Annotated in this window: 198 protein-coding genes, 1 tRNA gene and 1 pseudogene (1 of these 200 running past the window's edge); 122 read left to right on the top strand and 78 right to left on the bottom strand. The window is 73.1% G+C overall.

Features of this window, described 5'->3' with window-relative positions; translation table 11 throughout:
* The first annotated feature begins 105 nt into the window (after positions 1-105).
* The 3 genes from ACP7TJ_RS27110 (at position 106) to ACP7TJ_RS27120 (ending at position 2,331) form a co-directional block, all read left to right on the top strand.
* On the top strand, positions 106-1,059 hold the full coding sequence (locus tag ACP7TJ_RS27110) for a TerC/Alx family metal homeostasis membrane protein (RefSeq protein WP_093766078.1): 954 nt from the start codon (positions 106-108) through the stop codon (positions 1,057-1,059).
* A 20-nt stretch (positions 1,060-1,079) separates the two neighbouring features.
* Positions 1,080-1,340 carry a hypothetical protein gene (locus tag ACP7TJ_RS27115; protein ID WP_093766077.1) on the top strand — a complete coding sequence of 87 codons (261 nt, stop codon included), beginning with the start codon at positions 1,080-1,082 and terminating at the stop codon, positions 1,338-1,340.
* Between the two features lie 76 nt (positions 1,341-1,416).
* On the top strand, positions 1,417-2,331 hold the full coding sequence (locus ACP7TJ_RS27120; RefSeq protein ID WP_189909074.1) for a HipA family kinase: 915 nt from the start codon (positions 1,417-1,419) through the stop codon (positions 2,329-2,331).
* A 38-nt stretch (positions 2,332-2,369) separates the two neighbouring features.
* Here the strand turns inward: ACP7TJ_RS27120 and aceB are convergent, their stop codons facing one another.
* A complete protein-coding gene (gene aceB / locus ACP7TJ_RS27125) occupies positions 2,370-3,995 on the bottom strand; it encodes a malate synthase A (protein ID WP_427766032.1) in 1,626 nt (541 codons plus the stop codon).
* A 153-nt stretch (positions 3,996-4,148) separates the two neighbouring features.
* Positions 4,149-4,748 (bottom strand): nucleotidyltransferase family protein, encoded by a 600-nt coding sequence (locus ACP7TJ_RS27130; RefSeq protein ID WP_390920701.1) that lies wholly within the window; start codon positions 4,746-4,748, stop codon positions 4,149-4,151.
* Positions 4,749-4,954: 206 nt separating this feature from the next.
* Between ACP7TJ_RS27130 and ACP7TJ_RS27135 the strand changes: the two genes are divergently transcribed.
* The gene (locus ACP7TJ_RS27135; protein ID WP_093766073.1) at positions 4,955-5,269 is read left to right on the top strand and encodes a DUF5955 family protein; all 315 of its coding nucleotides are present in this window, start codon (positions 4,955-4,957) and stop codon (positions 5,267-5,269) included.
* Positions 5,270-5,373: 104 nt separating this feature from the next.
* Here the strand turns inward: ACP7TJ_RS27135 and ACP7TJ_RS27140 are convergent, their stop codons facing one another.
* Positions 5,374-6,177, bottom strand: a complete 804-nt coding sequence (locus ACP7TJ_RS27140) for an IclR family transcriptional regulator (RefSeq protein ID WP_427766035.1) — start codon at positions 6,175-6,177, stop codon at positions 5,374-5,376.
* A 238-nt stretch (positions 6,178-6,415) separates the two neighbouring features.
* Between ACP7TJ_RS27140 and allB the strand changes: the two genes are divergently transcribed.
* Positions 6,416-7,753 (top strand): allantoinase AllB, encoded by a 1,338-nt coding sequence (gene allB, locus ACP7TJ_RS27145; RefSeq protein WP_427766038.1) that lies wholly within the window; start codon positions 6,416-6,418, stop codon positions 7,751-7,753.
* Between the two features lie 31 nt (positions 7,754-7,784).
* Entirely contained in the window at positions 7,785-8,900 is a 1,116-nt protein-coding gene (alc, locus tag ACP7TJ_RS27150) for an allantoicase (protein WP_427766041.1), read from the top strand.
* 56 nt (positions 8,901-8,956) lie between these two features.
* On the opposite strand, the gene ACP7TJ_RS27155 is transcribed toward alc, so the two are convergent.
* Entirely contained in the window at positions 8,957-9,709 is a 753-nt protein-coding gene (locus tag ACP7TJ_RS27155) for an SDR family NAD(P)-dependent oxidoreductase (protein ID WP_427766044.1), read from the bottom strand.
* Between the two features lie 178 nt (positions 9,710-9,887).
* Here ACP7TJ_RS27155 and ACP7TJ_RS27160 point away from each other — a divergent pair, with 178 nt between their 5' ends.
* Positions 9,888-10,325 (top strand): ribonuclease domain-containing protein, encoded by a 438-nt coding sequence (locus ACP7TJ_RS27160; protein WP_189909079.1) that lies wholly within the window; start codon positions 9,888-9,890, stop codon positions 10,323-10,325.
* A 30-nt stretch (positions 10,326-10,355) separates the two neighbouring features.
* On the opposite strand, the gene ACP7TJ_RS27165 is transcribed toward ACP7TJ_RS27160, so the two are convergent.
* Positions 10,356-10,559: a hypothetical protein gene (locus ACP7TJ_RS27165; RefSeq protein WP_093766067.1), complete on the bottom strand. Its 204-nt coding sequence runs from the start codon at positions 10,557-10,559 to the stop codon at positions 10,356-10,358.
* Between the two features lie 179 nt (positions 10,560-10,738).
* Between ACP7TJ_RS27165 and ACP7TJ_RS27170 the strand changes: the two genes are divergently transcribed.
* From ACP7TJ_RS27170 to ACP7TJ_RS27180, 3 genes are all read left to right on the top strand, one after another.
* Positions 10,739-11,986 carry a histidine kinase gene (locus tag ACP7TJ_RS27170; protein ID WP_427766049.1) on the top strand — a complete coding sequence of 416 codons (1,248 nt, stop codon included), beginning with the start codon at positions 10,739-10,741 and terminating at the stop codon, positions 11,984-11,986.
* A 130-nt stretch (positions 11,987-12,116) separates the two neighbouring features.
* Positions 12,117-12,791: a response regulator transcription factor gene (locus tag ACP7TJ_RS27175; protein ID WP_427766052.1), complete on the top strand. Its 675-nt coding sequence runs from the start codon at positions 12,117-12,119 to the stop codon at positions 12,789-12,791.
* Between the two features lie 32 nt (positions 12,792-12,823).
* Complete coding sequence (locus ACP7TJ_RS27180; protein WP_167742229.1) at positions 12,824-13,258, top strand: PaaI family thioesterase; 435 nt, start codon at positions 12,824-12,826, stop codon at positions 13,256-13,258.
* A 59-nt stretch (positions 13,259-13,317) separates the two neighbouring features.
* Here the strand turns inward: ACP7TJ_RS27180 and ACP7TJ_RS27185 are convergent, their stop codons facing one another.
* Entirely contained in the window at positions 13,318-14,340 is a 1,023-nt protein-coding gene (locus tag ACP7TJ_RS27185; protein WP_401540302.1) for a Gfo/Idh/MocA family protein, read from the bottom strand.
* Between the two features lie 128 nt (positions 14,341-14,468).
* Between ACP7TJ_RS27185 and ACP7TJ_RS27190 the strand changes: the two genes are divergently transcribed.
* From ACP7TJ_RS27190 to ACP7TJ_RS27210, 5 genes are all read left to right on the top strand, one after another.
* Positions 14,469-15,206 (top strand): GntR family transcriptional regulator, encoded by a 738-nt coding sequence (locus ACP7TJ_RS27190; RefSeq protein ID WP_176710766.1) that lies wholly within the window; start codon positions 14,469-14,471, stop codon positions 15,204-15,206.
* A gap of 246 nt (positions 15,207-15,452) precedes the next feature.
* Positions 15,453-16,601, top strand: coding sequence for an ROK family glucokinase (locus ACP7TJ_RS27195; RefSeq protein WP_093766061.1), 1,149 nt, complete (start codon positions 15,453-15,455; stop codon positions 16,599-16,601).
* Positions 16,598-17,194 (top strand): sugar kinase, encoded by a 597-nt coding sequence (locus tag ACP7TJ_RS27200; protein ID WP_370165750.1) that lies wholly within the window; start codon positions 16,598-16,600, stop codon positions 17,192-17,194. The genes ACP7TJ_RS27195 and ACP7TJ_RS27200 overlap by 4 nt, the downstream gene beginning before the upstream one ends.
* 86 nt (positions 17,195-17,280) lie before the next feature.
* Positions 17,281-20,145, top strand: coding sequence for a DEAD/DEAH box helicase (locus ACP7TJ_RS27205; RefSeq protein ID WP_401540305.1), 2,865 nt, complete (start codon positions 17,281-17,283; stop codon positions 20,143-20,145).
* On the top strand, positions 20,142-22,514 hold the full coding sequence (locus ACP7TJ_RS27210) for an SWIM zinc finger family protein (protein ID WP_427766059.1): 2,373 nt from the start codon (positions 20,142-20,144) through the stop codon (positions 22,512-22,514). The genes ACP7TJ_RS27205 and ACP7TJ_RS27210 overlap by 4 nt, the downstream gene beginning before the upstream one ends.
* A 26-nt stretch (positions 22,515-22,540) precedes the next feature.
* Here the strand turns inward: ACP7TJ_RS27210 and ACP7TJ_RS27215 are convergent, their stop codons facing one another.
* The gene (locus tag ACP7TJ_RS27215) at positions 22,541-23,329 is read right to left on the bottom strand and encodes a helix-turn-helix domain-containing protein (protein ID WP_189909084.1); all 789 of its coding nucleotides are present in this window, start codon (positions 23,327-23,329) and stop codon (positions 22,541-22,543) included.
* 137 nt (positions 23,330-23,466) lie between these two features.
* On the opposite strand from ACP7TJ_RS27215, the gene ACP7TJ_RS27220 reads away from it, so the two are divergent.
* Positions 23,467-23,868: an isomerase gene (locus tag ACP7TJ_RS27220; protein ID WP_370165756.1), complete on the top strand. Its 402-nt coding sequence runs from the start codon at positions 23,467-23,469 to the stop codon at positions 23,866-23,868.
* Positions 23,869-23,894: 26 nt separating this feature from the next.
* Here ACP7TJ_RS27220 and ACP7TJ_RS27225 read toward each other — a convergent pair whose 3' ends face one another.
* The 4 genes from ACP7TJ_RS27225 to ACP7TJ_RS27240 all read right to left on the bottom strand — a co-directional run bounded on the left by ACP7TJ_RS27225 (position 23,895) and on the right by ACP7TJ_RS27240 (position 26,582).
* Positions 23,895-24,260, bottom strand: coding sequence for an ArsR/SmtB family transcription factor (locus tag ACP7TJ_RS27225; protein WP_093766058.1), 366 nt, complete (start codon positions 24,258-24,260; stop codon positions 23,895-23,897).
* Positions 24,261-24,463: 203 nt separating this feature from the next.
* Positions 24,464-24,838, bottom strand: coding sequence for a hypothetical protein (locus tag ACP7TJ_RS27230; RefSeq protein WP_093766057.1), 375 nt, complete (start codon positions 24,836-24,838; stop codon positions 24,464-24,466).
* Between the two features lie 240 nt (positions 24,839-25,078).
* Positions 25,079-25,753, bottom strand: a complete 675-nt coding sequence (locus tag ACP7TJ_RS27235; RefSeq protein ID WP_427766066.1) for a class F sortase — start codon at positions 25,751-25,753, stop codon at positions 25,079-25,081.
* Positions 25,746-26,582 carry a DUF4397 domain-containing protein gene (locus ACP7TJ_RS27240; protein WP_367471882.1) on the bottom strand — a complete coding sequence of 279 codons (837 nt, stop codon included), beginning with the start codon at positions 26,580-26,582 and terminating at the stop codon, positions 25,746-25,748. The genes ACP7TJ_RS27235 and ACP7TJ_RS27240 overlap by 8 nt, the downstream gene beginning before the upstream one ends.
* Positions 26,583-26,699: 117 nt before the next feature.
* On the opposite strand from ACP7TJ_RS27240, the gene ACP7TJ_RS27245 reads away from it, so the two are divergent.
* Positions 26,700-27,671 carry a MerR family transcriptional regulator gene (locus ACP7TJ_RS27245; protein ID WP_167742226.1) on the top strand — a complete coding sequence of 324 codons (972 nt, stop codon included), beginning with the start codon at positions 26,700-26,702 and terminating at the stop codon, positions 27,669-27,671.
* A gap of 259 nt (positions 27,672-27,930) precedes the next feature.
* Here ACP7TJ_RS27245 and ACP7TJ_RS27250 read toward each other — a convergent pair whose 3' ends face one another.
* Entirely contained in the window at positions 27,931-28,200 is a 270-nt protein-coding gene (locus ACP7TJ_RS27250; RefSeq protein WP_167742225.1) for a hypothetical protein, read from the bottom strand.
* A gap of 581 nt (positions 28,201-28,781) precedes the next feature.
* Between ACP7TJ_RS27250 and ACP7TJ_RS27255 the strand changes: the two genes are divergently transcribed.
* Genes ACP7TJ_RS27255 through ACP7TJ_RS27290 form a run of 8 tightly spaced genes read left to right on the top strand, consistent with a single transcriptional unit; the run spans position 28,782 to position 37,098 of the window.
* Positions 28,782-29,132 (top strand): NADH-quinone oxidoreductase subunit A, encoded by a 351-nt coding sequence (locus tag ACP7TJ_RS27255; protein ID WP_167742224.1) that lies wholly within the window; start codon positions 28,782-28,784, stop codon positions 29,130-29,132.
* Entirely contained in the window at positions 29,123-30,406 is a 1,284-nt protein-coding gene (locus ACP7TJ_RS27260) for a hypothetical protein (RefSeq protein WP_427766072.1), read from the top strand. Before ACP7TJ_RS27255 ends, ACP7TJ_RS27260 begins: the two co-directional genes overlap by 10 nt.
* Positions 30,399-31,328, top strand: coding sequence for an NADH-quinone oxidoreductase subunit H (locus tag ACP7TJ_RS27265; protein WP_427766075.1), 930 nt, complete (start codon positions 30,399-30,401; stop codon positions 31,326-31,328). Before ACP7TJ_RS27260 ends, ACP7TJ_RS27265 begins: the two co-directional genes overlap by 8 nt.
* 21 nt (positions 31,329-31,349) lie before the next feature.
* Complete coding sequence (locus tag ACP7TJ_RS27270; RefSeq protein WP_367494919.1) at positions 31,350-31,919, top strand: NADH-quinone oxidoreductase subunit J; 570 nt, start codon at positions 31,350-31,352, stop codon at positions 31,917-31,919.
* Complete coding sequence (locus ACP7TJ_RS27275; RefSeq protein ID WP_427766079.1) at positions 31,916-32,221, top strand: NADH-quinone oxidoreductase subunit NuoK; 306 nt, start codon at positions 31,916-31,918, stop codon at positions 32,219-32,221. The genes ACP7TJ_RS27270 and ACP7TJ_RS27275 overlap by 4 nt, the downstream gene beginning before the upstream one ends.
* Positions 32,218-34,167, top strand: a complete 1,950-nt coding sequence (locus tag ACP7TJ_RS27280) for an NADH-quinone oxidoreductase subunit L (RefSeq protein WP_427766082.1) — start codon at positions 32,218-32,220, stop codon at positions 34,165-34,167. The genes ACP7TJ_RS27275 and ACP7TJ_RS27280 overlap by 4 nt, the downstream gene beginning before the upstream one ends.
* 4 nt (positions 34,168-34,171) lie before the next feature.
* A complete protein-coding gene (locus ACP7TJ_RS27285; protein ID WP_266402157.1) occupies positions 34,172-35,677 on the top strand; it encodes a complex I subunit 4 family protein in 1,506 nt (501 codons plus the stop codon).
* On the top strand, positions 35,674-37,098 hold the full coding sequence (locus ACP7TJ_RS27290) for an NADH-quinone oxidoreductase subunit N (protein ID WP_427766084.1): 1,425 nt from the start codon (positions 35,674-35,676) through the stop codon (positions 37,096-37,098). Before ACP7TJ_RS27285 ends, ACP7TJ_RS27290 begins: the two co-directional genes overlap by 4 nt.
* Positions 37,099-37,347: 249 nt before the next feature.
* Here ACP7TJ_RS27290 and ACP7TJ_RS27295 read toward each other — a convergent pair whose 3' ends face one another.
* Positions 37,348-37,764, bottom strand: coding sequence for a CBS domain-containing protein (locus ACP7TJ_RS27295; RefSeq protein ID WP_266402163.1), 417 nt, complete (start codon positions 37,762-37,764; stop codon positions 37,348-37,350).
* 186 nt (positions 37,765-37,950) lie between these two features.
* On the opposite strand from ACP7TJ_RS27295, the gene ACP7TJ_RS27300 reads away from it, so the two are divergent.
* Positions 37,951-39,102, top strand: a complete 1,152-nt coding sequence (locus ACP7TJ_RS27300; protein ID WP_376724213.1) for a Vms1/Ankzf1 family peptidyl-tRNA hydrolase — start codon at positions 37,951-37,953, stop codon at positions 39,100-39,102.
* A 59-nt stretch (positions 39,103-39,161) separates the two neighbouring features.
* On the opposite strand, the gene ACP7TJ_RS27305 is transcribed toward ACP7TJ_RS27300, so the two are convergent.
* Positions 39,162-40,127, bottom strand: coding sequence for a glycoside hydrolase family 6 protein (locus ACP7TJ_RS27305; protein WP_189909095.1), 966 nt, complete (start codon positions 40,125-40,127; stop codon positions 39,162-39,164).
* Positions 40,128-40,304: 177 nt separating this feature from the next.
* Between ACP7TJ_RS27305 and ACP7TJ_RS27310 the strand changes: the two genes are divergently transcribed.
* Positions 40,305-41,318, top strand: coding sequence for a LacI family DNA-binding transcriptional regulator (locus ACP7TJ_RS27310; protein ID WP_176710750.1), 1,014 nt, complete (start codon positions 40,305-40,307; stop codon positions 41,316-41,318).
* Between the two features lie 159 nt (positions 41,319-41,477).
* Here ACP7TJ_RS27310 and ACP7TJ_RS27315 read toward each other — a convergent pair whose 3' ends face one another.
* Positions 41,478-43,088 carry a glycoside hydrolase family 43 protein gene (locus tag ACP7TJ_RS27315; protein ID WP_427766089.1) on the bottom strand — a complete coding sequence of 537 codons (1,611 nt, stop codon included), beginning with the start codon at positions 43,086-43,088 and terminating at the stop codon, positions 41,478-41,480.
* A gap of 294 nt (positions 43,089-43,382) precedes the next feature.
* On the opposite strand from ACP7TJ_RS27315, the gene ACP7TJ_RS27320 reads away from it, so the two are divergent.
* The 6 genes from ACP7TJ_RS27320 (at position 43,383) to ACP7TJ_RS27345 (ending at position 48,859) form a co-directional block, all read left to right on the top strand.
* Positions 43,383-45,029, top strand: a complete 1,647-nt coding sequence (locus ACP7TJ_RS27320) for a glycoside hydrolase family 27 protein (RefSeq protein ID WP_093766025.1) — start codon at positions 43,383-43,385, stop codon at positions 45,027-45,029.
* Between the two features lie 140 nt (positions 45,030-45,169).
* On the top strand, positions 45,170-45,328 hold the full coding sequence (locus tag ACP7TJ_RS27325; RefSeq protein ID WP_427766093.1) for a transposase: 159 nt from the start codon (positions 45,170-45,172) through the stop codon (positions 45,326-45,328).
* A 148-nt stretch (positions 45,329-45,476) separates the two neighbouring features.
* On the top strand, positions 45,477-46,781 hold the full coding sequence (gene pcaC, locus ACP7TJ_RS27330) for a 4-carboxymuconolactone decarboxylase (RefSeq protein ID WP_425935459.1): 1,305 nt from the start codon (positions 45,477-45,479) through the stop codon (positions 46,779-46,781).
* A gap of 96 nt (positions 46,782-46,877) precedes the next feature.
* Positions 46,878-47,513: an MBL fold metallo-hydrolase gene (locus ACP7TJ_RS27335; protein WP_427766097.1), complete on the top strand. Its 636-nt coding sequence runs from the start codon at positions 46,878-46,880 to the stop codon at positions 47,511-47,513.
* Between the two features lie 84 nt (positions 47,514-47,597).
* The gene (locus tag ACP7TJ_RS27340) at positions 47,598-48,377 is read left to right on the top strand and encodes an exodeoxyribonuclease III (protein WP_189909104.1); all 780 of its coding nucleotides are present in this window, start codon (positions 47,598-47,600) and stop codon (positions 48,375-48,377) included.
* Between the two features lie 74 nt (positions 48,378-48,451).
* Complete coding sequence (locus ACP7TJ_RS27345; protein WP_093766016.1) at positions 48,452-48,859, top strand: DUF6278 family protein; 408 nt, start codon at positions 48,452-48,454, stop codon at positions 48,857-48,859.
* A gap of 444 nt (positions 48,860-49,303) precedes the next feature.
* On the opposite strand, the gene ACP7TJ_RS27350 is transcribed toward ACP7TJ_RS27345, so the two are convergent.
* A complete protein-coding gene (locus ACP7TJ_RS27350; protein WP_189909105.1) occupies positions 49,304-50,068 on the bottom strand; it encodes a hypothetical protein in 765 nt (254 codons plus the stop codon).
* 154 nt (positions 50,069-50,222) lie between these two features.
* On the opposite strand from ACP7TJ_RS27350, the gene ggt reads away from it, so the two are divergent.
* Positions 50,223-52,040, top strand: coding sequence for a gamma-glutamyltransferase (ggt, locus tag ACP7TJ_RS27355; protein WP_427766103.1), 1,818 nt, complete (start codon positions 50,223-50,225; stop codon positions 52,038-52,040).
* A gap of 73 nt (positions 52,041-52,113) precedes the next feature.
* Here the strand turns inward: ggt and ACP7TJ_RS27360 are convergent, their stop codons facing one another.
* The 7 genes and pseudogenes from ACP7TJ_RS27360 to map form a co-directional block, all read right to left on the bottom strand.
* A complete protein-coding gene (locus ACP7TJ_RS27360; protein ID WP_425947128.1) occupies positions 52,114-54,642 on the bottom strand; it encodes an ATP-dependent Clp protease ATP-binding subunit in 2,529 nt (842 codons plus the stop codon).
* Between the two features lie 98 nt (positions 54,643-54,740).
* Complete coding sequence (locus ACP7TJ_RS27365) at positions 54,741-56,687, bottom strand: ABC transporter ATP-binding protein (RefSeq protein WP_427766106.1); 1,947 nt, start codon at positions 56,685-56,687, stop codon at positions 54,741-54,743.
* Positions 56,684-57,109 carry a lasso peptide biosynthesis B2 protein gene (locus ACP7TJ_RS27370; RefSeq protein WP_367448328.1) on the bottom strand — a complete coding sequence of 142 codons (426 nt, stop codon included), beginning with the start codon at positions 57,107-57,109 and terminating at the stop codon, positions 56,684-56,686. The genes ACP7TJ_RS27365 and ACP7TJ_RS27370 overlap by 4 nt, the downstream gene beginning before the upstream one ends.
* Positions 57,106-57,360 (bottom strand): lasso peptide biosynthesis PqqD family chaperone, encoded by a 255-nt coding sequence (locus tag ACP7TJ_RS27375; protein WP_093766011.1) that lies wholly within the window; start codon positions 57,358-57,360, stop codon positions 57,106-57,108. Before ACP7TJ_RS27375 ends, ACP7TJ_RS27370 begins: the two co-directional genes overlap by 4 nt.
* A 14-nt stretch (positions 57,361-57,374) precedes the next feature.
* A pseudogene (locus ACP7TJ_RS27380) lies at positions 57,375-59,272 on the bottom strand (lasso peptide isopeptide bond-forming cyclase).
* A 25-nt stretch (positions 59,273-59,297) separates the two neighbouring features.
* Entirely contained in the window at positions 59,298-59,408 is a 111-nt protein-coding gene (locus ACP7TJ_RS27385) for a keywimysin-related RiPP (RefSeq protein ID WP_106409850.1), read from the bottom strand.
* Positions 59,409-59,801: 393 nt separating this feature from the next.
* Complete coding sequence (map, locus tag ACP7TJ_RS27390; protein WP_427766110.1) at positions 59,802-60,578, bottom strand: type I methionyl aminopeptidase; 777 nt, start codon at positions 60,576-60,578, stop codon at positions 59,802-59,804.
* Between the two features lie 33 nt (positions 60,579-60,611).
* Here map and ACP7TJ_RS27395 point away from each other — a divergent pair, with 33 nt between their 5' ends.
* The 9 genes from ACP7TJ_RS27395 (at position 60,612) to ACP7TJ_RS27435 (ending at position 71,337) form a co-directional block, all read left to right on the top strand.
* A complete protein-coding gene (locus ACP7TJ_RS27395; protein WP_093766506.1) occupies positions 60,612-60,899 on the top strand; it encodes a helix-turn-helix domain-containing protein in 288 nt (95 codons plus the stop codon).
* Between the two features lie 111 nt (positions 60,900-61,010).
* Positions 61,011-62,402 (top strand): hypothetical protein, encoded by a 1,392-nt coding sequence (locus ACP7TJ_RS27400; RefSeq protein WP_427766113.1) that lies wholly within the window; start codon positions 61,011-61,013, stop codon positions 62,400-62,402.
* A 172-nt stretch (positions 62,403-62,574) separates the two neighbouring features.
* On the top strand, positions 62,575-63,417 hold the full coding sequence (locus tag ACP7TJ_RS27405; protein WP_167742203.1) for a nitrilase-related carbon-nitrogen hydrolase: 843 nt from the start codon (positions 62,575-62,577) through the stop codon (positions 63,415-63,417).
* Entirely contained in the window at positions 63,414-64,700 is a 1,287-nt protein-coding gene (locus tag ACP7TJ_RS27410; RefSeq protein ID WP_266550305.1) for an aspartate aminotransferase family protein, read from the top strand. Before ACP7TJ_RS27405 ends, ACP7TJ_RS27410 begins: the two co-directional genes overlap by 4 nt.
* A gap of 26 nt (positions 64,701-64,726) precedes the next feature.
* Entirely contained in the window at positions 64,727-66,286 is a 1,560-nt protein-coding gene (locus ACP7TJ_RS27415) for a PucR family transcriptional regulator (RefSeq protein WP_390920648.1), read from the top strand.
* Positions 66,287-66,441: 155 nt separating this feature from the next.
* Positions 66,442-67,284, top strand: a complete 843-nt coding sequence (locus tag ACP7TJ_RS27420) for a nitrilase-related carbon-nitrogen hydrolase (RefSeq protein ID WP_093766004.1) — start codon at positions 66,442-66,444, stop codon at positions 67,282-67,284.
* Positions 67,285-67,369: 85 nt separating this feature from the next.
* Positions 67,370-68,773, top strand: coding sequence for a dihydropyrimidinase (gene hydA, locus ACP7TJ_RS27425; protein ID WP_320587477.1), 1,404 nt, complete (start codon positions 67,370-67,372; stop codon positions 68,771-68,773).
* 11 nt (positions 68,774-68,784) lie between these two features.
* Entirely contained in the window at positions 68,785-69,786 is a 1,002-nt protein-coding gene (locus tag ACP7TJ_RS27430; RefSeq protein WP_193458515.1) for a TIGR03842 family LLM class F420-dependent oxidoreductase, read from the top strand.
* A 27-nt stretch (positions 69,787-69,813) separates the two neighbouring features.
* On the top strand, positions 69,814-71,337 hold the full coding sequence (locus ACP7TJ_RS27435; protein ID WP_367448347.1) for an NCS1 family nucleobase:cation symporter-1: 1,524 nt from the start codon (positions 69,814-69,816) through the stop codon (positions 71,335-71,337).
* A gap of 37 nt (positions 71,338-71,374) precedes the next feature.
* Here ACP7TJ_RS27435 and ACP7TJ_RS27440 read toward each other — a convergent pair whose 3' ends face one another.
* From ACP7TJ_RS27440 to ACP7TJ_RS27450, 3 genes are all read right to left on the bottom strand, one after another.
* Positions 71,375-72,235 carry a CAP domain-containing protein gene (locus ACP7TJ_RS27440; protein WP_167742198.1) on the bottom strand — a complete coding sequence of 287 codons (861 nt, stop codon included), beginning with the start codon at positions 72,233-72,235 and terminating at the stop codon, positions 71,375-71,377.
* A gap of 359 nt (positions 72,236-72,594) precedes the next feature.
* Positions 72,595-73,263, bottom strand: coding sequence for a hypothetical protein (locus ACP7TJ_RS27445; RefSeq protein WP_167742197.1), 669 nt, complete (start codon positions 73,261-73,263; stop codon positions 72,595-72,597).
* Positions 73,264-73,442: 179 nt separating this feature from the next.
* The gene (locus ACP7TJ_RS27450) at positions 73,443-74,507 is read right to left on the bottom strand and encodes a lipoate--protein ligase family protein (RefSeq protein WP_189909116.1); all 1,065 of its coding nucleotides are present in this window, start codon (positions 74,505-74,507) and stop codon (positions 73,443-73,445) included.
* 207 nt (positions 74,508-74,714) lie between these two features.
* Between ACP7TJ_RS27450 and ACP7TJ_RS27455 the strand changes: the two genes are divergently transcribed.
* The 4 genes from ACP7TJ_RS27455 to ACP7TJ_RS27470 all read left to right on the top strand — a co-directional run bounded on the left by ACP7TJ_RS27455 (position 74,715) and on the right by ACP7TJ_RS27470 (position 79,531).
* Entirely contained in the window at positions 74,715-76,544 is a 1,830-nt protein-coding gene (locus ACP7TJ_RS27455) for a gamma-glutamyltransferase family protein (protein ID WP_367461710.1), read from the top strand.
* A 102-nt stretch (positions 76,545-76,646) separates the two neighbouring features.
* Positions 76,647-77,492 carry an inositol monophosphatase family protein gene (locus tag ACP7TJ_RS27460; RefSeq protein ID WP_093765997.1) on the top strand — a complete coding sequence of 282 codons (846 nt, stop codon included), beginning with the start codon at positions 76,647-76,649 and terminating at the stop codon, positions 77,490-77,492.
* A 120-nt stretch (positions 77,493-77,612) separates the two neighbouring features.
* A complete protein-coding gene (locus ACP7TJ_RS27465) occupies positions 77,613-79,022 on the top strand; it encodes a phytoene desaturase family protein (RefSeq protein WP_093766504.1) in 1,410 nt (469 codons plus the stop codon).
* Positions 79,019-79,531 (top strand): O-acetyl-ADP-ribose deacetylase, encoded by a 513-nt coding sequence (locus ACP7TJ_RS27470; protein WP_367448352.1) that lies wholly within the window; start codon positions 79,019-79,021, stop codon positions 79,529-79,531. The genes ACP7TJ_RS27465 and ACP7TJ_RS27470 overlap by 4 nt, the downstream gene beginning before the upstream one ends.
* Before the next feature lie 160 nt (positions 79,532-79,691).
* On the opposite strand, the gene ACP7TJ_RS27475 is transcribed toward ACP7TJ_RS27470, so the two are convergent.
* Both ACP7TJ_RS27475 and ACP7TJ_RS27480 read right to left on the bottom strand, forming a co-directional pair.
* Positions 79,692-80,714: an SPFH domain-containing protein gene (locus tag ACP7TJ_RS27475; RefSeq protein WP_093765995.1), complete on the bottom strand. Its 1,023-nt coding sequence runs from the start codon at positions 80,712-80,714 to the stop codon at positions 79,692-79,694.
* A 4-nt stretch (positions 80,715-80,718) separates the two neighbouring features.
* The gene (locus ACP7TJ_RS27480) at positions 80,719-81,150 is read right to left on the bottom strand and encodes an NfeD family protein (RefSeq protein ID WP_093765994.1); all 432 of its coding nucleotides are present in this window, start codon (positions 81,148-81,150) and stop codon (positions 80,719-80,721) included.
* Positions 81,151-81,512: 362 nt separating this feature from the next.
* Here ACP7TJ_RS27480 and ACP7TJ_RS27485 point away from each other — a divergent pair, with 362 nt between their 5' ends.
* The 5 genes from ACP7TJ_RS27485 to ACP7TJ_RS27505 all read left to right on the top strand — a co-directional run bounded on the left by ACP7TJ_RS27485 (position 81,513) and on the right by ACP7TJ_RS27505 (position 90,184).
* Positions 81,513-83,036, top strand: coding sequence for a potassium/proton antiporter (locus tag ACP7TJ_RS27485; RefSeq protein WP_093765993.1), 1,524 nt, complete (start codon positions 81,513-81,515; stop codon positions 83,034-83,036).
* Positions 83,037-83,292: 256 nt separating this feature from the next.
* The gene (locus ACP7TJ_RS27490; RefSeq protein WP_427766127.1) at positions 83,293-87,213 is read left to right on the top strand and encodes a glycoside hydrolase family 2 TIM barrel-domain containing protein; all 3,921 of its coding nucleotides are present in this window, start codon (positions 83,293-83,295) and stop codon (positions 87,211-87,213) included.
* A 39-nt stretch (positions 87,214-87,252) separates the two neighbouring features.
* Complete coding sequence (locus ACP7TJ_RS27495) at positions 87,253-88,152, top strand: DUF72 domain-containing protein (RefSeq protein WP_266402226.1); 900 nt, start codon at positions 87,253-87,255, stop codon at positions 88,150-88,152.
* 62 nt (positions 88,153-88,214) lie between these two features.
* Positions 88,215-89,684 carry an AlkA N-terminal domain-containing protein gene (locus ACP7TJ_RS27500; protein WP_427767490.1) on the top strand — a complete coding sequence of 490 codons (1,470 nt, stop codon included), beginning with the start codon at positions 88,215-88,217 and terminating at the stop codon, positions 89,682-89,684.
* A gap of 17 nt (positions 89,685-89,701) precedes the next feature.
* The gene (locus tag ACP7TJ_RS27505; protein WP_093765989.1) at positions 89,702-90,184 is read left to right on the top strand and encodes a methylated-DNA--[protein]-cysteine S-methyltransferase; all 483 of its coding nucleotides are present in this window, start codon (positions 89,702-89,704) and stop codon (positions 90,182-90,184) included.
* Here ACP7TJ_RS27505 and ACP7TJ_RS27510 read toward each other — a convergent pair.
* The 3 genes from ACP7TJ_RS27510 to ACP7TJ_RS27520 all read right to left on the bottom strand — a co-directional run bounded on the left by ACP7TJ_RS27510 (position 90,181) and on the right by ACP7TJ_RS27520 (position 92,732).
* Positions 90,181-90,918: an SIR2 family NAD-dependent protein deacylase gene (locus ACP7TJ_RS27510; RefSeq protein ID WP_093765988.1), complete on the bottom strand. Its 738-nt coding sequence runs from the start codon at positions 90,916-90,918 to the stop codon at positions 90,181-90,183. The two genes, ACP7TJ_RS27505 and ACP7TJ_RS27510, sit on opposite strands and share 4 nt — an antisense overlap.
* A 65-nt stretch (positions 90,919-90,983) precedes the next feature.
* Positions 90,984-91,487: an NUDIX domain-containing protein gene (locus ACP7TJ_RS27515; protein WP_093765987.1), complete on the bottom strand. Its 504-nt coding sequence runs from the start codon at positions 91,485-91,487 to the stop codon at positions 90,984-90,986.
* A gap of 162 nt (positions 91,488-91,649) precedes the next feature.
* Positions 91,650-92,732, bottom strand: a complete 1,083-nt coding sequence (locus tag ACP7TJ_RS27520; RefSeq protein WP_367486490.1) for an ADP-ribosylglycohydrolase family protein — start codon at positions 92,730-92,732, stop codon at positions 91,650-91,652.
* 197 nt (positions 92,733-92,929) lie between these two features.
* On the opposite strand from ACP7TJ_RS27520, the gene ACP7TJ_RS27525 reads away from it, so the two are divergent.
* Together ACP7TJ_RS27525 and ACP7TJ_RS27530 are read left to right on the top strand one after the other, a co-directional pair.
* The gene (locus ACP7TJ_RS27525; protein ID WP_427767493.1) at positions 92,930-94,030 is read left to right on the top strand and encodes a glycerate kinase; all 1,101 of its coding nucleotides are present in this window, start codon (positions 92,930-92,932) and stop codon (positions 94,028-94,030) included.
* 253 nt (positions 94,031-94,283) lie between these two features.
* A complete protein-coding gene (locus ACP7TJ_RS27530) occupies positions 94,284-97,856 on the top strand; it encodes an ATP-binding protein (protein WP_427766131.1) in 3,573 nt (1,190 codons plus the stop codon).
* Between the two features lie 83 nt (positions 97,857-97,939).
* Here ACP7TJ_RS27530 and pssA read toward each other — a convergent pair whose 3' ends face one another.
* The 9 genes from pssA to ACP7TJ_RS27575 all read right to left on the bottom strand — a co-directional run bounded on the left by pssA (position 97,940) and on the right by ACP7TJ_RS27575 (position 108,871).
* Complete coding sequence (gene pssA, locus ACP7TJ_RS27535) at positions 97,940-98,755, bottom strand: CDP-diacylglycerol--serine O-phosphatidyltransferase (protein WP_026243358.1); 816 nt, start codon at positions 98,753-98,755, stop codon at positions 97,940-97,942.
* Positions 98,756-98,777: 22 nt separating this feature from the next.
* Positions 98,778-99,434, bottom strand: a complete 657-nt coding sequence (locus ACP7TJ_RS27540; RefSeq protein WP_024883881.1) for a phosphatidylserine decarboxylase — start codon at positions 99,432-99,434, stop codon at positions 98,778-98,780.
* A 180-nt stretch (positions 99,435-99,614) separates the two neighbouring features.
* The gene (locus ACP7TJ_RS27545) at positions 99,615-100,829 is read right to left on the bottom strand and encodes an acyl-CoA dehydrogenase family protein (protein WP_093765983.1); all 1,215 of its coding nucleotides are present in this window, start codon (positions 100,827-100,829) and stop codon (positions 99,615-99,617) included.
* 3 nt (positions 100,830-100,832) lie between these two features.
* On the bottom strand, positions 100,833-101,345 hold the full coding sequence (locus tag ACP7TJ_RS27550) for a MaoC family dehydratase (protein ID WP_086705158.1): 513 nt from the start codon (positions 101,343-101,345) through the stop codon (positions 100,833-100,835).
* A 5-nt stretch (positions 101,346-101,350) separates the two neighbouring features.
* Complete coding sequence (locus tag ACP7TJ_RS27555; protein WP_093765982.1) at positions 101,351-102,313, bottom strand: HpcH/HpaI aldolase/citrate lyase family protein; 963 nt, start codon at positions 102,311-102,313, stop codon at positions 101,351-101,353.
* Complete coding sequence (locus ACP7TJ_RS27560) at positions 102,310-104,337, bottom strand: protein meaA (protein WP_093765981.1); 2,028 nt, start codon at positions 104,335-104,337, stop codon at positions 102,310-102,312. Before ACP7TJ_RS27560 ends, ACP7TJ_RS27555 begins: the two co-directional genes overlap by 4 nt.
* Before the next feature lie 14 nt (positions 104,338-104,351).
* Positions 104,352-105,695, bottom strand: a complete 1,344-nt coding sequence (gene ccrA, locus ACP7TJ_RS27565; protein ID WP_093765980.1) for a crotonyl-CoA carboxylase/reductase — start codon at positions 105,693-105,695, stop codon at positions 104,352-104,354.
* A 391-nt stretch (positions 105,696-106,086) separates the two neighbouring features.
* Positions 106,087-106,902, bottom strand: coding sequence for a TetR family transcriptional regulator (locus ACP7TJ_RS27570; protein WP_189909125.1), 816 nt, complete (start codon positions 106,900-106,902; stop codon positions 106,087-106,089).
* Positions 106,903-107,065: 163 nt separating this feature from the next.
* Positions 107,066-108,871 (bottom strand): 3-hydroxyacyl-CoA dehydrogenase family protein, encoded by a 1,806-nt coding sequence (locus ACP7TJ_RS27575; protein ID WP_189909126.1) that lies wholly within the window; start codon positions 108,869-108,871, stop codon positions 107,066-107,068.
* Between the two features lie 350 nt (positions 108,872-109,221).
* Between ACP7TJ_RS27575 and ACP7TJ_RS27580 the strand changes: the two genes are divergently transcribed.
* Entirely contained in the window at positions 109,222-109,827 is a 606-nt protein-coding gene (locus tag ACP7TJ_RS27580) for an adenylosuccinate lyase (RefSeq protein WP_167742186.1), read from the top strand.
* A gap of 37 nt (positions 109,828-109,864) precedes the next feature.
* Here the strand turns inward: ACP7TJ_RS27580 and ACP7TJ_RS27585 are convergent, their stop codons facing one another.
* From ACP7TJ_RS27585 to ACP7TJ_RS27595, 3 genes are all read right to left on the bottom strand, one after another.
* Positions 109,865-110,419, bottom strand: coding sequence for an N-acetyltransferase family protein (locus tag ACP7TJ_RS27585; RefSeq protein ID WP_427766139.1), 555 nt, complete (start codon positions 110,417-110,419; stop codon positions 109,865-109,867).
* Positions 110,420-110,472: 53 nt separating this feature from the next.
* The gene (locus ACP7TJ_RS27590; RefSeq protein WP_189909128.1) at positions 110,473-112,056 is read right to left on the bottom strand and encodes an alpha/beta hydrolase; all 1,584 of its coding nucleotides are present in this window, start codon (positions 112,054-112,056) and stop codon (positions 110,473-110,475) included.
* A 133-nt stretch (positions 112,057-112,189) separates the two neighbouring features.
* Complete coding sequence (locus ACP7TJ_RS27595) at positions 112,190-113,227, bottom strand: Rv2578c family radical SAM protein (protein WP_093765975.1); 1,038 nt, start codon at positions 113,225-113,227, stop codon at positions 112,190-112,192.
* Between the two features lie 158 nt (positions 113,228-113,385).
* Between ACP7TJ_RS27595 and ACP7TJ_RS27600 the strand changes: the two genes are divergently transcribed.
* Both ACP7TJ_RS27600 and ACP7TJ_RS27605 read left to right on the top strand, forming a co-directional pair.
* A complete protein-coding gene (locus ACP7TJ_RS27600; protein WP_086699089.1) occupies positions 113,386-113,832 on the top strand; it encodes an SRPBCC family protein in 447 nt (148 codons plus the stop codon).
* A 164-nt stretch (positions 113,833-113,996) separates the two neighbouring features.
* The gene (locus tag ACP7TJ_RS27605; protein WP_427766144.1) at positions 113,997-116,420 is read left to right on the top strand and encodes an MFS transporter; all 2,424 of its coding nucleotides are present in this window, start codon (positions 113,997-113,999) and stop codon (positions 116,418-116,420) included.
* A gap of 59 nt (positions 116,421-116,479) precedes the next feature.
* Here the strand turns inward: ACP7TJ_RS27605 and ACP7TJ_RS27610 are convergent, their stop codons facing one another.
* The 7 genes from ACP7TJ_RS27610 to ACP7TJ_RS27640 all read right to left on the bottom strand — a co-directional run bounded on the left by ACP7TJ_RS27610 (position 116,480) and on the right by ACP7TJ_RS27640 (position 123,125).
* On the bottom strand, positions 116,480-117,370 hold the full coding sequence (locus tag ACP7TJ_RS27610; protein ID WP_427766147.1) for an alpha/beta hydrolase: 891 nt from the start codon (positions 117,368-117,370) through the stop codon (positions 116,480-116,482).
* Positions 117,367-118,434 carry a branched-chain amino acid ABC transporter permease gene (locus ACP7TJ_RS27615; protein WP_367448385.1) on the bottom strand — a complete coding sequence of 356 codons (1,068 nt, stop codon included), beginning with the start codon at positions 118,432-118,434 and terminating at the stop codon, positions 117,367-117,369. Before ACP7TJ_RS27615 ends, ACP7TJ_RS27610 begins: the two co-directional genes overlap by 4 nt.
* Complete coding sequence (locus ACP7TJ_RS27620; RefSeq protein WP_167742182.1) at positions 118,431-119,357, bottom strand: branched-chain amino acid ABC transporter permease; 927 nt, start codon at positions 119,355-119,357, stop codon at positions 118,431-118,433. Before ACP7TJ_RS27620 ends, ACP7TJ_RS27615 begins: the two co-directional genes overlap by 4 nt.
* Positions 119,357-120,097: an ABC transporter ATP-binding protein gene (locus ACP7TJ_RS27625; RefSeq protein WP_167742181.1), complete on the bottom strand. Its 741-nt coding sequence runs from the start codon at positions 120,095-120,097 to the stop codon at positions 119,357-119,359. Before ACP7TJ_RS27625 ends, ACP7TJ_RS27620 begins: the two co-directional genes overlap by 1 nt.
* Positions 120,094-120,834, bottom strand: coding sequence for an ABC transporter ATP-binding protein (locus tag ACP7TJ_RS27630; RefSeq protein WP_093765970.1), 741 nt, complete (start codon positions 120,832-120,834; stop codon positions 120,094-120,096). The genes ACP7TJ_RS27625 and ACP7TJ_RS27630 overlap by 4 nt, the downstream gene beginning before the upstream one ends.
* Before the next feature lie 2 nt (positions 120,835-120,836).
* The gene (locus ACP7TJ_RS27635) at positions 120,837-122,021 is read right to left on the bottom strand and encodes a substrate-binding domain-containing protein (RefSeq protein WP_093765969.1); all 1,185 of its coding nucleotides are present in this window, start codon (positions 122,019-122,021) and stop codon (positions 120,837-120,839) included.
* Positions 122,022-122,231: 210 nt separating this feature from the next.
* Positions 122,232-123,125: an SDR family oxidoreductase gene (locus ACP7TJ_RS27640; RefSeq protein WP_093765968.1), complete on the bottom strand. Its 894-nt coding sequence runs from the start codon at positions 123,123-123,125 to the stop codon at positions 122,232-122,234.
* Positions 123,126-123,299: 174 nt separating this feature from the next.
* Between ACP7TJ_RS27640 and ACP7TJ_RS27645 the strand changes: the two genes are divergently transcribed.
* The 6 genes from ACP7TJ_RS27645 to ACP7TJ_RS27670 are packed head-to-tail and all read left to right on the top strand — an operon-like array spanning position 123,300 to position 130,952.
* On the top strand, positions 123,300-124,133 hold the full coding sequence (locus ACP7TJ_RS27645) for a M55 family metallopeptidase (protein ID WP_427766153.1): 834 nt from the start codon (positions 123,300-123,302) through the stop codon (positions 124,131-124,133).
* Entirely contained in the window at positions 124,126-125,430 is a 1,305-nt protein-coding gene (locus ACP7TJ_RS27650; protein WP_397636080.1) for a M20/M25/M40 family metallo-hydrolase, read from the top strand. The genes ACP7TJ_RS27645 and ACP7TJ_RS27650 overlap by 8 nt, the downstream gene beginning before the upstream one ends.
* A gap of 16 nt (positions 125,431-125,446) precedes the next feature.
* The gene (locus ACP7TJ_RS27655; protein ID WP_427766157.1) at positions 125,447-127,399 is read left to right on the top strand and encodes an LpqB family beta-propeller domain-containing protein; all 1,953 of its coding nucleotides are present in this window, start codon (positions 125,447-125,449) and stop codon (positions 127,397-127,399) included.
* The gene (locus ACP7TJ_RS27660; protein WP_401540383.1) at positions 127,396-128,328 is read left to right on the top strand and encodes a S66 peptidase family protein; all 933 of its coding nucleotides are present in this window, start codon (positions 127,396-127,398) and stop codon (positions 128,326-128,328) included. The genes ACP7TJ_RS27655 and ACP7TJ_RS27660 overlap by 4 nt, the downstream gene beginning before the upstream one ends.
* Before the next feature lie 37 nt (positions 128,329-128,365).
* Positions 128,366-128,923, top strand: coding sequence for a GNAT family N-acetyltransferase (locus tag ACP7TJ_RS27665; protein WP_093765964.1), 558 nt, complete (start codon positions 128,366-128,368; stop codon positions 128,921-128,923).
* 58 nt (positions 128,924-128,981) lie between these two features.
* Positions 128,982-130,952 (top strand): DUF5107 domain-containing protein, encoded by a 1,971-nt coding sequence (locus tag ACP7TJ_RS27670; protein WP_427766161.1) that lies wholly within the window; start codon positions 128,982-128,984, stop codon positions 130,950-130,952.
* A gap of 7 nt (positions 130,953-130,959) precedes the next feature.
* Here ACP7TJ_RS27670 and ACP7TJ_RS27675 read toward each other — a convergent pair whose 3' ends face one another.
* On the bottom strand, positions 130,960-131,307 hold the full coding sequence (locus ACP7TJ_RS27675) for a VOC family protein (RefSeq protein ID WP_189909137.1): 348 nt from the start codon (positions 131,305-131,307) through the stop codon (positions 130,960-130,962).
* Between the two features lie 72 nt (positions 131,308-131,379).
* Here ACP7TJ_RS27675 and ACP7TJ_RS27680 point away from each other — a divergent pair, with 72 nt between their 5' ends.
* Positions 131,380-131,790, top strand: coding sequence for a phage holin family protein (locus ACP7TJ_RS27680; protein WP_193458493.1), 411 nt, complete (start codon positions 131,380-131,382; stop codon positions 131,788-131,790).
* On the opposite strand, the gene ACP7TJ_RS27685 is transcribed toward ACP7TJ_RS27680, so the two are convergent.
* A complete protein-coding gene (locus ACP7TJ_RS27685; RefSeq protein ID WP_427766165.1) occupies positions 131,787-132,749 on the bottom strand; it encodes an LLM class F420-dependent oxidoreductase in 963 nt (320 codons plus the stop codon). The genes ACP7TJ_RS27680 and ACP7TJ_RS27685 overlap by 4 nt on opposite strands.
* Before the next feature lie 141 nt (positions 132,750-132,890).
* On the opposite strand from ACP7TJ_RS27685, the gene ACP7TJ_RS27690 reads away from it, so the two are divergent.
* The 13 genes from ACP7TJ_RS27690 to ACP7TJ_RS27750 all read left to right on the top strand — a co-directional run bounded on the left by ACP7TJ_RS27690 (position 132,891) and on the right by ACP7TJ_RS27750 (position 142,816).
* Positions 132,891-134,390 (top strand): NAD(P)/FAD-dependent oxidoreductase, encoded by a 1,500-nt coding sequence (locus ACP7TJ_RS27690; protein WP_093765959.1) that lies wholly within the window; start codon positions 132,891-132,893, stop codon positions 134,388-134,390.
* A complete protein-coding gene (locus ACP7TJ_RS27695; protein ID WP_367494893.1) occupies positions 134,387-136,234 on the top strand; it encodes a transketolase in 1,848 nt (615 codons plus the stop codon). The genes ACP7TJ_RS27690 and ACP7TJ_RS27695 overlap by 4 nt, the downstream gene beginning before the upstream one ends.
* Positions 136,231-137,157, top strand: a complete 927-nt coding sequence (ligD, locus tag ACP7TJ_RS27700; protein ID WP_093765957.1) for a non-homologous end-joining DNA ligase — start codon at positions 136,231-136,233, stop codon at positions 137,155-137,157. Before ACP7TJ_RS27695 ends, ligD begins: the two co-directional genes overlap by 4 nt.
* Positions 137,158-137,231: 74 nt before the next feature.
* Positions 137,232-137,675 (top strand): gas vesicle protein GvpO, encoded by a 444-nt coding sequence (gene gvpO, locus ACP7TJ_RS27705; protein WP_093766500.1) that lies wholly within the window; start codon positions 137,232-137,234, stop codon positions 137,673-137,675.
* A gap of 62 nt (positions 137,676-137,737) precedes the next feature.
* Positions 137,738-138,157, top strand: a complete 420-nt coding sequence (locus ACP7TJ_RS27710) for a gas vesicle structural protein GvpA (RefSeq protein WP_006130882.1) — start codon at positions 137,738-137,740, stop codon at positions 138,155-138,157.
* The gene (locus tag ACP7TJ_RS27715; protein ID WP_093765956.1) at positions 138,154-138,927 is read left to right on the top strand and encodes a GvpL/GvpF family gas vesicle protein; all 774 of its coding nucleotides are present in this window, start codon (positions 138,154-138,156) and stop codon (positions 138,925-138,927) included. The genes ACP7TJ_RS27710 and ACP7TJ_RS27715 overlap by 4 nt, the downstream gene beginning before the upstream one ends.
* A gap of 4 nt (positions 138,928-138,931) precedes the next feature.
* The gene (locus ACP7TJ_RS27720; RefSeq protein WP_093765955.1) at positions 138,932-139,198 is read left to right on the top strand and encodes a gas vesicle protein GvpG; all 267 of its coding nucleotides are present in this window, start codon (positions 138,932-138,934) and stop codon (positions 139,196-139,198) included.
* Complete coding sequence (locus ACP7TJ_RS27725; protein WP_427766172.1) at positions 139,195-139,845, top strand: DNA primase; 651 nt, start codon at positions 139,195-139,197, stop codon at positions 139,843-139,845. Before ACP7TJ_RS27720 ends, ACP7TJ_RS27725 begins: the two co-directional genes overlap by 4 nt.
* A complete protein-coding gene (locus ACP7TJ_RS27730) occupies positions 139,842-141,077 on the top strand; it encodes an SRPBCC family protein (protein ID WP_370165851.1) in 1,236 nt (411 codons plus the stop codon). Before ACP7TJ_RS27725 ends, ACP7TJ_RS27730 begins: the two co-directional genes overlap by 4 nt.
* Entirely contained in the window at positions 141,074-141,409 is a 336-nt protein-coding gene (locus ACP7TJ_RS27735) for a gas vesicle protein (protein WP_019521760.1), read from the top strand. Before ACP7TJ_RS27730 ends, ACP7TJ_RS27735 begins: the two co-directional genes overlap by 4 nt.
* Positions 141,406-142,203, top strand: coding sequence for a GvpL/GvpF family gas vesicle protein (locus ACP7TJ_RS27740; RefSeq protein ID WP_167742169.1), 798 nt, complete (start codon positions 141,406-141,408; stop codon positions 142,201-142,203). The genes ACP7TJ_RS27735 and ACP7TJ_RS27740 overlap by 4 nt, the downstream gene beginning before the upstream one ends.
* Positions 142,200-142,388 carry a gas vesicle protein gene (locus tag ACP7TJ_RS27745; RefSeq protein WP_093765951.1) on the top strand — a complete coding sequence of 63 codons (189 nt, stop codon included), beginning with the start codon at positions 142,200-142,202 and terminating at the stop codon, positions 142,386-142,388. The genes ACP7TJ_RS27740 and ACP7TJ_RS27745 overlap by 4 nt, the downstream gene beginning before the upstream one ends.
* A 170-nt stretch (positions 142,389-142,558) precedes the next feature.
* On the top strand, positions 142,559-142,816 hold the full coding sequence (locus ACP7TJ_RS27750; protein WP_026243351.1) for a gas vesicle protein K: 258 nt from the start codon (positions 142,559-142,561) through the stop codon (positions 142,814-142,816).
* Positions 142,817-142,845: 29 nt separating this feature from the next.
* Here ACP7TJ_RS27750 and ACP7TJ_RS27755 read toward each other — a convergent pair whose 3' ends face one another.
* On the bottom strand, positions 142,846-143,667 hold the full coding sequence (locus ACP7TJ_RS27755; protein WP_189909142.1) for a methyltransferase domain-containing protein: 822 nt from the start codon (positions 143,665-143,667) through the stop codon (positions 142,846-142,848).
* 160 nt (positions 143,668-143,827) lie between these two features.
* Here ACP7TJ_RS27755 and ACP7TJ_RS27760 point away from each other — a divergent pair, with 160 nt between their 5' ends.
* Together ACP7TJ_RS27760 and ACP7TJ_RS27765 are read left to right on the top strand one after the other, a co-directional pair.
* Positions 143,828-145,447 carry an ABC-F family ATP-binding cassette domain-containing protein gene (locus ACP7TJ_RS27760; RefSeq protein WP_189909143.1) on the top strand — a complete coding sequence of 540 codons (1,620 nt, stop codon included), beginning with the start codon at positions 143,828-143,830 and terminating at the stop codon, positions 145,445-145,447.
* 39 nt (positions 145,448-145,486) lie between these two features.
* Entirely contained in the window at positions 145,487-145,774 is a 288-nt protein-coding gene (locus ACP7TJ_RS27765) for a DUF6158 family protein (protein ID WP_093766499.1), read from the top strand.
* A 50-nt stretch (positions 145,775-145,824) separates the two neighbouring features.
* On the opposite strand, the gene ACP7TJ_RS27770 is transcribed toward ACP7TJ_RS27765, so the two are convergent.
* The 3 genes from ACP7TJ_RS27770 to ACP7TJ_RS27780 are packed head-to-tail and all read right to left on the bottom strand — an operon-like array spanning position 145,825 to position 147,268.
* Complete coding sequence (locus ACP7TJ_RS27770; RefSeq protein WP_167742166.1) at positions 145,825-146,370, bottom strand: type 1 glutamine amidotransferase domain-containing protein; 546 nt, start codon at positions 146,368-146,370, stop codon at positions 145,825-145,827.
* 57 nt (positions 146,371-146,427) lie between these two features.
* Positions 146,428-146,853, bottom strand: a complete 426-nt coding sequence (locus ACP7TJ_RS27775; RefSeq protein WP_093765947.1) for a CBS domain-containing protein — start codon at positions 146,851-146,853, stop codon at positions 146,428-146,430.
* A 22-nt stretch (positions 146,854-146,875) separates the two neighbouring features.
* Positions 146,876-147,268 (bottom strand): DUF2795 domain-containing protein, encoded by a 393-nt coding sequence (locus ACP7TJ_RS27780; protein ID WP_093765946.1) that lies wholly within the window; start codon positions 147,266-147,268, stop codon positions 146,876-146,878.
* A gap of 181 nt (positions 147,269-147,449) precedes the next feature.
* Between ACP7TJ_RS27780 and ACP7TJ_RS27785 the strand changes: the two genes are divergently transcribed.
* The 5 genes from ACP7TJ_RS27785 (at position 147,450) to ACP7TJ_RS27805 (ending at position 152,013) form a co-directional block, all read left to right on the top strand.
* The gene (locus ACP7TJ_RS27785; protein ID WP_403159560.1) at positions 147,450-147,590 is read left to right on the top strand and encodes a hypothetical protein; all 141 of its coding nucleotides are present in this window, start codon (positions 147,450-147,452) and stop codon (positions 147,588-147,590) included.
* 148 nt (positions 147,591-147,738) lie between these two features.
* Positions 147,739-148,539: an RNA polymerase sigma factor SigF gene (locus ACP7TJ_RS27790; protein ID WP_370165860.1), complete on the top strand. Its 801-nt coding sequence runs from the start codon at positions 147,739-147,741 to the stop codon at positions 148,537-148,539.
* A 133-nt stretch (positions 148,540-148,672) separates the two neighbouring features.
* Positions 148,673-149,569, top strand: a complete 897-nt coding sequence (locus ACP7TJ_RS27795; RefSeq protein WP_401540394.1) for a hypothetical protein — start codon at positions 148,673-148,675, stop codon at positions 149,567-149,569.
* Positions 149,570-149,722: 153 nt separating this feature from the next.
* On the top strand, positions 149,723-150,967 hold the full coding sequence (locus ACP7TJ_RS27800) for an aminotransferase class I/II-fold pyridoxal phosphate-dependent enzyme (protein WP_367494891.1): 1,245 nt from the start codon (positions 149,723-149,725) through the stop codon (positions 150,965-150,967).
* Positions 150,964-152,013, top strand: coding sequence for an MBL fold metallo-hydrolase (locus tag ACP7TJ_RS27805; protein ID WP_266550404.1), 1,050 nt, complete (start codon positions 150,964-150,966; stop codon positions 152,011-152,013). The genes ACP7TJ_RS27800 and ACP7TJ_RS27805 overlap by 4 nt, the downstream gene beginning before the upstream one ends.
* Positions 152,014-152,028: 15 nt before the next feature.
* Here the strand turns inward: ACP7TJ_RS27805 and ACP7TJ_RS27810 are convergent, their stop codons facing one another.
* Together ACP7TJ_RS27810 and ACP7TJ_RS27815 are read right to left on the bottom strand one after the other, a co-directional pair.
* A complete protein-coding gene (locus ACP7TJ_RS27810; RefSeq protein ID WP_093766498.1) occupies positions 152,029-152,661 on the bottom strand; it encodes a DedA family protein in 633 nt (210 codons plus the stop codon).
* Between the two features lie 17 nt (positions 152,662-152,678).
* Positions 152,679-153,452, bottom strand: a complete 774-nt coding sequence (locus ACP7TJ_RS27815; protein WP_367461706.1) for an MBL fold metallo-hydrolase — start codon at positions 153,450-153,452, stop codon at positions 152,679-152,681.
* 94 nt (positions 153,453-153,546) lie between these two features.
* On the opposite strand from ACP7TJ_RS27815, the gene ACP7TJ_RS27820 reads away from it, so the two are divergent.
* The 8 genes from ACP7TJ_RS27820 (at position 153,547) to dnaK (ending at position 163,026) form a co-directional block, all read left to right on the top strand.
* Positions 153,547-153,948, top strand: coding sequence for a hypothetical protein (locus ACP7TJ_RS27820; RefSeq protein ID WP_093765940.1), 402 nt, complete (start codon positions 153,547-153,549; stop codon positions 153,946-153,948).
* Between the two features lie 103 nt (positions 153,949-154,051).
* On the top strand, positions 154,052-156,133 hold the full coding sequence (locus ACP7TJ_RS27825; protein ID WP_093765939.1) for a phage holin family protein: 2,082 nt from the start codon (positions 154,052-154,054) through the stop codon (positions 156,131-156,133).
* 42 nt (positions 156,134-156,175) lie between these two features.
* A complete protein-coding gene (locus tag ACP7TJ_RS27830; RefSeq protein WP_093765938.1) occupies positions 156,176-156,682 on the top strand; it encodes a hypothetical protein in 507 nt (168 codons plus the stop codon).
* Positions 156,683-156,808: 126 nt separating this feature from the next.
* Positions 156,809-157,870: an ATP-binding protein gene (locus ACP7TJ_RS27835; RefSeq protein WP_189912480.1), complete on the top strand. Its 1,062-nt coding sequence runs from the start codon at positions 156,809-156,811 to the stop codon at positions 157,868-157,870.
* The gene (locus ACP7TJ_RS27840; RefSeq protein ID WP_425947086.1) at positions 157,867-159,687 is read left to right on the top strand and encodes a DUF2201 family putative metallopeptidase; all 1,821 of its coding nucleotides are present in this window, start codon (positions 157,867-157,869) and stop codon (positions 159,685-159,687) included. The genes ACP7TJ_RS27835 and ACP7TJ_RS27840 overlap by 4 nt, the downstream gene beginning before the upstream one ends.
* Before the next feature lie 99 nt (positions 159,688-159,786).
* Positions 159,787-160,215, top strand: coding sequence for an OsmC family protein (locus ACP7TJ_RS27845; protein ID WP_093765935.1), 429 nt, complete (start codon positions 159,787-159,789; stop codon positions 160,213-160,215).
* Between the two features lie 78 nt (positions 160,216-160,293).
* A complete protein-coding gene (locus tag ACP7TJ_RS27850) occupies positions 160,294-161,037 on the top strand; it encodes a glycerophosphodiester phosphodiesterase family protein (protein ID WP_093765934.1) in 744 nt (247 codons plus the stop codon).
* 96 nt (positions 161,038-161,133) lie between these two features.
* Positions 161,134-163,026: a molecular chaperone DnaK gene (gene dnaK, locus ACP7TJ_RS27855; protein WP_386000371.1), complete on the top strand. Its 1,893-nt coding sequence runs from the start codon at positions 161,134-161,136 to the stop codon at positions 163,024-163,026.
* 13 nt (positions 163,027-163,039) lie between these two features.
* On the opposite strand, the gene ACP7TJ_RS27860 is transcribed toward dnaK, so the two are convergent.
* Positions 163,040-163,903 carry a helix-turn-helix domain-containing protein gene (locus ACP7TJ_RS27860; protein ID WP_093765932.1) on the bottom strand — a complete coding sequence of 288 codons (864 nt, stop codon included), beginning with the start codon at positions 163,901-163,903 and terminating at the stop codon, positions 163,040-163,042.
* A gap of 196 nt (positions 163,904-164,099) precedes the next feature.
* On the opposite strand from ACP7TJ_RS27860, the gene ACP7TJ_RS27865 reads away from it, so the two are divergent.
* Positions 164,100-164,516, top strand: a complete 417-nt coding sequence (locus tag ACP7TJ_RS27865; RefSeq protein ID WP_367549122.1) for a hypothetical protein — start codon at positions 164,100-164,102, stop codon at positions 164,514-164,516.
* Here ACP7TJ_RS27865 and ACP7TJ_RS27870 read toward each other — a convergent pair.
* Positions 164,498-165,316 carry a helix-turn-helix domain-containing protein gene (locus tag ACP7TJ_RS27870; RefSeq protein WP_427766189.1) on the bottom strand — a complete coding sequence of 273 codons (819 nt, stop codon included), beginning with the start codon at positions 165,314-165,316 and terminating at the stop codon, positions 164,498-164,500. The two genes, ACP7TJ_RS27865 and ACP7TJ_RS27870, sit on opposite strands and share 19 nt — an antisense overlap.
* A gap of 125 nt (positions 165,317-165,441) precedes the next feature.
* On the opposite strand from ACP7TJ_RS27870, the gene ACP7TJ_RS27875 reads away from it, so the two are divergent.
* Both ACP7TJ_RS27875 and ACP7TJ_RS27880 read left to right on the top strand, forming a co-directional pair.
* Positions 165,442-165,747, top strand: coding sequence for a 4a-hydroxytetrahydrobiopterin dehydratase (locus tag ACP7TJ_RS27875; protein WP_093765929.1), 306 nt, complete (start codon positions 165,442-165,444; stop codon positions 165,745-165,747).
* A 5-nt stretch (positions 165,748-165,752) separates the two neighbouring features.
* Positions 165,753-166,496, top strand: coding sequence for a class I SAM-dependent methyltransferase (locus tag ACP7TJ_RS27880; RefSeq protein ID WP_427766193.1), 744 nt, complete (start codon positions 165,753-165,755; stop codon positions 166,494-166,496).
* A 2-nt stretch (positions 166,497-166,498) separates the two neighbouring features.
* Here the strand turns inward: ACP7TJ_RS27880 and ACP7TJ_RS27885 are convergent, their stop codons facing one another.
* From ACP7TJ_RS27885 to ACP7TJ_RS27900, 4 genes are all read right to left on the bottom strand, one after another.
* The gene (locus ACP7TJ_RS27885) at positions 166,499-167,200 is read right to left on the bottom strand and encodes a Type 1 glutamine amidotransferase-like domain-containing protein (protein WP_380794428.1); all 702 of its coding nucleotides are present in this window, start codon (positions 167,198-167,200) and stop codon (positions 166,499-166,501) included.
* Positions 167,197-167,754, bottom strand: a complete 558-nt coding sequence (locus tag ACP7TJ_RS27890; RefSeq protein WP_093765927.1) for a chloramphenicol phosphotransferase CPT family protein — start codon at positions 167,752-167,754, stop codon at positions 167,197-167,199. The genes ACP7TJ_RS27885 and ACP7TJ_RS27890 overlap by 4 nt, the downstream gene beginning before the upstream one ends.
* Before the next feature lie 57 nt (positions 167,755-167,811).
* Positions 167,812-170,466, bottom strand: coding sequence for a cellulose binding domain-containing protein (locus ACP7TJ_RS27895; RefSeq protein ID WP_427767498.1), 2,655 nt, complete (start codon positions 170,464-170,466; stop codon positions 167,812-167,814).
* Positions 170,467-170,606: 140 nt separating this feature from the next.
* Complete coding sequence (locus tag ACP7TJ_RS27900) at positions 170,607-173,522, bottom strand: glycoside hydrolase family 48 protein (RefSeq protein ID WP_427766198.1); 2,916 nt, start codon at positions 173,520-173,522, stop codon at positions 170,607-170,609.
* A gap of 492 nt (positions 173,523-174,014) precedes the next feature.
* Here ACP7TJ_RS27900 and ACP7TJ_RS27905 point away from each other — a divergent pair, with 492 nt between their 5' ends.
* From ACP7TJ_RS27905 to ACP7TJ_RS27915, 3 genes are all read left to right on the top strand, one after another.
* The gene (locus tag ACP7TJ_RS27905) at positions 174,015-175,736 is read left to right on the top strand and encodes a glycoside hydrolase family 6 protein (protein ID WP_427766201.1); all 1,722 of its coding nucleotides are present in this window, start codon (positions 174,015-174,017) and stop codon (positions 175,734-175,736) included.
* Between the two features lie 160 nt (positions 175,737-175,896).
* Positions 175,897-176,811 carry a class I SAM-dependent methyltransferase gene (locus tag ACP7TJ_RS27910; protein ID WP_427766204.1) on the top strand — a complete coding sequence of 305 codons (915 nt, stop codon included), beginning with the start codon at positions 175,897-175,899 and terminating at the stop codon, positions 176,809-176,811.
* A gap of 68 nt (positions 176,812-176,879) precedes the next feature.
* The gene (locus ACP7TJ_RS27915; protein WP_427766207.1) at positions 176,880-177,584 is read left to right on the top strand and encodes an SDR family oxidoreductase; all 705 of its coding nucleotides are present in this window, start codon (positions 176,880-176,882) and stop codon (positions 177,582-177,584) included.
* A 66-nt stretch (positions 177,585-177,650) separates the two neighbouring features.
* On the opposite strand, the gene ACP7TJ_RS27920 is transcribed toward ACP7TJ_RS27915, so the two are convergent.
* The 3 genes from ACP7TJ_RS27920 to ACP7TJ_RS27930 form a co-directional block, all read right to left on the bottom strand.
* Positions 177,651-178,442: an aldo/keto reductase gene (locus tag ACP7TJ_RS27920; RefSeq protein ID WP_427767501.1), complete on the bottom strand. Its 792-nt coding sequence runs from the start codon at positions 178,440-178,442 to the stop codon at positions 177,651-177,653.
* 134 nt (positions 178,443-178,576) lie between these two features.
* A complete protein-coding gene (locus ACP7TJ_RS27925; RefSeq protein WP_427766210.1) occupies positions 178,577-180,403 on the bottom strand; it encodes an AMP-dependent synthetase/ligase in 1,827 nt (608 codons plus the stop codon).
* 313 nt (positions 180,404-180,716) lie between these two features.
* Positions 180,717-181,598 (bottom strand): LysR family transcriptional regulator, encoded by an 882-nt coding sequence (locus ACP7TJ_RS27930; RefSeq protein ID WP_266402351.1) that lies wholly within the window; start codon positions 181,596-181,598, stop codon positions 180,717-180,719.
* A 178-nt stretch (positions 181,599-181,776) separates the two neighbouring features.
* Here ACP7TJ_RS27930 and ACP7TJ_RS27935 point away from each other — a divergent pair, with 178 nt between their 5' ends.
* The gene (locus ACP7TJ_RS27935; RefSeq protein WP_367450251.1) at positions 181,777-182,817 is read left to right on the top strand and encodes a bile acid:sodium symporter family protein; all 1,041 of its coding nucleotides are present in this window, start codon (positions 181,777-181,779) and stop codon (positions 182,815-182,817) included.
* On the opposite strand, the gene ACP7TJ_RS27940 is transcribed toward ACP7TJ_RS27935, so the two are convergent.
* The 6 genes from ACP7TJ_RS27940 to ACP7TJ_RS27965 form a co-directional block, all read right to left on the bottom strand.
* Positions 182,753-183,979, bottom strand: a complete 1,227-nt coding sequence (locus ACP7TJ_RS27940; protein WP_367486457.1) for a DUF4185 domain-containing protein — start codon at positions 183,977-183,979, stop codon at positions 182,753-182,755. The two genes, ACP7TJ_RS27935 and ACP7TJ_RS27940, sit on opposite strands and share 65 nt — an antisense overlap.
* A 123-nt stretch (positions 183,980-184,102) precedes the next feature.
* Entirely contained in the window at positions 184,103-184,951 is an 849-nt protein-coding gene (gene fdhD, locus ACP7TJ_RS27945) for a formate dehydrogenase accessory sulfurtransferase FdhD (protein ID WP_093765917.1), read from the bottom strand.
* A gap of 17 nt (positions 184,952-184,968) precedes the next feature.
* The gene (locus ACP7TJ_RS27950) at positions 184,969-185,829 is read right to left on the bottom strand and encodes a 2Fe-2S iron-sulfur cluster-binding protein (protein ID WP_266402360.1); all 861 of its coding nucleotides are present in this window, start codon (positions 185,827-185,829) and stop codon (positions 184,969-184,971) included.
* Positions 185,826-187,682, bottom strand: a complete 1,857-nt coding sequence (locus tag ACP7TJ_RS27955) for an NAD(P)H-dependent oxidoreductase subunit E (RefSeq protein WP_427766216.1) — start codon at positions 187,680-187,682, stop codon at positions 185,826-185,828. The genes ACP7TJ_RS27950 and ACP7TJ_RS27955 overlap by 4 nt, the downstream gene beginning before the upstream one ends.
* A gap of 6 nt (positions 187,683-187,688) precedes the next feature.
* Positions 187,689-189,614 carry a molybdopterin oxidoreductase family protein gene (locus ACP7TJ_RS27960; RefSeq protein WP_427766218.1) on the bottom strand — a complete coding sequence of 642 codons (1,926 nt, stop codon included), beginning with the start codon at positions 189,612-189,614 and terminating at the stop codon, positions 187,689-187,691.
* Positions 189,611-190,582: a 2-dehydropantoate 2-reductase gene (locus ACP7TJ_RS27965; RefSeq protein WP_266550447.1), complete on the bottom strand. Its 972-nt coding sequence runs from the start codon at positions 190,580-190,582 to the stop codon at positions 189,611-189,613. The genes ACP7TJ_RS27960 and ACP7TJ_RS27965 overlap by 4 nt, the downstream gene beginning before the upstream one ends.
* A gap of 178 nt (positions 190,583-190,760) precedes the next feature.
* On the opposite strand from ACP7TJ_RS27965, the gene ACP7TJ_RS27970 reads away from it, so the two are divergent.
* The 19 genes from ACP7TJ_RS27970 to ACP7TJ_RS28060 all read left to right on the top strand — a co-directional run bounded on the left by ACP7TJ_RS27970 (position 190,761) and on the right by ACP7TJ_RS28060 (position 215,295).
* Positions 190,761-192,113 carry an OFA family MFS transporter gene (locus ACP7TJ_RS27970; protein WP_093765912.1) on the top strand — a complete coding sequence of 451 codons (1,353 nt, stop codon included), beginning with the start codon at positions 190,761-190,763 and terminating at the stop codon, positions 192,111-192,113.
* Positions 192,082-192,222: an MFS transporter small subunit gene (locus ACP7TJ_RS27975; RefSeq protein WP_167742142.1), complete on the top strand. Its 141-nt coding sequence runs from the start codon at positions 192,082-192,084 to the stop codon at positions 192,220-192,222. The genes ACP7TJ_RS27970 and ACP7TJ_RS27975 overlap by 32 nt, the downstream gene beginning before the upstream one ends.
* Before the next feature lie 181 nt (positions 192,223-192,403).
* Positions 192,404-193,351, top strand: a complete 948-nt coding sequence (locus tag ACP7TJ_RS27980; protein ID WP_093765911.1) for a beta-ketoacyl-ACP synthase III — start codon at positions 192,404-192,406, stop codon at positions 193,349-193,351.
* Between the two features lie 151 nt (positions 193,352-193,502).
* Complete coding sequence (locus ACP7TJ_RS27985; protein ID WP_370165896.1) at positions 193,503-194,180, top strand: GntR family transcriptional regulator; 678 nt, start codon at positions 193,503-193,505, stop codon at positions 194,178-194,180.
* A 206-nt stretch (positions 194,181-194,386) separates the two neighbouring features.
* On the top strand, positions 194,387-195,568 hold the full coding sequence (locus ACP7TJ_RS27990) for an ROK family protein (protein WP_093765909.1): 1,182 nt from the start codon (positions 194,387-194,389) through the stop codon (positions 195,566-195,568).
* 544 nt (positions 195,569-196,112) lie between these two features.
* Positions 196,113-197,633, top strand: a complete 1,521-nt coding sequence (locus ACP7TJ_RS27995) for a sugar ABC transporter ATP-binding protein (RefSeq protein WP_093765908.1) — start codon at positions 196,113-196,115, stop codon at positions 197,631-197,633.
* Positions 197,630-198,649, top strand: coding sequence for an ABC transporter permease (locus ACP7TJ_RS28000; RefSeq protein WP_093765907.1), 1,020 nt, complete (start codon positions 197,630-197,632; stop codon positions 198,647-198,649). The genes ACP7TJ_RS27995 and ACP7TJ_RS28000 overlap by 4 nt, the downstream gene beginning before the upstream one ends.
* A 17-nt stretch (positions 198,650-198,666) precedes the next feature.
* Positions 198,667-199,716, top strand: a complete 1,050-nt coding sequence (locus ACP7TJ_RS28005) for a substrate-binding domain-containing protein (RefSeq protein WP_167742139.1) — start codon at positions 198,667-198,669, stop codon at positions 199,714-199,716.
* A gap of 79 nt (positions 199,717-199,795) precedes the next feature.
* On the top strand, positions 199,796-201,004 hold the full coding sequence (locus ACP7TJ_RS28010) for a Gfo/Idh/MocA family protein (protein ID WP_176710744.1): 1,209 nt from the start codon (positions 199,796-199,798) through the stop codon (positions 201,002-201,004).
* Between the two features lie 15 nt (positions 201,005-201,019).
* A complete protein-coding gene (locus tag ACP7TJ_RS28015) occupies positions 201,020-202,018 on the top strand; it encodes a sugar phosphate isomerase/epimerase family protein (RefSeq protein WP_376724251.1) in 999 nt (332 codons plus the stop codon).
* Positions 202,019-202,285: 267 nt separating this feature from the next.
* The gene (locus ACP7TJ_RS28020) at positions 202,286-206,002 is read left to right on the top strand and encodes a ThuA domain-containing protein (RefSeq protein ID WP_427766229.1); all 3,717 of its coding nucleotides are present in this window, start codon (positions 202,286-202,288) and stop codon (positions 206,000-206,002) included.
* Positions 206,003-206,586: 584 nt separating this feature from the next.
* Positions 206,587-207,795 (top strand): inositol-3-phosphate synthase, encoded by a 1,209-nt coding sequence (locus tag ACP7TJ_RS28025; protein WP_427766232.1) that lies wholly within the window; start codon positions 206,587-206,589, stop codon positions 207,793-207,795.
* Positions 207,792-208,823, top strand: a complete 1,032-nt coding sequence (locus ACP7TJ_RS28030; RefSeq protein WP_427766235.1) for an SCO3242 family prenyltransferase — start codon at positions 207,792-207,794, stop codon at positions 208,821-208,823. Before ACP7TJ_RS28025 ends, ACP7TJ_RS28030 begins: the two co-directional genes overlap by 4 nt.
* Positions 208,820-209,767 (top strand): sugar phosphate isomerase/epimerase family protein, encoded by a 948-nt coding sequence (locus ACP7TJ_RS28035; protein WP_427766238.1) that lies wholly within the window; start codon positions 208,820-208,822, stop codon positions 209,765-209,767. Before ACP7TJ_RS28030 ends, ACP7TJ_RS28035 begins: the two co-directional genes overlap by 4 nt.
* The gene (locus ACP7TJ_RS28040) at positions 209,764-210,495 is read left to right on the top strand and encodes an EboA domain-containing protein (protein WP_390920568.1); all 732 of its coding nucleotides are present in this window, start codon (positions 209,764-209,766) and stop codon (positions 210,493-210,495) included. Before ACP7TJ_RS28035 ends, ACP7TJ_RS28040 begins: the two co-directional genes overlap by 4 nt.
* Positions 210,495-211,385, top strand: a complete 891-nt coding sequence (locus ACP7TJ_RS28045; RefSeq protein ID WP_387580659.1) for a TatD family hydrolase — start codon at positions 210,495-210,497, stop codon at positions 211,383-211,385. The genes ACP7TJ_RS28040 and ACP7TJ_RS28045 overlap by 1 nt, the downstream gene beginning before the upstream one ends.
* Before the next feature lie 3 nt (positions 211,386-211,388).
* Positions 211,389-212,594 (top strand): metabolite traffic protein EboE, encoded by a 1,206-nt coding sequence (gene eboE, locus ACP7TJ_RS28050; protein ID WP_427766242.1) that lies wholly within the window; start codon positions 211,389-211,391, stop codon positions 212,592-212,594.
* Complete coding sequence (locus ACP7TJ_RS28055; protein WP_266402402.1) at positions 212,591-213,970, top strand: nucleotide pyrophosphatase/phosphodiesterase family protein; 1,380 nt, start codon at positions 212,591-212,593, stop codon at positions 213,968-213,970. The genes eboE and ACP7TJ_RS28055 overlap by 4 nt, the downstream gene beginning before the upstream one ends.
* A 119-nt stretch (positions 213,971-214,089) precedes the next feature.
* Positions 214,090-215,295, top strand: coding sequence for a sugar phosphate isomerase/epimerase family protein (locus ACP7TJ_RS28060; protein WP_387790164.1), 1,206 nt, complete (start codon positions 214,090-214,092; stop codon positions 215,293-215,295).
* 76 nt (positions 215,296-215,371) lie between these two features.
* Here ACP7TJ_RS28060 and ACP7TJ_RS28065 read toward each other — a convergent pair whose 3' ends face one another.
* The 4 genes from ACP7TJ_RS28065 to ACP7TJ_RS28080 form a co-directional block, all read right to left on the bottom strand.
* On the bottom strand, positions 215,372-216,751 hold the full coding sequence (locus ACP7TJ_RS28065) for an OFA family MFS transporter (protein WP_093765894.1): 1,380 nt from the start codon (positions 216,749-216,751) through the stop codon (positions 215,372-215,374).
* Positions 216,752-216,832: 81 nt separating this feature from the next.
* The gene (locus tag ACP7TJ_RS28070) at positions 216,833-218,977 is read right to left on the bottom strand and encodes an acetate--CoA ligase family protein (RefSeq protein ID WP_427766247.1); all 2,145 of its coding nucleotides are present in this window, start codon (positions 218,975-218,977) and stop codon (positions 216,833-216,835) included.
* Between the two features lie 4 nt (positions 218,978-218,981).
* A complete protein-coding gene (frc, locus tag ACP7TJ_RS28075) occupies positions 218,982-220,214 on the bottom strand; it encodes a formyl-CoA transferase (protein WP_093765893.1) in 1,233 nt (410 codons plus the stop codon).
* 11 nt (positions 220,215-220,225) lie between these two features.
* A complete protein-coding gene (locus ACP7TJ_RS28080; protein ID WP_167742129.1) occupies positions 220,226-221,908 on the bottom strand; it encodes a thiamine pyrophosphate-binding protein in 1,683 nt (560 codons plus the stop codon).
* Positions 221,909-222,114: 206 nt separating this feature from the next.
* Here ACP7TJ_RS28080 and sucC point away from each other — a divergent pair, with 206 nt between their 5' ends.
* From sucC to ACP7TJ_RS28100, 4 genes are all read left to right on the top strand, one after another.
* Complete coding sequence (sucC, locus tag ACP7TJ_RS28085; protein ID WP_427766252.1) at positions 222,115-223,242, top strand: ADP-forming succinate--CoA ligase subunit beta; 1,128 nt, start codon at positions 222,115-222,117, stop codon at positions 223,240-223,242.
* A gap of 14 nt (positions 223,243-223,256) precedes the next feature.
* Positions 223,257-224,141: a succinate--CoA ligase subunit alpha gene (sucD, locus tag ACP7TJ_RS28090; RefSeq protein WP_093765890.1), complete on the top strand. Its 885-nt coding sequence runs from the start codon at positions 223,257-223,259 to the stop codon at positions 224,139-224,141.
* A 52-nt stretch (positions 224,142-224,193) separates the two neighbouring features.
* Positions 224,194-225,735, top strand: coding sequence for an aldehyde dehydrogenase family protein (locus ACP7TJ_RS28095; RefSeq protein ID WP_266402418.1), 1,542 nt, complete (start codon positions 224,194-224,196; stop codon positions 225,733-225,735).
* A gap of 126 nt (positions 225,736-225,861) precedes the next feature.
* Positions 225,862-225,946: transfer RNA gene (locus ACP7TJ_RS28100), tRNA-Leu, on the top strand.
* Between the two features lie 167 nt (positions 225,947-226,113).
* Here the strand turns inward: ACP7TJ_RS28100 and ACP7TJ_RS28105 are convergent.
* Positions 226,114-227,274 carry the 3' portion of a trypsin-like serine protease gene (locus tag ACP7TJ_RS28105; protein ID WP_427766257.1) on the bottom strand. 1,041 nt of this gene lie beyond the right edge of the window, so 1,161 of the gene's 2,202 nt are visible here — the last part of the coding sequence; its start codon lies beyond the right edge, outside the window; its stop codon occupies positions 226,114-226,116.

Here is a 227,274-nt window from a genome sequence, read left to right on the forward strand (position 1 = left end):
GGGCCCCGACGAGAGGCGACGGCCGACCGGATGCCCCAGACTCGGGACGAGGGCCAAAGCCCCCCGGGGGACCGCCGTCCGACCGCGCCCAGAGGAGGCGGGACCGTGCATGACGTGCCGTTCTGGCTGTGGATCGTGTTCGTCGTCGTCGTCGTGGCGTCCCTCGCGGTCGACCTGTTCGCGCATCGCACGGCCCACGTCATCGGCTTCCGCGAGGCGACCCTCTGGAGCGCCGCGTGGATCTCCCTGGCCGTGCTCTTCGGCGTCGTCGTCTTCTTCGTCGTCGGCACCGACGCGGGCGTGGAGTACACCACGGCGTGGCTGCTGGAGAAGAGCCTGTCCGTCGACAACCTCTTCGTCTTCGCCCTGATCTTCAGCTACTTCCAGGTGCCGCGCGCCTACCAGCACCACGTGCTGTTCCTGGGCGTCCTGGGCGCCCTGGTCTTCCGCGGTCTGTTCCTGGCGGCCGGCGTGGCCGTGGTCAGCCGCTTCACGGCCGTGCTGTTCGTCTTCGCGGCGATCCTCTTCTGGAGCTCCTACAAGATCCTCAAGGGGGAGGACGAAAGCTTCGACCCGGGGAAGAGCGTCGCGGTCCGGCTGCTGCGCAAGGTCATCCCGGTCAGGGACGAGTACGCGGGCCCGCACTTCTTCGTCAAGGAGGCGGGCAAGCGGGTGGCGACCCCGCTGCTCGCGGTCGTCGCCGCCATCGAGGCCGCCGACCTCGTCTTCGCCGTCGACAGCGTGCCCGCGGTCCTCGCCGTCAGCAGCGACGTGTTCATCGTCTACACCAGCAACGCCTTCGCCATCCTCGGCCTGCGCGCCCTGTACTTCATGCTGGCCGGCCTGCTCGACCGCTTCCACTACCTCAGCGTCGGACTGGCGCTGATCCTCGGCTTCATCGGCGTCAAGCTCGTCCTCCAGGCGGCCCACAAGACGGTCAGCACCGCCATCCCCGAGATCCCGTCCCTGGTCAGCCTGGCCGTCATCGTCGTCGTCCTGGCCGTGTCGATCACGGTGAGCGTGCTGCGACCACCGGCAGAGGAGGACAAACCTGTGTAAAGCGGGCGTAAAGTGGAAGCATGAGCAGCGACCGCAAGCGCGACAGGACCCGGACCACCGAATTGCTGTGCGGCTCGTGCGGCCGGCCGGTGGAGACCGTCGTCACCCGGCACAAGACCATGGGCATCAACGTCCCCCACTGGCGGGCGGGCCCCTGCCACAACCCGGACTGCGTGGACTACGTCCCCGAGATGGTCCCGGCGGACACCCTCCGCCCGCGGGCGGAGGACCGGGAGCGGCGGACGGAGGAACGCGAGAAGGAGGCCGGCCCGTCCGCCTGACCGGCCCCGCCGTCGCCCGTCCGCGCGCGGTTAGGATGCCTGTCCGACGTCGTACGAGGATGGGGTGGCCCGGAGCATGCTGAAGCAGGTCACCGCCACCCGCTACGTCGAGCCCCTGCACTCCGGGGGCTCCGTGCCGGGCGTCGTCGAGGCGGACGACCTGGGCGTCTACGTCGTGAAGTTCACCGGCTCCGCGCAGGGCCGCAAGGCACTGGTCGCCGAGGTGATCGTCGGCGAACTGGCGCGGGCGCTCGGACTGCGCTTCCCGGAACTGGTGCTGGTGCACTTCGACCCGGCGATCGCCGACGCCGAACCCCACCAGGAGGTCCGCGAACTGCACGCCTCCAGCGCCGGGGTCAATCTCGGCATGGACTACCTTCCGGGAGCGCGGGACTTCACCCCCGAGGCGGCCGAGGGGTTCGCCGTCGATCCGCTGGAGGCCGGGCGGATCGTGTGGCTCGACGCGCTGACCGCGAACGTCGACCGCACCGTGCACAGCTCCAACCTGCTCCTGTGGCCGACCCTCGGCGTCGCACCGCCCCGGCTGTGGCTGATCGACCACGGCGCCGCGCTCGTCTTCCACCACCGCTGGGACGCCGGCGACCCGACGAGGGCGTACGACGTCCGGCACCACGCCCTCGGCCGGTACGGGCCCGACGTGCGCGCCGCCGACGCGGAGCTCGCGCCCCGGGTGACCGAGGACCTGCTGCGGTCCGTCGTGGCGCAGGTGCCCGACGCCTGGCTGGCCGGCGAGCCGGGGTTCGGCTCACCGGAGGCGGTCCGCGCGGCCTACGTGAGCCATCTGCTCGCGCGGGCACGGGCCTCCGCTGCGTGGCTGCCCCTCGACTTCCCCACGGCCGAGGAGATCGCCGCGGAGAACGCCGTCCGTGCGGCACGGACGCAACAGGGCCGCCCGGACTGGCTCAAGCAGGTGCCCGACCTGCACGGCCGGCCGGCGGTGGAACAGGACGGGACGGTGCACCTGCGCTGACGGGCGGCCCGGGGAAGCGAACCGCCCGAACGGCCGCGTCAGCCCTTGAGCTGCTCGTACGCCGGCAGCGTCAGGAAGTCCGCGTAGTCCTCGTCGAGGGCGACCTTCAGCAGCAGGTCGTGCGCCTGCTGCCAGTTGCCAGCCGCGAAGGCCTCCTCGCCGACCTCCGCGCGGATGTCCGCCAGCTCCTCGGCGGCGACCTTGCGGGCCAGCTCGGCGGTGACCCGCTCGCCGTTGTCCAGCACCACACCCGCGTTGATCCACTGCCAGATCTGCGAGCGTGAGATCTCCGCGGTGGCCGCGTCCTCCATCAGGTTGAAGATGGCGACCGCGCCCAGGCCGCGCAGCCACGCCTCGATGTAACGGATGCCGACCTGCACGGCGTTGACCAGACCCGCGTACGTCGGCCTGGCGTCGAGCGAGTCGATCGCGATCAGGTCCTCGGCCTTGACGTCGACGTCCTCGCGCAGCCGGTCCTTCTGGTTCGGCCTGTCGCCGAGCACCCTGTCGAAGGACTCCATGGCGATCGGCACCAGGTCCGGGTGGGCGACCCACGAGCCGTCGAAGCCGTCGTTCGCCTCGCGGTCCTTGTCCGCCTTCACCTTCTCGAAGGCGACCTTGTTGACCTCCTGGTCCCGCCGGGACGGGATGAACGCCGCCATGCCGCCGATGGCGTGCGCGCCGCGCTTGTGGCAGGAGCGGACGAGGAGTTCGGTGTAGGCGCGCATGAACGGGGCGGTCATCGTCACCGCGTTGCGGTCCGGCAGCACGAACCTCGGCCCGCCGTCACGGAAGTTCTTGACGATCGAGAACAGGTAGTCCCAGCGGCCCGCGTTCAGCCCGGAGGCGTGGTCGCGCAGCTCGTAGAGGATCTCCTCCATCTCGTACGCGGCCGTGATCGTCTCGATGAGGACCGTGGCGCGGACGGTGCCCTGCGGGATGCCCAGGTAATCCTGTGCGAACACGAAGACGTCGTTCCACAGCCGCGCCTCGAGGTGCGACTCCGTCTTCGGCAGGTAGAAGTACGGGCCCTTGCCGAGCTCGAGCAACCGCTTGGCGTTGTGGAAGAAGTACAGGCCGAAGTCGACGAGCGCGCCGGGCACCGGGGTGCCGTCGGCGTCGGTGAGGTGGCGCTCGTCCAGGTGCCAGCCGCGCGGGCGCATCACGACCGTCGCCAGCTCCTCGTCCGGCCGCAGCGCGTACGTCTTGCCGGTGCGCTCGTCGGTGAAGTCGATGCTCCGGGTGTACGCGTCGATCAGGCTGAGCTGGCCGGTGACCACGTTCTCCCAGGTGGGCGCGGACGCGTCCTCGAAGTCCGCGAGCCACACCTTCGCGCCGGAGTTGAGCGCGTTGATGGTCATCTTGCGGTCGGTCGGGCCGGTGATCTCGACGCGGCGGTCCTCCAGGGCCGGCGGGGCCGGGGCCACCTGCCAGGAGTCGTCGGCGCGGATCGCGGCCGTCTCAAGGAGGAAGTCGAGGGTGGAGGTGCGGGCGATCTCGGCGCGGCGCTCCGCGCGCCGGGCGAGCAGTTCGTCACGCCGGGGCGTGAACCGCCGGTGCAGTGCGGCCACGAAGGCGAGTGCCGTCTCGGAGAGGACCTCCTCCTGCCGCGGCAGGGGCTCGGCGTCGACGATGGCCAGCGGGGACGGCGCTGGTGCGGACATCAGCTGTCACTTCCTTCGGCGGGCAGGGGGCTTCTGATCAGTGGATACTAGTTTCCTCATGGTGGAAGTTCAATGTTTTGTTGATGTCGAGAATCTCCGGGTCGAGGGAGCCCGGCGCGCGGTGCCCGACCCGCGCGCCGGGGGCGCCCCGGCTCACTCGAGGTGCGTCAGATCGGCCTCCGTGTCGATGTCGTACGTCTCCGCGACGTCGCCGCACTCGACCAGTTCCACGGCGTCCGCGTGGTCCTTGAGATAGGCGCGGGCTCCCCGGTCGCCGGTGGCGGTCGCGGCGATGCCGGCCCAGTGCGCGGCGCCGAACAGCACCGGATGGCCGCGTGCGCCGTCGTACGCCGCCGAGACCAGCGAGCGCGGCGACCGGTACGCGCGCCGCACCCGGGCGACCGCTTCCGGGCCGATCCCCGGCTGGTCCACCAGCAGCACCAGCGCGGCCCGCGCACCCGTGCCGGCCAGCGAGTCCAGTCCGGTCCGCAGGGACGTGCCCATGCCCTGCTCCCACTCCGGGTTGTCCACGAGCACGCAGTCCGGCAGCGCGGCGCGGGCGCGCACCTCCTCGGCGCGCGCTCCCAGCACCACGTGCACGCGCGCGCAGCCGCCCACGCGCAGCACCTCCGCCGCGTGCTCCACGAGGAGCCGTCCCCGGTGGGGGAGCAGGGCCTTGGGCCGCCCGCCGAGCCGGCGTCCGCCGCCCGCCGCCAGCAACAGGCCGGCCACCCCGTTCTCGTCGTCCGTCATGCGTCCTGCATACCCCACCCGCGACCGCCCGTCCGGGCGCCCGGCGGAACGGTGCCTCGGGCCACGGTGTCACGCTGTGGAACAAGTCGATGACGCAGCGGACTGGCGCAAAGGCCCCGTGGTGGCGTTTACTGGCGCGCACCGGTCCGCGGGGGCGCGTGGGACCGGTCAGGGGAGGCGCACGACGACCCGCCAGGGGGAGGACTGTGGTGCGAGGCGTGGACCAGAGGTGTGTGCCCGGCAGCCAGGTGGATCCGCGGGTGACGGAGCTGCGCTCCGCCGTGTCCCGGTTACGCCGCCAACTGGCCGCACACCGTGCTGATTTCCGGGACCGGGGCATCGCGGAGGAGGCGCTCGCCACGCTGGCCGGACTGGCCGCCGCCGACCGCCCCGACATCCCGATGCTGCGCCGCTCCCTGCTGCTCGTCGCCGGAGCCATCGGCTCGGTGAGCGCGCTGGGGGACGGCCTGCGTCAACTCCGGGAGGCGGTCGACCTCTTCGGCGTGTCACCGCGGGCGTGACGTACGGGCGTTCGGGGTGTCGTCCTCGCGGGTGGTCTGTGCGGCGCGCCTCGACCCGGAGTGACCGCGGCGCGCCCCGCACCCGGCGCCACCGCGACGCGTCCTCAGGCCCCCGGGCCGCCCGGGTTCGCCAGCGCGTCGGACAGCTCGCGCGCGATCTCCTGCAGCACCGGGACGATCCTCTCCGTCGCCGCCTCCGTGACGCGGCCCGCCGGGCCCGAGATGGAGATGGCCGCCGCCGTGGGCGCGTCCGGCACCGGAACCGCCAGGCAGCGCACGCCGATCTCCTGCTCGTTGTCGTCGATGGCGTACCCCTGCCGGCGCACCTCCTCCAGCGCGGCGAGGAAGCCCTCGGGGGTGGTGATGGTCTTCTCCGTGGCCGCCGGCATGCCGGTGCGGCCCAGCAGCGCCCGCACCTCCTCCGGCGGGAACCCGGCCAGCAGCGCCTTGCCCACCCCGGTGGAGTGCGGCAGCACCCGCCGCCCCACCTCGGTGAACATCCGCATCGAGTGCTTGGACGGCACCTGCGCCACGTACACGATCTCGTCCCCGTCCAGCAGGGCCATGTTCGCCGTCTCGCCGGTCTCCTGCACCAGTCGCGCCAGGTGCGGCCGCGCCCAGGTGCCCAGCAGCCGGGACGCCGACTCGCCGAGGCGGATCAGGCGCGGGCCGAGCGCGTACCGCCGGTTGGGCTGCTGGCGTACGTAACCGCAGGCGACGAGCGTGCGCATCAGACGGTGGATCGTCGGCAGCGGCAGGCCGCTGCCGGCCGACAGCTCGCTCAGACCGACCTCGCCGCCCGCGTCCGCCATCCGCTCCAGCAGGTCGAAGGCGCGCTCGAGGGACTGCACGCCGCCACTGGCGGCGGGCCGGGCGGAGTCGGTGGTGCTGGCGCTGGACGTCGGCACGGCGCGTTCCTTTCGAGGCTGTCAGGAGGTCAGAAGCCTACCCGGCGGCCGGCCGGCGGCCCGCTTGTACGGAGCTGCGTTCTGTGTGCCGGAATTCTCATTCCGCTCTGTGGAAACGTCCAGAGGTGGCGATCGCGCCGCCGCGGCGGCAGGAGCACCCTTGACGCGGTGGAGCCCCGAGGGCAACACTCCTTCAACAGAACGTTGAAATTTCCGGCGGACCTGCAGGAGGCTCCGGGTGCCCGACGTCGAACTGGTGCTGCGCTCGACCCGCGTCATCACCCCCGAGGGGACGCGCGCCGCGTCCGTCGCCGTGGCCGGCGGCACCGTCACGGCCGTCCTGCCGCACGACGCGCCCGTCCCCGGCGGCGCCCGCCTGGAAGACCTCGGCGACGACGTCCTGCTGCCCGGCCTGGTCGACACCCACGTGCACGTCAACGACCCCGGCCGCACCGAGTGGGAAGGCTTCTGGACCGCCACCCGCGCGGCCGCCGCCGGCGGCATCACCACGCTGATCGACATGCCGCTCAACTCCCTGCCGCCGACCACGACGGTCGACCACCTGCGCGTCAAGCGGAAGACCGCCGCCGACAAGGCCCACATCGACGTCGGCTTCTGGGGCGGCGCCCTGCCCGGCAACGTGGCCGACCTGCGCCCGCTGCACGAGGCGGGGGTCTTCGGCTTCAAGGCGTTCCTGTCGCCTTCCGGCGTCGACGAGTTCCCCCACCTCGACGAGCGGCGACTCGCCCGCGCGCTGCGCGAGATCGCGTCCTTCGACGGCCTGCTGATCGTGCACGCCGAGGACCCGGGGCAGCTCGCCGGCGCCCCGCAGCGCGGCGGCCCCCGCTACGCCGACTTCCTCGCCTCCCGGCCCCGCCGCGCCGAGGACACCGCCATCGCGCGACTCCTGGAGCAGGCCCGGCGGTTCGACGCCCGCGTGCACGTCCTCCACCTCTCCTCCGCCGACGCGCTGCCCCTGCTCGCCGAGGCCAAGGCGGACGGCGTCCGCGTCACCGTCGAGACCTGCCCCCACTACCTCACCCTCACCGCGGAGGAAGTCCCGGACGGCGCCAGCGCGTTCAAGTGCTGCCCGCCCATCCGCGAGGCCGCCAACCAGGACCAGCTGTGGCAGGCCCTGGCGGACGGCACGATCGACTGCGTCGTCACCGACCACTCCCCGTCCACCGCCGACCTCAAGACGGACGACTTCGCGACCGCCTGGGGCGGCATCTCCGGCCTCCAGCTCAGCCTCCCGGCCGTATGGACCGAGGCCCGCAGACGCGGGCACGCCCTGGAGGACGTGGTCCGCTGGACGGCGACGCGCACGGCCCGGCTGGCCGGCCTCGAGGCGCGCAAGGGCGCCATCGCGCCCGGCCACGACGCCGACTTCGCCGTGCTGGCCCCCGACGAGACCTTCACCGTCGACCCGGCCGCGCTCCAGCACCGCAACCGCGTGACCGCCTACGCCGGACGCACCCTGCACGGCGTCGTGAGGTCCACCTGGCTGCGCGGCGAACGCGTCATGGCCGACGGGGAGTTCACCGCGCCGAAGGGCCGCCTGCTCACCCGACCCTGATCCGACACCCGAAAGGCAGGACCACATCACCGTGACGGCGATCGAGACCTTCACCGGCGACGCGAGCCCCTACGGCGGCGGCGACCCGTACGCGGACTACCGCACCGCCGACTTCCCCTTCACCCACCTCGCCGACCTCGCCGACCGCCGGCTCGGCGCCGGAGTCATCGCCGCCAACGACGAGTTCTTCGCCCAGCGCGAGAACCTCCTGCTGCCCGGCCGCGCCGTCTTCGACCCCGAACGCTTCGGCCACAAGGGCAAGATCATGGACGGCTGGGAGACCCGCCGGCGGCGCGGTGCCTCGGCCGAACACCCCTGGCCGGCCGACGACGACCACGACTGGGCGCTGATCCGCCTCGGCACGCCCGGCGTCGTCCGCGGCGTCGTCGTCGACACCGCCCACTTCCGGGGCAACTACCCGCAGGCGGTCTCCGTCGAGGGCACCGCCGTCGACGGCTCCCCGTCGCCCGCGGAACTGCTCTCCGGCGACGTGAAGTGGACGACGCTGGTCCCGCGCACCCGGATCGGCGGCCACGCGGCCAACGGCTTCGCCGTCACCGCCGAACAGCGCTTCACCCACCTGCGCCTCAACCAGCACCCCGACGGCGGCATCGCCCGCCTGCGGGTCCACGGCGAGGTCGTCCCGGACCTGGCGTGGCTCACCGCGCTCGGCACCTTCGACGTCGTCGCCCTGGAGAACGGCGGCCGGGTCGAGGACGCCTCCGACCGCTTCTACTCGCCCGCCGCCAACACCATCCGGCCCGGCCGCTCCCAGAAGATGGACGACGGCTGGGAGACCCGGCGCCGCCGCGACCACGGCCACGACTGGATCACGTACCGCCTGGTCGCCCAGGCCCGGATCCGCGCCCTGGAGATCGACACCGCCTACCTGAAGGGCAACGCGGCCGGGTGGGCGTCGGTGTCGGTGCGCGACGGCGAGGACGGCGACTGGCGGGAGGTCCTGCCCCGCACCCGCCTCCAGCCCGACACCAACCACCGCTTCGTCCTCCCGGACCCGGCGGTGGGCACCCACGCGCGCGTGGACATCCACCCCGACGGCGGCATCTCCCGCCTGCGCCTCTTCGGCTCCCTGACGGACCAGGGGACGTCCGTGCTGGAGGCACGGAGGCAGGAACTCGGGGGCTGACGCGCCGAGGGCGCCCGACCCCGGAAGGGACCGTCGAGCGCCCTCGGCGACCGGCTTCAGGCCGCGTGACCGCCGTCCACCGCCACCTCCGCCCCGGTCATGTACGCCGCGCCCGCGAGGTGGACGATCGTCTCCGCCACCTCCCGCGCCGTGCCGAACCGGCCCAGCGCGGTGACCGCCGCCTGGCCGGCCGCGTAGGGGCCGTCCGCCGGGTTCATGTCCGTGTCGGTCGGCCCCGGGTGGACGATGTTCGCGGTGATCCCGCGCTCGCCCAGCTCCCGCGCCAGCGCCTTGGTCAGCCCCACCAGCGCCGCCTTGCTCATCGCGTAGAGGGTCCCGCCGGTACCCGGCGCCCGCTGCGTCAGGCACGAGCCCACGGTGATGATCCGGCCCCCGCGCGGCATCACCGCGGCCGCCGCACGCGACGTGAGGAAGACACCGCGCACGTTCACCGCGAGCACCCGGTCGACGTCGGCGGGGGAGAGGGACTCCAGCGGGCCCATCACGCCCACGCCCGCGTTGTTCACCAGCACGTCCAGCCGGCCCAGGTGCCGGACGGCCGCGGTCACCGCCGAGGCGGCCTCCTCCGGGTCGCCGGCGTCCGCGCGCAGGGCCACCGCTCGGCGCCCCAGCGCCTCGACGGCCCGTACGACGTCCTCCGCCGCCTCCTTTCCGTTCACATACGTCACCGCGACGTCCGCGCCCTCCTGGGCGAGCCGTAGCGCAGCCGCGGCGCCGATGCCGCGGCTGCCGCCGGTCACCAGTGCCGTCCGGCCGAGCAGGGTCTTCTCCGTCATCTGTGTGGTCATGCGTCCATCTCAGCGGCCGGGACCGCACGGTGCTGGCGGCGATCGGACGTCGACCTGCCGTACCGTCAGCCGGCCGCCCGCGCCCCCGTGTCACGTCACGGGAAACTCATCGGACCACACCGAAAAATCCATGTACTTGACATTGACATGCCAGCGTCTACGCGCGTCATCATGGGGCATGCGATTCCCCCCACGCGCGGCCCGGTCCGGAGCCGCAGCAGCCCTTCTGTCCGTCCTTCTGCTGGGCGGCGGCGGAGCGCTCTCCGCCCCGGCGGCGCAGGCCGCCCCCGCCCTCCCCGTCACCGCGTCCGCCGCGCCGTCCGTCCTGGCGGTCGGCGACATCTGCTCCAGCGACCTGCCGTCCGAGGCGCACGACACCCTCGACCTGATCGAACAGGGCGGCCCCTTCCCGTTCGAGCAGGACGGCACGGTCTTCCAGAACCGGGAGGGCATCCTCCCCGGCCAGGAGACCGGCTACTACCACGAGTACACGGTGATCACGCCCGGTTCCCCCACCCGTGGCGCCCGCCGGATCGTCACCGGTGAGGAGTACCAGGAGGACTACTACACCGCCGACCACTACGCCTCGTTCGACCTGGTCGACCACTCCTGCTGACCGACCGGCGGCTCCTGGCCGGCCGGCGGCTCAGTCGCCCGGCTTCCGGGTCTCCGCGAGGGCGAACAGGGCGATGCCCAGCACCAGCAGGGCGACGCTCGCGTAGATCTCGTAGCCGTCGAGGAATCCGGCCCGCCGCACCAGGCCCCAGTGCCAGTCGGTGAACTCCGTCACCAGACCGGCCACGCCCTGCAGCACGGCCACGAACCCCACGATCTCCAGCAGCTTCTTCATGCCCCCGACTCTCGCCCCGCGGACCCCCCACCCACATCGGCCGCGGGGCGAGGCCTTTCCGACCGAAGGGGGCGGCCCTCCTCCACCGGGTCGCCGAAAGTCTGAGGCCGCACGACTTCGGTCGACGATTCCGCCCGCGAGGGACCGCACCGGGCGTCCCCTGCGTAGATTCGTCGGCTGTGACTGATGACAAGGCGGCGAGGACCGCCCCCGTGTACACGGGGCCCAGGTGGTTCTTCCCGTCCGCCCTCATCCACGAGCTCGACCCCGACGCCGGCCGCTCCGGCCGCCGCCCCCGGCGCACCGCCCGCGACTGGGTCGTCGACTTCTCCTGCTTCCTGCTCGCCGTGCTGATCGGACTGGTCGGCGCCGACACGCTGCAGAACTCCGACCTCCCGAGGGCGCTGAGCGCCGCCGACCAGATGCTCGGCGCGCTGTCCTGCGCCGCGGTCTGGCTGCGCCGCCGGTGGCCGTTCGGCCTGGCCGTCGCCATGCTGCCGGTCAGCTTCCTCTCCGAGACCTCCGGCGGGGTCGCGGTCATCGCCCTGTTCACGCTCGCCGTGCACCGGCCGTTCCGGTACGTGGCCTGGGTGGCCGGCGCGCAGCTGGTGCTCGCGCCGCTGTACTTCTGGTGGCGCCCCGACCCCGACCTGCCGTACGCCGCCGCCGTCGTCCTCGTCCTCGTGCTGACGGGCGCCACGGTCGGCTGGGGCATGTTCGTGCGGTCCAAGCGGCAGCTCATGCTCAGCCTGCGGGACCGGGCCCGGCGCGCCGAGACGGAGGCGCGGCTGCGGGCCGAGCAGGCGCAGCGGCTCGCCCGCGAGGCCATCGCGCGGGAGATGCACGACGTGCTCGCGCACCGGCTGACGCTGCTCAGCGTGCACGCGGGCGCGCTGGAGTTCCGGCCCGACGCCCCGCGCGACGAGATCGCGCGGGCGGCCGGCGTGATCCGGGAGAGCGCCCACGAGGCGCTCCAGGACCTACGGGAGATCATCGGGGTGCTGCGGGCCGGCGACAGCGAGGACGCCGGCCGCCCACAGCCGACCCTTGCGGCGCTCGACGCCCTCGTCGCCGAGTCCCTCCAGGCGGGCATGAAGGTGACCCTGGAGCAGCGGGTCACCGACGCCGGCTCCGTCCCCGCCTCCGTCGGCCGCACCGCCTACCGGATCGCCCAGGAGGGCCTGACCAACGCCCGCAAGCACGCCCCCGGCACGGAGGTCACCGTCTCCGTCGCCGGCGGCCCGGGGGAGGACCTCACCGTGACCGTCCACAACCCCGCCCCGGAAGCCGACGTCCCGCCCGTGCCCGGCGCGGGCCAGGGCCTGATCGGCCTCACGGAGCGGGCCACGCTGACGGGCGGCACCCTGGAACACGGGCCGACCCCGGAAGGCGGCTTCGAGGTGAGGGCGCGCTTGCCATGGCAGTGAAGGCCGCACGAGCCGCGGGCAATCGTGCCGCCAAGGGCGGCACGGGTGGGCGCGGCGGCACCTCGCAAGCGCCGAGTAGCGCAGACACCCCCGCCCCGCACCGACCCCGGTGCATGATTACGTACCCCCCATGACCGCCATCAAAGTGCTCCTCGTCGACGACGACCCCCTCGTCCGCGCCGGCCTCTCCTTCATGCTCGGCGGCGCCGAGGACATCGAGATCGTCGGAGAGGCCGCCGACGGCGCCGAGGTCACGGCGCTCGTCGACCGCACCCGCCCGGACGTCGTCCTCATGGACATCCGCATGCCCTCCGTCGACGGCCTCACCGCCACCGAGGCGCTGCGCCGCCGCGAGGACGCCCCGCAGGTCGTCGTGCTCACCACCTTCCACGCCGACGACCAGGTGCTGCGCGCGCTCCGCGCGGGCGCGGCCGGGTTCGTGCTGAAGGACACCCCGCCCGCCGAGATCGTCGCCGCGGTGCGCCGGGTCGCGGCCGGCGACCCGGTGCTCTCGCCCGCGGTCACCCGGCAGCTGATGGCGCACGCGGCCGGCGGTCCGGGAGACACCCGGCGGGCCCGCGCCCGCGACCGCGTCGCCGCCCTCAACGACCGCGAACGCGAGGTCGCCGTGGCCGTCGGCCGGGGTCTCGCCAACGCGGAGATCGCCGCATGGCTGTACATGAGCGTGGCCACCGTGAAGACGCACGTCTCGCGCATCCTTGCCAAGCTCGGCCTCAACAACCGCGTCCAGATCGCGCTGCTCGCCCATGACGCGGGGCTGCTGGAGGGCACCGACACCCTCTGACGTCCGCCGGTCACTTCGAGGAGGCCCGCCGTATGACCCCGCCGCCCGTGCTCGACCTCGCCGCCGCCCGGAAGCTGCTCGACGCCCAGCCCTTCAGCAGGCTCCTGGGCGCCCGGCTCACCGCGTTCGGTGGCGGCGGGGCGACCCTGGAGATCGACATCCGGGAGGAACTGCACCAGCAGAACGGCTTCCTGCACGGCGGCGTCCTCGCCTACGCCGCCGACAACGCGCTCACCTTCGCCGCCGGTGCGGTCCTCGGCCCGTCGGTGCTGACCGGCGGCTTCTCCGTCCAGTACCTGCGTCCGGCCACCGGCCGCACCCTCCGCGCCCGTGCGACCGTCGTCCACGCGGGCAGACGCCAGGCCGTCACCCGCTGCGACCTCCTCACGGTGACGGAGGACGACGAGGAGACGCTGTGCGCGGTGGCACAGGGAACCGTCCTTCCGGTGACGGCCCGGACGCCATAAGGACGCCACAAGGACGGCATCACGTCATCAGGGGGGTGTCACCCGACACCCCCCGAGTCTCACGTCAGCGCCTCCTGGGCGCCGCCCAGAATTTCCGCAGGCCGGACGGGTCTGCGTTCGCGCCGCGACCTCTCGCACGCCTCCGCGATCACCAGCGCCCGCAGGGCCTCACGGCCGTCGCAGGGGTTGGGCCGCTCGCCCCGCACCACCTCGACGAACGCGATCAGTTCTGCCTCGTAGGCGGGTCCGAACCGTTCCAGGAAGCCGGTCCACGGCTTGTCCGCGGCGGGCGGCCCCGTCGGCTCGGTGGACGCGATGGGCGTACGGTCGTCGAGGCCGACCACGATCTGGTCGCGCTCCCCGGCGAGTTCCATGCGCACGTCGTAGCCGGCGCCGTTCATCCGGGTCCCGGTGACGGTGGCGAGGGTGCCGTCGTCGAGGGTGAGCAGCACCGCGCCGGTGTCGACGTCGCCCGCCTCGCGGAACATCTGGGGCCCCGCGTCCGACCCGGTGGCGTACACGTCGACGACCTCCCGGCCGGTCACCCAGCGCAGGATGTCGAAGTCGTGGATGAGCGTGTCCCGGTACAGCCCGCCCGACTGCGCCAGGTGAGCGGGGTCCGGCGGCTCCGCCTCGCTGGTCGTCGCCCGCACCGTGTGCAGCCGTCCCAGCCTGCCCGCCCGTACCGCCTCACGGGCGCCCGTGTAGCCCCGGTCGAACCGCCGCTGGAAGCCCATCTGCAGCACCGTCCCGGCGGTCTCCACCTCCGTGATCGCCTGTAACGTGCCCGCCACGTCCAGGGCGATGGGCTTCTCGCAGAAGACCGGCAGACCCGCGCGCGCCGCCCGCGCGATCAGGTCCGCGTGGGCGGAGGTGGCCGTGGTGATCACCACGGCGTCGACGCCCCAGGTGTAGATCTCGTCCACCCCCGGCGCCGCCGTCTCGCCGAGCCGGTGGGCGAGGGCCTGGGCCCGCGCCGGATCGACGTCCGTGAGAATCAGGGATCCGACCTCGTGGTGCCTGCTGAGTGTGTGGGCGTGAATGGTGCCGATACGGCCCGTACCGATGACCCCGATGCGCATGGAAACAAAGTGGGGCTCGCGCCGCTCCCTGTCAATGCGTATGTCCGGACAACCGAACTACACGACTTCCCGTCAACAGCCCACGCGGATACGCTCGCACCGTGCCGAAACCAGAAGTGGACCCGACCGTGCGGCTGGACCTGAGCGTGGACCGCGGCTCCCCCGTGCCGTTGTACTTCCAGCTGGCCCAGCAGCTGGAGTCCGCCATCGAGCACGGCACCCTCACCCCCGGCACCCTGCTGGGCAACGAGATCGAGCTGGCCGCGCGCCTCGGCCTGTCCCGGCCGACCGTCCGCCAGGCCATCCAGTCGCTCGTCGACAAGGGCCTGCTGGTGCGCCGCCGGGGCGTCGGCACCCAGGTCGTGCACAGCAAGGTCAGACGCCCGCTGGAGCTGAGCAGCCTCTACGACGACCTGGAGTCCGCCGGCCAGCGCCCCACCACGACCGTGCTGGTCAACACCGTGGTCGCCGCGTCCGCCGAGGTCGCCGCCGCGCTCGGGGTGACCGAGGGCGGCGAGGTGCACCGCATCGAGCGGCTGCGCTCCGCGCACGGCGAGCCCATCGCGTACCTGTGCAACTACCTCCCGTCCGGCCTGCTCGACCTGGACACCGGCCAGCTCGAGGCCACCGGCCTGTACCGGCTGATGCGGGCCGCCGGGATCACCCTGCACAGCGCCCGCCAGACCATCGGCGCGCGGGCCGCCACCGCCGTCGAGGCCGAGCGGCTGCGCGAACAGCCCGGCGCCCCGCTGCTCACCATGCAGCGGGTCACCTTCGACGACACCGGCCGCGCGGTGGAGTACGGCACGCACACCTACCGGCCCTCGCGGTACTCCTTCGAGTTCCAGTTGCTCGTACGGAACTGAGCCGCGCCCCGGATTGCCCGACCGAGCCGCGCCTCGCACGCCCGGTCCGCCGTGCCGCCGACGCCCGGTCGTCGCATTGTCCGGACAATGTGACGCGGTCCGCGGGCGTACGGTGGGAGCACGGCGACCGGTGCGGACGCGAACGGCGGAGGGCTCGCCTCCACCCGCGTCCGGCGCCGGATCCGACGAACGCCGTCACCTGCCCGGTACCGCGATCGGGGCACCCGTGCGGCACAATCGCACCCGATGAGCACCTACCGCGACTTCACCGCCCCCATCGGCTCCCGGCGCGCGACCGTCCTGAGAACGGTCGGTACGCGGGAGCGCCGCTCCCACCTGTCGGCGCCCCGGGTGCCGACCGTGGGCATCGACATCGGCGGCACCAAAGTGATGGCGGGCGTCGTGGACGCCGACGGCAACATCCTGGAGAAGCTCCGCACGGAGACCCCCGACAAGTCCAAGAGCCCGAAGGTCGTCGAGGACACCATCGTGGAGCTCGTGCTGGACCTGTCCGACCGGCACGACGTCCACGCCGTCGGCATCGGCGCGGCCGGCTGGGTCGACGCCGACCGCAACCGGGTGCTCTTCGCCCCCCACCTGTCCTGGCGCAACGAACCCCTGCGCGACCGTCTCGCCGGCCGCCTCGCCGTCCCGGTCCTCGTCGACAACGACGCGAACTCCGCCGCCTGGGCCGAATGGCGCTTCGGCGCCGGACGCGGCGAGGACAACCTCGTCATGATCACCCTCGGCACCGGCATCGGCGGCGCCATCCTCGAGGACGGCCAGGTCAAGCGCGGCAAGTACGGCGTCGCCGGCGAGTTCGGCCACATGCAGGTCGTCCCCGGCGGACACCGCTGCCCGTGCGGCAACCGCGGCTGCTGGGAGCAGTACAGCTCCGGCAACGCGCTGGTGCGCGAGGCGCGCGAACTGGCCGCCGCCGACTCCCCGGTCGCCTACGGGATCATCGAGCACGTCAAGGGCAACATCGGCGACATCAGCGGCCCGATGATCACCGAGCTGGCCCGCGAGGGCGACGCCATGTGCATCGAGCTGCTCCAGGACATCGGCCAGTGGCTCGGCGTCGGCATCGCCAACCTGGCCGCCGCCCTCGACCCCTCCTGCTTCGTTATCGGCGGCGGCGTCTCCGCGGCCGACGACCTGCTCATCGGCCCCGCCCGGGACGCCTTCAAGCGGCACCTCACCGGGCGCGGTTACCGCCCGGAGGCCCGCGTCGTGCGCGCCCAGCTCGGCCCCGAGGCCGGCATGGTCGGCGCCGCCGACCTGGCCCGGCTGGTCGCCCGCCGCTTCCGCCGCGCCAAGCGCCGCCGGGTCGAGCGGTACGAACGCTACGAGCGGTTCGCGGGGGCCCGCCGTTCCACCTCGGAGTCGCTGTGACGGACGAGCTTCCTCCGCTGACGACCGACCCCGGCCGCCCCGACGGGCAGGGCGGGGCGCACCCCGGTGAGGACCGGCGGCACATGATCCGCCGCCGCGCCCTCACCCTGCTGATCATCGTCCTGCTCATCGGCGTCCCGGCCGGCTACCTGGTGATCTCCGCCAACCAGAGCCGGGCCAGCGGCAAGGACAAGGAGGCGAAGTACTCGGCGACCGGCCTCACCGAGGGCTGGCCGTCCAAGCTCCAGCGCCGCATCTACCAGGTGCCGGTGCCCCACCCGGCCTGGTGGGTCGCCTCGTACGAGACGAACAACTGGAAGACCAGCCGCCTCTACGTCGAGTTCGAGACCAGCGACGCGGGCCTGACCGCCTTCCTCACCAGCATGGGCATGTCGGAGAAGGACCTGAAGAAGGACCGCCTCCCCATCGGCGAGCGCGACCGCGACGTCACCGGCTGGACCTTCGACGGCCCCGGCACCTGGTCCGGTCTGGTGCACGAGCAGAAGAACCCCGCGCCCACGCACGACGTCGTCGTCAACCACGACAAACCCGGCTACCCGCGCGTGTACGTCGTGGCCCGCACCGTGCCCTGACCCGGCCGCCGGAGCCGATTGTCGGACCCCGCCCGTAGAGTCGAAGACGACTGGTCCGACGGACGGGCGGGGAGGTGACAAGGCGTATGGGCGAGGCGACGGTGACGGCCGAGGGCGCCGTGACGGCCGACGGGCTCGTCGCGTCGTCGCTGCCGGCCGTGTTCCTGCCCGCGCCCCTGCCACGCGACGGGAGGATCGCCTTCTACGACCCCGAGGGCGCGGACATCCCCCCGGAGGCCGCGGGCGCCCGGCGCACGGACCTCACCGTCGTACGCCCCCACGGCGCGGGCGTGCGCCGCCGTACCGTCCCCGCGCTGTCCCTGCCCGTGGATGAGGCCCTGCCCCTGCTGGTCCGCGCCCGGCACGATCCGGCGGCCCACCCGGCCACCGCCTGCTGGGGCGCCGCCGCCCTGCACGCCCTGCGGCTCACCGCCCGGGGCCGCCTGCTGCCCGGCCTCACCGCCGAGGGCTACGACGCCTGGCGCGCCGGCCCGCTCGAACCGGACGACGTGGGACACCTGCGCGCGGTGGCCGCCGCCCTCCCGTACGAGGGACACGCGGTGCCGCTGCCCGGCCCGGGCCCCCTGCGCCTGCCCCAGCCGGAGGCGCTGGTCCGCGCCTTCCTGGACGCGGTCGCCGACACCCTGCCCCGCACGCCCGCCGCGCCCTACGCCTCCGGGCCGGCGTTCGCCGCGCGGCGGCCCCAACGGCTTCCGGACGCCCGGGACTGGGCCGCCGAGGTCGCCGCCGGCATGGACGCGGGCGTACGGATCTCGCTCCGCCTGGACCTGTCCGCGCACGACCTCTTCGACACCGGGGGCACCGCGGGCGGCGAAGGCGGCGGCGCGCGGGGCGCGGGCGCCGCGATCGTGCAGGTGCACAGCCTGTCCGACCCGACGCTCGTGGCCGACGCGGCGGCCCTGTGGTCGGGCGAGGCGGACCACGGCTTCGGGCCCCGCGCGCGCGTGGACGCCGCCCTGGCCGTGCGCCGCGCCGCCCGCGTCTGGCCCCCGCTCGACCGGCTCGCCGACCAGGACGTGCCGGACGTACTGGCGCTGTCCGAGGACGAGTTGAGCGACCTGCTCGGCGTGGCGGCCACCCGGCTCGCTGCGGCCGGGGTCGCCGTGCACTGGCCGCGCGACCTCGCCCAGGACCTCACCGCCACGGCCGTCGTCCGGCCCGCCCCCGGCTCGGCGACCGACGGCACCGGCTTCTTCGAGAGCGAGGACCTGCTGCGGTTCGGCTGGCAGATCGCCCTGGGCGGCGACCCGCTGACCGAGGCCGAGATGGACGCCCTGGCCGAGGCGCACCGCCCGGTCGTCCGGCTGCGCGACCAGTGGGTGCTGGTCGACCCCGCCCTCGTCCGCAAGGCCCGCAAACGCGACCTGGGGCTGCTCGACCCCGTCGACGCGCTGTCCGTCGCCCTCACCGGGGAGGCGGAGGTCGACGGCGAGACGGTGGAGGCGGTGCCCGCCGGGGCGCTGGCCGTCCTTCGCGACCGCCTGACCGCCGGCGTGCGGCCCGCCGCGCCCCCGCCCGGCCTCGACGCCACCCTGCGCGACTACCAGCTCCGCGGTCTGGCCTGGCTGGACCTCATGACCTCCCTCGGCCTGGGCGGCTGCCTCGCCGACGACATGGGCCTCGGCAAGACCGTCACCCTCATCGCCCTGCATCTCGAGCGGGCCCGCCGCGAACCCACCCTGGTGGTCTGCCCCGCCTCCCTGCTCGGCAACTGGCAGCGGGAGATCACCCGGTTCGCCCCCGGCGTGCCCGTACGCCGCTTCCACGGCCCCGACCGCACCCTCGACGGGCTGGACGGCGGCTTCGTCCTCACCACCTACGGCACCATGCGCTCCGCCGCGCCCACCCTGGCGGAGCAGCGGTGGGGCATGGTCGTCGCCGACGAGGCGCAGCACGTGAAGAACCCGCACTCGGCGACCGCCAAGGCCCTGCGCACCATCCCCGCGCCGGCCCGGGTGGCCCTCACCGGCACGCCCGTGGAGAACAACCTCTCCGAGCTGTGGGCCCTCCTCGACTGGACCACCCCCGGCCTCCTCGGCCCCCTCAAGTCCTTCCGCGCCCGCCACGCGCGTGCGGTGGAGACCGGCGAGGACGAGCAGGCGGTCGAGCGGCTGGCCCGCCTGGTCCGCCCGTTCCTGCTCCGCCGCAAGAAGTCCGACCCGGGAATCGTCCCTGAGCTGCCGCCCAAGACGGAGACGGACCACCCGGTGCCGCTCACCCGTGAACAGGCCGCGCTGTACGAGGCGGTGGTGCGCGAGTCGATGACCGCCATCGAGACCGCGCAGGGGATGGGGCGCCGCGGCCTGGTGCTGAAGCTGCTGACCTCGCTGAAGCAGATCTGCGACCACCCCGCGCTGTACCTCAAGGAGGAGCACGCCCCGGCCGGCGACCGCCTCGCCGCCCGCTCCGGCAAACTCGCCCTGCTCGACGAGCTGCTGGACACGGTGCTCGCCGAGGACAACTCGGCCCTCGTCTTCACCCAGTACGTGGGCATGGCCCGCCTGATCACCCGCCACCTCGCCGAGCGCGCCGTCCCGGTCGACCTGCTGCACGGCGGGACGCCGGTGCCCGAGCGGGAGCGGATGGTGGACCGCTTCCAGAGCGGCGCGGTCCCGGTGCTCGTGCTGTCCCTCAAGGCGGCCGGCACCGGCCTCAACCTCACCCGCGCGGGGCACGTCGTCCACTTCGACCGCTGGTGGAACCCGGCGGTGGAGGAACAGGCCACCGACCGCGCGTACCGCATCGGCCAGACCCAGCCCGTCCAGGTCCACCGGCTGGTCACCGAGGGAACGGTGGAGGACCGCATCGCCGAGATGCTCCAGTCCAAGCGGGCCCTCGCCGACGCGATCCTCGGCTCGGGCGAGTCCGCCCTCACGGAACTCACCGACCGCGAGCTGTCCGACCTGGTGTCCCTCAGGAGGACGACATGACGCCCCGTCCGTCGGAGGAGGCGCGCGAGGCGCTGCGGGCGGCGCGGGAGGGGTCCCCGTCCCGGGGCGCGGTGTCTCCCGCCGGGGAGGCGGGGGCTCCGGGGGAGCCGACGGGGTCGGCGGCCGACGTGCGGGAGGCGCTGCGCGCGGCGCGGGAGCGGGTGCCGGGAGGAGAGGTGTCCCCGTCCCGGGACGGGGGGTCCGCGGAGGAGCCGACGGGTGCGGCGCCCCCGGCCGACCGGACGCCCCGCCCGTCCGACGCGGCGCGGGAGGCACTGCACCGCGCGCTGCGGGAGCGGCGCGGGGTTGCGGCGGACTCGTCCGGTGCGGACGCCGGTCGTCTCCCGGCGACCTCGGACACGGCCGCCGGGGGAGCGGCGGGCGACTGGCCGCGGGACGCGGAGCAGGCACGCTCCGCGCCCATCCCCTCCTCCGGAGAGGCGGTGGGTGAGGCGTCACCGTCCTCGGTGAGCGAGGTCGTGCCCGCCGGGGGAGAAGCGCCCGACGCGGCGAACGTGGCCGCGTCGGCGTCGAACGAGGCCCCGACCGGCGCGCCGTGCCCCGAGGGGACCACCTGCGGCGGCGACGCGTCGGTTGCCGCCACGGGAGCCGCAGACCGGACGTCGCCCCCCGCCCCGGACGGCCACGAGGAGCCCCGCGCGTCCTCCCGCCCCGGAGACCTCGCACGCGAGGCGTTGCGCGCCGCCCGCGAGGAACGCGCACGGGCCCGCGCCCGCGAGCAGGTGGAAGGGGCGACGCGACCCCGTCGCGACCCGGCGCCCCGCGTGCCGCGCACCACCCGAGGCGACCGCGCCGCCGACCGCCGTGCCCGCGAGATCCGGGAGGCCCTCGCCGACGCCTTCCGCATGCCCGACACGACGCCCCCTGCTTCCGCCGACGCGGACGCCGCCCTGCCCGCAGGCACCCCGAGCCACGCCCCCGCCACCGAGCACCCTGACACCCTCACGTCGCCCGAACCGACTCCGGCCGCCGACCAGGAACCGGCGCCCACGTCTCCCTCTCCCTCCCCCTCCGCCCCGCGACACCCCCGACGCGCGCACGCCGCCGCAAAGCAGGTGGCGGTCGCGCCGTCGTCGATGGGCGCCCCCGCGCGCGACGGCGACCATCGCCGTACCTTCCCGCCGTTCCCGCCCCGCCCCTCCGGTGACGGGGAACCCTTCGCCGAGACCTGGTGGGGGAGGGCGTGGGTCACCGCGCTGGAGGACGGCGCGCTGGACCCCGCCCGCCTCGCCCGCGGACGCGGCTACGCCGAGCAGGGGCATGTGGACGCCATCACCGTCACGCCGGGCCTGGTCCTGGCGTACGTGCAGGGCAGCCGCCCCCGGCCCTACCGCGTACAGGTGCGCCTGCGGACGTTCGACGACGAGGACTGGGACCGGTTCCTGGACGCCGCGGCCGACCGCCCGGGTCACATCGCGGCCCTGCTGGACAAGGAGATGCCGCAGTCCCTCGCCGACTGCGGCGTCCCCCTGCTGCCCGGCCCGGGCGACCTCGCCCCCCGCTGCAGCTGCCCCGACTCGGGTCACCCGTGCAAGCACGCGGCAGCCCTCTGCTACCAGACGGCCCGTCTGCTGGACGCCGACCCGTTCGTGCTGCTCCTGCTGCGAGGTCGCGGCGAGCGCGAGGTGATCGACGCGCTGTCCCGTCTCAGCGCGGCCCGCGCCGCACGGGCCGCCCAGGGACGGGAGCCGGAGCCGCTGCCCGGCATACGCGCCACCGACGCCGCGTCCCGCCGCGGTCCAGGCCTCCCGCCGCTGCCCGCGCCGTTGCCGCCTCCCGCCCACCCGGAGCAGCCGCCCGTCCATCCGGCGTCCCCGGGCGGCCCGGACCCGTTCGCGCTGGACCAGCTCGCCACCGACGCGGCGGCCCGCGCGCACGCCCTGCTCACCACGGGCCGTGACCCGGTCGGCCCGCTCTCCCTGTGGCACGACGCGGTGCGTCTGGCCGCCGCCCGCCCCGGCTCGGGGCTGACCGCGGGCAGCCGCGCGCTGTACGCGTCCCTCGCCCGGGCGGCCGGCCGTACGCCCGGCGACCTGGCGCGCGCGGTCGCCGCGTGGCGGCAGGGCGGCCCGGGCGGACTGGCCGTACTGGAGGAGCCGTGGGACCCGCCGGCCGGCCGCTTCGACCGCGCCCGCCCGCTGCTGCTCGCGGCGGACCTCCCCGCCTTCCGGCCGTGGCGCAACCGCCTCACCCACCCCCGCGGCCATGTCCAGCTCCGTCTCGGCCGCGACCACCTCTGGTACGCGTACGAGTCGGAGCCCGGCCAGGACGACTGGTGGCCGCGCGGCACCCCCGACCCCGATCCGGTCGGCGCGCTCACCGGCCTGGACACCCTCGGCGACGCCTGACGGTACGCACCCCGCGCACCCCGGCCTCAGCCGGCCAGGCCCCGCATCAGCTCGGCCGTGCGCCGGTCCGCAGGGAAGAAGGTCTCGATGGCGATCTCGTCGAGCGTCACGTCCCGCGGCGAACCGAACACAGTCGTCGTGTACAGCAGCGCCAGGTCCCCGTACTCGGACGCCAGGTGCAGCGGAACCACCAGGTCCTGCGCCTCCCCGGACGGGCCGGGCGCGTCCGCCCCGTCCGGTGCCGGGTAGCTCTCCAGCTCGGCGAGCAGCTCCGCGAGACCGGCGTCGGCCGTCCGCTCCAGCTGACGCCGGACCCGGCGCAGGACGTGCCCGCGCCACTGCGCCGGATTGAGGACGCGGCCCGCCATGCCGTCGGGGCCCAGGGTCGCCTTCAGCACGTTGAACGGCGGGTCCGACGGCCCCCGCCGCACGTCCCCGAGGAACAGGCCCATGGCACGGTTCGCGGCCAGCAGCTCCCAGCGCACATTCACCGCGAGGGCCGGGTTCGGCTCGTGCCCGGTCAGCACCGCCTCCACAGCCGCCCGCGCCGCCCCCAGGTCGTCGAAGGGGCGCTCCCGGTGCACGGGCGCGAAGCCCGCGGCCAGATAGATCGGGTTGCGCTCCCGCAGCGGCACGTCCAGCTCGTCGCACAGCCGCCGGATCATGTCCCGGCTCGGATGCGCGCGTCCGGTCTCGACGCAGCTCAGATGGCGGGTGGACAGTTCGGCCGCGAGCGCCACGTCGAGCTGGGAGCGGCGGCGGCGCTCACGCCAGCGCCGTAGCAGCGCCCCGACCGGTGCGGTGGTCGTCGTCATGAGGCCCAGGCTGCCGGGCCGGGCGCACGACGGCAATGACCTCGCAGGTCATCGACTCCGCGCCCCTCGCCCCCGCACAGTCGGAAGACAGGAGCGCGGTCCGCCGCACGGCGCCGCGCCGGACGAAGGGAACTGTCATGACCGACGCCACGACCGCGGCCGAGTTCGCCCAGCTGGAGCGCTACACGCGCTTCTGGAACACCGGCCCCGGGGAAGAGCGGGACCGCCTGGCCTCGGCGGTCTTCACCGGCGAGGTCGAGTACCGCGCCCTCGTCGGGTTCCTCCGCGGCGCGGCGGCCCTCGCGGACTTCCGGGACCAGTTCGTGTCCCACGTGGGCCCCGCGAGGGTCCGCCGCCGGGAGGAGCCCGAGGTGCACCACGGGCGGGCCCGGCTCCGGTGGGAGATCCTCACCGGAGCCGGCATGTCCTTCGCCACCGGCACCGATGTGATCGAGTTCGACGAGGGCGGCCGGATCCGCGCGGTCTCCGCCTTCCTCGACCGGGCGCCGGAGGGGTTCGACCCCACGGCGCACGACTGACGCGGTCCGCCCGGGAGGCGCCCGCTCTACTCCTGCCCGCCCCCGGGCGCCGACGGCACCGGCACGTCCACCTGCCGTAGCTCCGCGAGGAGTTCGCTCTGCCCGGCCAGCAGCTCCGTGAGGATCCGCCGGGCCGCGCGGAGCAGCTCGGCGACGTCGCCGCCGGCGAGGGCGTACGTCACGGTGGATCCCTCCCGTATGGAGACGACGATGCCGGACCGGCGCAGTACCGCCAACTGCTGGGAGAGGCTGGACGGTTCGATGTCGATGTCGGCGAGCAGGTCCCGCACCGGCACCGGCCCGTGCTGCAACAGCTCCAGCACCCGGATGCGCACCGGGTGCCCCAGCATCCGGAAGAACTCTGCCTTGGCCTGGTAGAGGGGGACTTGCATGGGTGCGCGCTCCCTGCCGCGTCGGGGATGTTCTCCGGAACGCGGCGGCGCCCTGGGCGGGCGCCGCCGCACGATGTGCCGTCCTTCGCCGCCGATCCTTGTGGCCCGGCGTGACGCGCGCCCACGGCTTGGGACCATGTTCATGTCGCGACTTGAAGAAGTCTTCACATCATGGGCGCGCGTCGGCCGGGGTCCGGGGCGGTTCACACTTCCAGCTGTTCCTCGACCCGCTTGAGCTGGTGGCGGGCCATCGCCAGGTTCGAACGGGACTTGTCCAGCACGAGGTACAGGAACAGGCCGTTGCCGCTGCGGCCGGTGACCAGCCGGATCAGGTGGTACTGGGACTCCAGGGTGATGAGGATGTCCTCGATCTGCCCGGTGAGGCCCAGCAGTTCCATCGTGCGCACCTTGGCGCGGATCACATCGGTGTTGCCGGCCGCCGCGACGGTCAGGTCCAGGTCCTTCCCCCCTCCCAGCGTCCCCAGCGCCATGCCGCTCGAGTAGTCGACGACGGCCGCACCCAGGGCCCCCTCGACGCTGGTCATCATGTCCTTCATCGACACTTCCACAGTTGCCACGGGCGTCTCCCTCTCCAGTCGTTACGTGGTCGCGGCGGCCTCAAGGGGCAGCCCTTCCATCCCTGGCCGCGCTCGAACGGTAGGCGGACGGAACGTGTCGGAGTGCGGGGGTTTTCATGGATGATCTGTGATGATCGAATGCTTGCGTGAGGAACGACTGTTTGGTCGCGGCCAGTTCGAAAAAGTGCCGAACGAACGGACAGCGACAGACACGATCAGGTGACTCGCCCCGTCGCAAGCTCAGCGGGTGTCCATCGGCTCCGCCGTCACGACGAGGTTGGCGGTGTAGCCGCCGCGCTCCGGCTCGAACGGCGGCGCGCAGGTGATCAGCGTGAGCACCGGGGGCCCGGTGCGGCGGAAGGCGGACGGCGGCAGCTCGTCCTTCGGGACGGTGGCGCGTGCGGTGACCCGGTAGGCGACGGGCTCGGCCCCCGCTCGCCGCACCTCCACGGTGTCCCCGGCCCCTACGTCCCTGAGCGCGGCGAACTCGCCCAGGTCACCCGTCTCGCTGTCGAGGTGTCCCACCAGCACGGCCGAACCCTCGGCGCTGCCGGGAGCGGCACCGTACCGGTACCAGCCGGCCACGGCCGGGTCGTCCGGCACGGTCATGTCCCCGCGCTCGGTCACGCCGACACCTTCGACCCGGGCGTCGAGCCCGACACCGGGCACGACGACGCGCTCGGGCGCGGCGTCCGTCCTGGCCGCCTGCTCGGTCGCAGGGAGCGGCGGCGCGGTGCCGGAGGGCCCGCCGGCAGCGCCGGCGGCCGTCGAGGGCACGGCGCCGAAGTCGGCGGGCGGGGCGGCCTGGTGCCGCCCCTGCGCCAGCCACAGCACACCGAGGACGACCGCCGTGACGGCCGCAAGAACGGCGACCGCCACGACCCGTCCCCCGCGCCGCCGCGAGATGTCAGCCACGCCTGCCCGCGAAGCGGCGGGCGGCCAGCACACCGGCCACGGCGGCCGCACCGCCGAGGGCGATCCAACCCGCGCCCCACTCGGTGGAGTTGGCAGAGACGGCGGTGCCGTCGCCGCCCGCGTGCACGGCCTTCGGCATGGAGTCCATGCCGCTGAACTTCTGCGTGGCCAGGGCGAGGTTGTCGTCCTCGGCGCTGCCCCAGGCGTAGACGACGGTGCTGGCGCCCTCCGCCACGTTCAGCTCGGCCGGGCCGAGGGCCACGGTGTCGGTGCCGGCGAGGACCACGTCGGCTTCGACGGTGCCCGCGTCGACCACGGCGCTGTCCTCGTTCGGGTTCGTCAGACCGGTGAAGACGGGTTCACCGCCGGCCCGTACGTCCACCGCCGGCGCGGCCGCGATGTGGCGGACGGTCAGCCGGCCCTTGCCCGCGTCGACCTTGGAGACGTCGTCGGCGAACGCGGTCAGCTGGGGCTTGCCGTCGGCGCTGAGATGGGCGGCGACCGTGGCGGTGTCGCCCTCGCCGACCTCGACCTTCTTCTCCAGGGCCGGGGTGCCGTCGGGACCCTGGCCCGCCTCGAAGATCTGGATGTCGTAGGTGCCGGCCTTGAGGGACTGCGGGTCGGTCACGGTGCCGGGCTCGAAGTCGGAGAGCAGTTCGTCGCCGTTGGCGTACACGTCGACCGTCATGTCGGGGATGCCGTGGACGACGGAGACCGTCGCCATGTCCTGATCGGCGGTGGGGGCCGCCACGGCGGGTGCGGCGACGCCGAGCGCGAGCGCGCAGGCGCCGGTGGAGGCGACGACGGCGACGGGGAAACGGGTGCGCATGGGGACCATCCCTTTCGAAGGAGTACCGCTCACTGCGGAACTGGCCCCAGTGTTGATGCGGCAAATCGACGCAGACAACATGCGTCGTTTGTGCGTCGTAAGGCGTACGGTGGAGACATGAGCGAGAGCACGGAACCGGCCGGACCCGGCGGCGGGCTGACCACCGGCGAGGTGGCGCGCCGCCTGGGCGTCGCCCCGACCACGGTCCGCACATGGGACCACCGCTACGGCCTCGGCCCCGACCGGCACACCGGCGGCCGGCACCGGCGCTGGACCCCGGCGGACGTGGCGCGCCTGGAGCGGATGTGCGCGCTGACGGCGACCGGGATCCCCCCTGCGGAGGCGGCACGCCTGGCCCGCGACGAGACGCGGGCCGCCGAGCCCCCGGCCGGCCCGGCGACGCCGGACACCCCCGCCCGTCCCTCCCGCGCGGGAAGCGGCCTCCGCCTGGGTGACGCACGCCAGGAGTGCAAGGGCATCGCCCGCGCCGCCCTCCGCCTCGACGCGGCCGCACTCGACCGGCTGCTGATCGACGCGATCCGGGAACACGGCCTGGTCGCCGCCTGGACGGAGGTGTTCGTGCCGACGCTGCAGGCCGTGGGACGCAAGTGGGAGTCGTCGGGGGAGCGGTACGTCGAGGTGGAGCACTTCCTCTCCTGGCATGTCTCCGGCGCCCTCCGCCGCGCCGCACCGGACACGGTCCCCGACCGCCCCGGCGCGACCGTGGTGCTGGCGTGCGTACCGGGGGACCACCACACGCTCGCCCTGGAGGTGCTGTCCGCCGCACTGACCGAACGAGGGATTCCGGTCAGGATGTTCGGCGGCGCGCTCCCGGTGGAGTCACTGCTCGCGGCGGTCCGCAGGACCGGCCCGGCGGCGGTGGCCCTGTGGGCCCAGTCCCGCACGACGGCGAGCCGCCCCCTGGCCCAGCACGTGGCCTCCATGGAATGGGGCGTACGAGGCGCCCGCCGCAGCCCCCTGGTCCTCACCCTCGGCCCCGGCTGGTCGGGCCGCCCCGTCCCCGGCACGGCACGCCCCCACGGCCTGGCCGACACGGTGCACGCGCTGGAGGGCCTGGCGACCCGCTGAGAACCGCGCGGGTCAGCTGCGCCGCCCACGGCCTCCCCGCCACCGCTTGCGCGGAGGCTGTAGGTGTGTGACCGGGCATCTCGAAGCGGGGAGCGCATCCCGCCGCCGGGAGCCTCCGGGGGCGGCGGGTGAGCTTCGCGCCGGGTGAGCGGCTTCTGCTCCACACCGACGGCGTCACGGAAGCCCGCGACTGCGGCTGAGCCCCGTCAAGGGCTCCCGTCACCGGGCCGCGTGGACCAGGCGACCGGCCGAGCCCGTCTCACCGGCCGGGGCCATCGGGGTGAGACGCGTGCGTGCGGGGGCGCTGCCGGCGACGGTGGGCCGCCGTGCTCGCCACCGCGCTCAGGCCCGCGCAGAAGATGAGCGCGAGGGCCAGGCCGGAGCAGAAAATCGCCAGCGTGTTCATGGTCGCGATGTCCTGGCCGAGTACGGACACGGTGTACTCGGGGCCACCGGGGAGATTGTCGGCGATCACCAGGCCGGTGAAGGCTCCTGCGGCTGCGAGGAGGAGCAGTCCGAGTATGAGCATCCGGATCATCCCTTCGAACGGAGCGCGTTCACTGGTACTGGGATGTGGTGCTCCTCGGGTACCCATGGTGCCGCGCGGGACACGCGCAGGCGCGCCTGCGCGTGTCCCGCCGATGGTTCACCGCCCCCCGACGACGGCCGAGGCCGAGCGGTGTCGACGGAGCGCTCGGCGGTTTGCGGCGTCCGGCGCGGTGTTACCCCTACGTGGACGGCATGGGCCGTCGCTGGACACCGCTGGAGGCTTCCGTCGTGGCCACTGCTGTCAAGGCTCGCTCGATACCTGTTCCGCCGATCCGGGCGACGCGTGTGACGCCCTGACCGGTTCCCCGGACCGACACACCACCCCTCACTCCCGGTCGCGGCCGCCCCGATCGCCCGCGGGCCGGCTCGTGAGCGGCCGGATGGCCCTGGAAGGAATGCCCGGTGCACCCCACACCCCAGGGGTACGCGGCGCGCGAGTCATGCCACAAGGAGGCATCACATGGCCATGAGTGAGAGGACGTCAGCCGAAGCGGCGCGCGGCAACCTGATCCTGCCGGGGCGGCCCGGCCGTTCGGTCGCCGCCCGGCCGGGTGAGGGCGTGTGAGCGGGACGACAGCGGCGCTGTCACTGCTCGGCATCGCCCTGATCGCCGTCGTCGGTGTGTACGGGGCGGCGTGGGCGGCGCGGATCGGTTCCGGGGCGGCGGACGCGGCGCCGTTCGGGTCGGGGCTGGAGCCCACGGAACACGCGGTGAGCCGGTTTCATGTGCGCTGGTACACGGTGACGATGCTGTTTCTCGCCTTCGACATGGAGATGGTCTTCATGTACCCGTGGACGCGCGTGATCTCCGCCATGGGGCCGAGCGCGGTGATCGAGATGTTCGTCTTCCTCGCCGTCCTCGTCAGCGGGGTCGTCTACGCGTGGCGGGAGGGCGCGCTGCGATGGACCTGACCGGCCTGACCCTGCGTGTCGCCGCGGCGCGACCGCACGTGCTGCTGGCGGCCGTGCCGGGCGGAACAGCGGTCCGGCTGGCCGCCGAGCGACTGCTGAGAGCGCGCGACTGGCCGCAGGCGTCCACTCCGGCGCAGGCCGATCTCCTCCTCGTGGCCGGTCCCGACCTCCCCGAGCTGCGGACGCCACTGGAGCGGCTGTGGCGGGACATGCCCGCACCGCGCGCCCGGGTGCACGCCCGCACGGCTGACGAGGTGGAGGACGCGCTGAACGCCGGCCGTGCCCTCCTCGGTCCACCGGCCGTCCGGCACGCGTCGGCCGCGCCCCCGGCCGACGCGGGCGGACACCGGGAGGGAGATCACGGCGCACGGGAGCGGCACGATGACCAGACTCCCGGCCACGACGGTCACGACGGTCACGACGGTCACGGCGACCACGGAGGACACGGCGGTCACAGCGGCGGACAGACGGAAATGCCGGGCGGGTTGCCGATGGCCGGGCAAGGGGCGGACCGTGACGGCCTGACGCTGGACCAACTGCATCTGCCGCTGGGGCCGTTCCTGGCCGACTGGCCCGCGGGCCTGACGGTCCGCCTGGTGCTGCAGGGCGACGTGGTCCAGCGGGTCGACGTCGACGAACCGGCAAGGCCCTCTGACGACGCGGCGGCCGAAGCCTTCTGGGTGCAGCCGTGGCTCCGGGCGGCCTCGGGTGAGCCGGTGCCCGTGGGGGAGGCGGTGCGCCGGCGCGCGGCAGCGCATCTCGACAGCCTGGGGCGGCTGTTGGCGGTGGCGGGCTGGCCCGCCGAGGCGGTCCGGGCGCGGCGGCTGCGGGACGACCTGCTGTCCGGCGCGCCTCGTGCCGCGGTCGCCCCTCGGCTGGAGCGCTTCACCCGCAGGGTCGGCAGGTCCCGCACCCTGGCGTGGCTGACCCGCGGCATCGGCGTCGTCACGGCGCAGAAGGCGCGGGAGGCCGGGGTGGGGGGTCCGGCGGCGCGGGCCGGCGGGGATGTGACCTCCCGCTACCGGCAGTGGCTCGCCGACATCCGGCACGACCTGCCGCGGCTGGAGGACCCCGCGCCTCTGGATGTGGCGGTGGAGGACAGCCCGCGCGGTCCCTGGAGTGCCGAACATCCGCCGTCGGCCGCTCTGATCGCGCTGCTGCCCCGGTTGCTGGAGGGGGCCGAGCTGGCTGCCGCCCGCCTCGTCGTGGCCAGTCTCGACCCCGACCCGGACGAGTTGGTCTCCCGCGGCGTGGTGGAGGTGGCGCGTGGTTGAGGCGGGGGCGTGGTGGACGCTGCTGGCCGCTCCGGGACTGCTGGTCGTCCTGGCGGCGCTGGCGGTGGCCGGGAACGCGGTGCTGGACGCGAGGGACGCGGGCCGGCCCGTCGGCGTCGCCGGCGCGGTCCGACCGTTCCTGGGTGTGCCACGGGCGCTGGTGACACAGCCGCGGCGGCTGCCCGCCCAGGACCGGCTGCTGTGGCGGACGGGTGTGGTGACCGTGCCGGTGGCGGCGGTGCTGTCGACGCTGGTCGTCCCTTTCGGTGGCCGTGTGGTCGCCGACCCGTCGGTCGGGGTCGTGTGGTTCAACGCCATGGAGGTGCTGACCTGGGCCGGGCTGTGGCTGGCCGGCTGGGGGCCCGACGCCGCGTTCTCCCTGATCGGTGGGTACCGGTTCCTCGCTCAGGGCCTGGCCTACGAGCTGCCGCTGATGTTCGCGCTGATCTCCGCGGCCACCGGTGCCGAGTCGCTGCGGGTGGGTGACATCGCCGCCGCGCAGGACGGGCTGTGGTACGCGGTGTGGATGCCGGTCGCCTTCGCCGCCTATCTGGCCGGTGTGCTGGCGTTCAGCTTCCTGGGCCCGTTCGCCTATCCGGCGGGCCGCGACCTGGCCGGCGGTGTCCTGGGCGAGGTGTCCGGGGCGGACCGGTTGCTGCTCCAGGCCGGCCGGTGGCTGTGGCTGGCGTCCGGCGCGGCCATGGCCGTGCCGCTGTTCCTGGGAGGTGGGGCCGGGCCGGGCTTGCCGTCCTGGGCATGGTCGCTGGTCAAGACGCTGCTGGTACTCGGTCTCCTGGTGTGGGTGGCGCGGCGGCTGCCGGTGGTCCGCGCGGATCGGTACGTGGAGTTCGCCTGGGTGGTGCTCATCCCGCTGACAATCGCGCAGGCCCTGGTGCCGGCTCTGGTGAATCTCCACCGATAGGACAGAGGGAGGGGCCGCGTCATGGGCACGACCGACACCGTGCTGCTGGTGGCTCTCGGGGTGCTCGCCCCGGTCTTCGGCGTGCTGGTGTTCACGCTGAACTCGATGGCCCGGGTCACCTTCTCGCTGCTGGCGTCCCTGGTCTGCGTCGGCGGCGTCACGGCCGTACTCGGCCTGCCCTACCTGGGCGTGGTCATCGTGCTGATGATGGTCATGGAGATGGTGATCATGGCCGTGTTCATGATCGCCTACATGATGAACCCGGCCGGTCTGATGCCGATGTCGATGCTGCACAACAAGCGCGGCGCGCTCGCCGTCAGCGGCGCCGTCTTCGCGGCGCTGGTCGCCGGGATCTTCCTCGTGCCCTGGCCGGACCGCACCGCGTCCCGGCCCCGGGACACGACCTTCCAGGTCGGCAGCGCGCTGATGACCGAACACATGCTGACCATGGTCATCCTGGGGTTCGTGCTGCTGGCCACCATGGTCGGCGCCACCGTCCTCGCCACGCACCGGGGCCGTTACGACCGCTTCGGCGACGACCTCGACCAGCGGCCGGCCGAGGACCCGGCCGGCGGAGGGGTGGGCCGGTGACCTTCGAACTGATCCTGGTGCTGGCCGCGGGCCTGTTCTCCACCGGCCTCTTCGGTGCGCTGTCCCAGCAGTCCATCGTCATGATCATGATGGGGATCGAGCTGATGATCGGCGGCGTCATCGTCGCGGCCGCCGACTTCTGGCACTTCCTCGCTCCCGGGGCGCCGAGCGGCCAGGTGGTGATCGTGGCGGCCGTGGTCGCGATGGCGGTGGAGATGGCCATGGGCTTCGCCGTGACCACCGCGATCTACCGCGCCCGTCAGGTCGACGTGACCGACATGGCCGACGAGCTGAAGGGATGAGCGCGGTGATCTGGCTGCTGATCTCCCTCCCCCTCGGCGCCGGAGCGGTCCTGGGCGTGACGGGAGTTCGCTACGACCGGCACGTTCCCGCTCTCGGTGTGGCGGTGGCCGTGGCGACGCTCGGTGTGGCGGTCGCCGTCTCGGTGGCCCGGCCTCGCTCGAGCGCGCCGCTGTTCGCCGGGCTGCGGGCGGGTCTGGCGGTGGACGGGCTGTCGGCGTTCATGGTGGTCACGGTGGCGGCGGTCACCACCGCCGTCCTGCTTTTCGCCGCAGGCGAGTTCGGACCGGACGAGAACCGGGGACGGCTCTTCGGCCTGATGCTGGTCTTCTCCGGGTCCATGCTGGCCACGGTCACGGCGACCACGCTGCCGCTGCTGCTGATGGCCTGGGAGGTGATGGGCGCCACCAGCTGGGCGCTGATCGGCTACTGGTGGCGCCGGCCGGAGCGGGTACGGGCAGCGGACACCGCGTTCCTCACCACCCGTGCCGCCGACCTCGGCCTGTACCTGGCCGCCGGCGCGGCGATCGCCGGCGGTGTCGGCTCGCTGGACCTTCGGGCCCTCCCGGACGCGACCTCGCCATGGCTGCACGTGATCACCGGAGGAGTGGTCGTGGCCGCGCTGGGCAAGTCGGCGCAACTGCCGTTCTCGTTCTGGCTGTCGCGGGCCATGCAGGGCCCGAGTCCGGTGTCGGCGCTGCTGCACTCGGCGACCATGGTCGCCGCCGGCGCCTACCTGCTGCTGCGCCTGCATCCACTGCTGGCCGCCACCGGCTGGGCCGGCCCGCTGGTGGCCTGGACCGGCGCCGTCACCGCGCTCCTCCTCGGCGTGGTCGCCGTAGCGCAACGGGACCTGAAGCAACTGCTCGCGGCGTCCACCTCCTCCCAGCTCGGGTTCATGGTGCTGGCGGCGGGCAGCGGCGGCATCGCCGCCGGCACCACCCAGCTCGTCGCGCACGCCGCCACGAAGTCGGGGCTGTTCCTCGCCGCCGGCGCCTGGCTGACCGCGCTCGGCACCAAGCACCTGCCGGCCCTGCGCGGCGCCGCCCGCACCCACCGCCTGGTCGGCACCGCCTTCGCCGTCGGCGCGCTGACACTCGCCGGACTGCCGCCGCTGTCGCTGTGGGCGGCCAAGGACGAGGTGCTCGCCTCCGCGTACGCCGAGAGCACCGGCCTGTACGCCGTGGGGCTGGCGGCGGCCGCCGTCGCCGCCGTGTACAGCATCAAGGCTCTGTGGTACGTCACCCGGCCGCTGCCCGACGACCCGGAGGCCGGCTACGACACCGAGCGGGACGGCACCCGGCGTACCGCCCGCACCACCCCTGCCCCGCTGCTCGCTCTCACCTTCGCCGCCGCCGTGCTGGGGGTGCTGGCCCTGCCCGGACCGGCGTCCTGGCTGAAACGGCTGGTCGGGGCGCCGGACGAGCCCTCGCCGAAGCCGTGGGAGGTGGGCCTGAGCGCCGGAGTCGCGTTCGCCGCCGCGGGCTTGGCCTGGTGGTGGGCCTCCCGTCCGGCGCCCGTGCCGCGTCCGGTGGTGCGATGGGCGCGGGGATGGCTGCACCTGGAGCGGGCCGCGCACGCGGTGGTGGTACGGCCCGTCCTGGGGCTGGCGCGGGCACTGGCCGTCTTCGACGACCGCGTCGTCGACGGCGCGGTGCGCCAGATCGGGCGCGGCGGGCTCGCCACGGCCAGGATCGCCGGCCGGGTGGACGACGACGGCATCGACGCCGCGGTACGGCACACCGTCCGCGGCGGGCTCGCCGGCGCCCGGCTCGCCCGGCGGGTGGACGACGGCGGCATCGACGCCGCCGTGGACGCGGTCGCCGCCGGCGCCCGCGGTCTGGGCCGGGCGGCACGCCGGCCGCAGACCGGGCTGCTGCACCAGTACTACGCCCAGGCCGCCGTGGGCTTCGCCGTACTCGTCCTGATCGTGCTGTTGGTGAGGTAGCCCTGTGCTGAGTGTCGTCACGTTCCTGCCCCTGCTGGTCTGCGTGCTCCTGCTGCTCCTGCCGCGGGCGCTCTCGGACCAGGCGTACATCCGGGTGTGGATCGCCACGGCCGCCGTCGACCTCGCCCTGGTCGTCGCCGTATGGAGCGGTTTCGACCCGGGGGAGGGGATGCAGTACCGGCAGCGGGTGCCGTGGATCCCCGGCGCCGGGGTCGGCTACCACGTCGGTGTCGACGGCCTGTCCCTGCCCCTGGTCGCGCTGACCTGCCTGCTGTTCCTCGCCGTCGCCGTGTACTCCCTCAAGGAGCGGCAGCGGGTGCGCAGTTACGTGTGTCTGTTCCTGTTCCTGCAGACCGTCAGCCTGGGCCTGTTCGTCGCGCAGGACCTGATCCTGTTCTTCGTCTTCTTCGACCTGTCCATCGTCGGCATGTTCTTCGTGATCGCCGGATGGGGCCACGGTGAGCGGGGCAGGGCGGCGGCGCTGAAGTTCTTCCTCTACACCTTCATCGGCTCGCTCGCGCTGCTGCTCGGCTTCATCGGCCTGTACCTCGCCGCCGAACCCCACACCTTCGACCTCGTCGACCTCACCCGCGCCAACCCGCTCGCCGGCCGCGGCCCGTACGCCGGTCTCGTGCTGCTGGCCATCGGCGTCGGGCTGGCGGTCAAGACCCCGACCGTGCCGTTCCACACCTGGCTGCCGCCCGCCCACACCGACGCCCCCGCCGCCGGCTCGGCGATCCTCGCCGGGATCCTGCTGAAGATGGGCACCTACGGATTCGTCCGCATCGCCATGCCCCTGCTGCCGGGCAGCTGGCGCCGGTACGCCCTGGTCTTCGTCGTCGTCGGCGCCGTCTCCGTGGTCTACGGGGCGCTGGTCGCCCTGGCGCAGACCGACTTCAAACGGATGATCGCCTACACCTCGGTCAACCACATGGGGTACGTCGTCCTCGCCGTCGGCGCCGCCGGGACGCTGGCCGGCACCGACGCCCAGGCCCGCTCCCTCGCGGTCACCGGGGCGGTCACCCAGATGGTCAGCCACGGGCTGATCACCGGCGCGCTGTTCCTGCTGTCCGGCGTGCTCCACGACCGGGGGCGGACCTACGCGATCGACGCCTACTCCGGTCTGGCCGCGCACGCCCCGCGGTTCGCCGGCGTCACGGCCGTCGCGGCGTTCGCCAGTATCGGCATTCCCGGCTTCTCCGGGTTCATCGCCGAGTTCCAGATCTTCACCGGCTCCCTGGCCTCCCGGACGGTCGCCACCGCCGTCGCCCTGACCGGCATCCTGATCACCGCCGCCCTGTTCCTGCGCGCCCTGCGCGCGATGTTCCTCGGCGTCCCGCGACTGCCGAGCACCATCCCCACCGCCGGTATCAGCGACCTCGAACGCACCGAGACCCTCCCGACGGTGACGCTGCTGGCGGTGGCCCTGGTGATCGGCGTCATGCCGCGCTGGCTCCTGGATGTCATCGAGCCCGCCAGCCGCACGGTGATCGAACTGGTGGCCCGGTGAACGAGAACCTCGCCGCCCTCGTCCCCGAACTCGCCCTGCTCGGCACCGCCGTCATCGGCCTGCTCGCCGGTTCCTGGCTGCCCCGCCGACGGCAGTGGATCATCGCCGTCCTGGCGGCAGCCGCCTGCGCGGCCGGTCTGGTCGCCACCGGCGTCACCATGGCCACCGACCGTGAACAGACCGTCTTCGCCGACGTGTTCGCCGTCGACACCGCCACCGGCTTCGGCCGCCTGACCGTCCTCGGCGCCCTGCTCCTGATCGTCGGCATGTCCGTGGAAACCGTCCACGGCCACAAGCGCGAAACCGAATACTGGGTGCTGCTCCTGCTCACCGGGGCCGGCACCCTGGCCCTGATCGGCGCGAACGACCTGCTGACGCTGTTCGCCGCCTACCTGCTCGCCAGCATTCCCGCCTACGCCCTCGCCGCCTACGCCAAGGACGCACGCGGCACCGAAGCCGCCCTGAAGTACTACCTGATGGGCGCCCTGCTCGGCACCGCCATGCTCGCCGGCACCGCTCTCCTGTACGCGGCCGGCCACGCCACCCTCTACCGCGAACTGAACAGCGCGCTGCCCGCCACCGCCTACGGGCTGGTCGCCGTCGGGCTCGTCGGCGTCCTGGCCGGCCTCCTGTTCAAGGCGGGGGCGGCACCCGCGCACTTCTGGGTCCCCGACGTCACCGAGGGCGCCCCCACCCCCGTCGCCGCCTACGTCACCACCCTGCCCAAGATCGGCGGCCTGATCGCCGGCTTCCGCCTGCTCCACCAGGCCCTGCCCGGCACCGACGTCAACTGGCCCCTGCTCCTGGCCGTCATCGCCGCCGTCACCATGACACTGGGCAATCTGGCCGCGTTCTTCCAGAGCTCCGTCACGCGCCTGCTTGCGTACTCCACCATCAGCCAGGTCGGCTACCTCCTGATGGCCCTGGCCGTCGCCACCCGGACCGACCTCGCCCAGAAGAGCCTGCTGTTCTATCTCGCCGCCTACGCCGCCACCAACCTCGCCGCCTTCGCCGTCGTCACCGAACTCCCGTACGCCCGCACCCTCGACGACTACCGCGGCCTCGCCCGCCGCCACCCCGGTCTCGCCGCCGTCCTCGTCGTCTGTCTCCTCGGCCTGGTCGGCACCCCGCCCACCGGCGTCTTCCTGGGGAAACTGGTGATCTTCAGCGCAGCCGTCGACGGCGGCCTCACCTGGCTCGCCGCGCTCGCCGTCGCCAACACCGTCGCTTCCCTCTTCTACTACCTGCGCTGGCTCGCTCCCTTGTTCCGGCTCACCCCCGCCGAGCCGTCGGCCAGGGCCTTCGCCGTCTCCGGCCGCTGGTCCGCGGCCACCGCCTACACCGCGGGCGCCGCCTCCCTCCTCCTCGGCATCGCGGGCGGGGCCGTCCTCCCCCTCACCACGGGACCACTCCTGCCCTGACGCGGGCTGCGCCGACGCGCGCCGGGGCCTTGACGTCAGCTCGCGCGCCACGGGTCGTGCGGCTCGAGTCAGCGGGTGGTCCGGCCCGGTCGGACCTCTCAACGGTTCCCCAGCTCCCACAGCCCGGCGCCCGGCCCGCCCCGGCACTGGGCGAGCACGCCGCGGCGGGCAGCAGGTGGGCCCCGAGCCCGGCCCGCAGTCCCACGTCGTGCGGGACGAGGACGGACGGGGCCCGGGACAGGGACGGCGTCAGCCGGTGGACAGCGCCTGCAGCAGATCACCGACCTGGGGGTCGGGCAGGGAGCGGGCGACATCGGCCTGAGCGACCATGCCGACCAGGTCGTGCCCGTCGATCACCGGCAGGCGGCGCACCTTGTGCGCGGACATCGTGCGCAGGATCTCCCGCACGTCGTCGTCGGCACCGATGGTGACGGCCTTGCCCTGGGCCAGTTCGCCGGCCGGGCAGGTGGCCGGGTCCTTGCCGGCGCCCAGGACCTTCACCACGATGTCCCGGTCGGTCAGGACACCCTTCAGCCTGTTGTCGGTGCCGCAGATCGGCAGGGCGCCGACCCCGAGGTCCTTCATCTTGCGTGCCGCGTCCAGCACCGTCTCCTCGGCGCCGACGCATTCGGCTCCGCCGGTCATGATGTCTCGCGCCTTGGTCATGGACTTCCCTTCTTGGGTGTGCCGCCTCCCGCACGCGGGCCGGGGGCGGCGATTGAGCGGATGCGACGTGGGTTCCCAAGCGCTACGGCTGGTAACGGCTCCCTCCCCGCTTTCTCGTCACCGGGTTCCCGTGTGTCTCCCGCTCCGCTTCGGGCACCCGGCCGGCAACGGACCGAAGGAGGAAAAGTGCAGCTGTCTTTCCTGCAACCGCTCTTCGACCGCCCGGGCCCGTGGGCCACCGTGTACTTCGACCCCCTGCAGAACGACGAGTCGGGTGCCAAGCGGCGTGAGCTGTCCGTGCGCGAAGCGTGCCGGACGCTCGAGGAGGAGGGTGCCGACGCCGCCACCACGGAAGCGGTGCGTGACGCTCTGCTGCGGATCGGGCCCGCGGAGGACCCGGCGGGCCGTGTGGTCTTCGCGGCCGGGGGCGAGGTGGTGCTCAGCCACCGGCTCTCCCGCCCCCCGCGGCGGCAGATCAGCTGCTGGGCTCCGCTGCCCCGGCTGACGCCGCTGCTGGAACTGGCGGGTCAGGACCCCGTTTGCCTCGTGGCGTACATCGACCGGACGGGCGCCGACCTCGAACTGCGCGGGGCGGCCGGTCCGCGGCCCGCGGGACAGGTCGAGGGGGAGCAACACCCCGTGCACCGCACGGCTTCGTCCGACTGGTCCGAGCGGCACTTCCAGCTCAAGGTCGAGAACACCTGGGAGCACAACGCCGGTGAGATCGCCGAAGCGCTGAACGCGGCCTACGAGGAGTCCGGTGCCGACCTGGTCGTCCTGGTCGGTGACCCCCGCGAGCGGCCGGCCGTGCACGAGAAGCTCTCCGAAGCGGTCCGCCGGGTCACGACGGAGACCGAACACGGCGGTCGCGCCGCCGGGTCCGCCTCCCCCGCGCTGGAGGAGGCCATCGAGCAGGCCCGGCGGCGGCACACGCGTCACCGTGTCGAGGAGGCGCTCGACCGCTTCCGCGCCGGCCGCGTGGGCGCCGACCGGCCCACGGAAGCGGTGGAAGGCATCCCGGCGCTGGTGGAAGCGGCCCGGGAACACCGCATCGACACGCTGCTCGTCCGGCCCGACGGCCCGGAACTGGACCGTGAGACCTGGGTGGGCGCCCGGCCCGACCAGGTAGCGGCACGCCGGAGCGACGCCCGGACCCTGGGGGAGAGCGATCCTACGCCGGTGCGCGCGGACGACGCACTGCTGCGCGCAGCCGCCGTCACCGCCGCCGACGTCCTGGTCGTCCCCCCGGCGGACGAGGACGGTGCGGACGCCACGGACATCCCGACAGGCGGCCTGGGCGCCCTCCTGCGCTGGACCTACGACACGGCTCCGGCCTGAGGAGTGCCCGCCGCCCCGGCGGGCTGTCGGTCGCCTGTGCGGGCGGCGGGAGTCCTGGATCAGTAGCCGTAGATCATCTTGTAGGCGACCTCGGGGAGGAACTGGCCGGCCGTCGAGCCGGTTCCGACACCGCAGTTGCCGTCGGACTCGCCCGGCGTCTTGATCCACAGGAGCATCTCGGCGCCTCCGCCCTTCTGGGTGGGCGTACCGATGCGGCGGCCGGAGGGGTTGCACCACTGGCCGTTGGTGCCGTTGCCGTTGCGGCTGGTGTCCACGACGAACGGCTTGGTGTAGCCGTAGCGGGCGGCCAGTTCGTTGTTGACGGCGTTGCCGTAGGCGGTGTTCTCGGCGGTGGTGATGTAGTTGGAGACGTTGAGCGAGAAGCCGTGGGCCTGTCGGAGACCGGCTTCGTGGAGACGCCGGGCCATGGTCGCCGCGTCGGCCCAGCGCGGGTTCCCGGCGTCCATGTAGACCCAGGTGTTGGGGGCCTGGCGGTTGAACTCGGCGAGGGCGCCGGTGAGCATGGCCTCGCGTTCGTCGATCTGGGCCTGGGTCATGCAGCCGTAGTCCCCGAGGGAGTCCGGTTCGAGGATGACGACGGCCGGGCGGCCCGCGATCCCGCCGGCGAACTGGGCGATCCAGTTGGCGTAGGCGGACGGCGAGGCGGCTCCGCCCGCGGAGTGGCCGCCGCAGTAGTCGCGGTTGTAGATGTTGTAGGCGACGAGGATCGGCAGCTTGTCCCGCTGGTCCGCCGCCCCGACGTAGGCGCCTGTGGCGGTGCCGATGGTTCCGCTCCAGGAGCCGAACCAGCGGGCCATCGGGGTGTTGGCGATGGAGGCGTTGATCGCGGCGGCCCGGCCGTCGCCGGGGTTGGCGGCCACCCACCTCTTCGCGCTGGAGTCGGGGTCCACGTAGAACCCGCTGGTCATGGTGGTGGGGTCGGCCGCGTGGGCGGAGGGTGCGGCGGCGAACGCCAGCGGCAGGGCACAGAGTGCTGCCATCAGGGTGCGGAGTCTGCGGCTCAAGACAGTACCTCGATTCGGAGGAGGCGTGCTTGGGAGCGCTCCCACTGGAAGCGGTCCCAATCGTGTGGGCGGGCTGATGAACTGTCAATAGTCGGCGCACTGTGAGCACTTGTTTGGAAGCGGTCCCATCTCGTGCGTCCGTGAGCGCCCCTCCCGCGTGTGAAAGACTCACGAGCCATGGCAGAAGCAGCGCCGCGTCGGCATCCGACGCTCGACGAGGTGGCCGAACGCGCCGGCGTGTCCCGCTCCGTGGCCTCCCGCGCCCTCAACAACGCCCCGCACGTCAGCCGCGCCAAGCGCGAGGCCGTCGAACGGGCCGTGCGGCAACTCGGATACGTGCCCAATCCGACCGCCCGCGCGCTGGCCACCCGCCAGACGGGAGCGGCCGCCCTGGTCGTCTCGGGAGAGGATCCGTCGATCTTCGCCGATCCGTTCTTCGCCCGGGTGATCGTGGGGGCGTCGGCCGCCCTGGACGAGGCGGACCTGCATCTGATGCTGTGCCTGGCCGCTTCCGACCGGGGCCGCAAGCGGGTCGAGGAGCTCATGCGGTCCAGGGGTGCTGACGGTGTGATGCTGATGGCGCTGCGCGAGGACGATCCGCTGACCCGCATGGCCGACGAGGCGCAGATGCCCGTCGTGTTCGGCGGGCGCCCGGTGGGTTCGGCTCCCCGGTGGTACGTGGACGTGGACAACGTCGGCGGAGCGCGCGAGGCGACCGAGCATCTGATCTCACTCGGCCGGAGGCGTGTGGCCGTGATCTGCGGGCGTCTGGACACCGAGGTCGGGCGCGCCCGGTACCGCGGCTACCGGGACGCCATGCTGGGCGCCGGTCTCGATCCGTACCCGCCGCTGGAGGGGGACTTCACGGAGCGCAGCGGAGCCGCCGCCATGGCCGCGCTGCTGGCCGGACACCCCGACGTGGACGGAGTGTTCGCCGCCAACGACAACATGGCGGCGGGAGCGCTGCGTACCGTGCGCGAGGCCGGCCGACGGGTCCCCGCCGACGTCGCCGTGGTCGGCTTCGACGACCTGATGGCCGCCCAGATCGCCGATCCGCCGCTCACCACCGTCCATCAGCCTGTGGAGGCCCTCGGGCGGGAGATGGCGCGCATGCTCGTCGCGCTCGTCAACGGGCAGGACCCCACCCCGCTGGTCCTCCCCACCCGCCTGACGGTCCGGGCCAGCGCCTGACTCCTCACCGTCCGGAGGGGCGGGCCCCGGCCCGAACGAGTCACTTCCGACGCGGCGCCGGGCGCCCGGGGGGAGCCGGTCAGGGGACCGAGCCGTTTCAGGGGGCTCACGGTTCTCCTGGTCGGGGCGAGGGCCGGGCGGTGCGGTCGATGGATCGGTTCAGGGCGTGGACACCTCGAACCGGGTGACACGGACCGCGCCGCCGAGGGCCTGAGTGGCGTGGTTGAAGAGGGCGAAGCGGTAACCCATGAAGAACCGCCAGTCGTTGCCCATGGAGAAGGCGGGTCCGAGACGGGTGAACGTGATGCCGTCGGTGCTGTAGGAGAAGGTCCCGGGGCGCGGTGCGCCGGGGCGGATGTCCGCGTTCGCGCGCAGCCAGATGCGGCCGCCGGAGACGGGCGCGCTCGCGATCTCGGTGCCGGTGCCCGTGGTGTTCCAGTTGCCGTCCATGGTCAGCCCGGTGACCATCACCACCCGCGTCGCACCGCCGTCGCGCTTGAGGCCGATCCAGGCGGAGGAGTCACGCAGCAGCGCGAGCCCGGCGCGGTCGCCGTCCCGCATCGCGGAGTGGTCGAGCTGGACCGTGGCGGTGGAAGTGGGGCCCTGGATGCGGTGCGTGAGGGTGTTGCGGGCCCAGTAGAGGTCGTGGGTGACGGTCGCGGTTCGCAGCGTCAGGCCGTTGCCGACCGACCATTTGGTGTTGTCGGGGTTGTGATTCCACTCCCATCGCGGTTTCAGGCTCGTACCGTCGAAGGTGTCGACGCCGGTCATGGGGGTGACCTGGCGGGGCGGAGTGGGCACGGCCGGACTGGGATATGTGGTGCCCCACGCGCCGTTGACGAGCTGTACGACGGGCCAGCCGTCCGCGGTCCAGGTGACCGGCGCCAGGGCGGGCATGCGGCCGCCGGGGTAGGCGTCGACGAAGGCCATGTAGTACCAGGCGCCGCTCTGCGTCCGCACCAGCCCGCCCTGGTGGGGGACGCCGCCGCCGGGGATCGGTCCGCGCAGGTCGAGGAGGACCTGCCGCATCGTGTACGGGCCGAAGGGGCCGCTCGAGGACTTGAGGATGTACTGACCGTTCGCGGGGCGGGTCAGGAAGATGTAGTACTGCCCGTTGATCTTGTAGAAGCGGGCGCCCTCCAAGGTGCCGACGCTGGACGGTGTCCTGAACACCTCCTGCGTACGGACCTGGTTGCGGCCGTCGGGTGAGAGCTGGGCCACGCTGATGGTGGTGTTGCCGTACGCCACGTAGAGGGTGTCGTCGGTGTCGACGAGCAGGCCGGCGTCGTAGTAGGGGGTGCTGATCGTCGTCAGCCTGCTCCACGGCCCCTCCACCGCGGTGGCGGTGTAGAGGTACGTCCGGGCGAAGTCGATCTGGCCGAGCCAGTAGAAGGTCCTGTTGCTGGGCCGGTAGGCCAGTGACGATGCCCAGATTCCCCTGACATAGCCGCGGGCGCCGTTCAGGTCGTACTTGGCGCCGAAGTCGAGGACGGGTACCGCATGGCCGGCGATCTCCCAGTTCACCAGGTCGTACGACCGCAGAACGGGCGCGCCGGGCGAGTAGTGCATCGTCGATGCCGAGGCGTAGTAGGTGTCGCCGACGCGCATGATGTCGATGTCCGCGAAGTCCTGCCAGATCACCGGGTTCGTGTACTGGGTCGCGGCCGCGAGGGCGGGCCCATGGGGGAGGAGGGCGCCGGCGGCCAGGCCGGTGGCGGCCGCGAGGGTGCGGCGTCGAGTGAGGGGTTGATGTAACCATGACAGATCCATGGAGGTGCTCACCTCGAGTTCGTCGGTCGGAGTGACTCTGTCGCATTCGAGATATCGAACGTGGTGCGAGGTGTCGAGCATTCTGGATGATAGGAGGGTGGCGTACGCCGTCAACCCCTCTCCCGTAAGTCGTGCTGCCCTGTCCTCATGCCGATCACGCGACACATCGCGCTTCTCGGGGAGGTGTTGACATGACCGGCCGCCTCTCTAGTATCCGTGGGGCGTCCGAATTTTCCGAACGGCGATCGAAATTTCGAACCTTTCCCTCCGCCCTTCCCTGCCGAAGGAGTCCCGGTGCCCAGACGATTACGCGGACGACTGTTCCGTCTCCTCACGGCCGCCGCGCTGACGGTGACCGCGTCCGTGACGGCCTCGGCGCAGTCCACCGCCACGGCCGCGCCGGGCAGTCCGGCGCTCACCCCGCCGCTGGGGTGGAACAGCTGGAACAGCTTCGGGTGCGGGATCACCGAGGCCCAGGTCCGCCAGGCCGCTGACGCCATGGTGTCCTCGGGCATGCGGGACGCCGGCTACCGGTACGTGGTGGTCGACGACTGCTGGTTCGACCCGCAGCGCGACGCGCAGGGCAACCTGCGGGCCAACCCGACGAAGTTCCCGAGCGGGATGAAGGCCCTCGGGGACTACATCCACGGCAAGGGCCTGAAGTTCGGCATCTACCAGGTGCCGGGCGAGCGCACCTGCGCGCAGACGGTGGGCACCTACCCCGGCTCCACGGGCAGCAGGGGCCACGAGGTCCAGGACGCCCGCACGTTCGCCTCGTGGGGGGTCGACTACCTCAAGTACGACTGGTGTTCCTCGAGCGGTACGCGGGACGAGCAGGTCGCGCGGTTCACGCTGATGCGTGACGCTCTGCGCGCCACCGGCCGGCCGATCGTCTACAGCATCAACCCCAACAGCTTCCACGCCATCACGGGCTCCACGTACAACTGGGGCGAGGTCGCCGACCTGTGGCGGACGACCGAGGACCTGCTCGACATCTGGCAGAACGGCAACACCAACAGCTACCCGATGGGCGTCGGCAACGTCCTGGACGTCAACGCGCCGCTGGCCGCACAGTCCGGCCCGGGGCACTGGAACGACCCCGACATGCTGGTCGTCGGCCGCCCCGGACTGTCGCTGACCGAGTCCCGCTCCCACTTCGCCCTGTGGGCGCTGATGAGCGCCCCGCTGATGGCCGGCAACGACATCCGCACGATGTCCGCCGACGTCAGCGCGATCCTGCGCAACCCGCGCCTGCTGGCGGTGAACCAGGACCCCCTGGGCGCCGGCGGACGCAGGGTGCGCGACGACGGCGCCATCGAGGTGTTCGCCAAGCCCCTGGCGGACGGTTCGGTCGCGGTGGGGCTGTTCAACCGGGGCGGGAGCGCGGCGACGGTCACCACGACGGCCGCCCAGATCGGCCTGGGCGGAGGGCCGTTCACCCTCACCGACCTGTGGACCGGCGGCACGTCGAGCACGTCCGGGCAGATCTCGGCCAGCGTCCCCGCGCACGGTGTCGCCGCGTACCGGGTGAGCGGCGGCAGCCCGCTGGCCGCCACCACCTCACGCCTGCGGGGCAACGCCTCCGGCCGCTGCGTGGACGTGGACAACGCCTCCACGGCCGCCGGAGCCGCGACTCTGCTGTGGGACTGCCACACGGCCGCCAACCAGCTGTGGACCACATGGGCGGGCGGCGAGATCCGCGTCTACGGCGACAAGTGCCTGGACGCCTACGACCAGGGCACCGCCAACGGCACCCGTGTCATCACCTGGCCCTGCAACGGCCAGAACAACCAGAAGTGGACCGTCGGCTCCGACGGCTCGATCCGCAACGTCCACTCCGGACTGTGCCTCGACGCCAACGGGGCCGGCACCGCCAACGGGACCCCGCTGGTGCTGTGGACCTGCAACGGCCAGGCCAACCAGAAGTGGACCCGCGCGTGAGCGACACGGCACCGGGCCGTGGCCGGAGCGACAGCACTCCGGTCACGGCCTCCCGCCCCACGGCTGCCGCATCCGCCGGCACGGCCGCCCCTGGCTCGCCCGGTTCCCGCTGCGGCGGGACCCCGGGCGTCGGTACATCGGTGTCCAGGCCGGCCTGCGGAGTCAGCCCCGTCGAGTACTCCTCCGGCCGACGGCGCACGCGCCGGCTCAACCACGGCGGCGACCGGCAGGCCAACGCAGCCCTGCACCGCATCGTCTTCACCCGGCTACGCCACGACCCGCGCACCCAGGCGTACTAGGAACGCCGCACCCAGGAGGGCAAGACCCGACGCGTAATCATCCGATGCCCCGAGCGATACGCCGCCCGCGAGGTCTTCAACCCGGTCGGACCGGTCTCCCACGCCCCGCATTACAGCGGCGTCCGTGAGACGTGAGAGGGTGCGGGGCGTGAGTGAGACACCGCCGAACACCCTGCAATACCGCTTCGACGGGCCGGAAGAGGCCCCGGTCCTGATCCTCGGTCCCTCACTGGGCACCACCTGGCACATGTGGGACCGGCAGATCCCCGAACTGACGAAGCAGTGGCGGGTGTTCCGCTTCGACCTCCCCGGACACGGCGGCGCCCTCGCCCACCCCGCCGCCTCCGTCACCGACCTCACCGCGCGGCTGCTCGCCACCCTCGAGGGCCTCGGCGTGCACCGCTTCGGGTACGCCGGCTGCGCGCTCGGCGGCGCCGTCGGCATCGAGCTGGCCCTGCGTCACCCGGAGCGCCTCGCGTCCCTCGCGCTGATCGCCGCCTCGCCGCGCTTCGGCACCGCCGACGAGTTCCGCCAGCGCGGCGTGATCGTGCGTACCAACGGCCTCGACCCGATCGCCCGCTCGGCGCCCGAGCGCTGGTTCACCGGCGGGTTCGCCGCCGCCCAGCCCGCGATCACCGAGTGGGCCGTGCAGATGGTGCGCACCACCGACCCCGGCTGCTACATCGCCGCCTGCGAGGCGCTCGCCTCCTTCGACGTCCGGGCGGGGCTCGGCAGCGTCGGCGTGCCGACCCTCGTGCTCGTCGGCTCCGAGGACCAGGTCACCGGGCCCGCCGAGGCCCGCACCCTGGTCGCCGGCATCCCCGACGCCCGGCTCGCCGTCGTGCCCGGCGCCAGCCACCTGGTGCCGGTGGAGCAGCCCGCCGCCGTCACCGACCTGCTGGTCCGGCACTTCTCCACCGCCTGGCAGCCCCTCCCCGAATACGCCACCGGCCACGTCGTCCTGCCCGCCGCCGCGCCCCGGCCGCCCGTGATGCCGGCCGCCGCCCCGCCGCAGCCCGCCCCCGTCGCCGAGATCGCCCCGGCCGCCGTGCCCCCGCAGGCGCAGGGCGTCCCGGACACGTACGACTCCGGTATCAAGGTCCGCCGGGAGGTGCTGGGCGACGCGCACGTCGACCGGATCCTGGAGCAGACCGACGCCTTCACGGAGGACTTCCAGGAGCTCGTCACGCGGTACGCCTGGGGCGAGGTCTGGAACCGCCCCGGGCTCGACCGCCGCACCCGCAGCTGCGTCACCCTCACCGCCCTCGTCGCGGGCGGTCACCTCGACGAACTCGCCGTGCACACCCGTGCCGCCCTGCGCAACGGGCTCACCCCGGACGAGATCAAGGAGGTGCTGCTCCAGGCGGCCGTCTACTGCGGCGTCCCGGCCGCCAGCGGCGCCTTCCGCGTCGCTCAGCAGGTCATCCGCGAGGAGACCACCCCGCCGGAGTGAGCCCACACCGCGCGGACGGCCCCGGGCCGCCCCGCGCGGACGCCCCCGTCCCCGCCCCCGGCATGCCGCCCCGCGCCCCGGATGCAGGATGGAGTCATGAAGCTCATCAAGATGTCGCACTCCTGCGTCCGGCTGGAGAAGGACGGACGCGTCCTCGTCGTCGACCCCGGAGGGTTCAGCGAGGAGGACGCCGCAGTCGGCGCGGACGCCGTGCTGGTCACCCACGAGCACCCGGACCACTTCGACGGGGGCCGGCTGCGCACCGCCATGGAGGCCAACCCCGCGGCCGAGATCTGGACGCTGAAGGCGGTCGCGGACCAGGTCTCCGCCGCCTTCCCGGGCCGCGTGCACACCGTCGGCCACGGCGACGCCTTCACCGCCGCCGGTTTCGACGTCCAGGTGCACGGTGAGCTGCACGCGGTGATCCACCCGGACATCCCGCGCATCACCAACGTCGGTTACCTCGTCGACGGCGGCAAGCTGTTCCACCCGGGCGACGCGCTCACCGTCCCCGGCCTCCCGGTCGAGACGCTGATGCTGCCCGTCATGGCGCCCTGGAACAAGATCTCCGAGGTGATCGACTACGTCCGCGAGGTCCGCCCGCGGCGCGCCTACGACATCCACGACGCCCTGCTCACCGACCTCGCCCGCCCGATCTACGACCGCCAGATCGGCGCCCTCGGCGGTTCCGAGCACCTGCGGCTGGCCCCCAGGGACGCGGTCCAGCTCTGACCGCGGGCGGCGGCCGTCGGCGGCCGTCCCCGGGCCACGGCCGCAGGCCGTGCGTTGTCGGAGGCGGCGGGTAGGTTGGGCAGCATGCGCATCGCGACCTGGAACGTGAACTCGATCACCGCCCGCCTGCCGAGGCTCCTGGCCTGGCTGGAGAGCAGCGGCACGGACGTGCTGTGCCTCCAGGAGGCCAAGATCGCCGAGGCCCAGTTCCCGGTGGAGCAGCTGCGTGAGCTGGGATACGAGTCGGCGGTGCACGCCACCGGCCGGTGGAACGGCGTGGCGGTGCTCTCCCGCGTCGGCCTGGAGGACGTCGTCAAGGGCCTCCCGGGCGACCCGGGGTACGACGGCTCCGTCGAGCCCCGCGCCCTCTCCGCGACCTGCGGCCCGGTGCGCGTCTGGTCGGTCTACGTGCCGAACGGCCGAGAGGTGGAGCACCCGCACTACGCGTACAAGCTCCAGTGGCTGGAGGCGCTGAAGGCGGCGGTCGCGGGCGACGCGGCGGGCGACCGCCCGTTCGCGGTCCTCGGCGACTACAACATCGCGCCGACCGACGACGACGTGTACGACCGGGCCGCCTTCGAGGGCTCCACCCACGTCACCCCGGCCGAGCGCGCCGCCCTCGCCTCCCTGCGTGAGGCCGGCCTGGCCGACGTCGTCCCGCGCCCCCTCAAGTACGACCACCCGTACACGTACTGGGACTACCGCCAGCTCTGCTTCCCCAAGAACCGCGGCATGCGCATCGACCTGGTCTACGGCAACGAGCCGTTCGCCAAGGCCGTCACCGACTCCTACGTCGACCGTGAGGAGCGCAAGGGCAAGGGCGCCTCGGACCACGCACCGGTCGTGGTCGACCTGGACGTGTGACAGGGGCCGGCCCGGCGTCGGCGGACCCCGCGCGCCTGTGGTGCGCGGGGCGGTTCGAATGACAGGCTGGCAGTATGAGGATCCCGTTCCTGGGCAAGCGGCGCCGGAAGGACGAACTCCCCGGCCCGGAGGGGCTCGCCGAACTCCTCGCCGAGTGCGCGCTGTTGCGCTCCCAGGCGGACCGGGAAGGGGTCCGGCTGGACGACGGCCCGGCCTCGCTGGAGGCCCTCGACCAGCTGGTTCCGCGCTGGCGGGACGACGAGGACACCTCCGACTGGCTGGGGAACGACGCCGGGTTGTACCTGGGCACCGTGATCGTCCGCACCGTCGAGGGCGCCGCCTGGGACCTCCGCCCCGACGGACAGCCGGTCGTACGGCTCGTCGGCGGACGGGAGTTCGACGTCGTCGACGCGGGACACCGGTGGGCGGCCGACGGCGCGCCCGAACTGTCGCAGCTCTACGCCGAGGTCGCGGAAGGCTGACGTACGCGCCCCCTCGCACGCCCCATCACCCGCCGTAAATACGGCTTATGCCCGGAAAGTGCGTGTCGCGTCGTTCCGGCGATCTTGCCCGGATACGTTGCGGCGGTCACCATGACGTACGGAAACCTGTCCGCCCGGACCTCGACTACGATGTTCCCTCCGTCCCGGTGGGGGAGGAGACTTCGCGGCGTAAGCGGGGACGCCGCCGCCGGGAGGGGACCGCCCGCCCAGCCGGGGCGGCGGATCACACAGGCCGGTCCCGTCCGGCGGCAGCCGGAGATCACTGCTCCCGGCGGCAGCGACCGAGCCACGGTCGCCCGCAGGTGAGGAGAAGGTCAGCTGCGCGCCGGACGGGTGGTGCCACCCAGGCACCCACGACGGCCACTTCTGTGTCCGGGGCGCGCCGCGTGTCCCGCGGACGCCCGCGCCCGCCGGACAGCCACGTCAGTCCGCCCGATGCGACTTCTTCTGCGCCGCCGGCTCCGGAGCGGGCAGCGGACTCTGCGCCGGCCTGGTGACGTCCGCGACCAGTTCCACCACATCAGGCCCGTACGCCTGCGAGTTGACGACCTTCAGCAGCAGCACGAAGGATCCCGACCCGTACTTGCGGGCCAGCCGCTCGTGGTTGCGGGCGAGGTAGCGGGTCGCCGCCTGGTTGGTGATCGCCCGCTGGCCGCAGAACAGGAACACCGGCCGCGTCTCCCGCCGTTCGCCCGCCGTGAGCCGCGCCAGCAGCACGTACTCGGAAACGCCCGGCTCCATGCGGTAGACCTCCGAACCTATCCGGAAGGCGCCGCGGTCCGGCCCCGGCTCCGGGTCGATGTTGACCCGCACCCCGGGCAGCATGGCCGCCATGTGGGCGACCATCCGCCGGTTCGACCCCGGCCCGCCCACGCAGAACTCGGTCCGCTCGCCGAACCCCTGGTGCGCCGCGTCCTGGGTGACCACCTGGACGTGCGCCCCGCAGTCCTTGACCAGCGCGGACAGTTCGAGCAGCGCGAACACGTCGAAGCGGTGCACCGCCGGTTCCGCCGTCGCCGGGTCGCGGTTGACGACGAGCAACGACTCGGCGTTCTCCGGCAGTCCGAAGAACGCCTGCTTGCGGCGGAGCTTGCGATTCCAGAGATAGGTGCGGGCGATCCAGCCCAGGGCGGCGCTGATGCCCGCGGCCACCAGGCCCAGCACGATGTTGCGCACGTCGTCATTCATGGGCGGGCATGCTAGCGGTCCCGAGCGCACCCGTGTTCGACACCCCGCGTGACCCGACGACCCCGCACCGCCCGGCGGCACGCCCGTACCACCTCCCTGACGCGGGCATGGCGGCGAACTAAGCTGCCCGGACGGCCCTTTACTGGAGGTGCGGATGCGTCGCCCTGTCGCACGGAAATTCGCGGTCCTCGCGGTCACCACCGCCGTCGTCTCGGTGGGAGCGGCCGCGCCGCCCACCCCCCACGGCGAAAAAGCCCCCCACACCCGCCCGGCGCCCAAGACACCGGTGGCCGTCGGCCACGGCGGCGCCGTCTCCAGCGTCGACCCCGACGCCACCGCCGCCGGCATCGAGGTGCTGCGCAAGGGAGGCAACGCCGTCGACGCCGCGGTGGCCACCGCCGCCGCGCTCGGCGTCACCGAGCCCTACTCGGCCGGCATCGGCGGAGGCGGCTACTTCGTCTACTACGACGCCCGGTCCCGTACCGTGCACACCCTCGACGGCCGCGAGACCGCCCCGCTCAGCGCCGACTCCGGCCTCTTCCTGGAGAACGGCGCGCCCATCCCGTCCGCCGAGGCGGTCAGCAGCGGACTCTCCGTCGGCACGCCCGGCACCCCCGCCACCTGGCAGCGCGCGCTCGACAGCTGGGGCAAGAGAAGTCTCGGCACGGTCCTCCGGCCCGCCGAGCGCCTCGCCCGCGACGGCTTCACCGTCGACGAGACCTTCCGCGCGCAGACCGCCGCCAACGAGGCCCGCTTCCGGTACTTCCCCGACACCGCCGAGCTGTTCCTGCCGGGCGGCGAACTCCCCGCCGTCGGCTCCACCTTCAAGAACCCCGACCTGGCCCGCACCTACCGCGAGCTGAGCAGCAAGGGCGTCGACGCCCTGTACCGGGGGGACATCGCCCGCGACATCGTCGACACCGTCAACAAGCCGCCCGTGGACCCGGCGTCCGGCTGGAACGCCCGCCCCGGCGATCTGACCCCGCGCGACCTCGCCGCCTACCGCACGAAGCTCCAGGCGCCGTCGAAGACCTCCTACCGCGGTCTCGACGTCTACTCCATGGCGCCCTCGTCCTCCGGCGGCACGACGGTCGGCGAGGCGCTCAACATCCTGGAGCGCACCGACCTGTCCAAAGCGAGCGACGTGCGCTATCTGCACCGGTTCATCGAGGCGAGCCGGATCGCGTTCGCGGACCGGGGCCGCTGGGTCGGTGACCCCGCCTTCGAGGACGTACCGACGAAGGAGCTGCTGTCGCAGCGGTTCGCGGACTCCCGCGCCTGCCTGATCAGGGACGATGCCGTCCTCGCCAGCCCGCTCGCCCCCGGCGACCCCCGCGAGCCCGCGCCGTGCGCCGAGGGCGGTACGGCCGCGCCGACGACGTACGAGGGCGAGAGCACCACGCATCTCACCACCGCCGACCGGTGGGGCAACGTAGTCGCCTACACGCTCACCATCGAGCAGACCGGCGGCAGCGGCATCACCGTGCCCGGGCGCGGCTTCCTGCTCAACAACGAGCTGACGGACTTCTCCTTCGCCCCGGCGAACCCGGCCGTCCACGACCCGAACCTGCCCGGCCCCGGCAAGCGGCCCCGCTCGTCCATGGCGCCGACGATCGTCCTCGACCGGCACGACCGGCCGGTGGTGGCGCTCGGCTCGCCCGGCGGCGCGACCATCATCACCACCGTGCTGCAGACCCTCACCGGCTTCCTCGACCGCGGCCTGCCCCTCGTCGACGCGATCGCCGCCCCCCGCGCCAGCCAGCGCAACGCCGCACAGACCGACCTCGAACCCGGCCTGTACGACAGCGAGCTGAGGCAGCGGCTGGAGGCGATCGGGCACTCCTTCCGGGAGAACCCGGAGATCGGCGCGACCACCGGCGTGCAGCGGCTGCCGGGCGGCGCCTGGCTCGCCGCGGCGGAGAAGGTCCGCCGGGGCGGCGGCTCGGCGATGGTCGTCCACCCGAGGCGGTAGACGCTTCACGCCCCTCACAGCAGTCGGCCCGGCTCCCCTGCGAGGGGGTGCCGGGCCGACCGCCGTACGGACGTCACAACTCCGGCGTCGGCGTCTCCTGCGTGCGGAAGACCAGGCGTCCGTCCTCCGCGTCCACCGTCACCCGGCCGCCCTCCTTCACACGGCCGTCCAGCAGCAGCCGGGAGAGCTGGTTGTCGACCTCCCGCTGGATGGTGCGGCGCAACGGCCGCGCGCCGTACTCCGGTTCGTAGCCGCGCTCGGCGAGCCAGTCCACGGCCGCGTCGGTGAACTCCGCCGTGATGTCCTGCCCCTTCAGCCGACGCCGGGTGCTCTCCAGCAGCAGGTCGGTGATCTGCCGCAGCTCCTCGGGGGTGAGCTGGCGGAACACCACGATCTCGTCGATCCGGTTGAGGAACTCGGGCCGGAAGTGGTCCCGCAGCGGCCGCAGGATCTGCTCCCGCCGCGCCTCCTCGTCGGCCTCCGTGCCACCGCTCGCGAAACCCAGGGTGGCGCCGCGCCGGGTGATGGCCTCGGAGCCGAGGTTGCTGGTCATCACGATCACGCTGTTGGTGAAGTCCACCGTGCGGCCCTGCGCGTCGGTCAGCCGGCCGTCGTCCAGCACCTGCAGCAGGATGTTGAAGACGTCCGGGTGGGCCTTCTCCACCTCGTCGAGCAGCAGCAGCGAGTACGGGTGCCGGCGCACCACCTCGGTGAGCTGCCCGGCCTCCTCGTGCCCCACGTAGCCGGGCGGGGCGCCCACCAGGCGGCTCACCGTGTGCCGTTCCTGGTACTCGCTCATGTCGAGGCGCACCATCCGGTCCTCGCTGCCGAACAGCGCCTCGGCGAGCGCCCGCGCCAGCTCCGTCTTGCCGACGCCCGTCGGGCCGAGGAACAGGAAGCTGCCGATCGGCCGGTCCGGGCTGGAGAGCCCGGCGCGGGAGCGCAGCACGGCGTCCGAGACGACCCGCACGGCCTCCTCCTGGCCCACCACGCGCTGGTGCAGGTGCTGCTCCAGACCCAGCAGGCGGTCCTTCTCCTCCTCGGTGAGCCGGCTGACCGGGATGCCCGTCTGCCGGGCCACCACCTCGGCGATCGCCTCGGCGTCCACCCACAGGCTCTGGCCCTCGTCGACCTCGTCCTCGCCGCCGGCCTGCGCGATGCGCGTCTTCAGCTCCGTGATGCGGTCCCTCAGCTGCGTGGCCTGCTCGTACTGCTCGTCCGCGACCGCCTGGTCCTTGTCGCAGGTCAGCTGCTCGACCTCACGCTCCATCGCGCGGACGTCGGTGCCCTTGGTGCGCGCCCGCAGCCGCACCCGCGCGCCCGCCTGGTCGATCAGGTCGATCGCCTTGTCCGGCAGCCTGCGGTCGCTGAGATAGCGGTCGGACAGCTCCACGGCCGCCACCAGCGCCTCGTCGGTGTAGCGGACCTGGTGGTGCGCCTCGTAGCGGTCGCGCAGACCGCGCAGGATCTCGATCGCGTCGGCGGGCGTCGGCTCCGGCACCATGATCGGCTGGAAGCGGCGGGCCAGGGCCGCGTCCTTCTCGATCCGCCGGTACTCCTCCAGGGTCGTCGCGCCGACGATGTTCAGCTCGCCGCGCGCCAGGGCCGGCTTGAGGATGTTGCCCGCGTCCATCGAGCCGCCCTCGCCGCCGCCTCCCGCGCCGACCACGGTGTGCAGTTCGTCGATGAAGACGATCAGCTGGTCGGAGTGGGCGCGGATCTCGTCGACGAGGTTGTTCATCCGCTCCTCGAAGTCGCCCCGGTAGCGGGTGCCGGCGACGACGCCGGTCAGGTCGAGGGCGACCACGCGGCGGCCCAGCAGGATGTCGGGCACGTCCCCCTCCGCGATCCGCTGGGCCAGCCCCTCCACCACGGCGGTCTTGCCGACGCCCGCGTCGCCGATCAGCACGGGGTTGTTCTTGCCGCGGCGGGACAGCACCTCGACGGTCTGCTCGATCTCCGTGTCCCGCCCGATCACCGGGTCGATCCGGCCCTCGCGGGCCAGCGCCGTCAGGTCACGGCCGTACTTGTCCAGGGTCGGGGTGCCCGTCGGCGGCCGCGGACGCTCGGCACGGGGCTGCTGCGCCTCCGGCGCCTCCTGCGGGCCGGACGGGGCGAACCGGGCCGCGTTCAGGATGTGCCCGGCGGCCGAGTCCGGGTTGGCGGCGAGCGCGCTGAGCACATGCTCCGGGCCGATGTATCCGGCGCCGCTCGCCCGGGCCATCTCGTGCGCGTCCAGCAGCGCCCGTTTGACGGCGGGCGTCAGGGACAGCGACGTCGGCGGCGGGGCCTCGCCCGGGCCGTGCTGCACGGGCCCCGACCGGTCGTCGATCTGGGACGCCAGCGAGTCCGGGTCCGCGCCCGCGCGGCTGAGCAGACTCCGGGTCGGCTCGGCGGAGAGCGCGGCACGCAGCAGGTGCTGGGTGTCCAGGTCACGGCTGCCGTGCTCGGCCGCGTACTGGGCGGCGCCGCGCACGAGTTCACGGGCGGGCTGGCTGAGAAGCCTGCCGATGTCGATCTGGCGGGGGCGCTGTCCGCCGAAGAAGCGGGCGAGGAATTCTGCGAACGGGTCACCCTCCGGGCCGACGAAACCATTCGTCATCGTCATCCGTTCCTTCGCTGGGTCGACGTGCCGGGCCCGGGTAACCCGGTCGGGGCGCGCTCATGCCCACGATGACACGTTCGGCGGGGGCGGGCATGTCAGGAAGCCGACGGAGCACGGCCCGCGGAAGGACGGTCGCCCGGACGCAGCAGCTGGCTCGCGGCCAGCTTCCGGTAGAGGGGGTTCGCCGCCAGCAGCTCCTCGTGCCGTCCCTGCCCGACCGTGCGGCCCCCGTCCAGGACGACGATCCGGTCGGCGTGCCGCACCGTGGACAGGCGGTGGGCCACGACCAGCACGGCGCACTCCCGGGCCGCCTCCCGCATGACCGTGGTCAGCGCGGCTTCGTTGATCGCGTCCAGGTGCGAGGTGGGCTCGTCGAGCAGCAGGAGGGAAGGGCGGGCGAGCAGGGCCCGGGCCAGTGTCACGCGTTGGCGCTCGCCGCCGGAGAGGGTGCTTCCGCGTTCGCCGACGACGGCGTCCAGGCCGCCGGGCAGCCGGTCCACGAGCTCGCCGAGCCTGGCCAGTTCCACCACGCGCCGAAGCTCCGCCGCCGGGGCGTCGGGCACGGCGTAGGCGATGTTCTCCCGCAGCGTGCCGTGCACGACGTGCGTGTTCTGGTCCACGACCGCGATGCGGCGCCGGCACGCGTCGCGGCCCAGTTCGGCGGCCGGACGGCCGTCGAAGAGCACGGCGCCCGAGTCCGGCTCGTAGAAGCCCGCGATCAGGGCGAAGACCGTGCTCTTCCCGGCGCCCGAGGGGCCCACCAGGGCGACCTGGCGGTGCGCGTCGACGGTGAAGGACACCCCGCGCAGCACGGGCCGGTGCGGTGCGTAGCCGAAGTGGACGTCGTCCAGGGCGAGCGGCGGCCGCTCGCCGGAGCCCGGTGCCCCGGCGCGGAGCACGCGCCGGGCGGGCGTCGCGGCCGGCCCGGTGTGCTCGACGGGCAGACGCATGGCCTGCTCGATCCGCTGATGGGCGCCCATGCCGCGCTGGACCTGTCCCACCGCCTGGAACACGGAGGACAGGGGCAGGACGAGGTACGAGGCGTACAGCAGGAAGGCGACGAGATCGCCCAGAGAGCCGGACCGACCCCCGACGCGCAGGCCGCCGACGACGAGGACGAGGAGGAACGAGCCCTGGACGGCGAGTTCGACGGCGGGGCTCATCACGGAGGCGAGTTTCGCGGTGCGCACGCCCGCGTCGTGCGCCTCGGCCACCCGGGCCCCCACACGGGCGGACTCCCGCGACTCGGCGCGGTGCACCCGGACCATGGGCAGGGCGCCCAGCGCCCGCTCCAGATCGGCGGCGATGGCGCCGACCGCTTGCTGCATCTGCTCCGAGGCGGAGCGGAGCGCCTTGAACAGCGAGGTGACGACACCGGCCGCCACGGCCACGGTCAGGACGACGAGGAGCAGCAGCAGCGGGTCGAGCCACGCCATCAGCACGAGTGCGCCGGCGGCGACGATGCTTCCGGTCACCAGATCGACCAGGGACTGGGACACGACCTCGCGCAGCAGCGTCGTGTCGGCGGTGACGCGCGAGACGAGGTCGCCGCCGCGCTGACGGTCGTAGACGCGCATCTCCAGCCGGAGCAGCCGGTCGACCAGGCCGAGGCGGAGCTGTCGTACGACCCCCTCGCCCATCCGCTCCAGGAGGAAGCGGCCCACCGACCCGGTGACGGCCTCGGCGAGGAACAGCGCGCCGAGCAGTCCCAGGAACGGCCAGACGACCTGCCCGCGGCCGCTCGCGTCCACGGCCTGCCGCGCCACGAGCGGCTGGGCCAGCCCGAGACCGGAGCCGGCGAGAGTGAGCAGCACGGCCACCCCCATGGCCCGCCGGTGTCCGGCGGTGAGCCGGAAGAGCGTGCGCAGCGCCGCCCGGGTGGACCGCCCCCCGGCCGGGTCATCGGCGGACCCGCCCCGTCGCCGGGCGTCCGGGGCCGGAGTGCCGGCCGGGGGGTGGATGTCGTGCGGGGCCGCCGGGGCGGGAGTCCCGGAGGCCGCGTGTGCCGGTGTGGAGCCGGCGGGGAGAACGGGGTCGGTCATCGGGCGGAGGGCTCCACGGTGACCAGTCGGGCGAAGTAGCCGTCGGGCACGCCTTCGCCGACCAGGCTGCCCTCCGCCTCGATCCACGCATGGGCGGTGAAGGGCGGTACCACGCGGACGCCCGCGCACCAGGTCGGCCACGTCCCCCGGAGCCGGCACAGCAGCGCGGCCCCCAGGGAGCGCGGCAGACATCCCTTGGGTCCGGTGCAGCGCAGGCTGACGGCGCACAGGGCGTCGCGCGCGGCCTGCGCCTGGACGGCGGTGGCGGGCGCCGCCCCGCGCCGGAGGACGCGCAGCACGGCGCGGATGCGGCGCGGCGGCAGCAGGGCGAGCAACGCGGCGGGCACCAGGACCAGCCGGGCGGCCAGCCGTAGCCCGAGCGGCACACCCGTGGGCCGCTCCAGCGCGCTGGGCGTCGTCATGAGGCCAGCCCCGCCGCGCGCAGGTCACCGACGAGTGCCTCGACGTCCCGCAGGGCGCGCGTCGGCTCGATGTCGAACTCCCGGACGAGGGCGGCGGCCGCGTCGGCGGCCTCACCGCCGTCCAGCAGCGCACGTACCACCAGCGTGGCGGTGGGGTTCAACTCCCAGTAGGTTCCACCGCGTTCGTCCAGCAGCACGGTGCCGTAGTCGGTCTCGGCCGTGGAGACGTGGGCGTCGAAACGCAGGGGCATGTCATCGCCTTTCGCTACCGTGGGACAGGGCGGCCTCGTGGCACGCACGGGGTTACGGGGCACAGGTACGGGAGCCGCCGCGGCTGCGGGAGCGCCCGCGCAGCCACACCTCGGCGGCGATCGTCGAGTACAGGACGGCGTCGGACAGCCCGGGGGAGGCCGGCCGGCGGGCGAGACGGCGCAGCTCGGCCCCGTCCACCAGACCGAGGCGTTCCAGCCGGGAGTCCTCCCACAGGGCCAGCAGCTCGGCGCGGTTCTCGCGCAGCCCGTTGGAGGCGTCCATGGAGGCCGTGGCCTTGGTGGTGCGGCGCAGACACGGTTCCGGCACCACCCCGGCCATGGCGGCGGTGAGCACGGGTTTGTAGCGGAACGGCGTGACGCGTTCGCCCGGACGCACGGCGAGGCACGCCTCGATGACCCGGTCGTCGAAGAACGGCGAGGCCATCGGCAGACCGGCGCGGGCCGCCATGTGGTCCCACTGCCTGATGACACGCGTCGTGGAGCGGATCTGCTCCAGGTCCGCGTGCATGCCCCGGTCGGGATGCAGGGGAGTCGCCGTCGCCGCGGCGTCGAGCAGTGCCCGGCGCGCCAGTCGCTCGGCGTCGGCGGTCACCCAGTCGAGGAGGCGCGGGGCCATGCCCCAGCCGAGTCCGGTGCCGACGGACGACGAAGCGGCCGGCCGGCGCAGCAGGTTCGCGGAGTCGGCGAGCCACGTCCCGTACGGCCGTGAGTCGGCCAGGGCGCGGATCGTGCCGCCGAGCGGCCATTGCCACAGGGCCCGGAAGCCGCGCAGTTGCCGCAGCGCGTGCACGGGGCGGGTGCGCAGCAGACGGTGGTAGTACGCCTCGGAACACCAGGCCACATGGTCGCCGCCGATGCCGGTCAGGTGCACGCGGCTGCCCCGCTCGGCGAGTTCCGGCAGGTGGTGCAGGGCACGGGCGCGGTCCATCACGCCGATGGTGGGCTCGTCCAGCAGGTCGTCGATGGCCAGCAGTCCGTCGTACACCAGCGGTGAGGCGTCGGCGTCCCACACCACGTGCTCGACGTCCGGGAGATGCCCGGCCGCCAGCTCGGCCCAGTGCAGATCGGTGTCCGCCGGGTCGCGTCCGGGCCAGGTGCCGGCCACCACGCGTGCCGGTGAGCGGTCGGCGAGGAAGCAGACGGAGGTGGAGTCCAGCCCGCCGGACAGGTCGCAGCTGACCACGCCGCCCTGCCGGGTCCGCGCGCCGACGGCTTCCTGGAGCGCGACGCGGACCGGGGCGGCCGCCTCCGCCAGCGGCACGACCGGTTCGGGCGGCGTCCACCAGCGGGTGTGCCGCCAGCCGCGCCCGTCCGCCGCGACGACCACCGCGTCCTGCGGGGGCACCGCGGTGACGGCGGGCCACAGCGATGTCTCGAAGAGCGGATACGGGGCGGGCCACAGCAGCCGGACGGCCAGTTCCGCGGGATCCGGGTCGAGGCCGAGGGCGTCCGCGAGCACGTCCGCCCGGGTGGCGACGACGCGCGTACCGGCGATCTCCGCGTGGAAGACCAGCCGGAGGCCGGAGGCCGTGCCCTGGACCCGGGTGTGCCCGTCAAGGGCGGCCACCAGGTGGAAGCTGCCCGGCAGGGACCGGGCCAGCGCGTCGACCTCCGCGAGGTCGCGCAGCCGGGCCGCCCTGTGGCGCAGCTCGTCCGCCTCCACCGGGCAGCAGCCGATGACCGCCAGGGCGGCCCCTCCGGCCCGTACGGTGACGGCCTCGTCGTCGCGCCAGTGGCCGGCCAGCCAGGGCCGGCCAGAAGGGTGGCGTACGGTCCGGCAGCCGGGGAGGGGGAAGGAGCGGGCCGCGGCGGCCGCCTCCTCGTGGTCGGTGAAGACCGCGAAGTGCGCCTCGCCGGGGCCCGTCCCCGCACATGTGTGCAGTGGTGTCATGACGTCGGGTCGGAACCGTCGTCCGTCAGTTCTTGCTCAGGATCAGCCGGTCGTTGCCGTGCTTGCCCAGGAGCCCGGTCTCCTTGCGGAACGTTCCGAGACGGACGAGGGTCGGCGCTTCGTATGCCTTCTTCATGACTCTCCTCGCGTGCTGATGGCGCGGCTCGCCCCCCTGTCGACGCGCTCCGGGCTCATCGGGAGCCGGAGCGGGGAGCGCCGCGGTATCCAGCTAGCGGCGGAAAGGCCCGGAAGGGCAAGAAGGGATGCAAAAGTCCGATGATGCGTGAATTACGCGCGGCGTGCCTTGTGGAGTGGGCTCCACTCGGCCCTGACTGCCGAGGGGAGAGCCGCGCCTCGAGGGAACGCGTGCGCGAAGAATCGTTTGCACCTCGACCGAGAGGTCACGGTCCTCTGCTCGGTACGCCGGTCCGCGCAGGGGCGCGGAGGGGGCGTCCGGCGCGCATGCCGCCCCTCCGTCGCGCAACACGACATCCTCCGCCTGTGCGGGCGAAGGGCGAGGTGCGTGGGCTCACGCGAGGGATCGGGCCGTCAGCACACGGGGGCCGTTCTCCGTGATCGCGACCGTGTGTTCCGTGTGGGCCGCGCGGGAGCCGTCCGTGGTGCGGAGGGTCCAGCCGTCCTGGTCGGTGCGGTAGGCGTCGCCGCCGCCGGCGATCAGCATCGGCTCGATCGCCAGGACCATGCCGTGCCGCAGCGGCATCCCGCGTCCCGGCCGGCCCTCGTTCGGCACCGGCGGGTCCTCGTGCATGCGACGGCCGATGCCGTGGCCGCCGTAGTCCTCCATGATCCCGTAGCCCGCCTCGCGGCACACCGTGCCGATGGCGTGCGCGATGTCGCCCATGCGGTTGCCGACCACGGCCGCCTCGATGCCCGCCGCGAGCGCCCGCTCGGCCGTCCCGATCAGCCGCGTGTCCGCCGGGCGCGCCGTGCCCACGACGAAACTGATCGCCGAGTCGCCCGCCCAGCCGCCCAGCTGGGCGCCGCAGTCGATGGACACGAGGTCCCCGTCGCGCAGCCGGTGCGTGGTCGGGATGCCGTGCACGATCGCGTCGTTCACCGACGCGCAGATCACGGCGGGGAACGGCGTCGGTGCGAACGAGGGCCGATAGCCCAGGAACGGCGACGTCGCGCCGGCCGCGTTCAGCACCTCCCTCGCCACCCCGTCCAGCTCCAGCAGGGAAACGCCCACGTCGGCGGCCTTCCGTACGGCCGTCAGCGCCTGGGCCACGACCTGGCCCGTCTTGTGCATGGCATCGATCGATGCGTCGGTCTTCAGCTCCACCATGCCAATTACTATACCGGTATTAGAATGGGTCTCATGGTGCGCACCCCCTTGACCCCCGAAGAGCGCGAACGCGGCGAGCGGCTCGGCAGGCTGCTGCGCGAGGCGCGCGGAGTCCGCAGCATGACGGACGTCGCCGCGAGCGCCGGCATCTCCGCGGAGACGCTCCGCAAGATCGAGACGGGCCGGGCGCCGACCCCGGCGTTCTTCACCGTGGCCGCGCTGGCCGGGGCGCTCGGCCTGTCCATGGACGAGCTGATCGGACGCTGCGCGCCGGAGACCCCGGACGTGCCGGACACCCCGGACGCGTCGATCGCCGCCTAGCGCGTCCCCGCCGGGCTCCCGCACCCCGCCGGAAAAGTCTCCGTAGCGTCGCCGTAACACGCCGGGTGTTATCTACGGAGTCGAGTACTCCGGGACTGGCGGGAGTTGGCTATGGCTGCGGAGCAACTCCCGGACGCCGTCCGGGAGTTCACGGACCATCTGCGGGGTCTGCTGGCGCGTCTGGACCGGTACGCGGGCTGGTGCCTGGTGTTCTGGCAGCGCGACCCCGACGGCATGCGGGCGTGTCTCGAAGGGCGGGAACCGCCGCCGTGGGACGTGGTGGAGTCGCTGCTCCAGGACCTCGCCGCCGTGCACGGCCCCGCGGCCGCCGAGGCGGAGCTGCCGCGGGCCCGTGCACTGCACGCCGAGGCGACGGCCGTGTTCGACGCGCGGCCCGGCGCCCGGCAGACGCTGAGCGACCGCCTCGACGTGATGCTCCGCGAGCAGCGGTACGCGGCGGACCGCCGGGCCGGCCTGACGCGCCGGCTCGCCGCCGCCGCGAACCGCGAGGAGGCGGAGGCCCTCGGCAACGACCTCGCCTGGGCCGAGGACGACCACCGCCGCGCGACCGCCCGCTGCGCGGAACTCACCGCCCGGATGACCGCCCTCGACGGGCACGGCCGGAGGGCGGGACCCCCGCACGCCCAGGGCCGCTTCGCCTCCCGCCCGGTGCCGGACGCCGCACAGGCTCCGGCCCCCGACCCCGTCCCCCCGGAGCTGCGCGGGGCGCAACAGCACGTGCCCCCGCCCGCGCCCGCCGAGGAGACACACCCCGCCCCGCCCCGCCGGCGCCGCCGCGGCGGCGCCCGCTTCGCCGGGATGGAGGACGACGGGTCGGCCTCCGTGGTCACCCCGCCCGCCGCCGCGCCTGAGCTGCCCGTCGCCGCCACCGCCGCCCGCGGCGCGCGGTTCGCCGGGGCCGCCGCGGAGGCGGGCCCCGCCGAGCCGGGGCCGAAGGAGCGGATCGGCGCGGACGACCTCCGCGAGGTCGCCCGCCTCGTGCGGACCCTGACGCGCCTGCGCCGCGAGGGCCGCAGCGGCGAGGCGCACGTCCTGCTGAACGAGGCCGCGTACTGGCCCGCCGTACGGTTCCCGCTGCTCGCGGCCGACATGGAGCGGGCCGGGCACGCCGCCGACTGGGCCACCCTGCTGTGGGAGGCGGCGGCGACGCTGCCCGCCGAGCGTCTCGTCGCCGCCGCCGACGCGCTCACCGCGGCGGGCCGTGCGGAGGACGGCGAGCAGATCCTGCGGCAGGGCGTCGTACGCCCGGCCGACGAGATCGGGCACGCCGCCCTCGCCCTGGCCGACGGCACCCGCCACCGCGAGCTGCGCGCCCTGCTCGACGCCTGCGTGCGGATGCGTACCCCGCAGGACGCCGCCCGCACGGCCGCACCGGACCCGGGGCGCCTGGTGCCGCTGCTCCTGACGGCCGCCCGTGCCGTGTCGGAGGAACGGCACTGGGACGTCCTGCACGCCCTGCGCGTCGCGGGACTGGCCGCCTGACCGGGGGCCGGCGGCCCGGCCCGCTCACCCACAGGGGTGTCAATCACGATCGACTCCACGGGCCGCACGACGATGGTCTTGGCAAGGCCGTCCGAGAGGCTTACGTTCGTCCCTCTACGGCCGTCTCTACGGGCGTAGAGGCGCTGACGTCGCGTCGAAGGAGCAGCAGCTCATGCCCAACGTCGTAACCGCCGCCCTGGTCCAGGCCACCTGGACCGGCGACACCGAGTCCATGCTGGCGAAACACGAGGAGCACGCCCGCGAGGCGGCCCGGCGGGGCGCGAAGGTCATCGGGTTCCAGGAGGTGTTCAACGCCCCCTACTTCTGCCAGGTCCAGGACGCCGAGCACTACCGCTGGGCCGAGGAGGTCCCCGACGGTCCGACCGTGCGCCGGATGCGGGACCTGGCCCGCGAGACCGGCATGGTCGTCGTCGCCCCCGTCTTCGAGGTCGAGCAGTCCGGCCACTACTACAACACCGCCGCCGTGATCGACGCCGACGGCGCCTACCTCGGCAAGTACCGCAAGCACCACATCCCGCAGGTCAAGGGGTTCTGGGAGAAGTTCTACTTCCGTCCGGGCAACCTCGGCTGGCCCGTCTTCGACACCGCCGTCGGCAAGGTCGGCGTCTACATCTGCTACGACCGCCACTTCCCCGAGGGCTGGCGGCAACTCGGACTCAACGGCGCCCAGTTGGTGTACAACCCGTCGGCCACGCACCGGGGTCTTTCGGCGTACCTGTGGCAGCTGGAACAGCCCGCCGCGGCCGTCGCCAACGAGTACTTCGTCGCCGCCATCAACCGGGTCGGCGTCGAGGAGTACGGCGACAACGACTTCTACGGCACGAGCTACTTCGTCGACCCGCGCGGACGGTTCGTCGGCGACGTGGCCGGCGACAGCGAGGAGGAACTGGTGGTCCGGGACCTCGACTTCGACCTCATCGACGAGGTGCGGCAGCAGTGGGCCTTCTACCGCGACCGCCGCCCCGACGCCTACGAGGGGCTGGTGCGGCCGTGAACGACGACCTGCTGAGCCGCCACCGCGCCGTCCTCCCCGACTGGCTCGCCCTCTACTACGAACACCCCATCGAGATCACCCACGGCGAGGGACGCCACGTCTGGGACTCCGACGGCAACCGCTACCTGGACTTCTTCGGCGGCATCCTCACCACCATGACCGCCCACGCCCTGCCCGAGGTCACCAAGGCGGTGACCGAACAGGCCGGGCGGATCATCCACTCCTCCACCCTCTACCTCAACCGGCCGATGGTGGACCTCGCCGAACGCATCGCCAAGCTCAGCGGCATCCCGGACGCCCGGGTCTTCTTCACCACCTCCGGCACCGAGGCCAACGACACCGCCCTGCTGCTCGCCACCGCATACCGGCGCAGCAACACCGTCCTGGCGATGCGCAACAGCTACCACGGCCGCTCCTTCAGCGCCGTCGGCGTCACCGGCAACCGCGGCTGGTCCCCGACCTCGCTCTCCCCGCTGCAGACGCTGTACGTGCACGGCGGGGTGCGCACCCGGGGCCCGTTCGCCGGCCTCGACGACTACGACTTCGTCGCCGCCTGCGTCGACGACCTCAAGGACCTCCTCGGCCACAGCCGTCCGCCCGCCGCGCTGATCGCCGAGCCGATCCAGGGCGTCGGCGGCTTCACCTCGCCGCCCGACGGCCTCTACGCCGCGTTCCGCGAGGTGCTGCACGAGCGGGGCGTGCTGTGGATCTCCGACGAGGTGCAGACCGGCTGGGGCCGCACCGGCGAGCACTTCTGGGGCTGGCAGGCGCACGCCCGCAGCGGCCCGCCCGACATGCTGACCTTCGCCAAGGGCATCGGCAACGGCATGTCCATCGGCGGGGTCGTCGCCCGCGCGGAGATCATGAACTGCCTGGATTCGAACAGCATCTCCACGTTCGGCGGCACCCAGATCACCATGGCGGCGGGCCTCGCCAACCTCACCTACCTGCTGGAGCACGACCTCCAGGGCAACGCGCGCCGGGTCGGCGGCCTGCTCATCGAGCGGCTGCGGGCCGCCGCCGCCCATGTGCCCGCCGTACGGGAGGTGCGCGGACGCGGCCTGATGATCGGCATCGAGCTGACCAGGCCCGGCACCGACGAGGCCGACCCGGCCGCCGCGTCCGCCGTCCTGGAGGCGGCCCGCGAGGGCGGCCTGCTCATCGGCAAGGGCGGCGGCCACGACACCAGCGCCCTGCGCATCGCCCCGCCGCTGTCCCTGAACGTCGCGGAGGCCGAGGAGGGCGCCGCGATCCTCGAGGACGCCCTGAGGAGCATCCAGTAGCCCGACACCCACCGGAGGACGCCGCCATGACCACCTGGGAGCCACCGGTACCGGCCCTCTCGGTCCGGCAGGTCCTCGCCCTGGAGCGGGTCCTCGCCGGGGAGCCCGAGGTGGTGGCCGGCGCCGGCCGGCTGGACCGGCCGGTGCGCTGGGTGCACGTCGCCGAGGCGGCAGACGTCGGCGTGATGCTCAGCGGCGGGGAGATGGTGCTCACCACCGGAGTGCTGCTCGCCGGCGACGAGCACAAGCAGACCGAGTACGTCCGCTCCCTGCACCGCGCCGAGGCGTCCGCCGTGGTCCTCGGCCTCGGCCGGGCGTTCCCGTCCCCGCCGGAGGCGATGCGGCGGGCGGCGGAGCGCTGCCAGCTTCCCCTCGTGGTGCTCCACCGTCCTTTCCCCTTCGCCCAGTTGACCGAGGAGGTGCAGTCCCGGCTGGTGCGCCGCAAGTTCGCCGCGGTCAGCCTCTCCGAGGCGGTCCGCACCGAACTCACCGCGCTGATCACCGGCGGCGCCCCGCTGCGGCGGCTGCTCGACGAGATCGCCCGGCACAGCGGCTGCCCCGTCGTCGTCACCAACCTCGCCCACCGCGTCCTCGGCACGGCGGGGGAGCGGTCCGCCGTCGACGACGTCCTGCGCGACTGGGAGCGCATCGCCCGCCAGGCCGGCCGCGGCGACGGCGACGGCTGGATCCGCGCGGAGCTGGGCGGGCGGGGCGAGCCCTGGGGCCGGCTTGTGCTGTGCGGCTACCGCGGCGACACCGAGACCGGGCGGCTGCTCGCCGACCGTGCCGCCGAGGCCCTCGTCCTGCACCGCATGCTCGGCGGCGCCGACTGCTCGTGGGAGGAGCAGTCCGCGCTGAGCCTGCTCACCGACCTGGTCGGCGGCGCCGTACCGGCCCGGCACCTGCTGCCCCGCGCCCGTGCCGCCGGACTGCCGGTCAACCGGCGCACGTTCGTGCCGCTCGTGGTACGCGGACGCCGGGCCGCCCCGCTCGACCGGACGCTGCGGCTGCTGGGTCTGCCCGGCATCGCGGGCGAACTGTCCGGGACCGCGACCGCCGTGCTGCTCAGCCTCGCCCGCGACCAGGACGCCGAGGCGCTCACCGCGCACTTCGCGGCCCGGCTGCGCGCCGAACCGGCCGACGCCGACGTCGTGGTGGCGGCCGCCGCCGCCCGCACGTCCTTCGACGACGTGCCCGCCGGGCTGCGCGAGGCCCGGCTCGTCGCGGACGCGGTCGCGGACTCCGCCGCCGCCCTGGACCTGCCGCCCGTGGTGCGGCTTCGGGACGTCCATCTACGGGGCCTGGTCCGGCTGTTGCGTGACGACCCGCAGGTGCAGTCGTTCGCCGAACGGGAGCTGTCGGGGCTGCTGTGCGACCCCGGCGAGGACCTGCTCCCGGTGCTGCGCACGTACCTGGCGACCGGCCGCAACAAGTCCCGTACCGCGCAGCTGCACCACGTCTCCCGGCCCGCGCTGTACCGCCGTCTCGAGGCGATACAGATACGGCTGGGGGTGGACCTGGACGACTTCGAACAGGCCGCCTCGCTGCACATCGCACTCCTCGCGCACGACGCGCAACAACGCTGAAACGAGCGACCACCTGCGGCAACGGCGGTGACACATGGGATCGTCCGCGGATGACACGGTGACACGCCGCACCCCGCCGGACGTGACACCTTGCCACTCAAAGCGCGCTCGTCCGCTTCCTAGGCTCACTGCACACCGAGCGACCGGAGGTCCCGATGAGCCGAGTGATCCGAGCCGCCGTCTTCCAGACCGCCTGGACGGGCGACAAGGAGTCGATGATCCAGGTCCACGAGCAGGCCGCCCGCGACGCGGCCGCGCAGGGCGCTCACGTGCTCTGCTTCCAGGAGCTGTTCTACGGACCGTACTTCTGCCAGGTCCAGGACCCGGCCTTCTACGCCTACGCCGAACGCATCCCCGACGGCCCGATCGTCGAGCGCTTCCGGCGCCTCGCCCGGGAGCTGAACATCGTCCTGGTGCTCCCGATGTACGAGGAGGAGCAGCCCGGCGTCCTCTACAACACCGCCGCCGTGATCGACGCCGACGGCTCCTACCTGGGCAAGTACCGCAAGACCCACATCCCGCAGGTCAAGGGGTTCTGGGAGAAGTTCTACTTCCGCCCCGGCAACAGCGGCTGGCCCGTCTTCGACACCCGGGCCGGCCGGATCGGCGTCTACATCTGCTACGACCGCCACTTCCCGGAGGGCTGGCGCGCGCTCGGACTCGCGGGCGCGGAGGTGGTGTTCAACCCGTCCGCCACCTCGCGCGGCCTGTCCGGCTACCTGTGGCAGCTGGAGCAGCCGGCGGCGGCCGTCGCCAACGAGTACTTCGTGGGCGCGATCAACCGGGTGGGCGTCGAGGAGTACGGCGACAACGACTTCTACGGCACGAGCTACTTCGTCGACCCCGAGGCCCGCTTCGTCGGCGAGGTCGCCGGCGACAAGGAGACGGAACTGGTCGTCCGCGACCTGGACCTGGCCAAGCTCCGCGAGGTCCGCGACCGCTGGCAGTTCTACCGCGACAGGAACCCCGGAGCCTACGGCCCCCTGACAACTCCCTGAACACCGACACCCTTCAGGGGCGCGGGGAACTGCGCGAGAAACCACGAACGACCCGCACGTACCCACCAGGAGGAGCGACCCGGACATGAGCACCCGCACAGTCATCCGCGGCGGACTCGTCATCACCGCCTCCGACGAAACACACGCAGACGTCCTCATGGAGGACGGCCGCATCGCGGCCCTCGCCGCCTCCGGCACCCCCGCCGCCGAGGCGCTCACCGCCGAGCGGACCGTCGACGCCACCGGGAAGTACGTCATCCCTGGCGGCGTGGACGCGCACACCCACATGGAGCTGCCGTTCGGCGGCACCTTCGCCTCCGACACCTTCGAGACCGGCACCCGTGCCGCCGCCTGGGGCGGCACCACCACGATCGTCGACTTCGCCGTGCAGAGCGTCGGGCACACCCTGCGCGAGGGCCTGGACGCCTGGCACGCGAAGGCGGAGGGCACCTGCGCGATCGACTACGCCTTCCACATGATCGTCTCGGACGTGAACGACGAGACGCTGAAGGAGATGGACCTTCTCGTGGAGGAAGGGGTGACGTCGTTCAAGCAGTTCATGGCGTACCCCGGGGTCTTCTACTCCGACGACGGACAGATCCTCCGCGCCATGCAACGCTCCGCCGACAACGGCGGCCTGATCATGATGCACGCCGAGAACGGCATCGCCATCGACGTCCTCGTCGAGCAGGCCCTCGCCCGCGGCGAGACCGACCCCCGCTACCACGGCGAGGTCCGCAAGGCACTCCTGGAGGCGGAGGCCACCCACCGCGCCATCCGGCTCGCCCAGGTGGCCGGCGCCCCGCTGTACGTGGTGCACGTCTCCGCCACCGAGGCGGTCGCGGAACTGGCCCGGGCCCGCGACGACGGACTGCCCGTCTTCGGCGAGACCTGCCCCCAGTACCTGTTCCTGTCCACCGACAACCTCGCCGAGCCGGACTTCGAGGGCGCCAAGTACGTGTGCAGCACGCCCCTGCGGCCCAAGGAGCACCAGGCGGCGCTGTGGCGGGGCCTGCGCACCAATGATCTCCAGGTGGTCTCCACGGACCACTGCCCGTTCTGCTTCACCGGCCAGAAGGAACTCGGCCGCGGCGACTTCTCCAGGATTCCCAACGGTCTGCCGGGCGTGGAGAACCGCATGGACCTCCTCCACCAGGCCGTCCTGGACGGCCACCTCACCCGCCGCCGCTGGATCGAGATCGCCTGCGCCACCCCGGCGCGGATGTTCGGCCTGTACCCGAAGAAGGGCACCATCGCGCCGGGCGCCGACGCCGACGTCGTGATCTACGACCCGGCGGCCGAGCAGGTCATGTCCGCCGACACCCACCACATGAACGTGGACTACTCGGCGTACGAGGGCAAGCGGGTCACCGGCCGCGTCGAGACCGTGTTCTCGCGCGGGGTCCCGGTCGTCACCGACCGGGAGTACACCGGACACGCCGGACACGGCGTCTACACCCCGCGATCCACCTGTCAGTACCTCAACTAGGAGTGGAGCGCATGGACTTCGGCCTCGTCCTGCAGACCGACCCGCCGGCGTCGCGGGTGATCAGCCTGATGAAGCGCGCCGAGCGCAACGGGTTCACCCACGGGTGGACCTTCGACTCGGCGGTGCTGTGGCAGGAACCCTTCGTCGTCTACAGCCAGATCCTGGCGAACACCACGACCCTCAAGGTCGGCCCGATGGTCACCAACCCGGGCACCCGCACCTGGGAGGTGACCGCCTCCACCTTCGCCACCCTCAACGACATGTTCGGCAACCGCACCGTGTGCGGCATCGGCCGGGGCGACTCCGCGATGCGCGTCGCCGGACGCAAGCCCAACACCCTCGCCCGGCTCGGCGAGGCGATCGACGCGATCCGCGACCTCGCCGAGGGACGCGAGGCCGAGGTCGACGGACAGCGGATCCGCCTGCCGTGGGTCCGCGACGGCGAACTCCCGGTGTGGATGGCCGCCTACGGGCCCAAGGCGCTCGCCCTGACCGGCCAGAGGGCCGACGGGTTCATCCTCCAGCTCGCCGACCCGTTCCTCACCGAGTGGATGGTGAAGGCCGTGCGGAACGCCGCCGCCGAGGCGGGACGCGACCCCGACGCGATCACCGTCTGCGTCGCCGCCCCCGCGTACGTCGGCGACGACCTGGCGCACGCCCGCGAGCAGTGCCGCTGGTTCGGCGGGATGGTCGGCAACCACGTCGCCGACCTGGTCTCCCGCTACGGCGAGCACTCCGGCATGGTCCCCGAGGCGCTCACCGACTACATCAAGGGCCGCGAGGGCTACGACTACAGCCACCACGGACGGGCCGGCAACCCGTCCACGGACTTCGTCCCCGACGAGATCGTGGACCGCTTCTGCCTGCTCGGTCCGCCCGAGGCGCACATCGAGAAGCTCCGCGCACTGCGCGACCTGGGCGTCGACCAGTTCGCGGTGTACGACATGCACGACGCGCAGGAAACGACGATCGACGCGTACGGCGCGGAGATCATCCCGGCACTCGGCGACTGAACCGGTACCACTGCGAAAGGCACGCCCATGACCGCGACCGTCCCGCCCGCGCCCTCTGAGAACCCGATACCCGACCCGGCGGGACGCGTCGAGCTCCCGCCGGGCGCCGTCCTCACCGACGCCCGCTTCGTCAACGACGACCTGCTGCCGGTCCCGCTGGCCCGCCGCCGCTGGACCACGTACAACTTCACCGCCCTGTGGGTGGGGATGGCGCACAACATCCCCTCCTGGCTGCTCGCGTCCGGCCTGGTCGCGCTCGGCATGGACTGGAAGCAGGCCGTCTTCACCATCGCGCTGGCCAACGTCATCGTGCTCGCGCCGATGCTGCTGACGGGTCACGCGGGACCCAAGTACGGCATCCCCTTCCCGGTGCTGGCCCGCGCCTCCTTCGGGCTGCGCGGCGCCAACCTGCCCGCCATGATCCGGGCCGCGGTCGCCTGCGCCTGGTTCGGCATCCAGACCTGGATCGGCGGCCAGGGCGTCTTCGTGCTGCTGGGCAAGCTCTTCGGCGGCTGGGCCGAGGCGTCCGAGGTGGGCGGCCAGCCGTGGACCCTGTGGGTGTGCTTCGTCCTCTTCTGGGCGCTCGAACTGGCCATCATCTACCGGGGGATGGAGGCGCTGCGCCGGTTCGAGAACTGGGCCGCGCCGTTCGTCATCGTCGGCGCGCTGGTGCTGCTGGCATGGATCGCGAACAAGGCCGGCGGTCTCGGGCCGCTGCTCGACCAGCCGTCCCGGCTGGGCTGGGGAGCCGACTTCTGGCCGGTGTTCTTCCCGTCCCTGATGGGCATGATCGCCTTCTGGTCGACGCTCAGCCTGAACATCCCCGACTTCACCCGCTTCGGCGCGGGACAGCGCGCCCAGGTCTGGGGGCAGACGCTCGGACTGCCCACCACCATGACCCTGTTCGCGCTGCTGTCGGTGTTCGTCACCTCCGGCTCGCAGGCCGTCTACGGGGCGGCGATCTGGGACCCGGTGGAGCTGGCCGCCAAGACCGACAACGTCTTCGGGCTGCTCTTCGCGCTGATCACCGTGCTCGTCGCCACCATCTCCGTGAACATCGCGGCGAACGTGGTGTCACCGGCGTACGACCTGGCCAACCTGGCGCCGAAGTTCATCACCTTCCGCACCGGGGCGCTGATCACCGGGGTGGTCGGCGTGGTCATCATGCCGTGGAAGCTGACCGAGACGCCGGAGCTGTACATCTTCACCTGGCTCGGGCTGGTCGGCGGGCTGCTCGGCACGGTCGCCGGCATCCTCGTCGCCGACTACTGGATCGTGCGCCGCACCCGGCTGGACCTGACCGACCTGTACACCCCGGGCGGACGGTACTGGTACACGTCCGGCTGGAACCCGCACGCCGTCGTCGCCTTCCTGACCGGCGGGGTGCTCGCGGTGGGCGGCTCCCACTCGGCCCCCGGCAAGGGGCCTTTCCCCGAGGACGGGCTGATCCCGTTCCTGAAGCCCCTCGCGGACTACGGCTGGGCGGTCGGCCTCGCGGCCTCGCTCGTCGTGTACCTCGCGCTGACGGCGGGCACGCGGCGGCGGGTGTGAGGACCCGCCGCCGTGTCCCCGCGGCGCCTCGGCGGCCTCAGCGGGCGGTGCCGAAGTCCTGCGTCCAGTAGGTGCCGGACAGGCCGACGCCGATCTCCTTGAACGAGCAGTTGAGGATGTTCGCCTTGTGGCCGGGGCTGGTCATCCAGCCCTGCATCACCTGCTCCGGGGTGGAGTACCCGTAGGCGACGTTCTCGCCGTAGGTGCTCCAGGCGTACCCGGCGCGGGTGATGCGCTCACCGGGGTCGGAGCCGTCGGAGCCGGTGTGGGACATGGTGCCGGTCGACGCCATGTCCTCGCTGTGCCGCTGGGCGGCCGTGTTCAGCGTGGAGTTGGCCGTCACCGGGGCGCAGCCGGCCTCGGCGCGCTCCGCGTTGACCAGTTCCACGACCCGGGCGACGGCGCCGGAGGCCGTGGCGGTGGGCTTCGGCGCGGCGGTGGTCGGCTGCGGGGCCGCGGTGGTCGGCTTCGGCGCGGTGGTGGAGGGCGCGGGAGCGGCCGTCGAGGGCTTCGGGGCCGCCGTGGTGGGCTTCGGGGCCGCCGTGGTGGTGGAGGGGGCCGCGGTGGCGGTCCTGGCCGCCTTCTTCTTCGGCTTCTGCGAGGGCTTGCCGCCGTGGTGCCTGCGGGCGTCCTCGGAAGGGCTCGCGGAGGCGCTGGGGGAGTCGGAGGCCACCGGCGACGGGTCGCCCTCGTGCTGGCTGCTCCAGCGGCTGTACCAGCCGGGGCCGTCCCAGCGGTCCTCGCCGACGGACGGCACCGAGGTGGCGCGGTCCTCCCGCTGCCCGCCCTCCGGCCAGTCGGTACAGGCCATGGCGACCGAGGGTATGCCTATGACGCCGACGGCGACGGCGGTGACGACCGTCCGCCGGTACTTCTTCTGCTGGCGATGGATTCCCATACGTGACCTCACCCCTGGGTGTGCGGAGGCTGGTCATTCTTGGGACGGCCCGGCGCGGGACGCAAAGGGCTCATCTACGACCCGGCTTCGTAGGACCCGAGGGGTCTTGCGACGGCCGGGAGAGCGTGCCGACCGGCTCTCGGGAGGGTGCCGGGGCCGTCTGCCGTCACGTCAGAAAGCCCCATGCGGCGACCAAGCGGGGTCACCCGGATCGCGGCCGGCCCGCCACCTGTGCGGGCCCGGTCCGCTTTCCCGTCAAGACGGACAAGTCCCCCATGTCGCCGCGGCCCCGTCTACTAAGCGACCCGGTCAGATCGGTAACAGGCTGTGACAGATGTCACGGAACCATCAGTTCCGGATCAGCCTCGCGTCTTCTGCAGCGCGGCCACCGCTTCCTTGGCGGCCTTGATCGCGCCCTTGTTGATCTCCTCCGTGCTCGGCGCCTTCTTCGACTCGAAGTCGCTGCCGTTGTACGTGACGATCACCAGCGCGTTGGCGGCCCGCGCCACCACGACACCCTCACGTGTGTCCTGCTTGTCCTCGGTGGTGAGGTTCACGACCGAGTACGCCGCGTCCCCGACCCCCGGGACGGCGCCCCCGCCGCTCTTCTCCGCCAGCCGCCCGTCGTACGACTTCTCCGCGGCCTCGTCGGAGTCCAGCACCTCGAAGGACACGTCGAGCCAGCGGTAGTCGTAGCCCTTGAGGGCGTTCCACGAGCAGGTGCGGCGCAGGTCGGAGTCCGTGGACGGTATCTCCTTGCCGGCCGTCTTCGCGCCCGGCACAAGGGACTTGACGGTCTTGGCGGACAGCGCGTCGCACGGTTCGGGCGCCGCGGCGTACGTCTTCACCGCCTGCGTCTCGGACGGGGCGGTGGGGGACTGCTGCGAGGCGGTCTTCCCGGTCGGCTTGTCCTCGGAGGTCTCGGGCGCGGCCAGCGGTCCGGAGGACAGCGCCCATCCGGCCGCGGCGAGGACGACCACCGGCGACAGACGGGCGGTCAGGGCGATCGGCAGAGGAAAGGAACGCACGGCGCACTTCTCGTGGGGGATGGTGCGGAGGTGGTCCGCACTGCGGACGGGACGCCAGTGTCACACGCTTCGTCAAGGTGCGGAAGGGTTCAACTCGCTCCGTAGGCGCGCGGTGACGGGGCGGTTCCGCATCGGCGGCCGCTTGCCGCTTTTCCTCTGCGAATAGGGGGATTTGAGCGTCACGGCACCCGGGCGACCCATTCCGGTGCGGTGAACTTCGTCCCCACGAGTTCCTGGGCGCGGGCCAGTTCCTCGTCCGTCACCTTGCCCTGCGTCAGCCCGTACCGGGCGCGGAAGGAGTCGACCATCCGCCCGATGACCGCCTCGCGCGGCAGCCCCGTCTGCCGGCGCAGCGGGTCCACCCGCTTCTTCGCGCTCTTCGTGCCCTTGTCCGACAGCTTCTCCTTGCCGATGCGCAGCACCTCGAGCATCTTGTCCGCGTCGATGTCGTACGCCATCGTCACGTGGTGCAGCACCGCGCCGGGCGCGCCGTCGGGGCCCACGATCCGCTTCTGCGCCGCGCCCGCGATCTTGCCCTGGTCGGTGGCGATGTCGTTCAGCGGCTGGTACCAGGCGCGGATCCCCATGTCGCCGAGCGCGCCGAGCACCCAGTCGTCGAGGTAGGCGTAGCTGTCCTGGAAGGACAGGCCCTGCACCAGCGCCTCCGGCACCGACAGCGAGTAGGTGATGGTGTTGCCCGGCTCCACGAACATCGCGCCGCCGCCGGAGATCCGGCGCACCACGTCCACGCCGTGCCGGCGGGCCCCCTCGGGGTCCACCTCGTTGCGCAGCGACTGGAAGCTGCCGATGATCACGGCGGGGGAGGCCCACTCCCACACCCGCAGCGTCGGCGGACGCCGCCCGGCGGCCACCTCGGCGGTCAGCACCTCGTCCAGGGCCATGTGCAGCGCGGGCGGCTGCGGGCCCTCGTGCACCAGCTGCCAGTCGTAGTCGGTCCAGTCCGTGGCGTGCGCCAGCGCACGGCGCACCGCGATGCCGACACCCTCCGCGGTGAGCCCGTACATCACGGTCCCCTCGGGCAGGGCGGCCTCGATCCGCGCGGCCAGACCGGCCGCGTCGGTGTCGGCCGGGGCGCCCTCCAGGGCGCCGTTCACGGCGTCCAGCGCCTCGTCGGGCTCCAGGAAGAAGTCCCCCGCCACGCGCGCGTGACGCAGCACCCCGTCCACCACGTCCACGTCCACCACGACGAGCTTGCCGCCGGGAACCTTGTACTCACCGTGCACGACTCCGCCTTTCGTCCAGCCGCGTGCACCAACGCCGGGCCCGCCCGGATTGTTCCCGTCACGGCAGCGGCGCCCGGTGCCGCGGGCGCCGCCGAGGGTGGCGTCGTCCCGCAGTACGCGCTTACCCTGCGGGCGGCAGTGGCCGAGGCCGCCGGCCCGGAGCGGGTGGTGCGCAGGGCCGGACGACGCGAACACCTGGGGCAGGGGATGCAGTTCACCACCCGACCGACCCTCCAGGGCACCTTCGGCATGGTGTCCTCCACCCACTGGCTGGCCTCCCAGTCCGCCATGGCCGTCCTCGAGGACGGCGGCAACGCCTACGACGCGGCCGTGGCCGGAGCCTTCGTGCTGCACGTCGTCGAACCCCACCTCAACGGCCCGGCCGGCGAAGTGCCGATGATCCTCGCCCCGGCCGGCGGGGAGGTACGCGTGCTGTGCGGGCAGGGCGTCGCCCCCGCCGGCGCGACCGTCGCCCACTACAAGGGGCTCGGCCTCGACCTCGTCCCCGGCACCGGCCCGCTCGCCGCCGCCGTGCCCGGCGCCTTCGACGCCTGGATGCTCCTGCTGCGCGACCACGGCACCAAGTCCCTCGCCGACGTCCTCACCTACGCCATCGGCTACGCCGAGGACGGCCACCCGCCCGTGGAGCGGGTCGGCGACACCGTGGAGACCGTGCGCGAGCTGTTCGAGACGGAGTGGACCAGCTCCGCCGAGGTCTACCTGCCCGGCGGACGCCCGCCGCGCCCCGGCGAGCTGTTCCGCAACCCCGCCCTCGCCGCCACCTGGAAGCGGCTGCTCGCCGAGGTGGCCGGCGCCGGCGACCGGGAGGCGCAGATCGAGGCCGCCCGCGAGGTGTGGCGCACCGGCTTCGTCGCCGAGGCGCTGGTCCGGCAGGCCGCCCGCCCCACCCTCGACACCAGCGGCAGGCGCCACACCGGCACCCTCACCGCCGACGACCTCGCCGCCTGGTCCGCCACCTACGAGGACCCGGTCACCTACGACTTCGGCGGCTGGACCGTGTGCAAGGCGGGACCGTGGAGCCAGGGCCCGGTGCTCCTCCAGCAACTCGCCCTGCTCCCCGACGAGTTGCCGCCCTACGGCTCGGCCGCCTATCTGCACCTGCTGATCGAGAACTGCAAGCTCGCCATGGCCGACCGCGAGGCCTGGTACGGCGACGCCGCCGAGGTGCCGCTCGACGACCTGCTGTCCGCCGCGTACAACGCCGAGCGGCGCACCCTGGCCGGCCCGCGCGCCTCCCACGAGCTGCGCCCCGGCAGCCCCGGCGGCCGCACCCCCCGGCTCGCCGCCCACGCGCGCGTCGTGGCCACCGACGAGCCGGGCTTCAGCCCCATGGGCGCCGGTGAGCCGACCGTCGCCAAGAGCCCCACCTCTCCGGTGCCCGGCGAACCGGAGGTCTCCGCCGACGGCGGTACCCGCGGCGACACCTGTCACCTCGACGTCGTCGACCGCTGGGGCAACATGATCTCCGCCACGCCCAGCGGCGGCTGGCTCCAGTCCAACCCCGTCGTGCCCGAGCTGGGCTTCCCGCTCGGCACCCGGCTCCAGATGACCTGGCTGGAGGAGGGCCTGCCCAACAGCCTCACCCCGGGCCGCCGCCCCCGCACCACGCTCACCCCGTCCCTCGCCCTGCGCGACGGCGTGCCGGTCATGGCGTTCGGCACGCCCGGCGGCGACCAGCAGGACCAGTGGCAGCTGCACTTCTTCCTCGCCGTCGCCCTGCGCGCGAAGGTGCGCGGCGGGCTCGACCTCCAGGGCGCCGTCGACGCCCCGAACTGGCACAACGACAGCTTCCCCGGCTCCTTCTACCCCCGCGGCATGCGGCCCGGCAGCGTCACCGTCGAGTCCCGCACCGACCCGGAGGTGGTCGAGGAGCTGCGCCGCCGCGGCCACGACGTCACCGTCGGCGACGCCTGGTCCGAGGGACGGCTGTGCGCGGTCGCCCGCGACCCGGACACCGGCGTCCTCTCGGCGGCCGCCAACCCGCGCGGCCAGCAGGGGTACGCGGTGGGCCGCTGAGCCCATCCCCGCGGGTGCGGGCAGCCCATTTCCGCGGCGCCCGCACCCGAGACCGTCCCGGGCCGGGGCGGGGCTGTCGGTGCGGCGTGCTCTCATGGAGGAGTGATCGAGACCGACGCGAGCATCGACCAGTTCCTCACCCGGCACGCCCCCGACGTGGAGGCCGCCGTCCGCGAGGCCGCCGCGCGGGAGATCGTGCCGCGCTGGCGCCGTCTCGCCGCCCACGAGGTGGACCGCAAGAGCGGACCGCACGACCTGGTGACCGACGCCGACCGCGAGGCCGAGCGGCGCCTCACGGCGGAGCTGCCCCGCCTGCTGCCCGGCTCCGTGGTGGTCGGCGAGGAGGGCGTGCACGCCGACCCGTCGTCGTACGAGGCGATAGGCGGGGACGCGCCGGTGTGGATCGTCGACCCCGTCGACGGCACCCGCCAGTTCGTGCGCGGCGAGACCGGCTACTGCACCCTGGTCGCGCTCGCCGTGCGCGGCGTGGTGCGGGCCTCCTGGACGTACGCCCCGGCCCTCGGCCTGCTGGCCACCGCCGTCCGCGGACAGGGCGCCCGCCTCGAGGGCGAGCCGCTGCGCTCCGGTTCCCCGGAGCCCGGCCGGGACCTCCGCGTCGCCACCTCCCACCCGGACTTCACCACCGACGAGCAGAAGCGCGCCCTCCTCGGCCTGCGCGCCGACGGCGTGTCCCCGCGCCCCTGCGGTTCGGCCGGGCTCGAGTACCTGGCGGTGGCCCGCGGCGAGCTGGACGCGACCGCGTTCAACTGGGAGCTGGCCTGGGACCACGCGGCCGGTCTGCTGCTGGTGGAGGAGGCGGGCGGCGCCCAGCTCACCCGCGCGGGCATCCCGTTCGCGATCCGCGGCGGCAACACGCTGCCGTTCACCGCGGCGCGGGACGAGGCCACCGCGCGACGGGTGGTGGAGCTGCTGTCCGCGGCCGTCTGAGGCGCGGACCGCCGGGCGGTGCGGGGCGGGTGTCCGGACGCCGTCCGGCGCCGTCCGCGGCCCGGCATATCCTGATCCTCTGTGGCCGTCGGCTGACGAAGGAGTCCGAAGGTGCCGTCGATGCTCGATGCGGTCGTGGTGGGGGCGGGGCCGAACGGGCTGACCGCCGCCGTGGAACTGGCCCGGCGCGGCTTCTCGGTGGCCCTCTTCGAGGCCAAGGGGACCGTCGGCGGCGGCGCCCGCACCGAGGAGCTGACCCTTCCCGGCTTCCGGCACGACCCCTGCTCCGCCGCCCACCCCCTCGCCGTCAGCTCGCCCGCCTTCCGCGGCCTGCCGCTGGAGCGGCACGGCCTTCAGTGGCTGCACCCCGAGCTGCCCATGGCCCACCCCTTCCCGGACGGCACGGCGGCCGTGCTGGCCCGCTCGGTCGGGGAGACGGCCGCCTCCTTCGGGCCGCGCGACGCCGGCGCGTACCGGCGGCTCGTGACGCCCTTCCTGCACCGCTGGGACACCCTGGTCCGCGACTTCATGTCGCTGCCGCTGACCGCGCTGCCCCGCGACCCCGTCACCCTCGCCCGGTTCGGCCTCGTCGGCCTGCCCCCGTCGACCTGGCTGGCCCGCCGCTTCCGCGACGAGCGCGCCCGCACCCTCTTCGCCGGTCTCGTCGCCCATGTGATGGCCCCGCTCAACGGCTTCGCCACCTCGGCCATAGGCCTGGTCTTCGCCCTCGCCGCGCACACCCGCGGCTGGCCCGTCGCCCGCGGCGGCTCCCAGGCGATCTCCGACGCCCTCGCCGCCCACCTGCGCGAACTCGGCGGCACCGTGCACACCGACTACGAGGTCAAGCGGCTCGACGACCTGCCCCCGGCGCGGGCGTACGTCTTCGACACCTCGCCCACCGCGCTGGCCCGTATCGCCGGCTTCGGCGACCACTACGCCCGCTACCGCTACGGCCCCGGCGTCTTCAAGATCGACTACGCGCTGGACGGGCCCGTCCCGTGGACCGCCCCCGAGGCGCGCAGGGCCGGGACCGTGCAGATCGGCGCGGACAGCGCGGAGATCGGCGCCGCCCTGCGCGCCGCGTCCCGGGAGAACCGCGCCCCCGACGCGCCGTTCCTCATCACGGTGCAGCCCTCCGTCGTCGACCCCACCCGGGCCCCCGACGGGAAGCACGTCTTCTGGGTCTACGGACACGTCCCGCACGGCTGGAACGGCGACCTCACCGACGCGATCGAACGCCAGCTGGAGCGGTTCGCGCCCGGCTTCCGCGACCGGGTGCTGGCCCGCGCCACCGCGGGACCGCCCGAACTGGCCGCGCGCAACGCCAACTACATCGGCGGCGACATCGCCACCGGCGCGGTCTCCGGACTCCAGACGCTGCTGCGCCCCAAGCTGTCGCTGTTCCCGTACACGACACCGCACCCCGCCGTGTTCATCTGCTCGCAGGCCACCCCGCCCGGCCCCGGCGTGCACGGCATGCCCGGCCACAACGCCGCCAAGGCGGTATGGAGGAGGCTCCGCCAGACATGACCCCCAGGCTCACCCTCGTCCAGGGCGACATCACCCGGCAGAGCGCCGACGCCCTCGTCAACGCGGCCAACTCGTCCCTGCTCGGCGGGGGCGGCGTCGACGGCGCGATCCACCGGCGGGGCGGCCCGGAGATCCTCGCCGAGTGCCGCGCCCTGCGCGCCTCCCGGTACGGCGGGGGGCTGCCCACGGGGCAGGCGGTCGCCACCACCGCGGGCCGGCTGGACGCGCGCTGGGTGATCCACACGGTCGGCCCGGTGCACAGCGCCACCGAGGACCGCTCCGCGCTCCTCGCCTCCTGCTACCGCGAGTCCCTGCGCGTCGCCGACGAACTGGGCGCCCGCACGGTCGCGTTCCCCGCGATCTCGACGGGCGTCTACCGCTGGCCGCTGGACGACGCGGCCCGCATCGCCGTGGAGACGGTCCGCGCGACGGACACCGCGGTCGAGGAGATCACCTTCGTCCTGTTCGACGAACGGGCGTACAAGGCGTTCGCGGCGGCGGCCGGCTGACGGGGCGCGCCGGGCTCCCTCCCGCCGTCACCTGACGCCCTCGCCCCTCCGGCCGACCACGCGGTCCGTGCCGGACATGCCGTCCTTCGCGCCCGTCGTGCCCGTCGTGCCGGACGTGCCGCCGCGTCGTCCGGTCGCCGCCCCGGCCACGACGTGAACCTCAGAGCCCCCGCGGGCGCCGGTCCGCCTCCGCCGCGTCGGCCACCGCCTCCGCCGCCGCCTGGGCCGCCTCCGCCGTGTCGTCGGCGGCCTTGGCCGCGGCCGCGTCGTCGGCCGTGGGCTTGGCCCGGGTGGCCGGTGACGGCGGGAGCGACTCGCTGAACGCCTTCGACACGCCCTGGAGCGCCGTGGTGATCTCGCTGGGGATCACCCAGAAGTTGTTGCCCTGCCCCTGCGCGAGCTGGGGCAGCGCCTGGAGGTACTGGTAGGCGAGCAGCTTCGGGTCGGGATCGTTGCGGTGGATCGCCTGGAACACCTCGTCGATGGCGCGCGACTGGCCCTCGGCCTCCAGGATCGCGGCGGTCCGGTTGCCCTCCGCGCGCAGCACGGCCGCCTGCTTGTCGCCCTCCGCCGTGAGGATCTGCGACTGGCGCTGTCCCTCGGCGCCCAGGATCGCCGCCCGCTTGTCCCGCTCGGCGCGCATCTGCTTCTGCATGGCCTCCTTGATGGACTGCGGCGGGTCGATGGCCTTGATCTCCACGCGGTTGACCCGCAGCCCCCACTTGCCGGTCGCCTCGTCGAGCACCCCGCGCAGCTGGCTGTTGATGGTGTCCCGTGAGGTGAGCGTCTTCTCCAGGTCCATGGACCCGACCACGTTGCGCAGCGTGGTGACGGTCAGCTGCTCCACCGCCTGGAGGAAGCTGGCGATCTCGTAGAAGGCCGCACGCGGGTCGGTGACCTGGAAGTACAGCACGGTGTCGATCTCGACGACCAGGTTGTCCTCGGTGATGACCGGCTGCGGCTTGAAGGAGACGACTTGTTCGCGCAGGTCGATCTGCGGGTGCACCCGGTCGATGTACGGGATGACGAGGTTGAGACCGGGGGTCAGGGTCTTGTGGTAGCGGCCCAGCCGCTCCACGTTGCGAGCGCGCGCCTGAGGCACGATGCGCACCGCGCGGATCACCGTGAAGATCGCGAGCAGCGCGATCAGCAGCCCGGCGACGAGGGAGGCGGAGATGTCCATGGCTTCAGTCCCGTGGGTAGACGATCGCGGTGGCGCCACTGATCTCGATGACGTCGACAGTCGTTCCGGGCGAGATCACCAGTGTTTCGTCGTAGCTGCGGGCGGTCCACTCCTCGCCGTCGATACGGACCCTGCCCCCGGTGCCCGACACCGCCGTCAGCACCTGCGCGGGCTTGCCCACCAGCGCGTCCACACCGAAGCGCTGACCCTGCGGGCGCTGGAGGTGGCGCAGGGCGAGGGGCCGTACGAACAGCAGCGTCACGGCGGCGAGGACGGAGTACGCGACCAGCTGGACCCACAGCGGCAGCCCGGCCGCCGCGACCCCCGCCGTGACCAGCGCGGCCACGCTCAGCATGCCGAGGGCGGCGGTGACGGTGAGGATCTCCGCGACGGCCAGGGCGGCCGCGACGATCAGCCAGATCAGCCAGGTGTCCATGTCGCGCCTCTTCTCACCTGCGGTGGAGGGCTTGGCCGGCGCCGGCCGGCACGCGAGGGGGAGCCGGCACCTTTGCCACCACGTTACCCAGCCACGGCCCGGATGCCGAGATCCGTGCACCGAGCATTCCCGCCGTACATGTCCGATACGCCTCCCATTGGGTGATGACCCCGATGGCGCTCGCCCGTCCCGCCGGGTGAGGCTTCGAACAGCCCCTTGATCCCGTGGACGCCGGTGCCCGCCGGGTGTGTATGTGCGCCTGTCCCACCCCGCCCGGTGTGATCGTGATGCACGGCGTCGTCGGACGGGACGGGGACGCCGGCGACCGACGGACGGCTGAGGACGGTACGAGGACCTGATCGATGACCCTGCCCGAGCTGTACGTGACGCTGCTCATCGCGGGCACGGTGCTGCTGGCCAGCATCGCCGCCGCCCGTACCGCTCACCGGGTGGGTCTGCCCAGTCTGCTGCTGTTCCTCGCGGTGGGGATCGTGGCGGGCGAGGACGGCCTCGGCCTGCGGTTCGACGACGTCCAGCTCGCCCAGGCGCTCGGCACCGCGGCCCTGGCCGTGATCCTCGTGGAAGGCGGTCTGACCACCCGGTGGAGCGACGTCCGGCGGCTGGTGGCGCCCGCCGGCGTCCTGGCCACCGTGGGCGTGTTCCTGTCCGTCCTGGTCACCGCCTCGGGCGCGCACTGGCTGCTCGGGCTCGACTGGAACGTGGCGCTGCTGCTCGGGGCGATCGTCTCCTCGACCGACTCCGCCGCCGTGTTCTCCGTGCTGCGGGCGCTGCCCCTGCCCCGGAAGCTGACCGGACTGGTCGAGGCCGAGTCCGGCTTCAACGACGCGCCCACGATCATCCTCGTGCTGGTCTTCTCCACCACCACCTCCGACGTCCCGGCGATCGGGCCGCTCCTCGGCAGTCTGCTGTTCCAGCTGGCCGTCGGCGGCGCGCTCGGTGTGCTGACCGGCCTCCTCGGCGCGGTCGCGCTGCGCCACATCGCGCTGCCCGCCACGGGTCTCTACCCGCTGGCCACGGTCGGCTTCGGCATCACCGCCTTCGCCGCCGCCGGCGCGGCCGGCGCGAGCGGCATCATCGCCGCCTATCTGTCCGGACTGGTCCTCGGCAACTCCCAGCTGCCGCACCGCGCCGCCACCCGCTCCTTCGCTGAGGGCGCGGGCTGGCTGGCGCAGATCGGCCTGTTCGTCATGCTCGGACTGCTCGTCGACCCCAGCGAGCTGTCCGGCGCGGTCCTGCCCGCCCTCGTCGTCGGCCTGGTGCTGCTGCTCGTCGCCCGCCCCGTGTCCGTACTGCTGTGCCTGCTGCCGTTCCGCACCCCCTGGCGGCAGCAGGCGTTCATCTCCTGGGCGGGGCTGCGCGGCGCGGTCCCCATCGTGCTCACCACCTTCCCGGTGGTGGAGGACGTGCCGCACGCCCGCGAGATCCTCAACATCGTGTTCGTGCTGGTGGCCCTGTTCACCCTGCTCCAGGGCCCCACCCTGCCCGCCGTCGCCCGCCGCCTCGGCCTGGTGCGCACCGACGCGCTGCGCGAGATCCAGGTGGAGACCGCGCCCCTCGACGTCCTGGACGCCGACCTGCTCACCGTGAGCATCCCGGAGGGCTCCCAGCTGCACGGCGTGGCCGTCTTCGAACTGCGGCTGCCGCCCCCGGCCGTCGTCACCCTGATCGTCCGCGAGGGCGCCACGCTGGTGCCGGACCGCGACACCGTGCTGCGCGCCGGGGACGAACTCCTGCTCATCGCCACCCCGGAGACCCGCGAGGACGCCGAACGCCGGCTGCGCGCCATCGGCCGGCGCGGCAAGCTCGCCCGCTGGCTCGGCGAAATCGGTGCGCCGGAACCGGAAGGCACCACCACGGGTGGCTGACGGCCCGCCGGCGTCCCACGTGACCCGTCCCCGGGTGGGACTCCGCGCGGAACCACCACGACCGCACAGAGTCCGACGGCATCATTGCTTCGTTTGTGTGCGAGTCCTAGGGTGTGGCGGGCTCAGTAGTCGCACCGTCACCACCCGTCGTGATCCTCCTCCGGCGTGACGTCGCCGCCGTGACGCCGCGCCGCCGGGGGATCCGGCGTGCCCTCAGTCCGTGCAGTGCCCTGTCGCACCGAGGAAGGCCACGGTCATGCCGCACCCGCACGTGTCTCCCGCCGCAGCTCCCACCCGCCCCGTCCGTCCGGTCGTCAGCCGCCGCCGTCTCCTGGAGTCCGGCGCCGCCGTGCTCGGCGCCCTCGCCCTGTCCGCCCCGTCCGGCGCCGCGCACGCGGCAGGCCCGCGCCCGCAGTCCGACGACGGACCCCCGGAGTGGAACGACTTCGGCGTCTTCCGCCTCGGCACCGAACCTCCGCACACCACCCTCATGCCGTACGCCGGCCTGCCGCAGGCGCTCGCCGCCGACCGCACCCGCTCGCCGTACCGGCTGGACCTCGACGGCACCTGGAAGTTCGCCTACGCGGACCGGCCCGAGGACCGCGACCCCGACTTCCACCGCACCGACACCGACGACCGCGGCTGGGACACCATCCCCGTCCCGTCGGTGTGGCAGCTGCACGGCCACGACTTCCCGATCTACCTGAACATCACCTACCCCTACTGGGGCCCCAACGGCCGCGGCGAGGAACCCCAGCCGCCCGCCGCGCCCACCCGCTACAACCCGGTGGGCCAGTACCGCCGCACCTTCACCGTGCCGCGCGACTGGCGCGGCCGCCGCGTCTTCCTGCACTTCGAGGGCGTCAAGTCCGCGCACTACGTGTGGATCAACGGCGAACTCGTCGGCTACGACGAGGACTCCTACACGCCGTCGGAGTACGACGTCACCGAGCAGCTGCGTCCCGGCGCCAACCAGATCGCGGTCGAGGTGTACCGCTACTCCGACGGCGACTGGCTGGAGGACCAGGACATGATCCGGCTGAGCGGCATCTTCCGCTCGGTCTACCTGTACTCCACCCCGCCCGTGCACCTGCGCGACTTCAAGCTGGAGACGCCGCTGAACGACACGTACACCGCCGCCGGGCTGAACGTCACCGCACACGTACGGGCGTACGGCGACGACGCGGGAGACGGCCGGTACACCGTCGAGACGCAGCTGTACGACGCGCGCGGCCACGCCGTCTGGTCGCGGCCGCTGCTGCGGACCGCCGACCTCGGTTCGGTGGAGGCCGGCCGGGACGTCACCGTACGGGCGTCGCGAGCCGTGCCCGGCCCACGGCTGTGGTCGGCGGAGGACCCGTACCTCTACACGGCCGTCCTCCGGCTCCGCGACCCGTCCGGGACGGTCGTCGAGACGCTCTCCCACCGGGTGGGCATCCGCGAGTTCGCGCTCAAGGACGGGCTGATGCGGATCAACGGCCGCCCCGTCTCCTTCCGCGGCACCAACCGCCACGAGATGCACCCGGCCCGCGGCACCGCCCTCACCCGTGAGGACATGGTCCGGGACATCACGATCGTCAAGCGGCTCAACATGAACTCGGTCCGCACCTCCCACTACCCGGACAACCCCCTCTGGTACGAACTCGCCGACGCCTACGGCCTCTACCTCGTCGACGAGACCAACCTCGAGACCCACGGCATCCGCGACCGCTACCCGGGCGACCACCCCGACTGGACCGCCGCCTGCGTCGCCCGCGCGCAGAACATGGTCCACCGCGACAAGAACCACCCCTCGGTGGTCATCTGGTCGCTCGGCAACGAGGCCGGCGGCGGCTCCACCTTCACCGCCATGCACGACTGGATCCGCTCCTACGACACCACCCGCGTCATCCAGTACGAGGGCGACGACCGGCCCGGCGTCAGCGACATCCGCTCCCGCATGTACGAGAGCCCCGCCCGTGTCGAGCAGCGCGCCCGCGACACCGCCGACACCCGGCCGTACGTGATGATCGAGTACTCCCACGCGATGGGGAACTCCAACGGCAACTTCCGGAAGTACTGGGACGTCGTGCGCCGGCACGACGTCCTGCAGGGCGGCTGGATCTGGGACTTCGCCGACCAGTCCCTCCACACGCCCGTGCCGGAGCGCACCCTGCTCACCGAGTCCGGACCGGCCGCGCTGCGCGGCGAGATCCTCGCCACCCGCGGCCGCCTCGACCGCGACAAGGGCCTGTCCGGCATCACCGTCTTCGCCCGCCACGACAGCCTCGATCTCACCGGATCCCTCACCCTGGAGGCGTGGTTCACCCCGGGCGTGCCCGGCTACCACCAGCCGATCGTCGCCAAGGGCGACACCCAGTACGCGCTCAAACAGACCGATCGCAGGGTGGAGTTCTTCATCTGCTCCGACGGCCGGTGGATCGCCGTCAACTGGCCCGTCCCGGACGACTGGAGCGGCAGGGAACACCATGTCGCGGGCGTCTTCGACGCCGACGCCGGCACCCTCACCCTGTACGTCGACGGCGCGGTCCGCGCCACCCGCGCCACCGACCGCCGGCCCACCAGCAACACCGCCCCGCTGTCCCTCGCCTCCGACGCGGACAACCAGACCCGGGAGTTCGACGGCACGATCCGCCGCGCCCGCGTTTACGCCCGTGCCCTCACCACGGCCGAACTGGCCTCCGAGGACCGGGCGCCCGGCGACGACGGCGTGCGCTTCTGGTTCGACGCCGCCACCGTGAGGACGGAGCGGAAACGCCCCGCGGCCAGGACCTTCCTCGCGTACGGCGGGGACTGGGGCGACAACCCCAACGACGGGGCGTTCGTCGCCGACGGCATCGTCACCGCCGACCGCAGGCCCGGCGGCAAGGCGGCCGAGATCAAGCGCGTCCACCAGGCCGTCGGCGCCGTCCGCACGCCGGGCGGCGGACCGGGCGCGGTCACCCTCACCAACGAGTACCTCTTCACCGACCTCCGCGAGTTCGACGGGCGTTGGGAGCTTGTCGCGGACGGCGAGGTGATCGGCGGCGGACGGCTCACCCGGGACCAGCTGGACGTGGCGCCGCTGACCGAGAGGCGCGTCGACCTGCCCGTGCGCCTGCCCAGGAACCCGTCCCCGGGCACGGAGTTCTTCCTCCAGCTGTCCTTCACGACACGGGAGCGCGCGCCCTGGGCGGAGGCCGGCTTCGAGGTGGCACGCCACCAGCTCCCGCTCGGCACGGACACCCCGGCGGTGGCGCCCGTGCCGCTGTCCCGGGTCCCGGCGCTGCGGCACGAGGTGCGCGACGGGGACATCCACGTCACCGGCAAGGGGTTCTCGGTCACCGTCGACCGGGGCACCGGCCTCCTCACCGACTACGAGGCGGACGGCGCCCGCCTGCTCACCTCGGGACCGGCGCCCAACTTCTGGCGGGCGCCCACCGACAACGACCGCGGCAACGGCCAGCACCTGCGCAACCAGACCTGGCGCGACGCGGGCGCCCGCCGCGCGGTCACCGGCGTCACCGTGCGGCCGCTCGGCGACCGCGCCGTCGAGGTCCGCGTCACCGGCACCCTGCCCACCACGGCCGAGTCCGCGTACTCCACGACGTACACCGTTTTCGGCAACGGCGAGATCAAGGTGGACCACACCCTCCACCCGGGCTCCGCGAGCCTGCCGTACCTCCCCGAGGTCGGCTCGCTGCTGTTCCTGCCCCGCCGCCTGGACCGGCTGCACTGGTACGGGCGCGGCCCCGAGGAGAACCACTGGGACCGCAACACCGGCACCGACGTGGGCCGTTGGTCCTCGACCGTGGCCGAGCAGTGGACGCCGTACATCCGCCCGCAGGAGAACGGCAACAAGACCGACGTGCGCTGGGCCGCGCTGACCGACGCAGGCGGACGCGGACTGCTGGTGACGGGCGAACCCCTCGTCGAGATCAACGCCTCGCACTTCACCCCCGAGGACCTGTCCGCCGGCGTCCGGCACGACTACCAGCTCACCCCGCGCGACGCGGTGGTGCTGCGGGTCAACCACCGGCAGATGGGCGTGGGCGGCGACGACAGCTGGGGCGCGCACACCCACGACGAGTTCAAGCTGTTCGCGGACCGCGACTACGCCTACACCTACCGGCTGCGCCCGCTCACCGACGTGGACCGGGCGCTCGCCCTCTCCCGCCGGCCCACCGCGGTCGAATAGCCCGGCACACTCGGGGGAGCCCGGGGTAACCGGGCTCCCATGGGTGACATCCTGGTCGGCGCCTGTTCATGGACGGACCGCCAACTCGTCGCGAGCGGCTGGTATCCGCGCGGACGGCGCGACGCCGAAGGGCGGCTGCGCCACTACGCGGAGCGGTTGCCGGTCGTCGAAGTGGACTCCGGCTACTACGCGTTGCCGCGCCGCCGCAACAGTGAACTGTGGGTGGAACGCACCCCGGACGGCTTCCGCTTCGACGTCAAGGCGTTCTCCCTGCTCACGGGTCACCCGACACGCCCCGAGGCGCTCCCGGCGGACCTGCGCGACCGGGTGCCCGCACGAGGGCGGGCGGACCCGGCACTGCTGGACGAGGTCTGGGGCCGTTTCGCGGAGGCGGTCGACCCCCTGCGCACGGCCGGACGGCTCGGGGCCGTGCTGTTCCAGTTCCCGCCGTGGTTCACCCCCGGCGCCCCGGCCGAACGCCGCCTCGAGGACTGCGCGGAACGCGCCAAGGGCTGGCCGCTCGCCGTGGAGTTCCGCCACCCGTCCTGGTGGCAGGCGGAACGCGCCGACGAGACACGGGAGTTGCTGACCTCCCTGGGCATGTCGGCGGTCGGCACCGACATGGCCCAGGGCCTCACCGCCTCCCTGCCGCCCCTGGTCCCCGTCACCCGCCCCGCCCTGGCCGTCGTACGGTTCCACGGCCGCAGCGGCGCGTGGGGGAGGGGCAGCAAGGAGGACCGCTTCCGTCACGACTACGACGTGACGGAGCTCGCCGCCTGGGTGCCGCGCCTGCGCCGCGCGGCACAGGAGACGGACGAGCTGCACGTCCTGTTCAACAACTGCTGCGGCGACGCGGCGGTGCGGGCGGCGGAGACGATGCGGGGCCTCCTGACCCCACCGCCGGGGCGATCCGCCGAGCCGCAGGACACGGGACGTTGATGTCGGATTTCCGCCGGACTCCCTCACTCCCCGTGCCCGATCCTTGAGGCATGCACCGAGGGATGCACACCGACACCGAGCGCTGCGTGCGCGCCGTGCAGTCGAAGGACGCGCGGTTCGACGGCTGGTTCTACACCGCCGTCCTCACCACCGGCATCTACTGCCGGCCCAGCTGCCCCGCCGTCCCGCCCAAGCCCGAGCACATGGTCTTCCACCCCAGCGCGGCCGCCTGCCAGCAGGACGGGTACCGGGCGTGCAAACGCTGCCGCCCCGACACCAGCCCCGGCTCCCCGCAGTGGAACGTGCGCGCCGACCTCGTCGCCCGCGCCATGCGGCTGATCGCCGACGGCGTGGTGGACCGCGAGGGCGTCACCGGCCTCGCCGCCCGCCTCGGCTACAGCACCCGGCAGATCGAACGCCAGCTGCTCGCCGAACTGGGCGCGGGCCCCCTTGCCCTGGCCCGCGCGCAGCGGGCGCAGACCGCGCGGCTGCTCGTCGAGACGACGGACCTGCCGATGGCGGACGTCGCCTTCGCGGCCGGCTTCTCCTCCGTGCGCACCTTCAACGACACCGTGCGCGAGGTGTTCGCGCTCTCCCCGAGCGACCTGCGCACCCGGGCGCCGAAGCACGCGGCCGCCGGCACCCCTGGCGTGATCACGCTGCGCCTGCCGTTCCGCGCCCCGCTCCACCCCGACAACCTCTTCGGCCACCTCGCCGCCACCGCCGTACCCGGCGTGGAGGAATGGCGGGACGGCGCCTACCGCCGCACGCTGCGGCTCCCGTACGGCCACGGCATCGTGGCCCTGTCACCCCGCCCCGACCACATCGCCTGCCGGCTCGCCCTGAGCGACCCCCGGGACCTCACCGTCGCCATCAGCCGCTGCCGCCGCCTGCTCGACCTCGACGCCGACCCGGTCGCCGTCGACGAGCAGCTGCGGGCCGACCCGGCGCTCACGCCCCTGGTCGACAAGGCCCCCGGCCGACGGGTGCCGCGCACGGTCGACGAGGCGGAGTTCGCCGTCCGCGCGGTCCTCGGACAGCAGGTGTCCACCGCCGCCGCCCGCACCCACGCGGCGCGCCTGGTCACCGCGCACGGCACCCCCGTCGACGACCCGGAGGGCGGCCTCACCCACCTCTTCCCGGCACCGGAGGAGCTGGCCGCGCTCGACCCGGACGCCCTCGCCATGCCCCGCACCCGCCGCACCACCCTCACCACCCTGGTCCGCAGGCTCGCGGACGGCGACCTCCGCCTGGGCGCCGACAGCGACTGGACGGAGACCCGCGCCGCGCTGCTCGCCCTCCCGGGCTTCGGCCCCTGGACCGCCGACGTCATCGCCATGCGCGCCCTCGGCGACCCCGACGCCTTCCTCCCCACCGACCTGGGCGTCCGCCGCGCCGCCCGCGCCCTGGGCCTCCCCTCCACCCCGTCGGCCCTCACGACCCGAGCCGCGGCCTGGCGCCCCTGGCGCGCCTACGCGGTGCAGTACCTCTGGGCGACCGACAGCCACCCGATCAACGTCCTGCCGTCCTGACCGGCAGGGGAGGACCCATGAGACAGCACACCGTGACCGACAGCCCGTACGGCCCCCTGACCCTCGTCGCCGACGACGGCGTCCTCTGCGGCCTGTACATGACCGACCAGCGCCACCGCCCGCCGGAGGAGACCTTCGGCGTCCCCGACGACAGCCCTTTCACCGCGGCGAAGGAACAGCTGGCCGCCTACTTCGCGGGCGACCTGAAGGAGTTCACCGTCCCCCTGCGCCTGCACGGCACCCCGTTCCAGCTCCGGGTGTGGGAACAGCTCCGGCGCATCCCCTACGGCGAGACCCGCACCTACGGACAGCTCGCCGGTCTCCTCGGCAACCCCAGGGCGTCCCGCGCCGTCGGCCTCGCCAACGGCCGCAACCCGGTCGGCGTCATCGTCCCCTGCCACCGCGTCATCGGCTCCACCGGCGACCTCACCGGCTACGGCGGCGGCCTGCCCCGCAAACGACGCCTGCTGGACTTCGAACGCGGAACGGCCCTGTTCTAGGCGGTGCTCGAGGCGGCGATCCGCCGCAGCAACGCCGGCAGCGCCGTGCCGATCGGTTCCCGGACGACCTCGTCCGCCAGGTCGTCGTACGGGGTCGGTTCGGCGTTGACGATGATCAGGCGGGCGCCGTGGTCGGCGGCCACCTGGGCGAGTCCCGCCGCGGGGTGGACCTGGAGGCTGGTGCCGGCGGCGATGAAGAGGGTGCAGGCCTTCGTGATCGCCACCGCCTCGCCGAGCACCATGGGGTCCAGCGCCTCGCCGAACATCACCGTCGCCGGCTTGAGGACGCCGCCGCAGTCGGCGCAGGGCGGGTCGTCCTCGCCGGCCGTCAGACGGGCCAGCGCGTCCTCCATCGGGGTCCGCGCGTGACACTTGGTGCAGACGACCGTGCGCGCCGTTCCGTGCAGCTCCAGCACCTTGCGGTCCGGCATGCCGCCGAGCTGGTGCAGACCGTCCACGTTCTGGGTGATCACCCGCACCGCCGTCCCGGACCGCTCCAGCTCGGCCACGGCACGATGCGCGGCGTTCGGCTCGGGCAGCGCGGCGACGGTCTCCCGCCGCATCCGCCACGACCGGCGGCGGATCTCCGGGTCGGCCATGTAGTACTCGTACGTCACGAGCTTCTCGGCGTCGGGGTCGCGGCGCCACAGCCCGGCCGGTCCGCGGTAGTCGGGGATGCCGGAGTCCGTGCTGACGCCGGCGCCGGTCAGGAGGGCGACGAGGGGCTTGCTCATGCGGCGAGGGTAGGGCGGAGAAGGCGCGCCCGGCGAGCGGATATCGGGCCGGTCGGTCCGGCCCGTCAGTGCACCCGGCGGCCGTTCTCCAGCTCCGCCGTGCCCGAGCCGTCCGCGAGGACGTCCAGCGCGGCGAGCACCCGGAGGCCCAGGGCACCGGGCAGGTGCGCGGTGATCTCCTCGCGCTCCACAAGGCGCCACGACAGCAGCTCCTCCTCCTGGAGCCGGATCGCCCTCAGCTCGTCCTCGCCGAGCACACCGCCGTCGTAGAGGTACGCCACCAGCGGCGGCACGCCCTGCGTCCGCACCCAGTCCACGGCGAGCAGCCGGCCCAGCGGGCGGTCCAGGCCGATCTCCTCGGCCGTCTCCCGCCGCGCCCCCTCGCGCGGGCTCTCCCCCTCGTCCGACTCGATCGTGCCGCCGGGCAGCGCCCACCCCTCCCGGTAGTTCGGCTCGACGAGCAGCACGCGCCCCCGGACGTCCCGGAAGAGGGCGGCGGCCCCGGCGAGGACACGAGGGAGGGAGGCGACGTAGGCGGCGAAGTCCTGGGTGTCCTGCGTGGTGGTCATGCGGGAAGGGTAGCGGCGGCCGAGCGCCCCGCCGGGGCCGTCGCGGACCCGCCCGCCCGGCGCACGGCAGCACGCGCCGTCCCCTGACCGACACGGCGGGCGCACACGCCGGAGCACGGCCGACGGCGGTACGGGCGGCCGGCCTCCGCCCTGGCCACGGGCTCAGACCTCCGCCTGCGCCAGCCGCAGCGTCCGCTCCGCCAGCTCGCTGATCCGCACTCCGTCGAACCCGAACACCGCACTGCGCACCGTGTCCTCCAGCGGCTCCTTCCACTGGTCCGGAACGGCCGCCGCGCCGCACATCACCCCCGCCACCGACCCGGCCGTCGCGCCGCACGAGTCCGTGTCCAGACCGCCCCGCACCGTCAGCGCGACACTCCGGGAGAAGTCGCCGTCGCCGTACAGCAGCCCCGCGGTGATCACGGCCGCGTTCGGGATCGTGTGGATCCAGCCGAGCCCGGCTGTCTCCTCCTCCAGCGTGGCCAGCGTGTCCTCCCACGGCAGGCCGCTCTCGTGCAGCGACGTCACCCGGCGCACCGTGCGCGCCAGCCTGCTGCCCGCCGGGATCACCGTCAGCGCCTCGTCCACCGCCTCCCGCGGCGTCGGCGCCGTGAACGCCGCCGCGACCAGCGCCGCCGCCCACATCGCGCCGTACACCCCGTTGCCGGTGTGCGACAGCACCGCGTCCTTGCGGGCCAGCGCGGCGGCCCGGCGCGGGGCGCCCGGCGAGACCCAGCCGTGCACATCGGCACGGATCAGCGCGCCGATCCACTCCTGGTACGGGTTGTCGTACGTCGCCGTCAGCGGCGGCCGCAGCCCGTTCGCCAGGTTCCGGTACGCCGCCCGCTCCGCGGTGAACGTCTGGAGGTACGGCAGCCGCAGCAGCCACAGGTCGCCGACCTGTTCGGTGCTGAAGCCGAACCCGTGCGTCTCCAGCAGGTGCAGGCCGAGGATCGCGTAGTCGACGTCGTCGTCCCGGCAGCTGCCGTGCACCCGGCCGCGGACGCAGTACCGCCACTCCGGGCGCAGCGCCCGCTCCTCGTCCTCCGTCGGCGGTCCCGGCAGGTAGTCGGTCAGAGGCAGCGCGTCCGTCGCCCGCAGGTAGCGGTCGATGCGGTCCCGCGTCCACACCTCGCCCTGCTCCACCGGCTTGCCCAGCATGTTGCCGGCGATCCGGCCCAGCCAGCCGCCCAGGATGCGGTCGGCGAGCCCGGTCGCGGTGGTCGTTCCGGTCGTGGCGGTCATGGGACCGGTCTACCCGTTTCCAGGCGGTTCCGTACCGGTCCACGGGCCGGTCGGTGCATGACGGGCACGGCGCCCGGCGGTTAGGGTCGCAGCGGCGCGACAGGCCCCGGCACGCGCGCGGGGCCCGATGAACGAGGGGAAGCCAAGTGGCGGACGCTGCACGAAGCGGTACGCGTACGACGCCGTCGGCCCAGCGGGTGCTGGTCGCCGCGGACAAGTTCAAGGGGTCGCTGACGGCCGTGGAGGTCGCCGAGCGGGTCATCGCCGGACTGCGCCGGGTCCGGCCGGACCTCCGGGCCGAGGCGCTGCCGGTGGCCGACGGCGGCGACGGCACCGTCGCGGCGGCCGTCGCGGCCGGGTTCGAACGGCACGAGGTACGGGTCTCCGGACCCCTCGGCGACGAGGTGACCGCGGCCTACGCGCTGCGGGACGGCACCGCCGTCGTGGAGATGGCGGAGGCCAGCGGGTTGCAGTGGCTGCCGGAGGGCGTCTTCGCGCCGCTCACGGCGTCGACGTACGGCTCCGGTGAGCTGCTGCGGGCCGCGCTGGACGCGGGCGCGCGCAGCATCGTGTTCGGCGTCGGCGGCAGCGCGACCACGGACGGCGGGGCCGGGATGCTGGCGGCGCTGGGCGCGCGGTTCCTGACGGCGTCGGGCGAGCCGGTCCGGCCGGGCGGCGCCGCGCTGGCGGAGCTGGCGACCGCGGACCTGTCCGGTCTCGACCCGCGGCTGCGGTCGGTCGAGTTCGTGCTCGCGAGCGACGTCGACAACCCGCTGACCGGGCCGAAGGGCGCGGCGGCGGTGTACGGGCCGCAGAAGGGCGCCTCGCCGGAGGACGTGGAGCGGCTGGACGCCGCGCTGGCGCACCTCGTGAAGGTGCTGGGCGCCTCCGCGCTCGCGGCGTCGCCGGGGGCGGGGGCCGCGGGAGGTATCGGGTTCGGGGCGCTGCTGGTGGGGGCGCGGTTCCGGCCGGGCATCGAGGTGATGCTGGACGTGCTGGGGTTCGCGTCCGCGCTGGAGCGGGCGGATCTGGTGATCACGGGGGAGGGGTCGCTGGACGAGCAGACGCTGCACGGGAAGGCCCCGGCGGGCGTCGCCGCGGCGGCGCGGGCGGCCGGGAAGGACGTGGTCGCGGTGTGCGGGCGGCTGGCGCTGGCGCCGGAGGTGCTGGGGCGGGCCGGTATCCGGCGGGCGTACGCCCTGACGGACCTGGAACCGGACGCGGCGGTGTGCATCGCGGAGGCGGGGCCGATCCTGGAACGCACGGCGGAACGCATCGCCCGCGACTACCTCACCTGAGCCGGGCCCCGGGTCAGGTCCCCCTTGGGGGGGACCTGACACCGTCTCACCGCGCGTCATGACAGGGGCCCGAGCGCCCGACGGGACCGTGTTGCGATCCTCCTCATCAGTGGTTCCATGGACATGAAGGCAAACGTGCAGGTGGACGTCCCCGACGTCCTCGCCCGCACGGAGCGGCGGCGTCACCGGCCGCTGCGCCTCCCGGCGTTCCGTGACGTCTCGCCGGAAGGCGCAGCACGGAGGGAACGACGCCATGCCCACCAAGGTCATCCGCAGCCCGGAGGGCAAGCAGCGGCCGCGTGACGCCGCCTGGTTCACGCTGTACCCGAGACGCTGGACACTCCGGGCCGTGCGAGCGGTGGGGCGGCGCTGGCGGTCCTACCGGACCGGCCGGGAGGCCCGCCGGAGCATCGTCCCCAACCGCAGGTGGCACCCCTGGCGGGTCTCGCTCGGCCGGCTGCTGCGTGTGTTCGCCTTCGTCGGAACCGCGCTGCTGCTCGGCTGGATCGCGCTCGCGGCGTACGACTCCTCGCAGCAGGCGCGCTCGTGGTACGACGAACTGAAGAACGACGCCTGGTTCAGCACCGTGCTGTCCTTCGTGAGCCCCGTGCTGACCGGCGCCCTCCTCCTCGCGGTCTTCCTCCTGTACTGGTACCACAAGGCCAAGAGGCCGCTGGTGAGGAAGGCGCGCACCCGCCCGCACGAACTGGTCCCCACGGCAGGGACGCTCGTCGACCGGATCGTCGGGCGCCGCGAACTGGCCCAGGTGATGGCCCAGACGCTCCGCAACCGCAAGACGCGCCGTCCCTATCTGCTGGTCGGCGGCGTGGGCGTCGGCAAGACCGCCGTCCTCGTGGAGCTGACCCGCATGCTCGCGCAGCAGTCCGCCGTACCGGTGCCCCTGCGCCTGCGCGACATGGACGGGGAGTTCGACTTCGAGCAGATGGCACGGCGCCGCTTCGCCGAGGAGGCCGACCAGGGCGTCTTCGCCGCCGGGAACATCGACAAGGCATGGCGGCAACTGCGGCTCGACGACAAGGCCGTGGTCATCGCCGACGGTCTGGAGGAGGCCCTCCTCGACGAGCGGTACCGGGAGGACCGCGACAACATCATCCGGCGGGCCATCGACCGGGCGGACCGTCAGCAGCTGCCCCTCGTCATCGCCTCGCGTCCGCACGCGCCGCTGGAAGGCACCAGGGCCGCCATCGCCGACCTGGAACCGCTCAGCGAGGAGGCGGCCCTGGAGTACCTGGTCCGGGAACCCGGCGAGGGGGACGAACGCCGGCTGGACTGGGTGGTGGAGACCGCCGAGGTCTCCGACTCGCCGATCTATCTGCGCATCGCACGCGCCCTCCAACAGCGCGGACTGCTGGAGCACCTGACGCTCCGCGAGAACGACGGGCGGCTGAATACCCGCAGCAACGACTGCTCCACGATCAGGCTGTGGCTGCTCGACAGCTACCGCCGGGCCATGGAGGACGGGCTCATCCGCGACAAGCTGGTGATGGACCGCAGGGAACGCAGGGAGACCCTGTGGGTCGTGTCGGCCCTGGCCTGTTTCGGCCTGCTGCAGGACAGCCTGGAGGTGTCCTTCGACGACTTCGTCGGCGCCTACCTGGACGACCTGCGGGAGCGCCGCCGCTCCGGGGACCTGCCCGAGGAGCCGTCGGCCGGATCGTGGCGGGAGGCGGTCCGTTCCTCCGTCTCGCCGGTCCAGCGCGAGGTGGTCTGGAACGTGCTGGCCCGCACGGTCGGCGAGTCGTCGTCCTGGATCAACCCGCTGGACGCCCCGACCGAGTGCTACGCCGAGCTCGCCCGGTACGCCGCCAACGGACAGCACCTGGGGCTCGTGCGGGGTTCCGAGAACAAGGTCCTCTTCCCCCACAGCATCGTCCAGGCCTACCTGGGGCACCGGCTGCTGACCGAGGTGCCCGCCGACGAGATGGCCGCCGTCGTCGGACCCGCCCTGCGCGGCCCCGGCCCGTCCCGGGAACTCCTCATCGCCCTGGTGCTGCTCTCCCGCCACCGGGCCACCACCGTCGCGCCCCGCCCGTCAGGGCCGCGCGACGGCAGGAGGGCCCCGAGGACGAGCGAACTGCTCCGCGACGCCGCCGCGAACCGGCACGACGCGAAGTACTTCGACCTGTACGCCGCCGCCCTGGAGATCGACAGCATCGACCCGGAGCCGATCCAGGACGAGCTGGCCCGCAGCCTCGACGAACAGTGGGAGGGGCTGGTCATCAGGTCCGACCAGCGCACCGTGGAGGACGCCAAGCTCGGGCTGGTGCGGCGCTTCGGCGCGGCGCTGCGCGAACGGGAGAGGCGCGGGAACGAGGCCGGGCCGCCTCCGGGGGCGGCCGCGGCGCCGCCTCCACTGCCGTACGAGCGGCTGCTCAGTATCGGCACGCACGAGCCCTCCCACGCCGTCCGGACCGCGATCGCCCACCAGATCGCCGCCGGCGGGGACGCCGCCTTCCGCGCCCTGCGGGAACTGTTCCCCCTCGACACCGATCCGGTGCGGCAGTACCTGCATCAGACGCGGGAGGCCAGACGGAAGCTCAACGAGGACTACACCGCCTGGCTCGAGGACACGGAGTCGGGCCGGCCGGCCGACCCGGGGACGGCGCAGCGCAGGGAGCAGCGGTACGCCCGGTTCGTACGGGAGCACGAGCGGCGCCGCACCGAACAGTGGCGTCACTTCGCCCTGCGGGCCTGGCTGGTCCCCATGTTCCTCGGGTCCGTCTCCGCGAGGTACCGCGACGAGGCCGAGGAACGCCTCGATCTCTGGCTGCGGCACCTCACCGTCCCGAGCGGCCGGAACGGCGCGCCGGCGCCGTCCACGGGACCGGTGGAGCCCGACCTGCCGCTGTCCCTGGAGATCGCCATGACCCAGGGCTTCAAGAACGCCGCGAACCGGCGCAGGCGTCATCCGGATGTGTACGAGGAGAGCCGGGCGTTCCTGACCAGGCATGCCGAGCGGATGCTCGCCTCCAGCCGCTCCTGGTACGCGCAGCTGAGTCTGCTGCACGCCCTGTGCCTGTGGGAACTGCCCGACACGGCCGGGCGGCAGGACGCCCCCGCCGGGAAGGACGCGTCCGTCGAGCCCGTGCGCGCGGTCGCCCGCTGGCTCGCCATCGCGGGGAGCGCGCGCCGTGGCGGGGGAGACGGAGGCGGGCCGCGCGCGATGCTCCACCCGTTCGTCGCCGAGGCCGCGGACCTGGTGACCCTGGCCCTGGAGACGGGGCATCCCGAGCAGTTCCTCTGGATCGACGAGCACGGCGCCGTCAACAGCGTCGGGTCCACCCCGGCGGACCCGGAGCGCTACCGCAAGCACAATCTGTGGATCGCCCCGTCGTCCGGGTGGACCAGCCTGCATCCCCGGGCGCAGCGGCTCCTCGCCGACGTCCTGATCATGCTGAACCTCACGGAGCGGGACGGCAGCCCGGACGCCATCGAGGAACGCCTGGAACTCACCGACCGCAGCGACCTCCCGCCCTGCGTCACCCACGACCGCACCCCGCTCCACCCCGAGCGGAGCGTGGGGCGCGACGACCGGGACGAGCCGGGCTCCACCTGCCTGCCGACCTGCACGTTCCGCCTGTGCCCCTATCCGCCCAAGGCCGCGAGGACGCAGAAGGAGATCGAGGAGCCGTTCTGCCGGCAGCAGCAGGCTCTCCTGCACAGCCACCGTCGCTGGCACCTGCCGGCCCTCACCCGGCGCACCGCCTCCTGGGTGAGCATCCCCGTGCGGGAGCTGCACGCCTTCTGGGAAGTGATGGCGCACCGGAAGCGCAAGACGCCCGAGGAGGACGAGCAGGTCCTGTGAGGCGCACGCACGAAGGCGCCGCACGCACGAGGGCCCCGGAACCCTTCCCGGGTCCGGGGCCCACACCACAGCCTGTGGCCGCGCTACGGCAACTGCGCCGCCCGCGCCTCGCGGCGGTTGTCGCGGAAGTTGTTCACCCGCCGCGCCGTGGCGAACAGCGGAATGACCGCCCCCATGACCAGCTGCAGCGCACACCCCGTCTGCAGCAGCAGCTGTCCGCTCGGCGCGTCGAAGGCCCATGCCGCCAGCAGCCCCATCGACAGCACGATCCACGACAGCATCGCCACGGCGAGGCGCCCCCGCGGCTTCGGGTACTCGACGCGGCTCACCATCAGCCACGCCGTGCCGATGATCGCCAGCAGCGTCGCCACGAACGGCAGCTCAAGGAGCACGATCGACACGACCGTCAGCGCCCCGAAGGGCGACGGCATGCCCTGGAAGGTGCCGTCCTTCACCGTGACGCAGGAGAAGCGCGCCAGTCTCAGCACCACCGCCAGCAGCACCACGATCGCCCCGACCGCGGCCACCCTCTGGTGCGCGTCGTCCGCGACCATGCCGTAGACGAGGACGAAGTACGCCGGGGCCAGGCCGAAGCTGATCAGGTCCGAGAGGTTGTCCAGCTCGGCGCCCATCGGCGAGGAGCGCAGTTTGCGCGCCACCAGGCCGTCGAAGAGGTCGAACACCGCCGCGCACAGCATCAGGATGACCGCGGTGGCCGCGCTGTGGCGGGCCATGCCGGACTCCTGGCTGCCCTGCAGATGCGGGATCAGGATGCCGGTGGTGGTGAAGTACACCGCCATGAAGCCGCACGTGGCGTTGCCCAGCGTGAGGGTGTCCGCTATCGACAGACGCAGCGACAGAGGCATCTCCTCGTCGTCGTCCTCGTCGGCCTCCGGCACCCAGCCGGCCTGTGTCTCGGGATCAACCACGGTCAATGCGAGTCACCCCAGCCACGGTCTTCTGACCCACTTCGACATCGACCTCCACGCCCTCGGGCAGGTAGATGTCGACGCGCGAGCCGAAGCGGATGAGGCCGATGCGCTCGCCCTGCTCGACCTTGGTGCCCTGGGGCACGTAGGGGACGATGCGGCGGGCCACCGCGCCGGCGATCTGGATCATCTCGATGTCGCCGAGCTCGGTGTCGAAGTGCCACACCACGCGCTCGTTGTTCTCGCTCTCCTTGTTGAAGGCGGGAACGAAGCCACCGGGGATGTGCTCGACCGACGTCACGGTGCCGGCCAGGGGGGCGCGGTTCACGTGGACGTTGAGCGGGCTCATGAAGATCGCGACGCGGGTGCGTCCGTCCTTCCAGGGCATGATGCTCTGCACCACACCGTCGGCGGGCGAGATGACCCGGCCCTGGGCGATCTCGCGCTCGGGGTCGCGGAAGAACCACAGCATCCCCGCCGCGAGAGCGGTGGCGGGGACGGCGACGGCCTTGGCGGCGCCCGAGCGGCGGGCGCGGAGCAGGCTCACGGCTGCGGTGGCGACGGTCGGCAGAAGCCACGGCGATGCTCCGCGCGCGAGGCGTACGCCGGCGAGGCTGTCGCGGTGTGCAGAGGTTTGGCTGTGGGGCATGGATGACCTTCGTAGCGGATGATGCCGCGCAACTGCGGGGGACGGCGGCTTTCCGGCGATCGTAGCGGCTCCCGGCCGCAACTGGGTAAGCCAGGCAACCAAGTCGGCGGCCGAAGAACGCATACGGGGTGTGATCCTCTTCCTCAAGAAAACACCCCGTATCCGGACATCTGACCCTGCTCAGCCTTGGAATCGATACTCTTCGAGCAGTCGACGGCCGATGATCATTTTCTGGATCTCAGCGGTGCCCTCACCGATCAGCAGCATCGGGGCCTCCCGGTAGAGGCGCTCGATCTCGTACTCCTTCGAGAAGCCGTAGCCGCCGTGGATCCGGAAGGCGTCCTCCACGACCTCCTTGCAGTACTCGGAGGCGAGGTACTTCGCCATCCCAGCCTCAAGGTCGTTTCGTTCCCCGGAATCCTTTTTGCGCGCTGCGTTGACCATCATGGCATGCGCGGCCTCCACCTTGGTAGCCATCTCCGCCAGCTTGAACTGGATGGCCTGGTGCTGGGCGATCGGCTTGCCGAAAGTGTGACGCTGCTGGGCGTACCGGACGCCCAGCTCGAAGGCACGCTGCGCGACGCCGCAGCCACGCGCCGCGACGTTCACACGGCCGACCTCGACGCCGTCCATCATTTGGTAAAAACCTCGGCCGGTGACGCCGCCGAGCACCCGATCGGCGGGAACGCGCAGGTCGTCCATGATGAGCTCGGTCGTGTCGACGCCCTTGTAGCCCATCTTGTCGATCTTGCCGGGGATGGTCAGGCCCGGACGGACCTCGCCGAAGCCCGGCTCCTTCTCCACCAGGAAGGTGGTCATCGACTTGTGCGGCTTGGCGGCTGCCTCTTCAGGGGAGTGTCCTTCGTCACTCCGCACCAGAACGGCCACCAGCGACGAGGTTCCGCCGTTCGTCAGCCACATCTTCTGGCCGTTGAGGACGTACTCGTCGCCGTCCTTGACCGCCTTGGACGTGATGGCCGACACGTCGGAGCCGAGACCCGGCTCCGACATCGAGAAGGCGCCCCGGACGTCGCCGGCCGCCATCCGCGGAAGGAAGTGCTCCTTCTGCTCCTGCGTGCCGTGCTGCTTGAGCATGTACGCCACGATGAAGTGCGTGTTGATGATGCCGGACACTGACATCCAGCCGCGGGCGATCTCCTCCACGCACAGCGCGTACGTGAGGAGGGACTCGCCCAGGCCGCCGTACTCCTCGGGGATCATCAGGCCGAACAGGCCCAATTCCTTCAGCCCGTCGACGATCTGCTGCGGGTACTCGTCGCGGTGCTCCAGCTCGGTCGCGACCGGGATGATCTCCTTGTCCACGAAGTCCCGGACGGTGGAGAGGATCTCCTGCTGGACGTCGGTCAGACCGGCGGTCTGGGCGAGACGGGCCATCGCTTACTTCCCCTGTTCCTTCAGCTCGGGGCGGCCGGGCTGCTCGCCGCCGCGCTCCTTGATGTACGTCTCGGTCGGCACCATCACCTTGCGGCGGAACACGCAGACCAGCGTTCCGTCCTGCTTGTAGCCCTTGGTCTCGACGTACACGATGCCGCGGTCGTTCTTCGACTTCGACGGCCACTTGTCCAGGACGGTCGTCTGCCCGTAGACCGTGTCGCCGTGGAAGGTCGGGGCCACGTGCTTGAGCGACTCGATCTCCAGGTTGGCGATGGCCTTGCCGGAGATGTCCGGCACGCTCATGCCGAGCAGCAGCGAGTAGATGTAGTTCCCGACGACGACGTTCTTGCCGAAGTCCGTCGTCTTCTCCGCATAGTTGACGTCCATGTGGAGCGGGTGGTGGTTCATGGTGAGGAGACAGAACAGGTGGTCGTCGTACTCGGTGACCGTCTTCCCCGGCCAGTGCTTGTACGTCGCCCCGACCTCGAACTCCTCGTAGGTGCGTCCGAACTGCATGACGGTCAGGCCTCCGGGATCTCGAACGTCGACGTGCGCCGCATGCCGGCCGCACGCCCCTTGCCCGCGATGACCAGGGCCATCTTGCGGCTGGCCTCGTCGATCATCTCGTCGCCGAGCATCGCGGAGCCCTTCTTGCCGCCCGCCTCGGACGTGTAGTAGTCGTACGCGTCCAGGATCAGCTCGGCGTGGTCGTAGTCCTCCTGCGAGGGGGAGAAGACCTCGTTGGCGGCGTCGACCTGGCCGGGGTGCAGCACCCACTTGCCGTCGAAGCCGAGCGCGGCGGCGCGGCCGGCCACCTCGCGGAAGCCGTCCACGTTGCGGATCTGCAGGTAGGGACCGTCGATCGCCTGGAGGTTGTTGGCGCGGGCGGCCATCAGGATCTTCATCAGGATGTAGTGGTAGGCGTCCGCCGGGTAGCCGGGCGGCTGCTCGCCCACGACCAGCGACTTCATGTTGATGGACGCCATGAAGTCGGCCGGGCCGAAGATGATGGTCTCGATGCGCGGGGAGGCCTGGGCGATCTCGTTGACGTTGTTGAGGCCCTGCGCGTTCTCGATCTGCGCCTCGATGCCGATCCGGCCGACCTCGAAGCCCATGGTCTTCTCGATCTGAGTGAGCAGCAGGTCCAGGGCGACGACCTGCTGGGCGTCCTGCACCTTCGGCAGCATGATGCAGTCGAGGTTCGGGCCCGCGCCCTCGACGACCGTCACGACGTCCCGGTACGTCCACTCGGTGGTCCAGTCGTTGACGCGCACCACGCGGGTCTTGCCGGTCCAGTCGCCCTCGTTGAGGAACTTCACGATGGTGTGCCGCGCCTCGGGCTTGGCGAGCGGGGCGCAGGCGTCCTCGAGGTCCAGGAAGACCTGGTCCGCCGGGAGGCCCTGGGCCTTCTCCAGGAAGCGCGGGTTGCTTCCCGGGACCGCCAGACAGGAGCGGCGGGGGCGAAGGCGATTGACGGTTGTCATGCGGGGACCTCCAGGGGGTCGAGCTTGTTCGCGGTGCGGATCTCGTCGACGATGCGGCCGATGATCCCGGTGATGTCGAAGTCCTTCGGGGTGAAGACCGCGGCGACTCCCGCGGCCCGCAGCTGTTCGGCGTCACCGCTGGGGATGATGCCACCGGCGATCACGGGAATGTCCGTGGCGCCGGCCACACGGAGCCGTTCGAGTACGTCCGGCACCAGCTGGGCGTGCGATCCGGAGAGGATCGACAGGCCCACCGCGTGGACGTCCTCCGCCAGCGCGGCGTCCACGATCTGCTCAGGGGTGAGCCGGATGCCCTGGTAGACCACCTCGAACCCGGCGTCGCGGGCCCGCACGGCGATCTGCTCGGCGCCGTTGGAGTGACCGTCCAGGCCGGGCTTGCCGACCAGGAAGCGCAGCTTGCCCACGCCGAGGTCCTTCGCGGTGAGTTCCACCTTCCGGCGGACCTCCGACAGGGCGGAGCCCTGCTCGGCGGGGACCGCGACGGGGGCCGAGGAGACCCCGGTCGGCGCCCGGAACTCGCCGAACACCTCGCGCAGCGCGCCGGCCCACTCGCCGGTGGTGACGCCCGCCCGGGCGCACTCCAAGGTGGCCTCCATGAGGTTGTCGGTGCCGCGCGCGGCCTCCTTCAGCTTCTCCAGCGCCTTGCAGGGGCGCGGGTGGTTGAAGGGCGGCTGGTAGCGGGTGTCGCGCCAGTTCTGCAGCGAGGCGATCACCCGCGCCTCGACCGCGGGGTCGACGGTCTGGATGGCGGTGTCCAGATCGGCGGTGAGCGGGTTGGGCTCGGTGGACTCGAAGGCGTTGACCCCGATGATCTTCTCGTCGCCGGACTCGATCCGGGCGCGGCGCGCGGCGTGCGAGGAGACCAGCTGGGACTTGAGGTAGCCGGACTCCACGGCGGCCATCGCGCCGCCCATCTCCTGGATCCGCTCGATCTCCGCGGTCGCCTCGGCGACCAGCTCCTCGACCTTGGCCTCGATCACCTTCGAGCCCTCGAAGATGTCCTCGTACTCCAGCAGGTCGCTCTCGTAGGCGAGGACCTGCTGGATGCGCAGCGACCACTGCTGGTCCCAGGGGCGGGGCAGGCCGAGCGCCTCGTTCCAGGCGGGCAGCTGCACGGCACGCGCACGGGCGTCCTTGGAGAGGGTGACGGCCAGCATCTCCAGCACGATCCGCTGGACGTTGTTCTCCGGCTGCGCCTCGGTCAGCCCGAGCGAGTTGACCTGGACGCCGTAGCGGAAGCGGCGGTGCTTGGGGTTCTCGATGCCGTACCGCTCACGGGTGAGGGTGTCCCAGATGCGCCCGAACGCGCGCATCTTGCACATCTCCTCGATGAAGCGGACGCCCGCGTTCACGAAGAAGGAGATACGGCCGACCACGTCGCCCATGCGCTCCTGCGGCACCTGGCCGCTGTCGCGCACCGCGTCGAGCACGGCGATCGCGGTGGACATCGCGTACGCGATCTCCTGCACCGGCGTGGCCCCGGCCTCCTGCAGGTGGTAGCTGCAGATGTTGATCGGGTTCCACTTCGGGATGCGGGAGACCGTGTACGCGATCATGTCGGTCGTCAGGCGGAGCGACGGCCCCGGCGGGAACACGTGCGTCCCGCGGGACAGGTACTCCTTGACGATGTCGTTCTGGGTCGTGCCCTGGAGCTTGGTGATGTCCGCGCCCTGCTCCTCGGCGACGACCTGGTAGAGCGCCAGCAGCCACATGGCGGTGGCGTTGATCGTCATCGAGGTGTTCATCTGCTCCAGGGGGATGTCCTGGAACAGCCGGCGCATGTCGCCGAGGTGCGAGACCGGCACCCCGACCCGGCCGACCTCGCCGCGGGCGAGGACGTGGTCGGGGTCGTAGCCGGTCTGGGTCGGCAGGTCGAAGGCGACCGACAGACCCGTCTGGCCCTTGGCGAGGTTGCGCCGGTACAGCTCGTTGGACGCCTCGGCGGTCGAGTGGCCGGCGTACGTCCGCATGAGCCACGGACGGTCCTTCTGACGCTCTGTCATGGCTGTGCCCGCCCTCAGACGTTCCGGAAGCGGTTGATGGCGTCGATGTGCTTGGCCCGCTTCTCGTGGTCGCGCACGCCGAGACCCTCCTCGGGCGCCATGCACAGCACGCCGACCTTGCCCTGGTGGAGGTTGCGGTGCACGTCGTAGGCGGCCTGGCCGGTGTCCTCGAGGGAGTACACCTTCGACAGGGTCGGGTGGATCTTGCCCTTCGCGATCAGCCGGTTGGCCTCCCAGGCCTCGCGGTAGTTGGCGAAGTGCGAGCCGATGATGCGCTTCAGCGACATCCACAGGTAGCGGTTGTCGTACTGGTGCATGTAGCCCGAGGTCGAGGCGCAGGTGGTGATGGTGCCGCCCTTGCGGGTGACGTAGACCGAGGCGCCGAAGGTCTCGCGGCCGGGGTGCTCGAAGACGATGTCGATGTCCTCGCCGCCGGTGAGCTCGCGGATGCGCTTGCCGAAGCGCTTCCACTCCTTGGGGTCCTGGGTGTTCTCGTCCTTCCAGAACTTGTAGCCCTCGGCGTTGCGGTCGATGATCGCCTCGGCGCCCATCGAGCGGCAGATCTCCGCCTTCTGGTCGCTGGAGACGACGCAGATCGGGTTGGCGCCGCCGGCCAGCGCGAACTGGGTGGCATAGGAGCCGAGGCCGCCGCTCGCGCCCCAGATGAGGACGTTGTCGCCCTGCTTCATGCCGGCGCCGTTGCGGGAGACCAGCTGCCGGTAGGCGGTGGAGTTCACCAGGCCCGGCGCGGCGGCCTCCTCCCAGCTGAGGTGGTCGGGCTTCGGCATCAGCTGGTTGGACTTCACCAGCGCGATCTCGGCGAGGCCGCCGAAGTTGGTCTCGAAGCCCCAGATGCGCTGCTCGGGGTCGAGCATCGTGTCGTTGTGGCCGTCGGACGACTCCAGCTCGACGGACAGACAGTGCGCGACGACCTCGTCGCCGGGCTTCCAGGAGTTCACGCCGGGACCGGTGCGCAGCACGACGCCCGCGAGGTCGGAGCCGATGATGTGGTACGGCAGGTCGTGGCGCTTGGCCAGCTCGCTGGTGCGGCCGTAGCGCTCGAGGAACCCGAAGGTGGACAGCGGCTCGAAGATCGAGGTCCACACCGAGTTGTAGTTGACCGAGGAGGCCATCACGGCGACCAGGGCCTCGCCCGGGCCCAGCTCGGGCAGCGGCACGTCGTCCAGGTGGATCGACTTACGGGGGTCCTTGTCGCGGGTGGCGAGGCCCGCGAACATCTCCGTCTCGTCCTTGTGCACGGTGATCGCGCGGTACGACTCGGGGAGCGGCAGGGCGGCGAAGTCCTCCGACGTGGAGTCGGGCGACTGGATGGCGGCCAGGATGTCCTTGACGGTCACGGTGTTGCCTCCGGCGAAGGGCGCCCTGAGGGAGGGGCGCTGAGGGTTACGTCGGTGTGCTGCTGAGGGTTGGGGGTGCCGTCGGTTCGGCGGGTGGTGCTTCGGCAGCGCGTGGTTGCGCGGGAGGTTGCCTGTGACGCAGGCGTCCGGACGTGCGGGTGGTGGACCCGCCGGGACCCGCCCGGACTCCTTCAACGTATGGCACGCCGTGTCAGTCGGCAAGGCACTGCGTGCCAGAACTTGGGCTCAGGTGAAATCTTTACGCATCAGATGAGCGATGATCGATCGAATCGGCCTGGAAACGCGGGTGAAAACCGGCCCTGACATGGCAAAACGGCCACCCCGTGGGGTGGCCGTCATCACAGCGGTGAAGGGCGGTTCAGCGCGAGGTTCAGCGCTCCTTGAGCGCCTGCTCGATGGCCCGCATGACCTCGTCCAGCGGGGCGTCGGTCCGGGCGACGGTCACCAGCACCTCGTCGTGCGCGGACACCGTGGCCGCGGCCGGCCGGGGCGGGGCGGCGGTGCGCCGGCCCGCCATGATCCCCGAGCCGAACGTCTTCCGCACGATCGCGAAGGCGTGGTCCAGCTGCGCCTCCACGTCGCCCTGGCCGCCCGCCCGCAGCCAGCGCCGCAGCACGTGGTTGTGCGCCGTGACCACGGCGGACGCGGCGACCTCCGCCAGCAGCGGGTCGTCGTTGGCGTCGTCGTCATGGGCGTGCTCGTCGAAGTGGCCCAGCAGATAGCGGGTGAACAGCCGCTCGTAGCGGGCCACCGAGGCGATCTCCGCCTCCCGCAGGGTGGGCACCTCACGGGTCAGCTTGTAGCGGGCGACCGAGATGTCCGGCCGCGCCGCGTACATCTTCATGACCTCTTTGATGCCCCGGCACACCGTGTCGAGCGGATGCTCGTGCGCGGGCGCGGCGTTGAGCACCGCCTCGGCGCGGACCAGGGTGTCGTCGTGGTCGGGGAAGATCGCCTCTTCCTTGGAGCGGAAGTGGCGGAAGAACGTGCGGCGGGCCACCCCGGCGGCGGCCGCGATCTCGTCGACGGTGGTCGCCTCGTACCCCTTGGTCGCGAACAGCTCCATCGCGGCGGCCGCCAGTTCCCGGCGCATCTTGAGGCGCTGGGCGGCGGCACGCGAGCCGGCGGTGGACTCCGGCTGCTCGGTCGTGGCCGGCGTACGTACGGACTTGGCGGGCTGGGACATGCCCTGAACGTACTGCATGCGCGCAGCTCGGTGCGCGTGACCGGGGGTTCCCCCGCCCCCGGGGGGCGGGGGAGGGGCGGTGCGGGCGGGCGGCGGGAACCGGTCGGGGTCCAGCAGCCCGCCCCACTCGGCGCCGCCCTGGAGCGGCTCGCCGGGGTGCCGCTCAGCGCTTGGCATATTCGCGGAAGCCTCGGCCGGTCTTGCGGCCGAGGCAGCCCGCGGCCACCAGGTGCTCCAGCAGGGGCGCCGGGGCCAGACCCGGGTCGCGGAACTCGCGGTGCAGCACCTTCTCGATGGCCAGCGAGACGTCCAGCCCGACGACGTCCAGCAGCTCGAACGGGCCCATCGGGTAGCCGCCGCCCAGCTTCATCGCGGCGTCGATGTCGTCGAGGGTGGCGTAGTGCTCCTGCACCATCTTCACCGCGTTGTTCAGGTACGGGAACAGCAGCGCGTTCACGATGAACCCGGCCCGGTCGCCGCAGTCCACGGCGTGCTTGCGGATCTTCGCGCAGACCTCCCGCACGGTGGCGTGGACGTCGTCGGCGGTCAGGACCGTGCGCACCACCTCGACCAGCTTCATGGCCGGCGCCGGGTTGAAGAAGTGCATGCCGATCACGTCCTGCGGGCGCGAGGTGGCGCGGGCGCAGGCGACGACCGGGAGGGAGGACGTGGTGGTGGCGAGCACCGCCCCCGGCTTGCAGACCTTGTCCAGCGTGGCGAACAGCTGCCGCTTGACCTCCAGGTCCTCGGCGACCGCCTCGACCGCGAGATCGACGTCGGCGAAGTCGTCGTAGGTGCCCGTCGCACGGATCAGGTCCAGGGTGCTCGCCGCGGCCTCGGCGGTCATCCGGCCCTTGTCGACAGACCGGGACAGCGACTTGCCGATACGGGCCTTCGCCGCCTGCGCCTTCTCCTCGCTGCGGGCGGCCAGGACGACCTCGAAGCCCGCCTTGGCGAAGACCTCGGCGATCCCGGACGCCATCGTGCCCGAGCCGGCCACGCCCACCGAGCGCACCGGGCGGCCGGCGGCCGAGGGGCCGTCCTCGCGCGGGGTGAGGGCGTCCTCCACGACCGTGCCGCTGCCGGGCGCCTCGTAGGTGTAGAAGCCGCGGCCCGCCTTGCGGCCGGTCAGGCCCGCCTCGCTGAGCTGCTTGAGGATCGGCGCGGGGGCGTGCAGCCGGTCGCGGGAGGCGGTGTACATGGCCTCCAGGACCGTGCGGGCGGTGTCGACGCCGATCAGGTCCAGCAGCGCCAGCGGGCCCATCGGCAGACCGCAGCCCAGCCGCATCGCGGCGTCGATGTCCTCACGGGAGGCGTAGTTGGCCTCGTACATCGCGGCGGCCTGGTTCAGATACCCGAACAGCAGCCCGTCGGCGACGAACCCGGGCCGGTCGCCGACCGCCACCGGCTCCTTGCCCAGGTCCAGGGCGAGGTTGGTGACGGCGGTGACGGCGGCGGGCGCGGTCAGCACGCTGGAGACCACCTCGACCAGCTTCATCGCGGGCGCCGGGTTGAAGAAGTGCATGCCCAGCACGCGCTCCGGGTGGGCGGAGTCGGCGGCGAGCCGGGTCACCGACAGTGCGTTGGTGCCGGTGGCCAGGACGGTCTCCGGCCGCACGATGCCGTCCAGCTCCCGGAAGATCTGCTGCTTGATCTCGTACGACTCCGGGGCGACCTCGATCACCAGGTCGGCGGCCGCCGCGGCCGAGAGGTCGGTCCCGGTGGTGACGCGGGCGAGGAGCTCCGCGCGCTGCTGACCGGTCAGCCGGCCGCGCTCGACGGCGCGGGCGGTGGAGGCCTCCAGGGCGGCGACGCACCGCGCGGCCTGGGTCTCGCTGACGTCGATGCCGATCACGTCGCGGCCGGCGGCGGCCAGGACCTCGGTGATGCCGGTGCCCATCGTGCCGAGGCCGACCACGGCGACGGTCCGGAGCGGGGACAAGGGGGTGTCGGACAGGGGAGTGGCCATCGCGGGACTCCAGGAATGAGGGTGACGACGGAAGCCGCGCCCAGGTGCGCCGAGCGGCGCACCAGGGGGCGTGCTGGATGCGGGTGTTGGCCGGGCTGCGAGCGCACACGCCCGGACCGCCGGCGAGCGGCGGCGGATCCGACCGGCCCTGTCCCGGGGCCGAGCCGTACTGCGGTACACGGGGTACCGAACCGACTGCGACTCACTGCGGCCGCGTCACCAGACCGCCGTGAGGAGGGTGCGAGTGGGTAACTCGCTCGTCTGAGCTTAACCCGCGGGTAACGAGCGCGCCAGCCCCTGGATTTGTGAGGTGGCTCCCGTCCCCGGTGTGATCCCCCTAACCTCGTCGCATGGACGAAGAGTTGCGAACGCTCACGGAGCGCTTACGGGCGGAGTCCGGCGGCACGGCCGCGTTCGAGCGGCTGGCCGCCACGGACGACCACGACCTCCTGGCCGGCGTCCTCACCGCCCCCGGACAGCCGCTGTGGGCGCGTGAACTGGCCGCGTTCCGGCTCGGGACGGCGGGCGACCGGCGGGCGTTCGAGGCGCTGGTGCTCCTCCTCAACCACCGCGATCCGCCGCGCTGCGCCGCCGCCGCGCACGCCCTGGCCCGGCTCGGCGACCCGCGCACCGCCCGCGCCGCGGCCGCCCTCGCCACCAACGAACTGCGCGTCGCCTACGCCCTGCATCCGGTCCGCCTGCTCGCCGAGCTGCGCGCCCCCGAGGCGGTCCCGGCCCTGATCACCACCCTCCGCCGCCGGCTGCGCCCGCACGATCCCTACCGCCGGGTCGCGCTCGCGTGCGTGGAGGGGCTGGGCGAACTCGGCGACCCCCGCGCGGAGTCCGTCCTGAACGAGGCGCTCGCCCACCCCGCGCTGGCGGAGGCGGCGGTGCACGCCCTGGCCCGCATCCCGCACCAGGGGAGCGCCCGGGGGCGGATCCCGGGGCAACGCTGAGCGATGACGGGCCGTCGCCTCGCTGTCGTACCCGGCGTCAGCCGGTGAGAGCCCGCACGTACCGCACCTCCGGCACCGTGGCCCCGCCCACCTCGAAGGGCTCCTCGGCGCCGTCCGCCATGAAGCCCGCCGCCTCGTAGAAGCGGCGGGCGCGCGCGTTCTCCCTGAGCACCCACAGGAACATCCGAGGGAGTCCGGCCGCCGCGCAGCGGCCGGTCACCTCGGTCAGCAGGGCGCGCCCCACCCCCTGACCGATCCGCTCGGGCGGAAGGTACAGCGCGTACAGCTCGCCGTCCCCGGTGCGCACCTCGCCGTCCCGGTACGGCCCGTACACGGCCCACCCGGCGAGCGTGCCGTCCGCCGCCTCGGCGACCAGGTTCACCACGCTGCCGTCCCCGGCGGCGAGCCGGGCCCGCTGCTTCCCGGCCTCCGCCGCGACGTCCATCGCGTCCAGATACGCCTGCGGGATCATCCCGCGGTACGCGTGCTGCCACCCCCTCACCCGCATCGCGGCGACCTCGTCGCTGTCGTCGGCGGTCATGGGGCGGATACGGACGCGCCCGGGGGCGGACGCGCGGGGGAGAGGGGCCATGCGGGTCATCATGGCCCACCGTGCCGCGCGTCCGCCGCCGCGTTTCCGCCGGGTCAGATACGGGAGCCGAGGAGGCCGTGGAGGACCGAGCCGCGGGCCGTGCCGGGGGCCGCTTTCGACGTCAGCGGCTTCGGGTCGGGCTGCGCCGCGCACACCGCGTCGGCGTCCCCGTGGCTGCCGCGCGGCACCGTGCCGTCGGCCAGGTAGGCCGCCAGGTGCCGGTCCAGGCAGGCGTTCCCGCTCAGCGTGATGCCGTGGTTGCCGCCGCCCGACTCGACCACCAGGCTGGACCGCTCCAGCCTGCGGTGCACGGTGACGGCGCCCTGGTACGGGGTGGCCGCGTCGTCCGTGGCCTGGAACAGCAGCGCGGGCGGCACCTGGCTCGTGGTGTTGATCCGCTCCGGCCGCTGCGACGCGACCGGCCAGTACGCGCACGGTGCGTTGTACCAGGCGTTGTTCCACGACAGGAACGGCGCCCGCTCGTACATCTCCCAGTTGTCCTTGCGCCACTGTGCCCAGTCCCGCGGCCAGACGGCGTCCCGGCACTCGATCGCCGTGTAGACGCTGTAGCCGTTGTCCCCGGCGGCGTCGGTCGCGCCGAAGTTCTCGTACGCCTCGACCAGCGGCCCGCCGTCCTTCTCGTTGACGTACGCGGCGAACGCCTCGGCCAGGTAGGGCCAGTAGCCGTTGTAGTAGCCGCCCGGGACGAAGGTGTCCTCCAGCTCGGCCGGGCCGACCTTCCCGCCGGCCGGGTTCTCCGTCAGCGCGGAGCGCATCGCGTACCAGGAGGCCTCGATCTCCTCCGCGTCGGTGCCCAGGCGGTAGGTCGCGTCGTGCTTGGCCACCCAGTCCATGAAGGCGCGGTGGCGGGCGTTGAACGCCTGGTTCTGGTCGAGGTTGGCGTCGTACCAGACGCCGGTGGGGTCGACCACGGAGTCCAGCACCAGCCGCCGCACCCGCTGCGGGTGCAGCTTGGCGTACACGGTGCCGAGGTAGGTGCCGTAGGAGTAGCCGAAGTAGTTGATCCGCTCCGCGCCCAGCGCCTGCCGGATCACGTCCAGGTCGCGCGCGGCGGCCGTGGTGGTCATGTGCGGCAGCAGGTCCCCGTACTTGCGGCCGCACGCCTCGGCGAAGGACTTCGCGCGGTCGAGGTTGGCCCGCTCCACCTCGGGCGAGGTGGGCACCGGGTCGGGGCGCACGGCGTCGAAGTGGCCCGGCGCGCAGTCCAGCGCCGGGCGGCTGTCGCCCACGCCGCGCGGGTCGAAGCCGACGACGTCGTACTCGGCGGCGACCCGCTTCGGGAGCGACGCGGCCACGAACCCGGCGAGCGTCAGTCCGCTGCCGCCCGGCCCGCCCGGGTTCACCAGCAGCGGGCCCTGGTACTTCTTCGCCGTGTGCGGGATGCGGGACAGCGCCAGCGTGATCGTGCGCCCGGAGGGCTCGGCGTGGTCCAGCGGCACCTCGACGGACGCGCACTGCAGCGTCGGGTAGTCGTCGGTGCCGCACTTCTTCCAGGCCGGCGCGGAGGCGCGGAACGTCTCCGGCGCGTGCGGGGCGCCGGCCTCGGCGGGCACGGCCGTGAGGCCCGAGGCGACGACGGCGGCGGCGCCGCACAGCACGGCTGCGCGTTTCTTCATGCTTCTCCCAGGACGAGGTGGCGCGGACCGCGAGGCTCACGGTTCACGCGGCATCGTCCCGATGTGGCGCCCTATCCGAACGCGATACGCCGGTTGTTGACCCAATCGGGCCGCCGGATGCGCCCGGATGCCCTCAGAGCAGCGTCAGCTGGGTCGGCAGCTCCGCCTCCGCCTCCTCGGGCGCCGGGGCCGGGACACGGCGCGGGGCGTCCGCGCCGGCCGGGCCGATGCCGTACTCCCGGGCCAGGTCGTGCACCTGACGCGTGATCCGGCGCTGGTACCAGCGGGGCGCGTAGGCGCCCTCCGCGTACAGCCGCTCGTAGCGGGCGACCAGATGCGGGTGGTGCCGGGCCAGCCAGGACATGAACCACTCGCGGGCGCCGGGCCGCAGATGCAGCACCAGCGGCGTGACCGAGGTGGCGCCCGACGCCGCGACGGCCCGCACGGTCGCCCTCAGCTGCTCCGGCCGGTCGCCCAGGAACGGGATCACCGGCGCCATCAGCACCCCGCAGCCGATGCCGGCGTCGGTGAAGGCGCGCACCACGTCCAGCCGCCGCTCGGGCGCCGGGGTGCCCGGCTCGACCGTGCGCCACAGCTCCTCGTCGGTGAAGCCCACCGACACCGAGACGCCGACGTCGGTCACGTCGGCGGCCTGCCGCAGCAGGGGCAGGTCGCGCAGGATCAGCGTGCCCTTGGTCAGGATCGAGAAGGGGTTCGCGTGGTCGCGCAGCGCCTCGACGATGCCGGGCATCAGCCGGTAGCGGCCCTCCGCCCGCTGGTAGCAGTCGACGTTGGTGCCCATGGCTATGTGCTCGCCGTGCCAGGAGCGGGAGGCCAGCCGGTGGCGCAGCAGCTCGGGCGCGTTCACCTTGACCACGATCTGGCTGTCGAAGCCGAGCCCCGTGTCGAGGTCGAGATAGCTGTGGGTCTTGCGGGCGAAGCAGTAGACGCAGGCGTGGGTGCAGCCCCGGTAGGGGTTCACCGTCCATTCGAACGGCATGCGGGAGGCGCCCGGCACCCGGTTGACGATGGAGCGGGCCCGGACCTCGTGGAAGGTGATCCCGCGGAACTCGGGCGTGTCGAAGGTGCGGGTCGTGACCGCCTCCGCGCCGAACAGCGCGGCGTCGGCACGGCCGTGTTCGGAGTCCGGTGAGAGATTCTCCCAGCGCATGACGCCTCCTCGGTGTCGCTGGGCACAGAATAGAACACATGTTCCCTTGATCGTGCGAGCGACATCTTCGGTCAGTTCCGGAACCCCGATTTGGGTGGCCGGGTACGGGGGTGGTTGGCTTGCCCCGACCCTGGAGAACCCAGCCCTGGAGGAATGCGATGGCGCAGGTCGAGGCCACTACGGAGCGGATCGTCGCGGCGGACGCGGACACGGTGTTCGACGCCCTCGCCGATTACAGCGGCACCCGCGCCAAGCTGCTGCCCGAGCAGTTCAGCGAGTACGAGGTCCGCGAGGGCGGCGACGGCGAGGGCACTCTCGTGCACTGGAAGCTCCAGGCCACCAGCAAGCGGGTGCGCGACTGCCTCCTGGAGGTCACCGAGCCCACCGACGGTGAGCTGGTCGAGAAGGACCGCAACTCCTCCATGGTCACCACCTGGCGGGTCACCCCGGCCGGCGAGGGCCGCGCCCGGGTCGTCGTGACCACCGTGTGGAACGGCGCGGGCGGCATCGGCGGCTTCTTCGAGCGCACCTTCGCCCCCAAGGGTCTCGCCCGCATCTACGACGCGGTGCTGGCCCGGCTGGACGCCGAGGTCGGGAAGCAGTAGGTCCGATCGCGCCAACTCCGTTCGGCTCAAATGGAGTTGGCGCTTCCGTCACCTGTTCGGGTGATCTCTCGGCGGACCGACTCCGTGCCGTAACTCGTCGTGCTTGCTCGTAGTTGTCGCTTTTACGCGGGAATTGTCCAGCAGTGCGACGAGGGGAGCGGCACGTGGGCGGGATCACTCTGACGCAGGACGAGCCGGTCACGGCTCCATCGGCCGGGGAGCCGCCGCCCCCCGTGCCACCGGCCGGGGACCCTCCGTCCCCGGCCCCGCGGAGCGGGCCGGACCTGAGCCCCGGCCGGGTCCGGCTCGTCTTCCTCGCGCTCATGCTGGCGCTGTTGCTCGCCGCGCTCGAGCAGATGATCGTCGCCACGGCGCTGCCGAGGATCGTCGGCGAGCTGCACGGCCTGGACACGATGTCCTGGGCGATCACCGCCTATCTGCTCACCGCCACCGTCGGACTGCCGGTGTACGGCAAGCTCGGCGACCAGCTCGGCCGCAAGGGCGTCTTCCAGTTCGCCATCCTCGTTTTCGTCGTCGGCTCCGCGCTGGCCGGCCGCGCCACGACGATGGACCAGCTGATCGCCTACCGCGCGGTGCAGGGCGTCGGCGCGGGCGGCCTGATGATCGGCGTCCAGGCGATCATCGCGGACATCGTGCCCGCCCGGCAGCGCGGCCGCTTCATGGGGCTGATCGGCGCCGCCTTCGGACTCGCGTCGGTCGCCGGACCGCTGCTCGGCGGCTACTTCACCGACCATCTGTCCTGGCGCTGGTGCTTCTACATCAACGTGCCCTTCGGCCTGGTCACCATGGTCGTCGTCGCCCTGGTGCTGAAACTGCCCAAGCCGACGGGCCGGCGCCGCTTCGACGTGCTCGGCACGCTGCTGCTGACCGCCGCCTCCACCTGCCTGGTCCTGCTGACCAGCTGGGGCGGCACCGAGTACGCCTGGGACTCCCGCGTCGTGCTGGGCCTCGGCGCGGGCGCCGTCGCGTCCACCGCCCTCTTCCTGGCCGTCGAGCGGTTCGCCGCCGAACCGCTCATCCCGCTGCGGCTGTTCCGCGACTCGGTCTTCAACGTCACCGGGCTGGTGGGCCTGGTCGTCGGCGTCGCCCTGTTCGGCGCCGCCAGCTATCTGCCCACCTACCTCCAGATGGTGGACGGGGTCTCGGCGACCGAGTCGGGCCTGCTGATGCTGCCCATGATGGGCGGCATCGTCGGCACCTCCATCGTCTCCGGACAGATGATCAGCCGCTCCGGCCGCTACCGGAGCCACCCCATCGTGGGCACCGCCCTGTCCGCCGCCGGCATGTGGCTGCTGTCCCGCATGGACACCGGCACGCCCCGGCTGCACTACAGCGTCTGGATGTTCGTCCTCGGCGCCGGCATCGGCATGGTGATGCCGGTCCTCGTCCTCGCCGTGCAGAACTCCGTGCGCCCCGCGGACCTCGGCACCGCCACCAGCGCCAACAACTACTTCCGGCAGATCGGCGGGAGCGTCGGCGCCGCCGTCTTCGGCACCCTGTTCGCCGACCGGCTCACCGACGCGCTCGCCGACCGCCTTCCCGCCGGCGCGCCGGCCGACGCCGAGTCGATCACCCCCGAGCTCGTGCACGCCCTGCCGCCCGAGCTGCGCGACGCCTACGTCCAGGCCTACGCGGACGCCATGCCGCGCATCTTCCTCTACCTCGTGCCGGTGCTCGTCCTCGGCCTGCTCATCGCCTTCTTCCTCAAGGAGAAACCACTGGTGTCCCACCACACCCCCACCGCCGACCCGGCCCAGGAAGCACCGCACTTCGAGACGCGCGTCCCCCAGGCGCGCTCCGCGCAGAGCGGCGGCATCCCCGTCTGCGGCACCGTCCAGCACCCCGACGGCACCCCCGTGCCCCGCGCGGCGCTCACCCTCATCGACATCCAGGGGCAGCAGACCGGACGCGGCGCGAGCGGCGCCGACGGGCGGTACGCGCTGGCCACCCCTGGACCGGGCTCGTACGTCCTGATCGCCGCCGCGGGCGGTCACCAGCCGCAGGCGGTCTCCGTGACCGTCGGCGAGCGGCCCGTCGAACTCGACGTCGTCCTCGGCGGCGCGGGCCGGCTCGCGGGCAGCGTCGTCACCGCCGACGGCACGCCCGTCCGGGACGCCGCCGTCACCCTCACCAACGTGCACGGCGAGGTCGTCGCCAGCACCCGCAGCGGCCGCGAGGGCGGCTACGTCATCACCGAACTCGTCGCGGGGGAGTACACCCTCGCCGCCAGCGCCCCCGCCTTCCGCCCGGCCGCCCTGCCGGTCACCGTGCAGGCCGCCCGCGAGACCCGCCAGGACGTCGAGCTGGCGGGCGGCGCCGTGCTCCGCGGCACCGTGCGGGCCGGCGGCGGACGGCCGGTGGAGGACGCGCGGGTCACGCTGCTCGACGCGGCGGGCAACGTCGTCGACACCCTCACCACCGGACCCGACGGCACCTTCCGCTTCGTCGACCTGTCCTCCGGCGAGTACACGGTCATCGCCGCCGGCTATCCGCCGGTCGCCACCGTGCTCCAGGTGGCCGGCGGGGGCCGCACCGAACGCGACCTCCAGCTGGGGCACGAGGACTGACCGCGCCCCCGCACCGCTGGACCGGAGCCGCCCCCCTCCGCGGCTCCGGTCCACGGCTGTCACCCCCCGGCCAGAGCGTCACGCACCGCTGAGGCGACCTCCTCCACGGCCGGCGGGAAGAGGATCGAGTAGTGGTTGGTCCCGTCGATCCGGCGGGCCGGCATCCGCGCCGGGTCCAGGGCCGCCGCGGCGATCCGTCCGGCGTCGTACAGCGCCCGCGGCTCGTCGAGCAACCCCCGCTCCGCCCACAGCAGTTCGCCGCGCACCTGCGGCCGGTGCACCGCGGCCAGCGTCTCCTCGTCGCCGAGCACGTCCGCGCCGTCCGCGCGCACCGCGTCCAGCACACAGCTGCTGCGCAGCTCGGGCGCCCGGCCCGTGAGGTCCCGTGTCACATAGCCGGCCACGTGCGGACCCCAGTGCGGGCCGAGCGCCGGGTGGGCGCGGAAGAACGCGAGATAGTCCTCCGAGCTCCCGAACGTCATCGACAGCCGGTCCATCGCCGGGCCGATCACCGCCTTCAGCAGCGCGTCGATGTCGGTGCCCTCGGGCGGCGGGAAGCCCAGCCCGCCGTCGACCAGCACCACGCGGGGGAAGCGGTCCGGGTGCCGGGCGGCGGCCAGCGCGGCGACGAACGCCCCCATCGAGTGGCCCACCAGCACCGCCCGTTCCAGCCCCAGGTGGTCGAGCAGCGCCACCGTGTCGTCGACATGCGCGCCCAGCCCGAACGGTCCCGGCAGCCCCGCGCTCCCGGCCCGGCCCCGCAGGTCGGGGGCGTGGAGATCGACGCCGGGCAGGGCGTCGGCCAGGGCGGCGAAGGCGAGCGAGTTGGCGGTGATGCCGTGCAGGGCGACGGCGGGCGGGCCGTCGCCCGGCCAGTGGGTGACGGCGAGCCGGCCGCCCCGGACGGGGGCGGTGAGGTCCCGCGCGAGGGCGGAGCCGGACGTGGTCATGTGCTTCTCCTTCGGCCGAGGGCGGTGATGCCGCCGGGGGCCAGATAAACGGCCAGGACGAAGAGGCTGCCCAGGATCAGCATCGGTTCCACCCCCAGGTCCCAGCCGCCGAGCCGCTGGTCGAGGTAGGTGAACAGCACCCCGCCCACGACCGGCCCCCAGCGGGTGCCGCTGCCGCCCAGCACCACCATCACCAGCAGGGTGAGGGTGAACTCGGGCGTGGAGGTGTGCGGGGTGGCGCCCGCGGTGACCAGCAGGTGCAGCACCCCGCCGAGCACGGCCAGGGACGACGCCAGCACGAACGCGCCCAGCTTGTGGGCGAACGGGCTGCGGCCGAGGACGGCCACCCGCTGCTCGTTGTCCCGGATCGCCTGCCAGACCCGGCCGGCCGGGCGCGCGGTCACCGTCCACACCACGCCCGCCACCAGGGCCAGGTAGGCGAGCGCCAGCCAGTACACGTTCGCGGTGTTCTGCACCCCGACCAGGGCGTCCGGCACCCCGTCGACGTACAGCGGCAGGCCCTCCTCGCCGCCGGTGAGGCCGCCCGGGTTGCGCTCCACGTAGATGGAGCCCGCCTGCGCGAAGGCCAGGGTGACCATGGCGAACCCGACGCTGCCGAGGGCGAGGGTGCGCAGCGACACGGCGCCCAGGACGAGGGCGGCCAGTGCCCCGAGCACCAGGGTGAGCAGTGCGGCGGGCAGCAGGCCCAGGCCCAGCTCGGTCATCGCGAGCTGGGTGCCGTAGCTGCCGCCGGCGATGTAGAGGGCGTGCCCGAAGGACAGCAGCCCGGTGCGGCCGAACATCAGGTCGTAGCCGAGCGCGAGCGCGCCGAAGACCAGGCAGAGCGCGAACAGCTGGAGCGAGCCGGGGGAGTTGACCGGTCCGTCGAGCAGCACCGGGATGTCCAGCGCCGAGTACGGCAGCAGCGCGAGGACCAGCAGCACCGCCACCGGGACGGTCGCCGGGCGCAGCCGGCGCAGCAGCCCGTGCCGCGTGCCCGGCGCGTCCTTCACGGCCGGCGCCGGGGCGGCGGGGGTGGCCCGCGGGGTGCGGGTGGCGGTCATGCCGTGCCTCCTGCGGATCGGGTGCGGGGTGCGGTGAGCGCGCGGCGCAGCCGCGTCAGCGGCGACCCGGTCCCGGCGGCCGGCCGGGACAGCACCACCGCGGCCAGCAGGACCACGACGGCCAGGTCGCCGTAGCCGCCCGCGTAGTAGTTGGCGTACTGCTGCACCAGGCCCACGGTGAGCGCGGACAGCGCGACGCTGGTGATCGAGACGAGTCCGCCGATGATCACCACGACGAACGCGAACACCAGCATCGAGGTCCCCTGATGCGGGGAGAGGGAGCCGAAGTAGAGGCCGCCGAGCACGCCGGCCAGGCCCGCGAGGGCGCCGCCGAGCGCGAAGACCAGGGTGAAGGCACGGGTGACGTCGATGCCGAGCGCCGTGACCATCGCCCGGTCCTCGACCCCGGCGCGGACGATCAGCCCGTAGCGGGTGCGGGACAGGAAGAGGTGGATGCCGGCGAGCACCAGCAGCGCCACCGCGATCAGCAGGAACCGGTTCACCGGCACGCGCGCGCCCATGACGCCCACGGTGCCCGCGAGCGCGTCGGGCACCGGGAAGGGCCGGGCGTCGGCGCCCCAGACGGTCTGCACGAGGGCGGGGACGGCGAGCGACAGGCCGACGGTCACCAGGATCTGCTCCTTCACCCGGCCGTACAGCCGCCGGATCAGGACCAGTTCGACCACGGCCGCCAGCAGCAGCCCGGTGAGGGTGCCCACGACCGCGGCGAGCAGCAGCCCCGGCATCCCCCCGACCGTCTCGGCGGTGCGCCAGGCGGTGTAGACGGAGACGGTGAGGAACGCGCCGTGCGCGAAGTTCAGCACGTCCATCAGCCCGAAGATCAGGGCGAGTCCGGAGGCGATGAGGAAGTACAGGGCTCCCAGGCCCAGTCCGGTCAGGGTGAGCAGGACGAGGGTGTCCATCAGGCGGCTCCGTGGTCGGGGCGGCTGCCGACACCCAGCAGCGCGGTCGTACGGGCGGTGTCGGCGAGCAGGTCGCGGGCGTCGCCGGTGTGCACCACCTGGCCGGCGTCCAGCACCACCGCGCTGCGCGCCAGCCTGCGCACCACGGCGAGGTTCTGCTCGACCAGCAGCAGCGGCACGCGCTCGGCGGCCCGTTCCAGCACCTCGGCGGCCTCGGTGACCACCCGGGGCGCGAGGCCCTTGGTGGGTTCGTCCACGACGACGAGGGTGTTGTCGTTGAGCAGGGTCCGGGCGAGGGCGACCATCTGCTGCTGGCCGCCGGACAGGGTGCCGGCGCGCTGGTCGCGGCGGGCGGCGAGCTCCGGGAAGAGGTCGTGCACCAGGTCGTAGCGGTGGGCGTGGCCCGGGCGTTCGGCCAGGGCGAGGTTCTCGGCGACGGTGAGCCCGGCGAACACCCCGCGGTCCTCGGGGGCGTAGCCGATGCCGCGGCGCACGGTGCGGTGGGTGGGCTCGTGGGTGATGTCGTCGCCGGCGAAGGTGACGCGGCCCGCGGTGACCCGGCCGCCGTCGGGCAGCAGCCCCAGCACCGCGCGGATGGTCGTGGTCTTGCCGACGCCGTTGCGGCCCAGCAGCGCGGTCACGCCGGCGGCGGGCACGTCGAAGGTGACGCCGGTGAGGATGCGGGACCCGGCGATGTCCACGTCGAGACCCTCGACGCGCAGGATCGGTGGCGCGGTCACAGCTCGTCTCCCAGATAGGCCTGCTGGACGGTGGCGTCCGCCATCACCTCGGCGGGGCTCGCGGCGGCGAGCAGCCGCCCGTGGTGCATCACGGCGACCCGGTCGGCGAGGCCGAGGACCACGTCCATGTGGTGCTCGACCAGCAGCACGGTGCGGCCCTCGTCGCGGTGCAACGACCGGATGAGGTCGGTGAGTTCGGCGGTCTCCTCCGAGGCCACCCCGGCCATCGGCTCGTCCAGCAGCATCAGCCGCGCCCCGGCCGAGCCCCTGCCGAGGGTGGGCGCGAGCAGCATCGCCAGCTCCAGCTTGCGCTTGTCGCCGTGCGAGAGGCCGGCCGCCGGATCCCCGGCGCGGTGCGCCAGCCTGACCCGCTCCAGCACGCCGGTGACGTCCCCCGCGCCGACCCGGCGCACCCCGGCGGACCGGGCGGCCAGGTCGACGTGCTCGGCGACCGTCATCGTGGCGAACACCGAGGACGACTGGAAGGTCCGCCCGACGCCCCGGCGCACCCGGCGGTGCGGGGGCAGGGCGGTGATGTCGTGGCCGTCGAGCAGGACGGCGCCGCCGGTCGGCCGGGTCAGCCCGGTGATCAGGTTGAACAGGGAGGTCTTGCCCGCCCCGTTGGGGCCGATCACGGCGAGGAGTTCACCCTCGCGCACGGCGAGCGACACCCCGTCGACGATGTCGGCGCCCCCCACCGACCAGCGCAGCCGGTCCAGTTGCAGTACGGGCGTCATGCTCAGCCGATCCTCGTCTCGGCGGGGGCGACCTGCTCGGCCGGGAAGGTCCGCGCCACCCGCGGCGCGCCCTCGGCGGTGAACTGCGCCTGGAACGTGGGCTGGAGCAGCGCGTGGTCGGCGGCCCGCACGGTGTTCGGCCCCTTCACACCGGAGAACGAGAAGCCCTCCAGCGCCTTCACCATGGCGTCGGTGTCCCCCTTCGCGCCGCCCGCGCGGACCGCCTCGACGACCATCTGCGCCGCGTTGAACCCGTCCGGGGTGAACAGGTCCTCCTCCCACTTCTTCGCCTTGAAGTACGTCCGCATCGCCTCGGCCTCCGGGGTGTCCGCGGCGCCCGGCACGTAGTGCGCGAGGAGCGTGACCTTCTCCCGCGCCTTGCCGAAGACCGGGTAACTCGCCCTGCTGTCCAGGCCGGTGACGACGGTGGCGGCGTCCAGCACGCCCTGCTGGTCGAGGGTGGACCACATCGACTGGGCGGTGTCCCCGGCCCACGCGACGAACACCATGTCCGGCCGGGCCGCCTTCACCTTGCTCGCCACCGGGGTCAGATCGGTGGCGGCGGGCGGCGCCAGCACCTCGCTCACCGTGGTGCCGCCGGTGCCGAGCACGGACGTCACCGCGGCGGCGTTGGCCTGGCCGAAGGCGTTGTCCTGGGCCAGCACCACGACCTTCTTGCCCTTCGAGCCGCCCAGGATGTTCTTCGCGGTCAGCACGTCCTGGTAGGTCTGCCGGCCTGAGCGGAAGGTGTAGCGGTTGACGCCGGTCAGCGCGTCGGTGGCGGCCGGACCGCTGATGTACAGGGTCTTGTTCTGCGCCGCGACGGGCGCGATCTGCGTGGCCACACCGGAGACGACGGAGCCCGCGATGATCGGCACGCCCTGCCCGATGCGCTTCTTGGCCAGGGAGACGCCCTTGGCCGGGTCGCCGCCGTCGTCGTCCTTCAGCACGGTGATCTCGACGCCGTCGACGGCGCCGGTGCCGTCGGTCGCGTGGTCGAGCCCGGCCTCGAAGCCGCGCAGGTACTGCTCGCCGTACGAGGCCAGCGGGCCGCTGGTGGAGGTGATGAGGGCCACCTTCACCTCCTCGGCGCCGGAGGCGGTGCCGCTGCCGGGACTGGAGCAGCCGGCGGTGAGGGCGGTGGCGAGCAGGGCCACGGCGGCGGACAGGAAAAGGGGTCTACGCATGACCGTACGGCTCCTCGGTGCGACGGCGGACGACGCCAGCGGCACGATCCGTCACGGGTGATCACTGTGCGCTGAGCGGTAACCGGAAGTGTGATCCCGGTCAGATCCGGCCACAATGTGGCTCGCACACACGTGACACCGCTCAACCGTGGTGTCTGCACACGTCGTTGCGACGCGAGGAAGGGAAGCGTGTGGAGGAGGGCGGGCCGGTCAGGGCGTCCGGCGGTTCCGGGCGGCGGCCTGGTCCGCGAGACCCCCCGCGCCCAGCAGTCCGGTCGCCTCGAACGGCTCGGCGGCGGCCAGCCGCGGCAGTTCACGCCGGGACAGCGCCGTCACCACCGGCGGCATCGCCCCCCGCACCAGCTGGGTCGCGCGCAGCCACCCGGGCACGTACACCGACGGGCGCCGCCGCTGCACCGCGTCCGACAGCCGCCGCGCGACATGCTCCGCCGGGTACACCTTCCGCGCGGGCGGCGGCATGTGGCCGCGCAGTTCGCGCAGCACCGCGTGCTCGTCCACACCGCGGATCATGTCGGTGTCGGTCCAGTTGATGTAGGCGATGCCCACGGCCACATGACGGTGCGCCATCTCCGCCCGCAGCGAGTGCGCGAACGACTCGACGCCCGCCTTGGACGCGCAGTACGCGCTCATCATCGGCGCCGAGCCGATCGACGCCAGCGACGCCACCTGGAGGAAGTAGCCGCCGGTGACGGTCAGATCGCCGATGAACGTGCGGGCGGTGGCCGCGCTGCCGATCAGGTTAACCTCGATCACCCGCCGCCACACCGCCGGGTCGGACTCGGCGAACGGCCCGCCCTCGGCCACCCCCGCGTTGGCGACGACGACGGACGGCGGCCCAAGACGGGCCCGGATGTCCGCCCCGGTCTCCGCGAGACCCCGGTCGTCCGTGACGTCGACCTCCCAGCAGCCGCCCTCGCCCGGCAGTTCGTCCCGCACCTGCCGCAGCGTCCGCTCCTCCCGCCCGAGCAGTGCCACCTTCATGCCCCGCGAGGACAGCTCGCGGGCCATCGCCGCGCCCAGTCCGCGGGCCGCGCCGGTGACGACGGCGGTCCTTCCGTCCAGCGGGTTCGGGGTCTCCGGCATGCGACGCTCCTGTGCTCCGTGGCGGGCGTTCGTCCCGTTCACCGTAGGTCCGGCCCGGCATCCGCGCAGGTCGGGCGGTGTGGTCCGAGGCGCAACTAGGGCGTCAGTGGTCTGGACCAGTGAAGTCGTCCACAGGGTGGCCCGAGCGATACGGGACCACGTAGCGTGTGCGCCATGAAGATCCTCATCAGCGCCGACATGGAGGGCGCCACCGGTGTCACCTGGCCGGCCGACGTCCTGCCGGGGACGCCCCAGTGGGAGCGCTGCCGGTCGATGTTCACCTCCGACGTGGACGCCGCCGTACGGGGCTTCTTCGACGGCGGCGCCGACGAGGTGCTGATCAACGAGGCCCACTGGACCATGCGCAACCTGCTGCTGGAGCGGCTCGACGAGCGCGCCGAGATGCTCACCGGCCGGCACAAGGCGCTGTCCATGGTGGAGGGCGTGCAGCACGGCGACGTCGACGGCGTCGCCTTCGTCGGCTACCACGCGGGCGCCGGCATGGAAGGCGTCCTCGCGCACACCTTCCTCGCCAACTCCATCACCGGCGTGTGGCTCAACGACGTGCGCGCCAGCGAGGGCCTGCTCAACGCGCACGTGGCCGCCGAGTACGGAGTCCCGGTGATCCTCGTCACCGGCGACGACGTGGCCTGCGAGGACGCCTTGGGGTACGCGCCCGAGGCGCTGAAGGTCGCCGTGAAGGACCATGTGTCGCGGTACGCCGCCGTGTGCCGCACCCCGTCCAGGACGGCCGCCGACATCCGCGCGGCGGCCGAGGAGGCGGCCGCGCTGGCGGTGCGCCGGGAGCCGGTCCGGGGCGGCCCCTTCGCCGTGGCGGTGGAGTTCGACGCCGAGCACCTGGCCGGCGCCGTCACCGTCGTGCCGGGCGTGACCCGGAGCGGCGAGCGCAAGGTGATCTACACCAGCGAGACCATGTACGACGCAATCCGCACCTTCAAGGCGGTCACCACGATCGCCTCGGCCGCGGTGGAGGAGCAGTATGGCTGACCAGCTCGCCCTGGACGAGGTCGTGACCTTCACGTCCGACCTCATCAGGATCGACACGACGAACCGGGGCGGGGGCGACTGCCAGGAGCGTCCCGCCGCCGAATACGCGGCGGCGCGGCTCGCCGAGGCCGGCCTGGAGCCGGTCATGCTGGAGCGCACCCTGGGCCGGACCAACGTCGTGGCGCGGCTGGAGGGCACCGACCCGTCGGCCGACGCGCTGCTGCTCCACGGTCACCTGGACGTCGTCCCGGCCGAGCCCGCCGACTGGAGCGTGCACCCCTTCTCCGGGGAGATCCGCGACGGCGTGGTCTGGGGACGCGGCGCCGTCGACATGAAGAACATGGACGCGATGATCCTGTCCGTCGTGCGCTCCTGGGCCCGCGAGGGCGTGCGGCCGCGCCGGGACATCGTCATCGCGTTCACCGCCGACGAGGAGGCCAGCGCCGCGGACGGCGCGGGGTTCCTCGCCGACCGGCACCCGCACCTCTTCGAGGGCTGCACCGAAGGCGTCAGCGAGTCCGGCGCGTACACCTTCCACGACGGGCAGGGCCGGCAGTTCTACCCCATAGGGGCCGGCGAGCGCGGCACCGGCTGGATGCGGCTCACCGCCCGCGGCCGGGCCGGACACGGCTCCAAGGTCAACCGGGAGAACGCGGTCACCCGCCTCGCCGCCGCCGTCACCCGCATCGGCGAGCACGAGTGGCCGCTGCGGCTCACGCCGACGGTGCGCGCCGCGCTGACCGAGATCGCCGCCGTGTACGGCATCGAGACCGACCTGTCCGACGTGGACGCCCTGCTGGACAAGCTCGGCGGGGCGGCCAAGCTCGTCGAGGCCACCGTCCGCAACAGCAGCAACCCGACGATGCTCGACGCCGGCTACAAGGTCAACGTGATCCCCGGCGAGGCCGTCGCGCACGTCGACGGGCGGTTCCTGCCGGACACCGAGGACGAGTTCCGGGCCACCATGGACCGGCTCACCGGCCCCGACGTCGACTGGGAGTTCGCCCACCGCGAGATCGCCCTCCAGGCGCCGGTGGACTCCCCGACGTTCGCCGCGATGCGGGAGGCCGTGCAGGCGTTCGCGCCCGAGGCGTACACGGTGCCGTACTGCATGTCCGGAGGCACGGACGCCAAGCAGTTCGCCCGGCTCGGCATCACCGGGTACGGCTTCGCGCCGCTGAAGCTGCCCGAGGGCTTCGACTACCAGGCCCTCTTCCACGGCGTGGACGAGCGCGTGCCGGTCGAGGCGCTCCAGTTCGGTGTCCAGGTGCTCGACCGGTTCCTGCGGTCGGCCTGAGCGAGTGGGGGAGACAGTGCAGACCCTGGCGTACGGCGAGTGGCCCTCGCCCGTCGACGCGGCGACGGCCGCGGCCCACGACGGCAGCCCCGAGTACGTGGGCTTCGTCGGCGACGAGGTGTGGTGGACCGAGCCCCGGCCCGCCGAGGCGGGCCGGCGCACCCTGGTGCGGCGGCACCCGGACGGCACCGAGGAGTCCGTCCTGCCCGCGCCGTGGAACGTCCGCAGCCGCGTCATCGAGTACGGCGGCCACCCCTGGGCCGGCGCCGTGCGCGACGGCGTGCCGCTCGTGGTGTTCGCGCACTTCCCCGACCAGCGCCTCTACCGCTGGGAGCCGGGCGCCGAGCCGCGCCCGCTCACCCCGGTGTCCCCGGTCGGGCCGGGGCTCCGCTGGGCCGAGCCCGTCGTGCTGCCGGAGCGCGGCGAGGTGTGGTGCGTCCTGGAGGAGTTCACCGGCGACGGCCCGAGCGACGTGCGCCGGGTGCTCGCCGCCGTGCCCCTCGACGGGTCCGCCGCCGAGGACCGGGGCGCGGTACGCGAGCTGACCGGGGAGCGGCACCGGTTCGTCACGGGACCGCGGCTCTCGCCCGACGGGACGCGCGCCGCCTGGATCGGCTGGGACCACCCCCGCATGCCGTGGGACGGCACCGAGCTGATCGTCGCCGACGTCGCCGCGGACGGCACCCTGACCGGCGCCCGCACCGTGGCCGGCGGGCCCGAGGAGTCCGTCCCCCAGGCCGACTGGACCCACGACAACCGCCTGCTGTACGCGAGCGACCGCACCGGCTGGTGGAACCTCTACCGGGACGGCGAGCCGGTCTGCCCGCGCCCCGAGGAGTTCGCCGGGCCGCTGTGGAAGCTGGGCCAGCGCTGGTTCGCCCCGCTGGACGGCGGGCTGGTCGCCGTCCTGCACGGCAAGGGCGCCCAGCGGCTCGGCGTGCTCGACCCGGAGACCTGCGAGGTCGTCGACGCCGCAGGACCGTGGAGCGAGTTCGGCCCCACCCTCGCCGCGCTCGGCGAGCGGGTCGTCGCCGTCGGTGCGAGCCCGCACAGCTCCCACGAGGTGGTGGAGCTGGACACCCGCACCGGCCGGGCCCGCGTGATCGGCGCCGCCCACCGCGACGCCGTGGACCCCGCCTGCTACCCCGAGCCCGAGGTGCGCACCTTCACCGGACCCGGCGGCCGGGACATCCACGCCCAGGTGTACCCGCCGCGCAACCCGGACTGCGCCGGCCCCGACGGTGAGCTGCCCCCGTACGTGATCTGGGCGCACGGCGGCCCCACCGGCCGCTTCCCGCTGGTCCTCGACCTGGAGATCGCCTACTTCACCTCGCGCGGCATCGGCGTCGCCGAGGTCAACTACGGCGGCTCCACCGGCTACGGCCGCGCGTACCGCAACCGGCTGCGCGGCCAGTGGGGCGTGGTCGACGTCGAGGACTGCGCCGCCGTCGCGCGGGCCCTCGCCGAGGAGGGCACCGCCGACCCGGACCGGCTCGCGGTCCGCGGCGGCAGCGCCGGCGGCTGGACCACCGCGGCCTCCCTCACCACCACCGACGTCTACGCCTGCGGCACGATCGTCTACCCGGTGCTCGACCTCACCGGCTGGGGCACCGGGGAGACCCACGACTTCGAGTCGCAGTACCTCGAGACGCTGATCGGGCCGCGCGCCGAGGTGCCCGAGCGGTACGAGGAGCGCTCGCCCGTCACCCACGCCGACCGGCTCGGCGCGCCGTTCCTGCTGCTCCAGGGCCTGGACGATGTGATCTGCCCGCCCGTGCAGTGCGAGCGGTTCCTGGACCGGCTGGCCGGCCGGGGCGTCCCGCACGCCTACCTCACCTTCGAGGGCGAGGGCCACGGCTTCCGCCGCGCGGAGACCATGGTGCGCGCCCTGGAGGCCGAGCTGTCCCTGTACGCGCAGGTGTTCGGGCTGAAGACGCCCGGCATCCCGGTCCTGGAGCTGAAGCCGTGAGCACCCTGACTCCGCTGCGGCGGCCGCCCCGCCTCGCCCCCGGCGCCCGGGTGGCCGTGGTCGCCCCCAGCGGACCCATTCCCGAGGAGCGGCTCGCGGCCGGGCTCGACGTGCTGCGCGGCTGGGGCCTCGACCCCGTGGCCGCCCCGCACGTCCTCGACCGGCACGGCGAGCTGGGGTACCTGGCCGGCGCCGACGCCGACCGTGCCGCCGATCTGCAGCGCGCCTGGTGCGACCCGGACGTCGACGCGGTCATCTGCGCGCGCGGCGGCTACGGCGCACAGCGCATGGCCGACGCCCTCGACTGGGAGGCGATGCGGGCGGCGGGGCCCAAGGTGTTCGTCGGGTTCAGCGACATCACCACGCTGCACGAGGCGTTCGCGGTGCGGCTCGGCCTGGTCACGCTGCACGGGCCGATGGCCGCGGGCGCCGACTTCGTCAAGAGCGCGCGAGCCCAGGAGCATCTGCGGGCCACCCTGTTCGACCCCGAGTCGGTGCGCACGATCCGCTCCGACGGCACCGCGCTGGTCCCGGGACGCGCCCGCGGGGTGACGCTCGGCGGCTGTCTCTCCCTGATCGCCGGCGGCATCGGCACCCCGCACACCCGCGACTCCGCGCGCGGCGGACTGCTGTGCCTGGAGGACGTGGGGGAGGAGACCTACCGCCTCGACCGCTACCTGACCCAGCTGCTGCGCGCCGGGATGCTCGACGGCGTGGCCGGGCTGCTGCTGGGCTCCTGGGCGGAGTGCGACCCGTACGACACGGTGCGGACGCTGCTCGTGGACCGGCTCGGCGGGCTGGGGGTGCCGGTGGCCGAGCAGTTCGGCTTCGGCCACTGCGACGACGCGCTCACGCTGCCGTTCGGCGTCGCGGCCGAACTGGACGCGGACGCGGGCACGCTGACGCTGGACGAACCGGCGCTGAGCTGAACGCGGCGGCGCCGGGCAGGCGTCGTAGGGTGACAGGGTGCCGCACACCGCTTCCCGTTACCTCACCGAAGGCCGCCGCGTGGGCCTGCGCCATTTCACCTACGACGACGCCGCCGAGTTCACCGCGCGGGCCCGGGAGAGCAAGGACCTGCACCACCCCTGGCTGTTCCCGCCGGACACCCCGGCCGCCTACGCCGCCTACGCTCAGCGGCTGATCGAGGACCCCGCCAAGGCGGGTTTCCTGGTCTGCGAGAAGGAGGCGGACGGCGCCCTCGCCGGCTTCGTCAACATCAACAACATCGTCGAGGGCGGGTTCCTCTGCGGCGCCCTGGGCTACGGAGCCTTCGCCCACGCGGCCGGACGCGGGCTGATGCGCGAGGCGCTGGACCTGGTCGTGCGGTACGCCTTCGGACCGATGCGGCTGCACCGGCTGGAGATCAACGTGCAGCCGGGCAACGCCGCCTCCCTCGCCCTCGCCCGCGCCTGCGGCTTCCGCAAGGAGGGCTTCTCACCGAAGATGCTCTACATCGACGGCGCCTGGCGCGACCACGAACGCTGGGCGCTCACCAGCGAGATGCTGACCGGGGACGACTGACCGCGCCCCGAGAACCGCAGGCGCGGGCCTCTGTTCAGGCGGGCGTCCGAGGGCTTCCATGGAGATCGTGACGACGATCCGACATGAGGTACTCACGCTGCCGGCCGCGCACCTCGGCCCCGACAACCCGCTGCCCGCCCTGCGTCCCCTCGACGAGATGCACCGCATCGAAGACCGCGACAAGAAGGACCTGCCGCGCGACATGGCCCGGCAGATCGGCTACGCCCCGCTGCACAGCCTGCTGCCGGTCCCGGTCCGCGACGGCTACGACCGGGACCGCGCGCCCCGGTCCCTCGACGCCCTGGTCATCGAGAACGACCGGCTGCGCGCCACCGTCCTGCCCGGTCTCGGCGGCCGGATCGCCTCCCTCGTCCACAAGCCCACCGGCCGTGAACTGCTCTATGCGAATCCGGTGTTCCAGCCGGCCAACTTCGCGCTCAACGGCGCCTGGTTCTCCGGCGGCATCGAGTGGAACATCGGCGCGACCGGCCACACCACCCTGTCCTGCTCGCCCGTGCACGCGGCCCGTGTCCCCGCCCCGGACGGCGGGGAGATGCTGCGCCTGTGGGAGTGGGAGCGGCTGCGCGACCTGCCCTTCCAGGTCGATCTGTGGCTGCCGGACGGCTCCGACTTCCTCCACGTCGGCGTGCGGATCCGCAATCCGCACGAGAGGCAGGCGCCGACGTACTGGTGGTCCAACATCGCCGTCCCCGAGGACTGCCGCGTCCTCGCCCCAGCCGAGGAGGCCTACCACTTCGGCTACGAGCAGCGCCTGCGCCGCGTCCCCGTCCCCGAGTACGACGGCGTCGACCGCACCTACCCCCCGAACAGCACCTACGCCGCCGACTACTTCTACGAGGTCCCCGAGGCGCGCCGGCGCTGGATCGCCGCGCTGGACGGCGACGGTCACGGGCTCGTGCAGACCTCCACCGACACCCTGCGCGGCCGCAAGCTGTTCGTGTGGGGCCGCGGGCCCGGCGGACGGAGCTGGCAGCAGTGGCTCACCGAGCCCGGCACCGGCGGCTACTGCGAGATCCAGGCCGGACTCGCCCGCACCCAGCTGGAGCACGTCCGCCTGGAACCGGAGAGCGAGGTGTCCTGGCTGGAGGCGTACGGGCCCTTCGAAGCCCGGCGCGAAGGGGACTGGGGCGCCGTCCTGGACGAGGCGGAGGCCCGGCTGGAGGGCGTGCTGCCGCGCGCGGACGTCGACGCGGCGTACGCGGCCTGGCTGCCGTACGCCGACACCGACCCCGGCGAGCGGCTGGCCGCCGGGTCCGGGTGGGGCGCGCTCGAAGTGCTGCGGACCGGCTGGAAGCTGCCCGGCACGCCCTTCGACGAGAGCACCCTGGGCGAGGAGCAGCAGCCCTGGCTGCATCTGCTGCGCGCCGGTTCCTTCCCCGAGCCGCCGGCCCGGCGGCCGCCCGGCGGGACGCTGGTCGCCCGGCACTGGCGGGACATGCTGGAGACGGCGCCCGCGACCGGGCTCACCGAGTACCACCTGGGCGTCGCCCAGTGGCACGGCGGCGACCGGGCGCAGGCGGTGCGCAGCTGGGAGCGGGGGCTGGCGCACGACGGCCCGTCCTGGCCGGTCCTGCGCTGCCTCGCCGTCGCCGACCGGGAGGAGCGTCACCCGGAACGCGCCGCCGACCGCTATGCGCTGGCCTTCGACGACCTGTGCCGCGAGGCCGGGGAGGCGGGCGGCGGGACGGCGGGGGAGTGGACCGCCGTCGTGGCCGCGCTCGGGCGGGAGGCGATCGAGGCGCTGCTCGCGGTGGGGCGCACGGCCGACGCCCGGTCGGTGTGGGAGCGGCTGGCGCCCGCCACCCGGGCGCGCGGACGCTTCCGGCTGATCGAGGCGGGGCTGCTGCTCGCCGAGGGACGGCAGGAGGAGGCCCGCGCCGTGTTCGACGCGGGCTTCGAGGTCGCCGACCTGCGTGAGGGCGACGAGGTCATCGGGCGGCTGTGGGCGCGGCTCACGGACGAGCCGCTGCCGGAGCGGTACGACTTCCGGATGCGGCCCACGCCGTGACGGGCGGTCAGGCGCGGCGGTCCGCGTACTCGTAGACCGCCCCGTCCGGGTGGCGTGCGATCAGGTTGCGGCCGACGGGGGTGGGCAGCGGTCCGGCGAGGACGGCCGCGCCCATCTCCTCCAGCACCCGGCGGGTCTCGTCGACGTCCGTGACCGCGATGGTCGCGGCGACCTTGCGCAGCACGTCCAGTTCTGCTTCGGGGCCGCTCATCAGCAGGAAGCAGCCCACCGCGGCGACCTCGACGCCTTCCCGTGCGAACCGCAGGGCCTTCCCGCCCGCCAGGCGCTCGTAGAAGGGGATGGCGGTCTCGATGTCGTCGACGCAGACGCGCAGTGTGGCACCCAGAATCTCCATGCGTCCGAGCGTAGTTGGACGCCCTGGACGGCGGGCGAGTTACCGGGTCCCGGGCACGGGTACCCGGGCGCCATGCAGCGCTTGGAGCACATGCAGCATCTCGACAAGCACCTGGTGGACGAACTGGCCCTCGTGGCCCGGGAGTCCGTGCGCGCCGAACTGCGCGAGCAGACGCGGGGACAGCGCCGGAAGGCGGCCCTCTACGCCGGGTCCGGCGCCGCCGCGCTGTACGCCGGCGCGGCCGTCGCCCTCGCCGTGGGCCTCGCCCTCGACCTGGTCCTGCCGGGCTGGGCGGCGGCGCTGATCACCGCGGCGCTCCTCACCGCGGTCGCCTTCGCCCTGCGCACGGCGGCCCGCCCGGCCGCACCGGCCGCCCCCAGCGCGACCGGCGCGACGAACGCCGCGGGATCCGCCCCCGTCCCCCCGGTGCCGTCCGCCCCGCCGACGGTCGGCACCGGCCGCCTCCCCGGACAGCGCGACTAGTCGCCCCGCTGCACCTGCGGCAGCACCTTCGTGCGGTAGAAGTCGAAGAAGCCGCGCAGGTCGGGACCGATCTGGTTCACGTAGATCCGGTCGAAGCCCGCGTCGGCGAAGGCGCGCAGTGCGGCGACGTGCTCGTCCGCGTCGTCGCCGCAGACCCGGTTCTCCCGGACCATGTCCTCGGTGACCAGGGTCTGCGCCTGCTCGAAGTGTTTCGGCGAGGGCAGCACCTGCCCCAGCTCGCCCGGCAGCTGCTCGTTCGCCCACAGCCGGTGCACCGTACGCACGCACTCCTCGCGGTCGGTGCCGTAACAGACCTTCGTGCCGCCGCTCACGAGCTTCTGGCCGCCCCCGCCCTTGCGGTACTGCTCGACCATGGAGGCGTCCGGCATCATCGTGATGTAGCCGTCGCCGACCCGTGCCGCGAGCTTGGTGGCCGCCGGGCCGAAGCCGGAGACGTCGATGGGCACGGGCTCGTCGGGCAGCGTGTAGAGCCGGGCGTTCTCGACGGTGTAGTGGGTGCCGCGATGGTTGACCTCCTCGCCGGAGAACAGCCGGCGCATGATCTGCACGGCCTCCTCCAGCATCTCCAGGCGCACATGGGCGGGCGGCCAGGGCCCGCCGACGACGTGCTCGTTCAGCGCCTCGCCCGTGCCCACGCCCAGCCGGAACCCGCCCGGCGACATCACCGCCGCGGTCGCCGCGGCCTGCGCCACCACCGTCGGGTGCGTACGCACGGTCGGGCAGGTCACCGCCGTGCCCACCGGCAGCGACACCGCCTCCGACAGCGCGCCGATCACCGACCACACGAAAGGACTCTGCCCCTGCTCGTCGTTCCACGGGTGGTAGTGGTCCGAGATCCACAGCGCCTCGAAGCCGGCCTGCTCGGCCATCCGCGCCTGCTCGACCAGCTCCGCGGGACCGTACTGCTCGCACGAGAGGAAGTAGCCGTACTGGGGCATGAGGTGCCTCCCTGACATGGGGCGTCCGGGTCCCGCGCCGGGTACCCGGCCCGGGACCGCGGGAACCGCCCGACGTTTGGCGGTCCCGCACAGGGGGACGCGGAAGTCTCCCGACGTACGCGACCGCGCCGGAGGCGAACCGTGAGTCGACCCCGCATTGTGATCGTCGGTGCCGGCTTCGCCGGGTACCGCACGGCCCAGACCCTGTCCCGTACGGCCAGGGGCCGGGCCGAGATCGTCCTGCTCAACCCGACCGACTACTTCCTGTACCTGCCCCTGCTGCCCCAGGTCGCGGCCGGCGTCCTCGAGCCGCGCCGGGTCACCGTGTCCCTCTCCGGGACGCTGCCGCACGTCAGGCTGGTGCTGGGCGAGGCCGGCCGCATCGACCTCGACGCCCGCCAGGTCCACTACACCGGCCCCGAGGGCGAGGGCGGCACGCTCTCCTACGACCGGCTGGTGCTCGCCGCCGGCAGCGTCAACAAGCTGCTTCCGATCCCGGGCGTCGCCGAGCACGCGCACGGCTTCCGCGGCCTCCCCGAGGCGCTGTACCTGCGCGACCACGTGACCCGGCAGGTGGAGCTGGCCGCCGCCACGGACGACCCGAAGCGCTGCTCGTCGCGGTGCACCTTCGTCGTCGTGGGCGCCGGCTACACCGGCACCGAGGTCGCCGCGCACGGGCAGCTCTTCACCGACGCGCAGGTGGCGAAGCAGCCGCTGCGCACCGGCATGCGGCCCCGCTGGATCCTGCTGGACATCGCCGACCGGGTCCTGCCCGAGCTGGACGAACGGCTCTCCCGCACCGCCGACACGGTGCTGCGGGAGCGGGGCGTGGACGTGCGGATGGGCACCTCCGTGAAGGAGGCCACCCCCGACGGGGTGCTGCTGACCGACGGGGAGTTCGTGGAGACCCGCACCCTGGTGTGGTGCGTGGGCGTACGCCCCGACCCGCTCGCCGAGTCCCTCGGGCTGCCCCTGGAACGGGGCCGGCTGCTGGTGGACCCGCATCTGCAGGTCCCCGGCCGGCCCGAGGTGTTCGCCTGCGGTGACGCGGCCGCGGTGCCCGACCTGGAGAAACCGGGCTCCTACACCCCGATGACCGCCCAGCACGCCTGGCGGCAGGGCAAGGTCTGCGCCCACAACATCGCCGCGTCCTTCGGTGACGGGGAGCGGCGCGCGTACCGGCACAAGGACCTGGGGTTCGTGGTGGACCTCGGCGGTGTGAAGGCCGCCGCCAACCCGCTGGGCGTCAACCTCTCCGGGGTGGCGGCCGGCGCGGTGACCCGCGGCTACCACCTGGCCGCGATGCCCGGCAACCGGGTGCGGGTGGCCGCCGACTGGCTGCTGGACGCCGTACTGCCGCGCCAGGCCGTGCAGTTGGGGCTCGTACGGTCCTGGTCGGTGCCGCTGGACACCGCGTCCCCCGAGGTGGCACGCGTCCCGGGCCGGCCGGAGGGCGAGCCCGCGAAGACCCGGCCCGGTGGTGAACCGGCCAAGAACCAGCCGGGCGGCGAACCGGCCAAGAACCAGCCCACCGCTGGGGCTTCCGACGTCGCACCGCCGCCCGACCAGCCGGGGCCCGGCCCCGACGTGGCGCCCGGGCCCGTCCGGCGCACCGACCGATTTACCGAAGGAGACGCATGAACACCGGTGAACTCGCCGAACTCGGACAACAGTTGCGGGTGGACAGTGTCCGGGCGGCGGCCGCCGCGGGCTCCGGGCACCCCACGTCGTCGATGTCCGCGGCCGATCTCATGGCCGTCCTCTTCGCCCACCACCTGCGCTACGACTTCGAGCGCCCCGACCACCCCGCCAACGACCGCTTCGTCCTGTCCAAGGGCCACGCCTCCCCGCTGATGTACGCCACCTACAAGGCGGCCGGCGTCATCGGCGACGAGGAGCTGCTCACCTTCCGCGAGAACGGCAGCCGCATGGAGGGACACCCCACGCCCCGCAAGCTCCCCTGGGTGGAGACGGCGACCGGCTCCCTCGGGCAGGGCCTGCCCGTCGGCGTCGGCATCGCGCTCGCCGGGAAGCGTCTTGACCACACCGATCACCGGGTGTGGGTGCTGTGCGGCGACAGCGAGCTGGCCGAGGGGTCGGTGTGGGAGGCGGCCGAGCAGGCCGCGTACGAGAACCTGGACAACCTGACCGCGATCGTGGACGTCAATAGGCTCGGCCAGCGCGGCCCCACCCGGCACGGCCACGACCTGGACGCCTACGCCCGCCGCTTCCAGGCGTTCGGCTGGCACACCGTCGAGGTGGACGGGCACGACGTGGACGCGGTGGACCGCGCCTACGGAGAGGCGCTGTCCACCCGGGGCCAGCCGACCGCGATCCTCGCCCGCACCCTCAAGGGCAAGGGCGTGGAGTCCGTGCAGGACCGGGAGGGCCTGCACGGCAAGCCGCTGCCGGAGGCGGAGGACGCGATCGCCGAACTGGGCGGCCGGCGCGACCTGCGCATCACCGTCCAGGCGCCGCCCGCCGACGGCGGGACCCCCGCCCGGCGGATCACCACGCCCGAGCTGCCGCGCTGGGAACGGGGCGAGGACGTGGCCACCCGCGACGCCTTCGGCGAGGCGCTGGCCGCCCTCGGCTCCGCGCGCGACGACGTCGTGGCCCTGGACGGCGAGGTCGGCGACTCCACCCGCCTGGAGTTCTTCGCCAAGGAGCACCCCGAGCGCTACGTCGAGTGCTACATCGCCGAGCAGCAGATGGTCGCGGACGCCGTCGGGTTCGCCGCGCGCGGCTGGCTGCCGTTCGCGTCCACCTTCGCGGCCTTCCTCACCCGCGCCCACGACTTCGTCCGCATGGCGTCGGTCAGCGGCTCCGGACTGAACCTCGTCGGGTCGCACGCGGGCGTCGCCATCGGCCAGGACGGCCCCAGCCAGATGGGCCTGGAGGACCTGGCGATGATGCGGGCGGTGCACGGCTCCACCGTGCTGTACCCGTGCGACGCCAACCAGACGGCCCGCCTGGTCGCCGCCATGGCCGGCCTGGAGGGCATCCGCTACCTGCGCACCTCGCGCGGCGGGAGCCCCGTGATCTACGGCCCCGACGAGGAGTTCCCCGTCGGCGGCAGCAAGGTGCTGCGCTCGTCCGGCCAGGACCGGCTCACCCTGGTCGCCGCCGGCGTCACCGTGCCCGAGGCGCTGGCCGCGGCCGACGCCCTCGCGGACGCGGGCATCGCCGTACGGGTCGTCGACCTGTACTCGGTGAAGCCGGTCGACGTGGAGACCCTGCGCACCGCCGCCGAGGAGACCGGCTGTCTGATGACGGTGGAGGACCACCACCCCGAGGGCGGGCTCGGCGACGCGGTCGCCGAGGCGTTCGGCGACGGGCGTCCCGTGCCGCGGCTGGTGCGGCTCGCCGTGCGGAACATGCCGGGCTCGGCCTCCCCCGCGGAGCAGCTGCACGCCGCCGGCATCGACGCCGACTCGATCGCCACGGCCTGCCGGCTGCTGGTGGGGGAGGCGATCGTGTCGTGAGCGACGGCGGCTCGCGCACCGTACGGGCCGGCCGCCGCCGGGTGGAGATCCGCCGCCCGGACAAGGTGCTCCTCCCGGGCGGCGACGGCGCCCGCGGGTACACCAAGGGCGATCTCGTCGACTACCACCGGGCCGTCGCCCGCCACATGCTGCCGCACCTGCGGGGCCGGCCGCTGATGCTGGACCGGCGGCCCGACGGCCTCGACGGCCCGGCGTTCATGCAGAAGAACACCCCCGACAGCTATCCGGACTGGATCACCCGGGCCGAGGTCGGCAAGGAGGGCGGAACCGTCACGCACACCGTGTGCGACGACACCGCCACCCTCCTGTACCTGGTCGACCAGGCGAGCATCACGCTGCACCGCTGGCTCTCCCGCGCCGACGACGCCGACCGCCCGGACCGGCTGGTCTTCGACCTCGACCCGTCCGGCGACGACTTCGAGGCGGTGCGGGAGGCCGCCCGGCTGCTGGGGGAGCTGCTGGACGAACTCGCCCTGCCCTCCGCCCTGATGACGACCGGGTCCCGGGGCCTGCACGTGGTCGTGCCGCTCGACGGCGGCCAGGACTTCGACACCGTACGGAAGTTCGCCCGCGACGTCGCCGACACGCTGGCGGACGCCCACCCGGACAAGCTCACCACCGCGGCCCGCAAGAAGGACCGCGGCGACCGGCTGTACCTGGACGTGCAGCGCAACGCCTACGCGCAGACCGCGGTCGCCCCCTGGACGGTCCGCGCCCTGCCCGGCGCGCCCGTCGCCGCCCCGGTCACCTGGGAGCAGCTCGACGACCCGGACCTGCACGCCCGCCGCTGGACGGTGGAGAACGCCGCCGAGCAGGCCGGTGCGAGCCCGTGGGCGGGTCTGTTCCGCAAGGGCCGCTCCCTCGCCCCGGCCCGCCGGAGGCTCGCCGCGCTGCGCGGCTGACCCGCCTGAGCGAACGGGTGAGTCCGCGGAGGTTTGGCGAACACGCTTACGGCCACACGAAGGGAGAGGTGGCCATGTCGAACACGAAAAACACCGAAGAGTCACAAGATTCACAGGAATCCACGGACTCCCGTGAGGGCCGGGACTCCCAGGAGGCCCCGAGCCCGCGCACCACCCGTAAACAGACCGCACCCCGCAGGCGGACCGAGAAGGACGGCGACACGACCGAGAGCACCACGGCACGGAAGAAGCCGAAGCCCATGGAGGTGCTGCGCGAGGCGCGCGCACAGCTCGCGGAGCTCACCGGCATGGAGGCCGAGTCCGTGTCGTCCTTCGAGCAGACCTCGGAGGGCTGGGTGCTGGAGGTCGAGGTCCTGGAGCTGGAGCGGGTGCCCGACACGATGAGCCTGATGGCGAGCTACCAGGTGGAGCTGGACCCCGACGGGGACCTCACCGGGTACCGGAGGGTCCGCCGCTACGAGCGCGGACGCGCCGACTCGCGCAGGCACGGCGGCTAGGCCGCACGACCGCAAGCACATCCCCACATCCCACATCCCCGACATAAGGAGGAACGGCCGGCATGACAGTCGTACCGGCACAGCAGTCCGGCGGCGGAGGCGGCAGCAGCGGCCTCTACGACGTGCTCGAGCTTGTCCTGGACAGGGGGCTCGTCATCGACGCATTCGTGCGCGTGTCCCTGGTCGGCATCGAGATCCTCAAGATCGACGTCCGTGTCGTCGTCGCGAGCGTCGACACCTACCTCCGCTTCGCGGAGGCGTGCAACCGCCTCGACCTGGAGGCCGGCCCCCGCAAGAGTCCGGGCCTGCCCGAGATCGTCGGCGAGGTGACCGAGTCCGGCGCCCGCGGCAAGTCCAAGGGCGCCCTCTCCGGCGCCGCCGAGACCATCTCGGACGCCTTCAAGCAGGGGCGCGAGGGCGAGACCGAGTCGCGGCCCCGGGCCCGTAAGACCACGTCGCGGCGCAAGGAGGAGCAGGAGTGAGCACGTACGTCTACGGCATCACCGCAGCCTCGCACCCCTCCCTGCCCGAGGGGATGGGCGGCGTCGGCGACCCGGCGCGCCCGCTGCGCGTGCTGACCCAGGGCGAGCTGGCGGCCGTCGTCAGCGACGCCCCCGAGGGCCTGCGCCCCAAGCGGCGGGAGCTGCTCGCCCACCAGAACGTGCTCAGCGAGATCGGCGCGGGCGGCTGCGTGCTGCCCATGCGGTTCGGCAGCGTCGCCCCCGACGACGACGCCGTCACCTCGGTCCTCGCCGAGCGCGCCGACCACTACCTGGAGCGGCTGCGCGCCCTCGACGACCGCGTCGAGTACAACGTCAAGGCCAACCACGTGGAAGAGGCGGTCCTCCACCACGTGATGGCCCTCAACCCGGAGATCCGCGCCCTCGCGGAGGCCAACCGGCAGTCCGGCGGCGGCAGTTACGACGACAAGATCCGCCTCGGCGAGATGGTCGCCGAAGCCGTCAAGGCCCGGGAGGCCGAGGACGGCGCCGCGCTGGAGAACGCGCTGCGCGGCATCGCCGACGCCGAGAGCGTGGGCCCGGAGTCCACCGGCTGGCTCGCCAACGTCTCGTACCTGGTGAAGCGCGCGACGGCGGAGGAGTTCCTGGCCGCGGTGGAGCAGGTCCGCACGGACATGCCCCACCTGGAGATACGTCTGAACGGCCCGCTGCCGCCGTACAGCTTCGTCGAGCCCGGCCCCGCCGAGCCCGCGGGCACCACGGCCGGCGGGGCGGAAACCGGAGCGGGGTGACGACATGGGCCTGATCTCGGAGGTGCTGCTGCTGCCGCTCGCACCGGCGCGTGGCGGCGCCTGGGCCATCCGGCAGGTCCTGCAGGAAGCGGAACGCATCTACTACGACCCCGCGACCATCCGTGCCGAGCTGGCCCGGCTGGAGGAGCTGCTGGAGGCCGGGGAGATCACCGAGGAGGAGTTCGACGAGCAGGAGGACGCACTCCTGGACCGGCTGGAGATCGCGACGCGCACAGGCGCGGGTAATGGGGACGGGACGGCACAACGATGAATCGAACGGGACTGGGCCTCGCCATAGGGGCCGGATATCTCCTCGGACGGACCAAGAAGCTGAAGATGGCGCTGGCCGTCGGCGGGCTGGTCGCGGGCAAGAAGCTCAACCTCAGCCCGCGGGCGGTCGCCGACCTGGTGTCGCAGCAGCTCCGGGACAACCCGCAGTTCAAGGAGCTGGGCGACCAGCTCCGCGGTGACCTGCGCGGCGCCGGCAAGGCGGCCTCCGGCGCGCTGGTCGAACGGCAGATCAGCTCGCTCGCCGACCGGCTGCACGGCCGCACCGCCGAGGTGCGCGGTCAGCTGGCCGGCAACGGCAACGGCGCCGAGGGCCGGGACGAGGAGGACGAGGACTCCGGCGAGGAGCCGCACGACGAGGAGACGCGCGACCGCGAACCGGACGACGCCGCCGAGGACCAGGACGACGGCGGGCGCGAACCGGACGCCGCGCGGACGGCGAAGAAGGCCGCCAAGAAGGCCCCGGCCAAGAAGGGTCCCGCGGCGAAGAAGGCCGCACCGGCCAAGCGCGCAGCCGGTGGGACCGCGCCCGCGAAGAAGGCAGCCGCCAAGAAGACGGCCGCGAAGAAGACCGCGTCCGCCTCCCGCGGCGGCCGTACCCGTTCCTCGAAGGGAGGCGGTGAGCGATGACCGAGACCGTCGGGCGGGCCACGTCCGCCGCACGCGACGGTGCGGAAGGCGCCGCCGGCAACCCGCTGTCCGACCTGGCCCACAGCGAGGCCGCGGACCGGCTCAAGGCCGAGCTGCAGGACTACCTCGCCGCCCAGGCCACCCGGCTGCTGACCGGCGTCGGCCACAAGCTGGGCGAGACCACCGGCAAGCTGAACGACATCGCCGAGGGCAACAGCCCCGGCTTCGCCAAGCTCGCCGTCGACGGCGGCAGGAAACTCGCCGAGGGCAAGGGCCCGCTGCGCACCGCCGTGGAACTCGGCGCCGGCCGGGCGAAGGACAGCGTCAAGGGCGCCCTGAAGAACCTCGGCGGCGGCAAGGGCAAGCGCAAGAAGTCGTCCGGCAACAAGCCGACCGTCATCATCGAGCACATCGACGTCGGCGTGCCGCTGCGCACCGCGTACGACCAGTGGACGCAGTACCAGGACTTCAGCACCTTCGCCAAGGGCGTGAAGAGCGCCAACAAGGCCGACGACACCACGTCGGACTGGCAGGCGAAGATCTGGTGGTCCAACCGCAGCTGGAAGGCGACGACCACCGAGCAGGTGCCCGACGACCGGATCGCCTGGAGCTCGGAGGGCGCCAAGGGCACCACCAAGGGCGTCGTCTCGTTCCACAAGCTGGCCGACAACCTGACCCGGGTCCTGCTGGTCATCGAGTACTACCCCTCGGGCTTCTTCGAGAAGACCGGCAACATCTGGCGCGCCCAGGGCCGCCGCGCCCGGCTCGACCTGAAGAACTTCGCCCGCTTCATCACGATCAAGGGCGAGGCCGAGGACAGCTGGCGCGGCGAGATCCGCGACGGCGAGGTCGTCCGCAGCCACGAGGACGCCCTGGCCGAGGAAGAGGAGGAGCAGGGCGGCCCCGAGGGCGAGCACGAGGACGCTGAGGCCGGGGAGGCCGAGGAGGAAGGCGCTCCGGAGGACGCGTACGACGAGGACGAGGAGTACGAGGGCGAGGAGGACGAGGAGGGCGCCGGGCCCGAGGACGCGTACGAGGACGAGGAGGGCGCCGAGCCCGAGGACCCGTACGAGGACGAGGACGAGGAAGCCGCCGGCGACGAGGACGACGAGGAGTACGAGGAGGGTGTCCCTCCGGAGGAGGAGTACGAGGACGAGGACGAGGAGTACGAGGACGACGAGCCGGCCGACGAGGCCGCTCCTGAGGAATCCGAGGGCCGGAGCCGCCGATGACCACTCCCAGCCGACTCCCCGACCCCTACGGCCAGGGCGGCGGCGCCAACCTCGCCGACATCCTGGAAAGGGTGCTGGACAAGGGCGTGGTGATCGCGGGCGACATCAAGATCAACCTGCTCGACATCGAACTGCTCACCATCAAGCTGCGCCTCGTCGTCGCCTCCGTGGACAAGGCCAAGGAGATGGGGATCGACTGGTGGGAGTCCGACCCGGCGCTGTCCTCACGCGCCCGGCGTGACGAACTGGCCCGCGAGAACGCCGAGTTGCGCGAGCGCCTGGCCCGGCTCGAGGAGCTGGAGCCGCGCCGCGCCGAGGAGGAGGCCCCGTGACGGGACTGCGCTACGTCTACGCGGTCTGCCGCCCCTTCGGCACACCGCTCCAGGCCCAGCTCACGGGCGTGGGCGGCGACCCGCCCCGGCTGGTCCCGCACCACGACCTGGTGGCCGTGGTCAGCCATGTGCCCGAGGCGGACTTCGCGGAGGAGCCGCTGCGGGCCCATCTGGAGGACCTGGACTGGCTGACCGCGGTCGCGCGGGCCCACCAGGGGGTGATCGACGCGCTCACCACCGTCACCACCCCGCTGCCGCTGCGGCTCGGCACCGTGTTCCGCGACGACAGCGGCGTACGGTCGATGATCGAGGCGCGCGAGGAGAACTTCCTGCGCCGGCTGGACCGGCTGGAGGGCCGGGTCGAGTGGGGCGTCAAGGTGTTCCTGGAGTCCGAGCCGGAGCAAGCCCCCGAACAGCCCGCGCCGCAGCCCGCGGCGATGTCCGGGCGGGACTATCTGCGCCGGCGCCGGGAGCAGACGCGGTCGCGGGAGGACCAGTGGCAGCGGGCCGAGACCTTCGCGACCCGGCTGCACGAGACCCTGACGGGCTTCGCCGAGGACTCCCGGCTGCACGCGCCGCAGAACCCTGCCCTGTCCGGAGCCCGCGGCCGCAACGTGCTCAACGCGGCCTATCTGGTGCCGCGCGGCCAGTCGGAGGCGTTCGTGGAGCAGGTGGAGCGTACGAAGGACGACTCCCCGGGGCTGCGGGTGGAGCTCACCGGGCCGTGGGCCGCCTACTCGTTCGCCGGCGAGGACACCGCTGACGGGGAGACCGCGGGGGAGGGGATCGCGTGACCGTCGTCGAACGGCGTGAGATCGCCCTGGTCGACCTGCTCGACCGGCTGCTGGCCGGCGGTGTGGTGATCACGGGCGACATCACGCTGCGGATCGCGGACGTCGACCTGGTCCGCATCGACCTCAACGCGCTGATCAGCTCCGTGAACCAGAACGTCCCCTCGCCCTTCGAGGAGCTTTCGTGACCGACGACCCGCGGCACCCCGCGCCGGGCGCGCCGGACCCCGTCACGGTGACCGACGCCGACCTCTTCGAGGGCCGGTCGCCCCTGGACCCGGAGGCGTCCTTCGACGCGGACCCGGAGCCCGCCGCCCGCCCCGCCGGACCGCGCCCCAAGCCCCGCCGGCGGCTCGACCTGGAGCCGGACACGGTCGAACGCGATCTGGTGAAGCTGGTGCTGACCGTGGTGGAACTGCTCCGCCAGCTCATGGAGCGCCAGGCGGTGCGCCGCTTCGACGAGGGCGACCTCACCGAGGAGCAGGAGGAGCGGGTCGGGCTGACCCTCATGCTGCTCGAGGACCGGATGGCCGAGCTGCGCAACCGCTACGGGCTGCGCCCCGAGGACCTCAACCTCGACCTCGGCCCGCTCGGGCCGCTGCTGCCCCGGGACTGAGTCCCGGGGCGCCGGCCCCGTCCTGCCGGTCAGGCGCCCTCGCGGCAGAGGATCTCGCCGTGCAGCACGGCGAACCAGCCGTCCTCCCGGGCGCCCCACTCCCGCCACGCGGCGGCCGCCGCCTCCAGCCGCTCGCGGGTGGCGTGCCCGCCCGCCACGGCCCGTTCCGCGTAGGCGGACGCCACCGTGCGGTCCGCCCACAGCCCGCTCCACCAGGCGCGCTCCTCGGCCGTGGAGTACGTCCAGGTCCCCGTCGTCGCGGTGACGTCCGTGAAACCCGCCTCCAGGGCCCACGCCTTCAGCCGCCGGCCCGCGTCCGGCTCGCCCCCGTTGGCCCGTGCCACGCGCCGGTAGAGGTTCAGCCAGTCGTCGAGGCCCGCCGACTCCGGATACCAGGTCATCGCCGCGTAGTCCGCGTCCCGGACGGCGACGTACCCGCCCGGTTTCGTCACCCGCCGCATCTCGCGCAGCGCGGCCACGGGGTCGCCCACGTGCTGGAGCACCTGGTGGGCGTGCACCACGCAGAAGGTGTCGTCGGGGAAGTCCAGCGCGTGCACGTCCCCCGTCACGAAGTCCGCGTTCGTCAGCCCCCGCTCGTCGGCCACCGCGCGCGCCCGCTCCAGGATGCCCGGCTCCCGGTCGAGCCCCGTGACATGGCCGTCGGGCACCAGGGCGGCCAGGTCGGCGGTGATGGTGCCGGGCCCGCAGCCGATGTCCAGGATCCGCATGTGGGGCTTCAGCGCCCCGAGCAGATACGCGGCCGAGTTCCGCGCGGTGCGCCAGGTGTGCGACCGCAGCACCGACTCGTGGTGCCCGTGCGTGTAGACGGCGGTCTCCCGTGCGTGCGGCATGGCGGGGCCACCCCCTTCCCCTTGTCGTGAGGGCGCCCACGTTACGCGCGTCGGCCGCATGATGAGATAGCGGTTTCATATATTGGGACGCCCGACGACGGGACAGGGCTCGGCAAAACCCGTTTGCCAGGCGTTCCCGGCGCCCCGCAGAATCGCGCCCATGGGACACCTGGAAGCAGCGCACCTCGAGTACCACCTCCCCGACGGGAGGACCCTCCTGGGCGATGTGTCGTTCCGGGTGGGGGAGGGGGCCGTCATGGCCCTCGTGGGGCCCAACGGCGCCGGCAAGACGACCCTCCTGCGCATCCTCTCCGGCGAACTCGCCCCGCACGGCGGCAGCGTCGCCGTCACCGGCGGCCTCGGCGTGATGCGCCAGTTCGTCGGCTCCGTACGGGACGACACCACCGTGCGCGACCTGCTGGTGTCCGTGGCGCCGCCCCGGATCCGCGAGGCCGCCCGCGCGGTGGACGCCGCCGAGCACGCCCTCATGACGGTCGACGACGAGGCCGCCCAGATGCGGTATGCGCAGGCCCTCGCCGACTGGGCCGAGGCCCAGGGCTACGAGGCCGAGACGCTGTGGGACATCTGCACCACGGCCGCGATGGGCGTCCCCTACGAGAAGGCCCAGTGGCGGCAGGTGAGCACGCTCTCCGGCGGCGAGCAGAAACGGCTGGTGCTGGAGGCGCTGCTGCGCGGCCCCGACGCGGTGCTGCTGCTCGACGAGCCCGACAACTACCTGGACGTGCCCGGCAAACGCTGGCTGGAGGAGCGCCTCGCCGAGACCCGCAAGACGGTCCTCTTCGTCTCCCACGACCGGGAACTCCTCTCCCGCGCCGCCGAGAAGATCGTCTCCCTGGAACCGGGCCCCGCCGGGGCCGACGCCTGGGTGCACGGCGGCGGCTTCGCCACCTTCCACGAGGCGCGGCGCGAGCGCTTCGCCCGCTTCGAGGAGCTGCGCCGTCGCTGGGACGAGAAGCACGCCCAGCTCAAGAAGCTGGTGCTGACCCTGCGGCAGGCCGCCGAGAACAGTCCGGACATGGCGTCCCGCTACCGCGCCGCGCAGACCCGGCTGCGCAAGTTCGAGGAGGCGGGACCCCCGCCGGAGCCGCCGCGTGAGCAGGACATCCGGATGCGCCTCAAGGGCGGCCGCACCGGCGTCCGCGCCGTCACCTGCGAGCGGCTCGAGCTGACCGGCCTGATGAAGCCGTTCGACCTGGAGGTGTTCTACGGCGAGCGGGTCGCGGTGCTCGGCTCCAACGGCTCCGGCAAGTCGCACTTCCTGCGCCTGCTCGCGGGTGAGGACGTCGCGCACACCGGCGTCCGGCGGCTCGGCGCGCGCGTGGTGCCCGGACACTTCGCGCAGACCCACGCCCACCCCGAGCTGACCGGCCGCACCCTGCTCGACATCCTGTGGACCGAGCACGCCCAGGACCGGGGCGCCGCCATGTCCCGGCTGCGCCGCTACGAGCTGACCCAGCAGGCGGAGCGCACCTTCGACCGGCTCTCCGGCGGGCAGCAGGCCCGCTTCCAGATCCTGCTCCTCGAGCTCCAGGGCGTCACCGCCCTGCTGCTCGACGAGCCCACCGACAACCTCGACCTGGAATCGGCGGAAGCCCTCCAGGAGGGCCTGGAGGGCTTCGAGGGCACTGTCCTCGCCGTCACGCACGACCGCTGGTTCGCCCGCTCCTTCGACCGGTTCCTGGTCTTCGGCAGCGACGGCCGGGTCCGCGAGACCCCGGAACCGGTCTGGGACGAACGACGGGTGGAACGCGCGCGCTGACGAGTGGTGGCGCAGGCGCGGCGCGGGTACCCGGGGCGCATGAACGCACACGACGAGCGGGGCACCACGATGACCGGAGTCGACCCGAACCGCCTGGACGACCAGCAGCTCATGAAGGAGCTGGAGACCATCCACCGCACGCGCCACGACACGCTGCTGTACGGGTCCAACGACGCACTGCGGGTCCACAACGAGCGCATGGCGCAGCTGGAGGGCGAGTACCTGCGGCGCAACCCGCGCCGCCCCGTCGCATCGGGCCGCACCCGCGAGGGCGCCCGGGAGCGGACCGCCTCGGACTCCGTGACGCCGACCGCCTCGGGCACCTGAACGACGGGAGCCCCGCTCATGCGGGGCTCCCGTCGTTCACACCGTCTCCGCTACGAGGCGCGCTCCGCCGCGAACACCTCCAGGAAGGTCTCGCAGAACGCCTTGAGGTCGTCCGGCTTACGACTGGTGACCAGCTTGTTCGACCCGTGGTCGCAGACCTTGACCTGCTCGTCCACCCACGTGGCCCCCGCGTTGCCGAGGTCGGTCCGCAGGCTGGGCCAGCTCGTCAGCACCCGGCCGCGCACGACGTCCGCCTCGATGAGGGTCCACGGCGCGTGACAGATCGCGGCCACCGGCCGGCCCTGTTCGAAGAAGTCCCGGACGAAGCCGACGGCCTTGTCGTCCATCCGCAGGAAGTCCGGGTTGGCGACCCCGCCGGGCAGCACCAGCCCGTCGAAGGAGTCCGCCGAGGTGTCGCCGACGACCTCCTGCACGGGGAAGGTGTCCGCCTTGTCGAGGTGGTGGAACGCCTGGACCTCCCCGGACTGCGTCGACACCAGCACGGGCTCGTGGCCCGCCTGCTCGGCGGCCTTCCAGGGCTCGGTCAGCTCCACCTGCTCGACGCCCTCGGGTGCGGTCAGAAATGCGATGCGCATGATGGCGCTACGTCCCTTCGTCGTTCGTGGTCCATCGTTTTGTCTCGTCCTCGTCCGTCACCGGGTGGTGTCGGGTTCCGCGCGGCTGATGTCGGCGAGGGCCGACCCGGGGTCCCGGGCCTCGGCGAGGTCGCCGAGGGTCACCAGACCGACGGGCAGCCCGCCCTCCACCACGGGGATCCGGCGTACCGCGTGCTCCCGCATCAGGGCGACGGCCGACGCCACCGGCTCGTCCGGGGCCAGCGTCAGCGGGTGCGGCGTGCACACCGACCCGACGCTCACCGCGTACGGGTCCCGGCCCTCGGCCACCGCCCGCACGGTGATGTCCCGGTCGGTGACCACCCCCACGACGCGCTGTCCGTCCGCCACCACCACGTCGCCGATGTTCTGGCCGCGCATCAGCCGCGCGGCCTCGACGACCGAGGCGTCCGGACGGACCGCGACCACGCCGGGGGTCATGACGTCCTTCACGAACTCGGCCATGGCCGGCGGGCCTCCCTTCCGGTCATGCCGTCTCGGTCTCCCGGACCCGGGTCAGCGCCTGGGCCAGCTCCTGGAGGCTGTGGTAGCGGTCCTTGCGGGGCAGCCGCTCCAGCGCCTCGACGAGCGCGTCGGGGGCGTACCGCCGGTCCAGGGCACGCATCAGTTCTCGGGGGCCCGCGGGAAAGTCCCCGCGGCCCAGGTTCCGGGCCAGTTCCAGTCGCACCGTCTCCAGCGACGACGGGTCCCGGCCCGGCGTCACGGGTCCGCGCGCCACCTCGGGGTCGTCGTCGGCGAACGGCTCCGGGTCGTGCCACTCCTCGGTGCGGGTGGGATGTCCGGACCGCAGCAGGCCCTGCAGTTCGTGCTTCATCTCGTCGTCACGGTGGACGCTGAGCCGGTCACTGCCTCGCTGCATGTCTCCCTCCAGATCCTTCGGGGGTGCGACCCGCGTACCCGAGGAGCGCGGGCCGACACCGGGTCACGGGTGGCGATCCGGGCCGGATCCGGAGGGCGGCTCCGCGCCCGCCGGGTTTGGCCCCAGGACCGGGGGAGACCCGGACGGCACGCCCCCCACGCGGCTTCCGGAAGGACCGGCCATGGTGGTGCTCGCCCTGCTCGTCCCGTCCCTCATGCTCGGCGTGATCCTGATGCTGGGCCGCTACGAGGAATTCGTCCTGCCGCCCCACGAGGTGGAACCGGAACCAGGCGACCGGCCTGCAGGAGGTTTGAGCCGCTGACACGGGGGCACCCGGACGGGCAGTGCTTCGGACAGGAGGCACGTCCGTGGCGGCGGCATACCCCGCCCCGGACGTCCCTGTCCCGACGGGTGCGTCCTCCACGGTGACCGTCCGTCCCCGAGCACCTCCCAGGGAGTTGCGACGCACCATGCCGAGCCGAACAGGTGCCCAGACGCACCCCCATCACGACGCGCCCGACACCGCGGAGGCCTTCCGCAGGCTCGCCGCCCTGCCCGACGGACCCGAGCGCGACGCGCTCCGCGACGAACTCGTACGGGCCTGGCTCCCCATGGCCCACCGCCTCGCCTCCCGGTTCCGCAGCCGCGGCGAGAGCTACGACGACCTGTGCCAGGTCGCCGCCCTGGGGCTGGTCAAGGCCGTCGACCGGTACGACCCGGACCTCGGCAACGCCTTCGAGAGCTACGCCGTGCCGACCGTCACCGGCGAGATCAAGCGGCACTTCCGCGACCACATGTGGACCCTGCACGTCCCGCGCCGCGTCCAGGAGCTGCGCAACCGCGTCCGGCACGCCTCGCAGGACCTCTCCCAGACCGTCCAGGGCCGCACCGCCACCGTCGCCGAGATCGCCGCGTGCGCCGGGCTGAGCGAGGACGAGGTGCGCACCGGCCAGGCCGCGGCGGAGAGCTTCAGCGCCCTGTCCCTGGACGCCGAGATGCCCGGCAGCGACGACGGCTGGTCCCTGGGCGACGCCCTGGGCGGGCCCGACCCCGCGCTGGACACCGTGGTCGACCGCGAGGCGGTCAAGGAACGGCTGGCTGAGCTGCCCGAGCGTGAGCGGGCGATCCTCTACATGCGCTTCTTCGACGACATGACGCAGAACAGCATCGCGCAGGAGCTGGGCCTCTCCCAGATGCACGTCTCCCGGCTGATCAGCCGCAGCTGCGGCCGGGTGCGCGACCAGGTGATGGGCGGCGCCGACGACGCGTAGGGGGTCGCTTCACCCGCACGGGCGCGCCCGGTCCCGCGAATGGTGTCCGGCCGCGCGCGAGGCCGGGGCGGGCGGGCTGTGATGGCACCGGGGCGACCGCCGCGCCCCAGCCGTCGCCGAAGGAGCCCGCACCATGCGCCGCACCGCCCGTGCCCTGTCCGTCGCCGCCGTCGCCGGCACCGTCCTCGGCGCGCTCGCACCGGCCGCGTCCGCCCTGACGGCCCCCGGCAGCGTGGGCGCCTGGACGTCCCCCTCCCCGTGCGCGTCCCCGACCGCCGGACACGGACGGCAGGGGCACGCGTCCCGCAGTGCGACGCCGACCCCCGTGGCGCCGGGCGCGCACGAGGCCGAGGAGTACCCGTCGGAGACCCTGGTGGAGGAGTTCACCGAGGCCGATCTCTACGGCGCGACGTCCCTCGACACCGCCGAGGGCCTCGCACCCGAGGAGCCGGCGGAGACCGACCCGCTCGCGCCCGAACTGGCTCAGGAGCCGCCCGCCGGTCTTGAGGAGCTGATCCCCGACGCCGGCGCCGAGGAGCGCGCCGGCGTCCCGGGCACGGAGGGCGCACCCGGCACGGCGGCGGACCCCGGTGCGGCCGACCCGTACGGCACCTACGGCACGGACCCCTACGCCGCAGACCCGTACGGCACGGACCCCCAGGCCGCCGATCCCTACGCCGCGGACCCCGGCGCCATGGACCACAAGGCCGCTCCCCGCACGGCGGCGGACCCCGGGGCCGGCGGCCCGGAAGCGGCCCCGCTCCGGACCGCTCCGCCCACGGCCTCGCCGTCCGCCTCCCACACGCCCACCCACAAGCCCGCCCCCACCCACAAGCCGACCCCCTCGCACAGGCCGACGTCGACGCCCTGCCCGTCGCCGCCCGCCCACCAGGGCGTCCAGGCGGGCGGCGGCGGCGCCTTCACCGACTCCGTGCCCGCCCAGGTCGCGGGCGGTCTGCTGCTCGCGGGCGCGTTCGGCGCCGGCGCACACCGTCTGCTCCGCAGGCGCACCGGCGGGACGCGTCTCTGACGTCCCCGCCGGGCGGCCGTGCCGGTGCGGCGGCGCACCCGATCCGGCACCGCGCTCATGACGGGCGGGTCTCGGGGTACTGACTTCGCCGAGGGCGGCACGGACGGACGCCGGGACACGGCGCCGGGCACTGGCAACTGCGCGGAGGTGGCGATGCGGACGGATCCGGAAGGCCACGGCCCGGTCCGCTTCGGGCCGCCGCTCCCCGAGGACGGGCTGCCGGTGCTGCCCGAGCTGGCCGGAGTGCTGGCGGCGGCCGCCTCCCGGGCCGGCCCCGAACCGGTCGGCGGCGGCCCCGCCCTGCGCGACGCGGCCTGCGGCCACGGCGAGCGGCGCGGACTGCCGGCCGCTCCCGACCGCACGGCCCTCGCCCCCGGCGCGCCCGCCCTGCTGACCGCCCTGACCGCCGCCATCGACGGCGACGTCCTGGTGCCGAGGCCGTGCGCCTCCTGGTGGGCGCCGTACGCGCGGCTGCTCGGCAGACCCGTCTTCCATGTGCCGACCCCCGCCGAGAGCGGCGGCGTCCCCGACCCGTACGCGCTGCTGGAGACCGTGCGCCGGATGCGCGCCGAGGGCCGCGACCCGCGGCTGCTGGTGCTGTCCGTGGCCGACGACCCCACCGCGACGGTCGCCCCGCCCGAGCTGCTCCACGAGACGCTGGAGGCCGCGTACGGGGAGGGGCTGCACCTGGTCAGCGACGAGACCTGGCGCGACACGCTGCACGACCCGCACGGCACGGTGCTGCTCAGCCCCGCCGAGATGCTGCCCGACCGGGTCACCGTCGTCACCGACCTCGCCGGCTCCCTGCTCCCGCCCGGCTGGCCCGCCGCCGTCGCCCGCTTCCCCGCGGGCGACGAGGGCGGCGCGCTGCACGCACGCGTCCTCGACGTGCTCACCGCCCTCGACGCGCGCGTGGCGGCCCCCGTCGCCGCGGCCGCCGGGTACGCGCTGTCCGAGCCCGAGCCGGTCGCCGCCCGTGTCGCCGCGGTCGTACGGACGCACGCGCGGGTGGCCGCCGCCGCGCACCGGGCCGTCGTCGCGGCGGGCGCCCTGGCCCGGCCCCCGCAGTGCGGCCGGCACCTCTACGTCGACCTCTCCCCGCTGGCGCCCGCGCTCGCCGCGCACGGCGTCGGCGACGCCCAGGAGCTGGAGGACTTCCTCACCGGCCGGCTGGGCATGCCCGCGGCGGGCGGCCACCGGTTCGGCGACGATCTGGAGACACCGCGCGTACGGCTGTGCACCGCGCCCCTGCTGGGGGACACGCCCGAGGAGCGCGCCGCGTGCCTGGACGCGGACGAACCGGCGGAACTGCCACGGGTGGGACGCGCGTTGAACCATCTGACATCGGTCTTCGGCGATCTCCGTGACGACGCTCGGCGATGGGAGTCCACTCGATGACGCAGCGGCACGAGTCGGCCAGAACGACGACCACGGCACCGGGCGCCGGCCCCCCGGCCCGCGACGACAGCCCCTGCCCCCCGCTCGCCGAACCGCGTCCGCTCGCCGAGCGCCGGGTGTGGCCCCGCGCCTTCCACGACCGGCTGACCGCCCCGCTGCCCGGCCTCAAGGCCTTCGCCCGCTTCGCCCGCGAGGGCGCGGTGCGGCCCGGCCCCGAGGGCCTCGCCGGCATCCCCGACCTGCCGTACGCGCCGGGCGCGGTGCCCGACGTGGACGCCCGCACGCTCGCCGTGACCTGGGCGGGCCACGCCAGCTGGGTGGTGCGGATCGGGGGGCTCACCGTTCTCACCGACCCGGTGTGGTCCCGGCGCATCCTCGGCACGCCCGCGCGCGTCACGCCCGTCGGCGTGGCCTGGGAGGCGCTGCCCCGTGTGGACGCGGTCGTCATCAGCCACAACCACTACGACCATCTGGACGCCCCCACCCTGCGGCGGCTGCCGCGCGACACCCCGATGTTCGTGCCGGCCGGCCTCGGCCGCTGGTTCCACCGCCGCCGGTTCACCCGGGTCACCGAGCTGGACTGGTGGGAGGCGGCCGAACTGGACGGCGTCCGCTTCGACTTCGTGCCGGCCCACCACTGGTCCAAGCGCACCCTCACCGACACCTGCCGCTCGCTGTGGGGCGGCTGGGTGCTCACCGCGCCGGACGGTCACCGGGTGCACTTCGCCGGCGACACCGGCTACGGCCACTGGTTCTCCCGCATCGGCCGCCGCTACCCGGGCATCGACCTGACCCTGATGCCGATCGGCGCCTACGACCCGCGCTGGTGGCTGGCCGACGTGCACTGCGACCCGGAGGAGGCGGTGCGCGCCGCCCAGGACCTGGGGGCGCGGCACATGGCGCCCATGCACTGGGGCACGTTCGTGCTGTCCGCGGAGCCGGTGCTGGAGCCGCTCATCCGGGTCCGCGCCGCCTGGGAGGCCGCCGGGCTGCCCCGGGACCGGCTGTGGGACCTTCCGATCGGCGGGTCGCGGGTGCTCGCGTGACCCGGGTGACCGGCGTCAGCCGGCCGGCGTGCGGCGCACCCGCCGCCACAGGCTCGGGGCCACGCTGATCAGCACGGTCAGCGAGACCGCCGCGAGCACGCCCTGCCAGGGTTCGGGGAACAGCGAGCCGCCGAGGACGCCGATGAGTTGGTAGGTGGCCGCCCACGCCAGACAGGCCGGCAGGTTGCCGCGCACGAACCGCCGCAGCGGCCACTTCGCGACCAGGCAGGCCAGCATCACCGGGAGCCGCCCGGCCGGCACCAGCCGGGACAGCACGAGCACCGCCACCCCGTGTCCTGCGAGCTTCTCCTGGGCCTGAGCCAGCCGCTCCTCGGGGGCCCGCTCCCGGATCGCCTCCAGCCAGCGTGAGCCGTTCCTCGACGTCATCCCGCGCCGCCCCAGCCAGTACAGCGCCACGTCGCCGAGGAAGGCGGCCAGCGACGCCGTCACGAACACCAGCGCCATGGAGAACGGCGCGGTCCGGTGGAAGGCGACCACGGCCGCCGAACTGACCAGCGCGCCGGTCGGCACCACCGGCACCAGCGCCCCGATGAGCACCAGCAGGAACAGCGACGGGTACCCGATGGCCTGCTGGGTGGAATCGGGCGCCACGGCCGCCGGTGTCACCAGGCCGCCGGCCGCCTGCACGAGGGCGGCGGGGGATATCACCGCGCGCCCCCCAGGCGCACGCTTCCTCCGTGGTCGAGCCGGTGCACCACCGCCTCCGGCGCGTGCCGCGCCGCCAGCCGCTCGAACTCGTGCCCCGGCGCGTGGAACTCGTGGGGGCGCACGGCGTCCATCCCGATCGGCCAGTACGTGCCGTAGTGCACCGGCACCGCGCGGGCCGCGCCCAGCAGCGCCAGCGCCCGCGCCGCGCGCCCCGCGTCCAGGTGCCCGTCGCCCAGGTACGGCCCCCAACCGCCCACCGGCAGCAGCGCGGTGTCGACCGGTCCGACCTCCTTGGCCATGTCCTCGAACAGGCCGGTGTCCCCGGCGAAGTAGGTGCGCGCCTCTCCCTCCACCACGTAGCCGAGGGCGGGCGCGCGGCGCCGGCCCACGGGCAGCCGCCGCCCGTCGTGCAGCGCGGGCACCGCCCGCACCGCGAGGGCCCCGACGGACGTCACGTCACCGGGCGCCATCTCCGTGATGTCGAGCGCGGTGAGCCTGCGCAGCCCGGGCACGGCGCGGAGCGCGCCGCAGGGCACCAGCAGCCGGGTCCCCGGGGCGAGCCGGGCCAGCGACGGCAGATGGAGGTGGTCGGCGTGCAGATGGGAGACCACCGCCACGTCCGCGCGCAGCGCCTCCGGCGGCGGCACCGCGCCGCGCCTGCGCCGCAGATGCGCCAGCCGGCGTGCGAACAGGGGGTCGGTGAGGACGCGCGTGTGCGAGTCCTCCAGCGTGCAGGTGGCGTGCCCCCACCACGTGACCTCCACCGGCACCTCTTCGCCTCCTTCGCGCGACTCCCCGAAGCCTACGCGCAGGAGTAGGGTCGTCGGCGAAAACCCGAGGTGAGCCCGAGGTGAGGGGGACGCCATGGCGCCGGTGCGGGTGACGACCATCGCGAGCCTGACGCCGCTGGAGGAGCTGGACGCCGATCCGTTCCTGGTGGACTCCCGCGGCCAGCACACGATGTGCGCGCGCTGGGCCGCCGAGCACGGGTACGTGGTGGCCCGCGAACTGCTGGTGCGCGGCCTGCGCCCCGACCACGCGCTGCTCTGGGACGGGGTGCGCCCCGGCGCCGACCTCTTCGTGGCGCCCAGCCGGAGGGTGCTGGAGCGGGCGCTGTCGTCCGTGGCCGAGTTCGCGGCGGAGTGCGCGCGGCGCGGGGTGCGGGTGGAGACGGTGGGCCGCGCGGAGCCGTCGTACGACGCGGCGATGAAGGCCCGGGTGCACCGCAGGCTGTCCATGCCGACCGCCGGCTACGACGGCCGCTGAGGCGCCCCCGGCCGCGGGTGCGCCGAGCGGGCCGGGGGACGAAACGCCTCGTCGGGACGTTGTGACAGGGTGGAGGCGGGCCAGGGACCGGGGAACGTGAGGTGTGCGCGGCGTGGGTGGCGGGCGATGGCGACGGGTCGCCAGTCAGATCGGGCGGAGTGTCACCGTGTGGGCGGTCTCCACGCTCACGATGCTGGTCCTCGCGGGCATCCTGCCCGACTTCCGGCTGCGGTCGGCCGACGGCAGCAGCGCCACCGACATCGCGGTCACCGCCGCCCTCGGCGCGGGGGCCTTCGGTCTGCTGTCCGCCCTGGTCTGGCCGCTCCTGGTGCGGCTGCTGCTGCTCGTGCCGGCGCTCGTCCTCGGTCTGCTGGTGTTCTTCCTCAACGGCGCCCTGCTGTGGGTGGCGCTGCGCGTCAACCCGGTCGAGCGCGGCTCGGCGGCCCCCGAGACGGCCGTGGTGGTCGCCGCCGTGATGTCCGCCGTCGCCTCCGCCACCGGGGGCGCCCTCGCCGTCCGCGACGACGACGCCTACCGCCGGCGCCTCTACCGGCTCGCGGACCGAAGACGGCGCTCCGGCCGGCCCGTTCCGGCCACCCCCGGCACGGTGTTCGTCCAGCTCGACGGCGTCGGCCACGACGTCCTGCTGGCCGCCGTCGACAAGGGCCTGATGCCCACCGTCGCCCGCTGGCTGGGCACGGGCGGCGACCGGCCCACCCACCGCCTCACCCCCTGGCGCACCGACTGGTCCAGCCAGACCGGGGCCAGCCAGCTCGGCATCCTGCACGGCAGCAACTTCGACGTCCCCGCCTTCCGCTGGTACGAGAAGGCCCGCCGCGAGGTGATGGTCTGCAACCGGCCCACCAGCGCCGCCGAGCTCCAGGCCCGCGCCATCGAGCACTCCGGCCACGCGGGACTGCTCGCCCGGGACGGCGCCAGCCGGGGCAACCTGTTCGGCGGCGGCGCCGAGGAGCAGGCGCTGGTGCTGTCCATCGCCGCCCGCCGCAGGGGCCCGGCCGCCCGCTCCCGCGCCGGCTACTTCGCGTACTTCTCCGACCCGGCCAACGCCGTGCGTACCGCCCTGTCCTTCGTCGCCGAGGTGGGCCGGGAGATTGGCCAGTCCGTGCGCGCCCGGATACGCGGCCGGCGCCCGCGCGTCTCCCGCGGCGGGCTGTACCCCCTGGTGCGCGCCTTCGCCACCGTCGTCGAGCGGGACGTCGTCACCGCCGCCGTGATGGGCGACCTGCTGGCGGGACGCAGCGCCGTCTACGCCGACCTGGTCGCCTACGACGAGGTCGCCCACCACTCCGGGCCGACGAGCCGCGACACCGAACAGGTCCTGCGCCGCCTCGACCGCGCCCTCGCCCTCATCGAGAACGTCGCCGAGCACGCGCCCCGCCCGTACCGCATCGTCGTGCTGTCCGACCACGGGCAGAGCCCCGGCGAGACCTTCCGCTCCCGCTACGGCCTCACCCTCGGCGACCTGGTGCGGGCCGGCTGCGGGCTGCCCGTGCCGCGCCGCGCCCGGCGCACCCACAGCGGCGCCGAGGCCCGCGCGGCCGTCCGCGCCGCGCTGCGCCGGCCCGTCGAGGAGGGCGCCGAGCACTACCGGCCCTCCCGCGGTTCGGAGCCGGTCGTGCTCGCCTCCGGCAACCTGGGCCTGGTGTCCTTCCCGGACGTGCCGCACCGGATGACCAAGGAGGAGATCGACGCCCGGCACCCCGCGCTGCTGCCGACCCTCGCCAACCACCCCGGCGTCGGCTTCCTGCTGGTCCGCAGCGAACGCCACGGCGGGGTCGTGCTCGGCGCGTACGGCGCGGAGATCCCGCTGGACGAACTCGACGACAACCCGGGCCCGCTGGCCCCGTTCGGACCCGGCGCCGCCGACGTCGTGCGCCGCACCCACACCTTCCCGCACACCGCCGACATCATGGTCAACTCCTTCTACGACCCGGCGGACGGCGAGGTCCTCGCGTTCGAGGAGCAGATCGGCTCCCACGGCGGCCTCGGCGGCGACCAGTCCCGCCCCTTCCTGCTCTCCCCGCTGGTCCTGTCCGCGCCGGTCCCCGACGGCACGGAGCCGGCCGGCGCCGAACAGGTCCACCACGTCCTGCGCCGCTGGCTCACCGAGTCCGAGGAGTCCGGCACCCGCCCTCTCCCGGACCACCGCGAACGGGCGGCCTGAAGGGCCGTTGTCCCGCCGCCGACGGCCCCCGATGATGGCGTGGTGAACAGGGAGGCCACGTACACGCTGGACACACTGCGGGCGCTGGACCCGGCGGTGCGCACGGACGTCCTGCGCGTCCTGGACCAAGTCGTCGACGACCTGCCCGCCCACTGGAGCCGAGGCCGGGGGGTGCCCCAACTGCTGGTGTCCCTCGACGGTCACGGGGGCGCCCGGACGGAGCGGACCGGTCTGCGGGAGCTCTCCCGGCACGGATACCTCGACGAGCTGCACCGCTGGGTCGACGCGGTCCCCTGGGAGAGGGCACGGGAACGCGGCTGCGCCGCCCTGGTGTACGGCGACCGCGTCCACGCGAGGATCAACCGGATCGGACCCTTCGGCGCCCCCCGCTTCGTTCCCGACACCCGCGCCCACGTCCGCCTGGCACACCAGGACGTGCGGGGGACGCTCGGCTTCACGTTCCCCTTCCGCACCGAGGGGCGCCTCTTCCCCCGGCTGGTGTTCCACGACTGGGTGCCCGAGACCCTGGGGCGCGCCCGGTCCCGCTGAAAACGCGTTGCCCCGCCTGAGCGTGACGGCGTTGACTGGGCCCGGCGCCCGTCGTGCCCCGATGCGCCCGGGACCGACGCCGACGACGCGCGCCCCTTCCGACCCCACGCCACCAGGAGTTTCCGCGTGCAGGCAGCCGTCACCGTCACCCCCGCCCGTGTCCCGGAGCTGCTGCTCGGGCTGGCGACCGTGCGGCCCGTGTTCCTCTGGGGTGCGCCCGGCATCGGGAAGTCCTCCCTGGTCAGGGAGTTCGCCGAGAGCCTGGGGCTGGAGTGCGTGAGTCTGCTGGGCACCCAGCTCGCCCCCGAGGACCTGATCGGCGTGCCGCAGATCCGTGACGGCCGCTCGGTGTTCTGCCCGCCCGCGTCGATCGCCCGCGACGAGCCGTACTGCCTGTTCCTGGACGAGCTGAACGCGGCCACCCCGGACGTGCAGAAGGCGTTCTACTCGCTGATCCTGGACCGCCGCATCGGCGACTACGAGCTGCCCAAGGGCTCCGTCGTCATCGGCGCCGGCAACCGCGCCACCGACAACGCGCTCGCCCGCCCGCTCGCCTCCGCGCTGGTCAACCGCCTCGCCCACGTCCACCTGGAGGCGTCCCCGAAGGACTGGCTGGTGTGGGCGGCGAACAATGGCATCCACCCGTGGATCACCGACCACCTCACCGACCGCCCCGACCACCTGTGGTCCAAGCCGCCCAAGACCGAGGAGCCGTTCTCCACGCCCCGCTCCTGGCACATGCTCTCCGACGCGCTGCACTCCTTCGGCCGCGACCTCGACGAGGAGACCCTGAAGGTCCTCGCCCACGGCACGCTCACCCCCGCGCACGCCACCGCCTTCTGCGGCTACGTCAAGATCGTGCGCAGCCGTTTCGGCATCGACGCCGTGCTCAAGGGCGACGCCCGCTGGCCGCACCGGCCCGAGGACCGCGACCTGCTCTACTACCTCGCCGAGTCCTTCCGCGGCCGGCTGGTGAAGGAGCTGCCCGCGTCCAAGGAGCACATGTCGGCGGCCGGCCGGCAGATCGCGTACCGCGCCAAGGCGCTGCTGGTGCAGCTCGCGGAGATCTCCGTCGAGGTCGCGCAGACCGTCATCGCCCCCGACGCCGACGGCAACCCGGTGCTGCCGTCGTGGTTCCTCGTCGAGGCGGCCCGCGACATGCCCCGGCTGGTGGAGGCGCGCCGGTGAGCCGCGCCCGCGGCAAGGGCCCGCACCCCAAGGGCGACACGCAGCGCCGCAAACGCGACCTCGCGGCGGAGGCGTTCACCGAGGGCCTGCGGATCATGCGGGCCAACCCTGCGCTGGCCGCCGTCGACGTCGACGTGTGCCGCCGGGAGGACTGCGAACTGTCGCCTCGCGACGGCCTGGTGCGCGTCGACTCCGACGCCGTGCTGCACGTCCACCCCGACCGCACGGCCGACCCGGAGACCTGGGCGTGGGCCCTCGCGCACGCCGTCCTGCACCTCGGCTTCGGCCACGTCCCCGCCGCCCCGGGGCCCCGCACCCAGCCGGACGCCTGTGAGCTGGTCGCCCGCTGCGTCGTCGTCGACCGCTTCCTGCTGGGCTCGCCCGTCGGCCGGCCGCCCGAGGAGCTGCCCGCCGCCTACCCCGACGGGGACGAGGAGCGCCTCGCCGCCGCCTGGCGGCGCACCGGCGTCCCGGAGGCCTACCGGCGCTGCGGCACCGCGGGCGGCGAGCCCGACCTGCACCTGACCGGCTGGAACGGCTGGTACGGGCAGCCGCCCGACCACCAGCTCGCGTTCGCCTCCGCCCTCACCCGCACCGTGGCCGCGGCGATGGACGTCGCGGGCGGCCGCAGGGACAGCCTGGACGGCGCTCCCGCCCCGCGCCGCCCCTGGCACAAGGCGCTGAGCTGGTTCGTCTCCTCCTACCCGCTGCTCGGCGGCATCGCCTCCGGCATGACCCTGGTCGCCGACGCCGCACTGGCGCGCGCCCACGGCATCTCCGTCGCCGCCGTCAACGCCGAGGCCGGCGAGATCTACGTCAACCCGCTGCGGGTCCTGGAGGACGACGAGTGGCGGTTCGTGCTGGCGCACGAGATGCTGCACGCCGCCCTGCGCCACGGCGACCGCTGCGGCCCCCGCGACCCGTTCCTCTTCAACGTCGCCTGCGACTTCGTCATCAACGGCTGGCTCGTCGAGATGGAGATCGGCACGATCCCCGCGGGCCTGCTGTACGACAAGGACCTCGCCGGACTGTCCGCCGAGGAGGTCTACGACCGCATCGCCGGCGAGCGCCGCTCCCGCCGCCTGGCCACCCCGCGCGGCAAGGGCCTCGGGGACGTCCTCGGCGCCCCGCTCGGCCCGCCCCGCGACTGCGTCGACCTCGACGGCTTCTACCGCCGGGGCCTCGCCCAGGGGCTGGACCTGCACGACCGCCAGGAGCGCGGTCTGCTCCCGGCCGGCCTGGTCGAGGAGATCCGCGCCCTCAGTCATCCGCCGCTGCCCTGGGACGCCAGGCTCGCCCGCTGGTTCGACGAGTTCGTGCCCCGCCCCGAGCCGCTGCGGTCGTTCGCCCGTCCCTCCCGGCGTCAGGCGTCCACCCCGGACATTCCGCGAGCGGGCCGCTGGTACCCGCCCGAGGAGGTCGCCCGCTGCACCTTCGGCGTCGTCCTCGACACGTCCGGTTCCATGAACCGGATCCTGCTCGGCAAGGCGCTCGGCGCCATCGCCTCCTACGCGCAGTCCCGCGACGTGCCGGCCGCGCGCGTGGTGTTCTGCGACGCCGCGCCGCACGACGCGGGCTTCGTCCCGGTCACCGAGATCGCCGGGAGGGTGCGGGTGCGCGGCCGGGGCGGCACCGTCCTCCAGCCGGGCGTCGACCTGCTGGAGCGCGCCGACGACTTCCCGCGCGGCGCGCCCGTGCTGGTCATCACCGACGGCTGGTGCGACGTGCTGCGGGTGCGGCGCGAGCACGCCTACCTGATCCCGCAGGGCGCCGGCCTGCCGTTCGCCCCGAGAGGGCCCGTCTTCCGGGTGAGTTGAGCCGTGATGTGATCGGATGGAGCAGGACGCCCGGTGATCCGGGCGTCCGGACCGAGCACCGCCGGTCACCCGGCCGGACTTTTTTCGAAAGGATGCGTCATGGCAACCACGCGCTCCGCACACACCGTTTGGGAAGGCAGCCTCTTCAAGGGCAGCGGGGTCGTCGCCTTCGACTCCTCGGGCGCCATCTCCGAGCAGCCGGTCACCTGGGCCTCGCGCGCCGAGGACGCGAACGGGAAGACCAGCCCCGAGGAGCTGATCGCCGCCGCGCACTCCAGCTGCTTCTCGATGGCCCTGTCCAACGGCCTCGACAAGGCGGGCACCCCGCCCACCCGGCTGACCACCAACGCCGAGGTCACCTTCGTGCCGGGCACGGGGATCACCGGGATCCACCTCACGGTCGAGGGCACGGTCCCCGGCCTCGACGAGGCCGGCTTCGTCGCCGCCGCCGAGGACGCCAAGGTGAACTGCCCGGTCAGCCAGGCGCTCAAGGGCACCGAGATCACCCTGACGGCGAAGCTCGCCTGACCCGACATCCCGCAGGGCCACCGCAGGCCGCCCCCGCCGGGGCGGCCTGCGCCGCGTCCGCGACCGAAAGCCACCGCCATGACGTCACGCCCCGCCGTCTCGGCCCACCGCGGAGGCGCCGAGCGCGCCGCCCCCGCCACCTGGGAGGCGTACCAGGACGCGCTCGCCTCCGGCGCCGAGTACGTCGAGTTCGACGTACGGCGCACCGCGGACGGCGTCCTCGTCGTCCACCACGACGCCCGGGTGGGCGGCACCGGACCCCTGCTCTCCACGCTCACCCGCGCCGAGCTGGACGCCCGCGCGGGACACCCGGTGCCGGTCGTGGACGACGTGATGGAGCTGATCGCGGGGAGGCTCGTCGCTCATCTGGACCTGAAGGAGACCGGCTACGAGCGGGAGCTGCTGGACCGGGCGGTCGCCCTGCTGGGGGAGGACGGGGTCGTCGCCACCACGCTGGAGGACCGCTCCGTCGCCGCGCTCACCGCCGCCCGCCCGCGGGTGCGCACCCTGCTGTCCCTCGGCCGCGACGGCCGGGGCCTGGGGAGGCGCCGGCTGGTGCGCACCCGGGTCGGCGAACTGCTGCCGCTGCGCCGCGTCCGCGCCTGCGGCGCCCACGGGGTCGCCGTGCACCAGCGGCTGGCCCGCGCCACCGTGCTGCGCGAAGCCGCCCGCGGCGGTCTGTTCACGATGGTGTGGACGGTGAACGACGACGCGGCGCTGCGCGTCTTCCTCGACGACCCGCGCGTGGACGTCCTGGTCACCGACCGTCCGCGCCGCGCGGTGACGCTGCGCGACCACCCGGACGGCGCACGCGCCCGCTGACGTCCCCCGCCCGCACGCTTGACAACAGGCCGCTCAAGTTTTGTGCTGGATGTGTTGGAAGACCGGAGAGGTGCCCTGGCGGAAGGGGTTGCAGCGATGGGACGTGCCGTCGGAATCGATCTGGGAACCACGAACTCGGTGGTCGCCGTGCTCGAGGGCGGTGAGCCCACTGTCATCGCCAACGCGGAAGGCGCCCGCACCACCCCCTCGGTCGTGGCCTTCGCCAAGAACGGCGAGGTGCTCGTCGGAGAGGTCGCCAAGCGGCAGGCCGTCACCAACGTCGACCGCACCGCCCGCTCGGTCAAGCGGCACATGGGCGACGCCCAGTGGCGGTTCCCCGAGCAGGGCTCCGTCGACGGCACCCGCTACCGGGCGCAGGAACTGTCCTCCCGTGTGCTGCAGAAGCTGCGCAGGGACGCCGAGTCCTACCTCGGCGAGGACGTCACCGACGCGGTCATCACCGTGCCGGCGTACTTCGACGACACCCAGCGGCAGGCCACCAAGGAGGCCGGCGAGATCGCCGGGCTCAACGTGCTGCGCATCATCAACGAGCCCACGGCCGCGGCGCTCGCCTACGGGCTGGACAAGGAGAACGACCAGACCGTCCTGGTGTTCGACCTCGGTGGCGGCACCTTCGACGTGTCGCTGCTGGAGATGGGCGAGGGCGTCATCGAGGTGAAGGCCACCAACGGAGACACCCACCTCGGCGGCGACGACTGGGACCAGCGGATCGTGGACTGGCTCGCCAAGCGCTTCAAGGGCCAGTACGGCGTCGACCTGGCGCAGGACCGGATGGCCGTGCAGCGGCTGCGGGAGTCCGCCGAGAAGGCGAAGATCGAGCTGTCGTCGTCCAGCGAGACCACCGTCAACCTGCCGTACATCACCGCCTCCGCGGAAGGCCCGCTGCACCTGGACGAGAAGCTCACCCGGGCCCAGTTCCAGGAACTCACCCAGGATCTGCTGGACCGCTGCAAGAAGCCCTTCCACCAGGCGGTCGAGGACGCCGGCGTGCGGCTGTCCGACATCGACCACGTCATCCTCGTCGGCGGTTCCACCCGGATGCCCGCCGTGACCGACCTGGTCCGCGAACTCACCGGCAAGGAACCGCACAAGGGCGTCAACCCCGACGAGGTGGTGGCCCTCGGCGCCGCCCTCCAGGCGGGCGTCATCCGCGGCGACGTCAAGGACGTGCTGCTGCTCGACGTCACTCCGTTGTCCCTCGGCATCGAGACCAAGGGCGGCATCATGACGAAGCTGATCGAGCGCAACACCACGATTCCCACCCGGCGTTCGGAGATCTTCACCACCGCCGCCGACAACCAGCCGTCGGTCGGCATCCAGGTCTACCAGGGTGAACGCGAGATCGCCGCGTACAACAAGAAGCTCGGCACGTTCGACCTGACCGGCCTGCCCCCTGCGCCGCGGGGGGTGCCGCAGATCGAAGTGGCGTTCGACATCGACGCCAACGGCATCATGCATGTCTCCGCGAAGGACCTCGGCACCGGCAAGGAACAGAAGATGACCGTCACCGGCGGCTCGGCCCTCCCGAAGGAGGCGATCGACCGCATGATGCGGGAGGCCGAGCAGTACGCGGAGGAGGACCGCAGGCGCCGGGAGGCGGCCGAGACCCGCAACCAGGCCGAGCAACTCGTCTACCAGACCGAGAAGTTCCTGACCGAGAACGGCGACAAGGTGCCCGGCGACGCCACGTCCGAGGTGGAGTCGGCCGTCGCCGACGTCAAGCGGCTCCTGGCGCAGGAGTCGCCCGACACCGCCGAGCTGCGCACCGCCGTGGAGAAGGTCGCCACCGTCAGCCAGCGCATGGGCCAGGCGATGTACGAGCGGACCGGCGCCGCCACCGGGGGCGGAACAACCGGGCCCGGCACCGCGGACGGCGGCGAGGCGTCCCAGGGGGACGACGACGTCGTCGACGCGGAGATCGTCGACGACGACAAGAACACCGGCGGCCGCCAGGAGGGCGCGGCCTGAGGCCGCGGGCGCCTCACAGGCGCTCGCGGCACTCCCGCAGCAGCTTCTCGGTGCGCTGGGCCGAGGCCGCACGGGCCGTCATGTGGTCCAGCACCTCCAGGTGCACCGAGACCTCCTTGCGGGAGTCCAGGTACAGCGCGCCGGTCAGGTACTCGGTGAACACCATGTCCGGCAGCTCCGGCTCGGCGAACCGGAACAGCGAGAACGGCGCGTACGTCCCCGGGTGCGGCCCGTCGGCGAACTCGGCGACCTGCAGCGTGACCCGGTCCCGCGCGGCGTACTCCAGCAGCTTGTCGAGCTGGTCGCGCATCACCCGGCTGTCCCCGCTCACCGGGCGCCGCAGCACGGTCTCCTCCATGAGCACCCACAGGTGCGGCGGGTCCGGGCGCTCCAGCAGCCGCTGCCGCTCCATCCGCAGCGCCACATGCCGCTCGACCGTCTCCGGGCCCGCCGTGCCGATCGTGCCGGCCTCCAGCACGGCACGCGCGTAGTCCTCCGTCTGGAGCAGTCCGGGGACGAAGTGCGGCTCGTAGGAGCGGATGATCCGGGCGGCGCCCTCCAGGCTGACGTACAGGCTGAACCACTCGGGCAGCACGTCGTGGTACCGCTGCCACCAGCCCGGCCGGTTGGCGTCCTCGGCGAGCGTGACGAACGTGTCGGCCTCGCTGTCGGGCACCCCGTACGCGGTCAGCAGCATCTGGACGTACGGGATCTTCAGGGCGACCTCGGCGGTCTCCATCCGGCGGACGGTCGCCGGCGCCACCCGCAGGATCCGGGCGGCCTCCTCCCGTGAGAGGCCCGCGGCCTCCCGCAACTCGTACAGCCGCCGTCCGAGGACCACCTGGCCCACGGTGGGTGCGGCCCGCCGTTCACTCAACGCCACGCCTCCCCAACGTGCTCGGGCATGCGCTCATCCTGTCATGTCCCTCCGAGGCTCTCACGAGCCGCAGGTGACCGCCCTGTTTCACCGCCGCCCGCCGCATTACCCCGGACGTAATCGACCCGGCCACGTGACGCGCGGGATCGTGGACGCACCGAGTCCCGCACCGCTTCCCGACGGAGGATGACGCCCCATGTCCACGACCTCGCTCGCCGCACCCGCCCGGACCGGAGAAGCGCTGCGCCGCCTGCTGGTCCTCGACGCCGTGATGACCGGCGCCAACGCCCTGGCCTACCTCGCCCTGTCCGGACCGCTCGGCCGGTTCCTCGGGATCGGTTCCGGACTGCTGCTCGGGCTCGGCGCGTTCCTCGCCGGGTACGCGGCCGGCGTGGGCCTGCTGGCCGCCCGCCCGCACCCGCCGGCGACCGGAGTGCGGCTCGTCGTGGAGGCCAACCTCGCCTGGACGGCGGCGAGTCTCCTGGCGCTCGCGCTGTGGCTCTCGCCGACCACCGCGGGCGCGGTGTGGACCGTGCTCCAGGCCCTCGCCGTGGCGGGCCTCACCCTGATGCAGCACAGGGCGCTGAAGGCACGTCAGTCCAGCCAGGTCTGAAGGTACGCGGCCGTCGCCGGGTCCGCCGGGAGCAGCGTCTCCACGGCCAGCTCGGCGACGGTCACGTCCATCGGAGTGTTGAACGTGGAGATGGACGACACGAACGACAGCGTCCGCCCCCGGTGCCCGACCACCATCGGCAGCGCGAAGTACGCCACCGGCTCGTCCGGTTCCTCCGCGCGTCCGGCGGTGTCCGGCACGGGGTACGCCGCCACCTCGTCGTACAGCGCCCGCAGCCGTTCCGAGCGGCGCAGGGCGATGTTCCGGCGCATCTGCTCCAGCAGGTGCCCGCGCCACTCCCGCAGGTTCCGGATCCGCGGCGCCAGCCCCCGCGGGTGCAGGGTGAGCCGCACCGCGTTCAGCGGCGGCGTCAGCAGCGCCTCCGGGATGCCGTCGAACAGCGCCAGGACCCCCCGGTTGGCCGCCACCACGTCGTACGTCGCGTCCACCACCAGCGCCGGGTACGGCTCGAACCCGGCGATCAGCCGTTCGATGCCGGTGCGCACGACCTCCAGCGCGGGGTCGTCCAGCGGGGTCTCCGGGTAGCGGGGCGCGTAGCCGGCCGCGAGGAGCAGCGCGTTGCGCTCCCGCATCGGCACGTCCAGGTGCTCGGCCAGCCGCAGCACCATCTCCTCGCTGGGCCGGGAGCGGCCGGTCTCGATGAAGCTGATGTGCCGGGCGGAGGAGTCGGCGCGCAGGGCCAGCTCCAGCTGGCTGACCCGCCGCTGCTGCCGCCAGGCGCGCAGCAGCGTCCCCACGCCCTCGGTGCGGGAGGCGGTACCGGAGGTGACAGTGGTCATGCCAGGACGGTAGTCGAGGAGCGGCCGTGCGGGGGAGCCGCCCGCCGTCCGGCCCGGGCACGGCCCGGGCTTCTGTGGCAGCCTGGACCCGCCACGAGAGCCGACCCGGCGAAGGAGCACCGCGCATGCCCGTCGAACCGCTGTCCCGGACGGAGATCGAGGCCCGGCTCGCCGAGCTGCCGGGCTGGACGCTCGCCGGGGACCGCCTCACCCGCGCCTACCGGCTGGACTCGCACGTCGCGGCGGCCGCCATGACCGTCCACATCGCCCGGGTGCAGGACGAGCTGGACCACCACTCCGACCTCACCCTCGGCTACAACACGGTGTCCCTGTCCGTGCAGACGCACAGCGCGGGCGGCGCCGTCACCGCGAAGGACTTCGAGCTCGCCCGCAGGGTGGAGGACCTGGCGTCCGCCCACGGGGCACACTGAGGCGCGTGCTGGACTACGACGAGGAAGCGGAGCGCTACGACACGCTGCGCGGCGGTGAACCCCGCGCGGCGGCCGCCGCCGAGGCCGTCCTGAGCCTCGTCCCACGCCGGGCGCGGCGCCTGCTGGACGTGGCCTGCGGCACCGGCATCGTGACCCGGAGGCTCCCCGCGTCCCGCCCCGCACTGCGGGTGACGGGCGTGGACCTGTCCTCGTCCATGGCCCTGCGGGCCGCCGCCCGGCTCCCGGGGGCCGTGGTGCGCGCCGACAGCCGCCTGCTGCCCTTCCGGGACGCCTGCTTCGACGCGGTGGTCAGCGTGTGGCTGCTGCACCTGCTGACCGACCCCGCCGACGTGCGCGCCGTCGTCGCCGAGTGCGCGCGGGTGCTGCGGCCCGGCGGGGTGTACGTCACCACCGTGCACAAGGGGCTGTCGCACAACGTGGGCAGCGACATCGACGCCGTGCTCGCCGGCCGCCCGCCGAGCCCCGTGCCCGACGACCCCACGACGGTCGCGGCCTGCGCGGCCGGGCACGGACTGGCCCCGGCGGGGGAGGCCCGCTTCCGGGGCCACGGTCAGGGGCGCAGCCCCCGCCGCACCATGGACGACCTGCGGCGCGGCTGGTTCGTCACCCTCCCGCCCGGCCACCCCCTCGTGGAGGAGTTCGCCGCCCGCCTCTCGGCCCTCCCCGACCAGGACCGCCCCCGCCCGGACCCGGTCTTCACGCTCAGGGCGTTCCGCAAGGCGGCGTAAGGTCACGCGCCGAGCAGCCGGCAGGGCACCGGCTCCTCGACGGCCCCCGCCTCCCCGTCCGTCCGCACCCGGTACAGGCGGGCGTACGGCGACCGCGTCACCGCCTCGGTCAGCCGCCCGTCCGTGAAGAGCGCCGCCGCGCCGTCCTCCACCGCCCACCCGGCGGGCAGCGCACCGCGCGCCACGGCCGCCCGGTAGGAGGACCGGCGTCCGGGCTCGCTGTCGTGGTGCGGGCACACCGACCCGGGCAGCAGCCCCAGCCCGTCGGGCAGATGGGTCAAGGGGCCGAAGGAGTCGGTGTGCGACCCCTCGGCCCAGCAGTTGGCCCCGGCGCTGATCCCGCACAGCAGCGTCCCGCCGGCGTACGCCTCCCGCAGCAGCCGGTCGACGCCGTGAACCCGCCAGACGGCCAGCAGGTTCGCGGTGTTGCCGCCGCCGACGTACACGACGTCCTGCGCGAGCAGGACGTCCCGCAGCGCCGCGTCGTCCAGCTCCCGCCGGAACAGCGGCAGCACGGACGGCTCGCAGTCCCGTACCCGGAACGCGTCGAGGAACCTCTCGACGTAGGCGGGCGCGTCCCCGCTGGCCGTGGGCAGGAAGCACACCTTCGGGCGCGGGGAGCGCGCATGCCCCAGCACCCAGTCGTCCAGCAGCCCGTCCTCGTCGGTGGAGAAGCCGCCCCCGAGCAGCGCGAGCCGGCTCATCGGCCGCTCGCCTCCGCCGTCGCGCGGAGCCGTTCGAAGGCGGTGGGGGAGGGGCGGTGGGGCAGGAACGCGGCGATGGCACGGGCGCAGTCCGCCGCGCTCGTCGTGGTCGTGTCGCACTCGAGGTCGTACACACCGTGCGCGTGCACCTGCCCGTACTGCCGGGCGGCGAGCCCCGCCGGACGGTCACCCCGCTCCCGCTCACGCCGCTCGGTCTCCTCCGGTGAGCAGCGCACGCCCACCAGGACGACCTCCCGCGGCTCGAACAGCCCGAGACAGTCGGCCAGCCGCCACTCCTCGCTCAGCACATGGTCGACCACCACGTTGTTCCCCGCCGCGGCCATCCCCGCGACCGCCCGGTGATACCCACGCCAGGTCCGGTGCAGCACGTCGGGCAGCCGGTCGGCCCCGATCTCCCGGCCCGTCCGCATCCGGTGGAAGGCGTCCACGGGCATGTGGAAGTACGGCTCGTCCAGGACGTGCAGCAACTCCCTGGCGATGCTGGACTTCCCCGAACTGGACGTGCCGTTGAGGAAGATGATCCGTCCGTACATCGGGGCTCCTTCGGGGACGCCGGTGGGGGCGGGGCCATCATCCCCCACCGGCGCTCTTCACCGCGCCGCGCAGGTCTGACCGCCCAGCGTGAACGCCGTCGGGCGGGTGTCCGCCGGCGGACCGCTCGCCGTGAAGCCGAAGGCGACCGTCGCGCCCGGGGCCACCGCGCGGTTCCAGTCGGCGTTGCGGACCGTCACCGTCGGGCCGGCCTGGGTGTGGGCGCCGTTCCAGAGCTGGGTGATCCGCTCGCCGTCCGTGAAGGACCAGGTCAGGGACCAGCCGTCCCACGGTGTCGGGCCCGTGTTGGTCAGGCGGACGTCCGCCTGGAAGCCGTCGCCCCATGCGTTCGTGACCCGGTACGTCACCTCGCACTTGCCCGACGGGTCCGGGCCGGGACCGCCGCCCGTGTCCGTCGGGTCGCCGTAGACGACGCCCCGGCCGTTGGTCGCCACGTAGACCCGGCCGAACACCCGCGGGTCGCCGGTGATGGCCGCGCCGGTCCAGCCCCACTGGTGCGCGTCGTCGTTGATCCGCACCCAGCTCGCGCCCGCGTCCGTGGAGCGGTAGATGCCGCGCACCCCGTCGATCCGCGCGCTGGTGAACAGCGTCCGGTACGACGCCCCCGGCGCCGCCTTGCCGAAGCCGACGGTGTCCGCCTCCTCGACGCCCGGCAGCTTGGTGAACGTCTCCCCGAAGTCGGTGGAGTGCCACAGCCCGTACGGCCCGTCGCTCGCCCCGCCCGCCAGCCAGATCTCGCCCGCCGTGCCCGGCAGCGCCTTGAACCGCACGCTGTCACCGGCCGGCAGCCCGGTCGCCTGCGACGCCTCGAAGGTCGCCCCGCCGTCCCTGCTGACGTAGAAGCGCCCGGACTTGAAGCCGTAGAAGGTCTCCGGGTCCTCCCGGTCCGACTCCACGACCGCGCCGGCCGGGATGCCCTGCGACGCCGACCAGGAGGTGCCGAAGCCCGTGGTGTGGTGGACGCCCGCGCCCTCCGGGCTCCACACGAAGCGGCCGCCGTCCGCCGACGCGGCGACCGTCCCGCCGCCGCTGACCCCCGAAGGGTCCGTCCCGGCGGTCCAGTTGGCGCCGTTGTCGGTGGAGAACGCCACGTGCGGACCGGAGTCGGCATGACCCACGCGGACCACCGTGCCGGGGTCGGCTTCCGCGAAGTCCAGGCTCGTCGTGGAGGTGAAGTTCGGCTGGGTGAACATCATCGACGGCACCTTCGTCAGGTCCGTGTGCCGGAATCCGCCGATGTCGCCGAGCGCACTGAGCAGCGGGGCGCCCGACGGGGGAGAGGCCAGGTCGAGGACCGCGGTCTCCTCCAGCCCGCGCACCATCGGCCGGATGGTGAACGGGGTGTCGTCGTCCCAGTTCGTCAGCTCCTCGGTGCCGTAGACCGTCGCGCCCGTGCCGTACATCATCCGGTCCGGGTCGAACGGGTCGATCTCCAGCGCCTCCGTCATCCACCCGAGTTTCGGCGTCTGTTCGGGCGGCGACGGGTTGGCTCCCCAGGTCAGCCACGGTGACGAGGAGACGTCCATGACATAGCGGTTCTCCCGCTCCGGGTAGGACGTGTAGCGCCACGCCTGGGTCCAGGTGGCGCCGCTGTCCGTGGAGCGGAAGATCTGCGTGTCGGGCCACCAGGAGCTGTACGCGGTCGCCATCACCGTGCCCGGGTTCTGCCGGTCCAGGGTGAGCCCGCTGAAGCCGAAGTAGGTGTCGGCCTCCGCCACCGGGCTGATGTCCGTCCAGGTGCCGGTCGCCGTGGCGTACCGGTACAGCCGGCCCTTGCCCCCGTCGTAGGGCCCGCCGGTGTCGCTGTACGCGAGATAGAGGTGGCCGTTCTCCGCGTCGAGGACGCCCTTGTGGGCGAGATACCCGGTGGGCTGGCCGGCCAGCCGCTCCCAGGTCGCGCCCGCGTCCGTCGAGCGGTAGACGGCGTTCTCCTTGTCGGCGACGCCGACGTACACGGTCCTTGTCGGCGACCCCGCGGTCCCCGTCGACTCGTCGAACGTCACCCAGACGACGCCCTGGTTGTCCGAGGCGTACCCGCTCTCGTCGTCGGGGTCCTCGGCGTAGTTCCCCGGGTTGGGGAAGGACGTCACCTGCGACCAGGTGACGCCGGCGTCCGTCGACCGCCAGAGCCCGTGGCCGCTGGGCGCGCCCAGGTACAGCACGTCGTTGTCGTGCGGGTCGACCGCCAGCCGTTCGCCCATGCCCCGGCCGGGCATGTTGCCGCCCAGCTTGAACGGCAGCGCGGTCTTCCGCCAGCTCGCGCCCCGGTCGGCCGAGCGCATCACCGCGCCGTTGCCCGGGTCCCAGTCGTTGGTGTACGTGCCGACCGCCGCGTACACCCGGTCGGGGTCGGCCGAGTCGGAGGCGATGCTGACCACTCCCGTGTGGCCCCAGTCGTCCCAGCCGACCGAGTCCAGCAGGGGGATCCAGCTCCGTGTCGACTCCTGCCAGCGGTAGGCGCCGCCGATGTCGGTGCGGGCGTACGCCAGGTCCGGTTCGCCGCGGTTGAAGACGATGCCGGGCACAAAACCGCCGCCGTCGATGCGCGCGTTGCGCCAGGTGTAGGTGTCGGCGGCCTTGGAAACGGCGGCGGGGGCGGGGGCCGGGGCGTCGGCGGCCAGGGCGGGCGGCCCGCCGGCGAGCAGTCCGGCCGCCAGGGCGAGCACGGCCGTGAGGACGCGGGTTCTTCGCACGGTGGGGGTGTCCTTCCTCATGGGGGGAGAGAAGCGGGAGCGTGCGAGGACCGGGCGGTCCCCCGTGCGCGAGGGGACCGCCCGGCCCGCTGGGCCCCGGCGTCAGGTGCCGGGGCCGGTACACGGAGCGTCGGCGGGGACTATTCGAGAAGCTCCGCGTACGCGCCCATGGCCGTGGCGATGTCCGCCTGGGCCCAGAACCGGTGGTACGTGAAGACCGGCGCGGCGCCGCCCTTCAGATAGCTCTCGATCTTCGACCAGGCCGGGTCGTCCTTGTAGAAGGAGCGGATCGAGACGAACGTCGACGAGGAGTCGATCCGGTCGCCGTTCGGCATGGTGCCGGTCCAGCCGGACGGGATGTACACCGGGTCGTCGAAGCGCTGGTAGTCGGCGCGGGTCTCCGGGACGGCGATGCCGAGGTCGTCCTGGTGGTTCTCCCACATGCCGTCCAGCAGCGCCTTCGCCGTGTCCGCCGCCTCGGTGTCACCGGAGCGGGCGGCGTAGTACGTCAGGATCTTGGCGTAGGCGCCGGCCACGCCGACGTCGTTGGTGTAGTCGACGACCTCGACGTGCAGCCCGCTGTTGGCGCCCGGCGACGACGGGTTCCAGGTGTCGGGCTTGCCGGACCACTTCAGCGTGGACGGGAAGAGGAACGAACCGTCCGGGTTGACCGTGGTCTCGGACAGCGCCCAGTCGACCCACTTGTCGAGGACCGCCTTGGCCTGCGCGTTGCCCGTCTGCTGGTAGACCTCGGCCACCCGCTCCAGCGACCACGCCTGGAAGCCGAACCACTGGTTCGACGGCGGGTCGTGGTACACCGGCTTCTCGTCGTAGAACATGCCGTAGAAGGTCGGTGTGCCGGACGGCGGGGTGGTGTAGCGGCCCGCCCAGCTGTTGGTCGCGCCGCCCGCGATGGCGCCCTCGTCGGACTGCAGCCAGCGGTAGAACTCCAGCTGCCGCTCGAAGGACTTGGCCCAGTCCCCCGCGCCCGTCGCCGACTTCGGCTTCAGCGGCGCGTAGTTGGCCAGGGCGTACGCGGCGAGCGGGTTCTGGTACCCGCCGTGCGCGTGGCTGGAGCCGATGCGCCAGGACCAGCCCGCCGAGGTGTCGGTGGCGCCGCCCCAGGCGTAGTACCAGGAGAGCAGGTAGTGCGAGGCGTCCTTGCCGGTGCCGGCCGGGCAGGACGTGCTGGTGCAGTTGCCGATCTTCTTGAAGTACTTGTCGTACATCGCGTAGCGCAGGTAGTCGCCCATCTTGGCGGCCTTGGCGACGGTCCCGGCGACCTCACCGCCCTTGCCCTGCTCCTTCGCCCACAGGTCGGCCCAGTAGGCCGCCTGCACCGCGCGCGCGTCGGCGTCGGGGGCGTTGGTGAACTTCCACTGCTTGGCGTAGGACGCGTCCTTGGTGAACAGGTCCAGATAGCCGTTGGCGCCGCCGTACTTGAAGGCGTCGCAGGTGGGCTGGGTGACGGTCTCCCACACCGACTCCTGCGGGCCGCGCTGGAAGGTGTTGATGTAGGACGGGCCGGTGTCGGACGGTCCGGCCTCGCACTTGCCCGGCGAGTTGCCGTAGCCGTAGACGTTGTCCACGTCCTGGATCCAGTGCATGCCGTACACGTCGTCCGTGCCGTACGCGGACTTCAGCTCGGCCGCGATCGGGTCACGGCCGACGGAGACGCCGGAGTCGAGCTGCGACGGGTACTCGTTCGGGGTGTCGTGCTCGGGCGCGTACGTCGCCGGCTTCGAGGGGTCGTAGAAGGAGGTCGTCGGCTGGTCGGCGTGGGTCGGGATGGCGTACTGCTCCATCGTCTCCCAGGCGTCGTTGAACCGCGTCCAGTCACCGGTGATCCTGCCGTACATCGCCTGCAGCCACAGCAGGTAGCTGTACGCCTCCGAGGTGGTCTCGTGACCGTGGTCGGGCGCCTCGACGATCAGCGTCTCGACCGAGTGGTACGGGATGCCCTCGGGGGAGAAGTAGCCGTTCGCCGGGTCGGTGATCTTGTCGTAGAGCTCCAGGAAGCGGCCCTCGTACGACTTGGTCGCGCCCAGCTGGGTCACGGTCACCGCGGCCTTGGCGTGGCCGGGCGCGGTGGACTCGAAGACCGCCGAGCCGGTGCCGGAGGAGTCGGCGGCGACGGTCACCCGCTGCGCGGTGCTCCAGTTGGACGGCGTGAAGGTGAGGGTCGCGCCGGAGGACACCGACAGACCCGTGTTGCCGCTCGCCCGTGCCGTCGTGACGGTGACGTTCGCGCTCGGCTGCTTGGACAGCTTCACCTCGAACGTGCCCGACTCACCCTGGCGCACGCCCAGTTGGGACGGGCTCGCGACCACGGCCGGACCCGAGGCGACCGTGATGCCGACCGGGGTGGAGGAGGCGGAGGCGCCCAGGCTGTCGTACGCCTTCGCGACCAGCGAGTGGGCGCCGACGGCGAGGCCGCCGACCGACAGCGTGAACGGCGCGGAGGTGTCCGTCCCCAGCAGTTCGGTGTCGTCGTAGAACTCCACCTTGGTGATGGTGGCCTGGTCGGCCGCGGCGGCCGTGGCCGCGAGCGGCACGGTCTCGCCCTGCGTGTAGACCGAGCCGGCCGCCGGGCTGGTCAGCACGGCGATCGGCGGCTGGTGGGCGCCCACACAGGCGGTGCCGTTGACCGAGAAGGAGGTGGGCGCGGTGTTGGTGCCGCTGTAGGAGAACTGGGCGCCGGTGGTGACGGCGGCGCCGGCCGCGATCCGGCCGTTGTGCCCGGCGTTCTTCACCGTGACGGTGGAGCCGGACTGGGACCAGCTGCCGTTCCAGCCGTTCACCAGGCGCTGGTTGCCCGTGTAGGCGTACGTCAGGGTCCAGCCGTCGATGACGTCCGCACCGCGGTTGGTGACGGTCAGGTCGGTGGTGAAGCCCGACCCCCAGTCGTTCGTTTTGTAGTCCACGCTGCACTGGACGGTCGCCGCCCGGGCGGGGGTGGTACCCGTCGACAGCATCGTCAGGGGCAGTGCGAGAGCGGTCACGGCGATCGCTAAGAGTCGGCGCACGCCACCGCGTCTGCGGGGTGGGGGATGCATGGTGCTGGTCCTTCCTGCGACTCGACATGTCAAGGCTTGAACCAGTGGGAGCGCTCCCATAGTGGGGACGGGGTGGTGACCGGTCAACCCTTGGTGCGAATCGAAAACATTCGACAGCCCGAGAAACGTCAATGTCCGCACACCCTCTGTTCTTCATCGTCACTTGGCGCTAGCTTCTTGGGCACCAGTGGGAGCGGTTCCATCAGTCGACGCGCCGGTCACGACGCGTCCGAACTGCAAGGAGTCGCTCGATGAGCCACCCCCCGCGTTCAGTACTTTTAGCCACCCCCGTGCACGTGTGGAGCACCTGACGCGGGGGCGCTCATCAGCGTGGGATCCCTGTGCCGTCGTGCTGCCCGGAGACGTCCGGCCGGCATCACGGACCCGCCCGTGCGGATCCGGGACGGCATCCCCCACCCCGTAAGGCACCAGGCCGCGCACGGCTGCGCGCGGCCACGAAGGCAAGCCCCCTACGGATAGGAAACCCGCACCATGAGTCGCACCAGAACCGCGCTCCTCGCCGCCATGGCGTTGGTCGCCGGCGCCACCGGGTCGGCGATCGCCGCCGTCCCGGGCGACGCCGGCGCGGCCGCCGTCCCCTGCACCGTGGACTACAAGGTGCAGAACCAGTGGGACACCGGCTTCACCGCGTCCGTGACGGTCACCAACCACGGCGCCGCGAAGTCGTCGTGGGCGGTGAAGTGGAGCTACGCCGGCAACCAGAAGGTGACCAGCGGCTGGAACGCCAGGATCACCCAGTCCGGCGCGAACGTCACCGCGGCCAACGAGTCGTACAACGCCACGCTCGCCAGCGGAGGCTCCGCCACCTTCGGCTTCCAGGGCAGCTACAGCGGCACCAACGCCGTCCCCGCCACCTTCACCCTCGACGGCGTGACCTGCAACGTCGACGGCGGCGGCGGACCGACCGACCCGCCGGACCCGACGGATCCGCCTCCGGGCAACCGCGTCGACAACCCCTACGACGGCGCCAAGGTCTACGTGAACCCCGAGTGGTCCGCGAACGCCGCCGCCGAGCCGGGCGGCAGCCGCATCGCGAACGAGCCCACCGGCGTCTGGCTGGACCGCACCGCCGCCATCAACGGGGCGGGCGGCAAGATGGGTCTGCGGGACCACCTCGACGAGGCCCTGGAACAGAAGGGCTCCGGCGAGCTCGTCGTCCAGCTGGTCATCTACAACCTGCCGGGCCGTGACTGCGCCGCCCTCGCCTCGAACGGCGAGCTCGGCCCGACGGAGATCGACCGCTACAAGAGCGAGTACATCGACCCGATCGCGGAGATCCTCTCCGACTCCAAGTACGCCTCGCTGCGGATCGTCACCACGGTCGAGATCGACTCCCTGCCCAACCTGGTCACCAACGTCTCGCCGCGGGCGACCGCCACGCCGAACTGCGACGTGATGAAGGCCAACGGCAACTACGTGAAGGGCGTCGGCTACGCCCTGAACAAGCTGGGTGACGTGCCCAACGTCTACAACTACGTGGACGCCGGGCACCACGGCTGGCTGGGCTGGGACGACAACTTCGGCGCCTCCGCCGAGATGTTCAAGCAGGCCGCGACCGCCGAGGGCGCGACCGTCGCCGACGTGCACGGCTTCATCGCCAACACGGCCAACTACAGCGCGCTGAAGGAGGACCACTTCTCCATCAACGACACGGTGGCCGGCAAGTCCGTGCGCGAGTCCAAGTGGGTCAGCTGGAACCGCTACGTCGACGAGCTGTCGTACGCCCAGGCGCTGCGCGAGAAGCTGGTCTCGCTCGGCTTCGACTCGAAGATCGGCATGCTGATCGACACCTCCCGCAACGGCTGGGGCGGGGCGAACCGGCCCACCGGGCCCGGCGCGACCACCAGCGTGGACACCTACGTCGACGGTGGCCGCTACGACCGCCGCTTCAACACCGGCAACTGGTGCAACCAGTCCGGAGCCGGACTGGGTGAGCGGCCCCAGGCGTCCCCGGAGCCCGGCATCGACGCCTACGTGTGGATGAAGCCGCCGGGGGAGTCCGACGGCGCGAGCAAGGCCATCGACAACGACGAGGGCAAGGGCTTCGACCGGATGTGCGACCCCACGTACACCGGCAACCCGCGGAACGACAACAACATGTCGGGAGCGCTCCCCGACGCCCCGATCTCCGGGCACTGGTTCTCCGCCCAGTTCCAGGAGCTGATGAGGAACGCCTACCCGCCCCTGTCGTGACGGGATGACCCGCGTCCGCCGGACCCGGACCCCTCAGGGGCCCGGGTCCGGCGGACCCCTGTCCCTCCGGTCCGGCGTTTTGCTGGACCGGCAACACGGTTTGCCCGTCCCCGGTGCGTCGTCGCACGCTGGCCGCATCCGAGCGGAGAGGCTGACCACCATGGCGCACCACCACCACGCACCCGGGCACGACGAGCACCGCCACGAGCACGACGGCCACGGACACGACCACGAGCACCTCGACTGGGCCGAGCTGGCTCCCCTGCTGGAGAGCCAGGCGGAACTGTTCACCCCGCTGTACGAGAGGGCCCTGGCCTGGCTGGCCAAGGAGGTCACCGAACCGGGACTGATCGTGGACGCGGGCAGCGGGCCCGGCGTGATCTCGGGGCTGTTCGCCGAGACCTTCCCGGGCGCCCGGATCGTGGCCGTGGACGGCTCCGAACCGCTGCTGGAGCGGGCCCGCGCCCGTGCCGAACGCCTCGGCGCCGGCGACCGCTTCGACACCCTGACCGGCGACATGCCCGGCGTGCTGGCCGAACTGGACTACCCGGCCGACCTGCTGTGGGCCAGCCGCAGCATCCACCACCTCGGCGACCAGGGCGCCGCCCTCGCGGCCTGCGTCGAACGCCTCGCGCCCGGCGGCACGCTCGCCGTGATGGAAGGCGGACTGCCCGCCCGTTTCCTGCCCCGCGACATCGGCTTCGGCCGCCCCGGCCTCCACGCCCGCATCGACGCCGTGGAGGAGGAGCGGTTCATCCGCATGCGCGAGGACCTGCCCGGCTCGGTGGCCCAGGTGGAGGACTGGCCCGCGCTGCTCACCGCGGCCGGACTGCACCACACCCGCTCGCGCACCTTCCTCCTCGACCTTCCCTCCCCGGTCCCGGACCGCGCCCGCGCCTACGTCGTCGAGTCCCTCACCCGCACCCGCGACATGCTCGGCGAGCACCTGGACCCCGACGACCGCGCCACCCTGGACCGCCTCGTCGACCCGGACGACCCGGCGAGCGTCCACCACCGCCCGGACGTCTTCGTCCTGGCGGCCCACACGGTCCATTCGGGGGTCCGGCCGGTGTGACCCCTTGACCTGAAGAGCGCTCCAAGTGATGGACTCCCCGGCACGCATCGAGACACAGGGGAGTTCCCATGACCGACGACCTGCGGGTCACGCTCGTCACCGGAGGCGGTACGGGGATCGGCGCCGCCGTGGCGCGGCGGCTGCTGGAGGCGGGGGAGGCGGTCGCCGTCACCGGGCGGCGGGAGGAGCGGCTGCACGCGTTCGCCAAGGAACTCGGGGAGCCCGAGCGGCTGTTGACGATTCCCGGGAACGCGGCCGACTACGCCGACGTGAGCGGAGCCGTCGACGCCGCGCTGGCGCGGTTCGGGCGGCTGGACGCCGTCGTCGCCAACGCCGGGTTCGCCACGCACGACACCGTGGCCGACGGCGACCCCGCCGGGTGGACCGACATGGTGCTCACCAACGTGCTGGGCCCCGCCCTGCTGATCCGGGCCTCCGTCGACGCGCTCAGGCGCAGCCGCGGGCGGATCGTGCTGGTGGGCAGCGTCGCCGGGTTCGTGCCCACGCCCGGCAATCTGTACGGGGCCACCAAGTACGCGGTGACCGGGCTCGCCGAGAACACCCGGCGGCAGGTCACCGAGTGGGGCGTCGGGGTCACGCTGATCGCGCCGGGCCGGGTGGAGACCCCGTTCTGGGACGGCCGGTACGTGACGTCACTGGGGCACATGCTCACCGCCGAGCAGATCGCCGGGTCGGTGGTGTGGGCGCTCGGCCAGCCGGAGGGGGTGGACGTGAACACCGTGGTCGTCCGGCCGGTGGGGCAGCCCAACTGACCCGGCCGGACACGCCGGTGGCCGGCGCCCCGTCACCGCGGGGGCCGGCCGCCGGCGTCCGTGCCGTCAGCCCTGGTTGAACTCCGCGGGGTTCAGACCCACCCGCCGGTCCTCGTTCAGCGCGCTGATCGCCGCCAGGTCCTCGGCGTCCAGGGTGAACCCGAAGACGTCGATGTTCTCCTCGATCCGGGACGGCGTCACCGACTTGGGGATGACGACGTTGCCGAGCTGGAGGTGCCAGCGCAGCACCACCTGGGCGGGCGTGCGGCCGTGCTTCTGCGCGATGGCCACGATCGCCGGGATCTCCAGGATGCCCTTGCCGGAGCCGAGCGGGGAGTACGCCTCGGTGGCGATGCCCCGCTCCGCGTGGTACTCCCGCGCGGCGGCCTGCTGCAGATGCGGGTGCAGCTCGATCTGGTTGACCGCCGGGACGACCGAGGTCGCCTCGATCAGCCGCTCCAGGTGCTCCGGCAGGAAGTTGGACACGCCGATCGCGCGCACCCGCCCGTCGGACAGCAGCTTTTCGAACGCCTTGTACGTGTCGACGTACAGGTCGCGGGCCGGGGTGGGCCAGTGGATGAGGTACAGGTCGACGTAGTCGAGGCCGAGCTTGGCCAGCGAGGTGTCGAAGGCCTTGAGGGTGGCGTCGTAACCCTGGTCGCTGTTCCACAGCTTGGTGGTGACGAAGATGTCCTCACGGGGGACGCCCGACCGTGCGACGGCCCTGCCGGTGCCCTTCTCGTTGCCGTAGATCGCCGCCGTGTCGATGCTGCGGTAGCCGGCCTCCAGCGCCGCCGCCACGGCCGTTTCGGCCTCCGCGTCCGGTACCTGCCAGACGCCGAACCCGAGCTGGGGCATCTCGACGCCGTTGTTCAGGGTGATCGGGGGGACCTTGCTCACGAGCTCTCGATCCTTAGGTTGTGGTCAGGTATTACCAGTGTTACCCCCATCGTCGACGATCACGGCCCGCGCCGCATTCCTGACCGCGCAATTCACGCCCGGTACAGCGCCTCGACCTCTTCGGCGTACGTCTTCTCGATGGCCCTGCGCTTCAGCTTCAGCGACGGGGTGAGCAGCCCGTGCTCCTCGGTGAACGGCTGCGCCAGGATGCGGAAGGTGCGGATCGACTCGGCCTGCGAGACCAGCGTGTTGGCCGTGACCACCGCGCGCCGCACCTCCGTCTCGAGATCCGGGTCGCGCACCAGTTCGGCCGGGGAGAGCCGCGGCTTGTCCCGCATCGCCAGCCAGTGCTCGACCGCCTCCTGGTCCAGGGTGACCAGCGCGGCCACGTACGGCCGGTCGTTGCCGACCACGATGCACTGGTTGACCAGCGGATGGTCGCGCACCCGCTCCTCCAGCACGCCCGGCGAGACGCTCTTGCCGCCGGACGTCACCAGGATCTCCTTCTTCCGCCCGGTGATGGTCAGATAGCCGTCCTCGTCCAGCGAGCCCAGGTCGCCGGTGGCGAGCCAGCCGTCGTGCAGCGTCTCGTCGGTGGCCTTGGGGTTGTTGAGGTAGCCCTGGAAGACGTTCTCGCCGTGCAGCCAGATCTCGCCGTCGTCCGCGATGTGCACGCCCACCCCGGGGATCGGCTGCCCGACGGTGCCGTAGCGCGTGCGCTCGGGCGGGTTGGCGGTGGCCGCCGCGGTCGACTCCGTCAGCCCGTACCCCTCGTAGATGTGCACGCCCGCGCCCGCGAAGAACAGGCCGAGGCGCCGGTCCATCGCGGAGCCGCCCGACATGGCGTGCCGGATCCTGCCGCCCATCGCCGTCCGGATCTTGGAGTACACGAGCTTCTCGAACAGCTGGTGCTGCATCCGCAGCGACGCCGAAGGACCCGGGCCGGTGCCCCAGGCCTTCACCTCCACCGCGTCGGCGTACCGGACGGCCACGTCGACCGCCTTCTCGAACGGCCCCGCGCGTCCCTCCCGCTCGGCCTTGCGCCGCGCCGCGTTGAACACCTTCTCGAAGATGTACGGCACGGCCAGGATGAACGTCGGCCGGAACGCGGCCAGGTCGGGCATCAGCGCGGCCGCGTTGAGCTGCGGCTGGTGGCCGAACTTCACCTTGCCGCGGATCGCCGCGACCTCCACCATCCGTCCGAAGACGTGCGCCAGCGGCAGGAACAGCAGCGTCGACGCCTCGTCGCCCCGCTTGGAATGGAACACCGGCTCCCAGCGCTCGATGACGGTGTCCGCCTCGTACATGAAGTTGCCGTGGGAGAGGACGCAGCCCTTGGGGCGGCCGGTGGTGCCCGAGGTGTAGATGACCGTCGCCACCGAGTCGGGGGTGACCGCCCGGCGGTGCCGGTGCACCACGTCGTCCTCGAGGTGCGCGCCCGCGTCGTACAGCTCCTGCACCGCGCCCGCGTCGAGCTGCCACAGCCTGCGCATCCGCGGCAGCCGGTCGATGACCGTCGCGATGGTCATCGCGTGGTCCTCGTGCTCCACGATCGCCGCCGTCACCTCCGCGTCGTGCAGCATCCACGAGCACTGCTCCGCCGACGACGTCGGGTAGACGGGGACGACCTGCGCGCCGACCGACCACAGCGCGAAGTCGAACAGGGTCCACTCGTAGCGGGTGCGGGACATGATCGCGACCCGGTCGCCGAACCGGATCCCGCTCGCCAGCAGGCCCTTCGCCAGGGCGAGCACCTCGTCACGGAACTCGGCGCAGGTCACGTCGCGCCACCGGCCGCCCTCGTCCTTGCGCCCGAGCGCCACCCGCAGCGGCTCCTCCTCCGCGTACCGGAACACCACGTCGGCCAGACCGCCCGCCGCGGGCGCCTGTGACAACGGAGGGTTGGTGAACTCGCGCAATCCCGCTCCCCGCTTCCTGGCGCCCGGACCGGTGCGGCAACACCGTCGTCCCGCACAGCGCCGTGAAAGCTACCCCACGGGATCCGGGGGCGGGAGGGGGACGAAATCCGCGAAAAGGGCGCGCCATCGGCGACCGGTGAAGGAGAAACCGCGCAAGTGGGTAAGGTCCGGGCACATTCCTGACGGTGGAGTAAGTTTCGGTGCCGTAATCTCCACGGAATCTGTACGACCCCATGACCGGCCCTTGGGCGGCGCGACGGCCCTCACCCAGCTCAGCGCACGGGCGGCCCGGACCGTCACCCCCGCCCGGCCGTCACCCCTGTCCGCCGCGGTGCAGCCGGTCGCCGCCCGCCAGGATCGCCGCCGCGAGCGCGTCCGCCGCGCCCTGCGCCGAGGGCCGCCGCCGGCCGTGCACCACCACGAAGTCCACCGAGCCCGGCTCCGGCAGCCCGGCCCGCTCCGGCATCCTCACCAGCCCCGGCGGGATCAGCCCGCGCGCGTGCACCATCACCCCGAGCCCCGCCCGCGCCGCCGCGAGCAGACCGTTGAGGCTGCCGCTGCTGCACACGATCCGCCACTGCCGGCCCTCACGCTCCAGCGCCCGCAGCGCGAGGGCCCGGGTGATGCCCGGCGGCGGGTAGACGATCAGCGGCACCGGGCGGTGCGGGTCGAGCCGCAGACCCGGCGCGCCGATCCACACCAGCTCGTCCTGCCACACCAGCCGGTGCGGGTCCGGGCGCGGATCCTCCGGCCGCCGCTTGGCCAGCACCAGGTCGAGCCGGCCCGCGGCGAGCTGCTCGTGCAGGGTGCCCGACAGTTCGACCGTCAGCTCCAGGTCGACCTCCGGGTGCTCGTGCCGGAACCGTTCGAGGATCTCCGGCAGCCGGGTCAGCACGAAGTCCTCGGACGCCCCGAACCGCAGCCGTCCGCGCAGCCGGGTGCCGGTGAAGAACTGCGCCGCCTGCTCGTGCACGTCCAGGATGCGGCGCGCGAAGCCGAGCATCGCCTCGCCGTCCTCGGTCAGCTCCACCGAGTGGGTGTCCCGGGTGAACAGCTGCCGCCCGGTGGCCTCCTCAAGCCGCCGCACATGCTGGCTCACCGTCGACTGGCGCAGCCCGAGCCGCCGCGCCGCCTGCGTGAAGCTCAGCGTCTGCGCCACGGACAGGAAGGTCCGCAGGTGGACCGGCTCGTACATGCCCGGCAGCCTACCCCGGTCATCGCGCATCACGATCACAGTGAGAGCGGTGTGCGGGATTCCCGATCACGGAACGGGGGAGCAGGATGGAGCGGGGACCCCTTGTCCCCGGCAGCCCGGGGCACCCGCTCCGGGGAACCGCACCGCCGAGCACACCCACCCGAGCACGTGGAGCACCGTGAAACGCCTGCACTGGCCGCGCCGGCTGCCGATCGACCCGTACATCACGCTCCTGCTCGGCACGGTGGGCGTGGCCGCGCTGCTGCCCGCCCGGGGCGCCGGCGCGGACGTCGCGTCCGGCGCCTCCACCGCCGCGATCGCGTTCCTCTTCTTCCTCTACGGCGCCCGCCTGTCCACCCGTGAGGCGCTCGACGGTCTCAAGCACTGGCGGCTCCACGTCACCGTCCTGGCCTGCACCTTCATCGTCTTCCCGCTGCTGGGCCTGGCCACCCGGGGCCTGGTCCCGGTGTTCCTCACCGACCCCCTGTACCAGGGGCTGCTGTTCTGCACCCTGGTCCCCTCCACCATCCAGTCGTCGATCGCGTTCACCTCGATCGCCCGCGGCAACGTGCCCGCCGCGATCTGCGCCGGGTCGTTCTCCTCGCTGGCCGGCATCGTCGTCACCCCGCTGCTCGCGGCGGCGCTGCTCGGCGGCAGCGTGGGCGGCTTCTCCGGGGACTCGGTGGTGAAGATCGTGCTCCAGCTGCTGGTGCCGTTCCTCGCCGGGCAGTTCACCCGCCGCTGGACCGGCGGCTTCGTCGCCCGCCACCGCAAGGTGCTGGGTCTTGTGGACCGCGGCTCCATCCTGCTCGTCGTCTACACCGCGTTCAGCGAGGGCATGGTGCAGGGCGTCTGGAGCCAGGTGAGCCCCGCCCGGCTCGGCGGACTGCTCGTCGTCGAGGCCGTGCTGCTCGCCGTGATGCTGGCGCTCACCTGGTACGGCGCCAAGGGCCTCGGCTTCGGCCGGGAGGACCGGATCGCCATCCAGTTCGCCGGGTCGAAGAAGTCGCTGGCCGCCGGACTGCCCATGGCGAGCGTGCTGTTCGGGGCGCACGCCTCGCTGGCCGTGCTGCCCCTGATGCTCTTCCACCAGATGCAGCTCATGGTGTGCGCGGTCATCGCCAAGCGCCGCTCCAAGGACCCCGTCCCGGAGGTCACTCCGGAGGACCGAGCCGCACCGTCACGAACCGAGGCCGGTACAGCGACACGTTCCGGCTGAGCATCCCCGCCGCCGTGGACGTGTCCAGCCAGTTCACGTCGTGGCTCAGCACCAGCCGCCCGTCCCGGCCCAGCCCGGGATGCGCCTGCGGGTTGTAGGCGGCGGTGCCCGGCGCGGGCAGCGCGGGGGTGAACGCGCCCGCCGGACCGTGCCACGGCCCGGCCGGGGAACACGCCCAGTACGCCGTCACCGTGGCCAGCCCCTCCGCCCCCGCCGCCATGGTGAACAGCACATACGTCCGGTCGTCGCGCGTCACCGTGAAGGCGCTGCCCACCCCCGTGCGCCGCCCGTCGCCCAGCACCGGCGCCGGACGCGCGCGCGACCGCCAGCCCGAGCCGTCCCAGTACTCCCAGGCGGCCGGGTCGCCGAGACCTCCCTCGGGCACCCGGGCCACATAGGCGTGCGAGGCCGGGCGGGACGCGGGGCGCCCGTCGTCACCGCCGTACACGTACGTCCAGCCGTCCTCCGCGACCAGCGTGGTGCCGAACAGGACGCGGCGGGAGAGGTCGCCGGTCCGCCGCTCGTCCAGCACCGTGGTCACCGACTCCAGGCGCAGGGCGGGCAGGGAGAGCGTGGCGACCTCGGTGGCCAGGGGCTCCCCGTAGATCCACGGAGGGGCGCCGTGCCGCCGCACCCACAGCAGCACCCTCAGCACGCGCTCCGCCGCGCCGGGGGAGCGCGGTTCGACGCGGGCGGCGACCGGCCAGCGCCAGCTCCCCGGGGCCGGGTCGGGGAAGAGCGGGGCCGGAAGGGTGGCCTCGGGCCGGCCGCCGCGCATCACCACCGCCGAGTTGCGCACCAGCGGCGCGCCGCCGTCCCGCCAGGCGTACGCCTCGCCCGCCGGGTTGGGCGGCCGGTGCACCCGGCCCAGAAAGGTGTCGGAGAACAGCCACAGCAGCCGCCCGTCCGGCAGCCGCACCGAGTGCGTGCCGTCCCCGCCGGTCCAGTCGTCGGTGCGGGTGTCGTCGTCGCCGTAGCGGGCGAAGGCGGAGGTGAGCCCGGGCTCGGGCGCCCAGGAGACGACCGTGCGGGGCGGACACCCCTCGCGGCCGCCGTCGTCCTCCGACCGCCCCGTGACCAGCACGGCCCCGAGGACCAGGACCAGCGCCGCCGCGGTCCCGGCCCCCGTCAGCCGCCGTACTCGCACGGTGTCGCCGGGCACGCCGGGTGACGTTAGCGGCCGTACGGGCCCGGGTCCACGGGGCCTCGGCCGAGGCGGGGCCCCGCGGCGCAGGGGGCGCTCCCCGCCGTCGGGACCCCGCCGCCGTGCAGCGAGGGGATGCGGTCAGGCCCGGACGGCCGCGGCCCGCAGGGCGATCCGCTCCTCACCCGCGTACACGTTCATGGAGCTGCCCCGCAGGAAGCCCACCAGGGTCATGCCGGTCTCCGCCGCCAGGTCCACGGCGAGCGAGGACGGCGCCGAGACCGCCGCCAGCACCGGGATGCCGGCCATGACCGCCTTCTGCGCCAGCTCGAACGAGGCCCGCCCGGACACCATGAGGACCGTCCGGGACAGCGGCAGGTCCCCGCTCTGCAGGGCGCGGCCGACCAGCTTGTCGACCGCGTTGTGCCGGCCCACGTCCTCCCGTACGTCGAGCAGTCCGCCGTGCTCGTCGAACAGGGCCGCCGCGTGCAGTCCGCCGGTCCGGTCGAAGACCCGCTGGGCCGCCCGCAGCCGGTCCGGCAGCCCGGCCAGCAGCTCCGGCGTCACCCGCAGCGGCGGGGTGTCGGCGATCGGGTGCCGGGTCGTGGTGCGCACCGCGTCCAGACTGGCCTTGCCGCACAGCCCGCAGGACGAGGTGGTGTAGACGTTGCGCTCCAGCGTGATGTCGGGGACGGACACCCCGGGCGCGGTCGTCACGTCGACCACGTTGTAGGTGTTCGACCCGTCGGCCGTGGCCCCGGCGCAGTAGACGATGTTGCGGAGGTCCGACGCGGCCGCCAGGACGCCCTCGCTGACCAGGAAGCCGGCCGCCAGCGCGAAGTCGTCGCCCGGGGTGCGCATGGTGATCGCCAGGGGCTTGCCGTTGAGCCGGATCTCCAGGGGTTCCTCGGCGACGAGCGTGTCCGGGCGGGTGGAGACCGCCCCGTCCCGGATGCGGATCACCTTGCGTCGTTCCGTGACTCGTCCCATGTCCCTGTCCGTTCCGTTCAGTCCCGGTTCTGCACGTGCTGGTAGCCGAACCGGCCCTTGATGCACAGGTTGCCGTGGGTCACCGGGTTGTCGTGCGGCGACGTGACCTTCACGATCTCATTGTCCTGCACATGGAGCGTCAGGTTGCAGCCCACGCCGCAGTAGGCGCACACGGTCGTCGTGCGCGTCTGCCGCGACTCGTCCCACGTACCCGCCCCCCGCATGTCGAACTCGGATGTGAACGACAGCGCCCCCGTCGGGCACACCTCGATGCAGTTGCCGCAGTACACGCACGCCGAATCGGTCAGCGGGGCGTCGTGCTCCACCGCGACCCGGGCGTCGAAGCCGCGCCCGGCGACGGAGATCGCGAAGGTGTTCTGCCACTGGTCACCGCACGCGTCCACGCACTTGTAGCAGAGGATGCACTTGCCGTAGTCGCGCACGTAGAGGCCGTTGTCGACGCGCGGCTCCTCGTTCACACGGGCCGCGTCCGGGCCGAAGCGGTCCGGCTTCGCCCCGTACTCCTTCAGCCACTCGGCGACCCGCGGCGTCGTCGACAGGTCGACCGAGGAGGCGAGCAGTTCCAGGACGACCTTGCGGCTGTGCCGGGCCCGCTCGGTGCCGGTGCGCACCTCCATGCCCGCCTCGGCCTTGCGCGAGCAGGCCGGGACCAGGGTGCGCGAACCTTCGACCTCGACCACACAGACGCGGCAGGCGTTCTTCGGCGTGAGCGTGTCGCCCTCGCACAGCGTCGGGACGTCCTTGCCGGCGGCCCGGCAGGCGTCCAGGATCGTCGACCCCTCGGGCGCCCGGACCGGCTCCCCGTCCAGGGTGAACTCCAGCAGACGGCGGGGGATCCCCAGCGGTGTCACGGTCATTCGTACGCCCCCAGACGGTCGATGGCGGATTCCACGGCGTTCCACGCGGTCTGGCCCAGACCGCAGATCGAGGCGTCCCGCATCGCGCGCCCCACCTCGCGCAGCAGGGCGATGTCGGCGGCGGCGTCCGCACCGGTGCGCTCCGCGATCCGGTGCAGCGCCTCCTCCTGGCGTACGGTGCCGACCCGGCACGGCACGCACTGCCCGCAGGACTCGTCACGGAAGAACTCCGCGATGCGCAGCAGCAGACGGGGGAGCGGGACGGTGTCGTCGAAGGCCATGACGACACCCGAGCCGAGGGTGGTGCCCGCCGCCCGGGCGCCCTCGAAGGTGAGCGGGATGTCCAGCTCGTCGGGGCGGACGAACCCGCCGGCGGCCCCGCCGAGCAGCACCGCCCTGAGGGAGTCGCGCACCCCGGCGAGCGCCAGCAGCTCCCCGAGCGTGGCGCCGAACGGCAGCTCGTAGACGCCGGGCCGCTCCACGCTGCCCGAGACGCAGAACAGCTTGGGGCCGGCGGACGCGCCGGTGCCGATCGCCGCGTACGCCTGCGCGCCCAGCGTGAGCACCGGCAGGACGTTGACCAGCGTCTCCACGTTGTTCGCGGCCGTCGGCTTGCCGAACAGGCCCTTCTCCACCGGGAACGGCGGCTTGGAGCGGGGCTCGCCCCGGAAGCCCTCGATCGAGTTGAACAGCGCGGTCTCCTCGCCGCAGATGTAGGCGCCCGCGCCGCGCCGGATCTCGATGTCGAAGGAGAACCCCTGGCCCAGGATGTCGTCGCCGAGCAGACCGCGGGCGCGGGCCTGCGCGATCGCGTGCTCCATGCGGACCAGGGCGCGCGGGTACTCGCCGCGCAGATACAGGTACCCGTGCCGGGCGCCGGTCGCGTACGCCGCGATCGTCATGGCCTCGACCAGCGCGTACGGGTCGCCCTCCATCAGCACGCGGTCCTTGAACGTGCCCGGCTCGGACTCGTCGGCGTTGCACACCAGGTGGTGCGGGCGGTCCGGCTGGGAGGCGGTGGCCTGCCACTTGCGGCCGGTCGGGAAGGCCGCCCCGCCGCGGCCCAGCAGCCCGGAGTCGGTCACCTCCCGGATCACCCCGGCGGGGCCGAGCGCGAAGGCGCGGCGCAGCGCGGTGTACCCGCCGTGCGCCCGGTAGTCGTCCAGGTCGGCGGGGTCCACCGTGCCGACGCGGCCCAGCAGGAGGAGCCCGGGGTCGGGCGCCTGGGGGACCGCCAGGGCGGCCGGTGGCTCCTCAGAGGCGTTCTCGGGGGTGAGCGCCGCCCGGACCACGGCGCCGGGGGTGGCGGGGGCGGACACGGCGGTGGCCCGTGGCGTCCCGCCGTCGGTCACCGCACGGGCGGCGTCCTCCCCGGCCCGCACCACCAGCGCCGCCGGGGCCCGCTCGCACAGGCCCAGACACGGGCTGCGCTCCACCCGCACCCCCGACTCCGGGCCCAGGCGCGCCTCCACCGCCTCGCACAGCTTCGGCGCGCCCGCCGCCGCGCAGGCCAGGTCCGTGCACACGTGCAGCACCGTGGCCGGGCGCGGGCGGACGGAGAACATGGCGTAGAACGTCGCCACCCCGTACGCCTCGGACGGGGGGACCGTCAGCCGGCGGCACAGGTAGTCCAGCCCGCCGTCGCTGATCCAGCCGACCCGGTCGTTGAGCGCGTGCAGCCCCGGCAGCAGCAGGTCGCGGCGGTCACGCGCGGCCCGTCCGCCGTGCGCCCACCTCAGATCCGCGTCGGAGCGGCCGGCGCCCTCCCAGGACGACTCGGGCGGCCCGAGCAGGGCGTCGACGGCGGCTCGCTCCTCGTCCGTCGGTTCGCTGTCGCCGAAACGCAGGTCCACGCTCGCTCACCTCAAGTCTGCCGGAGCCGGGAGCTTCTCGATCCGGATCGCCGACGCCTTGAACTCCGCCGTCCCCGCGATCGGGCAGTTCGCCTCGATCGTCAGCCGGTTGGTGTCCACCTCGTCGGGAAAGTGGAACGTCATGAACGCGAGCCCCGGCCGCAGCGCGGGGTCCACCCACACCGGCGCCCGCACGGACCCGCGCCGCGAGGTCACCAGCACCTCCTCGCCGACCACGACCCCGTACCGCTCGGCGTCCTCCGGGCTCAGCTCGACGTACTCGCCGCGCCGCAAGGGGGAGGCGTAACTGCCGCTCTGCACACCGGTGTTGTAGGAGTCCAGGCGCCGTCCCGTGGTGAGCCGGACCGGGTACCGCTCGTCGGTGAGGTCCACCGGCGGGTCGTGCCGCACGATCCCGAACGGCGCCGGGCGGCCCCGGCGTTCCGGGTCCTTCTCCCACAGCCGGCCGTGCAGGTACGGCGGTTCCAGCCGGTCCGTGCTCGGACAGGGCCACTGGATGCCCTGGTGCTCCTCGAGGCGGGCGTACGTCATGCCGCGGTGGTCCGGCGAGACCGCGCGCAGCTCGTTCCACACGGCCTCGGCGCCGTCGTACTTCCAGTCGTGGCCCAGGCGTCCGGCGAGGTCGCAGAGGATGTCGATGTCCTCGCGGGCCTCGCCGGGCGGGGTCACGGCCCGGCGCACGCGCTGCACCCGGCGTTCGCTGTTGGTGGTGGTGCCCTCGGTCTCGGCCCAGCCGGCGGTCGCGGGCAGCACCACGTCGGCCAGTTCCGCGGTCTTCGTCAGGAAGATGTCCTGCACCACGAGGAAGTCCAGCTCCTTCAGCCGGCGCACGGCCCGGTCGCCGTCCGCCTCCGACTGGGCCGGGTTCTCGCCGATGCAGTAGACGGCGCGCAGCGACCGGTCCTCCATCGCCTCGAACATCTCCGTCAGCGTCATCCCGTACCGGGGCTGGACGACGGTGTCCCAGGCGGCCTCGAACGCGGCGCGCACGTCCGCGTCGAGGAGGTCCTGGAAGCCGGGCAGCCGGTTGGGGATCGCGCCCATGTCGCCGCCGCCCTGCACGTTGTTCTGCCCGCGCAGCGGCTGGAGCCCCGAGCCGTAGCGGCCGACGTGACCGGTCAGCAGCGCGAGATTGATCAGGGCGCGCACGTTGTCGGTGCCGTTGTGGTGCTCGGTGATGCCCAGCGTCCAGCACAGCTGGGCGCGTTCGGCGCGGGCGTAGGCGTGCGCCAGCTCCCGTATCGCGGCGGCCGGGACGCCGGTCACCTTCGAGGCGAGGGACGGCGTCCAGGGCTCGACGAGTTCCCTGTACTCCTCGAAGCCGGTGGTGGCGCGCCGGACGAAAGCCTCGTTGACCAGGCCCGCGTGGATGATCTCGCGGCCGATCGCGTGCGCCATCGCGATGTCCGTGCCGACGTCGAGCCCGAGCCAGCTCTCCGCCCACTCGGCGGTGGACGTCCGGCGCGGGTCGACGGCGTACATCCGGGCCCCGCCCCGGATGCCCTTGAGGACGTGCTGGAAGAAGATCGGGTGGGCGAAACGTGCGTTGGAGCCCCACATCACGATGACGTCGGTGTGCTCCACCTCCTCGTACGACGACGTGCCGCCGCCCGAGCCGAACGCGGCGGACAGCCCTGCCACCGAGGGCGCGTGACAGGTGCGGTTGCAGGAGTCGACGTTGTTGGTGCCCATGACGACCCGGGCGAACTTCTGCGCCACGTAGTTCGTCTCGTTGGTGGCGCGGGAGCAGGAGAACATGCCGAACGCGCCGCGCGCCGCCTCCAGTTCGCGCGCGGTGCGGTCCAGCGCCTCGTCCCAGGCCGCCCGGCGCAGCGGCTCGCCGCGTGCGTCCCGGACGAGGGGATGGGTGAGGCGGGTGTAGGTCTTCGGGGTCCGGTCGCGTTTCCTCATGCGGCGCTCCTCAGCGCGAGCAGGTCGGACAGGGCGTGCACGGTGCGCAGGGTGGGCACGGGGACGCCGGTGATCTCCGCCAGCTCGACCACGGCCGCGAGCAGCACGTCGAGCTCCAGCGGCTTGCCGCGTTCCAGGTCCTGCAGCGTGGAGGTGCGGTGGTCGCCGACCCTCTCGGCGCCGGCCAGCCGCCGTTCGATGGAGACGCCGACCTCGCAGCCGAGCGCGTGGGCGACCGCCAGGGTCTCGGACATCATCGTCCCGATGACCCGGCGGGTGCCGCCGTGCAGGCACATCTGCCGCATGGTGGCGCGCACCAGGGCGCTGATCGGGTTGAAGGAGATGTTGCCCAGCAGCTTGAGCCAGATGTCGTTGCGCAGGTCCGGCTCGACCGGGCACTTCAGACCGCCCGCCCGCATCACCTCGCTCAGGGCGAGACAGCGCGCGGAGACGCCGCGGCCGGGTTCGCCGACCGAGAAGCGGGTGCCTTCCACATGGCGGACGACACCGGGCCGTTCGAGTTCGGTGGCCGCGTACACCACACAGCCGACGGCCCGTTCGGGCGCGAGCACCGCGCTGACCGCGCCGCCGGGGTCCACGCTCTCCAGCCGGCGTCCGTCGTACGGGCCGCCGTGCCGGTGGAAGTACCACCAGGGGATGCCGTTCTGGGCGGCCACGACGGCCGTCGTGTCGTGCAGCAGCGGCTCGATCAGCGGCCCGCACGCCGCGTACGAGGTGGCCTTCAGGCCCAGGAACACGTAGTCGGCGGGGCCGACGTCGGCCGGGTCGTCGGTGGCGTGGGGACGCGCGGTGAAGTCGCCGCGCGGGCTGCGCACCCGTACTCCGTCCTGCCGCATGGCCGCGAGATGCGGTCCACGGGCGATGAGATGCACGTCGGCGCCCGCGCGGTGGAGCGCGGCGCCCACGTAGGCGCCGATCGCACCGGCGCCGAGGACTGCGACTTTCATGGCGAGGGAGCTCCGTCCGGTCGAGGGACACCGAAGAACCGGGAGAATCGCCGAATCTCTGTCGACGAAATATTGTCTACAGTATGGAGAGGGGGCCGACAAGGCTTTGTGCAGTACCGGTGGTTGTCCGCTCAACCGTCTTCTCAACGGGCGGGCCGCTCCCTACGGTGGGGGACCCATGAGTCCCCCCGTCGCACCGCCGGGCTGGAGCCGCTGGCTCGTCCCGCCCGCCGCACTCGCCGTACACCTCTCCATCGGCCAGGCCTACGCGTGGAGCGTGTTCAAGCCGCCGCTGGAGTCCGCGCTCGACCTCAGCGGCACCCAGAGCGCGCTGCCCTTCCAGCTCGGCATCGTCATGCTCGGTCTGTCCGCCGCCTTCGGCGGCACCCTCGTCGAACGCCGGGGCCCGCGCTGGGCGATGACCGTCGCCCTGATCTGCTTCTCCTCCGGCTTCCTGCTCTCCGCGCTGGGCGCCGCCACCGAGCAGTACTGGCTGATCGTCCTCGGCTACGGCTTCGTCGGCGGCATCGGCCTGGGCATCGGCTACATCTCGCCCGTCTCCACGCTCATCAAGTGGTTCCCGGACCGGCCCGGCATGGCCACCGGCATCGCCATCATGGGCTTCGGCGGCGGCGCGCTGATCGCCTCCCCCTGGTCGGCGCAGATGCTCCAGTCCTTCGGCACCGACAACGTCGGCATCGCGTACGCCTTCCTGGTGCACGGGCTGACGTACGCCGTGTTCATGCTGCTCGGCGTGCTCCTGGTGCGCGTGCCGCCCCCCGCGCGGCCGGCGGCCGACGCGCCCGCCGTCACCGCCGGGCCGCAGGTCTCCGCCCGGTCCGCCGTGCGCACCCCGCAGTTCTGGCTGCTGTGGATCGTGCTCTGCATGAACGTGACCGCCGGGATCGGCATTCTGGAGAAGGCCGCGCCGATGATCACCGACTTCTTCGCGGACAGCTCCGCGCCGGTGTCCGCCACGGCCGCCGCCGGGTTCGTCGCCCTGCTGTCCGCCGCCAACATGGCCGGACGCCTCGGCTGGTCCACCACCTCCGACCTCATCGGCCGGAAGAACATCTACCGCGTCTACCTCGGCGTCGGCGCGCTGATGTACGCCCTCATCTGGTCGCTCGGCGACTCCTCCAAGCCGCTGTTCGTGCTGGCCGCGCTCGTCATCCTCTCCTTCTACGGGGGCGGCTTCGCGACCGTCCCCGCCTACCTCAAGGATCTCTTCGGGACCTACCAGGTGGGCGCCATCCACGGCCGGCTGCTCACCGCCTGGTCCACCGCCGGCGTCCTCGGACCGCTCATCGTCAACTGGGTCGCCGACCGGCAGGAGGAGGCCGGCAAGCACGGCCCGTCCCTGTACGGCGTCTCCCTGGTCGTCATGATCGGGCTGCTGGCCGTCGGCTTCGTCGCCAACGAACTGGTCCGCCCCGTCCATCCGCGTCACCACGAACCGGGCGCCGACGCCCCGGCCGTCGCATCGAAGGAGGCCGCCGATGACCGGCGAGAGCAGCCCGAGTCCGCCTGAGCCCGCGCGCCGCGCGCTGATCGCCTTCGCCTGGCTGTGGGTGGGCCTCCCGCTCGCCTACGGCCTGTACGAGCTGGTGCGGAAGGCGACGCAGCTGTTCACCGGGTGATCCGGCGGTTCATGCGCGTGCTCATGGACAGGACGGGCGCGGGGACGCCTGACGCGGCCCGCCGGGGGCTGACGGAAGGCGACAAGCCTCGCGCCCGTTTCCTGTCGCTCCACCTGCACTCGTACCCGTGAGTCACTGATCAGACTGGTGCATCCCGCAACCGGATCACGAGGGGATCACCATGAGCGGCTCACGCATCACCGCCGTCGGCCACTACCAGCCCGCCCGGGTCCTGACCAACGAGGACCTGGCGGGCATGGTCGACACCAGCGACGCGTGGATCACGAGCCGGGTGGGCATCCGTACCCGTCATATCGCCGGGCCCGACGAGCCCGTCGACGAACTGGCCGCGCACGCCGCCGCCAAGGCGCTCGCCGCGGCCGGCCGGACGCCCGACGAGATCGACCTGGTCCTGGTCGCCACCTCCACCGCGACCGACCGCTCGCCCAACATGGCGGCCCGCGTCGCCGCCCGCCTCGGCATGCCGGGCCCCGCCGTCATGGACATCAACGTGGTCTGCGCCGGCTTCACCCACGCCCTCGCCACCGCCGACCACGCCGTGCGGGCCGGCGGGGCGCACCGGGTGCTGGTCGTCGGCGCCGACAAGATGTCCGACGTCACCGACTGGACCGACCGCACCACCTGCGTCCTGGTCGGCGACGGGGCGGGTGCGGCCGTGGTGGAGGCGGCGGGGCCGGGCGCGGCGGACGGCATCGGTCCGGTGCTGTGGGGCTCGGTGCCGGAGATGGGCAACGCGGTGCGGATCGAGGGGACTCCGCCGCGGTTCGCGCAGGAGGGACAGAGCGTCTACCGCTGGGCGACCACCCGGCTGCCGGAGTTCGCCCGCCGCGCCTGCGAGAAGGCGGGGCTGGCGCCCGAGGACCTCGCCGCGGTCGTGCTGCACCAGGCCAACCTGCGGATCGTGGAACCTCTCGCGCGCCGGATAGGCGCCGTCAACGCCGTCGTCGCGCGGGACGTCGTCGACTCCGGCAACACCTCGGCCGCGAGCATTCCGCTCGCCTTCTCCAAGCTCGTCGAGCAGGGCGCGGTGTCGAGCGGGGACCCGGTGCTGCTGTTCGGCTTCGGCGGCAACCTGTCGTACGCGGGGCAGGTCGTGCGGTGCCCCTGACGGCGCGTCCCATGGCGCGGGTGTGACGAGGGCAACCGGAACGGGGTGCGGCGGCGCGCCGTAGACTGTAGACGAAAGACAATCACCCAGGACGTCTGCGGTGTCACCGGCGTTCACCACGGACGCGCGGCGCCGCCGGAGAGGGGGACCGATGTTGTCGACAGGACTGCCCCACGGGGCGGTGCCCCGGCTCGAGCGGCCGGGCCCGCTGCGCGACCGCGTCTACGAGGCACTGCTCGAACTCATCACCACCCGCGCCCTCCAGCCGGGCCAGCACCTCGTCGAGAGCGAACTCGCCGGCCACCTCGGCGTCTCCCGTCAGCCGGTGCGCGAGGCGCTCCAGCGACTCAACACCGAGGGGTGGGTCGATCTGCGGCCCGCCCAGGGCGCGTTCGTGCACGAGCCGACGGAGGAGGAGGCCGACCAGCTCCTCACCGTCCGCACGCTGCTGGAGGCGGAGGCGGCCCGGCTCGCCGCGGGCAACGCAGGCAGCAAGGGCGTCCAGGCGCTGGAGGAGATCCTCGCCGAAGGGCTCAAGGCCGTCGAGGCGGACGACGTGGACGCCGCGGTGGCGCTCAACGCCCGTTTCCACGCCAAGGTGATGGAACTCGCGGGCAACACGGTCCTCGCCGAGCTGGCCGCCCAGGTGGACCGGCGGGTGCGCTGGTACTACACGCCGGTGGCCCGGCAGCGCGGCGAGCAGTCCTGGATCGAGCACCGAGAGCTGATCTCCGCCATCGCCGCCCGGGACGAGCAGTCGGCCACACGTCTGATGCGCGAGCACACCGAGCACACCCGGCGGTCGTACCACGCGCGGGAGGACTCCTGAGGGGCTTTCGTCCGGCCTGAGCGGGGTCGTCCGGGGCCCCGCACCCCCCTCTTTGTCCTGAGAGTGGAAAAAGTAGGGGCCAATTCCTGCGCGACTTCTTCCCACCTCCGGCAGGCGCTGCTACTTTCCCATCCGAAAGCACGCCACACACGTGGCCGGAATCCGGCGCGCACAGCCGACGAGGCGGGGAGGGGCTCGTGAGACGCATGACTGCGCGACCCGCGAACGCCCATCAGGCACGACTGCTCAGGCTGTTGCGCGACGGCGGACCCAACTCCCGTGCCCAGCTGGGCGACCAGGTCGACCTGTCCCGGTCGAAGCTGGCCGTGGAGGTGGACCGGCTGCTGGAGACGGAACTCGTCGTGGCCGACGGACTCGCCGCCTCGCGCGGCGGGCGCCGCTCCCACAACATCCGTCTCAACCCGCACCTGCGCTTCCTCGGCGTCGACATCGGCGCGACCTCGGTCGACGTCGCCGTCACCAACGCCGAGCTGGAGATCCTCGGGCACATCAACCAGCCGATGGACGTGCGCGAGGGACCGGTCGCGGTCTTCGAGCAGGTGCTGGCCATGGCCGCCAAGCTGAGGGCCACCGGGCTCGCGGAGGGGTTCGACGGCGCCGGCATCGGCGTCCCCGGGCCGGTCCGCTTCCCCGAGGGCGTTCCGGTCGCGCCGCCGATCATGCCCGGCTGGGACGGCTTCCCCGTGCGGGAGGCGCTCAGCCAGGAACTCGGCTGCCCGGTCATGGTCGACAACGACGTGAACCTCATGGCGCTGGGGGAGCAGCACGCGGGCGTCGCCCGCACCGTCGCCGACTTCCTCTGCGTCAAGATCGGCACCGGCATCGGCTGCGGCATCGTCGTCGGCGGTGAGGTGTACCGCGGTACGACGGGCAGCGCGGGCGACATCGGGCACATCCAGGCCGTGCCCGACGGACGCCCGTGCGCCTGCGGCAACCGGGGCTGTCTCGAGGCGCACTTCTCCGGCGCGGCCCTCGCGCGGGACGCGACGGAGGCCGCCGAGCAGCAGCTCTCGCCCGAACTCGCCGCCCGGCTGGAGGCGAACGGCACGCTCAGCGCCGTCGACGTCGCCGCCGCGGCGGCCGCGGGTGACGCCACCGCCCTCGACCTGATCCGCGAGGGAGGGAACCGCACCGGGCAGGTCATCGCCGGCCTGGTCAGCTTCTTCAACCCGGGCCTGGTGGTGATCGGCGGCGGGGTGACCGGCCTCGGCCACACCCTGCTCGCCGCGATCCGCACCCAGGTCTACCGAGGGTCGCTGCCCCTGGCGACGGGCAACCTGCCCATCGTCCTGGGCGAGCTGGGCCCCACCGCCGGAGTCATCGGCGCGGCCCGCCTCATCAGCGACCACCTGTTCTCACCCGCGTAGGACCACGCCGGTACGGCCGCCACCGGACCGGCCCGACCAGCACCGCCCCGGCGCGGGCCCGCCCGCACCGACCCGAACAGCACCACCGCCGGTACGGGGCCCACCCGCACCGGCGCCCAAGGCACAGCGCCGGTGCGACCGCCAGCCGCACCGGCACGGAACACGACCCGCCGGTGCGGAAGCCGCCCGTTCCGGCGTGCGAGGCACCACCGTGCTGGACGACCGCCAGTCGTATCGGCATCGGGAGCCCGCACCGCCGGTGCGGAAGCCGCCCGCTTCCGGCGCGCACAGCACCACCCGCCGGCGCGGACGCCACCCCGTCGCCGACGCGCGAGCACCACCGTGCCGGTGCGGACGCCGTCCGCACGGTCCGCCGGGGCGGAAGCCGCCCGTCCCGGCAGAGAGACGCACCACCGTGGACGCGGGGCCCGCCCCGCACCACCCGCCCCGAACACCACCCCACCGCCGCCGCTCCGCTCCGCCCTGCCCGAAAACTCTTGCCCCGCGAGGGGCCGTCGGCCCACGCCCGCCGAGGGGAATCCGCATGGCATCAGAACCACCGCTGCTCAGCATGTCCGGCATCACCAAGTCGTTCCCGGGAGTCCGGGCCCTGGACGGGGTCGATCTCGACGTCCAGGCCGGCGAGGTGCACTGCCTGCTCGGCCAGAACGGCGCCGGGAAAAGCACGCTCATCAAGGTGCTGGCCGGCGCCCACCAGCCCGACACGGGCACGATCCGCTGGCGCGGCGACGACGTCACGCTGCGCTCGCCGATCGCCGCCATGCGCCTCGGCATCGCCACCATCTACCAGGAACTCGACCTGGTGGAACACCTGTCGGTCGCGGAGAACGTCCACCTCGGCCACGAACCCACCGCCGCGGGCTTCGTCGTCCGCGGCCGGGCGGCCAAGGCCTCCACCGCCGACCTGCTGAAGCGCCTCGGACACCCCGAGATCGACCCCGGCCGCCTGGTCGGCGACCTCTCCGCCGCACACCAGCAGATCGTGTCCATGGCCCGCGCCCTCTCCCACGACGTGCGGCTCATCGTGATGGACGAGCCGTCCGCCGCGCTCGACCCGGACGAGGTCGACAACCTCTTCCGCATCGTCGGCGACCTGACCGCCGCCGGCGTCGCCGTCGTCTACATCTCCCACCGCCTGGAGGAGATCCGCCGCATCGGCGACCGCGTGACCGTGCTGAAGGACGGCCGCGCCGTGGCCCGCGGGCTGCCCGCGAAGTCGACGCCCACCAGCGAGGTGGTGTCGCTGATGACGGGCCGCAACGTCGAGTACGTCTTCCCGCCCCGGCCCGCCGCCCCGCCGGCCGTCGGCGAACCGGTCCTCACCGTGGAAAACCTGTCCCGGCAGGGTGAGTTCGCCCCCCTCGACCTCCAGGTGCGTCCCGGCGAGATCGTCGGTCTCGCCGGACTCGTCGGGTCCGGGCGGTCGGAGATCCTCGAGACGATCTACGGCGCCCGCAAGCCCGACACCGGCCGCGTCCTCGTCGACGGGAAACCCCTGCGCCCCGGCAGCGTCCGCGCGGCCGTGCGCGCCGGACTCGGTCTCGCCCCCGAGGAACGCAAGGCGCAGGCCCTGCTGATGCTGGAGTCGGTCACCCGCAACGTGTCCGTCTCCTCGATGTCCCGCTTCGCGCGGGCCGGATGGATCGACCGCGGCGCCGAACTGGGGGCGGCGCGCGCGGCGGTCCGGGAGCTGTCCCTGCGGCCCGACAACCCCGACGTGCCCGTGCGCACCCTGTCCGGCGGCAACCAGCAGAAGGCCGTCCTCGCCCGCTGGCTGCTGCGCGGCTGCCGGGTGCTGCTGCTCGACGAACCCACCCGCGGCGTCGACGTCGGCGCGCGGGCCGAACTGTACGCCGTCGTACGGCGGCTGGCGGACGAAGGGCTCGCCGTGCTGCTGGTCTCCAGCGAGGTGCCCGAGGTCCTCGGCCTCGCCGACCGCGTCCTGGTGCTGCGCGAGGGCTCCGTCGTCCACACGGCGCCCGCCCGCGAACTCGACGAACACCGTGTACTCGATCTGGTCATGGAAGGAAGCCCGGCGTCATGACGCAGCCCGTCTCCCCGCCGCGGGACAGCACCGGCAAGGTGCCGTCGGCCGCCGAAACGCCCGCCTGGCGGGCCGTGTTGTTCCGCGCCGACGTGCGCACCCTGTCCCTGCTCGGCGTGCTCGCCGTACTGATCCTGATCGGCGGCCTCACCAAGCCGGACCAGTTCCTGGACACCCGCAACCTCCAGCTGGTCCTCACCCAGGCGTCCGTCATCGGCGTCGTCACCGTCGGCATGACCTTCGTCATCATCTCCGGCGGCATCGACCTGTCCGTCGGCGCGATCGTCGCCCTCGCCTCGGTGTGGGCGACCACCGTCGCCACCCAGGAGTACGGCTTCGCCGGCATCCTCTTCACCGCCGTCCTGGTCGGACTCGGCTGCGGCCTGGTCAACGGGGTGCTCATCGCGTACGGCGGGATGGTGCCGTTCATCGCCACCCTCGCCATGCTCGCCTCCGCCCGCGGTCTCGCCCTCCAGATCACCGACGGGCGCACCCAGATCGTCACCGTCGACAGCGTCCTCGACCTCGGCGAGCGCGACGCCTACGTGCTGGGCATCCCCCCGCTGGTGCTGGTGTTCGCCGCGGTCACCGTCGTCGGCTGGCTGGTGCTCAACCGCACCACCTTCGGCCGCCGCTCCGTCGCCGTCGGCGGCAACGCGGAGGCCGCCCGCCTGGCCGGCATCGACGTGCGCCGCCAGCGTCTCTACCTGTACCTGCTGTCCGGGCTGTGCTGCGGCATCGCCGCCTTCCTGCTGATCGTTCTGTCCGGCTCGGGACAGAACACCAACGGCAACCTCTACGAACTCGACGCCATCGCCGCCGCGATCATCGGCGGCACCCTGCTCACCGGGGGCCGCGGCACCATCGTCGGCTCCGTCCTCGGCGTCCTGATCTTCACCACCATCACCAACATCTTCGCCCTGAACAACCTGCAGACCGACGTCCAGCAGATCGCCAAGGGCGCGATCATCGTCGCCGCCGTGCTGGTCCAGCGGCGTACCGCGAGCACGACCTGAGGGAAGGGTTCACCGCCATGCCAGAGCCGACGTTCACCAGCCGCAGAGGGCTCCTCTTCGGAGCCGCCGCCGTCTCCGCCGGCGCCCTCGTCACCGGCTGCACCAGCAACGAGCCCAGCGGCGGCGACGAGCCGGCCGCGAACAACCAGCCGGCCGCCGACGACAAGCCGGGCAAGCAGGTCACCATCGGCTTCGCCGGACCGCAGGCCGACCACGGCTGGCTCAACGCCATCAACGACAACGCCAAGAAGCGCGCCGAGAAGTACTCCGACGTCACCCTGGAGATCACCGAGGGCTCCAACGACACCGCCCAGCAGATCGGCCAGATCGAGACCCTCATCAACAAGAAGGTCGACGTCCTGGTGATCCTCCCGGCCGACGGCAAGGCCCTCACCCAGGTCGGGCTGAAGGCGATGCGCGCCGGCATCCCCGTCGTCAACCTCGACCGCATCTTCAACACCCCGCAGGCGTACCGCTGCTGGGTCGGCGGCGACAACTACGGCATGGGCCTCAACGCCGGTCACTACATCGGCGAGAAGCTCAAGGGCAAGCAGGACGCCAAGGTGATCGAACTGGCCGGCCTGGACAACCTGGAGCTGACCAAGCAGCGCACCCAGGGCTTCGACGACGCCCTGAAGAACTACCCGAACATCCGCAAGGTGGCCCGCCAGGCGGCCGAGTTCACCGTCGAGTCCGGCCAGGCCAAGATGGCGCAGCTGCTCCAGGCCCAGTCGCGGTTCGACGCGCTGTGGAACCACGACGACGACCAGGGCGTGGGCGCCCTGCGCGCCATCGAGCAGGCAGGGCGCGACGACTTCCTGATGGTGGGCGGCGCCGGCGCGCTCTCCGCCTTCGAGGCCATCAAGGCCGACAACGGTGTCCTGAAGGCCACGGTGCTGTACCCGCCGACGATGGCCGCCTCCGCGATCGACCTCGCCCGAGCCCTCGGCCAGGGCAAGGGCATCGGCGGCCTGGCCGAATTCGAGATCCCCTCGTCGGTGACCTGCTACTCGGCCGTCGTCGACAAGGACAACGTCGACCAGTACATGCCCACCGGCTTCAAGTGAGGAGCCCCGCCCCACGGGCCTGACCAGCCCACCGGGCGGGGACCGCCCCGCCCGCCACGACGACGAGGAGGACTACCGAATGGCACAGCCGCAAGCGTCCGAAGGGGCGGAAACGGGGAAGCCACCGCTGCGCATCGGCATGGTCGGGTACGCCTTCATGGGCGCCGCCCACTCCCAGGGCTGGCGCACCGTGGGACGTGTCTTCGAACTGCCGCTCCGCCCCGAGATGGCCGTGATCTGCGGCCGGGACGCCGACGCCGTGCGGGCGGCGGCCGGCCGGCACGGCTGGGCGGAGGCCGAGACCGACTGGCGGGCCCTGGTGGAGCGCGACGACATCGACCTCGTCGACATCTGCACCCCCGGCGACAGCCACGCCGAGATCGCGCTGGCCGCGCTGGCCGCGGGCAAGCACGTGCTGTGCGAGAAGCCCCTCGCCAACACCGTCGCCGAGGCCGAGGCGATGGCCCGCGCCGCCCAGGAGGCGCGGGACCGCGGCCAGGCGGCCATGGTCGGCTTCAACTACCGCCGGGTGCCCGCCACCGCACTGGCCCGGCGGATGGTGGAGGAGGGCCGCATCGGCACCCTGCGGCACGTGCGGGTGGCGTACCTCCAGGACTGGCTGGTGGACCCGCAGTTCCCGCTCACCTGGCGGCTGCGCCGGGAGCAGGCGGGCTCCGGCTCGCTCGGCGACCTCGGCGCGCACATCGTCGACCTCGCCCAGCACCTGGCCGGGGAGCGGCTCGCGGGCGTCTCCGCGCTCACCGAGACGTTCGTCCGCGAGCGGCCGCTGCCCACCGCGCCGAGCAGCGGCCTGGCCGCCGTCTCCGCGGCCGGCACCGGACCGGTCACCGTCGACGACGCCGCCGTGTTCACCGGCCGGTTCGCCTCCGGCGCGCTGGCGTCCTTCGAGGCCACCCGGTACGCCACCGGACGCAAGAACGCCCTGCGCATCGAACTCAACGGCGAGCGCGGCTCGCTCGCCTTCGACCTGGAGCGGCTCAACGAGCTCGAGTACCACGACGGCACCGGGGACGCCGCGCACGGCGGCTTCCGCCGCATCCTCGTCACCGAGCCCGACCACCCCTACCTGGACGCCTGGTGGCCGCCGGGCCACGGGCTCGGCTACGAGCACACCTTCGCGCACCAGGCCCGCGACCTGGTGCACGCCGTCGCCGAGGGCCGCAGCCCCGAACCGTCCTTCGCGGACGGGCTCCAGGTGCAGCGCGTCCTCGCGGCGGTGGAGGAGAGCGCCGAGAAGAACGCCGTCTACACCCCGATCGCCGCCTGAGGAGGACGGATACGGATGCCGCGCAACTTCACCCTGTTCACCGGCCAGTGGGCCGACCTTCCGCTGGAGGAGGTCTGCCGGCTCGCCCGTGACTTCGGCTACGACGGCCTCGAACTCGCCTGCTGGGGCGACCACTTCGAGGTGGACAAGGCCCTCGCCGACCCCTCCTACGTGGCCGGCCGCCACCAGCTCCTCGACAAGTACGGCCTGAAGTGCTGGGCGATCTCCAACCACCTGGTGGGCCAGGCCGTCTGCGACGCCATCATCGACGAACGCCACCAGAACATCCTGCCCGCCCGCATCTGGGGCGACGGCGAGCCCGAAGGCGTACGGCAGCGGGCGGCCGCCGAGATCAAGGACACCGCGCGCGCCGCGGCCCTGCTCGGCGTCGACACCGTGATCGGGTTCACCGGCTCCGCCATCTGGCACCTGGTCGCCATGTTCCCGCCCGCCCCCGAGTCGATGATCGAGCGCGGCTACGAGGACTTCGCCGAGCGCTGGAACCCGATCCTGGACGTCTTCGACGCCGAGGGGGTGCGCTTCGCCCACGAGGTGCACCCCAGCGAGATCGCGTACGACTACTGGACCACCGTGCGCGCCCTCGACGCGGTGGACCGCCGCCCGGCCTTCGGGCTGAACTTCGACCCGTCCCACTTCGTCTGGCAGGACCTCGACCCGGTCGGCTTCCTGTGGGACTTCCGCGCGCGGATCTACCACGTCGACTGCAAGGAGGCCCGCAAGCGCCTCGACGGCCGCAACGGCCGGCTCGGCTCCCACCTCCCCTGGGGCGACCCCCGGCGCGGCTGGGACTTCGTCTCCGCGGGCCACGGCGACGTGCCCTGGGAGGACGTCTTCCGCATGCTGCGCTCCATCGACTACCAGGGCCCGGTCTCCGTGGAGTGGGAGGACGCGGGCATGGACCGCCTCCAGGGCGCCCCGGAGGCCCTGAAGCGCCTCAAGGCCTTCGACTTCGAACCGCCCAGCGCCTCCTTCGACGCGGCCTTCAACAGCTGAGGGACAGGCCCGACCGCAGGTGTCGGGACGGGGGCCGGCGCTTTCGCCGGTCCCCGGTCCGGCCTGCCCGGAATCCGCTTTGTCCTCAGTTGGGAAAAAGTTCAACCAGGCGTGGTCCAAGGGCTGTTGCCCCAGGATGAACGCGGTTACCGTCCCTGAGTGTTCAGGGCACCCACGCCTCCGGGGTGACGGCGCACCCCGGCGCCCGCACGCACCGCACGATCAGCACCTGTTCCGTACGGCCCATCCCGTTCCCGGAGGGACTTCGTGCACAGAAGAAGACTCACATCGACCCGCACCGCCAAACGTCCCGCCTTCCGCACCACGCTCGCCCTGGTCACCGGCCTGCTGCTGGCCGTGGGCACCCCGGCCACCGTCGCCGGCGCCCACCCCGGCCACCCGGAGCACGACGAACCGGTCGCCGCCGAGGGGCAGTTCCAGCAGGTGCCGCTCGCCAAGGGCGAACCCGAGATGGGCGAGCCCATGTCGCTCGCCGTCCTCCCGGACCGCAGCGTCCTGCACACCTCCCGGGACGGCACCCTGCGCCTCACCGACGCGGGCGGCACCACCAAGGTGGCCGGCCGTCTCGACGTCTACAGCCACGACGAGGAAGGCCTCCAGGGCGTCGGGGTGGACCCGGACTTCGAGAACAACCGGGCCATCTACCTCTACTACGCCCCGCCGCTCGACACGCCCGCCGGGGACGCCCCGGAGACCGGCACCGCCGAGGACTTCGCGAAGTTCGACGGCGTCAACCGCCTCTCCCGGTTCACCCTGAACCCCAACGGCACCCTGGACCTGTCCAGCGAGAAGAAGATCCTGGACGTCGCGGCCTCCCGCGGCATCTGCTGCCACGTCGGCGGCGACATCGACTTCGACGCCGAGGGCAACCTCTACCTGTCCACCGGCGACGACACCAACCCCTTCGCCTCCGACGGCTACACGCCGATCGACGAGCGCGCCAACCGCAACCCCGCCTTCGACGCCCGCCGCAGCTCCGGCAACACCAACGACCTGCGCGGCAAGATCCTGCGCATCAAGGTCGACGAGGACGGGTCGTACGACATCCCCGAGGGCAACCTCTTCCCGCCGGGCACCGAGAAGACCCGTCCCGAGATCTACGCGATGGGCTTCCGCAACCCGTTCCGGATGAGCGTCGACGAGAAGACCGGCACCGTCTACGTCGGCGACTACGGTCCCGACGCCGGTGCCGCCAGCCCGACCCGTGGCCCGGGGGGACAGGTCGAGTTCGCCAAGGTGACGAAGGCCGCCAACTTCGGCTGGCCGTTCTGCACCGGCGACAACGACGCCTACGTCGACTACGACTTCGCCACCGGCACGTCCGGTGACACGTTCGACTGCTCCGCGCCGAAGAACACCTCCCGGCACAACACCGGCCTGGTCGACCTGCCGCCCGCCCAGCCCGCCTGGATTCCCTACGACGGCGGCTCCCTGCCGGAGTTCGGCAGCGGCTCCGAGTCCCCGATGGCGGGCCCGGTCTACCGCTACGACCCGGACCTGAAGTCCTCGGTCAAGTTCCCGGAGGAGTTCGACGGCGACTTCTTCGCCGGCGAGTTCGGGCGCCGCTGGATCAAGCGCATCGAGCAGACCGAGGACGGCTCGGTCGCGAAGATCAACGACTTCCCGTGGACCGGCACGCAGATCATGGACATGGACTTCGGCCCCGACGGCGCGCTCTACGTCCTCGACTACGGCGTGTCCTGGTTCCAGGGCGACGAGCACTCCGCGCTCTACCGCATCGAGAACGCCGAGGACGGCTTCTCGCCGATCGTCGGGGTCACCGCGGACCGCACGTCCGGCGCGGCCGGCCTGAAGGTCACGTTCACCGCCACCGCGGAGGACGCCGACTCGCCGGAGCTCACCTACGCCTGGGACTTCGGCGACGGTACCAAGGGTGAAGGGCTCAACCCCACCCACACGTACAAGAAGGTCGGCACCTACACCGCGACCTTCACCGCCACCGACCCCGAGGGCAACACCGGCAACGCCAGCACCCGGATCGTCGTCGGCAACACCGAGCCCAAGGTGAGGATCGACGTCCCCGGCAACGGCAGCCTGGCCGCCTTCGGCGAGCCCGTGCCGTTCAAGGTGACCGTCACCGACCCCGAGGAGACGATCGACTGCTCCAAGGTCAAGGTCGCCTACAGCCTCGGCCACGACTCGCACGCCCACGAGCTCACCAGCGAGACGGGCTGCGAGGGCACCCTCACCCCGCCCCCCGGCGACGGCGGCCATGACCCCAACGCCGACATCTACGGTGTGGTCGGCGCCAGTTACACCGACGGCGGCGCCAACGGCCAGGAGGCCCTCACCGGCACCGCGCGCACCGTCATCCAGCCGCTGCACCGCCAGGCCGAGCACTTCACCGCCCAGTCCGGGGTGAACGTCTTCGACAAGACACAGGCCAACGGCGGCAAGACCGTCGGCGACATCCACGACGGCGACTGGATCTCCTTCAGCCCCTACCGCTTCGACGGGCAGAGGAAGATGACCGTACGGGCCTCCTCCGGCGGCTCCGGCGGCTTCATCGAGCTGCGCACCGGCTCCCCCGAGGGCCCGCTGCACGGCTCGGCGTACATCCCGCCGACCGGCGGCTGGGAGACGTTCCAGGACGTCGACGTCCCGCTGCGGGCCCTGCCGAGGAAGACCACCGAGATCTACCTGGTCTTCAAGGGCGGCGAGGGCGCGCTGTACGACGTGGACGACTTCGAGTTCTCCAAGGAGCCGTTCAAGCAGGGCAAGAAGGTGCTCGTCTTCTCCAAGACCGCCGGCTTCCGGCACGACTCCATCGGGACCGGCGTTGCCGCCCTGAAGGAACTCGGCGCCCCGGCCGGCATCTCGGTCACCGCGACCGAGGAGGCCGGACAGTTCACCACCGCCAACCTTGCCAAGTACGACGCGGTCGCCTTCCTGTCCACCACGGGTGACGTCCTCAACGCCGACCAGCAGAAGGCGTTCGAGAACTACGTGAAGAACGGCGGCGGCTACATGGGCATCCACGCCGCCGCCGACACCGAGTACGACTGGGAGTTCTACGGCGGTCTGGTCGGCGCGTACTTCGCCTCGCACCCGGCCATCCAGAAGGCCACCGTGCGCGTCGAGGACCACGACCACCCGGCCACCGCGCACCTGGAGGACACCTGGGAGCGCACGGACGAGTGGTACAACTACCGCACCAACCCGCGGGAGCAGGCCAAGGTCCTCGCCACCCTGGACGAGACCACCTACCAGGGCGGCACCATGAAGGGCGACCACCCGATCGCCTGGTGCCAGACCTACGGCGGCGGCCGCTCCTTCTACACCGGCGGCGGCCACACCAAGGAGTCGTACGCCGACGAGGCCTTCCGCGCCCATCTGCTCGGCGGCCTGCAGTACGCCACCGGCCAGGTGAAGGCGGACTGCAAGCCGGACAAGGGCTACCGGAAGATCTTCAACGGCCAGACCCTCGACGGCTGGAAGCAGGCCGGCCCGGGCAGGTTCGTCGTCAAGGACGGCGGGGTCATGGAGTCCGAGGGCGGCATGGGTCTCCTCTGGTACCAGGCCAAGGAGCTGAAGGCGTACTCGCTGAAGCTCGACTGGAAGATGCGCGGCGACGACAACTCCGGTGTCTTCGTGGGCTTCCCGGCCTCCGACGACCCCTGGTCGGCGGTCGACCGGGGCTACGAGATCCAGATCGACGCCACCGACGCGGCGGACCGCACCACCGGCGCGGTCTACTCCTTCAAGTCGGCCAACATCAAGGCCCGTGACCAGGTGCTGCGCCCGCCCGGGCAGTGGAACTCCTACGAGATCAAGGTCCAGGGCGAGCGGCTCCAGGTGTTCCTCAACGGAGTCAAGATCAACGACTTCACCAACAAGGACCCGCAGCGGAGCCTGACCGACGGCTACATCGGCCTGCAGAACCACGGTCCCGACGACAAGGTCTCCTTCCGCAACATCCAGCTGAAGGAACTGCCCTCCTAGGGCACCCAGAACGGCGGCGGGCGGACGGACGCCGGACCCCCGCCCGTCGCCTCCACCCCGGGCCGCCCGGCCCGGAGCCCGCTCCGACTCCGGCACCTGGTCCGGCCCGGGAGGGCCGGCCACCCGGCTCGGCCCTCGGGCCGGCGGGCGCATGACCCACCGGCCGGGCACCGGGTCCGGCCCCTTCTCAGGCCGGTGCCGGTGCCGGGCGAGGCGCAGTGACGCGCCCGGGTCTTCCGCACGACGTACCACCCGGCTCCCGGGTACGGGCCACGGCCCGTCCCGGGGACCGGCACCCGCCCGGCCCACGGGCCGGGCACACGCCGGGTCCGTGCCCGGCGCACCGCACGGCTCCTGCCCGGCAGGGCGACGGGCCCACGGACCGCGTGCGTGACCGGGTCACCGACCAGGTGGCGCATCCGGTCCCGGGCTCGGGCCACTGCCGGGCCGGGGACGAGCAATCCCGTCCGGTTCCCGAGCCGGACACGCCACCCCGTCCGGGGTTCGGCGCGCCGTCGGTCGAAGGGCCGGCGGTGGGCCGGCGCACCGCCACATTCGGTTCGCGTTCGACAAGGAGGCTGCCCATGTCCGCCGAACCGTCGTCCCTCCCCACCCCCACCACCCCTTCCTCCGCCGCCCCCCGCTACGGCGTCTGGCTCGTCGGGGCCCGCGGGTCCGTCGCCACGACCGCCGTCGCGGGCTGCGCGGCCGTCGCCGCCGGGCTCCATCCGCCCACCGGCATGGTCACCGAGACCCCCGACTTCGCCGCGAGCGGCCTGCCCCCGCTGGCTTCGCTCGTCTTCGGCGGCCACGACACCGTCGACTGCCCGCTGCCCAAGCGCGCCGAGCACCTCGCCGAGGGCGGCGTCCTCCCGCACGGCCTGCCCACCGCCGTGCACGCCGAACTCGTCGCCGCCGACCGGGAGATCAGGCCCGGCGGGCCCACCCCCGGCGACTCGGACACCGTGCCCGCCCGCACCGACGACGACTGGATCGACGTCTTCGCCGCCGACATCCGCGACTTCACCGACCGCCACCACCTCGCCGGCACCGTCGTGGTGAACGTCGCCTCCACCGAACCCGTCCCCGCGGACGGCGCCCTGCCGCCCAGCTCCCTCTACGCGGCCGCCGCCCTCCGCGCCGGCTGCGGCTACGTCAACTTCACCCCGTCCACCGGCCTGCACCACCCCGCGCTGGCCCAGCTCGCCGCCGAGGCGGGCGTGCCCTACGCGGGCCGGGACGGCAAGACCGGGCAGACCCTGCTGCGGTCCGTGCTGGGCCCGATGTTCCAGCAGCGCGCCCTCGCCGTGCGCGCCTGGTCCGGCACCAACCTCCTCGGCGGCGGCGACGGCGCCGCCCTCGCCGACCCCGCCGCGGCCGCCGCGAAGAACGCGGGCAAGGAACGCGTCCTCGCCGACACCCTCGGTGCGGCGCCGGAGGGCGAGGTGCACATCGACGACGTGCCCGCGCTGGGCGACTGGAAGACCGCCTGGGACCACATCGCCTTCGACGGCTTCCTCGGCTCCCGCATGATCCTCCAGACCATCTGGCAGGGCTGCGACTCCGCCCTCGCCGCGCCCCTCGTCCTCGACCTGGCCCGGCTGCTGCTCCGCGCCGGACAGAAGGGCATCACCGGCCCGCTGGGCGAACTCGGCTTCTACTTCAAGGACCCGGTCGGCGACGGCCCGGCCTCCCTGGGGGAGCAGTACACGGAGCTGAAACGCTTCGCCGCGCGCCTGTGCGACGACACACACGCGCGCGACGACGCGGGGGACAGCGGGGCGCGCCGATGACCCGGACCGCGTCGCCTCCCCTCACCCCCGCCGACCGCGACACCACATCCGCACCCCCGACCGCCGACGGCCCGGTCACCCCGGACCGCGCCGCCGCCTGGGCGGAACTCGTGCGCCTCCCCGCCCTGTTCACCGTCCCCGGCGACACCCTCGCCGGCGTCGCCGCGGCCGGCGGGCGGCCGGGGCCCCGCACCCTGCTCCCCATCGGCTCCTCCCTGTGCCTGTACGCGGCCGGCATGGTCCTCAACGACTGGGCCGACCGCGCCGAGGACGCCGTGGAACGCCCCCACCGTCCCCTCCCGTCCGGACGCGTCCGTCCCGCCGCCGCGCTCGCCGCCGCCTGCGGACTCACCGGCGCCGGACTGCTGCTCGCCGCCCGCACCGGCCGACCCGCCCTCGCGGTGGCCGCCCCGCTGGCGGCGACGGTCTGGGCGTACGACCTGGCGCTGAAGCACACGCCCGTGGGCCCGCCCGCCATGGCCGCCGCCCGCGGCCTCGACCTGCTGATGGGCGGGGCCGCCGCCGGTTCCGCCCGGGCGGCGGCGCCCTCCGCCGTCCTTCTCGGCTGTCACACCCTCGCCGTCACCGCCGTCTCCCGGCGCGAGACCACCGGCGGCTCGGTGGCGGCCCCGCTCGCCGCCCTCGCGGCGACGGGCGTCCTGACCCGGCTGGTCACGCACCGCCGTGTCCGACTCCCGGCAGGCCGGCGGGCAGCAGCCGCTCCCGGCCTGCCGGGTCCCACCCCGGGCGGCGGCGCCCGGACCACGCCCGCCGACGCCGTCACCGTCGCGCTGGCCGCCGCCTACGCGGCCACGGCCGCCCGGCCGTACGTCCACGCCGCGCTCAATCCCTCACCCCCGCTCACCCAGCGCGCGGTCGGCGGCGGCATCCGCGCCACCGTCCCGCTCCAGGCCGCGCTCGCCGCCCGGTCCGGGGCGACCGCCACGTCCCTGCTGATCGCGGCGCTGGCCCCGGCGGGACGGCTGTTCGCCCGCCGGCGCGCCATGAGGAAGGTGAGCATCACATGACCGCGCACGAGCCCCCCGCGCTGCCGCTGCGCTTCGGCTACGGCACCAACGGCCTCACCGACCTCCGCCTCGACGACGCCCTCGGCCTGCTGGCCGACCTCGGTTACGACGGCGTCGGTCTCACCCTCGACCACATGCACCTCGACCCGCTCGCCCCCGGCCTCGCGGCCCGCACCCGGCACGTCGCGCGCCGCCTGGACGAGCTGGGGCTCGGCGTCACCGTGGAGACCGGCGCCCGCTATGTGCTGGACCCCCGGCGCAAGCACGGCCCGTCCCTGCTCGACCCCGACCCCGGTGACCGGGCGCGCCGCGTCGACCTGCTGGTGCGGGCGGTCCAGGTCGCCGCCGACCTCGGGGCGCACGCCGTGCACTGCTTCAGCGGCACCGTCCCCGACCACACCGACGAGGACACCGCCTGGAAACGCCTCGCCGAGGCGTTCGGGCCGGTGCTGGACGCCGCGTCGAGCGCCGGAGTCCCGCTCGCCGTCGAACCCGAACCCGGTCACCTCCTCGCCACCCTCGCCGACTTCCACCATCTGCGCCGCGCCCTCGGCGACCCCGAGCCGCTCGGCCTCACCCTGGACATCGGCCACTGCCAGTGCCTGGAACCCCTCGCGCCCGCCGACTGCGTCCGCGAGGCCGCTCCCTGGCTGCGGCACGTGCAGATCGAGGACATGCGCCGCGGCGTCCACGAGCATCTGCCGTTCGGCGACGGGGAGATCGACTTCCCGCCCGTCCTCGCCGCGCTCGCCGCCACCGGATACCGGGGCCTGACCGTCGTCGAACTGCCCCGGCACTCCCACGCAGGACCCCGCTTCGCCGCCCACTCGCTGCCGTACCTCCACCGCGCCGCCCGGCTCGCGGCCGAGCGCACCACCGGCACGTCCACCGTCCCCTCTCACGGCGATCCCTCCGCCACCCCCGAAGGGAGCAGCACCCCATGACCCACCCGCACGCACCGGCCGGCCAGGACGCCGACACCACCGGCAGACCGGCCGCCCCCGGCGACGGCACCACCCCCGCCGTCACCCCGCCCGCCGACCTGCGCCGCCACCTCGCGGCCCGGCTCGACGGCGCCGCCCGCGCCTGGCTCGACCAGGCCCTGGACGAGGCCACCGCCCACCCCGGCACCCACGGGCCGATCTCGGTGTGGGAGCTGCGCCTCGCCGAGGCGGGCCGCCGCTGCGGACCCGAACACGCCGACGCGGCCCGCGTCCTCATCCTGCACACGGCCCACGCCGACGCCGAGGCCCTGACCCGCGTCTACCACCAGGGCACCGCCGACGAACGCCGCGCCGTCCTGCACGCCCTGCCCCACCTGGTGCCCGGGCCCGAGGCGCTCCCGCTCGTCGAGGACGCCCTGCGCACCAACGACACCCGGCTGGTCGCCGCCGCGCTCGGCCCCTACGGCGCCCGCCACCTCGACGCCCACGCCTGGCGGCACGCCGTACTGAAGTGCCTCTTCACCGGCGTCGCCCTCGACCTGGTCGCGGACCTCGACCGGCGCGCCCGCGGCGACGCCGAACTCGCCCGCATGCTCGCCGACTACGCCGCCGAACGCACCGCCGCCGGCCGCACCGTCCCGGAGGACCTGCACCGCGTCCTGGCCCTGACCGGATCGGCGCCGACGCAGGGCGACGGCCCGGACGCCCCCCACGGCAAGGAGTCCTGATGCGCATCTTCGACCCCCACATCCACATGACGTCGCGCACCACCGACGACTACGAGGCCATGTACGCCGCGGGCGTCCGCGCCGTCGTCGAACCCTCCTTCTGGCTCGGCCAGCCCCGCACCTCCCCGGCCTCCTTCTTCGACTACTTCGACTCCCTCCTCGGCTGGGAACCCTTCCGCGCCGCCCAGTACGGCATCGCCCACCACTGCACCCTCGCCCTCAACCCCAAGGAGGCGGGCGACCCGCGCTGCACCCCCGTCCTGGACGCGCTGCCCCGCTATCTGGTCAAGGACAACGTCGTCGCCGTCGGCGAGATCGGCTACGACTCCATGACCCCCGCCGAGGACACCGCGCTCGCCGCCCAGCTCCAGATGGCCGCCGACCACGGGCTGCCCGCACTGGTGCACACCCCGCACCGCGACAAGCTCGCCGGACTGCGCCGCACCCTCGACGTGGTCCGCGAGTCCGCGCTGCCGGTGGAGCGGGTGCTGATCGACCACCTCAACGAGACCACCGTCAAGGAGGCCAAGGACAGCGGCGCCTGGCTCGGCTTCTCCGTCTACCCCGACACCAAGATGGACGAGGAGCGGATGGTCGCCATCCTGCGCGCCTACGGCCCCGAGCAGGTGCTGGTGAACTCCGCCGCCGACTGGGGGAGGAGCGACCCGCTCAAGACCCGCAAGGTCGCCGACCTGATGCTCGCCGAGGGCTTCACCGAGGACGACGTCGACCGCGTGCTGTGGCGCAACCCGGTCGCCTTCTACGGACTCAGCGGACGCCTGAACTTGGACGTCACCGCTCCCGAGGCCACCCACGAGGGCAACTCCATCCTGCGCGGCCAGCCCAGAGAAGAACCGGCACCGGACACCGTCGACGCCACGGGGGCGTGAGCCATGCGCTTCCGCCACCCCGACGGCTCCACCGTCCACCTCGCCTACTGCACCAACGTCCACCCCGCCGAGACCCTCGACGGCGTCCTCGCCCAGCTTCGCGACCACTGCGAACCCGTCCGCCGCCGCCTCGGCCGGGACCGGCTCGGCATCGGCCTGTGGCTGGCCAAGGACGCCGCCCGCGCCCTGGTCACCGACCCCGCCGCCCTGCGCGGCCTGCGCTGCGAACTGGAACGGCGGGGCCTGGAGGTCGTCACCCTCAACGGCTTCCCTTACGAGGGCTTCGGCGCCGAGGAGGTCAAGTACCGCGTCTACAAGCCGGACTGGGCCGACCCCGAACGTCTGGAGCACACCGCCGCCCTCGCCCGCGTGCTCGCCGGACTGCTCCCCGACGACGTCACCGAGGGCAGCATCTCCACCCTGCCGCTCGCCTGGCGCACCGCGTACGACGACGCGCGCGCGGAGACCGCCCGCACCGCCCTGCGCACCCTCGCCGAACGCCTCGACGCGCTCGAGGACCTCACCGGCCGCTCCGTCCGCGTCGCCCTCGAACCCGAACCGGGCTGCGTCGTCGAGACCACACGGGACGCCATCGCCCCGCTCACCGCGGTCGGCCACGACCGCATCGGCATCTGCGTCGACACCTGCCACCTCGCCACCTCCTTCGAAGATCCCGACACCGCCCTGGACGACCTCGCCCGGGCCGGCGTCCCCGTCGTCAAGTCCCAGCTGTCCGCCGCCCTGCACGCCGAACAGCCGCACCTCCCCGAGGTCCGCGAGGCCCTGGCCGCCTTCGCCGAACCCCGCTTCCTGCACCAGACCCGCACCTCCCCCGCTCTCGACCCCGCCCGAGCGGGAGGGGCCCCCGTCGCCGCCGGACTGCGCGGCACCGACGACCTCGACGAGGCCCTGGCCGGCGACGCCCTGCCCGACGCGGGACCCTGGCGCTCCCACTTCCACGTCCCGCTGCACGCGGCCCCCGCCGCGCCCCTCACCTCCACCCTCCCCGTCCTCACCTCCGCGCTGACCCGGCTCGTCGGCGGCCCGCACCCGCTCACCCGCCACCTCGAGGTGGAGACCTACACCTGGCAGGCGCTCCCGCCCGAGCTGCGCCCCCGCGGCCGCGCCCAGCTCGCCGACGGCATCGCCGCCGAACTCACCCTGGCCCGCGACCTGCTGACGGACCTCGGCCTGAAGGAACTCCCATGACCGACCCCACCCCCCTGCTCGTCCTGGACGTCGTGGGCCTCACCCCCCGTCTGCTCGACCACATGCCCCACCTCAAGACCCTCGGGCAGTCCGGGTCCCGCGCCCCGCTCGGCACCGTCCTGCCCGCCGTCACCTGCGCCGCCCAGTCCACCTTCCTCACCGGCGCCATGCCCTCCGAGCACGGCATCGTCGGCAACGGCTGGTACTTCCGGGAACTCGGCGACGTCCTGCTGTGGCGGCAGCACAACGGCCTCGTCTCCGGCGACAAGCTCTGGGACGCCGCCCGCCGCGCCCACCCTGGCTACACCGTCGCCAACATCTGCTGGTGGTACGCCATGGGCGCGGACACCGACATCACCGTCACCCCCCGCCCCGTCTACTACGCCGACGGCCGCAAGGAGCCCGACTGCTACACCCGGCCGCCCGCCCTGCACGACGAACTCACCGAGAAGCTCGGCACCTTCCCCCTGTTCCACTTCTGGGGACCCGGCGCCGACCTGGTGTCCAGCCGGTGGATCATCGACGCCACCCGCCACATCATGAGCACCCGCAACCCCGACCTGACCCTCTGCTACCTCCCTCACCTCGACTACGACCTGCAGCGCCACGGCCCCGACGACCCGCGCTCCCTGAAGGCCGCCGCCGACCTGGACGCGGCCCTCGCCCCGCTGCTCGACGACGCCCGCGCCCAGGGACGCACCGTCGTCGCCCTCTCCGAGTACGGCATCACCCGCGTCAGCCGGCCCGTGGACATCAACCGCGCCCTGCGCCGCGCCGGCCTGCTCGAGGTCCACACCCAGGACGGCATGGAGTACCTCGACCCGATGGCCTCCCGCGCCTTCGCCGTCGCCGACCACCAGATCGCCCACGTCTACGTGCGCCGCCCCGAGGACCTCGACGCCACCCGGGAGGCCCTAGACGGACTGCCCGGCATCGAGCAGCTCCTCGACGACGAGGGCAAGAAGGCCCACCACCTCGACCACCCGCGCGCCGGCGAACTCGTCGCCGTCGCCGAACCCGACGCCTGGTTCACGTACTACTACTGGCTCGACGACGACCGCGCGCCCGACTTCGCGCAGCTCGTCGAGATCCACCGCAAACCCGGCTACGACCCGGTCGAGCTGTTCATGGACCCCCACGACCCCTACGTCAAGGTCAAGGCGGCCGGCGCGCTGGCCCGCAAGAAGCTCGGCATGCGCTACCGCATGGCGGTCGTGCCACTCGACGCCTCACCTGTTCGCGGCAGCCACGGCCGCCTCCCCGCGAGCGACGACGACGGTCCGCTCCTCATCTGCTCCACCCCCCGCGCTGTCGGCGACCGTGTCGCGGCCACCGACGTCAAGCAACTCCTGCTCCGGCTCGCCGGACTCGGCTGACACCGCACAGCACCCCGCACGGCCGCCGCGTTCCGACTACCGAGAGTGAAACACACAGCACTGACAACGGCCTCTCCCGCAGCCGCCGGGACCGGCCACGACCGAGAAGGCAGGCACCCGTGACCTCGTACTCCGACCCCTCCCGCCCCACCGGCGCCGACGCCGCCGCGCTCACCGACACCCCGGACGAGGCGCTGCGCCGCAGCCTCGGCGTGGCCCGGCGCCGCTTCCTGAGCACCTGCACCGCCGTGGCGGCCGGCGCCGTCGCCGCCCCCGTCTTCGGCGCCGCCCCGGCCCTGGCCCACGGCAGAGACCACGATCACGGACACGACCACGGCCGCGGCCAGGTGCTCGTCCCGCCGCACAAGCGCGGCATCATCCTCTACACCGTCCGTGACGCCACCGCCCGCGACCCGCTCGCCAGTGACCTGCCCTCGGGCTTCCGCGAGGTGTTCAAGCAGCTCGCCCGGCACGGCTACCGCCAGGTCGAGTTCGCCGGTTACCGCCAGCACGCCAACGCGCCCGGCGGCGACAACCTGGAGACCGTGGAGGGCGCGAAGCTCCTGCGCCGCTGGCTCGACGAGTACGGGCTGCGCGCGCAGGGCAACCACGGCTTCATCCCGCCGTCCTGGCCGCTGACCGCCGCCGACCGGGACACCTTCAAGAAGCACCTGGAGATCGCCAACATCATCGGCATGGACCACATGGGCACCGGCGGCGACCCCACCGGCAGCTCCTACCGCGCCGACTGGGACGTGGCCGCCGACAAGTGGAACGCGCTCGGTGAGATCGCCCGCCGCGAGGGCATCAAGCTCTACACCCACAACCACGACAGCGCGTACGGCTTCCTGCTCGACCGGGGCCCGCTGGACGACCAGGGCCGGCCGACCCGCAGCTCCGGCATCCGGAAGCTGGAGTACTTCCTGAAGATCACCGACCCGAAGCTGGTGTGGCTGGAGATGGACATCTTCTGGGCGCACGTCGCCCAGTACAAGTTCCACACCTACACCGCCCCCGACGGCTCCACCCGCAGGAACGTGTTCGACCCGGCGGGCCTGGTCACCCGGTACAACAAGCGCTACCCGCTGTTCCACGCCAAGGACGGCGTCGTCGACACCGCCAACGGCATGGGCTGGGACATGGTGCCGTTCGGCACCGGCGACATCGACTACACGACGTTCTTCTCCCGCGTCGGGCTGAGCAACTACCGCAACCCGATGGTGGAGGACGACAACTCCCCGAGCGCCACCGACCCCGCGCAGTCGCTGCGCGAGGCCAAGATCAGCTACGACAACATGGCGGCCCTGCGCAGGCGCCGCCGCTGACCGCGTGACGACGGACCGGGCGGCCCTTCCCCCTCGGGAAGGGCCGCCCGGTCCGTGCCGTGCGGGACGTTTCCCGTCACCCCTCCCCGAGCGGACGCGGGTTGGGCGTCACCTTCTTGCTCCTCGGGCGTCCCGGCGGGGTCAGGAACAGCGCGACGACCCCGGCGAACAGCGAGATGCCGCCCGCGAGACCGAAGGCGCCGTTGTAGCCCCACGCGGCCACGACCATGGACCCCATGCCCGCGCCGAGACCGGAGACCAGCTTGGAGCTGTACACCATCCCGTAGTTGGTGGCGTTGTTGTTCTCCCCGAAGTAGTCCGCCGTCAGCGCCGCGAACATCGGGAAGATGGCGCCGCCGCCGAAGCCGGAGACGGCCGAGAAGAACAGGAACAGCGGCAGGTTCTTGATCTCCGCCGACCAGATGATGCCGAACTGGGCCAGGCCCAGGATCACGCACACGTACAGCAGGCACCGCTTGCGACCGTACAGGTCGGACAGCCAGCCGATCACGCCCCGGCCGGTGCCGTTGACGATCGCCTTCAGCGACATCGCGGTGGCCACGATGCCGGCCGCGAAGCCCGCTTCCTCGCCGATGTCGACCTGGAAGGCGATGCCGAAGATGTTCACGCCCGAGGTGCAGGCGAGACAGAACCACATCAGCGCCACCCGGCCGGTCCGCCACGCCTCCATCGGGGAGTACTGCTTCACGGCGGGCGGGTTCTTCTCGAGCGAACGCCGGGCGCGCGGGTCGTCCGGCGGGTTCAGCGGGTCGACCGAGTCCGGCCACCAGTTCTTCGGCGGGTCCCGGAAGTAGAAGCCGGCGACGGCCACCACCGCGGCGAGGAAGACACCGGAGGCGACCAGCACCCAGCGGAAGTTGGAGCCGTCCATGTAGCCGTGGAAGATGAAGACGAACGGCACCGAACCGTACGCGAAACCGCCGTTGACGAAGCCGGTCTTGCCGCCCCTGCGCTCCGGGTACCACTTGCCGACCATGTTGACGCAGGTCGCGTACACCATGCCCGCGCCCATGCCGCTGAACACACCGAACCCGATGAAAGCCAGGGCGACATGCGGCGCGAAGGCCAGGGAAAGATAGCCGAGCAGCGTGCCGGCCGAGCCGAGCATCATCGCCCACCGCGCGGGCAGCTTGCCGTTCTCCCGCAGCCGCCCCGCCGGGAAGGCCACCGCGGCCTGGCAGAACACCCAGGCGGTCATCATCCAGTAGATGCTGCCGCTGGACCAGCTGTGGGCCTCGTGGAGCGTGTCCTCCGCGGACGCGAACGCGTACTCGGCGGAGGAGATGCCCATCATGCCGACCCAGGGCAGGATCACCATCCACTTGCGTGAGCGGCCCATGATGTCGACGTCGGTCTCACCGACGCGGTAGACCCGCCCGTTCCTGTCGGTCACCTCCCGGTAGGGGACGACCCGTGTGACATCCGTGGTTGTCATGGAAAATGCACCCCTTGCGTCGAAAGAACTGGCCAGCGCCCCCTGTCCCGTGCCTTTCGTGCGCGCCCCGGTCCGGTCACCTCATGAGCCGCCCCCCATCAGCCCGGCGGCCCGGGCCCAGCGGTACTTGGCGCCGAGGACGGCCACCGGCCGCTCGGTCGTGTACGGGTAGGCCACGACGCCGTGCTCGAAGAGGTACTGGCACGCCTCCTCGACCTCCACGTCCCCGGCGAGCGAGGCCACCACCGGCTTGGAGATCCCCCGCTCGCGGAACTCCGCCACCACACGCGCGGTGAGTTCGGCGAACACCATGGGCGGCGTGACGATCGTGTGCCAGTAGCCCAGCACCAGCGCGTGGATGCGCGGATCCTCAAGACCCAGCCGGATCGTCGCCTCGTACGTCGACGGGGGCTCGCCGCCGGTGATGTCCACCGGGTTGCCGGCCGCCCCGAACGGCGGGATGAACTCCCGGAAGGCGGCGTCCAGATCGGGCGGGATCTCCATCAGGGACAGTCCGTTGTCCGTCACCGCGTCCGACAGCAGCACCCCGCTGCCGCCCGCACCCGTGATGATCACGACGTTGTCGCCCTGCGGCGCGGGCAGCACGGGCAGCGCCCGCGCGTACTCCAGCATGTCCTTCAGCCCCGGCGCGCGGATCACGCCGGCCTGCCGCAGGATGTCGTCGTACACGGCGTCGTCGCCCGCGAGCGCCCCGGTGTGCGAGCCCGCCGCCTTGGCGCCCGCCGCCGTGCGGCCCGCCTTCAGCACCACCACCGGCTTCTTCGGCACCGTCGCCCGCGCGGCCTCGACGAACGCGCGCCCGTCCTTGAGGTCCTCCAGGTGCATCGCGATGCACTCCGTGTGCGGGTCCTCCCCGAACCAGGTCAGCAGGTCGTCCTCGTCCAGGTCCGACTTGTTGCCGAGCCCCACGATCGCCGACACACCCGTCCTCGTGGTCCGCGCGAAGCCCAGGATCGCCATGCCGATGCCGCCCGACTGGCTGGTCAGCGCCACCCCGCCCTTGACGTCGTACGGCGTGCAGAACGTGGCGCACAGGTCCTGCCAGGTGGAGTAGTAGCCGTAGATGTTGGGTCCCAGCAGCCGTATGCCGTGCCGCTCGGCGATCGCCACGATCTCCGCCTGGAGTGCGTGCTCACCGGTCTCCGCGAACCCGGACGGGATGAGGACCGCGTTGGGGATCCGCTTGCGCCCCACCTCCTCCAGCGCCGAGGCCACGAACCGGGCGGGGATGGCGAACACTGCCACGTCCACCTCGCCGGGCACGTCGGTGACGCTCCGGTACGCCTTGCGGCCCAGGATGTCGTCGGCCTTGGGGTTCACCGGGTGGATGTCCCCGGCGAACCCGCCGTCGACGAGGTTGCGCATCACCGAGTTGCCGATCTTCCCGGCTTCGCTGGACGCGCCGATCACCGCCACCGACCGCGGCTGCATCAGCCGCCGCATGGAGGCGAGGATCTCCTCCCGCGAGTACCGGCGGCGCTCCTTCGGCGTCTGCGTGGACAGGATCACCCGGATGTCGGCGGCGACCGCCCCGTCCGGCGTCGCGATCACCGGGTTGAGGTCCACCTCGGCGATCTCCGGGAAGTCCGTGACCAGTTCGGACACCCGCCGGATCTGCTCGGCGACCGCCCAGCGGTCCACGCCCTGCCGGCCGCGTACCCCGGTCAGGATCTCCGCCGACCGGATCGAGTCCAGCATCGACAGCGCCTCGTCGGCGTCCACCGGCGCCAGCCGGAACGTGACGTCCTTCAGCACCTCGACGAGCACCCCGCCGAGCCCGAACGCCACCACCTTCCCGAACGTCGGGTCGGTGACCGCGCCGACGATGACCTCCTGCCCCTGCGGCAGCAGCTCCTGCACCTGCACGCCCTCGATGCGCGCCTGTGGGGCGTACGCCCGCGCGTTCTCCACGATCCGGCAGAACGCCGCCCGCACGTCCGCCGCGCCCTCCACCCCGACGACCACACCGCCGGCGTCGGTCTTGTGCAGGATGTCCGGCGACACGATCTTCATCACCACGGGCCCGCCCAGCCGTGCCGCGCACGCCACGGCCTCGTCGACGTCCCGCGCCAGCTCCTCCCCGGGTACGGCGATGCCGTACGCGTCGGCGATCACCTTGCCCTCGGGCGCCGTCAGCGCGGTCCGCCCCTCGGCGCGCACCGCGTCCAGCAGCGCCCGCACCGTCGACGCCCGGTCCTCGGCCATCACCTCAGATCACCCCGTTCGACTTGAGCAGGCGCAACTCCTCGTCGCCGAGGCCGAGTTCGCCGACGTAGACCTCTTCGTTGTGCTCGCCGAGCAGCGGGGAGGCGACCACCTCCACGGGGGAGTCGGACAGCTTCAGCGGGCTGCCGACGGTGACGAACTCTCCGCGCTCGGGGTGCGGGACGGTGACCACCATCCCGTTGGCGACCAGCGAGCCGTCCTCGATGATCTCCTTGGTCGACAGGATCGGCCCGCACGGGATGTTGTGCGCGTTGAGCCTGTCCAGCACCTCCCACTTGGGCAGCGTCGAGGACCACTCCTCGATCAGCTGGAACATCTTGTTCAGCTTCGGCAGCCGTGCCTCCGGAGTGGCCCACTCGGGGTCGTCCGCCAGCTCCGGCCGGCCGATCAGCTCACTGACCGGCTTCCAGCCGACGGGCTGCACGATGACGTACACGTAGTCGTTCGGGCCGCCCGGGGCGCACTTGACGGCCCAGCCGGGCTGCCCGCCGCCGGAGGCGTTGCCGGAGCGGGGGACCTCGTCGCCGAAGTCCTCGTTGGGGTACTCGGCGAGCGGGCCGTGCGCCAGGCGCTGCTGGTCGCGCAGCTTCACCCGGCACAGGTTGAGCACCGCGTGCTGCATCGCGACGTTCACCCGCTGCCCGCGCCCGGTGCGCTCCCGCTGGAACAGCGCGGCGAGGATGCCGGCCACCGCGTGCACACCCGTGCCCGAGTCGCCGATCTGCGCGCCCGTCGCGAGCGGCGGCCCGTCCTCGAAGCCGGTGGTCGACATCGAGCCGCCCATCGCCTGCGCGACGACCTCGTACGCCTTGAAGCTGGTGTACGGGCCCTCGCCGAAGCCCTTGATGGAGGCGTAGACGATCCGCGGGTTGATCTCCTTGATGCGGTCCCAGGTGAACCCCATCCGGTCGATGGCGCCCGGCCCGAAGTTCTCGACCATGACGTCCGAGCGCCGGATCAGCTCGGTGAGGATCTCCTTGCCGCGCTCGGTCTTGGTGTTCAGGGTGATGCTCCGCTTGTTGCAGTTGAGCATCGTGAAGTAGAGGGAGTCGACGTCCGGCAGGTCGCGCAGCTGCCTGCGCGTGATGTCACCGGTGGGCGCCTCCAGCTTGACGACGTCCGCGCCGAGCCAGGCCAGCAGCTGGGTCGCGGAGGGGCCCGACTGGACGTGGGTCATGTCCAGGACGCGGATGCCCTCGAGTGCCTTCGCGGTCATGGGCGTACACCTCACTTGTACATGGTCTGGTTCATGGTTCCGGGGGCGTACGCGTCCGGGTCCACCCAGACGTTGATCAGCGACGGCTTGCCCGACTCGCGGGCGCGGCGCAGCGCGGGGGCGATGCCGGCGGGGTCGCGGACCTCCTCGCCGTACCCGCCGAGCATCCGCGCGAACTCGTCGTAGCGGACGTCCCCGAGGGTGTTGCCGACCCGCTCGCGGTCCTTGCCGTACTTGGCGGCCTGGCCGTAACGGATCTGGTTCATCGAGGAGTTGTTGCCGACGATGCCGACGAACGGCAGGTCGTAGCGGACCAGCGTCTCGAAGTCCCAGCCGGTGAGGGAGAACGCGCCGTCGCCGAACAGCGCGACGACCTCCTTGTCGGGCCGCGCCTGCTTCGCGGCCAGCACGAACGGCACCCCCACGCCGAGCGTCCCGAGCGGCCCCGGGTCCATCCAGTGGCCGGGCGACTTGGGCTGCACGACCTGCCCGGAGAAGGTGACGATGTCGCCGCCGTCGCCGATGTAGATCGAGTCCTCGGTGAGGAAGTCGTTGATCTCGCTCACCAACCGGTACGGGTGGATGGGGGAGGCGTCCGAGCGCAGCTGCGGCAGACGCTTCTCCAGGGCGGTCCGCTCGGCCGCGCGCAGCTCGTCCAGCCACTCCTTCCGCTGGGACGCGCCGCCGTTGACCCGCCCGGAGGCCGCCTCGGTCACCGCCTTCAGCACCAGCCCTGCGTCCCCGACGATGCCGAGGTCGATGTCGCGGTTCTTGCCGACCGTGCGGTAGTCGAGGTCGATCTGCACGACCGTCGCGGCGGGGGAGAGCCGCTTGCCGTAGCCCATCCGGAAGTCGAACGGCGTGCCGACGACGACGATGACGTCGGCGCCCGAGAATGCGTACCGCCGCGACAGCTGGAAGTGGTGCGGGTCCCCGGGCGGCAGGGTGCCGCGGCCCGCGCCGTTCATGTAGGCGGGGACGTTGAGGGTGCGGACCAGTTCGACGGCGGCCTCGGTGGCGCGGGTCGTCCACACCTGGCTGCCGAGCAGGACGGCCGGCCTCTCGGCGTGCACCAGCAGGTCGGCCAGTCTCTCGACCGCCTCGGGGTCGCCGGGGGAGCGGGTCGAGGCGCGGTAGGCGCCCGCCTTCGGGACCCGAGCCCTGTCCGCGGGCACCTTGGCGTCCAGCACGTCGCGTGGGATCTCCAGGAAGGAGGGGCCGGGCGCTCCGTGGTAGCACTCGCGGAAGGCCATCGACACCATGTCCGCCGCGCGCGCCGTGTCCGGCACGGTCGCCGCGAACTTGGTGACGGGGTTCATCATGTCGACGTGCGGCAGGTCCTGGAGCGACCCCATCTTGTGCTGGGTCAGGGCCCCTTGGCCGCCGATCAGTAGCATGGGCGACTCCGCGCGGAAGGCGTTGGCGACCCCGGTGACGGCGTCGGTGGTGCCCGGCCCGGCCGTGACCACCGCACAGCCGGGCTTGCCCGTGATGCGCGCGTAGCCGTCGGCGGCGTGGGCGGCGACCTGCTCGTGCCGTACGTCGACGACCTCGATGCCCTCGTCGACGCAACCGTCGTAGATGTCGATGATGTGGCCGCCGCACAGCGTGTAGATGCGGTCGACGCCCTCGGCCTTGAGGGCCTTGGCGACGAGATGACCGCCGGAGATGACGTCCTGGGTGTCGTCGGGCATGGCGAAGTCCTTGTCCCTTTCCTTAGGGGATGGGGAACGCGGGATGGGGAACGCTCTCGCGGTACATTGCATACAGTCGACGAATACTGTATGAACCTTGTTATCCCGCATCCGATGGGTGGTGTCCAGGGGGTGCGCGGCACTTTTCGGTCGCCGGTCCCCGGCCCTCACCGGACCTTCCGGCGACTTCGCAGACAGGAGCCGAGATGGACCTGTACGAACACCAGGCAAGGGAACTCTTCGCAGACCACGGCATCGTGGTGCCGCGGGCCGAGGTCACCGGCTCGCCCAAGCAGGCCCGCGAGATCGCCCGCCGGCTCGGCGGCCGCGTGGTCGTCAAGGCCCAGGTCAGGACCGGCGGACGCGGCAAGGCGGGCGGCGTCAAGCTCGCCGCCGACCCGGCCGCCGCCGAACTCACCGCCCGCCAGATCCTCGGCATGGACATCAAGGGCCACACCGTCCACACGGTGATGCTGGCCCGACCCGTCGACATCCAGAGCGAGTTCTACGTCTCCTACGTCCTCGACCGCGCCGCCGGCCGCTTCCTCGCCATCGCCTCCGCCGAAGGGGGCATGGAGATCGAGGAGGTCGCCGCCACCCGCCCCGAGGCCGTCGCACGCGTCCCCGTCGACCCCGCCGAGGGCGTCACCCCCGCGGTCGCCGCCCGCATCGCCGACGCGGCGGGCCTGCCCGCCCGCACCGTCGACGTCCTGGTCCGCCTCTGGGACGTCCTGGTCCACGAGGACGCCCTCCTCGTCGAGGTCAACCCGCTCGTAAGCACCCGCGACGAGATCATGGCGCTCGACGGCAAGGTCACCCTCGACGACAACGCCCGCTTCCGCCACGCCCGTCGGGGCGACGAGGCCGACGCGGGCCACGACCCGCTGGAAGCGGCCGCGGCCGCCAAGGGCCTCCACTATGTGAAGCTCGACGGCGAGGTGGGCGTGATCGGCAACGGCGCCGGACTCGTCATGTCCACCCTCGACGTGGTCGCCGGCTGCGGCGCCCGCCCCGCCAACTTCCTCGACATCGGCGGCGGCGCCTCCGCCCAGGTCATGGCCGACGGACTGTCCGTCGTCCTCTCCGACCCGGCGGTGAAGTCCGTCCTCGTCAACGTCTTCGGCGGCATCACCGCCTGCGACGCGGTCGCCGACGGCATCGTCCGCGCCCTCGGCACCGTACGGCTCACCAAGCCGCTCGTCGTGCGCCTCGACGGCAACAACGCCGAGCGCGGACGGGCCCTCCTCGACGAGCGCGCCCACCCGCTCGTCGAACAGGTCACCACGATGGACGGCGCCGCGAGCCGGGCCGCCCACCTCGCCACCACACCCTGAGGAGACCGGACGGCATGGCGATCCACCTCACCAAGGAGAGCAAGATCCTCGTCCAGGGCATGACCGGCGGCGAGGGCATGAAGCACACCCGGCGGATGCTCGCCGCCGGCACGGACGTCGTCGGCGGCGTCAACCCGCGCAAGGCGGGCCGCACCGTGGACTTCGACGACCGGCCGGTCCCCGTCTTCGGCTCCGTCGCCGAGGGCGTCGACGCGACGGGCGCCGACGTCACCGTGGTCTTCGTGCCGCCGGCCTTCACCAAGGCCGCGGTGACCGAGGCCGCCGACGCCGGCATCGGCCTCGCCGTGGTCATCACCGAGGGCGTCCCCGTCCACGACTCCGTCGCCTTCCTCGCCCACGCCCGCCGGCGCGGCACCCGCGTCATCGGCCCCAACTGCCCCGGCCTGATCAGCCCCGGCCAGTCGGTCGCGGGCATCATCCCCGCCGACATCACCAAGCCCGGCCGCATCGGCCTGGTCTCCAAGTCCGGCACCCTCACCTACCAGCTGATGTACGAGCTGCGCGACATCGGCTTCTCCACCTGCGTCGGCATCGGCGGCGACCCCGTCGTCGGCACCACCCACATCGACTGCCTCGCCGCCTTCCAGGACGACCCCGACACCGACCTGATCGTCCTCATCGGCGAGATCGGCGGCGACGCGGAGGAACGCGCCGCCGCCTACATCCGCGACCACGTCACCAAGCCCGTCGTCGGCTACATCGCCGGCTTCACCGCACCCGAGGGACGCACCATGGGCCACGCCGGCGCCATCGTCTCCGGCTCCTCCGGCACGGCCCGGGCCAAGCAGCAGGCCCTGGAGGCGGCCGGCGTGCGGGTCGGGCGCACCCCCACGGAGACGGCCCGGCAGGTGCTGGCCGCCCTGGACGCCGGCGCCTGACCGCCGCGCCCCCCTGTCCTCTCGACCGTGCACCGAGAGCGGAGCGAACCGTATGCCACCCACCCTCACCCTCAAGTCCGGCACCGCCTGGGCCGACGCCTGGCAGCGCTGCCTGACCGCCGCCCCGGAGGCCTTCCGCGACGACCGCGTCCTCAACCTCTGGAACACCGCCTGGCAGGCCGACGGCCGTGCCCTGCCTGCCGTGAGCCCCGTCGACGGCACCCCCGTCGCGGGCCCGCCCCGCCTGGACCGGGCCACCGCCCGGCACGCCGTACGCGCGGCCCTGGACCAGCACCGCGCCTGGCGCCACGTCCCGCTCCCGGAACGCCGGGCCCGCGTGGCCGCCACCCTCGACGCCCTGGCCGAGCACCGCGATCTGCTCGCCCTCCTGCTCGTCTGGGAGATCGGCAAGCCCTGGCGGCTCGCCCGCGCCGACGTCGACCGGGCCGTCGACGGCGTGCGCTGGTACGCCGACGGCATCGACACCATGCTGGAGGGCCGCGCCCCGCTCGACGGGCCCGTCTCCAACATCGCCAGCTGGAACTACCCGATGAGCGTGCTGGTCCACGCCCTGCTGGTGCAGGCGCTGGCCGGCAACGCGGTCGTCGCCAAGACCCCGACCGACGGCGGCGTCGCCTGCCTCACCCTGGCCACGGCGCTCGCCGCCCGCGAGGGCATCCCGGTGACCCTGGTCAGCGGCAGCGGGGGCGAGCTGTCCGAGGCGCTGGTGCGGGCGCCGGAGATCGGCTGCGTCTCCTTCGTCGGCGGCCGCGACACCGGCGCCGCGGTCGCCACCGCAGTCGCCGACCTGGGCAAACGCCACATCCTCGAACAGGAGGGGCTGAACACCTGGGGCGTCTGGAACTTCTCCGACTGGGACACCCTGGGCGCGACGATCCCGAAACTCTTCGACTACGGCAAGCAGCGCTGCACGGCCTACCCGCGTTTCGTCGTCCAGCGCGGCCTCTTCGACGCGTTCCTCGCCGCCTACCTCCCCGCGGTCCGCACCCTGCGGACCGGCCACCCCCTCGCCGTCGAGCACCCGGACGACCCCTACCCGGCGCTCGACTTCGGCCCCGTGATCAACGCGGCCAAGGCGAAGGAACTGGACGACCAGGTCACCGAGGCCATCGACCGCGGCGCCGTCCCGCTGCACCGCGGCGCACCGGCCGACGCCCGCTTCCTGCCCGGCCAGGACACATCGGCGTACGTCCAGCCGGTCACGCTGCTCCATCCGCCCCGCTCGTCCCCGCTGCACCACGCGGAACCGTTCGGCCCGGTCGACACGATCGTCCTGGTCGACACGGAGGCGGAGCTGCTGGCCGCCATGAACGCGTCCAACGGCGCCCTGGTGGCCACCCTCTCCACGGACGAACGCGCCACCTTCGACCGGCTCGCCCCGCACATCCGCGCCTTCAAGACCGGCCACGGGGTGCCGCGCTCCCGCGGCGACCGGGACGAGCTGTTCGGCGGCTTCGGCGCGTCCTGGCGCGGCGCCTTCGTCGGCGGCGAGCTCCTCGTCCGCGCGGTCACCCGGGGCCCGGCGGGGGAGAGGCTGCCGGGGAACTTCCCGGACCACCGGCTGACGCCCTGACCGGGTGCCCGGGCCGTGTGCGGTACCTCCCCGGGACGACGGAAACGCAGGTGAAAGGCACTCCGAAACCTTGGTATGGTTGTCCATGTCGCCACGGGGGATCACCCCGCACGCGACAGACACCTTGTCCGGGTGGCGGAATGGCAGACGCGCTAGCTTGAGGTGCTAGTGCCCTTTATCGGGCGTGGGGGTTCAAGTCCCCCCTCGGACACTTGCTCCCTTCGAGGGCCTCGACCGGACGGTCGGGGCCCTCGAGGCGTTCCCGGGAGCGCCGCGCCCGCGGGGCCGGACACCGGACAGAACAGGGCGGAGCCCCGAGGACCGACGGGATCCTCGGGGCTCCGCCCTGTTCCGGGACGATCTGTTCCCGTACGACGCCTACCGTGCCTGCGCGCCGAATCGCGTGCCGACGTTGGGCAGACCGCCCGTGCCGGGCTTGTAGGCGGTCACCGGGGCGACGGCGCCGCCGACGACGGTGTTGGACATGGGCAGGGCGTACAGAGCGCCGAGGCCGGGCCCGTACGGCATGCCCACGTACAGGTGGGTGCCCGTGTAGTGGATGTTGCGGCCCAGGTACTGGTTGGCGCCGGGAGGGCCGGGGATGCCGTCGCCGTCACCGGCCTCGATCCACCTGTCGTTGGCGCCGGCCGCGGCGACCAGGGAGAACGTGTGGACGGCTCCCGCGTTGTCGGTGGTGCCGAGGGCCTCACCGGGGACGCCGACGGCGAGGCGCATGGTGGCCGCGGTGGAGACGGCGCGCGGGTCGGTGTTCACGGCGGTCAGGCTCTCGCCCATCCGGTCGCCGGCCTCGGCGGTGCCGGAGACGTCGTCGTCGGCGGGGCCCTGCCACAGCTGGCGGGTCTCCTGCCAGGCGCCGGCGGCGGTGACGCGGCCGACGACCACACGGCCGGCAGCCGCGTTGGCGGAGGTTCCGATGGCCATGGCCTCACCGGGCGAACCGATCGCGAGAATCGACTCGTTGGCCGTCGCGGCCCCGGAAGGCCGGTAGTCGGTCAGGGTCAGCGCGTAGCCGAACTCGTCGCCGGCTTCGGCACCCCCGGAGACGCTGTCGAGGTCCTGGTCGAGGCCGAACAGCGGCTTGGGGTGGCCTTCGGCGTGGAGGGTGTGGGAGAAGACGGCCAGGTTGCCGGCCCCGTCGTCACCGCCGATGTTCTCGTTCGGTGCGCCGACGGCGATGTGGTTGGCGTCGGCCGCCACGGCCGCGCCGAAGCCGTCGTTGGCCTCGACGGCACCGGGCACGTCGGTCGTGTCCTGGTGGACGGCGACATTGGTGCCGCCGCGCAGGTAGAAGGCCATACCGCTCTTGGCCTTCCCGTTCACGGTCTCACCGGGCACACCGATCACCAGATAGGGCTCGCCCGCGGCGGTGGTGCCCGCGGCGACGGCGTCGCCCATCCGTTCACCGGCCCCGGGGGCCGAGGCCTTGATCGCACCGGTGCCCGCGCCCTGTTCGAGGTGGGTGTTCTTCAGGGGCCCGGCGCCCAGGCCGCCGGCGGCGCCGTAGAGCACGTCGACGAA

The sequence above is a fragment of the Streptomyces sp. DSM 41931 genome (assembly GCF_050271085.1).
GTDB classification, from domain to species: Bacteria; Actinomycetota; Actinomycetes; order Streptomycetales; family Streptomycetaceae; genus Streptomyces; species Streptomyces albogriseolus.

What these genes read in the sequence shown, in the direction of transcription:
- ACP7TJ_RS27475 (WP_093765995.1), bottom strand. Translation starts at nt 80,714, where the DNA reads ATGGACATCTCCGCCTCCCTCGTCGCCGGGCTGCTGATCGCGCTGCTC.
- ACP7TJ_RS27435 (WP_367448347.1), top strand. Translation starts at nt 69,814, where the DNA reads ATGACCGCGACCGTCCCGCCCGCGCCCTCTGAGAACCCGATACCCGAC.
- ACP7TJ_RS27890 (WP_093765927.1), bottom strand. Translation starts at nt 167,754, where the DNA reads ATGTACGGACGGATCATCTTCCTCAACGGCACGTCCAGTTCGGGGAAG.
- ACP7TJ_RS27975 (WP_167742142.1), top strand. Translation starts at nt 192,082, where the DNA reads ATGACCGGCGAGAGCAGCCCGAGTCCGCCTGAGCCCGCGCGCCGCGCG.
- ACP7TJ_RS27585 (WP_427766139.1), bottom strand. Translation starts at nt 110,419, where the DNA reads ATGGCCCCTCTCCCCCGCGCGTCCGCCCCCGGGCGCGTCCGTATCCGC.
- ACP7TJ_RS27650 (WP_397636080.1), top strand. Translation starts at nt 124,126, where the DNA reads ATGGCTGACCAGCTCGCCCTGGACGAGGTCGTGACCTTCACGTCCGAC.
- ACP7TJ_RS27910 (WP_427766204.1), top strand. Translation starts at nt 175,897, where the DNA reads ATGGCGCACCACCACCACGCACCCGGGCACGACGAGCACCGCCACGAG.
- ACP7TJ_RS27675 (WP_189909137.1), bottom strand. Translation starts at nt 131,307, where the DNA reads ATGGAGATTCTGGGTGCCACACTGCGCGTCTGCGTCGACGACATCGAG.
- ACP7TJ_RS27250 (WP_167742225.1), bottom strand. Translation starts at nt 28,200, where the DNA reads ATGCTCATACTCGGACTGCTCCTCCTCGCAGCCGCAGGAGCCTTCACC.
- sucD (WP_093765890.1), top strand. Translation starts at nt 223,257, where the DNA reads ATGGCGATCCACCTCACCAAGGAGAGCAAGATCCTCGTCCAGGGCATG.
- ACP7TJ_RS27240 (WP_367471882.1), bottom strand. Translation starts at nt 26,582, where the DNA reads ATGCGCACCCGTTTCCCCGTCGCCGTCGTCGCCTCCACCGGCGCCTGC.
- ACP7TJ_RS27920 (WP_427767501.1), bottom strand. Translation starts at nt 178,442, where the DNA reads ATGCCCCAGCTCGGGTTCGGCGTCTGGCAGGTACCGGACGCGGAGGCC.
- ACP7TJ_RS27720 (WP_093765955.1), top strand. Translation starts at nt 138,932, where the DNA reads ATGGGCCTGATCTCGGAGGTGCTGCTGCTGCCGCTCGCACCGGCGCGT.
- ACP7TJ_RS27570 (WP_189909125.1), bottom strand. Translation starts at nt 106,902, where the DNA reads ATGTCCCAGCCCGCCAAGTCCGTACGTACGCCGGCCACGACCGAGCAG.
- ACP7TJ_RS27315 (WP_427766089.1), bottom strand. Translation starts at nt 43,088, where the DNA reads ATGGATCTGTCATGGTTACATCAACCCCTCACTCGACGCCGCACCCTC.
- ACP7TJ_RS27960 (WP_427766218.1), bottom strand. Translation starts at nt 189,614, where the DNA reads ATGAGGAAACGCGACCGGACCCCGAAGACCTACACCCGCCTCACCCAT.
- ACP7TJ_RS27550 (WP_086705158.1), bottom strand. Translation starts at nt 101,345, where the DNA reads ATGCAGTTCGGACGCACCTACGAGGAGTTCGAGGTCGGGGCGACGTAC.
- ACP7TJ_RS27455 (WP_367461710.1), top strand. Translation starts at nt 74,715, where the DNA reads ATGCAGTTCACCACCCGACCGACCCTCCAGGGCACCTTCGGCATGGTG.
- ACP7TJ_RS27805 (WP_266550404.1), top strand. Translation starts at nt 150,964, where the DNA reads ATGACGCAGCGGCACGAGTCGGCCAGAACGACGACCACGGCACCGGGC.
- ACP7TJ_RS27875 (WP_093765929.1), top strand. Translation starts at nt 165,442, where the DNA reads ATGCCCGTCGAACCGCTGTCCCGGACGGAGATCGAGGCCCGGCTCGCC.
- ACP7TJ_RS27775 (WP_093765947.1), bottom strand. Translation starts at nt 146,853, where the DNA reads ATGGCCGAGTTCGTGAAGGACGTCATGACCCCCGGCGTGGTCGCGGTC.
- ACP7TJ_RS27490 (WP_427766127.1), top strand. Translation starts at nt 83,293, where the DNA reads ATGCCGCACCCGCACGTGTCTCCCGCCGCAGCTCCCACCCGCCCCGTC.
- ACP7TJ_RS27595 (WP_093765975.1), bottom strand. Translation starts at nt 113,227, where the DNA reads ATGCGCTGGGAGAATCTCTCACCGGACTCCGAACACGGCCGTGCCGAC.
- ACP7TJ_RS27185 (WP_401540302.1), bottom strand. Translation starts at nt 14,340, where the DNA reads ATGCGCATCGGGGTCATCGGTACGGGCCGTATCGGCACCATTCACGCC.
- ACP7TJ_RS27780 (WP_093765946.1), bottom strand. Translation starts at nt 147,268, where the DNA reads ATGCAGCGAGGCAGTGACCGGCTCAGCGTCCACCGTGACGACGAGATG.
- ACP7TJ_RS27555 (WP_093765982.1), bottom strand. Translation starts at nt 102,313, where the DNA reads ATGACAACCGTCAATCGCCTTCGCCCCCGCCGCTCCTGTCTGGCGGTC.
- ACP7TJ_RS27295 (WP_266402163.1), bottom strand. Translation starts at nt 37,764, where the DNA reads ATGACCAAGGCGCGAGACATCATGACCGGCGGAGCCGAATGCGTCGGC.
- map (WP_427766110.1), bottom strand. Translation starts at nt 60,578, where the DNA reads ATGGTGGAGCTGAAGACCGACGCATCGATCGATGCCATGCACAAGACG.
- ACP7TJ_RS27470 (WP_367448352.1), top strand. Translation starts at nt 79,019, where the DNA reads ATGACCCCCAGGCTCACCCTCGTCCAGGGCGACATCACCCGGCAGAGC.
- ACP7TJ_RS27645 (WP_427766153.1), top strand. Translation starts at nt 123,300, where the DNA reads ATGAAGATCCTCATCAGCGCCGACATGGAGGGCGCCACCGGTGTCACC.
- ACP7TJ_RS27735 (WP_019521760.1), top strand. Translation starts at nt 141,074, where the DNA reads ATGACCACTCCCAGCCGACTCCCCGACCCCTACGGCCAGGGCGGCGGC.
- ACP7TJ_RS27900 (WP_427766198.1), bottom strand. Translation starts at nt 173,522, where the DNA reads ATGCATCCCCCACCCCGCAGACGCGGTGGCGTGCGCCGACTCTTAGCG.
- ACP7TJ_RS28070 (WP_427766247.1), bottom strand. Translation starts at nt 218,977, where the DNA reads ATGGCCGAGGACCGGGCGTCGACGGTGCGGGCGCTGCTGGACGCGGTG.
- ACP7TJ_RS27365 (WP_427766106.1), bottom strand. Translation starts at nt 56,687, where the DNA reads ATGACCGACCCCGTTCTCCCCGCCGGCTCCACACCGGCACACGCGGCC.
- ACP7TJ_RS27210 (WP_427766059.1), top strand. Translation starts at nt 20,142, where the DNA reads ATGACGCCCCGTCCGTCGGAGGAGGCGCGCGAGGCGCTGCGGGCGGCG.
- ACP7TJ_RS28035 (WP_427766238.1), top strand. Translation starts at nt 208,820, where the DNA reads ATGACCGCGCACGAGCCCCCCGCGCTGCCGCTGCGCTTCGGCTACGGC.
- dnaK (WP_386000371.1), top strand. Translation starts at nt 161,134, where the DNA reads ATGGGACGTGCCGTCGGAATCGATCTGGGAACCACGAACTCGGTGGTC.
- ACP7TJ_RS27220 (WP_370165756.1), top strand. Translation starts at nt 23,467, where the DNA reads ATGACCGACGCCACGACCGCGGCCGAGTTCGCCCAGCTGGAGCGCTAC.
- ACP7TJ_RS27175 (WP_427766052.1), top strand. Translation starts at nt 12,117, where the DNA reads ATGACCGCCATCAAAGTGCTCCTCGTCGACGACGACCCCCTCGTCCGC.
- ACP7TJ_RS27440 (WP_167742198.1), bottom strand. Translation starts at nt 72,235, where the DNA reads ATGGGAATCCATCGCCAGCAGAAGAAGTACCGGCGGACGGTCGTCACC.
- ACP7TJ_RS27205 (WP_401540305.1), top strand. Translation starts at nt 17,281, where the DNA reads ATGGGCGAGGCGACGGTGACGGCCGAGGGCGCCGTGACGGCCGACGGG.
- ACP7TJ_RS27680 (WP_193458493.1), top strand. Translation starts at nt 131,380, where the DNA reads ATGCAGCGCTTGGAGCACATGCAGCATCTCGACAAGCACCTGGTGGAC.
- ACP7TJ_RS27950 (WP_266402360.1), bottom strand. Translation starts at nt 185,829, where the DNA reads ATGACCGTGACACCGCTGGGGATCCCCCGCCGTCTGCTGGAGTTCACC.
- ACP7TJ_RS27845 (WP_093765935.1), top strand. Translation starts at nt 159,787, where the DNA reads ATGGCAACCACGCGCTCCGCACACACCGTTTGGGAAGGCAGCCTCTTC.
- ACP7TJ_RS27965 (WP_266550447.1), bottom strand. Translation starts at nt 190,582, where the DNA reads ATGAAAGTCGCAGTCCTCGGCGCCGGTGCGATCGGCGCCTACGTGGGC.
- ACP7TJ_RS27430 (WP_193458515.1), top strand. Translation starts at nt 68,785, where the DNA reads ATGGACTTCGGCCTCGTCCTGCAGACCGACCCGCCGGCGTCGCGGGTG.
- ACP7TJ_RS27820 (WP_093765940.1), top strand. Translation starts at nt 153,547, where the DNA reads ATGGCGCCGGTGCGGGTGACGACCATCGCGAGCCTGACGCCGCTGGAG.
- ACP7TJ_RS27115 (WP_093766077.1), top strand. Translation starts at nt 1,080, where the DNA reads ATGAGCAGCGACCGCAAGCGCGACAGGACCCGGACCACCGAATTGCTG.
- ACP7TJ_RS27560 (WP_093765981.1), bottom strand. Translation starts at nt 104,337, where the DNA reads ATGACAGAGCGTCAGAAGGACCGTCCGTGGCTCATGCGGACGTACGCC.
- ACP7TJ_RS27905 (WP_427766201.1), top strand. Translation starts at nt 174,015, where the DNA reads ATGAGTCGCACCAGAACCGCGCTCCTCGCCGCCATGGCGTTGGTCGCC.
- ACP7TJ_RS27885 (WP_380794428.1), bottom strand. Translation starts at nt 167,200, where the DNA reads ATGAGCCGGCTCGCGCTGCTCGGGGGCGGCTTCTCCACCGACGAGGAC.
- ACP7TJ_RS27215 (WP_189909084.1), bottom strand. Translation starts at nt 23,329, where the DNA reads ATGACGACGACCACCGCACCGGTCGGGGCGCTGCTACGGCGCTGGCGT.
- ACP7TJ_RS27790 (WP_370165860.1), top strand. Translation starts at nt 147,739, where the DNA reads ATGCCGAGCCGAACAGGTGCCCAGACGCACCCCCATCACGACGCGCCC.
- ACP7TJ_RS27480 (WP_093765994.1), bottom strand. Translation starts at nt 81,150, where the DNA reads ATGGACACCTGGCTGATCTGGCTGATCGTCGCGGCCGCCCTGGCCGTC.
- ACP7TJ_RS28065 (WP_093765894.1), bottom strand. Translation starts at nt 216,751, where the DNA reads ATGACAACCACGGATGTCACACGGGTCGTCCCCTACCGGGAGGTGACC.
- ACP7TJ_RS27520 (WP_367486490.1), bottom strand. Translation starts at nt 92,732, where the DNA reads ATGACCGCCACGACCGGAACGACCACCGCGACCGGGCTCGCCGACCGC.
- ACP7TJ_RS28080 (WP_167742129.1), bottom strand. Translation starts at nt 221,908, where the DNA reads ATGCCCGACGACACCCAGGACGTCATCTCCGGCGGTCATCTCGTCGCC.
- ACP7TJ_RS27730 (WP_370165851.1), top strand. Translation starts at nt 139,842, where the DNA reads ATGACCGAGACCGTCGGGCGGGCCACGTCCGCCGCACGCGACGGTGCG.
- ACP7TJ_RS27760 (WP_189909143.1), top strand. Translation starts at nt 143,828, where the DNA reads ATGGGACACCTGGAAGCAGCGCACCTCGAGTACCACCTCCCCGACGGG.
- ACP7TJ_RS27635 (WP_093765969.1), bottom strand. Translation starts at nt 122,021, where the DNA reads ATGCGTAGACCCCTTTTCCTGTCCGCCGCCGTGGCCCTGCTCGCCACC.
- ACP7TJ_RS27310 (WP_176710750.1), top strand. Translation starts at nt 40,305, where the DNA reads ATGGCAGAAGCAGCGCCGCGTCGGCATCCGACGCTCGACGAGGTGGCC.
- ACP7TJ_RS27545 (WP_093765983.1), bottom strand. Translation starts at nt 100,829, where the DNA reads ATGGCCCGTCTCGCCCAGACCGCCGGTCTGACCGACGTCCAGCAGGAG.
- ACP7TJ_RS27915 (WP_427766207.1), top strand. Translation starts at nt 176,880, where the DNA reads ATGACCGACGACCTGCGGGTCACGCTCGTCACCGGAGGCGGTACGGGG.
- ACP7TJ_RS28025 (WP_427766232.1), top strand. Translation starts at nt 206,587, where the DNA reads ATGTCCGCCGAACCGTCGTCCCTCCCCACCCCCACCACCCCTTCCTCC.
- ACP7TJ_RS27245 (WP_167742226.1), top strand. Translation starts at nt 26,700, where the DNA reads ATGAGCGAGAGCACGGAACCGGCCGGACCCGGCGGCGGGCTGACCACC.
- hydA (WP_320587477.1), top strand. Translation starts at nt 67,370, where the DNA reads ATGAGCACCCGCACAGTCATCCGCGGCGGACTCGTCATCACCGCCTCC.
- ACP7TJ_RS27865 (WP_367549122.1), top strand. Translation starts at nt 164,100, where the DNA reads ATGTCCACGACCTCGCTCGCCGCACCCGCCCGGACCGGAGAAGCGCTG.
- ACP7TJ_RS27765 (WP_093766499.1), top strand. Translation starts at nt 145,487, where the DNA reads ATGAACGCACACGACGAGCGGGGCACCACGATGACCGGAGTCGACCCG.
- ACP7TJ_RS27985 (WP_370165896.1), top strand. Translation starts at nt 193,503, where the DNA reads ATGTTGTCGACAGGACTGCCCCACGGGGCGGTGCCCCGGCTCGAGCGG.
- ACP7TJ_RS27155 (WP_427766044.1), bottom strand. Translation starts at nt 9,709, where the DNA reads ATGACCACACAGATGACGGAGAAGACCCTGCTCGGCCGGACGGCACTG.
- ACP7TJ_RS27500 (WP_427767490.1), top strand. Translation starts at nt 88,215, where the DNA reads ATGCACACCGACACCGAGCGCTGCGTGCGCGCCGTGCAGTCGAAGGAC.
- ACP7TJ_RS27120 (WP_189909074.1), top strand. Translation starts at nt 1,417, where the DNA reads ATGCTGAAGCAGGTCACCGCCACCCGCTACGTCGAGCCCCTGCACTCC.
- ACP7TJ_RS27610 (WP_427766147.1), bottom strand. Translation starts at nt 117,370, where the DNA reads ATGACCACGTCCGGCTCCGCCCTCGCGCGGGACCTCACCGCCCCCGTC.
- ACP7TJ_RS27395 (WP_093766506.1), top strand. Translation starts at nt 60,612, where the DNA reads ATGGTGCGCACCCCCTTGACCCCCGAAGAGCGCGAACGCGGCGAGCGG.
- ACP7TJ_RS27340 (WP_189909104.1), top strand. Translation starts at nt 47,598, where the DNA reads ATGCGCATCGCGACCTGGAACGTGAACTCGATCACCGCCCGCCTGCCG.
- eboE (WP_427766242.1), top strand. Translation starts at nt 211,389, where the DNA reads ATGCGCTTCCGCCACCCCGACGGCTCCACCGTCCACCTCGCCTACTGC.
- ACP7TJ_RS28095 (WP_266402418.1), top strand. Translation starts at nt 224,194, where the DNA reads ATGCCACCCACCCTCACCCTCAAGTCCGGCACCGCCTGGGCCGACGCC.
- aceB (WP_427766032.1), bottom strand. Translation starts at nt 3,995, where the DNA reads ATGTCCGCACCAGCGCCGTCCCCGCTGGCCATCGTCGACGCCGAGCCC.
- ACP7TJ_RS28045 (WP_387580659.1), top strand. Translation starts at nt 210,495, where the DNA reads ATGCGCATCTTCGACCCCCACATCCACATGACGTCGCGCACCACCGAC.
- ACP7TJ_RS27195 (WP_093766061.1), top strand. Translation starts at nt 15,453, where the DNA reads ATGAGCACCTACCGCGACTTCACCGCCCCCATCGGCTCCCGGCGCGCG.
- ACP7TJ_RS27695 (WP_367494893.1), top strand. Translation starts at nt 134,387, where the DNA reads ATGAACACCGGTGAACTCGCCGAACTCGGACAACAGTTGCGGGTGGAC.
- ACP7TJ_RS27180 (WP_167742229.1), top strand. Translation starts at nt 12,824, where the DNA reads ATGACCCCGCCGCCCGTGCTCGACCTCGCCGCCGCCCGGAAGCTGCTC.
- ACP7TJ_RS27510 (WP_093765988.1), bottom strand. Translation starts at nt 90,918, where the DNA reads ATGAGCAAGCCCCTCGTCGCCCTCCTGACCGGCGCCGGCGTCAGCACG.
- ACP7TJ_RS27360 (WP_425947128.1), bottom strand. Translation starts at nt 54,642, where the DNA reads ATGACGAATGGTTTCGTCGGCCCGGAGGGTGACCCGTTCGCAGAATTC.
- ACP7TJ_RS27870 (WP_427766189.1), bottom strand. Translation starts at nt 165,316, where the DNA reads ATGACCACTGTCACCTCCGGTACCGCCTCCCGCACCGAGGGCGTGGGG.
- ACP7TJ_RS28030 (WP_427766235.1), top strand. Translation starts at nt 207,792, where the DNA reads ATGACCCGGACCGCGTCGCCTCCCCTCACCCCCGCCGACCGCGACACC.
- ACP7TJ_RS27930 (WP_266402351.1), bottom strand. Translation starts at nt 181,598, where the DNA reads ATGTACGAGCCGGTCCACCTGCGGACCTTCCTGTCCGTGGCGCAGACG.
- ACP7TJ_RS27465 (WP_093766504.1), top strand. Translation starts at nt 77,613, where the DNA reads ATGCTCGATGCGGTCGTGGTGGGGGCGGGGCCGAACGGGCTGACCGCC.
- ACP7TJ_RS27785 (WP_403159560.1), top strand. Translation starts at nt 147,450, where the DNA reads ATGGTGGTGCTCGCCCTGCTCGTCCCGTCCCTCATGCTCGGCGTGATC.
- ACP7TJ_RS27600 (WP_086699089.1), top strand. Translation starts at nt 113,386, where the DNA reads ATGGCGCAGGTCGAGGCCACTACGGAGCGGATCGTCGCGGCGGACGCG.
- ggt (WP_427766103.1), top strand. Translation starts at nt 50,223, where the DNA reads ATGCGTCGCCCTGTCGCACGGAAATTCGCGGTCCTCGCGGTCACCACC.
- ACP7TJ_RS27685 (WP_427766165.1), bottom strand. Translation starts at nt 132,749, where the DNA reads ATGCCCCAGTACGGCTACTTCCTCTCGTGCGAGCAGTACGGTCCCGCG.
- ACP7TJ_RS27350 (WP_189909105.1), bottom strand. Translation starts at nt 50,068, where the DNA reads ATGAATGACGACGTGCGCAACATCGTGCTGGGCCTGGTGGCCGCGGGC.
- ACP7TJ_RS27345 (WP_093766016.1), top strand. Translation starts at nt 48,452, where the DNA reads ATGAGGATCCCGTTCCTGGGCAAGCGGCGCCGGAAGGACGAACTCCCC.
- ACP7TJ_RS27755 (WP_189909142.1), bottom strand. Translation starts at nt 143,667, where the DNA reads ATGCCGCACGCACGGGAGACCGCCGTCTACACGCACGGGCACCACGAG.
- ACP7TJ_RS27710 (WP_006130882.1), top strand. Translation starts at nt 137,738, where the DNA reads ATGACAGTCGTACCGGCACAGCAGTCCGGCGGCGGAGGCGGCAGCAGC.
- ACP7TJ_RS27575 (WP_189909126.1), bottom strand. Translation starts at nt 108,871, where the DNA reads ATGGCCACTCCCCTGTCCGACACCCCCTTGTCCCCGCTCCGGACCGTC.
- ACP7TJ_RS27800 (WP_367494891.1), top strand. Translation starts at nt 149,723, where the DNA reads ATGCGGACGGATCCGGAAGGCCACGGCCCGGTCCGCTTCGGGCCGCCG.
- fdhD (WP_093765917.1), bottom strand. Translation starts at nt 184,951, where the DNA reads ATGGGACGAGTCACGGAACGACGCAAGGTGATCCGCATCCGGGACGGG.
- ACP7TJ_RS27580 (WP_167742186.1), top strand. Translation starts at nt 109,222, where the DNA reads ATGGACGAAGAGTTGCGAACGCTCACGGAGCGCTTACGGGCGGAGTCC.
- ACP7TJ_RS28015 (WP_376724251.1), top strand. Translation starts at nt 201,020, where the DNA reads ATGCCGCGCAACTTCACCCTGTTCACCGGCCAGTGGGCCGACCTTCCG.
- ACP7TJ_RS27370 (WP_367448328.1), bottom strand. Translation starts at nt 57,109, where the DNA reads ATGACGACGCCCAGCGCGCTGGAGCGGCCCACGGGTGTGCCGCTCGGG.
- ACP7TJ_RS28040 (WP_390920568.1), top strand. Translation starts at nt 209,764, where the DNA reads ATGACCCACCCGCACGCACCGGCCGGCCAGGACGCCGACACCACCGGC.
- ACP7TJ_RS27415 (WP_390920648.1), top strand. Translation starts at nt 64,727, where the DNA reads ATGACCACCTGGGAGCCACCGGTACCGGCCCTCTCGGTCCGGCAGGTC.
- ACP7TJ_RS28000 (WP_093765907.1), top strand. Translation starts at nt 197,630, where the DNA reads ATGACGCAGCCCGTCTCCCCGCCGCGGGACAGCACCGGCAAGGTGCCG.
- ACP7TJ_RS27590 (WP_189909128.1), bottom strand. Translation starts at nt 112,056, where the DNA reads ATGAAGAAACGCGCAGCCGTGCTGTGCGGCGCCGCCGCCGTCGTCGCC.
- ACP7TJ_RS27970 (WP_093765912.1), top strand. Translation starts at nt 190,761, where the DNA reads ATGAGTCCCCCCGTCGCACCGCCGGGCTGGAGCCGCTGGCTCGTCCCG.
- ACP7TJ_RS27980 (WP_093765911.1), top strand. Translation starts at nt 192,404, where the DNA reads ATGAGCGGCTCACGCATCACCGCCGTCGGCCACTACCAGCCCGCCCGG.
- ACP7TJ_RS27400 (WP_427766113.1), top strand. Translation starts at nt 61,011, where the DNA reads ATGGCTGCGGAGCAACTCCCGGACGCCGTCCGGGAGTTCACGGACCAT.
- ACP7TJ_RS27485 (WP_093765993.1), top strand. Translation starts at nt 81,513, where the DNA reads ATGACCCTGCCCGAGCTGTACGTGACGCTGCTCATCGCGGGCACGGTG.
- ACP7TJ_RS27540 (WP_024883881.1), bottom strand. Translation starts at nt 99,434, where the DNA reads ATGCCCCACAGCCAAACCTCTGCACACCGCGACAGCCTCGCCGGCGTA.
- ACP7TJ_RS27280 (WP_427766082.1), top strand. Translation starts at nt 32,218, where the DNA reads ATGAGCGCGGTGATCTGGCTGCTGATCTCCCTCCCCCTCGGCGCCGGA.
- ACP7TJ_RS27405 (WP_167742203.1), top strand. Translation starts at nt 62,575, where the DNA reads ATGCCCAACGTCGTAACCGCCGCCCTGGTCCAGGCCACCTGGACCGGC.
- ACP7TJ_RS27530 (WP_427766131.1), top strand. Translation starts at nt 94,284, where the DNA reads ATGCCCACCAAGGTCATCCGCAGCCCGGAGGGCAAGCAGCGGCCGCGT.
- ACP7TJ_RS27795 (WP_401540394.1), top strand. Translation starts at nt 148,673, where the DNA reads ATGCGCCGCACCGCCCGTGCCCTGTCCGTCGCCGCCGTCGCCGGCACC.
- ACP7TJ_RS27995 (WP_093765908.1), top strand. Translation starts at nt 196,113, where the DNA reads ATGGCATCAGAACCACCGCTGCTCAGCATGTCCGGCATCACCAAGTCG.
- ACP7TJ_RS27620 (WP_167742182.1), bottom strand. Translation starts at nt 119,357, where the DNA reads ATGGACACCCTCGTCCTGCTCACCCTGACCGGACTGGGCCTGGGAGCC.
- ACP7TJ_RS27375 (WP_093766011.1), bottom strand. Translation starts at nt 57,360, where the DNA reads ATGCCCCTGCGTTTCGACGCCCACGTCTCCACGGCCGAGACCGACTAC.
- ACP7TJ_RS27165 (WP_093766067.1), bottom strand. Translation starts at nt 10,559, where the DNA reads ATGAAGAAGCTGCTGGAGATCGTGGGGTTCGTGGCCGTGCTGCAGGGC.
- ACP7TJ_RS27640 (WP_093765968.1), bottom strand. Translation starts at nt 123,125, where the DNA reads ATGCCGGAGACCCCGAACCCGCTGGACGGAAGGACCGCCGTCGTCACC.
- ACP7TJ_RS27225 (WP_093766058.1), bottom strand. Translation starts at nt 24,260, where the DNA reads ATGCAAGTCCCCCTCTACCAGGCCAAGGCAGAGTTCTTCCGGATGCTG.
- ACP7TJ_RS27850 (WP_093765934.1), top strand. Translation starts at nt 160,294, where the DNA reads ATGACGTCACGCCCCGCCGTCTCGGCCCACCGCGGAGGCGCCGAGCGC.
- gvpO (WP_093766500.1), top strand. Translation starts at nt 137,232, where the DNA reads ATGTCGAACACGAAAAACACCGAAGAGTCACAAGATTCACAGGAATCC.
- ACP7TJ_RS27420 (WP_093766004.1), top strand. Translation starts at nt 66,442, where the DNA reads ATGAGCCGAGTGATCCGAGCCGCCGTCTTCCAGACCGCCTGGACGGGC.
- ACP7TJ_RS27335 (WP_427766097.1), top strand. Translation starts at nt 46,878, where the DNA reads ATGAAGCTCATCAAGATGTCGCACTCCTGCGTCCGGCTGGAGAAGGAC.
- ACP7TJ_RS27495 (WP_266402226.1), top strand. Translation starts at nt 87,253, where the DNA reads ATGGGTGACATCCTGGTCGGCGCCTGTTCATGGACGGACCGCCAACTC.
- ACP7TJ_RS27160 (WP_189909079.1), top strand. Translation starts at nt 9,888, where the DNA reads ATGCGATTCCCCCCACGCGCGGCCCGGTCCGGAGCCGCAGCAGCCCTT.
- ACP7TJ_RS27260 (WP_427766072.1), top strand. Translation starts at nt 29,123, where the DNA reads ATGGACCTGACCGGCCTGACCCTGCGTGTCGCCGCGGCGCGACCGCAC.
- ACP7TJ_RS28005 (WP_167742139.1), top strand. Translation starts at nt 198,667, where the DNA reads ATGCCAGAGCCGACGTTCACCAGCCGCAGAGGGCTCCTCTTCGGAGCC.
- ACP7TJ_RS27505 (WP_093765989.1), top strand. Translation starts at nt 89,702, where the DNA reads ATGAGACAGCACACCGTGACCGACAGCCCGTACGGCCCCCTGACCCTC.
- ACP7TJ_RS27130 (WP_390920701.1), bottom strand. Translation starts at nt 4,748, where the DNA reads ATGACGGACGACGAGAACGGGGTGGCCGGCCTGTTGCTGGCGGCGGGC.
- ACP7TJ_RS28010 (WP_176710744.1), top strand. Translation starts at nt 199,796, where the DNA reads ATGGCACAGCCGCAAGCGTCCGAAGGGGCGGAAACGGGGAAGCCACCG.
- ACP7TJ_RS27670 (WP_427766161.1), top strand. Translation starts at nt 128,982, where the DNA reads ATGGAGATCGTGACGACGATCCGACATGAGGTACTCACGCTGCCGGCC.
- ACP7TJ_RS27385 (WP_106409850.1), bottom strand. Translation starts at nt 59,408, where the DNA reads ATGAAGAAGGCATACGAAGCGCCGACCCTCGTCCGTCTCGGAACGTTC.
- ACP7TJ_RS27725 (WP_427766172.1), top strand. Translation starts at nt 139,195, where the DNA reads ATGAATCGAACGGGACTGGGCCTCGCCATAGGGGCCGGATATCTCCTC.
- ACP7TJ_RS27615 (WP_367448385.1), bottom strand. Translation starts at nt 118,434, where the DNA reads ATGACCGCCACCCGCACCCCGCGGGCCACCCCCGCCGCCCCGGCGCCG.
- ACP7TJ_RS27630 (WP_093765970.1), bottom strand. Translation starts at nt 120,834, where the DNA reads ATGACGCCCGTACTGCAACTGGACCGGCTGCGCTGGTCGGTGGGGGGC.
- ACP7TJ_RS27770 (WP_167742166.1), bottom strand. Translation starts at nt 146,370, where the DNA reads ATGCGCATCGCATTTCTGACCGCACCCGAGGGCGTCGAGCAGGTGGAG.
- frc (WP_093765893.1), bottom strand. Translation starts at nt 220,214, where the DNA reads ATGACCGCGAAGGCACTCGAGGGCATCCGCGTCCTGGACATGACCCAC.
- ACP7TJ_RS27515 (WP_093765987.1), bottom strand. Translation starts at nt 91,487, where the DNA reads ATGACCACCACGCAGGACACCCAGGACTTCGCCGCCTACGTCGCCTCC.
- ACP7TJ_RS27990 (WP_093765909.1), top strand. Translation starts at nt 194,387, where the DNA reads ATGACTGCGCGACCCGCGAACGCCCATCAGGCACGACTGCTCAGGCTG.
- ACP7TJ_RS28055 (WP_266402402.1), top strand. Translation starts at nt 212,591, where the DNA reads ATGACCGACCCCACCCCCCTGCTCGTCCTGGACGTCGTGGGCCTCACC.
- ACP7TJ_RS27270 (WP_367494919.1), top strand. Translation starts at nt 31,350, where the DNA reads ATGGGCACGACCGACACCGTGCTGCTGGTGGCTCTCGGGGTGCTCGCC.
- sucC (WP_427766252.1), top strand. Translation starts at nt 222,115, where the DNA reads ATGGACCTGTACGAACACCAGGCAAGGGAACTCTTCGCAGACCACGGC.